The organism is Rhizobiales bacterium NRL2, assembly GCA_001664005.1.
Classification (GTDB): Bacteria; Pseudomonadota; Alphaproteobacteria; order Minwuiales; family Minwuiaceae; genus Minwuia.
In genome coordinates, this window is sequence record CP016093.1 from 565,001 (window position 1) to 795,686 (window position 230,686).

Here is a 230,686-nt window from a genome sequence, read left to right on the forward strand (position 1 = left end):
AGGCGAACATCAGCAGGATGTGGATCGACGGCGGCGCCACGATGCCGCCATAGGGCGTCGACTTCGCGTATTCCTCGTCGAAATAGAGCGGATTGTCCTCGCCGACCTTGCGGGCGTAGTCTTGGATGATCCGCCTGGTCAGGGTCACGGGCCGCGTCTCACGCAGCTCCCCGGGGACGATCATGTCCCAGGTCGCGCGCTCGGTGACCTCCTTCCAGAAGTCGGTCTCGAAATCCTCGCCCATCACGTTCATGGGGCTTCTCCTCCCTGTTCAACCTGTTTGATATGCGAACATTGGTTTTCTATACGAACGCTGGAACGCGCCCGCGGCGGGGTCAACCAGGCGGACGGGCCGGCGTGCCGGGACCGGATCATTTGTTTGAATAGGAAACAGGGGACGTCGAGATGGCCGCGCCCGAGCCCTCGAACACCTATGCCCAGAGCTTCGCCCGCGGCCTGGCGGTCATCACCGCCTTCCGGGAAGGTTCACGGGTGCTGACCCTGACCGAGGTCGCCGCCCGCACGGGCGTGACCCGGGCCACCGCGCGCCGGCTGCTGCACACGCTCGTCGCCCTCGGTTATGCCGCCTCGGACGGCAAGCATTTCTCGCTGACGCCGAAGATTCTCGACCTGGGCTTTGCCTATCTCGCCTCGTCTGAGATCTGGCGCTTCGCCGAACAGGATATCCAGGCCCTTGCCGAGGAGGTCGATGAGAGCAGCTCGATCTCGGTGCTCGACGGTCACGATATCGTCTACGTTCTCCGCGTCCCCACGAAGCGCATTCTGAAAAGCTCGCTCAATATCGGCAGCCGGGTGCCGGCGCATGCGATCTCGATGGGCCGGATCCAGCTGGCGGCCCTGCCGGAGCGCGATCTCGGCGGCTATCTGGCGTCGGCGAAACTGGAGGCGTTCACGCCGTGGACGATCACGGATCCGGATGGTCTGCGGACAGCCATCGAGCGTGACCGCGCCCAGGGCTGGTCCATGGTCTACCGCGAGCTGGAGGAAGGCATCGCTGGCGTCGCCGTGCCGATCCGCGCCGCCACCGGCCGGGTCATCGCGGCGGCGAACATCTCGCTCTCGCCGGCGCGCCTCAGGGAGCCGGGCAAGAAGGCGCATCTGCTGGACAAGCTCACGGCCGCGGCTGCCGCGATCGAGGCCCGCCTCAGGGAAGGCCGCCGCCGATAGATCTCCGGCGCTGCGGCTCAGGCCGCCATGGCGGCTTCGGTCGCCGGATCGCCGGCAATGCGGCTGTGCCACATGCGCCGCGCCTGATCGAAGGGCCAGGGGGTGGCCTGGTGCATCAGCCGCCGGTTGTCCCAGATCACCGCGTCGCCGGGCGCCCACTGGTGGTGGTAGATGCGCGGCGGCTGGCAGGCGAAGTCGACGAGATCCTGCAGCAGCTTTTCGGACTCCTCCGACGACATGCCGATGATGTCGTAGGCGTGACGGCCGACCAGCAGGTTCTTCCGGCCCGTCTCCGGATGGACCTTGACCAGCGGCCGGACCGAGACCGGCCCGTCATGCAGGCCGTAGCCGCCGAAGGTCCCGCCGGCGTTCACCTTGCCGTCCTTCACGGGTTTCGTCTTGTGGCCCACCTTGCCCTGGGAGTGGTGCAGCGAGTGATGCGCCCGCAGGTTCTCGATGCGCGCCTTCATGGCGTCATCGAGTTCGTCATAGGCCGCACGCATGTCGGCGAAGCCGGTGGCGCCGCCTTCCTGCGGGACGATCTCGGCGGAAAACACCGCGCCCTTGGCCTGCACGGGCATGTAGGTGGAGTCGTGATGCCAGCCCATGTTGCCGCGGTTGATCTTCATCATCTCGTCGCTGCCGTCGTCGGGCCGGAGCGAGCCGTCGTCGCGCATGTTGCCGATCTCGGCGATCTCGAACTCCAGATCGCCGAAGCGCCTGGCGAAGGCGATCTGCTCCTCCCTCGTCAGGAACTGCTCCGGCACGATCAGCAGGCCGTATTCCAGCCAGTTGTCATGGAGTTCGCGGAACGCCGCATCGTCCATCGCAGTCAGCTTCACGCCGTGCACGCGTGCGCCGAAGGTGGGCCCGCTCAGGGGCTCGAAGGTCATCTGGCTCATGTCGCTCTCCCCGGTGATCGCAATCTACCGGAGAGTATTGTGCCCGGGCCGGCCGTTTCTGCCAAGCGAGGGACGCGCGGCGTCGCCCTGCATGTGGCGCAGGGGACGCCGGACGGGGAAGGGAGGCGCTATTTGCCCACCCGGATCGCCAGCTTGCCGAAATGGCCGGCGGCGCGCATGGCGCGGTAGGCCCCGGGCGCGTCCTCGAAGGCGAAATCGTCGTCGATCACCGGTTTCAGGCCGTGGCGCTCGATGGCGCGGTTCATGTCGGCGAACATGGCGCGGCTGCCGACATAGATGCCGCGCACGGTGATCGACTTGCGCATGAAGTTCGTCGGGTGCACCTGGCCGCCGGCGCCGGTGAGGATGCCGATCAGGCCGATGATGCCGCCGACGCGGGTCGCGTTCACGGAGCGGTCGAAGGTGCCCGGCCCGCCGACCTCGACGGCGCGGTCGACGCCGATGCCGCCGGTCATCTCCAGCACCTCCCGGTCCCAGTCCGGGTTGTCGCGATAGTTGACGGTCCCGTCCGCGCCCAGATCCTTCATGCGGGCGAGCTTGGCGTCCGAGGACGAGGTGACGATGGTCCTGGCGCCCATCATGCGGCAGAACTGCTGCGCGAAGACGGAGACGCCGCCGGTGCCGAGCAGCAGCACGGTCTCGCCGGCCAGGATCGGGCGCGGCTGGGTCAGCGCGTGCCAGGCGGTCAGCGCCGCGCAGGGCAGGGTCGCCGCCTCGGCGTCGGAAAGATGCGCCGGCGTCGGGATCACGCCGCGGGCGGGCAGCACGACCTCCTCGGCCAGCACGCCGGGCCGCGCACCGCCCAGCGCCGAATTCATGGTTTCCGGGCCGATCTCGCCCGCGTCCCAGTCGGAGAAGAAGCAGGAGGTCACCCGGTCGCCCTCCCGGTACGGGGCGCCTTGACCCACGGCCGAGACCACGCCGGCGCCGTCGGAGTTGGGGATGAAGGGCAGTAGCAGGCCGCGGGCGGCGGCGTGCTCCACCGTCATCAGATCGCGGTAGTTGATCGAGTTGGCCGTCATCTTCACGCGGACCTCGCCGGGCCCCGGCTCCGGCATCGGCTTCTCGTTCAGTGTCAGGCCGTCGATGCCCTCGGCCGTCGTGATTTCCCAGGCGCGCATGTCCGTCTCCCCGTCCGCGAATCTGCGGTTGCAATTGTCGGGGGTAGAGCGCGGCTTGCCAACAGCGCCCGTGCAGCACGCCTGCCATGCAATGCTGCGGCGCAAAAAGAAACCGCTTGCGCGGCATGCCGAAACATGGTCTGTCCCGCCCATGGATGCCGTTCGTGGATGACGACCTGTTCGTCGCGGCATCGGACCGGCGGCGCGTAGGACCTGAGTGAAAGGGCGGCGCGGCCGGGGAGCGCGGTGACGCGCAGTCACTTGAGGAGCCGTTCCGCGCCAGGCTCGCTACCCTTGAACCGAACAGGCCGCCCCGTGCCGATCACGGCATGGGCGCATGGCCGCATGCAGAAAGTAAGTACTTGACCCAGTTCAATGAACTCGGCCTCGCCGAGTCCGTCCTTCGCGCTGTGGAAGCCGAAGGCTACACGATTCCCACCCCGATCCAGGCCGAAGTGATTCCGGCCATGCTGGCTGGCCGCGACGTGCTCGGGACCGCCCAGACCGGCACCGGCAAGACCGCCGCCTATGTGCTGCCGCTGCTCTCCCGCATCGCGGACGAACGCCGCGCGCCCAGGCCGAAGACCTGCACGACGCTGATCCTGGCGCCGACGCGTGAGCTGGCCAACCAGATCGTCGAGGCGATCCGCACCTATGGCCGCAAGATCCGTCCTTCGGTGGCCCTGGTCGTCGGCGGTGTCCGCCCCGGCCCGCAGATCCGGCAGATGGCCGGCGGCGTCGACATCCTGGTCGCGACCCCCGGCCGGCTGGAGGACCACATGTCCACCGGCGTCATCCGTCTCGACGGCGTCGCCAATATCATCCTCGACGAGGCCGACCAGATGATGGACATGGGCTTCATGCCCGCCATCCGCCGCATCCTGCAGAAGGTGCCGGCCGATCCGCAGACCATCCTGCTCTCGGCCACCATGCCCAGGCAGATCCGCGCCCTGGCGCAGGATTTCCTGAACGACCCGGCGGAGATCGCCGTGGCCCAGGCCGACCGGCCGGCGGAGCGCATCGCCCAGGAAGTCGTCTATGTCGACGCCCGCGACAAGCGTCAGCGTCTGGTGGAGCTGATCGAGGACCGCGAGGTCGGCCGCGCGATCGTCTTCGCGCGCACCAAGCACGGCGCCGAGAAGCTGTCGACCTACCTCGAGAAGGCCGGCATCGCCTCGACGGCGATCCACGGCAACAAGAACCAGTCCCAGCGGGAGAAGGCGCTTTCGCGCTTCCGTGACGGCAAGGTCGCGGTGCTGGTGGCGACCGACGTCGCCGCGCGCGGCATCGATGTCGACGGCATCACCCACGTCATCAACTTCGAGCTGCCCAACGTGCCGGAGGCCTATGTCCACCGTATCGGCCGCACGGCGCGCGCCGGTGCGAGCGGCATCGCCATCTCCTTCTGCGACGGCGAGGAGCGCGGTCTGCTGAGGGACATCGAGCGGGTCATCGGCGGCACCTTCAACGATGCCGGCGAACTGACCGACACGCCGCCCGCGCCGCGCCGCGAGCGCTCCGGCCCGGGCAAGACCCGCAAGCCCGGCGGCCAGCGCGGCGCCAATCACCGCAAGGGCGGGCCGCGCCCGCCGCGCGGGGGCCATGACGGCGGCGACCGCCGCGAGTCGCGCGGCGGCGAAGGCCGCCGGCCGGCCCGGCCCCGGCGTCAGAAGATCAGCGCGTAGTCAGTTCGCCTGAGGACATCCCCCATCCGGCCCTCCCCTTTCTCGAAGGGGGAGGGCACGGAGGGCGAAGACCGGCCCGGCCGTGACCGGGCAAGGACGAACACCCTTATTCCTTATTCCTTCCCGAACAGCTTCGCGTATTCGCCGTAGCCTTCCTTCTCCAGGTCGGCGACGGGGATGAAGCGCATCGACGCGGAATTGATGCAGTAGCGCAGCCCCGTCGGCGGCGGTCCGTCGGGGAAGACGTGACCGAGATGCGAATCGCCGTGCTTCGAGCGCACCTCGGTGCGGATCATGCCGTGGCTGGTGTCCTTGATCTCGACGATGTTGTCGGGCTCCAGCGCCTCGAAATAGCTCGGCCAGCCGCAGGCCGAATCGAACTTCTGCGACGAGGCGAAGAGCGGCTCCCCGCTGACCACGTCGACATAGATGCCGGCTTCCTTGTGGTCCCAGAACTGGTTGCGGAAGGGCGGTTCGGTCATGTCCTCCTGGGTGACCGCGTACTGCATGCGGTCGAGCCGGCCGAGCGCCTCGACGGTCTTCTGGTAGGTCCTGCTCATCCTTGACTGCTCCTGTCGTTCCTCAGCCCGAAGATAGGGAGGACGGCCCGCCATGGCGAGGCCCCGCGCCGGGCGGTTCCGCGCGGCGGAAAACCGGGACGCCGTCACGTCCCCGGAATGAGTTCCGCACGCCGTGCATGGCAGCACCTGAATAAGTGACCTGATTTCTTTACCGGGACTTAAGCCTGCCCGCCTAGGTTGAAAGCCATCGAGCGATTCCGTTCCCGGATTCCGAAGCAGCAAGTCCGGACCCATGCGTCCGGCCGGCCAACAGTGCGTCGCGGCCGAATCAGCGTAGGAGTGAAACGGCATGTATCAGGCGGGCGTATCCGAAACGAAGGAGTCGCTCGCCGACCGCACGGCGAGGTCGCTCCTGCTCGAACTGGACCAGCCCGAGGATGGGGCGTTCACGGTGAAGCGGGCCGGTCTGGGCGCCATGGTGGTGCGGCCCGGCGCCGGCCGTTCATCCGGTCGCTCGATCCTTCACGAACTTCTGCCGGCGATGGAATCCCATGCCGGCACGTTCACCGATCACACCTTCCTGCTGGCGCTCGACGGCGTCAAACGTCTCTATCCGAAGGCGGCCGCCGGCATACTCGCGCGGCTGCGCGAGTACCTGAAACCCCATGCGCGCGTGCTGGCCGGCGCGCGGGGCAGCCTGTTCTGGATCTCGCCCAGTCTGCTGGTCGTCGTCTGCACGCGGCACGGTGCAGGACGCATCGACCGCTTCCGCGCCGATGTCCGCCGCGCCGGCGCCAAGCTGCTCGGCGAGGAGGGGGCGGAGTCCATGGAATGCTACGTTCTGCAGGAGGTCGCCGAGGGGCGGCTCCGGTTCGAGCCGCTGGCCGGTGCGCCGGCCCTGGCCGGAGAGGCGGCGGCCATTTCTCAGCTCGCGCCGCGGCGGATGTCGGCCGGCCTGGCGTCGATCGTCCGGCCCGACGCGTGCGCCGAGATGATGGACCAGGGCTTCGACTGGAGCGGTGCCGGCCGGCCCCTGATCTTCAGTCCGACCGCGCGGCCGCCCGGCGACCTGGAGGCGGAGACGCTGGCGTTCCATACCGTCTATCTGCCGATCTGGGACATGCGCAATCAGGCTGTCGCCGCCTCCGCCGCCCTGCCGGCGCGGGAGGTCCACGGCAGGTTGCTGGTGGGCGCGCGCTCCATTCCGAGTTCCTGCTTCGAAGACGGGATGGTGACCGACATCTATCTCGACCAACTCATGCACGTGAGCATCGGCCTCGAGACGCTGCATGAATCCGGCGGCGCGGGCTTCGTCTCGTTCTCGGTTCCCTATGCCGCGCTGCGCAGTTCCCGCCGGCTGTCGCGGATGGCGACGGCGATCGGCCGCATGCCGGAGGCGCAGCGGCGCCACCTGCTGCTCACGGTATGGGACATTCCGCCTGACGCGCCCGACGGCCGGCTCCGGGACGTTGTCCAGACCCTGCGGCGGAACTGCTTCTCCATGACCATGGCGTTCAGCGGTCAGGGCGGCGACTGGCGCAAGGCGTTGAACTACGACGTGGGCGTGGTCTGCCTGCAGAGCCTCGCCACCGAGACGGCGGGCGATCACGCCGCGCAGTTCGCCCGCGAATGCCGCGCTGGCCGCCGGCGGTCCTTCGTCGGCCTGGTCGACAACCGCGACGTGGTCCACCACATGCTGAACGCCGACATTGACTTCATCTCCGGGCCGGCGCTGGCCGAGCCGGTGACCCGGCCCCTGCCGGCGCAGGTCTACGAACGCGACGACTTCCTTTCCGGCCGGCCCATCGTCTAGCGCCTGTCCGGCCCGCTCGGCCGCGACTATGCTGCGCCGATGGCCCGGCGAATCGGCTTCCCATTGCGACGGCTTTGGCGCGTCCGGATTCCGCATGCGGGACGCGTCACCGGCGCGGTCGCGCTCGCACTGCTGGCGGCGTTGCTGATCCATTCGGCGATGCGCATGGACGCGGCCGGGACCCCGGTCGAACCCAGCCTCGCCGTTTCCTATCATGTCGGGCCGCTGGAGACGTCGTCGGCCGACGGCGTCTGGCGGTCCCCGGCGCAGGCGGAATGGCGCGCGGCGGAGGGCGACGAACTGCATCTCGGTTTCCGCGGCGAGCCGGTCTGGCTCCGCGTCGAGGTGGCCAACGATGCAGCCAGGCCCTTCGATGGGATGCTGGTCTACAAGTTTCCCTATATCGACCGCATCCTGTTCCACGGCTACGACGATACGGGCGCGCCCGCCATCCGCCTGCGCGGCGACCGCGCGCCGCTGGACCGCAGCCTGCCGGCCAGCCACTTCCCGGCCTTTCCGGTGGAGGTGGCCGCGGGCGGGACGGCGGTCTTCCATCTGGAGGTGACGACCACGTCGGTCGTGCTGGCGCCGCTGAAGCTCTATTCGGAGAAGGGCTTCGAGCGGATGGTGCTGGGCGACCACCTGCTGTTCGGGGCGCTGTTCGGGGCCGTGCTGGCGGTCTGCATGTACGTCTTCACGGTCTACCTGACCGTGCGCGACAAAGCCTATCTGGACTTCATCCCCTTCAGCCTGGCCTATGCCGGCTATGTCGCGGTCGCCTCGGGCATGGGCCAGATCTGGTTCTGGCCCGGCGGGTGGGAATACGCCAATCCCCTGTTCTTCATGCTGCAGGGTCTGCTGTTCGCCTCGGGCGTGCGCTTCTTCCAGCGCTATCTCGGCACCCCGGAGCGCCATCCCAAGGTCGACATGATCATGCGCCTGCTGGTGGTGGTCGGCCTGCTGACCTCGCTGGCGCCGGTGCTGCCGGTCCCGGTCGGCGCGGCGCTGATCGCCTTCGTCGCCGGGCCGGGGGCGATCTTCGTCTTCGGCCTCGCCGTCTATCTGTCGTTCCGCGGCTCCGACCGCGCCCGCGTCGTCGCCTTCGGCTGGGGCTTCAGCCAGCTGACCGCGGTGTTCCTCTATCTCAGGGTGCTGGACCTCGCGCCCTACCACCCGATCAACCACTACCTCACCGCCATCGGCTGCGCCGTCGCCACGCTCTACTTCGCCATCGCCCTGGCCCTCGGCCTGCGCCGCCAGCAGAAGCAGCTCCTGCTCGCCGAGGAACTGAATGACACCCGCAACAGCTTCATGGCCGGGATGAGCCACGAACTGCGCACGCCGCTCAACGCCATCATGGGCTTCTCGGAGATGATCTCGAAGGAGATGCTGGGCCCGGTCTCGCCGCCGACCTACCGCGACTATGCCGCCGATATCCACGACAGCAGCCGCAACATGCTGAAGCTGGTGGACGACGTGCTGGGCATCGCGCGAATCGAGAGCGGCAAGTTCCGCCTCGAGCCCGAACCGCTGGACGCGGGCGAACTGCTGGCGGAGACGGCAGAGGATTTCGCCGCCGCCGCGGCGCAGGCCGGCGCGCGGGTCGATGTCGCCGCGCCAGAAGGCGACCTGGTCATCGAGGCCGACCGCGGCGCGCTGCGCCAGGTGCTGCACAACCTGCTGTCCAACGCGGTGAAGTTCAGCCCCGAAGGCGGCGTGGTCACCGCCCGCGCGCAGGGCGACGGGGCCGGTGTCACGATCGGGATCGCCGATCAGGGACCCGGCATCGCCGAGGCCGACCTGGAGCGCGTGCTGCAGCCCTTCGAGGTGGTGCGCAGCGACGCCCACACCGCGAAATCAGGCGCGGGGCTCGGTCTGCCGCTGTCACGCATGCTGGCCGAGCTGCACGGCGGCGCGCTGACCATCCGCGCCGCGCCGGACGAAGGGACGACGGTGATCGTGCGCCTGCCGCGCAAGGCAGTCGCCGATTGAGCGAAAGGGATCAGGCGACGCGGGCGTTGGCGGCCTGCTCCGACAGCAGGGCGTCCACATAGCGGCCCTGGAACAGGCTGACGCCGATGGAGCGGCCGAACTCGACGGCGTGGGCGTTGTCGCAGCGGCATAGGATCAGCCGCGTCGGGCCGGCGCGGCGCACGGCCTCGGCCAGTTCCCTGCGTTCGGCCTCGCCGCCCTGTTCCCAGACGTCGGGCGCCCAGAGGATCTTCTGCATGTCCAGGCCCAGCCGGCGCTTGTCGACCAGCGGCAGGGTCAGGTGGTTCAGCCCGTCGAGGCAGATGCGGTAGCCCCGGTCGCGCACGAAGTCGCGCGCGAAGGCGAAGCCGGCGACGTTCTGAAACACGTCGGAAAGCTGCACTTCCAGGATGATGGTCTTCTTCGTCTGGGCGCGCAGTTTCTGGTCGAACTCCAGGAACTGCGGCGACAGGATGGTCTCGACGTTGATGTTGATCGAGGTCGACAACGGCACCGAGGCTTCCATGTCGGGCAGGGCCTTGAGGATGCGCTGGTCGAGATACTGGGTCAGATAGGCGAACAGCGCCGAGCTGGCGGCCAGCTGCACGTCGGGCATGACCATGCGCTGCAGATCGCCGATGGAGACGAAGAGCTCGTTGAACACTGGCCGCGCCTCGCCCTCGGGTGTCAGGGCGCAGACGGGCTGGCGGCGCATCAGCGAGGAGATGTCCATGGAGGCGAGCTGCTCGACCAGCCGGCCGAGATGCTCGGGCTGGATCGGGATCTGCTTGCGCTCGCGGCGCGGCGCGCCGGACCGGGCGATCTGCTCGGCCTCGGCCTTGCGCTTCTCCTCGGCCCGGGCGAGCAGGCGGCGCGCATGGGCCAGGAAGTCCTCGTAGTCGACGGTGAGGTCGTACCAGTCGCAGAAGCGGTCGCCGTCGGGGCCGGGACGGGTGGCCGGGTCGGCGGCGAAGAGGTGGCGCAGCTTTTCGACCACCGGCTCGACATCCGGCGTCAGCGCGCCCTTGACCACCAGCACCTGATCGGCGGTCGACAGGCGGAAGAGCTGGCCGTCGAAGCGCTTGACCAGGTCTTCCAGGCAGTTGGCGGCGATGCGGAGCTGATGCTCCTGGCGGTTGTGCGGCTTCAGGCGGGCGTAGTGCAGGTGGATCGCCAGGCGGTCCTCGGCATGGCGCGACAGCCGTTCGGCATAGTCGACCAGCCGGATCTCCTGATCGCTGCGAACCTGCATACTCGTCTGACTCCCGTGTCCATCCTCGCCGGACGCGTTCATCCGGCTGTTCGCCGTTCTACCGTGGGGGCTTTGATTTTCGGTTAACGGCCGCGGGCGTGCGCGTGGGGATTGACGTGGACGCCCAGCGCTCTAAGCCTTGTCGCCGGTCGAGGGCTGAGGGAGCGGCATGCGGGTCCTGTTTCTGCACAACAATTTTCCGGCGCAGTACCGTCATGTGGCGACGCAGCTCGCCCGGGAAGGCGGCCATCAGCTGGTCTTCGGCACCCAGGCGAAGGCCGGCGAGATCCCCGGCGTGACCAAGGCCTTCTACAAGCCGGCGCGCGAGGTGCGGGACGCCACGCACCATTATGTCCGCAACCTGGAATCGGCGGTGCTGAACGGCCAGTCCGTCTACCGCATGTGCATGGAGCTGAGGAAACGCGGCTTCCGGCCCGACCTGGTCTGCGGCCATTCCGGCTGGGGGCCGACGCTCTACGTCAAGGACGCCTTTCCGGAGGCGAAGCTGCTCAGCTATTTCGAGTGGTACTACCACGCCCACGGCACCGACGCGGACTTCCTGCCCGACAACCAGATCAGCGCCGACGACGAATGCCGCATCCGCACCCGGAACGCCGCCATCCTGCTCGACCTGGCCAATTGCGACTGGGGCCTCTGCCCGACGGTGTTCCAGCGCGACCAGTTCCCGAAGATATTCCACAACAAGCTGTCGGTGCTGCACGACGGCGTCGACACGGACTTCTTCAGGCCCGACCCGGATGCGAAGATGAAGGTCGGCGATCTCGATCTCTCCGGTGCGGGCGAGATCGTCACCTACGCCACACGCGGCATGGAGCCCTATCGCGGCTTCCCGCAGTTCGTCGAGGCGGTGGCGAAGCTGCAGAAGACCCGGCCCAACCTGCAGGCCGTGATCGTCGGCCAGGACCGCGTCGCCTATGGCCGCAAGCTGCCCGACGGCAAGACCTTCAAGCAGAAGATGCTGGAGGAGACGGACCTCGACCCCAGCCGCATCCACTTCACCGGCCTGCTGCCCTATGGCGACTATCTGAAGGTGCTGCAGGCGAGCCACGTCCACGTCTACATGACCGTGCCCTTCGTGCTCTCCTGGTCGCTGATCGAGAGCATGGCGGCGGGCTGCCTGATCGTCTCCTCGGACACAGAACCGGTGCGAGAGGTGATCAGGGACGGCAAGCAGGGTCTGCTGGTGGATTTCTTCGACGTCGACCAGTTGGCCGACCGCATTGGGGAGGCGCTGGACAACCGCGAAAAGCTGCAGCCGCTGCGCGAGGCCGCCCGCGATGTCGTGCTCAAGACCTACGCGCTGAAGGACACGCTGCCGAAACACGTCCGGTTGCTGAAGGAGGTCGCGGCGGGCAACCTGCCGCCCATCCTGACCCCGCCGAAGCGCGCCGCAGGCGCCAGGCCGAAGCGCCGCGGGAAGCGGTGAGCGGGGCCGGGGGCTCTCTCTGGTTCGAGACGCCGACCGGTCCGGTCCGCGTCGAGGGCGCCGCGCCCCTGATCACCGCGCTGCGCGCCCAGGCGCCCGACTGGCCGGCGGCGGAAAGCGGCCCGGCCGACGCGCCGGCGATCGAGGTCGAGCCGGCCGGCGAGGGCCGGTTTCGCTTCCGGGCCGAACTCTACGACACGGGCGATCTGATCTTTCCCCCCGGCCTGGTCGGCGGCAACGGCCTGATCGGCGCGTTGATCCACAGCTTCTGCGTCCGTTCGCCGGACTGGATCTGCCTGCACGCCGGCGCGGTCGAGATCGGCGGCCGGCTGACGGTGCTGGTGGGCGACATGATGGCGGGCAAGAGCACGCTGTCGGTGGCGCTGGCCGCGCTGGGGCGGCGGCTGTTCACGGACGACCGCCTGCCCGTCGGCAGGACGGCGGCGGGTTTCGAAGGGTTCGCGCTGGCGCTCAGGCCGAAGCTCAGGGATCCGCTCCCGGCCGATGCGCCCGCCGCCTTCCGCCGTTTCGCCGGCGAACGGGAAGGCCCCCGCGAGAGCGGGATGCGCTATGTCGTGCTTCATCCGGACGAGCGCGCGCCTTTCGGGACGCGGCTGCCGCTCGAGCGCCTGGTGCTGCTTTCGCGCCGCGACGATGCAGGAGCTCCGGCATTCCGGCCCGTCAACCTTGGCGAGACGGTGAAGCGCCTGGTGCCGACCGCCTTTGCCGCGCAGCTGCCGCCGGTCGCGCGGTTGGCGCGGCTCCGCGAACTGGCCGAGTCCGTCGACCGGGCCGAACTGGTCTATGCCGACAGCTTCCAGGCGGCGGAACTGCTGGATCGGGAGGCGCGCACATGAGCGGACTTCGCCGGGCGGAAGGGGTCGTCGAATCCGAGATGGAGGGCGACCTTTTCCTCGTCCGCCCCGACGACGGCGAGATCTACCATCTCGACCGCATGGCCGCGGGGGTCTGGAACCTGCTGGCCGAGCCGATGTCGCGCGCCGAGGTGCTCGCCATCTTCCGCGAGGCGTTCCCCGAGGTCGGCCCAGAGCGTATCGCTGCCGACCTCGACGCCGCGCTCGACGAGATGCTGCGCGACCGGCTGATTACGGAGCTCGAGAACGATCTTCGGGTAGACTGAATCTGTTGAAGTCTTCGGGCTTGACCCGAAGACCAGCGTCGTGGCGCGGATGGATGCACAGGCCCTCGGATCGAGTCCGAGGGCCGCAGTTTCAGGCGGTTCGATCAAACACTGGAACGATCTACCGGAACTTCGGCTGGCGCTTGTTGAGGAAGGCGTCGATCGCCTCCTTGTGCTCCGGGCTTTCATAGGCCTGTTTCAGCAGCGCCTGCTCCCGGTCCTGCACCAGCCGGAGGTCCGTCTCCGAGCCGTTCTGCGTCAGCAACTCCTTGGCCCAGCGCAGGTGCCGGTCGGGATTGGCGGCGATCGTCTTCGCCATCTTCCGCGCCGTGGGCATCAGGTCGGCGTCGCCCACCACCCGGTCCACCAGGCCCGCCTGCTCGGCCTCGGTAGCGTCGAGAAAGCGGCCGGTAAGCGCGAACTCGCTCGCCCGGCCGAAGCCCATGCGCTGCACCAGGAAGTGCGAGCTGGCCAGTTCCGGCACCACGCCGACCTTGACGAAGGGGGCGGCCATCCGCGCCGAACGGGCGGCGATGATGACGTCGAAGGACAGGACCTGGCTCAGGCCCACGCCGACCGCCACGCCGTTGATGGCGGCGATCAGCGGCTTGGATTCGCGGACGAACTTCACCCAGTCGATGCCGCCGGCGACGTCCTTGCCCTTGACGTCCCTGCCTTCGGCCTGCGCCTTGAAGGTGTCCTCGATGTCAGCGCCCGCACAGAAGCCGCGGCCTGCCCCGGTGACGATGATCGCCCCGATTGCCGGATCGTCGTTCGCCTTGGAGATGGCGTCGTGCATCTCCCGGCGCATCTGGTAGGTCCAGGCGTTGAGCTTCTCGGGCCGGTTCAGCGTCACGGTGGCTACCGCGTCCTCGCTCTCGACGGTGATCTGTTCATAGTCCATGGCGACTCTCTCCCCTGTGCGGGCGGCATTGGAACATGGCCCGGTGACGTCGTTAAGCGGGGATTAACACGCATCTGGCATGAGTGAAGCCTGTTCAGGAGTACCGCGAGCCATGAGCGAAAAGATCTCGGAAGGCGACGTCCAGGCGCTGGTCGGCGCGCTGTCGGAGGACCAGAAGGGCGCCATCTCGGCCCAGCTCGGACGTTTCATGCAGCGCTCGGGCCTCGACAAGCGCGAACTCACGATCGCGCTGGAAATGATCGACCGCCTGATCGCGGACTCGGTGGAATCCGTGCGCAAGGGGCTGGCCGAGCACATCGCCGAATCGCCCTGGCTGCCTCGGCCCATGGTCGAGCGGCTGCTGGCCGATGTCGAGCAGGTCGCGCTGCCCATCGTCAGTTTCTCCTCTCTGCTCGGCGACCGCGACCTTCTGGTCCAGATCGAGCGCGGCGGCAATTTCCAGGAGGCCGTCGCCGGACGCCGCGCCGTCAGCGCGCCGGTGGCCGAGAAGCTGGTCGAGAAGGGCACCGAAAAGGCGGTCGGCATCCTGATCCGCAACCCCGGCGCCGAGGTGAGCGAGCGCGTGCTGGACCGCGCGGTGGACCGCTTTCAGGACAGCACCGACGTCATGGGTGCGGTGGCCTCGCGGCCGGGCCTACCGCTGGAAGTGGCCGAGCGGCTGGTTTCGCTCACCGTCACCGAGCAGTGCGTGAAATCGGTCGCCGACCTGATGATGCAGACGCTGATCCGCCGCCACGACCTGCCCGCCGTTCTGGCCGAGGATCTCGTCGTCCATGGCCGGGAGCGTTCCATCGTGCAGCTCGCCAGGGGCGCCGACAACTGGCAGGCCGTCGAGGACCTGGCGAAACGCATGCACGCCGCCGGCCGGCTGTCGACCAGCCTGATGCTGCGCGTGCTGGCCAGCGGCGACCACCAGTTCTTCATTGCGGGCATGGCGCAACTCACCCGCTGGCCCCGCGACAAGGTCGAGGCGGCGGTGGATGCCGCCGGCGTCGATTCGTTCCGGCGCCTGTTCGAGCAGAGCGGGCTGGAGCCCCTGCTGTTCCACGCCTTCCGCGTTGCCCGCGACGAGATGCGCGCCGCCCGCGGCCGGCAGCGGCCCGCCGCCGATGAGGACTTCATCGAACGCGTGGTCGGCCGCATCGCCGAGGAATACCGCAACATCAATCCCGCGGGGCTGGAGCAGGTTCTCTCCCGTCTCCGCGCCAAGGCGAACCGGGACCGCAAGCCGGCCTGACAGCCGTCCCTTCAGGCTGTACCGTCACCCGATGCAACGGCACATCACCGGGTACGGCCTGGACGACAAGGGCGAACGCTTCGCCTGGCTCGACTGCGGGCACCGCCAGCACGTCCGGCACCGCCCGCCTTTCGTCGAACGGCCCTGGGCCGAGAGCGAGGCCGGCCGCGCGTCCATGTTGGGCGAGACGCTTGGCTGCCTGCGCTGCGACCGTCTGAAAATGCCCGATGACGTCACCCCGTATCGGGAAACGCCGGTCTTCGACCAGGCGACGGTCCCGGCGGGATTGCTGAAGGATCACGAGACGAAGCCCGGAACCTGGGGCCGGCTGGAGGTGCTGGCGGGGGGGATGCGGTGCGTCTTCGCCGATCCGGTCGGCCGCGCCGTCGACCTGGGTGCGGGCGAAAGCTCGCCGATCCCGCCGGAAGTGCTGCACCATGTGCAACTGCACGACGGCGCCCGCTTCCGCGTGGTGTTCCTGCGCGTGGAGCGGGACGGCGGGTAGGTGATTGTTCCGGGCACGAGCGGAAGGCGCGCGGGGCCGGCCGGTTAGCCATGCCCCGCGCGCCAAACGGCTATGCCGCCTCGACCAGCTTCTCGTTGATGGTCAGGCCGTTCTCGCCCGCCGAGACGCGGACGGTCTCGCCGTCGGCGATCTCGCCTGACAGGATGGCCTCGGCCAGCGGGTTCTGCAGCCGGCGCTGGATTACCCGCTTGAGCGGCCGGGCGCCGTAGACCGGATCGTAGCCGGCGTCGGCCAGCCAAGCCCTGGCCGCCTCGTCCAGCTCGAGACCGATCTTCCGGTCGGCCAGCAGCTTCTCCAGGTGCCGGAGCTGGATCTCGACGATCCCGCCCATGTGCGTCCGCGAGAGCCTGTGGAACAGGATGATCTCGTCCAGGCGGTTGAGGAACTCCGGCCGGAAATGGCCGCGGACCACGTTCATGACCTGACCCTCGACCAGATCGACATCCTCGCCCTCCTTCTGGCTGGCGAGGAACTCGCTGCCCAGGTTGGAGGTCATGATGATGATCGTGTTCTTGAAGTCGATGGTCCGGCCCTGGCCGTCGGTCAGCCGGCCGTCGTCCAGCACCTGCAGCAGCACGTTGAAGACGTCCGGATGGGCCTTCTCGACCTCGTCGAACAGCACGACCTGATAGGGCCGGCGACGAACCGCCTCGGTCAGCGCGCCGCCCTCGTCATAGCCGACATAGCCCGGAGGCGCGCCGATCAGCCGCGCGACCGCATGCTTCTCCATGTACTCCGACATGTCGATGCGGACCATCGCCTGGTCGTCGTCGAACAGGAACTCGGCCAGCGCCTTGGTCAGCTCGGTCTTGCCGACGCCGGTCGGGCCCAGGAAGAGGAACGAGCCCATGGGCCGGTTCGGATCCTGCAGGCCGGCGCGGGAACGGCGGACGGCGTGGCTGACCGCCTTGATCGCCTCCTCCTGTCCGATGACGCGGGCGCCGATGCGCTTCTCCATCTCCAGCAGCTTCTCGCGCTCCCCGGCCAGCATCTTCTCGACCGGCACGCCGGTCCAGCGGCTGACGACGGTGGCGACATCCTCCTCGGTGACGCTTTCGCGGACCGAAGCCGGCGCGCAGCGGCCCTCGGCATCCTGCAGCTTGCGCTCAAGGTCCGGGATCAGGCCGTAGGTCAGTTCGCCGGCCTTGGCCAGATCGCCGCGGCGCTTGGCGTCCTCGACCTCGTTGCGGGCACGCTCGAGCTCTTCCTTGACGTGCTGCGCCTCGCCCAGCTTGGCCTTGGCGGCCTCCCAGGCTTCGGTCCCGGCGCGGCTCTCCTCCTCCAGCTCGAACAGCTCGTCCTCGAGCTTCTCGAGACGGTCCTTGGAGGCCTGGTCGGTTTCCTTCTTCAGCGCCTCGCGCTCGATCTTGAGCTGGATCACCCGGCGGTCGAGCAGTTCCAGCGCTTCGGGCTTGCTGTCGACCTCCATGCGAACGCGGCTGGAAGCCTCGTCGACCAGATCGATCGCCTTGTCGGGCAGGAAACGGTCGGTGATGTAGCGGTTCGACAGCATGGCCGCCGCCACGAGGGCGGAATCCGAGATGCGGACGCCGTGATGGACCTCGTACTTCTCCTTCAGGCCACGCAGGATGGAGATGGTGTCCTCCACCGTCGGCTCGGAGATGAAGACGGGCTGGAAGCGCCGCGCGAGCGCCGCGTCCTTCTCGATGTATTTCCGGTATTCGTCCAAAGTGGTGGCGCCGAGGCAATGCAGTTCGCCGCGCGCCAGCGCCGGCTTCAGCAGGTTCGACGCGTCCATGGCCCCGTCCGCCTTGCCCGCGCCGACCAGCGTGTGCAGTTCGTCGATGAACAGCACGATCTCGCCGGCGGCCGACTGCACTTCCTGCAGCACGGCCTTCATGCGCTCCTCGAACTCGCCGCGGTACTTCGCGCCGGCGATCATCGAGCCCAGGTCGAGCACCAGCAGGCGCTTGTTCTTCAGGCTCTCGGGGACGTCGCCGTCGACGATGCGCCGCGCCAGGCCCTCGGCGATGGCGGTCTTGCCGACGCCGGGCTCGCCGATCAGCACGGGGTTGTTCTTGGTGCGACGCGACAGCACCTGGATAGCGCGGCGGATCTCGTCGTCGCGGCCGATCACCGGGTCCAGCTTGCCTTCGCGCGCGGCCTCGGTCAGGTCGCGGGCATAGCGCTTCAGCGCGTCATAGCCCTCCTCGGCCGAAGCGGTGTCGGCGGTGCGGCCCTTGCGCATGTCGTTGATCGCCTGGTTGAGGCCCTGGGGGCTGACGCCGGCCTTCTTCAGCGTCTCGCCGGATACGGCAAGCGCCACCAGCAGCATCTCGGCGGTGACGAACTTGTCGCCCGCCTTCTTCGCGGCCTGCTCCGCCTGTTCGAAGACCTTCGCCGTCTGCTGGTCCAGATAGAGCTGGCCCGCGCCGGCGCCTTCGACCTTCGGCAGCTTGCCCAGCGCCATCTCGGTCTGCTGCAGGGCCTGTTTCGCGCTGCCCCCGGACACCTCGATCAGGCGCGCGGCCATGCCCTGCTCGTCGTCGAGCAGGACCTTGAGGATATGGTCGGGGGTGAACTTCTGATGGCCCTCGCGGATAGCCAAGCCCTGGGCGCTCTGCAGGAAGCCGCGCGCCCGCTCTGTATAGGTCTCGAAATCCATGAAATCCCTCTCTTCTTCCCGGCCCGCCACCAGACGTCCCCTTGCCGGGGCCCGCCGCCAGCGGCCGAAGATGGGTTGCTGCACACTACACAGGGTCCCCTCAGGCAACCCTGCCCCCGATATGTTGTCATTCAGTCACGGTGACGCAAGATCGCGACAGGCGGATTCTTGATTTCGATCCGCCGCCGGCACAAGCTGCGCGCGCCATGGCCGAGATCGTGCAAATCCTGCGTTTTCCCGTAAAGGGCCTGTCGGGCCAGGAACTCGACTCCGTCGAGGTGTCCCCCGCCGGGGGCATGCCGCTCGACCGCATGTTCGCCATTGCCCGGGGCTCCGCCATGGCGGGCGGCAAGGCGATTGCCGATCTGGGCTGGAAGGACTGCCTGCAACTCAAGAACTGTCCGAAACTGGCCTCGCTTTCCGCCGAATTCGACGCCGACGAGACGCTGCTCACGCTGAAGCGCCAGGGCCGCCAGGTGGCCCGGGGGAACCTCTCGCAGCCGGTCGGGCGGCAGCTCATCGAGCAGTTCCTTTCCGCCTTTCTGGCCGACGAGATCAATTCGCCGCCGAAGATCGTCAGCGAGGAGGGCCAGATCTTCTCCGATGCCCGCGCGCCGAAGCTTTCGATCATCAACCTGGAGACGCTGCGCGACATCGAGCGGGTGCTGCGCCGGCCGCTCGAGCCACGGCGCTTCCGGGGCAATTTCTATATCGACGGCCTGCCGCCCTGGGCGGAATTCGACTGGATCGGCAGCGAACTCGACGCGGGCGGCGCGCGGTTGCGCATCACCCAGCGGATCGACCGCTGCGCGGCGACCAATGTCGACCCGGACACGGGCGAAAGCGACATGCAGATTCCGAAAGTGCTGCAGTCGGGATTCGGCCACATGGACTGCGGCGTGTTCGCCGAGGTGCTTTCGGCAGGCAGCATCCGGCGCGGCGACGCCATCGGCTGAGCCGGGGGCAGACAATCTCGGGCGCTCCGCTTGATTGCGTCCGGGGGCGCACGTATGTAACGCCACTCCGGCCCGAGAGAGGCCGGCTCCAATTCCCCCGCAACCGAAAGGGTCTGATCATGGGCTATCGCGTCGCCGTCGTGGGCGCCACGGGCAATGTGGGCCACGAGATGCTGAACATCCTGGATGAGCGGATGTTCCCTGCCGACGAGGTCGCCGCTGTCGCCAGCCGCAAGTCGAAGGGCAAGGCGGTGTCCTTCGGCGACCGCACCCTGAAGACCCATGCGCTGGAAGAGTTCGATTTCGCCGGCTACGACATGGCGCTGTTCTCCGCCGGCGGTGATGTTGCCCGGGAATGGGCGCCGAGGGCGGCGGCCAAGGGCTGCGTCGTCATCGACAACAGCTCCGCATTCCGCATGGATCCGGACGTGCCGCTGGTGGTGCCGGAGGTCAACGCCGACGCCCTGGCCGGGTACTCGAAGAAGAACATCGTCGCCAATCCGAACTGCTCTACGGCGCAGCTCGTGGTGGCGCTGAAGCCGATCCACGACCGGGCGCGGATCCGCCGCGTCGTCGTCTCCACCTACCAGTCGACCTCCGGCGCGGGCAAGGCGGCGATGGACGAACTGTTCAACCAGACCAAGGGTATCTACGTGAACCAGTCGCCCGAGCCGGCGGAGTTCACCAAGCAGATCGCCTTCAACGTCATTCCCCATATCGACATCTTCCTGGAGGACGGGTCGACCAGGGAGGAGTGGAAGATGACGGTCGAGACCAAGAAGATCCTCGACCCGAAGATCCGGCTGACGGCGACCTGCGTCCGGGTGCCGACCTTTGTCGGCCATGCCGAGGCGATCAACCTGGAACTGGAAGAGCCGCTTTCGGCCGACGAGTGCCGCGAATTGCTGCGCGAGGCGCCGGGCTGCATGGTGGTCGACAGGCCCGAGGACGACCAGTACATCACGCCGGTCGACTGCGTCGGCGACTACGCGACCTTCATCAGCCGCATCCGCGAGGACGGGACGATCGAGAATGGTCTGAACCTGTGGGTGGTCTCCGACAACCTGCGCAAGGGCGCGGCGCTGAACACCGTGCAGATCGCCGAAACCCTTGGCAGCCGCTTCCTGCGCAAGGCCGCCTGAGCCTCTTGGCGGACCGCAGGCCAACGAAAAAGGCCGCGGCGTTGAAACGCCGCGGCCTTCGTCTTTCAGGGTCCGGCAGGATTACTGGCCGGCGGGATCGTTGACCGCCTCGCCGGTTTCCTCGGCGGCCTCGTCCATGGCGTCGCCGGTTTCCTCGGCTGCCTGATCGATGGCGTCGCCGGTCTCCTCGGCGGCTTCGCCGAGCGCGTCGCCGGTCTCCTCTGCCGCCTCGTCCAGGGCCTGGCCGCTCTCCTGGATATCGGTCTCGACGGCCACATCGTCGCCATCGCCGGTGTACATGACCACGGCGAAGATCGCGACGACCGCGATGACCGCGACCGCCAGGACCGCAGCGATGCCGCCGCCCTTGCCGTGCTTCGCGCCGCGGCGTTCGGCGGGATCGGTTGTTTCGTTATCGTGCTTGTCAGCCATTGCGGATTCTCCGTTCTTGTTGTCGTTCGTCGGCTGTCGGGATCATCACGGCCGTCAACGGGGCCTTCGCCCGCGCACGACGCCGAAGATCAGCGACAGGATGAACAGGATCACGAAGATCACGAACAGGATCTGCGCGATGCCGGCGGACGCGGATGCGATGCCGCCGAAACCAAACACGGCCGCGATGATCGCGATGATGAAGAAGAGCAGGGCCCAGCCCAACATGAGTTCGCCTCATTTCTGTTCTTGTACGTCGTCGTTCCCGGCGCCGAGGCCGGGTTTATCCGAAAGGTGGGGAGTCGCGGCCGCAGCCGCAGTGCCATCAATTGTCGCAGCGATCGCGGCGCGCCATCAGAGCGGGGCGGGCTGGCCCGGCACACCCCTGCCGATATCGACCCAGGCCGCGTTGATCGCCCTTATCCGGTCCATCGAGATCCGTTCGATATCGCGAACAGGCTCCAGATAATCGGCGTGATGGATGGTGTACTCGATCTCCCCGGCCTCGTTGCGCAGCGGCAGGCCGAAGGATTCGAGGCGGTCCCGGTCGCGCTCCGATCCTTCCTTGCCCAGCACCGCGAGCAGGCCGCAGGGGTGACGGACGATTGTGAACAGGCGCTGCCGCGTGGCTTCGCGCTGGTCCGGGGGGATGAGCTCCAGATAGCTCTGTCCGGTCATTTCCCGGTCGAAGGTGGTGAAGAAGTCGGTGCCGGCGAGGCGGAACCGGATCGTCTCCGGCTCGGCGTATTGCAGGATCACGATGTTGGGCAGCACCTTGACCAGCCGCGCGGGATCGATGTCCCGGCGCGCCGGCGCGATCCTGTCGCCGGCGAAATCGAGCCATGCGCCCGCCAGAATGCGGGAGCCGGCGGTCCGGAACGGCAGCGAAACCATGGCGTCGCGCCGCCGCCCGACCTGGCTCTGGGTCAGTTCGCCCACGTGATGTCCGTCTCCCCCGGAGTCGTTTCCGCTTCGGGAGCCGGCAATAGCGACTGGTCCGGGGGGTTGTCCACGGATTATCCGCCGCACCCGCAACGGTACGGCCGCGCGTCCGTCAGCCGCCCAGGGCGACCGCCCGGCGCATCAGGCGTTCGAAGGATTCGGCCAGTACTTCCCAGGCCGGATCGTGGCGCCGGCCCTTGCGGTGGAGTTCGTAGTAGTAGGCCGTCAGACAGCCCAGACGGTAGCCGGCCTGGGCGCGGTACCAGTCGATGTCGGCGATCAGGCCGCCGGCGGCTGCGTACCGTTCGAGGAAGAATGCCGGCGGCGGGCACCAGTGCATGTGCGCGCGCCGCGCCGGGCCCCAGCATTCCGGGTCGTACATCATGCACAGCCAGCCGAGATCGAGCAGACGCGGGCCCAGGCTGACGCTCTCCCAGTCCACGATCCCGGTCAGCCGGCCTTCGTGAAACAGCCAGTTGTTCGAATAGTAGTCGCCGTGCAGCAGCCCCGGTTCGGGGTCGGCCGGCGCGTTGGCGTGCAGCGCGTCGCGCGCCCGTTTCCCCTGCGCGATCCAGTCAGGATCGCTCGTCTTCTCCAGAATCGGGATCCAGTGATCGATCTCGTCGCGGATCAGGCGCGGCGGCTCCCAGTCCGCCAGCGCCGACGCGGCGTCGATGCGGTGCATGCGCTGGAGCGCCCCGACCGCCTGCCCGAACAGCCTTTCGGCGGCCGCGGCGTCGGGCACTGCGCCGTTCGCCGGGTCGAACACGTCGCCGGGCGGGCGGCCGGCGAGACGGCTCATCATCAGGTAGGGCACGGAGAACCACACCGTCTCTCCGCCCCAGTAGCGCGCCCTCGGCGCCGGTACGCCATGTTGCTCCAGTAGCCGCAGCACCGGCACCTGGCGCAGGACGTCCTGGTTGTTCTTCTGACGCACGCCGGGCGGCGGCACGCGGATGACGAGGCGTTCGGCGGTCTCGGCGCCGGCCAGCACGTCGAAACCGTAGAGCAGGCCCGAATGGCCGGGCATGCGGGTGACGTTGGCCGCCACCTTGTCCGCGCCCAGGTGCGTCTCGACCCAGCCCTGCAAGCAGGCGGCCATGCCGTCGGTGCCGCGAATGTCGGGCGTCCGTTCCAACCGCGCTCTCTCCACTGTTGCCGAAATCGCTTGCGGGCCCTTCAATAACAGTGTTATGTGAGAATAACAATGTTATTTGACTGTGGAGCGCGCGGATGGGCGACAGCCTGGAATCGGAACGGCGGCAGGCGCTGGCGCAGTTCCGCCGCGACCTGATCCTGGACGCGGCGCGGGCGGTATTCACCGAGCACGGCATCGCCGGCGCGTCACTGCGGAAGATCGCGCAGGCCGCCGGCGCGACCACGGGCGGCATCTACAGCCACTATGAATCCAGGCAGGCGCTCTACGCCGATGTGCTGTGGGATTCGATGGCGACCCTGACAGAGCGTCTGGAGGCGGCGCGCGGCGCGGCGGCGGCGGGCGCGCGTCTCGCGGCGGTTCTGGAGACGGTCTTCGCGTTCTACCGGGAGCGGCCGAACGATTTCGATCTCAGCTTCTACCTGTTCGGCGGCGGCGGACCGGGCAGCCTGGGCAAGGACCTTGACCGGCGGCTGAACGACCAGATGCGCGGCGTCATCGAACTGGTGGCCGAAGTCATGGTGGCGGAGGGTTACGCCCCGCAGGCGGACGCCTTTCCGCGCGCCGTGGCGACGATGACGCACATGTTCGGCCTGGTGCTGATGTTCAAGACCGGCCGTCTGAAGGCCCTGAAACAGGATCCGCGGGCGCTGCTCGCCATCCATATCCGCGACCTGGAGCGGGCCCGCAGCGGGCAAGGGGAGGACTGATCCATGCAGCTCAGCGACTATGACGACCTGCCGTTCCATCAGGCGCCGACGCCGATCGCCACGCCGGCGACCTCCGACGTTCATTTCAACGACGGCTACATCTTCGCCGCCTATGCCGACGACTACTACCTGCTGGCGGGCCTGCGCCTGCACCCGAACATGAACGTGATGGACGGCTTCGCGGTGCTGGCCCATGGCGGCGAGCAGCGCTGCGCCCGCTTCTCCCGCGCGCTCAGGCCGGCGAGCGCCTATCTCTCGGTCGGACCGCTCCGCGTCGACCCGGCCGAGCCGATGAAGCGCCTGCGCGTCTCGCTGTCGGAGTCGCCGGTCGACCTCGCCTTCGACCTGGAATTCGAGACCGTCGGGCGGCCCTTCGCGGAGACGCCCTACCGCCACTACCGCCACGGCCATCTGGTCAACGACCTGATGCGCTATACGGTGGCCGTGCGGGCCAGCGGGAGCATGACGGTCGATGGCCGGCACGTGACGGTCGACCGCTGGCACGGCATGCGCGATCACAGCTGGGGCGTGCGGGCGAACATGGGGCCGCGCACCTATCACGGCGGCGCCGAACATCACCCCTCCGAAGTCGACCACCGGCGTTTCCGCCTCTGGGTGCCCTTCGAGGTGGCGGGGCACAGCGGCTTCTTCCACATCCATGAGGACGAACACGGGCGGCCCATCGACTGCGAAGGCGAACTGGCCTTCGACGACGGCGCAATCGTGCCCGTCGCCGCCGCCGAGCACGAGCTGGAATACGCCCCCGGCACGCGCAATCCGGTCAGGGGCCGTTTCACCCTGACCGATACTGAAGGCGTGCGGCGCGACTACGCGATCGAGCTGGCTGGTACGCCCGCAGACGTCCAGGGCTTCGGCTATTACGGCGGCTGGCAGGATGGCGGCGCGCCCGGCGTCTGGCGCGGCGTCGGCCCGGTGGCCGAATCCGACCGCTATCCCGCTGGCCCGGACATCGCCGATTCCGGCCCGCCCGCGCTGCCGGCGGGGAAACGTCTCGGCCCGACCGAGTTTCCCGTCCGCATCACCGGTCCCGATGGCGCGAAGGGCATGGGCCATTTCGAACACACGGTCATGGGCTGCTACCGGCCCTATGGCTTCGATTGAGCCGCAGAAGACGAAATCAGCGGAAAGGACTGTCACGATGTATCAGATGATCGACTACGAGGTGGATGGCGCCACCGCCATCGTCACCCTCGACCGGCCGCAGGACCACAACACCTTCGTCCCGCCCATCCTGGACGAGATGCACAGCGCCGTCTCCAGGGCGATCCGCGACAAGGCGGTGAAGGTGATCGTGCTGCAGGGCGCGGGGCGCTCCTTTTCCGGCGGCTTCAACTTTGCCGGCGGCTTCCACCACTGGGACGACGAGATCACCACCGAGGGCCGGTGGGACCCGGGCCGCGACCTGATCAAGGTCAACTCCGACGAGACCGGCTGGGTCGCGCGCTTCATGTCGCTGTGGAACAGCCCCAAGCCGGTGATCGCCCAGGTGCATGGCTGGTGCGTCGGCGGCGCGAGCGAGCTGGCGCTTTGCGGGGACATCGTCATCGCCGCCGAGGACGCCCAGATCGGCACGCCCTATTCGCGCATGTGGGGCTGTCACCACGCCGGCATGTGGATCTACCGGCTCGGCATGGCCAAGGCGAAGGAGCTGGCGCTCACCGGCCGGCCCGTCTCGGGCAAGGAGGCGGTCGAGATCGGCCTGATCAACAAGGCGGTGCCCTTCGCCGACCTGCAGAAGGAGGTGCGCGCCCTGGCCGACCAGCTCGCCACCATCCCCGCCAGTCAGCTCGCCTCGATGAAGATGGTGGTAAACAACGCCTACGAGATGATGGGCCTGCGCTCGACCCAGGCGTACGGCTCGGCGATGGACAGCATGATGCGCAACACCCCCGAGGCGCTGGACTTCATCGATCTGGTCGAGCGCGAGGGCGTGCGCGCCGGTATCGAACAGCGCGACGGTCCCTTCGGCGATTACAGCCAGGGCAAGGTGGGCGTGAACAAGCCCGACCCCGACAATGTCATCGTCGCCGGATCCCTGAAGAAACAGGCGGCAGGCGGCTGAAACCGCTCAGCCGGTTTCGCCCAGCGGCCAGGTGAAGCGGATATTGCCCTTCTCCAGACCCGCCAGGACGATGTCGATGCCGCCGGATTTCATCATCCACTCCAGCCGGTGATCGCGGTATTCGCGCCGGATCGTGCCCGACTCCAGCCGTCCTGGGGCGCCTTCCATTGCCGATGCTGCCTGGTCGAACTCCGCGAAGGTCGCCTGAACCGACGGACGCTCCGCCAGGCGCGCGCGCCATTCGGCGAGGGGGCCGTCGCGCCAGTCACCCAGTTCCCAGTGGAAGGAGCGGTTGAAATAGGGCGCGACGGAGAGATCGGCCCAGCCGAAGTTCTCGCCGCCGAACCACCGCATTCCGCCGAGCTTGCCGGCCAGCCAGCGGTGCAGTTCGGCCGTCTGGCGGGCCGCCGTCGCCAGCATCGCCTCCCGCTTCTCCCCCTCGGCGCGGCGGAACCAGACAATCTCGCCGATGCCCCAGTTCACCGCTTCGTAGAGTGTGTCGCAGACGTCCTCGATCATCCGCGCCTCGGCCCGGGCCGCCGGGTCCGCCGGCAGCAAGGGCGGTTCGGGAAACCGGTCCTCGAGATATTCGAGGATGATCGTCGAATCGAAGACGCTGAAGTCCCCGTCGATCAGCGTCGGCACCTCCAGCCGCGGGCTGGCCTCGGCGAAACGGCCGCCGGAGCGGCCGGAACCGAGCACCTCCGGCACTTCCCTGTCAAAGGCCACGCCCTTCTCGCGCAGTGCGATCTTCACCTTCTGGGCGTAGGACGACAGCGGATGTTCGTAGAGCAGCATGAGTTCCTCTCCCCGGCTCGACGGAGCCCGCGGCAATCGTCGCCTGCCGGGAGGGCGGCTGCAATATCCGCCCGAAGCAAGCGGCCGACAGGGGTGTCACCCGCCGGCTGTCCGCCGCCGTGTGGTCAGCGCGCGGCCGTAGAGCAGGGCGAAGCCCAGGAACGCCACCGCCCAGCCCAAGGCGGAGACGCTGAACAGCAGGATCGCCTGTTCCGGCAGCAGCGCCGCGGCGACGCGGCTCAGTCCGGCGGCGAGGACGGCGGCGTAGAGCAGGGCGGTGCCCCGGCCGGCCTGCAGGCCGCGGCCGGTGTGGCCCAGCGTCGCGCGGGTCATGACCGCGAGGGTCATCGCCCCCACCGCGCCGGCGCCAAAGGCATGGACGGCGGCGGTTCCCGGCACGAACGAGGGCAGGGCGGCGGCGAGACCCAGCAGTGCGAGGCCCGCCGGAATCCACGCATAGGCGAGGTGGAGGACGGCCACCAGCGGCTCGGTCCGGGTGGCCATTCCGCGCCAGCGCGCCAGCCTGAATGCCTGGGCGGCGGCCGCGGCGAAGGCGGCGGCAGCGACCACCGGCCCTTCAGGCACGATGACGAAGGCGGCGAGCGCGAGCAGGGTCAGGATCATCGCCGCCCGGTCGACGGTCCCGAAGGATGCGGGCAGGCGCGCCGCGCCCCGCTTGACCAGCCAGTTGCGGGTGAAGCTCGGCACGATGCGCCCGCCGACCAGGGTGATCAGGGCCACCGGGACCGCAAGGCCGAGCCGCGCGCCCGCGCCGTCCGTGCCAGGCCAGCCCGCGGCTTCCAGGTGCATCAGGACGTTGCCGGCCGTGAACGCCGTCAGCGCGGCGACCATGGGCAGGTTGCGCCAGTTCCGGCCGGCCACGATCTCCCTGAGCACGACGGCGATGAAGACCGCAGGAAAGCCGAGGTCGAGGGCCATTGCCGCGCCCGCGCCGATCGCGCCCGAGCACCACACCGCCACGCGCCCGAGAGCCCAGAGCGCGACGAGGCCGAGCAGCGGCAGGCCCTGCAGCGGCATCCGGCCGGTCCAGTTGGGGATGGCGGTCAGCAGGAAGCCGGCGATCACGGCCATGGTGAAGCCGTAGAGCATCTCGTGGGCGTGCCAGGCGACGGCGTCGAACGCGGTCGCCGGCGCGAAGCCGCCGTGCAGCATCGCCGTCCAGACCAGCAGCACGCCGCCGCCATAGAGGCCGGCCAGCAGGAAGAAGGGCCGGAAGCCCTGCGCCAGCACCGCCGGCGCGCGGGTCGGACGGTAGCGGGGGATCGCGGTGCGTGCTTCGGTCATTGCAGGGCCTCCTCCGCCTCGATGGCGCGGATCAGATCCCGCTTCAGGGCCTCGGCGTCGATCTGATACTCCCCGGCCGCGTCGTCGACGGTCATGAACGGCGCCATCAGGCAGCCGGGGCAGGACATGCGGTGGAGCAGGAAGACGCGGGCCGTCCCGGGCGCGCGCCGGATCAGCTCCGCGATGGGCAGGGTCTCGATCTCCCCAGGTGTCATGGCGTCTCGTCCTCCGAGGGGGTGCGGAGAGGAGAATAGAGACTGGCGGGCGGGCGCGATTTGCGCCGGCGCAAGTCCGGCTCAGGCGTGGCCGGCGATCTCGACCAGGCGGTGCGGCTGGCGGATGACCAGATGGCTCGAGCGGCGGGAGTCCACCACGCCCTCCTGATCCCAGGCGGAGAGCGTGCGGCTGACCGTGTGCAGGGTCGTCGCGGTCATCTCCGCCAGATCCTGGCGCGACAGCGCGAAGGGAATCTCGACGCCCGCATCCGTCTTCCTGCCGGCCTGATTGGCCAGGCGGAGCAGGGTCGCGGCGATGCGCTGCTCCACGCGCTGTGTGGCGACCTCCTGCAGCCGGCTCTGCAATTCCTCGATGCGGCCGCCGACGGCGGCGATGGCGTTCTGTGCGATGGGTGGATAGGCCGCCATCAGTTCGGCGAAGCGGCCCGCGCTCCAGCCCAGCGCCATGCAGTCCTCCAGTGCGACCGGCGTCGCCGGGAAGGGCATGCGCCGGAACACCGCGACCATGCCGACCATCTCCCCCGGCCCCAGATGCCGGATGACGATGTTCTGGCCCTCCGCTGTCACCTGGTCCAGGCGGACCCGGCCCCAGGCCAGGACATAGCCGTGGGTCGCCTCGTCGCCCTGCTGAAACATGGCCTCCCCGCGCGCCACCACATGCTCGCGTGCGGCTTCCGCCAGAGCCGTCAGCGCCGCGCCATCCAGGCCGCGGAACAGCCCGACGGGTTTCAGCAGGCCGACCCGCGTCTCCGTATCCATGGCCCTTCGCCTCCTTTTCGGCGTTCGCCAGGCGCCCGCCCGTCGTCTCCGCCCGATCAGTCCGAGCGGGCGGACCAGGAGCGGGACAGCGGCGCGCGCTCCGACTCGGACTTCGCCGCGATCCGGCGTTCCTCATCCACCATGTAGTCGCGCGTCAGGGGAACGGCATCCAGGCGCCGCGTCAACTGCATCTGGAAGACCATGTTCGTGCGGCGGCGGAATCCGATCTCGCAGAGCGCAAGGTAGAACTCCCACATGCGGAAGAAGCGCTCGTCGTAGAGCGCCTCGACCTCGGCCCGTTGCGCGACGAAACGCTCGCGCCAGTGGCGAAGGGTCTCCGCGTAGTGCAGACGCAGGATCTCGACGTCGGTAACCCACAGTCCGGTCTGCTCCACCGCCGGGAACACCTCCGACAGCGATGGCAGGTCCGCCCCGGGGAAGATGTACTTCCGGATGAAGGGATTGATCGGCGCCGGAGAATCGGAATAGCCGATCGAGTGGATCAGCGCGACGCCGTCATCTGTCAGAAGCTTTCGGATGCGGCCAAAGAACTCCGCATAGTTCCGTTTGCCGACGTGCTCGAACATGCCCACCGAAACGATCCGGTCGAAGCCGCCTTCCAGTTCGCGGTAGTCCTGCAGCTCGAAGCGCACGCGGTCGCTGGCCGGCGAGCGTTCGGCGCGTCTTGTGCTCAGGCTGTGCTGCTCGGTGCTGAGGGTAACGCCCGTGACATCGGCGCCGAAGGTTTCGGCGAGATACAGGCCGAGCCCGCCCCATCCCGAACCGATGTCGAGAACCTTCAGTCCCGGCCTGTCCAGGCAAAGCTTGGCCGCGATATGGCGCTTCTTGTTCTCCTGCGCCGTCTCCAGGCTGTCGTCGGGCGACGTGAAGTAGGCGCAGGAATACTGCCGGTCGGCGTCGAGGAAGATGTCGTAGAGCGCGGAGGACAGGTCATAGTGGTGCGCGACGTTGGCCCGTGCGCGCCCGATCGGATTGGCCTGCTTCAGGCCATTGCCGAGCCGTCCGAGGAGATCGAGCCACCAGTGGCGCCCGGATGCGCCGTAGTTCGACGCGAGCATGTCGAGGAAGTCGTAGATGCCGCCTTCCTCGAAGACCAGACGGCCGTCCACATAGGACTCGCCGAGTGACAGCGCGGGGTTGAGCGCAAGGGTGTACTCGCTCCTCCGGGATGACAGGCGCAGCGTGACGGACGGTTCAGTGCCGTCGCCGATCAGATGCCGGCTGCCGGACGAGTCGATGACGCAAAGGCTGCCCTTGCGGACGAAGGATCTGAGTATCGTCAGGAACATCGTGCGGATTATACAGAGTCCAGTTCTGCCGGAAGGGCGACGTTTCGCCCGGCTCCGCTGCAGGCCGCAGCCCACCCATGCCGGCATGGGTGCCGCGGCTGAACGGTTTGAACCAGAACGCCGCGCCGCCCCTGCCGCGGAACAGCCCGACGGGCTTCGGCAGGCCCGACCCGCGTCTCCGTGTCCATGGCCCTTCGTCTCCGTTCCCGCCTTCGATCGGCAAACCCCGCCGAAGTTTGTTGCAGCGCAAATCGGCCTCCGGTCGTGACGCCTAGGTTGGCCGCGTTGTCACCAACCAAAAGCGTCAAGGAGAACGCAAATGAGCACGTTTCGTAATGCTCTTCTCGGCACCGCCAGCATGATCGCGGTCGTTGCCGGGCTTTCCCTCGGCGCCGACGCCGCTGCCGCCGACAAGGCGACCGACGCCGACGCTATCAACCCGGCGGCCATTGCGCTGGATCCGGCCGCTCTGCCCGGCCCGATCGCCCGCGACCATGCGGAGACCGTGAAGGTCGAACTGGTCACGGTCGAACTCGAGGCCGAACTGGCCGACGGCACGACCTTCCGCTACTGGACGTTCAACGGCAAGGTCCCCGGTCCCTTCGTCCGTGTCCGCGCCGGCGACACCGTGGAGGTGACGCTGAAGAACGCCGAGGACAGCATGATGATGCACTCGGTGGACTTCCACGCCGTGACAGGCCCCGGCGGCGGCGCCGTCGCCACCCAGACCGCGCCCGGCGACGAGACCGGCTTCACCTTCAAGGCGATGAAACCCGGCATCTACGTCTACCACTGCGCCACGCCGATGGTCGCCGACCACATCCAGGCCGGCATGTACGGCATGATCCTGGTGGAACCCGCCGAAAGCCTGCCGAAGGTCGATCGGGAACTCTACGTCATGCAGGGCGAGATCTACACCGATCTGGCCCCCGGCCAGGCGGGCGTGGCGATGACCGACTACGACAAGCTGCTGGACGAGGATCCGGAATACTACGTCTTCAACGGCGCCGCCGGGGCGCTGACCGGCGCCAACGCCATGAAGGCGAAGGTCGGCGAGACCGTCCGCATCTACTTCGGCGTCGGCGGTCCCAACAAGACCTCCAGCTTCCATGTGATCGGCGAGATCATGGACCGGGTCTACGATTACGGCTCGCTCAACACGGCGCCGATCACCGATGTACAGACCGTGTCTGTCGCGCCCGGCGGAGCGACCGTCGCCGACGTGACCTTCGACGTTCCCGGCCGCTATCTGCTGGTCGACCACGCCCTCTCGCGGCTGGAGCGCGGCCTGGTCGCGGAGATCGAGGTCGAGGGTCCGAAGAACCCGGAGATCTACGACACCGGTGAAATGAAGCTCAGCATGGCCGGTCACTGACCGGCTGCGCCCCGGCGGTCCCGCATACCCCCCTCGCTCCCGCGGGGCCGCCGCCCCTTCCCCCAAGACATCTGACGAAAGGAACCCCGAGATGAAACGCACCCTGATCGCCGCCGCCATGCTGGGCGGTCTCCTCGCCGCCGCCATACAGCCGGCCGCGGCCGCCGATTTCGAGGTCAAGATGCTCAACCGCGGCGCGGACGGCATGATGGTGTTCGAACCCGCCTACCTGGAAATCCAGCCTGGTGACACCGTGACCTTCCTGCCCACTGACAAGGGCCACAACGCGGAAACCATCAAGTCCATGCTTCCCGCCAACGCCGAGGCCTTCAAGGGCCGGATGAACAAGCCGGTCACGGTGACCTTCACCGAGGAGGGCGTCTACGGCTACAAGTGTCTGCCCCACTACGGCATGGGCATGGTCGGCGTGGTAGTCGTCGGCGACGCCGAGGCGAACCTGGAAGCCGCCCGTGGCGCAAAGCATCCGGGCCGCGCAAAGCAGCGTATGGCCGCGCTGGTGGATCAGATGGACGACCGGCTGGCCTCGCGCTGAGCCGGTCCATGACGGAGACGGGGCCGGGGGCGGTGACGCCCGCCGGCCCCGATGCTTAGAGGGCGCGCAATGACAGAGGAAGGCGGAGCGATGACGAACCTCGCGGCGGCGCTGGCGCTGCTGTTTCTGACCCACGCCGTGCCTTCCCTGCCGACGGTGCGCGCGCGCCTGCTGGAACGGTTCGGCGCGACGCCCTTCCGGATCGTCTACAGCCTCGTCTCGCTCGCTGCGGTCGCCTGGGTGATCCAGGCCTATGCCGGGGCCGCTGACAGCCCCTGGGTCTGGACGCCGCCAATCTGGGCCCGGTGGGCCGCGGTGCTGGCGATGCCGCTGGCGCTCTGGCTCGTCGCGGTCCGCCTGATGCACCCGCCGGGCAGGGGCGCGGCGCGGCTCTATCGACGGGTCCCGGCCCCGGCCAGCGCCGGCATCCTGCTCTGGGCGCTGCTCCACCTCGCAAATGTCGGGCAGGCGCGGGCGCTGCTGCTGTTCGCCGTTTTCGCCGCGATCGCGCTCTTTGCGCTGGTCAAGAACATGCTCACCGCCGCGCCGGTCGCCGGAAGCGCCCCGGACCGCGTCGGCTACCGGCCGGCAGCGGCGGCGCTGGCCGTCTGGGCGGCCTTGCTGGCGCTGCATCCGCTGGTCATCGGCCCTGACCCGCTCGCATGGCTTGCGCTGACTGGCTGACCGGCTCCCGGCGCAGGCCGTCCAGGAAATCGAGAACCTCCGCGTTCGACCGCCGCGTCACCTCCCTGTTCTTCTGGATGGTGTAGCCCTGCGAACTGACATGGGTGGCCAGGAACAGCAGACGGCTCAGGGGGCCGTCGATCTTCCGTCCCGATTCCTCAACGCGCAGTTCGCCGTCGGGCTGCAGTTGGACGTGGCAATGACGCAGGTGGAAGCCGAAACGCCGCGGCTCCGCATCGTCGCCGTCCCACTGGTGGTAGCAGTCGAAGACCTTCAGCCGCACGTCCGACCCGCCGCGGCGCAGGTCGTCGGCGATCTCCTGCGTGCGTTCGACCGAAACGTTCCGATCCCGCTCGCCGATCATGATCAGCACCGGCGCGCCGGTGGTCTCGGGTTCCTTCATGCGCACGATGCTGCAACTGTAGTAGGCGACGTGGGCAGCGAAGCCCCCGCCCTCGGGTTGGTACAGAGCCCTGATCGGCTCGAATGCGGCCACCTGGGAAACCATGCCGCCATAGGAGTAGCCCTTTATGGCCACCCGCTCGCCGTCGATTTCCGGACGGCTTCCCAGATAGGCCAGCGCGCCGAAAGCGTCGGCGAGGACCATCGCCGTCGTGAGCCTGAGCGCCTTCCAGGTCTCCGGGCCGCGGATGTTCCGGGAGGCGTAGCTGTCCAGCACCAGGGTCGCGTGGCCCTGCTCGGCCAGCCAGCGGCCATAGGCCATCTCCCTGTTTCGCATCGGCCCGCCCAGACCCTGCGCAATGACAACGCCCGGCCAGCCGCCGGCCGGCGGTTCGCCCGCCGGAAGATAGAGCGTGCCCTGTGCCTCGATCGGCCGGTCCCGCGCGCCTTCGGCCATGTCCCGGGGCGTGTAGGGGTTCCAGCTCCGGAAGCCGACCGTGCGGCCGTCGCGCGTGTTCTGACGGGTCTCAGCCATGGCGATGCTCCCTGTGTCCGGCGCCGGCTGGCGAGAGCGTGACCACATGGCGGAACTCGCGGGCCACCGAGGAGCGCGACATCGGCACGCGGACATAGCGTCCGTCCCGCCAGAGCGCGTACTGGTCATTGAAGCTGTCGGACCCGATCCAGCCGTCCTGGCCACCCAGCAGGCAGAAGTCGTTCGCGTCCGGGTCGGACAGGTCGGAGACGTGGCGCGCCACCTGGCCCAGTCCGACGCGGTGCGTGTCACGCGCCACGCCGTGAGCGGTCTTCATCAATGTCTCGTTGCCGCCGCCGATGGCGTCGTCGCTGAAGCGGTAGCTCCTGCCGATGACCGGCACCCGGGCGAAGGGATGCTCCAGGCGCATGCGGTGGATCGCGCCCCATGTACGATGACGCCGGAAATCGGCCTGTGCGTCCCGCGCGGCCCTGGTTGCCGCCTTCTCGAGACGCGGGCGGGGCAGTTCCTCGAGATCACGCGCCAGTTGGGCGGTCAGATCCCATGCCGCCAGGTAGAGCGCCAGTTCATAGGCTGCATGAAGATGGCGCAGCAGATGATGGACCATCAGCTCATAGGCCAGCGCGCCGCGCGAGTCGGCTTCATGCCGGCCGTTCCACGAGGCCAGCGCCCCCACGACGCCGGGCGTATCGGCCGCCTGGGTGTCCAGTACTGCCAGCATTCCCCTGCGGATCCGTTCCGACGAAGGCATGGCGACGTCGCGCTGCAGCGCCTTCAGGTCATCCGGCCCGCCTTCGCTCAAGCCGTCGAGCAGCCGGCTCATCCGGTCCACCCGGTCGTTCGAGGAGAAGAAGAAGCCGACCGGCACGTCCGAAGGCGGCGGCCGGTTGTTGGCGGAGGCGACATAGCCGCGCTCGGGCGCGAACTCTGCGGGGAAGTCGCTGCCGACGACGATTTCCCGCCAGTGGTCGAGAAACTCGCGCTTGCGGACGATGTCGGCCGGCGGCCCCGCGCCGCGGCGCGGCAGGTGCGCGGCGATCGCCTTGCCCACCCGGCCCCTGGTGTCGGCAAAGACCATGGTCTGGGCGGGCGCCGCGAAACCGTCCAGAGCGCTGCGGAACTCGTCCCAGTCGCGGGCGCGCTGGACGCCCAGCATGGCGCTGATCTCGTCATTCGGATCATGGCCGATCCAGCGCATCGCCAGCGGCCGGTCCTTTGGCAGGCCCAGCATGGGCGCGTCGGAGATGATCGGGCCGTAGGCGCATTCGCGGATCGTGACCCGGCCCTCGCCGCCCCAGCGCACGGGGATGGTCTCCTCGCGCGTTGCGATTTCCCCGTCCGGCAGATCGGTGACATCGAACAGGTCGCTGCTGGCCGCATGCAGGCTGGTGCCGCCCCAGGCGATGTGTTCGTTGCGGCCCAGCGCCATCACGGGAACGCCGGGGATCATCAGGCCCACGGCGTGAATGCCGGGCGCGCGCATGCCGGCGATCAGCCACAGATTGGGCAGCATGACGCCCAGATGCGGATCGCTGGCGATCATCGCCGCGCCGCTTTTCGTGCGTTCGCCGGCCACGGCGAGGGAATTACTGCCGCCCCGGCCGAAGGCGGCCAGGAAGTCTTCGGGTCCCGGGTTCCGGCCATTCCCGGCATAGGACGGCACCGGCGAGCCGCCTTCCGCGATCAGCCTTTCCCAGACTGCCGGCCAGTACTCGTGGTCGCTGTGCGGCAACAGCCGGCGCAGCACCTTCCAGGAAAAGTCGCTGGCGGCGACGCGCCCGATGGCGACAAGGTCGCCCAGGGTCCAGGGCTCGGGTGCGGCGCCCAGAAGGCGGAACTCTTCCGGATGCTCGTCCGCCGATTCGATGACCGCGTTGACGCCGTCGCGGAAGCCGGCAAGCCATTCCCGCGTTTCCTCCGGCAGTCCCTGCCGGATTTCCTCGACGGCGCGGGAGAAGCCGACGATGCGCAGGCTGCGGTCCACGTCGAGCGCCACCGGACCCAGCAGCCCGGCCATGCGGCCGCGCGCCAGCCGGCGCATGATTTCCATCTGGAACAGCCGGAGATGGCCGTGGACGACGCCCAGGCCGACGGCGAGGTCGCGCTGGCCGGCGGCCTCCACGAAGGGGACGTGGCGGTCGTTCCAGCGAATCTCGACCCCGGCATCCAGCGGCAGGCCCTGGCGCGGCAACGCCGCCAGGCGGTCCTCCAGGCTCCAGCGCCGCCGGCGGGGTTCGCGGGCGCGGAAGGCCGTGTAGCGCGCGGTCAGCATCGCCGCACCTTTCCAGGAGCGCGCCGTGGTGATCATGCCGTCTCCCCTTCCTGCCTGCGCGCCGCTTCGGCGGCCCGCCGCTCGCGGCGGAACATGGGCCACAGGCTGGCCGCGAACAGCGCGTCCAGTGGCAGAACGCAGAAGACCTTGAAGAAGACCCAGGCCTCGGTGCTGAAGGACTGCCGGACGATTTCGTTGAGCACGGCAAGGCAGATCAGAAAGCCGCCCGCGCGCAGCGCCAGATTGCGCCAGGCCTCGTCGCGCATGGTCAGTTCGTCGCCGAAGGCGCGCTTCAGGAAGTTGATGCCGATCAGCGGTCCGCCCAGCACCATGGCGCCGAACAGGGCGTTGCCGACGGTGGGCTGGATCTTGATGAACATGGCCTCGCCCAGCCAGAGCGTGAGACCCCCGAACACCAGCACCATTACCAGCCCCATCAGGGGAAAGGTCGGGAGGGTGCGTTTCGCCGAATATGTGCAGGCGACCGAGACGATCATGGCGGCCATGAACGCCGCCGTGCCGACGAAGATGTCCCCGAACATGAAGGCGACGAAGAAGACCAGCAGCGGCCCGGCCTCCAGAGCCAGCTTGCCCAGGAGCTTCGATGTTCTGTTCAGCGGAATTTCAGCCGCCATCTCGCTCATCGGCCGATCCTCCTTCGGACGCACGCCGAAGTGCGGCGGGCCCTCGAGGAGGCGGGCCGCGGCGGAACCGGCAGGCGGGGCGGGATGTGCCCCCCGCAAGCAGAGTCGAACTTCAGATCTTCAGGCACTTTGCGCGCTCGTTTGCTTTTTCTTCTGTCCAGAACGTGGTGAGCGCGCCGCCGTCTGGAACCGCGTCGATTTGCCCGACGCGCGGAACCGCCTGTGCCGTAACCACCTGAATGGTGGTCCGGCCGTGCCGCCGCCGCGGTGCGGTGCGGCGGCTCAGCCGGCGCTTTCGGGCCCATCCGAGCGCGGGCCGAACGCGAAGATCGCGCCGTTGGCGACGCCGGGTAGCACCCGCGTGCCGTAGACCAGCGCCCGCCGGCGCACGATCATCGCAGGCCAGCCGCCGAACTCGGCGTCCAGCGCTTTCAGCAGCGAGATCGCGGTCGGCGTGACCGTCTCGCCGGAGGAGGCGAGGCCGCGCACCGGCACCCCTTCCAGCATGTCGAGAACGGCCGGCGCAGGCGCGGGCAGCAGGCCGTGGGCGCAGCGCACCGTGCCGTCGCAGAGGGGCAGCGGCCCGCAGACCAGCCGCGGTTGGCCCAGCCGGTCGTAGAGCGCTGCCACGAGGCAGGTGTCGAGAATGCTGTCGAGTGCGCCGACCTCGTGGAAGGTGACCTTCTCCGGCGGGATGCCGTGCACGCGGCCCTCGGCCGCCGCCAGGATGGCGAACGCCTTCTCCGCCAGCGCCCGTGCGGCTTCGCCGAGCGCGCTTGCGGCAATGATCCGTGTCACGTCGTCCAGGCTGCGGTGATGGTGTTCGCGGGGCAGGGACACGCGGGCGCGCCAGCCGCCGATCTGGTTCACGGCCGTTTCCTCCAGCATGACGCAGCCTTCCGGCAGGCCGAGGCTGAGGGCGATTTCGCCGAGTTCCGCGTTCGTGGCCTGCGCCATGCGCGCGAAGCCGGCCAGCAGCATGTCGCCGGAAAGGCCGCTGTTGGGACGGACGACCAGACAGGCGTCGCCGGTCATGCCGGCCCCAGAATGCGCGCGGCGGCGCAGGCGGCGCCATAGCCGTTGTCGACGTTGAGCACCGCGACGCCCGGGGCGCAGCTGACCAGCATGCTTTGGATCGCGGCGAGACCGTCCTGCGCCATGCCGTAGCCGACCGAAGTCGGCACCGCGAGCACGGGCTTCGGCGTGAGCGCCCCCAGGACCGACGCCAGCGCCGCGTCGAGTCCGGCGACCACGATCACCACGTCCGCCTCGTTGATCGCCTCCAGCCGGTCGACCAGCCGCCAGAGCCCGGCCACGCCGCAATCCTCGAACACGGTGCTGGCGATGCCGAGATAGGTCAGCGTCCGCGCGGCTTCCCAGGTCACGCGGCCGTCCGCGGTCCCGGCGGAAACCACAGCGACCTGGCCCGGACGGGCCGGCATCGTGGCGCGCCAGGCCGTGCGCGACAGCGGGTGATAGTCGATCCTCGAAGACGCCTCCCCCGGCAGCGCCGCCAGCACCGACGGGTCCAGCCGGGTGAAGAGCACGGGCTGCACGTCGGGTTCGGCGAACTCCTTCAGCAGCGACAGCACCGTTTCGACCGGCTTGCCCTCGCACAGGACCGCTTCCGGCAGACCGATGCGGGCGGCGCGGCCATAGTCGAACAGGACCTCTTTCATGCGCCTCCGCTCGCGTCACGCGGCGCGGCGCCCTCGCCGTGCAGGAAGGCGGAGCCGCGGCGGTACGGCCGGACGCCGAGAAAGCGGCGGGCTTCGGCGGCGCAGTCGGCGGCGGCCATCGCGCGCATCTCGGCGAAGCGTCCGGCCAGGGCCTCGTCGGCCTCGACCGCGACGCCGGCGGCGGTGATCCGGCAGCGGATCGTCCGGTTCTCGCCGAAGCGCCGGCGAAGCAGGGTCTCGACCCGGTCGATGAAGGCGAGATCCGCGGACTCGATGGCGATGCCGGTCTCGACCCGGCTGGCGAGGCAGGGCTGCGCGGGCAGCTCCGCGATGTCGTCCAGTCCGTAGCGCCGGGCGAGGGCGCGAATGTCGGCCTTGCCGATCCCGGCCTCGACATAGGGGTGGACCACGTCGCGCTCCGCCGCGGCCGTCAGGCCGGGCCGGTAGTCGCCCAGGTCGTCGACATTGGCGCCCGAGGCGATCGCGCCCGCCGCGAGCCCGGCGAGGCGATCGTACAGATTGGTCTTGCAGAAATAGCAGCGGTTGACCGGGTTCTTGAGATAATCCGGGTCGGCGAACTCGCCGGCCTCGACCACGTGCAGGTCCCAGCCTTCCCGCGCCGCGTAGGCGCGGACGCGCGCCGTCGCCGCCGGCGGCACCGCGGGCGAGACGGCATGCGCCATCCGCACGGGCCGTTCGCCCAGGCGATGGGCGACATGGGCCAGCGTCATGCTGTCGATCCCGCCGCTGACCGCGACGGTCAGGCCCTCATGGGCGCGCAGGACGGCCAGCAGACGGCCTTCGGCCGCCGCCGCCTCTTCGCCCCATGATGGCGCTCCCGAACCGTCAGGCATGGGCGTGGGCCTTCTCCTTCAGCCGCTTGCGCAGCACGTCGGCGATGCGCTCGGCGATGGCCGCGTCCGACAGCCCCGGCTCGCCCAGCGCCCGGACCAGGGCGTCGAGGCCGAGCAGCACTTCGTCCGTCGGCCCAGGCAGGGCGACGATCATCGTGTCCAGCACGCGGCCGACGGCGATACGGACGCTGTTCTTGTGGACGTGCCGGCCGACGCCGAGTTCATATTTCACGATCTCCGGCGTGGCCGCCTCCGGGTCGGCCCTCAGAAACGCCTCGATGGTGCAGTCCTTGACCTCGGCGCCCACGCCGCCGGTGGTCACGATCATGCCGAAGCCCTCCTCGGCGCGTTCGCGCAGCGCGGCGGCGATGTGGTACTCGTTGTCCTTCAGCGGCATGCCCTGGCTGACCGCATAGCCGTTCACGCTCAGCTTCTCGCGGATGGCCGGGCTGTTGGTGTCCTTCACCTGGCCGTTGGCGAGTTCCGTGCCGGTGGGGAAGACCACCACCGTCTTCGCCAGCTTGTCACGGATCTCCGCCATCTGCCGCTCGGCCGCTTCGAGGGACTGAAGGGCCTCCTCGCCGCTGGCCGCCACCCAGCTCAGCAGGCCGCGGGATTCGACCCGCGCGTCCGCGGACACGCCGACGCCCTCGACCGAGGCCACGGCGTCGAGCAGTTCGCGCTCCTTGCCGACGATGTTCTTCGCATCCAGCCCGCGCCGCAGGATGTCGAGCACGATGTTGTCGTCGCGGACATCGGTCACGAGGATCTCCGTGCGGTCGAGCACCAGAACCCGCGCGACCGCATCGGCGACGGCCGTCAGGTCCGCATCGGCCAGCGCGAGGCCGGTGATGCTGAGCTCGGTCTTGCCCATCATGTCGTATTCGACCACGACGTTCTCCCAGGTTGTTCGATGCGCGTTACGCGCCCCTATATGCGCCGCCGAGCCGGGTCCGGCCGCTTGGCCCCGACATCAACCGACATGCGCAGGCATGCCGCGGCCCCTGCGTTCAGAGCGCCTCGGACGGGTCGAAGCCGCGCTGGCGCATCCACTTGGGCATAAGCTCCTCCTCGACCCGCCGGTCGGCGACCGGCGCGCGTTCGATCAGGTGCTCGGCCAGCTTCTCGTTGCACGTCAGCATGCCGTAGGCGCCGTCGAAGACGACCAGGTTGTCGGTGTTGGCGAGCCGCTTGGCGAACCTGACGGCGGACGGCAGGTCGTGGGCGGTGACGCAGTTCTTGATCATCTCGATGTTCATGCAGTCTTCCTCGACCAGCTTCGCCATCTCCTGGCCGACGAGGACCATGGGACAGGACGTGGCCAGCTCCATCTGCGGCACGCCGGTCCAGAAATGGTTCATCACCAGCCCCTTGACGGCGGGGTTCACCGGCTTCGCCTTCGGCTGGTCCGGCGGCGGCTGCCACAGGCCGAAGCCCAGGCTGACCGGTATGGTGTCGAGGTCGAAGAGGTCGAGTTCCGCCTCGGTCAGATTGCCGAAGGTGGTGCCGCCGCCGACCATGTAACGGGGCTCCCCCGTGCCGTCGATGATCGCGATGCAGTCGCCGATCTCGTTGAACAGTTCGCGCAGCTTGCCGTAGGACTTGAAGGCCAGCAGCGCCAGCTTTCGGTCGATCGGCATCAGGTCGTTGCCGGACTCGATCCCCGTCACCCCCTGCGGCGAGGCCGCCATGAACACGCCGAAGGCCCACTTCTTCTGGACGAAGTCGGATTCGAAGACCAGCCGCGGGATCAGGTTGGACGACCGCGGCCCGAAATTCATGTGGTGGACCGAACGCGTCTCGAAACGGGCGTAGGACATTGAGAACGGCTTCATCGTGCGGCTGATCATGCGGTGCATGTCCAGTTCGCGCAGCTCGCCATGATGGCAGTGGATGATGAAGTCGGCGTCGTAGATCCGCTTGATGCCCATCAGCGTGCCGACCGGGGTTTCGATCTCGACGCCCTGGTCGATGTAGAGCGCCGGCAGCGCCCGGCCGTCGAACATCTCGTCCAGGCCGAAATGCTTGATCACCTCCTCCGGCTCTTTCAGGCGGAAGCCGGTGGCGACACGCAGCCGGACACGCCTGCAGCCCGTGCGCTGTTCGACCACTTCCTTGATCGTACGGATGACCTCGCGATAGGCGTAGCCGCCCATGATCATGAAGCCGTACTGCGAGGCCAGGATGTTGACCGTCGACTTCTCCTTGATCATCGACATGTCGACGTCCTTCAGCGACTCCGCGGTGGCGCGGCGGAGCGGCTCCAGATCGTCGCCCTCGACATAGATCGCCTTCGGCACGTCGGGGAACAGTTCGGAAATCGGCAGGCCCACCATGCCCGGCAGGTCGGCGGCGCGCATTGCGGGCATGCCGGTGGCCGTCTGCGGGCCGTACTGGGATGTGCGGATTGCGGCCGGCGTCGGGCGGGGCAGTTCCGAGACGGCGAGATGTGTCATGGCGCGAACCTTTCGGTCTTGATCGGGCCGGCCCGGGGCCGGCAGCGGCTGCTGCGGGTCAGAACTTGCGGAAGACGTCCTTGTCCTCTTCCAGGAAATAGCCCGCGTACTTGTCGATCACCTCCTGCGGTACGTCCCACAGGCTCTGGGTGGTCGGGTACCAGCGCCACTTCTCGGGTTTCTCCAGCTTGTGGCCCGCCGCCTCCAGCAGGCGCATCGACATCATCTGGCAGTACACGGTGCAGCCCGACCGCGTGCCGGTGTCGAGCGCGATCTGCTCTGGCGTGATCGCGCCCTGCAGCACCGCGGCGGCGGCTTCCTGCACCCGGGTCTGGGTACACAGGCAGTGCCACTGCTTGGGATGCATGTTGGCCTTGCGGCAGAGGTCGTGGATGTCCTCGATGGGCACGTCCTCGATGGCGACGCGCACTTCCCTAGGCTCGTCGCGCTCGACCCGGGTGATCGCGTCGTCGGGACAGATGCCGTGGCAGTTCGGGCAGGCGACGCAGAGGTCGTCGTTGATGATGGCGATGTTGTCTTTCATGTGGATCGCCTCGGTCGGGCAGACCCAGACGCATTTCTTGCAGCCGGTGCAGTTCTCGTCGATCACCGCCGCCTGGTACTTCAGCGTTACCACATCTTCCTCCCCGCCGGCGGATGCCGGACTTCGAACGTCGCGGATTCGCCGCCGCCCCATCTCCGGACAGGGCCGGAAGCAAGGGCCGCGCACGGTCTCGCAGCTGCTTCGGAACGCATAGGTGCGGCGCCTCCCCTGGTCTCCGCAATGGCCGCCCGTTGCGAGACGTCTGGCCTCTGGGCCGTTCGGCGCACGCACAAGGCGCGGGCCGGACGGTTCTGACGGGCCGGTTTGTTTTCATACTAGTGCGTCGCAACCGCGGCGGTCAAGGCGCCTGCGGGCCGCCGCTGCTTGGAGATTCGGCAGAAATATCAATCATTTCAGTTCATTAGAGGAATTTCGCCCGATCGGTCGGCGAATCACCCGGTGGGCTGCAGGTCGGGATCGGCGACGACGTCGAACTTCACGTCCACGCCGGGCGCATCGATGACGGCGCGGCCGATATCCAGGATATCCACATCGTGCGCCGCGATGGCGGGGATGTCCTCCAGGGCGATGTCGCCGGAGAAGGCGATCTCCGTCGTCTCCCGCCGGCCCGCCGCCCGCACCATCGACGCGACGCGGTCGAGGTCGGCCAGGTTCCCGGTATCGACCATCAGGATCTCCGCGCCCATCTCGATCGCCGCCCGGGCCTCGTCCTCCAGCGGCTCGACCAGGCCGCGGAGCTGGATGCAGCGCGTGTGACCCTCCAGAACCGAGACGGCTTCCAGGGTCCGGCGCACGCCGCCGAACATGCGGACATAGTTCTTGTCCAGATAGACGAAGGGCAGCGGGGCGATCCGGCCGCTGCCGCCGCCCTGGTGGATGGCGCGCCGGACCTGCGGCTTGATCTCGATCGGCATCTTCTTGGCGGCGCCGGAGACGATGCGCACGCGGCCGCCGGCGATCTGCTGCGCGCGGCGGGCGGCGCGGGCGATGCCGGAGGGCTTGGCGATGGCGCCGGGCAGTGTGTCCTCGGCGATGGCGATTTCCTTCGCCGGCGCGCGGATGATCAGGACCGGCGCGTCCGCGTCCGCCTCCTCGGCGTCGCGCATGGCGTGCAGCACCTCGCAGCCCAGGTCCAGCGCCTTGGCGGCCGCGTCTTCCACGCCGCAGATCACGCCGGCGGTGGCGACCCGCAGCTCGGCGGTGAAGCGCCGCCCGCCGAGGGAGCGGAAGATGTCGTCGCGCAGATCGTAGGTCATGCAATGCTCCCCGTCCGGCCGCTCCCGCCGGCGGGCGGCCAGACCGGATCGATCTCCACCCGCCGCGCCGCCATGCGCCGGGCCACGGCGTCGGGCACAAGATGCCCGAAGTCGCCGCCGGCGCGCCAGACCTCGCGGATCATGGTCGAACTGATCGCGACCGGCGGCAGGTCGAGCAGGATGGCGTGGCGTCCCGGCGCGATCTCCCAGGCGGCGGGACAGCCCGGCGGCGGCGGCGCGGGCCGGGCGTCGGGCCAGGCGGCCAGCAGCGCGGCCTCGAAGGTCTCGGCATCGAAGTCGCCGCGCGGGGCGACCGCCAGGTGCGTGGCGTGCGCGATGTCGCGGCCGTTGACCCATTTGTGCAGGCGCAGGAACTCGCGCTGGCCGAGGGCGAAGTACAGGCCGGCGCCGGGCTCGGCCTCGCGCAGCGCCGCGACGGTCCGCCAGGTCAGCGACGGTTTCGGCAGATCGGCCTCGATCGCGTTCACGGCCATGCCTTCGGCCCCGGCGATCGCCCGGCCGATCAGATCGCAGCGGAGCCCGAAGGGCAGCAGGTCGTCCGCCGCCCTGTGGAAGGGGGTGTGGCAGGGCACGAAGTCGACCCGCGCCACGCCGAGCGCGGCCGCCGCGCCTTCCGCCAGCGCCAGATGGCCGCGATGAACGGGATTGAAGGTGCCGCCGATGATCAGCCGGGCGGTCATGGGAGCCTCGCTGTTGGCCTCAGTTCTTGAAACAGTGTTCGCGATGCCATCCGAGGTGCACGGGCTGCGCCGTTGCGTATCGCATCCCGGCCCCCGGGGTTCAGTCCCGGCCGTCGTTGGGCGTGTCGCCGAGGTACAGGGGCTTGATGGCGCGGCTGCGGGCCGTGATCGCCGCACCGCCGGTGCGATCCATGTCGCGCGGCAGGGCGGGGTCGGCGAGGGTGAGCGGGTGACCCGTCTCGACGAAGCCCAGATAGGGGCCGCCGAAGTCGTAGCCGATCAGCTTCAGCACCTCGTGCGGGATATCCTTCGCCTTGTCCGGCGGGATCGAGAGGTACTGGTTCTCCTCCTGGCGCAGCCAGCCGAGATTGTAGTGAAGCCCCATGCCGCGGCGGTTGCCGTTCGACCGGTTGGCGCCGCCGCCGTGAATGAGGTTGCTGGTGTAGAGCAGCACCGAACCGGCCGGCATCTCCGCATTGACCACCTCGTCGGCTGTGGGTTGGCGGTCATGGGCCCAGCGGTGGCTGCCGGGCACCAGCCGGGTGCCGCCATTCTCGGCAGTGAAGTCGTTGCACGCCCACATGGTGGCCAGCGTCATGGGGATGGAAGGCAGGCGCACGGGATAGATCCCGCCGTCGCGGTGCAGTTCCTGGGCCGTCTCGCCGGGCTGCAGATCCACCAGCAAGGTGACATGGAGGTGATAGCGCGCGCAGTGGGGCAGCAGAACGCGGTCGCAGACGCTCATGATCGTGGGGTGGACGGCGAGCTCCCGGCAGGCCGCGGACTTGGCGATCAGATTGTTGATGCGTTTGGTCCTGTGGCCGGCGAAGTCGGTCCTGCCCAGCTGCACCGCGTCGACATGGGGCTCGAAATCGGCGTTGAGACGCGACACGGTCGCGGCATCGGCCAGTTCGCGCACGATGGCGTAGCCGTGCTCGTCAAGGGCATCGGCGACTGCCTCGGGGCTTGCGTCGCGCTCGAATTCTGGCCTGGGCATCCGCTGTTGGCTCCTCTGCCGGGTCTGAGGACCATTCCAGCGGCGCGGCCGCTTCGATGCAAGATGCCTCGTCGGCGGCGCGGCGGCGACGGCCGCGCCCGCGCGTGCCGGCGCGCCGTTCCGTCGGTTCGATTTCAATGAAGCAAGTGGCGGAGGGAAAGGGACTGGAATCCAACGTTCTCTGACTGATCCACCTCACGAATCGCCTGCTTTTCAGATCATAAACACCGGAGCGAACCCGCCCCCAGGAGTCCTGAAATTCGTGGTCTGGCCTTGATAGAGGCGCGCAGCTACCAAAAGAACCTGACCGTCATAAGTGTAGAGCCGAACGTCCATCTTGCGCACCTGTAGTGCTTCGTCGATCTTGATCATGCGCTCGCTCGGCCGGACCAAAGTCTGAGCAACGTAGCCCCCTCGCTCGATTTCTGCCCAGACGCCTTTCGTCACCTTGTCACCACGGTAGACCGCCTTTCCGCCATGTCCGCCCGTTGGCTTGAAGAACAGGTCCTTACGCGACTTCCACAGTTCGTCGGCGATTTCGGGAGTGACAACGACAGTACGCGGGACGGATTTGAGTTGGGCCAGAAGTCTTGGCTCCAGACCCCAGGCCTCGAGCGTTGCCGGATCCGAGAGCAGCGAAAGGGCGCGCTTGTCGGCGAGAAGGGCGTGGTTGTGCGGATTTGGCGTCACGACCACCGCGCCCTCCCGGTAGGCATCTCTTAGCGCCCTGTGTTCCGGCTGATCGAACGCGAAGTCGGTGACCCTGTTGTAGACGAGGTCGATCGGCTTCCCCTCGACGCTGAGCCGACCGGCTTCATGGCGAAGATGGCTGGCGTCCGCGATAACGGCATCGACGCCACGTGCGGCCATCGCCTGCCGCACAAGGACGAACTCGGGATAGAGATACTGTTCCTCCGGCCTGTCGTCGACGATGGCAATTCGGCCTGCGGAACCGCTTCCCCGCTGGCGCTCCCATTCGTCCTGGAACATGCGAAATGCCACATCCTCGAAGGCGTGCGGCTTCAAGGGCATGTCCATTTCGGCACAACAGGCGCGCTGAGCCCTTGCAAGAAGGGCGTTGAGGAATGCCCCGCCGGCGTTGGTATTGATCTCGATGAGCCGGAGGCCGTCTTCGCCGAGATGGAAATCGTAGCCCATCAACGCACCAACAGGGCCGTGATCCTTTTGCGAGATTTCCGGCGCCCAGGAGAGGACGGCGGCCTTGTATGCGGCGAGCCGCGCCGTCGCCTCGATCGCGGCGACCACCTCCTGCATCTCGGCCACCTGGCTGGCCGAGAGGAACACAGGCACATTCGAGAACAAATGCGCCTTGGGTCGGATGAAGGTCTCGCAGAACTCCGGGTCGCCAGCCTCGCGCTCAAGCGCCTCGCACAGCAACGGGCGGTCGAGGGTAATGCAGAAGCAATTCTGGTTCAGCCGCTCCGAGAGAGTCTGAACTGGACCCGTGGACGTGGGGCCTGGATCGCTCATCGCCCCCAAAGCCCTGGCTGTCCCCAGGCCGGACGCGCGTCAGGCCCGATGCGGGCATCGAAAAGTCTTGGAATCATCGTTGCCCCAGTGTTTCGGTCAGCAGGCCGATCCCGAGTGCCGCATCCGTCTTTGCGATGGAGTCTTCGGCGCTCGCGATCACTCCGCACAGTGCCCGGATCGCGTCGATCGTCTCTGGAATGACGATGGCCTGGTTGTCCACCATGTAGGCGTAGAACAGTTCGTCTCCCTGGACCTTCAGCATGTCCGACCACAGCGCCACCTCGTAGAGGTTGTCATGTGGCCGGCCCAGGTCGGCCATGAGCTCCTTGACCGCGTTGATCGCCGTCAATCCGGCATCCATGCGGATCAGGGCAATCCGGGACGATGCTGCAAAAGCGTCGAGCACCTCTTCCCTTGAGGCCGGGCGGGTCAACTGCACCGACCAGTAGTGCAGATGCGCCAGGGTCTCTGGCACCTTGACCGCCATCGTGACGACATCGAGATCGGGGTCGACGCTCTGCGCATCCGGCCCCTGATGGCTGGGAATCTCGGGCTCGGGGACGAGCGTGTTCATGATCCCGCCAAGGTGACTTTCCCAGGGGTCCGTCGCCCGGCGCAGCAGCGTCCCGCGCGCGCGACGCAGCAGGCCTCCCTGCTTCAATGCCGTAAGGGTTCTCACGATCGAGGTGGTGTTGCAGGAGACGACGCGCGTGCTGTCCCGGTCCAGCGCACTCGCATAGGTAGATTCCGCAACGAAGGAGTGTCCGGTCACCTCGTGATTCTCGCCACCCTGGACGATGAACTTGATGCCCCTTTGTCGATAGATGTCGACGTTCACCGCCGCGATCCGTTTCGGCGTGCAGTCCACCACCAGGTCGCTCGCCTCAAGCAGATCATCGAGGTTCCCGGCGACATCGAGTCCGGTGTTCCGCATCGCCTCTGCATGGTCACTGGTGGCTGCGAAAAGGCGGTAACCCTTCTGCGTCGCCATGCGTGGCCGCCAGTCGGCGCTGATATCCGCAACCCCGGCCAGTTCCATATCGTCCTGCAGCGCAACGGCGTCGGCGACACGCTTTCCGATCACGCCGTAGCCGTTCACGGCGACGCGGATCTTTTTCGTTGGGGTCATCGGCTTCTCCTCGCGTTGGTAGCGCGCGTCCGTGATGTGCCGCTGTCTGTTTGCCGAAATCCTTCCAACTATTCCACGAAAGCGACTGAGTTACTGCCCCCAAACCACCCTGACTGGCGAATTTCTCCGAGCGGCGTCCGCTTCATCATGGCATCGTCAATGCTATCCTCGTTTACGCTGGCGCCGTCAGGATGAAGCGGCGCGCCGCTGCACCAGCAAGATACCGATCAGCACCAGGACGACACCCACGGCCTGGACTACCTCGAGCCGTTCGCCGAAGAAGGCCGCGCCAATCATCAGCCCGAAGACCGGCACCAGAAACGTGAAAGCGTTGGCCCGATTGAGCGTAACTTGCTCCAGCACCTCGAACCAGAGCCAGAATGCGAGCGATGATCCGAGGACCGCAAGCGCCACGAGGACGAGAATGAACTCCGGCGACCACGCCAGCAACGAGACATCTTCCGTCAACATGGACAGCAGAGCCAGCGGTGCCGCACCGATGAGCAACTGGAAACCCATCGCCATGATGGGGTCGGCCTGGCCGGTGAGGCGCTTGATGGCAACATTGCCGATGGAAACACCGGTGGCGGCGAGCAGGACATAGGCGATGCCTTGGGAGTAGCCGCGGGCGCTGTCTCCGGCGAGACCCGGCCAAGCGATCACCGCGATGCCGGCCAGGCCAACCGCCAGCCCGATCCTTCCAGTCGCCTTGAGGCGTTCCCCCAGGAAGACATACGCGAGAACCGCGGCGACGATCGGCTGTACGTTCGCGATGACGGTCGCGAGTCCCGGCGAAACGAACTCGGCCGCATGGAACATGCCGAGGAAACCCATACTTGTCGCCCCCAACCCGACCACGACGATCAGAAACCAGGGCCGCGCGCCGACGGGCACCGGACGATGGCAAAGGACTCCGAGTGCAATCAGGCAAAGGCCTGCCAGCGCGGCTCGCAGGGCCGCAAAGGCAAGATGCGGCGCAAGGTCCAGGCCAATGGTGATGAGGGGAAAGCAGGCGGCCCAAAGCACCATGACCACCAGAAGGCGGAAGGCAGCGCCAATGGTCATTGCCGATGTGCCAAGCTTTGCCCGATGCAGAGAACTGGCGGTTTCATTGGAGCGTAATCCGTTCTATCATTGCATATTGATCCAGATCAGTGCGGACGCGGCGACCCCACCCTACATGGAGAATCGAAGCAAGTCCGTTGGAGAGGGCAAGGAAGCGCATGTCGCAGGCAATTACTTGGCAGCGCAGAAAGGATCCGTATCGTTTGACACGGGGCGTGAAGCATTGGCTGGCGCTGCTGCTTGTACTTGCCTTTTCAACGTCAGGTCTTGCCCATGTTTCGATGGGCGACCATGCCGCGTCGGCAACCTCGTTTTCGCATGAGGTTGCATCCAGTGGTCAGGACGTGGCGGCGGAACCGGATTGCGGCAGCCGTGGCGATGAATCCCACGGCCGAACCTGTTGCACCGGCAGCGTCTGTTCCTTTTTCGTCCCGCCGGTCTCGGCGGGAGGCACGAGCATGGCGACGGTCGCTGAAGTTGTAGCACGCCTTCCCGACGAAGTTCATCCCGGCCGCGCGCCGTCGCCCGGTTTGCGACCTCCGAGTCTCTCCGCGAACGGCTGAGCCCGCGCGCCTCTCCCGGCGTGTCGGGCTGATCCGACCGGTCCCGCCGGTCCGGCCCTGCAACGTTCCCGAGAGAGTTTCGTCATGTACCATCCATCATATCGCCAGTTTCTGGCATTCACCGACACCGCAGGCATGATCGGCGCGGCTTCTTCGCTGCTGTTTTCAAAGTGCCCCCGTCACGAGGGCGCAGGGTCATGACCCATCACGATCACTCACCCGCCGAGCCAAAGGCAGACGAAGATCGGCGCCAGCCGTTTCTGAAAACACCGGCCGGACTCGCGCTCTGCGTGTTTCTCGCCGTTGTCGGCGTCCTTCTTGTTTTCGAGCACAGGGTTCACCTTCTGGGAGCCTGGCCGCTCCTGTTCCTGCTGGTCTGCGGCGGCATGCACTTCTTCATGCATCGAGGTCACGGTGGCCATGGTGGCCACGGCGGCGGCAGCGATGAACGGTGATGTTCCCGCCTATGGCCTGTGGTTTCTGGCGGCCCTGAATGCGGGCATCTTCATCCTGTTCGCCTTCAGCTTCTTCAAGCCGAACACGACGCGCGACTGGCGCTCGCTCGGGGCCTTTTCGGCCTTCATCGTTGCCCTGTTCGCCGAGATGTACGGGTTCCCGCTGACGCTCTACGTGCTGGCAGGCTGGCTCGGCAGCACCGTTCCGGCTTTCGATCCGCTCTCGCACGATGCTGGCCACCTTTGGCCCGCCCTGTTCGGCTGGTCGATGAATCCGCATTTCAGCCCGTTCCATCTGCTGAGCTACGTCTTCATTGGCGGCGGTTTCATGCTGATCGCCGCCGCGTGGCGGGTGCTGCACGAGGCGCAGAAGAAGGGAATTCTCGCGACGACCGGCCCTTATGCCCGCATGCGGCATCCGCAGTATGTCGGCTTCGCGCTGATCATGATCGGATTTTTCCTGCAGTGGCCGACACTGGTGACGGGCCTGATGCTGCCAGTGCTGCTGGTCATGTATTGGCGGCTCGCAAGGACCGAAGAGCGCGAAGTGGAAGCGGCCTTCGGTGACCAATACCGCCGCTATGCCAGTGCGGTTCCTGCTTTCCTGCCGCGCCCCACCAATCTGCTTCGTTCGAGCAGGGGGTGACTGTGGCGATTTTTCCTTCTCATCAACCAAGGAGTACGAAACGTGAGAACACGAAACCTTCAGGCGGCCCTGTTCGCGGGTTTGCTACTTATCGGGACCGCAGCATCGGTCGCAGCCCAAACCAGCGCACAGCCACAGGACGAACACCACCCGGAAGAAACCCAGGACGCTCCGCCAGCGAGCCCGGCGCCCGGTGACGCGCCCTCAGCAGCCGCACCCGGAAGCATGCCCGGCATGGGCATGATGACGCCGGAGATGATGCAGATGATGCAGCGCATGATGAGTCAGGGTGCAATGACCGGGATGATGATGGGCGAAATGGCAGGCCAGGGCATGGCCGAGGGTGGCGCGGTTCCAGGCATGGCCGGTCAGATGCCCATGGCAGGCATGATGGCGTGCCCGATGATGCGAATGATGATGAACGGCCAGGCAGGAATGGGCATGCCCGGCATGATGGGTGGTCAGGGCATCCTCCTCGGAACGCCGAACGGCACACCGGAGGAGATGACGGAGGATCGCGTCCGCGCCTTGCTCGAGCAGCAGTTGACCAATCTTGGCAATCCCCGTCTGAGGCTCGGCGAGATCGGCACTGCGCCTGACGGGAGCATCACTGCAGAGATCGTTACCGTGGACGGCTCGCTGGTGCAGAAGCTCGCCTTCAACCGCTATCCCGGTCTGGTCCGGCAGATAGCCGAATAGGCGCGCGGACTTGTGACACCGGTACTGGCGCCCGCCTAAGGAGAACACGATGAAAACAATCGCAATCGACGTCGGCGACTTGCTGACAGCCTTGGGCCCGGACGAAGTGGGACGGCGGATCGGCGAGGTGCCGGGCGTCGAAAGCGTCTCCGTGGATCACGCGTCGCAAAACGCCACGGTCGAATACGACGAGACCCGCATAAAGGTCGCCGACATCAAATCCTTGGTTCGGCGGCCTGGTCCCGGCGTCGATGCGCCGCCTGCCGCTTCGACCGGCAGGGGGCACGAAAGCCACGCGATGGCCGGAGCATCACCAGAGAGTCCAGGACCGGCATCGGGCCATTCAGGACACCGGGACCATGACAAGCACGCGGGCCACTCGCCCGCGATGTTTCGGGACCGCTTCTGGCTTTCGCTTGCCCTGACGGTTCCGGTGGTCATCTGGTCGGCCCACATCCAGGACCTTCTCGGCTACCGGGCCCCCGCGTTTCCCGGATCGGACTGGATCGGTCCCGTGCTCTCCACGGTCGTCTTCCTCTACGGCGGTCTGGTCTTCCTGCAGGGGGCCTGGCGGGAAATGCGGTCCCGACTGCCGGGGATGATGACCCTCATCTCGCTCGCGATCTCCGTCGCCTTCCTGTTTTCTTGGGTGGTTCAGCTCGGCCTGATCGACGCGAGTGCCCTGTGGTGGGAACTGGCCACGCTGGTCACGATCATGCTCCTCGGCCACTGGATCGAGATGCGGTCCATCAATCAGGCCGAGGGGGCACTGAAGGAACTGGCGAAGCTCCTTCCGGATACCGCGACGCGGATCACCGACGGGGGCGAGGAGAAGGTGGCCGTCAGCGCGTTGCAGAACGGTGACCTGGTGCTGGTTCGGCCGGGCGAGAGCATTCCGGCAGACGGAACCGTGCGAAAGGGAGAGAGCGACGTCAACGAGGCCATGATCACCGGCGAGTCCCGGCCGGTGAAGAAGCGGGAAGGCGACGAGGTGATCGCCGCCACGATCAACGGAGAGGGATCTCTCCGCGTCGAGGTTACCGGTACCGGAGAGAAAACCAAGCTTTCCGGCATCATGCGGCTCGTGGCCGATGCCCAGAAGTCCAAGTCCAGAGCGCAGCACCTTGCAGATCGTGCGGCCCGGCTTCTCACGGTTGTCGCGATCGTCGCGGCCGCCATCACCATCGCGGTGTGGCAGTCTGTCGGCGCAGCGATCGACTTTTCCGTGGTGCGGATGGTGACGGTGCTGGTGATCGCCTGCCCGCACGCTCTTGGATTGGCCGTGCCGCTGGTGGTGGCCATCTCGACGACGCTGGGCGCCCGCAATGGGCTTCTGGTGCGCGACCGGCGGGGACTCGAAGAGGCGAGGAACCTCGACACCGTGATCTTCGACAAGACCGGCACCTTGACACTCGGCGAGTTCCGGGTCGTGGCGATGTCCGTCGCGGATGGGCTGGCCGAGGACGAGGCGCTTCGGATCGCATCCGGCATCGAAGCCGAATCCGAGCACCCGATCGCCCGGGGCATCGTGAAGACCGCACAGGACAAGGGCATAGACGTGCCCGTCGCCGAAGGCTTCCGCGCAATCACCGGCAAGGGCGTGGCGGCGACGATCGCCGGCACGGAATACCACATGGGTGGCCCGGCTCTTCTCAAGGCCGAAAATGTGCAGGTACCGCCGGTGCTGCTGGAGGCGGCGAAGGCGGCGGCCGACCGCGGGCAGGCTGCCATTTATCTCGTCCGCGAAGGCAAGGCCCTGGCCGTGTACACCGTGGCGGACGCGATCCGGGAGGAGAGCCGCGAAGCAATCGTGGCGCTGCATGAACGGGGGATCGAAGTTGCCATGCTGACCGGCGACGCGCAGGCCGTGGCCGATGCCGTCGCCAGGGAGCTGGGCATCGATACCGTGTTCGCGGAAGTGCTGCCCGAGGACAAGGCCTCGAAGGTCCGCGAGCTTCAGGCTCAGGGCAAGAAGGTCGCAATGATCGGCGATGGCGTCAACGACGCCCCAGCCCTGGCCACGGCCGATATCGGGATCGCGATCGGTGCGGGCGCGGATGTCGCCGTCGAGGCCGGGCATATCGTGCTGGTGCGATCCGATCCCCGCGACATCCCGCGGATCATCACCCTGAGCCGCGCCACATACCGCAAGATGATCCAGAATCTCTGGTGGGCGGCGGGTTACAACATCTTCGCGATCCCCCTTGCCGCCGGCGTTCTGGCGCCTTGGGGCATACTGCTGACGCCCGCGGTGGGCGCGGTCCTGATGTCCGCGAGCACGGTAGTTGTGGCCATCAACGCGCAACTGTTGAAGCGCGCAAAACTATGACTCCGTCGACGGGCCAGCCCCGAATGCAAGGGCAGTACAAGGAAAACAGCATCACCTTGCACGGTGCGGTCGCGATGGGCACGGGCGTGATGATCGGCGCCGGCATCTTTGCCCTGACCGGTCAGATCGCCGAACTGGCGGGACCCTGGTTTCCGCTGTCCTTCATCGTCGGCGCCATCGTGACCGCGCTCAGCGCCTACAGCTACATCAAGATGTCGAACGCCTGGCCCTCCTCGGGCGGAATCGCGATGATCCTGCAGAAGTGCTATGGGCGGGGAGCGGTCACCGCCGGTGCGGCGCTGCTGATGGCGCTCAGCATGGTCATCGCCGAAAGCCTGGTGGCGCGCACCTTCGCGACCTATGTGCTGCGACCGTTCGACATAACGGGCGGGCCGCTCGTGCCGATCCTCGCAGTTGCGGTGATCCTGTTCGCGTTCCTCGTCAACATTGCCGGCAACCGGTCGGTCGGGCTGTTCTCGCTGGTCATGGCCACGCTCAAGATCGGCGGCATCGCGCTCTTCGGGATCGCGGCGTTGTGGGCGAGCGGATTTTCCTTCGCCGCCGCCTCTGAGACCGGCCGGGACTTCACCGCGACCGGCTTCGTCGCTTCTGTGGCGCTGGCCATACTCGCCTTCAAGGGCTTCACCACGATCACCAACAGCGGCGCCGAGATCACCGAACCGAACCGCAACGTCGGCCGGGCCATCATGATCTCCATCGCGCTCTGCGTCGTCGTCTATCTGCTTGTGGCTTTCGGCGTCGGATCGAGCCTCACCATCGACCGGATCATCGCAGCGCGCGACTATTCGCTGGCCGAGGCCGCCGAGCCCGCCCTGGGCCAGGCGGGGTTCCTCTTGACCGTGCTTCTCGCGGCGGTGGCCACCGCTTCGGGACTGCTGGCCAGTGTCTTCGCGGTGTCGCGGATGCTGGCAATGCTCACCGACATGAAGCTGATCCCGCACAGCCATTTCGGCATGTCGGGTCCGATCCAGCGCCACACGCTGATCTACACTGTCGTCATCGCTTCGGCGCTGGCCGTATTCTTTGATCTGGGCCGCATCGCGTCGCTGGGCGCATTTTTCTACCTGATCATGGACATGACCATCCATTGGGGCGTGTTCCGGTACCGACGGCAAGAGATCGGTGCCGCGGGCGCTGTGCTGCTGGCGGCGATTGGCTCCGACGCGGCGGTGCTCGCGGCCTTCACTGCGATGAAGCTGCAAAGCGATCCCGCCATCGTCCTCTACGCCGCGATCGCGATCGGCGCGGTTTTCGGTTTCCAGCGCATCTACCTGGGTCGATGGACCGCAATGCGTGGCGATGGCCATGCGGAGCACAAGGCCGGTGGATCATGAATTCGATGCATTTGGCATCGCCGACGACAAGCGCAAGTCGCCATGCGCAAGAGGGGTCCGACTGATGTCACCTGGCGCGTGCATCCTGACGATCAACGGGGGCTCGTCGAGCATCAAGTTCGCGTTGTTTGAGATGGGCGGCGCCCAGCCCCAGAAGAGCCTGCGCGGCAAGATCGACCGCATCGGCCTGCAAGGAACCCATTTCACTTTCTATGACCCCACCTGGGAGCGGCAGGATGATCGCGGCATTGGTGATCTCGATCATCGTTCGGCGGCATATTTCCTGCTCGACTGGCTCGACAATGAGGTCGGCCTTGCGTCGATCACGGCGGTGGGCCATCGGGTCGTCAACGGCGGTGCCAACTACCGCGAGCCGCATCGCGTCACCGGGGAACTGCTGGATGAACTTCGCCGTATCAGCGCGTACGCTCCGGAGCATCTGCCTTCCGAGATCGATCTGATTGATCTGATCAGCGAGCGGGTGCCAGGCCTGCTGCAGGTGGCGTGTTTCGACACGGCCTTTCACCGGGATATGCCGCGGGTCGCCAGAATCCTTCCCATTCCCCGTCGCTTCGCGACGAAGGGGGTCGAACGCTACGGCTTTCACGGCCTGTCCTATGAGTTTCTCATGGAAGAGCTCGCGCGCTTGGCCGGCGTTGAAACTGCGAAGGGGCGGGTGATCCTGTGCCACCTTGGAAATGGGTCGAGCCTCGCGGCGGTCCGCAACGGCAAGAGCGTTGACACTAGCATGGGCTTTACCCCAGCGGCGGGCGTGCCGATGGGCACCCGTTCCGGTGACCTGGATCCTGGGCTGGTCTGGTACCTGGCGCAAACCGAGCGAATGACCGCGCAGCAGTTTCACCAGATGGTGAATCAGGAATCCGGGTTGCTGGGTGTGTCGGAAACGAGCTCCGACCTACGGGATTTGCTGGGCCGCGAGGCGAGCGACGTTCGGGCTGCCGAAGCAGTTGAATTATTTTGCTACCAGGTGAGGAAGTGGATCGGTGCCTTTGCCGCCGCGCTTGGCGGACTGGACACGCTCGTCTTCTCGGGCGGCATCGGCGAGAACGCACCCGCGATCCGGGCACGCATCTGCGAGGGTCTCGGCTTTCTCGGCGTCCAACTTGACGAGAACCAGAACGCTGCCGGCGAGCCAGTCATCTCGGCCGATCTGGGCAACGTCCAGGTGCGCGTCATTCGCACCGACGAAGATGTAATCATCGCAAGGGCAGTTTTCGGAATGCTTTCCGGCGCCGAAACCGGCCAGCACGCCCATCTGGAGGAGTAGGACCATGAACAAGTCGCTTTCGTCCGACCTCATCCAGAAGATGGACGCCTACTGGCGAGCGGCCAACTATCTCTCGGTCGGCCAGATCTATCTTTATGATAATCCGTTGCTCAAAATTCCCTTGCGTCTCGAGCACGTGAAGCCCCGACTGCTTGGCCACTGGGGCACCACACCGGGACTGAATTTCATCTACGTGCATTTGAACCGCGTCATCAGCGAGCATGACTTGAACGTGATCTATGTCGCCGGCCCCGGGCACGGCGGCCCGGGCCTGGTGGCCAACACCTATCTCGAGGGAACCTATAGCGAGGTCTACCCGGACATCTCGCAGGACGAACAGGGGATGAAAAAGCTGTTCACGCAGTTTTCCTTTCCCGGCGGCATCCCGAGTCATGTCGCGCCGGAAACCCCGGGCTCCATCAATGAGGGCGGTGAACTCGGCTATTGCCTGTCACATGCCTACGGCGCGGCCTTCGACAATCCCGACCTTCTCGTCACCTGCGTCGTGGGCGATGGCGAGGCTGAAACGGCTCCACTCGCCACCAGCTGGCACTCGAACAAGTTCCTCAATCCGGTGCACGACGGAGCGGTCCTGCCAATCCTGCATCTGAACGGCTACAAGATTGCGGGTCCCACGGTGCTCGCCCGCATTCCCCGTGACGAGCTCGACTCCCTGTTTCGCGGCTACGGCTATACGCCACACTTCGTCGAGGGCGACGACCCGGTGGAGATGCATCAGCTCATGGCTGCGACGCTCGATACCGTGGTCGAGAGCATCCGCCATATCCAGCACGACGCCCGCGCCAACGGGTTCAAGCAGCGTCCGCTCTGGCCCATGATCATCCTGCGCTCGCCGAAGGGCTGGACGGGCCCGAAGGAGGTTGACGGCAAACAGACCGAGGGCACGTTTCGCTCGCACCAGGTGCCGATGGGTGACATGAACCACCCGGGACATGTCAGGATTCTGGAAGAGTGGCTTGAGAGTTATCGTCCCCGCGAACTCTTCGACGAGACCGGCAGGCTACGTCCCGAGCTCGCGGAACTGGCCCCGAGCGGCACGCGCCGCATGGGCGCCAACCCGCACGCTAATGGCGGTCTCCTGTTGCGCGACCTGCACCTGCCCGATTTCCGCGACTACGCGGTGACAATACCGAAGCCGGGCCGCGTGAGTGCCGAGGCCACACGGATCCAGGGCGAATTGATCCGCGATGTGGTGAGGCTGAATCCCGAGACTTTCCGGGTCTTCAGCCCGGACGAAACCGCGTCGAACCGCTGGGGTGCGGTGTTCGAGGTGACGAACCGGTGCTCGACCGCGGAAATCATTCCAGGCGATGACCACGTCGCCCCGGACGGCCGGGTGATGGAAGTGTTGAGTGAGCACCAATGCGAAGGTTGGCTTGAAGGTTATCTGCTCACAGGCCGCCATGGCTTTTTCTCATGCTACGAAGCCTTCATCCACATCATCGATTCGATGTTCAATCAGCACGCCAAATGGCTCGATGTTGCAAACCATGTTCCATGGCGACGGCCGATTGCATCTCTGAACTACCTGCTTTCGTCTCACGTATGGCGGCAGGACCACAACGGTTTCAGCCATCAAGACCCCGGCTTCATTGACCATGTCATGAGCAAGAAGGCCGAGGTTATCCGGGTCTATCTTCCGCCCGACGCCAATACCTTGCTCTCCGTGACGGATCACTGCCTGCGCAGCCGCAATTACGTGAACGTCATTGTCGCCGGCAAGCAGCCGTCGCCGCAATGGCTCGATATGGACGCAGCCATCAAGCACTGCACCGCCGGGCTGGGCATCTGGGAGTGGGCCAGCAACGACGAAGGCAGCGAGCCTGACGTGGTGATGGCCTGTGCCGGGGATGTGCCGACCATGGAGACGCTGGCTGCGGTGGAGTTGCTGCGACAGCATTTTCCTGCCCTCAAGATCCGGGTCATCAACGTGGTCGATCTGATGACGTTGCAGTCGCAGAGCCAGCATCCGCACGGGATCAGCGACGAGGGATTTGATGCCCTGTTCACCAGGGACAAACCCATCATCTTTGCCTACCACGGGTACCCCTTGTTGATTCACAAGCTGACGTATCGTCGGACCAACCATCACAATCTGCACGTTCACGGGTTCAAGGAAGAGGGAACGACCACGACACCTTTCGACATGGTCGTGCTCAACGAACTGGACCGGTTCCATCTGGCCAGGGCCGTCATTGACCGGGTGCCGGGATTGGGTCCGGGCGCCACCAATTTCGAACAGCTCATCGAAAGCAAACTCATCGATCACCAGCGCTACATCCGGCAACACGGCGAGGACATGCCGGAGATCCGCAATTGGAAATGGGGAGCGAACGAAGGGTGACCTGGAATTTTACGGGCGGCACTAGTGGTTCGTTTCAGACGGAAGAGTCCGGCCAAAAGCGCGCATTTCCAAGCTTCAATGGCCGCTTCAAGGGTTCCATCCGTCTGAATCCATCCACTAGGGGCTCCCTGTATAAACTGAAAGAGTATTGACATGCGGCTGATACTGCCTTTGCCCGGCAACGAAACCTTCGCCCGTCATCTTGCTGAAGCCGGAGGATGGGAGCTTGGGCACATCGAAATCCGGCGTTTCCCCGATGACGAGAGTTATGTCCGCATTCTTTCGGATGTCGCCGATCGGCCGGTGGATTTGGTCTGCACGCTTGCACGGCCGGACGATGGCTTCCTCCGCCTTGCATTCGCCGCCGACGCCGCCCGCGCGCTTGGCGCGAATGAGGTGACGCTGATCGCGCCCTACCTCTCTTATATGCGACAGGACCGACGCTTCCAACCGGGCGAGGCTATAACGTCGAAGACATTCGCGCGGCTCCTATCTTCGACCTTCGACCGGCTGGTGACAGTCGACCCCCACCTGCACCGGTATCCTGCGCTCTCCGCGCTCTACACGATCCCGACCCATACCCTACACGCGGCACCTTTGCTGGCAGACTGGATCGCCGCGGAGGTCGACCAACCGCTGATCATCGGCCCGGATGAGGAGAGCGAACAGTGGGTGTCGGCAATTGCCCAGCGCATCAGCGCTCCCTATGCCGTCCTGCGCAAGATCCGGCACGGCGACCGCAACGTCGATGTCGAACTTCCCGACCTCTCGGAATGGACGGCCCACTGTCCGGTCCTCGTCGACGATATCGCCTCGTCCGGGCAAACGCTTATCGAAGCGGCAAAGAAGCTGCCGCTCCAGGGCTTCCGGAGACCTGTCTGCGCGGTTGTCCACGGTGTATTCGCTGAAGATTCCTATGCGCGCCTGAGGGTGCTCACCGACAGAATAGTTTCCAGCGACTCCATTCCACATGAGAGCAACGCCATTCGGCTTGCGCCGCTGATCGCTGCGATGATCGCGTCCGCCAAGGAGGCTCCGGACGACAAAATTCGGCACCGTCGTCCGCCCGAACCTTACGACGAGGTCGAACAGGCAGGCATGGATTCGTTTCCCGCCAGCGATGCGCCGCCCTGTACAGGCGGCGTCGAATGAGCGGCGAACTCCGACAGTTGGCGACCAGGCACATGAATTCGACCAGGAGGCAGTCATGCTAAAATTCACATCCCTCGGCGGCGCTGGCACTGTCACCGGTTCGAAACATCTCCTCGACCACGACGGCAAGCGGATTCTGATCGACTGCGGCTTGTTCCAAGGCCTAAAGAACCTGCGCGAGTTGAATTGGCAGCCACTGCCGATAGCCCCTTCGAGTATTAATGCCGTCGTTCTGACCCATGCGCATCTCGACCATTCGGGTTATTTACCCAAACTTGTGAAGGACGGATTCCACGGTGAAATTTTCGCGACGGACGCGACCCGCGACGTTGCAGAGCTGATCCTCAAGGACAGCGGTTACCTCCAGGAGAAAGATGCCGAATACGCGAACCGGAAGGGGTTCTCCAAGCACAAGCCCGCCCTGCCGCTCTACGGTCTTCACGATGCGGAACACGCCCTCGAACGCTTCTCGTCAATTCCGTTCGACAAGGCTGTTCAGCTTCCCGCCGGGGCGACCCTGATGTTCAGGCATGCCGGCCACATCCTGGGTGCTGCCACCGCCGATATCGTATGGGGCGGCAAGCGGATCATATTTTCGGGTGATCTCGGCCGCTATGGCGATCCCGTCATGCCTGATCCGGTTCCTGTCCCGGAGGCCGACTATATCGTTATTGAATCCACTTACGGCAACCGCATCCATGAAACGGGCGATCCAACCGAGATGCTGAGTTCCGTCATCGAGCGCACGGTTCAGCGCGGCGGGACCGTGGTGATTCCGGCATTCGCCGTTGGCCGGGCGCAGTCGCTGCTCTATCACCTCTGGCAATTGAAGCAGGCTGGTCGCCTGGCATCCATCCCGATTTTCCTCGACAGTCCGATGGCGATCAGCGCCACGGACCTGCTCCACGCCCATCGCGAGGATCATCGCCTTTCACCGGAGGATTGCGACACGGTCTGCGGCCTCGCCACCTACACGAGGGACGTCGAAGGATCCAAGGCAATTACCGCGAGCCCCTATCCCAAGGTGGTGATCTCTGCCAGTGGCATGGCAACCGGTGGCCGCATTCTCCACCATCTCAAGGCCTTTGCACCCGATCAGAAGAACACCATTCTGTTCTCGGGCTTTCAGGCTGCTGGAACCCGTGGACGGGCCATGCTGCAGGGCGCCCGCGAGATCAAGATCCACGGACAGTGGATACCGGTCAAGGCAGAGATCGCCGATCTGCCCGCACTCTCGGCGCACGCAGACTCTGATGAGTTGATGCGCTGGCTTTCCGGCTTCAATCATGCGCCGGCCCGCACCTTCATCGTTCATGGTGAGGCCGAAGCTGCCGAGGCACTGCGCGTCCGCATCGGCAAGGACCTCGGATGGAATGCGACCGTTCCCCGCCAGGATCAGGCGTTCGACCTATGAACCAAGGTGACGCCGAACTCCCCGCTACACCGAAGCTTCGCGCCACCCGCTTTCGCCTGCACACACAGCACCAGGCGGTGGTCATCATGCGGACCGACTGCCATGTCTGCCGCGCGGAAGGTCTGGCGTCCAGGTCGCAGGTGGTGGTTTCGTCTGGCGGTCGGGAGGTGCAGGCGACCCTGTTCCAGGTCGAGGGGGACGATCTGCTCGCCATCGATCAGATTGCCCTCACAGAAACAGCGTGGCAGATCTTGTGCGTCGAAGAAGGCACGGAAGTCACCGTCACGCATGCGCCAGCACTCGAATCCCTCGCCAGTGTCCGCCGCCGGATCTACGGGAACCGGCTCGACGCGCGTGCCGTTGGGTCGATCGTCAGGGACGTCGCGGCACGCCGCTACACTGATGTGCATCTGGCGGCCTTCCTGACGGCGAGCGCGGCTCTTCCTCTCGACGAGCAGGAGACCGTCGATCTGACCGGCGCCATGGTCGAGGTCGGCGAGCGCTTGCGATGGGATTCCCTGATCGTAGTCGACAAGCATTGCATCGGCGGGCTCCCTGGCAACCGTACCACCCCGATCGTCGTCGCGATTGTTGCTGCCCAAGGGCTCGTCATCCCCAAGACCTCGTCGCGCGCAATCACATCGCCTGCAGGTACTGCGGATACCATGGAGACACTTGCTCCGGTTGACCTTGATATCGCAACGCTCCGACGCGTCGTGGAAGCCGAGGGCGGCTGCATCGCCTGGGGCGGGGCGATGCATCTGAGCCCCGCCGACGATATTTTCGTCCGCATAGAGCGTGAGCTCGATGTCGATACCGAGGGACAACTCATCGCGTCTGTCCTGTCGAAGAAGATTGCAGCCGGCTCGACGCACGTCGTCATCGATATCCCGGTCGGACCTACCGCCAAGGTCCGCAGCGAGGCGTCGGCGCGTCACCTCGCGGAACGGATCAACTCCGTTTCAGCGCGTTTCGGACTCTCGGCCACTTGCATCCTGACCGACGGGTCGCAACCGGTCGGTCGCGGAATTGGCCCGGCCCTGGAAGCGCTCGATGTCCTCGCGGTTCTCCGTGGTGCGCCCGATGCACCGGATGACCTGCGCCGACGCGCAACGGCATTGGCTGGCGCCGCCCTGGAGATTGGCGGGAAGGCCGCCAAGGGGGAAGGAGCAGCTGATGCGCTTGCGATCCTTGCGGACGGGCGAGCCTGGCAGAAGTTCCAGGCCATCTGCGCGGCGCAAGGAGGTATGCGCACGCCGCCGCGGGCGTCCCACGTTCATCCGCTGATCGCACCGCGTGCCGGTCGCATCGTTCATATCAACAATCGCAAGCTCGCAAGGCTCGCCAAGCTCGCCGGCGCGCCGGAAGCCAAGGCAGCGGGCGTCTACTTGAACGTGAGCCTCGGCCAAGAGATCGACAATGGCCAAGCGCTGCTCGACATCCACGCGGAAACCGCGGGCGAACTGGCCTATGCGCTGGAATACGCGCAAAGGAGTCCGGACATCATCGAAGTTGAGCTTTCGTCGTAATGGTCGCTGTCGAGCTTGGATGGCTGAACGCTCTGCGACGCTACCTGATCGCCATGGCGATTGGGAATCTGATCTGGGAGTTCGCCCATATGCCGCTTTACACGCTGTGGGAAACCGGCACTCCACGCGAGATAGCCTTCTCTGCACTTCACTGCACCGGAGGCGATGTCCTGATTGCGACGAGCGCTCTCCTGGCCGCGCTGGTCCTGTTCGGAAGCAGCCACTGGCCGGAGACAAACTATCGTCGTGTGGGGCTTGCCACCGTCCTGATAGGTCTCGGATACACCGTCTTCAGCGAGTGGCTCAACATCGAGGTTCGGGAAGCCTGGGCCTATCGTGACCTGATGCCGGTTATCCCGGTAATCAACGCCGGCCTCTCGCCCATTGCGCAATGGATCGTCCTACCAATCATCGCTTTCTGGTGGGCGGGACCTCGGAAAGAAGCACCATGACTCGTTTAACGTCCTTCACCATCTTCCTGTTTGCTTCTGTCGTTCTTCTCATTATCTCGCCGCTTACCGCTCACGCCCAATCCGGTGTGCCCCTCGCCGACCTGTTGCGATCCACGCATATTCACGGGCTAGCGGTCGATCGCCCTGACAGCGGTCGTCTGCTTATCGCCACTCATCATGGTTTGCATGCCTTGCGACTTGATACTGGAATGGTCGATCTCGTTTCCGAGAGGCAGGACGACTTCATGGGTTTCACACCGCACCCGACCGATGCGCCAACGCTTTATGCGAGCGGCCATCCGGCGCGCGGCGGAAACCTCGGTTTCATTATCTCGAGAGATGGCGGCCGGTCCTGGTCCAAGCTCGCTGATGGCGTCGACGGTCCGGTCGACTTCCACCAGATGGACGTTAGCAAGGCCGATCCGTCTGTCATCTACGGCATCTTCGGCAATCTGCAGAAGAGCGCCGACGGCGGGCGTAGCTGGCGCCGGATCGGTCCCGCCCCAGAAGGAATCATTGCTCTCGCGGCCTCGAGCAAGGCCCCGGACCGGATCTATGCCGCCACGCAACGCGGTCTGGTACTCAGTACTGATGGCGGCCGTCGCTGGCAGCCAGCGCACGAGGCGCGGCAGGCAGCAACCATGGTGCATGTGACCCCGGACGGTACTATCTACGCCTTCATCGCCGGCACCGGCCTAGTACGCGCCGAGGAGCCGGAGCTCGACTGGACGACCCTGGGCGACGGGTTCGATGACGAATTCGTGCTCCACGTCGCAGTCGGTGGAGGAAGAGAGCGCCCAACTCTATACGCCGTGGCCGTCAATCCGAAAACGCGAATCCAGTCTCTCCATGTGAGCCGTGACGGGGGACAAAGCTGGGCCCCGCTGACAAAGGATAAGTAGAGGACATGGCGTGTTTCGTCGCCCGCATCGTTGGCACCAACGTTCTTGCGCCTTGTGGTTGACAACCCGGTTAACAAAACGCCGTTTCAATAGCGAACCAATGCATTGGAGAACGAAGGATGCACGGTGATCACTGTACCGTGCCACGCGAGGCTGGTCGACCTCCTTGCTCTGGGGCGTTCCACTCACCGCGTCACTTCCACCCCACCGGACCGCGCTTGCTCGCGCATCACAGCGTAGTCGCTCAGCATCTCGGCGATCGCTGACCCGTCCGGCAGCATCCCTAGTTCCTCGGCCGCGCGCGTTTGGAACTCGCGACTGTACTCCACCACGGGCGGACAGACGGTAACGATGCGCGGTTCAGAACCGCCCGTCGCGCAGGCGGTCAGCAAGCTCGTCGCGATCGCGAGGGCGGCGAGCCGCCGCATCGAGCATCCGACGCTGTACTTCATTGGCCTTCTCCGTGATTTCGAAGCGTTCCGCCAAGCGCCCGGCGCGCTCACCGGCGCGGCGGATCGACAGCAGAAACAGGAGGACGGTGAGGGCGAGCACGCCATACCGCAGCGCAGCGCGTGCCCATGGGCTGGCGGCAATCCCGGTCAGGAGTGCAGAGATCATCGCCGCCCCCGTTTCCAGTCGTCGATGCGGGCGTAAATGGCGACCGCGACGCCGGCGAGCGCCACGGCGATGAACACCCAGCGCAGGGTGTCGAGATACGGCACCAGCGGCAGAATGGCGGACTGGGTCTCGGCCAGGACGTTCTGCGCCACCTCGACGCCCGCCGCGCCAATCGTCGCCACTCCTGCGGCGCCGCTGCCTTTCATCGTGCGGCTCTCCGCCAGCACCTCCCGCGCGGGCGGTGCTTCGGCGGCAAATGCTGTCGCCCGCACGGGGAAACGCTCGCCCCACTGCCGCGCCGGCCCGAGATCGATATGCATGAATCCCGAGCGCGGGTAGAAACCAAACCCGAGAAATCCGACCGCCCGCGCCGCCGCCTCGAACGCGACCGGGTCGTGGTTCGCCATGGCGATGTCGAAAGCCGCGCCATCCATGTGCTTGGAGCGCGGCGCGCCACCGACGGCGCGGTTGTGCGCCGGACTGCGGTAGGCGGAGCGGACGATGAGCGGCTTGCCAAGCCGGTCGCGGAGCGCCTGGAGCTTGTCCAGCGCCTCCTCATTGAGGCGTAGCGACCCGCTGCCGCGACAGGCGATCTCGGCGGGAGAGAAGTTCTTCCAGCGCCAGGCGCCCTCGGGCACATCACGCCAGTGGTTGAAGTAGCTCGTCGTCATCGGTGGTCTCCGGACACAAAAAAGCCCGCCGAGCGGCGGGCTTGGTGGGGTGAGGATCGGCAGCGTCGGTCAGGGACCGTTGCCGAACAGCTTCAGCTTGATGGCGATGCCGGCCATCAGGGCGAGCAGCACGCCGGTGGTAACGATGCGGACAGCGGTCTGCACCGCCGTGCGCTTGGCGAGCCTGAGACTGCCCAGCAGGGAACGGAGGTCTCGGATGTCGACGGCGGCATCGTCGCCGTCGAGCCCAACATCCTCCAGCGCCTTGCGGGCGCCACGCTCCGCCGCCAACTCCAGCAACTGCTCGAACTCGGCTTCGAGCATAACGATATGGCCGTCACCGACGGTCGGACGGTTCATGCGATCTTCCTCTCGTCGATGACTACGCGGCCAGATCGGCCTCATGGACGCGGGCATCCTCGCCCACGGCGGTGATCTCGATCTGCTCGCCCCTCGGTCGGATCGAGATGACCCGGGCGCGCAGGCTCCAGGCCTCGCCGACACCGAAGGCAAAATGCGTCCGCTCTTCCGACGCGCCGGTGTAGGGCGTGAAATCGAGATCCTCGGCAAGGACGACACGCCGATCGTCGGCGCCCGGACCGACCGGCCAAGGGCCGCTTACCGTCCCGTCACGCCGACGCAGCGCGATGTAGTGCGTCTCACCGTCGGCCCATTCCAGCGGCTCGGAGAGTTCGAGCGTGCGGGTCTCGGGGGCCCAGGCGACTGCCTCACCACCCTGGCCCCAACGAGGCATGTCGTGGGCGACGGCGATGAGATCGCCATAGGTCGGGATCAGCCCCTCCAGCTCGGTGCGGAAGCTCACCATGCGGCGGCGATAGCGGTTGGCCGCCGCCATGTAGAGACCTTCCCGAAGTGCCTGCGCCTCGTCGGTGCAGCCGAACAGCTCGACCTTGGCCGGCTGATCGGCCGCGCTGTCGGCCAAGCTCGCGGTCACCTCGTCGGGCGCCCAGATGCGCGCCGAGAAATACTCGACCGTGACCGCGTCCGCGGTGTCCTCGCCCGGCATCAGGTACTGGACCTTGAGGCTGCCCTTGACGATGTTGCGGGGGCCGAAGAGCGCCACGGGCAAGGTCCGCGCTTCGTCCCGGACCAGCCGCAGGATGCCGCCCTGCAGGAACGGCACGGCCCGCCCGACGCGGGCGATCCGGGTGAGCGCTTCCCAGACTGTGACGCCTTGATCGAAGACGGCGTCGAAGCGGTCGCCCCGGCCCTGCCATAGCCCGTCCAGCGCATGGAGCGCCGCCAGGTCGATGCGGGCGTCCGGCAGATCGGCGCCATAGTGGGCGCGTGCGGCATCGGCGAACGCCCAGGCGATCGACCGCGTCGGCTGCGGCGAGGTCCATCCCGTGACGGGATCCCAGACCGGGAGCCTGCGGGCCAGGATGCAGTTCACCAGGCGCGACGAGCGCTGCGACAGGTTGTCGGTCGCGCGCATGCGCACGGCAAGCAGCGTGACGTCGCCAAACACCGGATCGCCTGCGAGAAACGCCTTCAGCCCCTGCCAGCGGATCTCGTGGCCGGCGCGGGCGTCCGTATCCTTGGCGTCGGTCCGCCTGAGACGAACCTCGTAGCGGCCGCTCGCGACCGGATAGCGGTCGCTTCGCCGCTGGGCGGTGTTCGTGGCGGCAGTGACGCTTTCTGCCCCCAGCTGCACCCAGCCGCCGAGGGCGACGCCATCCTCGTCGATCGCGCGCGCCTCCACCTCCCAGTCGATGGTGCGCGGATCGAGCCCGCCGGAGGTGTTGGCGTAGTAGAGCCCGCGCGGCATGACGAGGTCGATGCCGATCTCCTCGGCGGCGGTGCCGGCGGGGTTGGCGGCGAAGGGGCCGATCCAGCCGTCGTCGCCTGTGTCCAGCTCGTTTGTGCCCTTCAGCTCCTGGCCCGCCACTTCGGCCGCCGTAGTCACGTCCGCCTCGAACAGCATTACCGGATCGCCGGGTGCGACGATCTCGTAGGTCACCTCCTCGAAGGAGCTGATGGGCGTGTCCTCAATGCGGACCTGCTCGAGGTCGTACTCGCCCTGACCGATGCAGTGCAGCTGATGCAGGTACTGCTCGTTGCCGGCGTACTCGGTCCAGGGTGTGGCGGCGAGGTCGGGATAGACCAGGTGCCGCCCGTAGATGACGGGGATCGGCTGGCCGAGTCGGGCCTGATTGCCCTGGGACTGCAGGGCATAGGTCGGGCTTGGCGCCGGTGTGCTGCCGAAGGAGCCGCCGAAGCTGGGCGCGGGAGGTTTGGGCGGCGGGACGAGCACGTTCACCAGCGTGGCGCCGGCGAGCCCGACGGCCGCGGTGATGAGCGAGGTGCCGATGGTGGACGTGATGCCGATGGCGCCGGCGATGGCGCCGCCGATCGCGGGTGCCGCCACCATGACGGCGATCATGAGCACGGTGCGCAGCGGGTTCTTGCCGCCGCCTCCGCCCCCGCCTCCCTGAGGCAGGGAGACGAAGATCACGACGTCGGACGCGCCGATCGCCACGGCCGGCCAGTCCGCGCGCAGCACGGGCTCGCCATTGCGCAGACAGACCGTCGGGCGCTCGAACTCCGCGATCCCGTGGGCGTCGAGCCAGGCGCGAATGGTCGTGCCGGCCACGATGGGCAGCACGTCTCGGCCCCGTTCCGGGCAGAACGGGTTGCGCAACATGACGACGACGGCGGTCAATGAGGGTCTCCCGTAAATCGATAGAAGCCCTCGATCCGCCATCCCTGGAGATCGAGGTCGCGGGGATTCTGGAACGCGACGCCGATCCTGCGGGCCGCATGCAGGACGCCGCCGCCATCGACCTCGAGCCACAGGCCGACATGGACCGGGTGCCGGGACTGGCGCATCAATACGGCGTCGCCCTCGCGAGGCTCGGCCACGAGGCGCCAGCGCCGGCGCTCCGGATGATCCCGGAAGGCATCGAGCACCCTGCGCAGGTCGGCCGCATCGACCGGGATCTCGGGCACCTCGATGCCGAACTGCTCGCGCCAGCAGTAACGGACCAGGCCCCAGCAATCGAACGCTTGCGCTCCGCGCCCGCCGGCCTGCCACGGTCGGCCGATCAGCTCTTCCGCCCAGTGCATCGGATTATCGTGTGAGCCCGGGGAACCGCCTGGCGGTATAGGTCTCGGCGGGGAAGGCCTTGTTGCCGATGTCGAGCATGCGGGCGCGCCCGGTGACCCGGAACACGTCCGCCTCGACCTCGGTCAGGATGAGGGTGATCGGCGGATCCATCTGCGGACCCTCCAGGTCGGTCGAGAGGTAAGGCCGGTAGGTCACCTCGATCTTGTCCTGGCTGGTCGCGGCCGCATCGAGGTGGCGGACGATCTCCCGGCTGACATTGTCGAGGGTGACCGCGATCTCCGGCACGGGCGCCGTGTCCACTGGCGGCAGTTCGAGCTCGAAGCCCATGGCAACGAAGCGAACCCAGCCGCCGGCGTCGACCGGCGCGTCCGCTTCGAGACGCGCCCAGAGGTCGACGTGGTCGCGCACGACGCGGATCGCGGTCGGCTGGCCGTCATCGTCCAGGAAGGACGGATGGCGCAGTTCGAGCGTGTGCAGGATGACGGTGTCGGAGGGCGCGGATGCGTAGGCCTCCCGGATCGCCCGCTCAAGCGCCGGATCCGGCATCGTCGTCCTCCAGCAGGTCGGGCTTCGGGTGGGCGCGTTTGACGGCGAGCCACTTGCCGAGAAGCTCGTCCATCTCCTTCGGCAGGCCGGTGCCGTTCAGGCGCAGCTGGTTGAAGGCTTTGAGGATGGTGTCGAGCTGCTCGCCGATCGGCGGGTACTCGACCTCGCGCGCCTCCCGGTAGCGCCGGTAGGGGTGGCCGAAGGTCCGGATGAGTTGCGCCACCTCGGGCTCCGCCTTCGGATCGTGGACGTGCAAGTCGATGCGCGCATCCTGACCGTCGGGGATCGGGTGATAGAGCACCGCGTAGTGGCGGCCGTCGACGAGGCAGAGATGCTCCCAGGTGTTGGGCTCCTCGGGCATGTCCGGGGGTTGGAAGAAGCCGCCGGCCTCTTCCGTATAAGAGATGAACAGTCGCATGGGTCAGGTCCCGAGCTTGGCGTTGATCTCGATCGGCCAGTACGGGTTCCGCTGCGAGTAGCCGGCGTTGTAGTAGACGTTGTAGGTCACATACCAGGTGCCGGCGCCCCAGCAGGTGCCGTCTTCGCCGAGCCAGAGATTGGCTCCGTTGTCCGAACCGATGGACTGCGCATCCACGTCGATCACCTTCGCGGCCAGGCCCGGTGCGTTCCACCAGTAGGAATTCGCTGCGAACAGGGCGCCGCCGCGCTGGCCGTTGTTGTTGCGCCCGCCGCAGAGCGTGGTGCCGTCGTCGAACAGCGCGATCAGATGCGTGGTCGAGCCGCGGCCCGCCAGATCGACCTTGATCAGCTCCCCCGGCGCGACGCCGGTGCCGAGGGTGAGATCGAGCTCGTAGACGCCGGCATACGTGCCGCTCGAACGGTTGTCTGAGAGCTGGCCATAGCCCGAGTAACCCCCGCCGAATAGTCGGTTGTGCTCGGTCTTCACATAGCTCGTACCGTAAGAGTTGCCGCCGCCCCAGACATCCACCGCCTTGCCGTAGGCCTCGCCCGCACCGAAGCCCGCAATGAACTGGGCTGCATTCGTGCCCGCTGTCGATCCCGTCATCGCCTGGCCGTAGCCGGAATAGCCGGCGAAGGCGACGGTGCCGTCAGCGAACAGGAACAGCACCTGACCGTTGTCGCCGCCGCCCCAGGCGGCGATCTTGACGCAAACCTTGTCGGCGAAGAGCTGGTTGCCGCTGGTCCCATGCTGGACCGGCCGAAAATAGGCCTGGTTGTTCCCGTAGGCATCACCCATGGGATAATTGTTGTTGCGCCCAGCGGCCCAGACCTTGCCGGCGGTGTCGATGTACCAGACCGTGCCGTACTGATCGCAGGCGGCGGTCACGTAGACCGCATCGGTGACCGGGACGATGCCGCTTTCGCCGCGCGACGGCAGGCCCTCGCGGTAGCACTGGTGCGGCGAGTAGGTCTCCGCCGAGTTGGTGGTGGCGTTGTTCGTGGCCGTCTGGCCGTAGCCGTTGTAGCCCCAGCCCCAGAGGCGGCCGTCGTCGGTCAGCGTGTAATAGGTGATGGCGGTACTGTCCTGGCCGTTCACCGTGCCGGCGATCTGCACGATCTTGCGACCGTTCTTGTAGATGCGCTGATCTTCCTGGATGCCCTCGTAGGACTGCCAGCCGACCATGCGCCAGCCGGAGCGGTTGGACGCGGCGCCGTCGCCGCACTGGCCGTGGCCGCTGTAACCGCAGGCAAACGCGACGCCGCACTTGAGCAGCACCACCTTGGTGTAACCGGGAATGGCGCCGACGATGTGGAAGGCGTCGCGCTCCTTCCAGTGGTGGCGCGTGTCGTAGCCGCCATAGTTGGACGGCCACGCGTCGGGATCCATGCGGCCTTCGGCGATCGCGCGGATCCAGTTCGACTGCACCCCGAGCCACTGCAGGGGGTCGGACAGGATGTAGCCGTGCTGGACGTAGCCGCCGCCATTGCCGTCGCCGAGGTCGGAATACTGGTTCTGCCCCGAGATCGCGACCTTGGTGTGGTCGACGATGAGGAGGCCCTGGCTGTTCTCCTGCGTCATCGACGGGCCCGTCACGACCTCGTGGCTGAACGGCTTGGGCGTACGGGTGTTGTGGCGAAACACATGCGGGTTGAGCGCCCGCTGGCCCTTGCTGTTGGCGATGGGGCCGGGGAACAGCGTCACCCGGTGGTGCCCGCCGCCGCGACGCCCGATGGTGACCGAACCGCCGCCGGCCTTGCGCTCCGCCCGCGGCAGGTCGGCCGTGATCGTGGAATTGCTCATCAGTAGTCGCCGCCGAAGAAGCCGATATGGACGTTGCCGGTCGTAACCGCATTGGCGTTGGCCGGGATCCGCGCCGCGAGCGGGTCTTTCAGCAGCAGCCAGCGGTCGCCCGTGAGGTCCAGCCACGGCATCTGCTCGAGGTCGAGCCCGGCGACCGAAGGGGAGCCGTCGAACCCGGCGCGGGCCGGAACCTCCATCGACCAGAGGGGACGCCAGCGGTAGGCGTCGATGGTGACGCCGAGCTGCTGCGTGATGGCGTTGCCGGGCGTGTTCTCCAGATTGAGCACGTCGAAAATGCCGGATCCGGGCGTCTGCTCCCCGGTCCCGGTCATGCGGTAATCGCCCCGATTGACCGTGGCGACGTTCCAGAGCGTCAGCACTTGCAGGTTCTCAGTGATCGCCCAGGACTGATCGTCGGTCCGGGTCACGGTGAAAGGGTCCGTGGCCGGCGTGGCGCCGGGGACGATGTTCACCTCGACGCCGGAGAACACGATTTCGAAGGTGCCGAACTCCACGGGAGCCGCGGCATCGCCGTCGTTGCCGAGCACGATCGCATGCAGCCGCGTGCCATTGGCGCCGGGCGTGAAGACGGTCTGGGCCGCGTTGCCCAAATCGGCGCGCAGAACCGCGCCATCCTGGCGGTAGGCCGCCACGAAGATCGGCTGATTGGCCATCTTGGTCCTCGTTCAGGTCAGATGAAGCTGCGCGCCAGCGCCACCAGGGCGCCGGCATGGATCTGCGGGGCCAGGTCCAGCGACAGCCGTTCGTCGCCGCCAGGATCGACGACGGCAGCGCCCAGCCCGAGCCCCGCTTCGAGCTTCGCGTCCAGCCGGCCCGGTGCGCTGTCGGTGGCGCTCACGGCGACGGTCCCGACGGCGCCCAGCGCGGCATCGCGGGCATCCAGCGCCTCGTCGCGGGCGAGCTCGGCCGCCGTCCGCGCGGTCTCGGTCGCGTCGACCGCCTGGGTGATGTCGGTCATGTGCGCGTCGACGCTCGCCTCCACGTCGACGATGACCTTGGCGACGCTCTTGACCGGACCGTTCTCGGTGGTAACCGTCGTCTGCGCGTCGCCATGCACGATCTCGTGCAAGAGCAGGCTGTCGGCGTGCGCGCGGTCGGCTGCCGCGCGCAGATCGGCTTCGATGGTCATGGACGTCTCCGGTTACCAGGCGTGCGCGCCGGGCAGGGTCGTGTGGATCAGCGTGTGCAGGGCGTCGACACTGCCGAGCAGCCCCTGCAGGTCCTCTTCCAGCAGGATCGCCATGGCGCCTTCGCTGAGCGTCGGGCGCTCTCGGATCTCCAGCTCGCTGCGAACCTCCCACAGCACGCCGGCGACGATCCGGGCCTCGAACTGGCGCGTGAAGCGCGCTTCCTGCGGCAACAGGCCGAGACCGCCCTTCAGGTCGATCTCGAACCACTCGCCGCCTTCCTTCGCGGTCCAGCGGTACCAGGCCTCGAACAGGGCGAACTGCTCACGCCGCAGCACCCAGCGCACGGTGATGCGGCTCGGCACCTGCGTGTACCGCCTGCGTTGCCGCGCCGGGCCCGCCTCCATCTCCGTCCGCAGGATGGCCTCGCCCGGCCGGATGCCATAACCGTCGACGGTCGGCAGGGGCAGTCGTTCCGGCCAACGGTTCGTCATTCACCATCCGGGCCAGAAGCCCGCCCTCGTCAACGGTAGCTACCGGCCGCCGGGTTGAGGCCGTAGCGGCGCTCCAGCGTCGGCGCGATGCCTTCGCCACGCCCCACGTTCCGGGCAATCCGGCCCTCCACCTGCTCGATCATGATGTCGAGGCTGAGATTGCCGTTGCCGTCACGCCGCCAATCGGCAGTGGCTTCCGTGCCCGGCGCCGCGTTGCGGACGTTCACCGCCACATTGACCACCGGCCGCTCGCCGGAGGCCGGCGCCAGCGATCGCATCTGTTCGGGCGTGAACACGCCCTCGCCACGCCGGGCGACGATCGGCACTTCGCCCGCGACGATCCCGCCGCCATGGAAGCGCGGCGCGCGGTCGAAGGCGGCTGCCGGGACCACGCGGCGCGGCAACGCATCAGCACCAATGACGCCGCCGCCATGGGCGACCATGACGGGGCCCGGTGCGGGGAAGTCCCCCACGGGCCCCGTGGTGCCGCTTCCCCCGAACAAGCCGCCGAAGATGGCGCCGCCGAGATCGGCGAAGATTCTCTCGAACAGCCCGCCCAGGGGCTTGATCACCGCCATGCGCCACGCGGCGCGCAGCGCTTCCTCAGCGATGCTGTTGAACAGATCGGCTGCCGAGAGCTTGCCCGTCATCGCCCATTCGACGAAGGCGTCCTCGCTCGCCTGCAACGCCCGGGTCGTCGCCTGCTCGAATTGGCGGGCGGCATCGCCCGCCTCGTCGAGATAGTCGCGGATGGCCCGCTGGACGCCGGCCGACCAATCGCGGCTGGCGCGCAGCATCCGGTCGTAGGCCTCTTCGCTCGCAGCCGTGAACGTCTCCTGGCTGATGGCGCCCGCCTCGAGCAGCGCATTGAGCTCGCGGATCTCATCGGCATAGGCCTGCTGGGCCGTCCGCAGGCTGCGTGTCAGCGCCTCGCCTTTCTCCCGGAGCTTGCGCGCCTCCTCCTCGGCCTTGTTGCGGGCCTCGATCGCCTGGCGTTCGTCGAAGAGCGCCCCCGCCAGCTCGCGCACCCGCGCGCGCTCCGCCTCCGTCGCCTCCGCCGACAGCCGCCGGAGTGCTTGGGAGACGAAGCGCTCCCGATCGGTCATGGCAAGTTCGTCGCGTTCCGCGCGGAGGCCTTTGATCACCCGCTGGTTGGCCTGACGCTGGCGCGCCGCAGCTTCCTCTTCGCGACGGGCGAGCTCGGCGAGACGCGCATCCCGCAGCGCGGCGGCGTCCAGCATGATCTGCTCGACGCGGTCGAGGTTCGAGCCGTCGGGCGCGCTCAGGGTCTGCATCTCGGCGACGAGCCGCTCATACTCGGCGCGGATCCGCTCGGCGCCCTCGTGACGGGCTTCGAACAGCTGGCGCTGCAGATCCTGCTCTATCCGGGCGATGCGCCGCGCGCGCTCCTCCGCCGAGGCGACATCGCCCTCGATGGCATCCGGCGTCGAGCGCGTATCGGTATCGACGCGGTCGGGCGTGTTGCGCTCCGCCTCAGCCTGCATCCAGGCGAGCTTCGCCGCCCACTGGCGGTACTGCGCGACCCGCTCCTGAAGACGGCGTTCGAGCGCTTGCCGGCGGCCCCAGGCGATCGGGTCGTCGAGGAAGGAGACATCGCCGATCTCGTTCAGCTCGCGGGCGATCTCCTGCAGTTCCCGGCGCCGTTCCTCGACGATGCGCCGGGTCGAGCGCAGGCTCAGCCCCTCGAAGTTGAAGTCCCCCTGCAGAACCAGCTTCAGCTGCTCGTAGGCGACACCAGCATCGGCGGCGAGTTCGGCAAGGCCAGAGGACAGGTCGGCGATCAGCGGCGAGAGGTCGAGGACGGCGCGCGTCAGATTGGCCGAGATCACCTTGCCCAGCGTGTCGAGCTCGTCCTTCGCTTGCTCGGCGTTGCGGATCAGGTCCTCTTCGAGAACGATACCGAGATCGCGGGCGCGCTGGCGCATATCCGCAAGCCCGTCGGCGCCTCGGTTCAGCATGTTGACCATGGCGACGCCTTCGCTGTCGAACAGCTTGAAGGCGAGCCGCAGCCGCTCGGCCGGATCCTCGACCGCGCGCAGGGCTTCCGCGACATCGTCGAGCAGGTCTTCCGAGCGCCGGATATGGCCGTTCTGGTCGCGCAGGGCGATGCCCATGCTGGCGAGCGCTTCCTTCGCCTCGCCCGTGCCGCGCGCGGCTTCCCCGACCCGGCGCGTGAAGCGCTGCAGCGCCATGTCGAGAGTGTTCTGTTCGACCCCCGCCAGGCTCGCCGCGTAGCGGAGTTCCTGAAGCGCCTCGACGCCGATGCCGAGTTTGTCCGCGGTCTTGCCGATGGCGTCGGCCGCCTCCAGCGAGCGGTTTATCAGCGCCGACAGGCCACCAACGGTGGCGATGCCGGCGATCGCGCCGCCTAGTAGCCGGATGCCGCCGCGCAGGGACGCGGCGCGTTCGGCGAGCGATCCCAGGCCGCGCGAGGCGACGCCCGAGGCGCGGTCGATCTTCTTGAGGGACCGGTCGCCGCTCTCGCCGACCCCGCGCAGCTCGGCCTGGACCCGGCCACCGCCGTCGACGCTCAGGCGCACAGCATACTGGTGTGTCGTCTTGGCCATGGGTCAATCCGGTCGCTGGCTCCGAAGGGTTTCGAGCATCCCGAGCTCGGCAGCAGGCAGAAGTTCGGCGAGCACGGCCGCGTCGAACCCGCGGGCACGCGCGATGTCGAGCAGGGCCGGTTGGTTGAAGCCGACGATCTGACCCGTCGGGCCGATGCGCAGCTGGCTGCCGTGTTCGCTCACCAGCAGAAAGAGTGCGTGTTCCTCTTCCGACCGGGGCGCATGCTCCCGGTAGGGGCAACGCTCGGCCGCGCCTATACCTTCGCCTTCGGCGCAGGGGCTTCCTTCCTGGCGGCACCCGGCGCAGTAGTCGGGCCCTCCGCCGAAGTGCCAGCGGCAGAGAGCCCGGATCCGTTTTTTGCTGCGGTGAGCAGCACCTGCCGGAGGGTGAACTCCTGGAAGAACCGCTCGCCCACCGGGTAGAGGTCCATCAGCGCGGCGACGTTCTCCGGCGTCGGTTCCGCCGGCCCGTCGTCGCCTTCAACGCCATCCCAGCGCTGGATGTGCCGGCGCGCGAGCTCCTTGATCAACAGCGCCTGGTAGAGCCCGTCCCGCGCGGCGTCGTCGTCGAGCACGGGAAGGTCGGCGACGGACAATCCGTTCTCCCTGCGCTCGCGAAGATCGCTCTCGATCCGCTCCAGCAGGCGGCGAGCGGCCGACTGTGCCGCGGCCATCGCCGTGGTGGTGAGCGGGGTGACCGTCGCGCTGACCCCGTAGGGGAGCTCGATCTCGAAGGGCTCCCGCGACGCCTTGAGAGAAATCATCCCTGCCTCCTTACAGGTAATCGCTGCCGTCGAGATCGTTCACCAGCGTCACCGTCAGCATCCGGCCGGCGATCTCGTTGCGCGCCCCCTGGAAATCGAAGCTGGCCTGAACGCCGCCCGGCCCCTCGATCGCGAGCTTCGGCTTCGGCAGATAGACCTCGTGCGCCTCGAGCGTGGCCGACAGACCCGCGCCGAGGCTGTAGGAGAAGGCGAGGTCGACCGGCGTTCCGTTCGTCGCCAGATCGATCAGCGTGGTGTCGGCGAAGCGCACATCGATCCGCCCGGTCAGCGCCGCGACGGTGGGATCGGCGCCGTCGATCTTGCTGTCGGAGCGGATGGTCTCGATCTTCTCCAGATTGTTCGAATAGGTGAACGAGCCCGCGGTCAGGTTGGCGATCGACGACCCGCCCCGACTGATCGCCCCCTGGAACTGGCTGACGCGCTGGAAGGCGAAACTCGACGGGGTTCCGCCCTGGCTCGAACCGAAGCGATTCTCGCCCTGGGCGACGCACTGGAGCGTCGCCGCAGCGGCGCCCGAGCGCTGGAAGTCGAGCGCCATGGACCCGACCACCAGGCCCGTGTGCTGGAAATACGCCGGCACCTGGGGCATGCCGACCTCGACGGTGTAGCTCGGCAGGCTCTCCTGGCCGGAGGCGAACACGTGATCGTAGGTGCCGTCGCCGTTGTCGGTGGTGACCGGATCGCCCAGGAGGCCGGTCAGCCAGATGCCGAGATAGCGCATATCGACAGGCACGACGATGTCGCCCTCGTCCATGATGGCGTCGCGCAGCGGCGCCAGCGGATCGCGGCCCTGTCCCAAGACCGGATCGTCGATCAGCCCCTGTTCGGAGCCGAGCGAGCAGCGGTTGAAGGGCATGCGATGGAAGCCGCCCACCGCCGCCTGACCGTATGTGCTCTCGCGGGCGACGAGCAGCGTCGCGCTCGAACCATAGGCTCGCGCCATGACGTGTTCTCCTGTGTTTGCTGATGAGCTCAGCCGAGCGGGCTGGGTGCCTCGTAATCCAGCACCAGCGTGATCATGCCGGTCTTGATCGCGGGCCCGCCCTCGACGGCTTCCGTCATGACCTCCGGACGGCCGTACGTCATGCCGAAGATCTGCCCGCCGAGCGTCGGGTCGGCATCGAGCGCGGCACCGATGGCCGTGGCCAGATCGTCGAAGGTCTGGTCACGGATCGCCTGGTCGCCGGACTCCGCGTAGATCTCCAGCTCGACCGCGTGGCGGTAGTAGACGGGAGCGAACCCGCCCAGCACCTGCTCGGGCTCGCCGGGATCGCCGTCGCGCACGACCACGAGCCCGCCCTCCGGGATTCGTTCCGGGAGCGCGCTGTTCCGTTCGACGCCGATGTCCGGCAACTGGCGGAGTCGATCGGCCAGAGCGATCAGCACCTGTTCGGACCGGGACGCCATGGCTCACTCCGCGCTCATGTGCCGGTCGATCAGCAGCGGCAGGGCGCGTGTCCACTTTGCCGCGGCCCTCTCGACGTCGAGGCGTTTCGGCATGCGGACCTGCGGCACCAGCACGAACATCACCACCGTGGACATGCCGGCCTTCATCCGGCCGGATTTGGTGAACGTCCCGCCTTTTGCCCTGCGGCCAACCCGGCCGGTCGATGCGTTGACCCGGACGCCGTCGACGACCAGAAGCGACGGCCGGCCGCGCCGGTAGACGAACCGCAGCGGCCCGAACCGGTGCTCGGGGAAGTTCGACGGGTTGATGCGCTTGCCGCCGACGCCCCGCTTCGGCGCGGCGGGCGTCGGAATGGCGAGCCAGAAGCCGTTGCGGCTCTTGATTACCGTGCCTTCGTCGAAGACCCGCACGATGTGCGGCGCCTTCGACCAGACCAGGCTCGCCGCGTCATAGCCCTTGTTCGGGTAGGTCCGCGACCGCCAGGCCCGCGCGAGCCGAACCCCGAGACCGGCCGTCAGGACCTGCTTGCGCAGATCCTGCTTCAGGCCCTCGCCGGCATCGCCGACGCCGGCCTGGACCGCCTTGGCGATGCGTCCGGCCTCGACCTCCAGGTCACGGCGGACGGCTTCGCCGAGTGCGGCAGAACCCGGAAGGATCCTGTTCGCCATCACTGAGGCCGCACGTCGAGGGTCCAGATCAGCCGTTCGGGATCGCGCACCGGCTCTCCCTGGACGACCAGCATCTGGCCATCGACCTCGATGGTGTCGCCCGGTCGAGGCTGCTCGATCGCCGCGACGAGCACGTCGACCAGCGTGGTCTCGGCATGCAGCCGGGTCTCCCTGAAGTCGATGACCTGATCCGGACGCCGGGCGAAGATGCGCAGCGGCACGCCGTCTCCGAGCCCGCCCGGGCGATAGACGGCCGAGCGCGCGAGGTTGGGATCATTGAACAGCACCTCCAGGGCTGCGGCGATTGCCGACATCAGAAGCTGCCGTTGAGCCGCACCCGTCCGATGGTATCGGACGCACCGCCGCCGACGACCTCGACAGCGACGCCGATCGCCGTATTCCCGGAGGCGGTCTTCGTCGTCACCTTGGCGGTGTTGTCCCAATAGACCTTGTCGCCGACCGCCCAGGCCTGCGATGCCGCCTTGGTCAGATCGAAGATGCCGACGAGGGCAGCCTCGACTGTCTCACCATTGATGGCATTCCCGGCGGCGACGCCGAAGATGGCGCCGACGAGCAGGCCGTCGCCGGAGGCGACGTCGTAGGGTGCGGTCAGGGTGATCGTGTTGCCGGGTTGGACGTAGTTCTTCATCGCGGAGGGTCCTCTCGCAAAGACGAAGGGCGGCCCGTCAGGACCGCCCGTCTCGTCAGGGTTCAGATGTCAGGGGGTGGTCCGGCTTATGCGCCCGGGTTCTTGTAGAGACCGCGCCAGTCGATTGCCTTGGCGCCGAAGTCGAGCCGGCACTTGATCTCGACGCCGTCGACGTCGAAGCCGTTGCGCGTCTCGATGTAGGCGCCCTGCTGGCCTTCGAGATAGGCGTACTCGATCGTGTCGATCTGGTTCGGGCTCGCGGCCAAATACCAGGCGGTCTCGCTCGCCCCATCGAGCCGCGGCTCGGCGATGGGTGCGAGCGTGCGGATCGACTGCGGCACCACGTTCCCGCTCTGCGCGGGCACAAGGTTCTGCGCCACCAGCTGCTCGGCCTTGAGCTCCAGGGCGGCCGGTACGATCAGAAAGGCGGGCCGGATGTTGAGCACCGTCTTCTTGTCGAGCCCGGTCTGCTTGCGCATCGCGGCGCGGGCCGCACCGACGCTGTCCACGCCGAGCGCCGCGCCGGCGCCAGCGAGGTTCTTGTGGTTGGCATGGAAGAGCGCCGTTCCGTCCGCCATCGCCGGGTTGGAGGTGACGATGTCCCAGACCACATCGCTTTCCAGCTGAGCAATGGCGTTGCCGTACATCGCCGGGATCCGGGTGAAGGCGTCGAGATCGTCGTTGATCAGAACCTGCCGGGTGATGGCGACCACGCGGCCGTAGGTCTCGATTCGGTAGCTCTCCTTCGACTCGCCGAGCGTGCCGCGCTTAAACTCGCCGCTCTCGCCCACCTTGAGAAGCTGGGGCGCCTCGCCGAGCTGAACCCGGTGCATCGCCTTGAAGTCGGTGGCAAGCACCTGGCGGCAGAAGAGCGGGAAGGTCCGCGGATAGGCCTCGTAGGCCTGGCGGAGCGTCTTGTTGGTGACGGCTGCCAGGATCTCGGGGAAATCCGAAGTCGAATGCAGCGCCCGGGTCGCGACCTCGTCGCGGGAGAGGCCGCGCGTGCCGGCCCCCGCCGTCTCCAGGCTTTCGCGGGCGAGCTCCAGCAGGGTCATGCCCCGATACTCGCGGGCCGCATCCTCCAGCGGGAACAATGTCGGGCTGTAGCGGTGCAGCAGCGCGTTGGCGACGGCCTCGCGCCGGGTCACCGTCTCGTCGCGGCCACCCAGCGGGATCGAGACATGGCCGAAGGTCCGGGTCTCGTCGGACTGCGCTGCGACCTGGTCGAGGATCAGCCGGCGCGCCTCGTCGATGGACACACCGCGCTTGATCAAGTCGTCGGCGAAGCCGCGCTCGAGGTGCAGCTTCTCGACAAGGCCGTGGATCGTGGAGACGCGCTCGCGCTCCTGCGCGCGGGCCTCGGTCACAAGCGCGTCCGTGTCGACGCTGCGGGTCTGCTCCTGGGGCTTCGGATCGGGTGCGGCCTTCGGCTGGCTGCGGACGCCCGTCTCCTTCGGCTTCTGTCGGAGTTCGGCATCCTTCGCCTCGGTGGTCTTCTCCGCAGGCGCGTCGGTCGCGTCGCGAGTCGCCTCTTCAGTCTGATCGGTGTCGTGCATCACATTGGTCCTCTGCTTGGGTTCGCCCGCGGCGCTGCGATGCAGGACGCAAGGCTCGAAGGGATCGCGGGAACGGAAGCCGGCGGCGGGATCGGCGCCCACCGGCACGGCCGAGATCTCGAAAGGAGTCCAGTCGACGGCGCGCCAAAGCTCGCGGCCGCCCTCAGGCTTCGAGACCTCGTAGCGGTGGACCTGGTAGCCGATGGAGACCGCGCGGATGTGCCCGGCCTCGATGTCGCGCCAGATGTCGCCGACCGCATCGCGCTCGGAGATCCGGATCCGGGCGATGCCCTGACCATTCTCGATCCGCGCCGTGCCCGGCACGACCGAGCCGATCACCGCATCGAGATCGCCCGCATCGTGCACCTTCAGGAACGGCGCGCCGTTATTCAGCCGGTCGAGCCGGACATGGTCGGGCGCCATGCTCAGCTCCTCGTCATGCGGCTCGCCGAAGAGCGAGAGGCGCCGCACCCGGGCGCCGGTCGACCAGATCACCTCGACGCTGCGCGTCTCGGGATCGATCGTGTTCGGCGCGAGTTCCGCCGCCCGGCGCAGGGCCGGCAGTTCGATCGTCTGCTCCATCAGGGTTTCCTCGGATCAGGTCTCGTCGCCGTCCGGGTCACCCGGATCGGCTACACGCTCAGGTTCGGACGGGTCGTTCGTTTGCGCGCTGCCCGTCTTGGTGACGCGACGCGGGTCGCTGTCGAGGACGAGGCCCAACTCGTCGAGCTTGGCGTTGGTGGCCGCGATCTCGGCCAGCACCGCGTCGGGGTTGCGGCCTTGCCGGGCGATGGCCTCTGCGAGCGTCATGGTGCCGGAGCGGATGGCGAGCAGGTCCGCCATCGCATCCTTCTGCGGATCGACCGCCTCGAACTTGGGCGGCGACCATTCGACGGGCACGTCGGGCGTCGGGATCCGCCCCGCTGCCCACGCAGCTTCCGTGAACCAGCGCCAGACCGGCGCACAGAACATCGGGATGAAGAGCTGCCACTGGACCGCGTCGATCATCCGGCGGAACTCGACGAGCCCCGCGCGGATCGAGGAGTAGTTCACCTGGCTCAGATCGCCGGTCAGCAACTCGTAGGGCACGCGGAAGCCGGCCGAGATCGTGTGCAGGCTCGCGCGCTTGTACTCGCCGTAGCCGCCGGTCGCCGACGGCTGGTTGAAGCGGATGTCCTTCCCGCCGCGGGCGTAGGCGATAAGCCCCGGCTCGAACTGCTCGACCCGGTTGCCGTCGGCGTCGACGACCGAGGGCGCGATCCCCTGTTGCGCTTCCTCCTCGCCGAACACGATGGCGGTGACGCAGGCCTCGGTCTTCTTGCGGACGATCTCGGCGACCTCGTAATCGTCGAGGTCGCGAAGGGCGCGGATGACCGGCGCACCCCAGGGCACGCCGCGCGCCTGCGTGCGCTGTTTCTCATAGACATGGGCGATCTCGGAGGCCGGGATCGCCCGGCTGGTGAGCCCGCCCGTCAGGCTGAGCATTGCGTCGCCCGGATGCGCGCCGAAGAGCCAGTAGGCCCGGCGCCGACCGAGCGCGTCAAACTCGATTCCCTGGACCGCCTGCCCGGAGCCGAGCGCCCCGTTGCGGGTCGCGTCGAGGAAGTCGGCCTCGAGCAGCTGCAGCTGCACCGGCGGCATGACGCCGTCGCCGGCACGTCGCGGCCGGCGTCGGACCAGCACCTCGCCGGCCTCGACCATCTCGCGACAGGCGAGCGTCTGCAGCCCGTAGAAGTCGAGCTGGCCGTCGGCGTCGCAGGCCCGTGCCCAGATCTCGAACAGCCGATCGACCTCGCGGTCGAGCGCGGCGTCGCCGCTGGCTGCACGCGGCATGATGCCGGCGCCGACGATGTTGTTCACCAGCACCGCCACGGCCTTTGCCGCATGCGGGTTGTTGCGCACCAGATCCCGCATCCGGTCCCGCAGCAGCGCACCGGCCCGGCCGATCTCGGCGTCCGCCGAAGATCCCGGCGCATGCCAGCCATCGGTGCGCCGGCCGCGGGCCGCGCCCTCATAGGAGCGGGCGAGCCCCTCGAAGGCCTGCCGCGCCAGCACGCGCCGGGTGGCAGCCCGTGGGGCGACGGTCGCGATGGCCCGGTCGAACCAGGACACCGACATCAGCGGTCCCCACGCGAGAAACCGGCGAAGCCTGCGATGGGGCGGTTCGCCGCACCGGCGATCTGGCGCTCGATGGTCCGGATGCGGCCGAGCAGATCCTCGGCGGAGCCGTATTCGACGGTCTTGCCGTCATAGCTCACCCGCGTGGTCCCGCTCGCATAGGCGCGCCGGAGCGCCGCGAGTTCCGCTTCCGTCCAGTCCGCCATTGTCAGAACCATCCTTCACGCCGCCCGAGCCAGTCGGAGCGGCGTTTGCCTTGCGCGCCCGGCGACGGGCGCCCGATCATGCCGGCCGGCGTATCCGTGCCGGTCGGGACGCCGAGCTGCGCTTCCAGATCGGCCCATGTCGTCTCGGACCAGCGGTCCGCGCCCGCGATCCAGGCGGCGGCGCGGGCATAGACCCGACAGTCCAGCGCCTCGTTGCGCTCCCGAAGCTTCTGCCATTCGAGCCGGGCGAAGCCGCGCCGGTTCCTGACCGTCACCAGCTGCTCGGCGGTGAGCTGTTTGATCCACTCGGTGTCGACCCAGCCCGGCAGATGCACCGTGCCGGGGGCGAAGGCGGCGCCGGCCTCCATCTCCTCGGGCGTCGGCCGCGGTAGTCGCAGGAAGCGATAGGTCTCGGCCTTGAAGGTCGAAACCGCCACGGTCCATAGCCGCGCCCCCCGGCGCAGGCGTTTGCCGCCCGCGGTGGCGTCCACGAAGGTCGGTCCCGAGACCGGGCTCGCCCTATTGAAGCCTTCGAGCCCCTTGACCGGGGCGACCTGCGCGAAGCCGACCGAGCGCGCCCAGCCATAGACGGCGGCCGTCTCGTAGCCCGTGTCGATTGCAAGCCGGGCAAGCCCGAGTTCGGCGCCGCCGGCATGCCGCCAGTTGCGGCCCAGCAGATCGGTCAGCGCCGCCCAGCTCTCCGGCCGATCCGGCCCGCCCTCGATCACCACATGATCGACGAGCCAGCTCTCTAGGCCGCGGCCCCAGGCCCAGACGTCGACCTCGATTCGGTCCTTCTGGACGTCCGCGCCGGCGGTCAGGAACAGCCCGCCGGTCGGCACGATGCCTGCCGGCCACTCCTCGCGGCGCTCGACGAGGCGCTGCCAATCCGGTGCGTCGCCGGTCTCGATCCAGGTCTCGCCGAGCACCGTGTTGCGGAACACCCGCTCGGCCTCGTCCGAGCCTCTGGCGGCCTCCTTGTCCCGCGCAACGTCGGCCCAGCTCTTCCAGCCCGGCGGCGAATACAGCGCCGAGAGATGAAACCCCACCGTCCGCCCATCGTCGGCCTCGGCCGTCGCCCGCCATTCGCCTGCGGCCAGCACGGCGGCCTTGTGGTGCTCCGCGATCGCGGTCTCGCAGGCATCGCAATGGTAAGCGGCCGTCTCGGGCTTCCCCTTCTCCCAGCGCAGCCGCTCGAACCTGAGCCACTGCATTTCCCCGCAATGCGGGCACGGCACGAAGAAGCGGCGCTGGTCGCTCGCCTCGTATTCGCGCTCGATGCGGCTCACGCCGCGGATCGTCGGCGTCGAGACCAGGAAGACCTTGCGCCGATGGGCAAAGGTCAGCGACCGCGCCTCGGCGAGACCGACCGGGTCGCCTTCCTCGTCGGCCGAAGCCGGGTAGGCGTCGACCTCGTCGAGGAAGACGTATCGCGCCGGCATGGAGCGCAGCCCCACGGCGGAGTTGGCGCCGGTCAGCACCAACACGCCGCCCGGGAAGTCCTTGGACAGCTGCGTGTTGCCGCTGTCGCGCGCCCGCGCCGGCTTCACCCGCTCCCGAAGCGCCGGGCTTTCTTCGATCAGCGGATCGATGCGCTGGCGCGAGTTGCGCTTGGCCAGCTCCACCGTCGGCTGGACCGCCAGCATCGGCCCCGGCGCATGGTGCATCACGAAGCCGATCCAGTTGTTGCCGGCCTCCGTCGCGCCGACCTGCGCGGCTTTCATGAACACGACCCGCTGCGCCGGATGGCTCGGCGAGAGCGCGTCCATGATCGCGCGCATGTAGGGCGTGCGCTCGGTCCGGTAGCGCCCCGGCTCGGCCGAGGCGCGTGAGGACAGCCAGCGATGCGTGTCCGACCATTCGGAAACCGTGAGCCAGGGGTCGGGCGTCAGCCCGCGGCCCCAGGCCCGGATCAGCGCTTCGGCGCCATCGAATCCTTCGATCTCAGCCGAGAGCGATACGGGGCTGGGCGAGTTCGTCGAGGTGGGCGCGGACATGGGCCTCCAGAACCTTCTGCATGGCCGCCGTCTCCGTCCCCAGCTCCGCCGCCATCAGCGCGGCGACCCGCGCCGGCCAGTTGACCCAGGCGTCCCGTTCCTCGCGCGCGAGCCGAAACACCAGCGCGGTGGCGCGGTCGCGATCGACGAGCTCGCCCTTGAGCTTCGCCAGCCGGATCCGTCGCTCCTGCGCCTTCAACACCTCATGCGCGGTCTTCGCCTGCAGGAAGGTCGTGCCGCCGCCCGTCACGGGCGCGGACATCCCCTGTTCCTTGAGCGTATCGCCCACCGCCGAGACCGCCGCCTCCGGCACCGGCTTCATTCCGGATCCCGCGGACGTCCCCTTTGGGCGACTCTTCGAGGGATCGGTCGTCTCGGCCCGCTTCGCGTCGCTCGCCGCGGCATCGATCGAGCCGTCGGCATGCAGGACCAGCCGGCCGGCGGCCTTCGCCTTCTGGATCGCGCCGCGCGACAGCCCGACATGGGCGGCATAACGGCGCTCGCTCATGCCCTGCATGCGACCTCTAAAACAGCAATGAAATGATGCACTTATCCGCTTGATAGCGGCGCGCATCGGAGCCTGTATGGGGCCAGCACGATCAAGCCAGGAGCCAGACGATGGCCACCACGATCCTTCCCACCCGCAACACCGAATGGGGCTTTTACGGCACCATCGACCGGATCGACGACGATCTGGCCGCCGACGCACCCAAGGCCTGGACGCTCGCCTCGCAAGCCATCGCCGCCGCCACGGGCGTCTCCCCCGAAGGGGTGCGCGACTTCCTCGACAGCAGCCACGGCCGCCACTTCGCCGACGACGTCGCCAACGCGCTCGCGCGGGGCGACACGCTGAAGGGCGCCATCGATGCCGCCGTCGCCCGCTGGATGGGCTGGCGCATCGACTGGCGCACCGAACGCGAGATGGGGATCCCCCGCGGGCTGCCGTATCTCACCGGGTTCGTCACCCACTGCGAGATCCTCGCCGAATCCGACGCTTGAGACGCCGCGTCTCTGGGTCCCGCCCGCCGCATGGCGGGCTCGATCTCGTAGAAGGGCCCGCATCCCGCGCGCCCGGATACGACGGAAACGACAAATGCCAAAACTTTCCGACACCCAACTCGTGATCTTGAGCGCTGCCGCGCAGCGTGACGATCGCAATGTCTTACCGCTTCCCGGATCGCTGCGCGGGAACGCCGCCAACAAAGTGGTCGGCGCACTTCTCTCTCGCGGGCTGATTGGCGAGCGCGTTACCAAAAAGCAGACCAAAGCGGACCCGGCGCTCAACCGCATCTGGCGGAACGACGAGGACGGTCGCGCGGTTCTCCTGCAGATCACCGACGCAGGCCTTGCCGCCATCGGGGTCGAGCCGGAAGGCGCCGACAGCGCGCCCACGGGCGCCACCCAGACGCCGGCCGACGACGCCGCATCTGACGCCCCCGCCGCCACGAAGTCCGCACCCAAGGCGCGGACAGCGCGCGAGGGCACCAAGCAGGCGCTGCTGATCGAGATGCTCCGCGCCGAGAACGGTGCGACCATCGCCGAGATCGTCGAAGCCACCGGATGGCAGCCGCACACGGTGCGGGGCGCCATCGCCGGAGCACTGAAGAAGAAGCTCGGCCTCGACGTCACCTCCGAGAAGGTCGAGGGGCGCGGGCGGGTCTACAAGCTGCCGCCCGCCTGACGCGGCAGCATCTTCCATCGCGGAGACCGCCGTCCTTCGGGGCGGCGGTTTCTCATCGGGCGCCGCGCAGCCGGAGCGCCTCGAACAGCCGCCGTAGAGCAAACGACCGGGCGATGCTCACGACGGTGAACACCGCACCCATGTTCAGATTCTGTACCAGCGTCGTCTGCAGCCCGAAGACCGGGAAGATCAGGATCTGCGTGACGACGGCAACGCCGAAGCCCACGGCGACGTTCGCGACAGCCTCGACGAGGGACATGGCACGCGATTGCTTCATGCGGCGTCTGCCGCATCGGATTCACCCAGCCTCTCCTCCCGGACCTCGGCGAAAGTCCGACCGTCGCCATCGAGGATGGCATCGCGGCCGGTCTCGGTCTGCCAACGCTCCACGGCGACATCGACATAGGCCGGGCTGATCTCCATCGCGAAGACGCGACGACCGTTGGCTTCGCCCGCCATGATCTGCGAGCCGGAGCCCGAGAACGGCTCGTAGCAAAGCCCTCCGCGCTCGACATGCTGGCGCATCGGGATCCCGAACGCGTCGAGCGGTTTCGGCGTGGGATGGTCCGGCCGTTCGTCCTTGGCGAAGCTCGGCATCTCCCAGGTCGACGGCAGCGTCTCGTCCGCGACCTTCGGCGGGCGTTTGCCCTTGATCCAGCCCATGAAGCAGGGCTCGTGCTTCCAGAGGTAATGGGACCGGGTCAGCACGCCGCGGTCCTTCACCCAGATGATCTGCTGATGGACGAAAGCGCCGGCCTTCTCCCAGCAGGCCTCCAGCATGGCCTGGCGGCGCGAGGCGTGCCAGCAGTACCAGGCAGCGTCCTCGGTGATCGCCTCGGCGACGGCGGCAGAGATGAACCCGTCGTAGAGCTCGGCGCCCTGGCTACTGTCGTCCCAGGTCGTGCCGTAGGAAGCCGACCAGTCCTTGTTCCGCGTCGGATGGTTCGAGCCGTCATAGTCGACGAGGTACGGCGGATCGGTCGCGAACAGCACCGCGCGCTCGCCGTTCATCAGGCGGCGTACGTCCTCCGCATTGGTGGAATCCCCGCAAAGCAGCCGGTGGTCGCCGAGCCGCCAGAGATCGCCCGGCCTCGACGCCGGATTGCGCGGCGGCTCCGGCACGACGACCGGCGGCTGGCCACCACCGGCAGAGCCGTCATCGGCTCCCGTTTCCGCGAGCAGTCGATCCAGTTCGCCGTCTGCGATGCCGATCAGCGAGAGATCGAAGTCCTCGGCCAGCAGGTCCCGCAGCTCGGCCGAGAGCAGCGCCTCGTCCCAGCCGCCCATCTCGGTCAGCTTGTTGTCGGCGATGCGGTATGCGCGCCGCTGAGCCTCAGTCAGATGACCGAGCACGATCACCGGCGCTTCGGTCAGACCGAGCTGGGTCGCCGCCAGGATGCGCCCATGGCCGGCGATCACCTCGCCGTCCTCGGCGACAAGCACCGGCACCGTCCAGCCGAACTCCGCAATGCTGGCGGCGATCTTCGCGACCTGATCGTCCCCGTGTGTCTTGGCGTTCTGCGCATAGGGCTTCAGCCGATCGAGCGGCCAGGTCTCGATCGCGTCGGGCGCGAAGCTGAGCATCATGAACGATCCTGTTCGAGCGGAGCCGGACGCCGGGACCGGAGTCCATCACTGGATCCGGCGCTGGACTCCGTCGGGGTCCACCGGCATCCACCTGGCCGTGGCGCGAAGCTTTTGATTTATCGAAGGTATCGGGAAGCGGCAGCCCGAGTGGACTCCGGGTGGCTTCCCAAAAATCCGGCCCTGTCGCTGGCGAAATGCCGCGCTTCGCCCGCCAGCATACGAATTCGCCAGGAAGGACCCGTGAACTCGGCGGTAGAAGGGGGCGGCCTGTCGGCGCACTTCCCGAACCTACCGCTCACATACCGGCAGGAAGCCAAAAGTGTCTGGCAGAAAATATCAGACCGGCGACGCTCCCTCAGAAGGCCGGATCGTCGGCCCGTGCGAGGTCGATGACCTGCTGCATCGACAGGCGCGGATTGAGCCTCTGCTGGTTGAGGTGATGCGAGATCCGACAGATGCCGTAGATCCAGTGATGATGAGCCGAGGCCCGTTGCAGCCCGACCGTCCGGCAGATCTCACGCCAGCGCGAACCGAAGGCGCGCATCCAGACGATCTTGCCGTCGACGGGTTCGAGGCAGACCGTCCAGCTCAGCGTCTCCTCCATCCGACTGATCGCCTGGGGAGACGGGAGCACCCGCAGACGACGCGGCTCCTGGCCGACCTGGTCGGCGAAGGTGTGCCGGATCTCCGGCCATGTGCTGAAGTACCCGAAGAGCCGGGGCTCGGGCAGGCGCTTCAGGACGAAGGCAGCCTCGGACAGCCGCGCCTCGACCAGGCTGGGCGTCCACCTGACGATCGCCCGGTTGGCCTGCGCGTTCATCGCAAGCCGCCCTTCGTCTCGATCGCCCACAGCAGGAGCGCCAACGCGTCGGCCTCGTCGTCGTTCTCGGGCGCGAAACCTCGATCGCGGATGGCCGCGACAACTGAGGCCTTCGGCGCGTTGCCCAGCCCCGTGACGTGTCGCTTGATGGTGCCGACCGGGACGCCCTCGTAGGGCACGCCACGCAGCTCCGCCCAGCTCGTGAGCGTCGCCATCAGCCCGCCGTAGACATGCGCAGCGTCGGTCCCGAGATGGCGGCGGACCTCCTCGAACCAGATCCCGGACAGCGGTCCGCTCAGCCGGTCGAGTTCGGTCAGCCAGTTGCCGAAGCGCAGGTAACGCATGCCGCCGCCGTCATAGCGGCCGGGCCGGAAGCTGACCGTGCCGCTGGCCACCAACCCGTCGGCGCCGCGGATCGCCCATCCCGTGGACGTACCAAGGTCGAGCGCAAGGACGGCATCGGGGAGACCGTCGCCGTCGAGGACCACGCCGACGCTGACGGGTGTGACGGATGTGACGGGTTGCTCCGTAACCCGGTCACGGGCGCGCGTACGCGCACGCGTAACGCTTATATGGGGACAACCCGTCACACCCGTCACGGCCGTTGGTTTTCTGGGCATCTGCCTCACCCCTCGAACAGCTCGTCGTTGCTCTCGCGCAGGGCCAGGCCGCGGAGTCCCCGGGCCCTGCTGGTGTTCTGTTTTTCGAACCCACGCACGCTCAGGTTCTCCGAGAAGCGTTTCATCGAGCCGGCATACTCGCCATTCGCCTCCGCCCATGCTTTCCAGCTGGCGAAGAGCGTACTCGAGCCGCTCCAGTGCGCTGCGCCCGTCTGGCAGCACTCGTCGATCCAGCGTCCGAGCGCGTCCTCGGCCTCGAAGTAATCCTCTGTCGCCGCCATGACGGCGTCCGGGGGCTTCAACCCGGTCTGCTGCCATTCGAGGCAGCCCTGCAGGGCCCAGGCGAGGATGCCGTCGCGTTCCGCCAACAACCGGTCGGGGAGGCGGCGATCCCGTTTCGAGGGCGGGATCGTCACCGTGAACGGCACCATGTGCAGACGCCGGCGCATGGCCTCGTCCACGTTCCGGATCGACGGCTTGTGATTGCCGACGACAAGGAACTTGAACTGCGGGATGAACTCAAAGAAATCCTGCCGCATGAAGCGGGCGGTGATCTTGTCGCCGCCCGTCAGGGCCTTGAGCTTGCTCTCGGCCCAGCGGCTCCCTTGCTCGGTTTCGATGGAGGTGACGATCCGCGCGCCCCGAAGCCCGGCCATGTCGGTCGGGTGGCGATCGCCGTGGGTCGCCATGAACATGTCCATCGCCGCGACGGTCGCGTAGTCGCCCATGATCGCCGTCAGCGTGTTGGCGAAGACCGACTTGCCGTTCGCCCCCGTTCCGTAGAGAAAGAACAGCGCGTGCTCGGTGGTGACGCCGGTCAGGCAGTATCCGGCGACCCGCCGCAGGTAGGCCTGGAGCTCGGCGTCCCCGCCGGTGACCGTGTGGAGGAACGCCTGCCAGGTCGGGCAGTCGCCGTGCGACGCGGCGGCGGCGATCCTGGTCATGAACAGGCCGGCATCGTGGGGTGCAAGGGCGCCGGTGCGCAGATCGATCACGCCATCGGCCGTGTTCAGGAGCCAGGGATCGCGATCCCAGATCTCTGTGGTGCTCGCATGCAGACGATCGCTCCGGGACAGCCGCTCCACGGCTGCGACAGTCGCCGCCGTCGACAGCTTGGTCCGGATGCGCCCGGACGGGGCCTGCACGGCCGCCTCGCGACAGATCTGTCGCGCCAGATCGAAGGCCTGGAGCGTCTCTTCCCGTCGCCACACGGATCCCGTCCAGGTGAGCCACTGACCCCAGCCCGCGACATAGCGCCAACGATCGGAGTGACGGTCGGCGAATATCGTGGCCAGCGCATCCTCGGTGAAGCGCACGGGCATGGGGCCATCCCCACCCTCGTCTCCGCCGTCCGCGGCGCCAGGATCGTCGGCCTCCTCGATCTCGCCATTGCGGCTGAGATCGCGCTTCCATAGACGTTCCGCCTCCTTGCGGAGTCGTTCCTCCGGCCAGGGCGGATCGATGCGCGCGAGATTGTAGGACTTGATTTCCTCCCAGGCCCCGGCTGGGGAGACATGACCCTCCCGACATCGCCGGATCCAGTAGCCGATCACGCGGGAGAGCGCGTCGAACCGCGTCGTGCCGTCGACGCCGCCCTCCCGGATCGGGCGGGCGAACAGCTCGGGCACGGCGCCGGTCGCGGCATCAGCGCCGTTGAAGTCGAGATCGGGATCATCGGCGCCGTCCATCGGCGGCATGGCGATGATGGCCTCCACCAAGTCCGACAACTCGTACTCGACCGGCTTGTGGTGGAGGATTTCGACGAGCCGCCTTTGGCCGGATTTCGCATAGACGGAGCCGGCGACGCGAATCGGCTGGTGCGCGGATTTGAAGGATCGATCGCCGCCGACCTTGGCGGCGATCATCTGTCGCGCGCGGCAGACCCCGGCGATGTCCTCGCTCTCCGCCGGCTCCGTCAGGCGCCAGTACAGGTGAAGCTTTCGCGCGCCTTCGGGCGTGATGCCGCCCGACGCCACCACGAGGGTAGGCGGCCCGAGGTGGCGTTCCAGATGCGCGCGCTTCGCCGCGATGTCGCCGTGATCGAGGTCGACGAGAACGACCTGCGTCTGGACGACATGCTCGGCCCGCGCGTCGCCCGGGGCGAGGACGGTGCCGGGCACGACGAAAAGCGCCATTCCCGCCGCGGCAGCCCAATTCGCTTGCTGCCCGATCTTGATCGCAAGGTCGGCTTCGGCCTCCAGGAACGGCGTATGCGGGGGCGCGTCGGGGCTGCCCTTCTCGGCAAGGGCGCGGACCGGCGCCCAATGTTCGCAATAGCCGAAGACGACCTCGGTGTAGGTCGCGATCATGTCGAGGTCGGGACCGACTTCTCCCGGCTCTGCCGGTGTCGATTGCGGTTCCATCACGGCCAGCACCGGTTCTTCCAGGCACAGAACCGGCACTCGAAGTGGTCGGGGTCTTCCGTGTGGCGGGGTAGCAATTCGCCGGCATCGCAAGCACGGAGGATGCGAACCGCCTTGTCGCTCGCCGCCTGTGCACGCCCCGCATCGAACGGCACCGGCTCATGCCAGATCTCGCATGTATCCTTGTTGATCGCGGTGAAGAGCGCAGGCGCCTCGGTAAGCCCGAGATAGGCCTGGTAGAGCGCGATCTGGGCGGCATAGACCGGCTTCGCCTTGACCACGCCCCGCTTCGCGATCTCGCGCCAGTTCTTTGCGTTGGCGGACTTGCACTCCCAGAGCGCGGGAACCGCCATGTCGTTAGGGGCAGCGACGACGACACCGTCGGCATGCCCGCGGATGCGTCCGCCCGCCGCCGAGAAGCCGAACTGCTCTCCATGCCGGTCGCGCGTACGCAGGTCGAAGCCGGCCCGGCGCAGCCAGTCGATCGCCAGATCCTCAAGCACGTGTCCGAGCGCGAAGATGCGGAGCGACTGACCGTTGAAATCGGCGTCCTCGTCCTTCGGCGCTTTGACGTATTCGTATTGGAGCCGCCGCTGGCACGCATCCCCGAGCCGGCTGCCTCCGAGGTAGTCCCGTTCGGGGCGAGACGCCTGCTCCGCCACCAGCGCCCGGTCGATCAGCGCATTGACGCCATCGGCGAAGGAAGGCGGCTTTTCCCGGTGATTGAAGTCGAGCAACGCCTCCATCAGAACGGGACGTCCTGGTCGGGCCGGTCGGCGCTCGCGCGCATCGCCTCCTGGAAGCCGTCGACCGCCGATTCGGCGAGCGCCGCCGCATCCTCGGCTGTCAGCTCATTGAGCCGCTTCTCCCAGCCAATCTCGCCCATCAGCTCCGCCATGAACTTCAGGGCATGGCGAAGGGCGGTCTTCTCGCGCTCGTCAGGAGCGATCATGTCGATCGCCTCCGGAGCACGCGATCCGGGCGGTCAGTAGGCAATGGTGTGCGGCGGATTCGCGCGAATCTTTGTATCATTGGGGGCAAGCTCCAGCTGACCCCCTCACATACCGAGACGCTGGGCTGTCTGTCGGAAGGTGGGACAACCATCCCGTAGACTTGATTCTTGTAGCGGGAGAAGTGCCTGCCTAATTTTGCAACTCGACGGTAATTGCTGGAGAATCGAAGCCGATGCCTGCTTTCAATCCGAGAATTTTTACAAGTCCCGATCGCCTGAAACACATTTCGCCCGCACGACTAAAAACATTCCTTGGGCAGTGGCAGGATTACTTTGAAGCCCGCGGTCTCGATATTGCGTCCGCTTCGACCGATGACATGCCGCTCGGCGATATCGCTCACATCCTGATGAACCCGGACGCCTCGGTGCCCGAGGACATGGTCAACGCGCTCTACTACGTCCATGAGACCGCCACGCATGAGGCGATGGAGGAGCTGCTCGACCGCGCCGAAGCCGCGGGAATCGACATCGAAAAGGATTACGAAGCATCGGCTGCCGATGTCGCTGTCCAGATCTGGCTCGCCCAACCAATGCTGCTACAGCGCCAGCACGCCGAGACGGTCGCGTTGAAGCGCTCCAATTTCATGTATTTCGCAGGCTCGGCGCCCAAGAAGCCGGCAGCCGTCATCTCGTCCGTCTCCGAGGCCGATGCCAAGGCGATGCAGGATCAAATGGACAACTGGTTCGAGGCGAAGCGCCGGGGGCGAGGCTGTCGCATCTTCGCCTTTCCGCGAGGCGAGAAGATCTGGCTTCTTGTCCGCCACGGCATGCCAATGCGCCGGGAAGGCAAGCACCAGGAAGACGGCGAGAGCGGGATCGCGTTCTATCGCCCGCAAAAGCACGACGTCCTGATTTACGACAGCGCTTCCGACGAGATCGCCGTCAATGCCGAAACCAAGGGCGAGCGGGCACTCTATCTGAAGACGTTCGGCCTGATGCTGTTCGGCAACGAGGATTATTTCGATCGCTCGGAGCGCTACACGCTCGATCCGCTGCGGGAACATGGGCCCGACGCACTGGCGCACGAGGATATCGAGGGATTGGCGGGCGTCCGTCTCGTCGAGTTCGGCCGGCGCTGGCCTGGCAAGATCGCGGAGTTGGAAATCCGAAAGTCCGAGGATCTTTTCAAGTCCTACGGCGACAACTGGGAGAAGCGGTTGAGCGGCGGTTCGTTCACCCACGCCACGTTCAAGTTCGCCTTCGACGGGACCAAGCGCGAGCGTTCAGTGACGATCCGCCCGGCGAACATCGCGAGGTACGAAAGGGAGTCGGACGCGGAGGTTATCGAAAGCTGGCTGAAGGCGCGCGGCTTCTGGTCTATCCCGGCCGCTGCGGCAGATGATGCAGATACCAAAGTTCTGGCAAGCGCTTGACGATCTCGCGGACGCCGCGACGGACCGGCGCGAATGGCAGGCTATCCTCGGCAGCGAATTCGACCTCGTCTCTCGGTTCCTGACGTCGACCGGAACCCTGGCCACCAGCATCGCTTGCCCGTCTCCCGGCGGCGAGGGATGTCCACGCAAGGTCGTCCGGCATGATGACGGCTCCATACGGGCGATCTGCGGCGACAGCCCGAAAGCATGCGCGGATCTCGACCTCAGCCGGGACGACATCGCCATCCTCGGTCTCGATCGGACGGGATTGGCCAAGGCGGTCGCGACCGCTCTCGCTCTCAGCATCCCCGCCAAGTTCGAACGCCAGAAGGTGTTCGGGATCGGCTCCCACGACGTCTTCGCCGGTCGCGGGTTTCCCGTCTTCTTGACCGTTCCGGGTCCTGCGCCGACGGACGATGCGACCCCCTTCGACGACATCATCGGGCTCCCGGGCCCCAAGCTCGTCCTGACGCCCACCAACGCCTCGCTGCCGGCAAGCGTCGTCGGGAACCTGCAACGGGCCGACGTCACGTTGTTCGCGTTGAGCGATCTTCTCGTGGTGAACGATCAAGGAAGCCTGGAACCGGCGCACCCGCCCGAAACCCTGTTTTCCGATCTCCGTGTCCGAGTCGAGGCATCCTCCAGCACGAGTCCGTCCAACCTCGCGTGGCAGTTGCCGCCCGATGCGCGATGGGAGGAAATCGGCATCCGATTCATCGCCGACGAGGTCATCAATGTGAGCTTCCGCGGCGAGACACGCAGGTTCGAACCCGATGCGCTGGGCATGAAGAACGGCAAGAGCGGCAAAGCCACGAAGCGGTGGCTCTATCTGAAGCTCCTGGCATCCCAATCCGGCCGTCTGCCCGTGCATCCCGCGAACGGCGAGGACACGAGCAAGCACCAGAAGCAGAAGCAGGCGCTGTCGAAGGCGCTGCGACAGTCCTTCGGGATCCCGGACGAGCCGATCCCGACCGAAGGCGGCGACTATGTCACCCGCTTCGTGATCAACGCGGACGACCTCCAACAAGGCAAGCAGGGGCAGTCCCAACGAAATTTCGCTGGGTAGGGCTAAAAAAACTTCGAAAAAATTTCGACCGCCAAACCGCTGAACTCCGCCAGGTTCGGCGGTTTTTCTTTGCGCTGACGGCGCTCCAACCGCCTCGCCGACGAATTTTCGCCGGTGCCGGGTACTCGGGCCGCGTGCCCGTCCACCTGGACGAAGGCGAAAACCATGGAGCAGCTTCAGGAGCTTACCAGCCCCAATTCCCGTATCTCCCGCAACATCAGCATCCGTTCCGCACGGCTGGCACGATCGAACGTCGTGCCGGGCATGGACGTCGAGGACATTGAGCAGGAACTCAGGCTCGACCTCATCCGCCGGGCGCCGAACTACGACCCCGCCAAGGCGTCTTTCGAGACCTTCGCCGACCGCATCGTCGCCAACCGCATCGCCAGCCTCGCCAGCGCGACGCAGGCGAGCCGTGCCGAGCGCACGATGCAGTCGCTGGAAATGCCGATCGGCGCCGGCGACGACGTAGACGGCGATCTCACCCTCGCCGATGTGCTGCCGGAGAGCGCGGCGCTTCATGCGTGCGAGGACCTCGCACAGATGCACGGGCCGGGCCTGCGGGGCGACATCGAAAAGCTCCTGGCACGGCTCTGCCCGACAGCGCGGCAGATCGCGATCGCCGTCTCCCATCTCTCGGTCGCCGAAGCGGCGCGGGAGCTGGGGCTCCACCGAAGCACCATCTACCAGCACCTCGCGGCCATCCGCCGGACCGCCATGGACCTCGGTCTCGCCGAATATTTCGAGCCGGTCCCGACAGTGGCGGCCGCCCGCCGGTAAGTGACGGCAAGCAATCAAGCGAATTCATGCCGGGCCTTCGGGGGAATGCAAAACCCTTCGGGAAACACCCCGACCGCAAGCTCCAGGGCGGCGTCGGGCCCGGCAGCAGCTTCATCGCGACGACCCCTGGGCAGGACGGAAAGGAGCATCCCGATGTTCAAGACCCCTCTGAAACGCCTGCGCGAGTCGACCTGGCTGGGCGCCATCCCCGACACGATCTCGGTACCGGCCCGCGGCGATACGCCGGCGCGCACGGTGCCGATCGAGCAGGCCACCATCGACGACATCGCTTTCGCGCTGCTGCCGTTGAACCGCGAGCGTTCCGACCTCACGCGGACCATCTGCGCGCTGGAGGAAGTGGTGTCGATGGCGCGCAATCAGGGCGCCGCCGGCGTGGACGCAGCGGTGTCGGCCGCGGCCCGCGAGATGGAGGCGCGCAAATGAACGCGCCCTATACGCCTGCTCCGCTCAGGATCATCACCGCCGACGAGCGCTTGAAGGAGGTTCGCGGCATCAAGGGGGTGCTCACCGGCATCTCCGGCATCGGCAAGACCAGCCAGCTCTGGACGCTCGATCCCGAGCGCACCCTGTTCCTCAATCTCGAGGCCGGCGAGCTTGCCGTCCAGGGCTGGCCCGGCGACGAGATCCGCATCCGTGACTGGGAACGCGCCCGCGACCTCGCCTGCTGGATCGGCGGCCCCAACCCCGCCATGCGCGACGACCAGTCCTACAGCCACCGCGACTACGAGCGCGTCTGCGCTGCCTTCGGCGCCCCGACCGTGCTGGACAAGTATGAGACCGTCTTCGTCGACAGCATCTCGGTCGCGTCCCGCATCTGCATGCAGTGGTGCAAGGGGCAGTCTCAGGCGCAGTCCGATCGCAGCGGCAAACTCGACCTGCGCGGCGCCTACGGGCTGCTCGGCCAGGAGATGATCGGCTGGCTAACCCACCTCCAGCACACGCCGCACAAGAACATCTGGCTGGTCGGTCTGCTCGATCGGAAGATCGACGATTTCGGCAAGCCCTACTTCGCCATGCAGATCGAGGGGGCGAAGACCGGGCTCGAGCTGCCGGGCATCGTCGACGAGGTGATCACGCTCGCCGAGATCCGTCCCGCCGACGGCGACCCGTTCCGCGCCTTCGTGTGCACCACGATCAACGACTTCGGCTTTCCCGCCAAGGATCGCAGCGGCCGGCTGGCCATGATCGAGCAGGCCCATCTCGGCCGCCTGATGGCGAAGATCCGCGCGGGGCACGGCGCCACGTCGGCGGACGCCCTCGATTTCCGGCTGCCCGAGGCGGCAGCCGACCAATCCCATTCCATGACGAAAGGAGCTTGACCCCATGTCGGACAACATGGATTTCAACGGCGCCGACAGCCAGGACGCCGCGTTCGATCTCATCCCGGCGAACACGCTCGCCAAGGTGTCCCTGACGATCCGTCCCGGCGGCGCCGGGCCTGAGGGCTGGCTCACCCAGAGCCGCACGAGCACAGCGCTCTATCTGAACACCGAGGCAGTGGTGCTCGACGGCCCCTATGTCCGGCGGCGCATCTACACGCGCATCGGCTTCAAGGGGAAGAGCGTCAACGAGCGCGGTGACGACACCTACGCCAACCGGGGCAGGGCCTTGATCCGCGGGATCCTCGAATCGGCGCGCGGCATCAAGGCAGGCGACCAGTCGGAAGGCGCCTGCGCGGCGCGGAAGATCCGCAGCCTCGGCGACCTGAACAGCCTCGATTTCGTGGCCAAGATCGGAATCGAGAAGGACCGCGACAACCCCGACGACAGCGGCCGCAACGTCGTAAAGGCCGCGATCGGCCCCGATCACGCGGAGTATATCTCGATCATGGGTGGCGCGCCCACCGCGCCGCCCGCCGTCGGCACGCCGCAGGCCGCGCCAACCTCCCGCATGGTCGACGATCCTTATGGCGGCGCCCCGGCGCCGGCTCAGAGCGGCGCACCCTTCTGGGCGCGCTGAGAGCAGTCGCCATGATCCCGCGCGATTATCAGAGGGCGGCCGTGGACGCGGCCCACGACCGGACAGCCGAACACGGCAACACGTTGCTCGTGCTGCCGACCGGCGCCGGCAAGACGGCGATCGCGGGCTTCTTCGTGGGCGAGCAGGCCGAGCGACGCCGTGAGTTCCGCACCCTCGTCCTGCAGCACACGGACGAGCTCATCGACCAGAACCGCACCGCCATCGGCAAGGTCTCCGGCCTCGCGACCTCCGTCGTAAAGGCCGAACAGGATTGCTGGGACGGCCAGGTCGTCTTCGGCAGCGTCCAGACGCTGGCGCGGACGAACCGGCGGCAGTCCATGCCGGAATTCACCCATCTCGTCATCGATGAGTGCCATCGGGCGGCGGCCCAGAGCTACCAGTCGATCATCGCGCATGCCCGCGACCTGAATCCGGGGCTCAGGCTGCTGGGGCTGTCCGCCACGCCCGGCCGGGGCGACGGCCGGAGCCTGCGCAAAACCTTCAGCAATGTGGGCTACCACTTGCGGATCGGCACGCTCATCGCGCGCGGGCTGCTGGTCCCGCCGCGGACCTTCACCATTGATCTCGGCGTGAAGGACGAGCTCGCCGGCATCGACAGCACCGCCGGCGACTTCGACATGCGCCAGGCGGACAAGGTGCTGAACCGTTCCGTCCTCAACGAGACGGTGGTCGAGCACTGGAAGGACAAGGCGGCGGACCGGCGCAGCATTTTCTTCTGTTCGACGGTCGCCCATGCCGAGGCCGTGGCCGAGGCGTTCCGAGCCGACGGCATCTCGGCCGAGACGATCACCGGCGACATGGCGCCCCGGGCGCGTGCGGATCTGATCGCGCGGTTCGACCGCGGCGAGGTGCAGGTACTCACCAACTGCATGGTGTTGACCGAGGGCTTCGACAGTCAGCCCGTCGGCTGCATCGGCATCCTGCGCCCGATGCTCCACAAGGGCACATTCGTTCAGGCCGTCGGGCGCGGGCTGCGCCGGGTCGATCCCGAACGCTTTCCCGCTATCGTCAAGACCGACTGCATCGTGCTGGACTTCGCCGGTGCCGCGCTGCGCCACGGTACGCTCGAACAGGACATCGGGCTCGAAGACGACGAGCCGTCCGCCGGCGAGCAACCCTGGAAGACCTGCCCCTCCTGCGAGGCGGAGCTGCCGCTCGGCGCGTCCCTCTGCGACTTCTGCGGCCACGTCTTCACCCGCGAGACCGGCGAAAAACGGCTGCTCGCGTCCTTCGAGATGACCGAGATCGATCTGCTCGATCGATCCCCGTTCTCATGGTGCGACCTGCACGGCGACGGCCAGGCCCTGATGGCGAGCGGGTTTCAGGGGTGGGCGGGCGTCTTCCACGACGGCACGCTCTGGCACGCTCTCGGCCACCCGAAGGGGAGAGCGCTCCGCACCCTCGCCATCGGCACCCGCGTCCAGGCGCTCGCCGCGGCCGACGACTTCCTGCGGGAGACCGAAACCACCAGCGCCTCGGCCAAGAGCAGGCGCTGGCTCAACGACCCGGCCACCATGCGACAGATCGAGCTGCTGCATCGTGCCGGCCAACCGGCCGACGGCCTCGACTTCGGTCTGTCGAAGTACGCCGCCAACTGCCATCTGAACTTCCGCTGGAATCGGAGCGCCATCCGCGCGGCCGTTCTGCGGGACGCGGCTCGGAGCGCGGCGTGAACCGATCGAACGCCCTGCATCCGGACCGGATGACCAGCCGGGAGCGCATCGCCGAAGCATGTGAGATCCTTGCGCTGGGACTGATCCGGCTCCGGGCGCGTGAGCGTCAACTATCTGACGATACTGGAGAAATTTGCCTACACATGTCGGCCGACCGATGCCGTCATGCGACCCCGGACTTGACCGAGGAGACCGCATGACGACCGATCCGATTCCCGCGCGCCTGGCCGCCCTGAAGACCATGAAGACGCCGGAACTGAAAGCGCAATGGCGGGAGCTGTTCGAGACTGACCCGCCGCCCTACAACCGCCGCTTCCTCGAAAGCCGGCTCGCCTATCGCATCCAGGAACTCGCCTATGGCGGACTGAAGCCCGAGACGGTGAAGCGGCTGGAGGTGCTCGGCGAGCAGCTGGACGGCGGCAACATCACCACCCGCCGCATCCGGCAAGATCGCAAGCCGATCACCGGTACGAAGCTGATCCGGGAGTGGCAGGGCGTCGAGCATGTCGTCACCGTCACCGGCGACGGTTTCGAATGGCAGGGGCGTCCCTACCAATCGCTCTCCGCGATCGCCCGCGCCATCACCGGCACCCGCTGGAACGGCTGGGTGTTCTTCGGGCTGAAGAACCGGCGGGGCGGCGCATGACGAAGCCGATCCTCCGCAAGCTCCGCGCCGCCGTCTATACCCGGAAATCCTCCGAGGAAGGGCTGGAGCAGGAGTTCAACAGCCTCGACGCCCAGCGCGAGTCCTGCGAGGCCTATGTCGCCAGCCAGAAGTCCGAGGGCTGGGCGCTGGTCCGCGACCGCTACGACGACGGCGGCTATTCCGGGGGAACGCTGGAGCGACCGGGCCTGAAGCGCCTCCTCGCCGACATCGAGGACGGGCTCGTCGACGTGGTCGTGGTCTACAAGATCGACCGCCTGAGCCGCTCGCTCGCCGATTTCGCCAAGCTGGTCGAGGTGTTCGACCGGCACGGCGTGACGTTCGTCTCGGTGACGCAGTCGTTCAACACGACGACGTCGATGGGACGGCTCACCCTCAACATCCTGCTCAGCTTCGCCCAGTTCGAGCGCGAGGTCACCGCCGAGCGCATCCGCGACAAGGTCGCCGCCAGCCGAAAGAAGGGTATGTGGATGGGTGGCTGGGCGCCCTGGGGCTACGACGTGAAGGATCGGAAGCTGATCGTGAACGCCGCCGAGGCCGCGACGATCCGCATGATCTTCGAGCGGTTCGTGACCAGCGGCTCGGCTACCGCATTGGCGCGGGAGCTTCGGTCCGAGGGAGTCGTCACCAAGCGCGGAAAGCCCATCGACAAGGGCGCACTCTACAAGCTGCTGAACAACCGCGTGTACATAGGCGAGGCGGTGCACAAGGGGAAGAGCTACCCCGGCGAGCATGCCGCCATCATCGACCGGGCGCTGTGGGACAAGGTCCATGCGATCCTGGCCGAGAGTCCCCGGAAGCGCGCCGCGCAGACACGCGCCCAGACGCCCGCCCTCCTGAAAGGGCTGCTGTTCGGCCCCGGTGGCGCGGCCTTCTCGCCGACACACACCCGCAAGGGCGACAAGCTCTACCGGTACTATGTCAGTCAGGCGGTGCTGAAGCGCGGGCGCGACGCCTGTCCGGTCGGCCGCGTCCCGGCCGCGGAGATCGAGAGCGCCGTGATCGATCAGATCCGGGCTGTCTTCCGCCAGCCGGAGATCATCGTCGGCACGTGGCGCGCCGCACGCGGCCACGACGCCGAGGTGACGGAGGCCGACGTCCGCGACGCTCTGGAGCAGCTCGACCAGCTGTGGGACGAATTGTTCCCGTCCGAGCAGGCCCGCCTCGTACAGCTCCTCGTCGAACGGGTCGAGATCGGCGAAGACGAGCTCGACATCCGGCTTCGTGCCGACGGCATGCCCGGACTGGTGGCCGAGGTCAGCGGCTACGCGAGGGCGGCGGCATGACGAGCCGCGAGACCCTTTCCGTGCGCGTCCCGTTCCGCATCCGCAAACACGGCGGCCGGAAGCTGATGGTCTCTCCGGATGGCGCCTCTGCGCCGGCGCGGCCGCGGATCGACAGTACGCTGGTCAAGGCACTCGCCCGGGCGCATCGCTGGAAGCGTCTGCTGGAGCAGGGCGACTACGGCAACCTGACGGAACTGGCCCGGGCCGAGAAAATCAATCTGTCCTACGTGGGCCGAGTGCTTCGTCTGACCCTGTTGGCGCCGGACATCGTCGAAGGGATTCTCGACGGGCGGCAGCCGCCAACCTGGCAGCTAGAACTGCTCCTCAAGCCCTTTTCGGCCGATTGGTCGGAGCAACGCAGGGCGCTGGCTTCAGAAAGCCCTAGCAAAACATAGCACTAAGGGCGCCGCGCGAGGCTGCCCGCCCAAGCTGGCGCCGTGTTTTGCCATTGCAGCAACGCCATTTCTGCAACAAGATTGACGGAGCACCCTCCGACGTTTATATTCTGTGCAGACAAGCGTTGGCGTGGTGGCGAAATGCAGCTTTCCAAAGTCGTCGAGGTCCTGCCCGGGGTTCCGTTCCGCTCTCGCATCGAGAGCGAAAAGAACGGCGCCTGCGTCGTCGTGCAGGCGCGCGACCTCGTCGGCGACGGCACGGTCGACCTTACGGGCGCCGCCCGCATCGCCGCACCGCCCAGTTCGACAAGGGGGTTTCTGAAGCCGGGCGATGTCATCCTGCAGCCGCGCGGCAATCGGTACTCGGTCGGCAAGATGGACGACGTCACCGGCCCTACGGTGGCGGCGGCGCCCCTCTACATCCTTCGACGCCGCGCCAAGGACGTCGATCCCGACTTCCTCGTCGCGTTCCTCGAGGCGGCGTCGACCCAGAGCATATTGCGCCAGGACGCCGTCGGAACTCACGTTCCGCAGATCCCCAGGCAGGCCCTCGAAGCCCTGCACATCGAGCTTCCCGACCTCTCAAGCCAGATCAGGCTCGCCGACCTCGCCCGGCTCGAACGGCGCGAGATCGAGGTGATGGACCGCCTTCGCGTAGCGCGGGGCCGGCTATTCGACCTGGCTCTGCGGGAGATCGCGAAGAAAAGCCGGAAGCGCGCTAGCGCTCCCGGCTCCATCCCGGGCCTCAAAGGTGCGCCAACACCCTGAGGTCCTTTGTCCAACTGTCTTAGACGAAAGGCAATCTACGCATGTCCATCACGATCGGCAACTACAGCTTCGAGGGCCCCTTCGGCAACACGGCCGACCTTCGCAACAATTCCGGCGTCTATGCGATCCTCAGCCGGCGGACCGACGCGGACCGCTACACGGTGATCGACATCGGCGAGGCCGGCTGGATCCAGGACCGTGTGGCCAACCACGACCGACGGGATCAGTGGAGGCACAACAACCACGGTACTCTCGCGGTCGCGGCGCTCTACTGCGACGAGGCGGCGCGGATGCGGATCGAGCGGGAGCTCCGGGCGCAGTTCAGCCCGGTGTGCGGCGTACGCTGACAGCAATCGAGGACGGGCGGGCGCGCAGGCGCCCGCCCCATCCCAAGGAGAAAACCATGGCAGACAGAACCACCCTCGACGACGTCAAGCGGATCGCCTGGGCGGCATGCGACACCTTCCGCGGCGTGATCGACGCTTCGGAATACAAGGACTTCATCCTCGTCTTCCTGTTCTACAAGTACGTGAGCGACGTCTGGAAGGAGCACTACCAGGAAGCGGACCAGCGCTATAAGGGCGATCAGCTTCGCGTCGAGCGGAAGATGGCGCGGGAGCGTTTCGTCATCCCGAAGGGCGCGAGCTTCGACGACCTCTTTCGCCAGCGCAATGCCGACAACATTGGCGAGCTGATCGACCAGGCGCTGGACGCCATCGCCGAGCGGAACAAGACCAAGATCGGCGACGCCTTCGCCGACGTCATGTTCAACAGCGAGACGAAGCTCGGCGACACCAGGAACCGCAATCGGCGCCTCAAGTCGCTGATCGAGGACTTTGCGAAGCTCGATCTACGCCCCTCCCGCGTGGTCGGCGACGGCGCGGACCACAAGACCGCCGAGGACGTCATCGGCGAGGCCTACATCTATCTGATCGAACGCTTCGGCTCGGAGGCGGGCAAGAAGGCCGGCGAGTTTTACACACCGCGTCAGGTCGCCCGCGTGCTGGCCAGGATCGCTGCCCCGCAGCCGGGCGACCGCATCTGCGACCCCGCCTGCGGCTCGGGCTCCCTGCTGATCAAGGCCGCGGAAGAGGTCGGCTCGCGGGACTTCGCCCTGTTCGGGCAGGAGGTGAACCGCGGCACCTGGGGTCTGGCGCGCCTCAACATGTTCCTGCACGGCATCGATGGCGCCCGGCTGGAATGGGGCGATACGCTCAACGACCCGAAACTCGTCGACGGCGCCAGTCTCACGAAGTTCGACGTCGTCGTCGCCAACCCGCCGTTCAGCCTGGACAAGTGGGGCGCCGAGAATGCCGAGAACGATCGATTCGGCCGCTTCTGGCGCGGCGTGCCGCCGAAGTCCAAGGGCGACTGGGCCTTCATCACCCACATGATCGAGGCCGCGAAAACGCAGGAGGGTCGCGTCGCGGTGGTCGTCCCGCACGGGGTGCTGTTCCGGGCCGGCAAGGAAGGCATCATCCGCAAGGCGGTGATCGAGGAGAACCTGCTCGACGCCGTCATCGGCCTGCCGGCGAACCTTTTCCAGACCACCACCATCCCCGTCGCGGTGCTGTTGTTCGACCGGCGGCGCGAGAAGGGCGGCGCACTGGCGGACCGGCACGACATCTACTTCATCGACGCGAGCCGGGATTTCCAGCAAGGCAAGAACCAGAACCAGCTTCTAGACAGCCATGTCGACCGCATCATCTCGGCGCTGGCCACGCGGGAGGACGTGGAGCGCTATGCCCGCGCCGTTCCGGTCGACGAGGTGAAGGAGAACGGCTTCAACCTCAACATTCCCCGTTACGTCGACACGTTCGAGCCGGCAGAGGAAGTCGATATCGCGGAGGTGCAGAAGGAAATCGACACCCTGGAGGAGGAGCTCACGAGCCTGCGCGCAAAGATGCGGGAGCATCTGAAGGAGCTGGGGCTCAATGTCTAAGTGCGAAGTTGTCCCGTCGCATCTCGAAAAGGGGTGGCGAGTTCAGCGCATCGCCTCGGTTGTCGATACTCTGCGACCAATAACCTATGGCGTCGTCCAGCCCGGTGAACACGATCCGGAGGGTATTCCTCTGGTCCGCGGCGGCGACTTTGCTAGCGGATGGCGTCCGCTCGACGAATATCGTCGTGTGGCTCCACACGTCGAGCGTCGCTTTGCACGTGCGCGTTTGCGCCCGGGTGACATCGTAATCACGATCAAGGGAGACGTAGGCTCTTGTGCCATCGTTCCGGATTTCCTCGATGGAGCGAACATTAGCCAGACGAATGCACGACTCGCTATTGATCAAAACAAGGCCGATCCTGCATTTGTTCTACTTTTCCTCCGCTCTATAGAGGGGCGTCGCCAGGTAGCAGCCGCCACGAAAGTCGGCGTTCAACCGAGTCTAATTTTTCAGGACATACTCGATTTTGAACTGCCGGTTCCTCCGATAGAGGTTCAGCGTCGCATAGCGGCGATCCAATCCACATGGGATTCAACGTTGGATCGGCTGTCCCGACAGATCGACCGCAAAGAGAAGCTGCTGTCGTCGATCCGCGAGCGCCTCATTCACGGCGCTCATAGGCTTGGTAGCAGAAACTCCTCTTGGCCCATGACCACGCTCTCCGAGGTGACCACGCAGCTGACCGGTCGCAATGGCGACCGCTACGGCCGAGACCTAGTCATGGGCGTGACAAAGGCCGAAGGCATCGTTCCCATGCGCGAGCATGTCGTCGCGGAGAATATCAGCCGCTACCTCGTCCTGCCGCCCAACGGCTTCGCCTACAACCCGATGCGCATCAACATCGGCTCCATCGCCATGTCGGAGCACGAGGGCGACGTCATCGTCAGTCCCGACTATGTCGTGTTCGCCTGCAAGGAAAACCGGCTTCATCCGCGCTTCCTCAACCACCTGCGTCGGACGAAGGCATGGGCCGATTTCATGACCATCGCCGGAAACGGCAGCGTCCGCGTCCGCATCTACTATGCGAGCCTGGCCGAATTCGAATTCCATCTGCCGCCGCTCGATGAACAGCGCGCCATCGTCGAAGTGCTCGATGATGCGGAGCGGGAAATCACCGCCCTCGAGGCCGAGCGGGCAGCGCTCGCCAGGCAGCGCGACGCGCTCGCGACCGAGCTGCTGACAGGGCGCCTCCGGGTGCCACAGGCGGAGGCAGCGTCATGAAGTTCGAGGTCTACTGCGACGAGGCTCTTCCGGATCTCTTTACCTCCCAGCGCCCGCGCGCCCGATACCTGATGATCGGCAGTCTGTGGCTGCCCGCTGAGATGCGCGACGAGGCCAAGGCCAGAATCGCCGCGCTGCGGGCAGACCATGCGGTGTGGGGCGAGATGAAGTGGACGAAGATCTCGCCGTCGAAGCAGGCCTTCTACGAGGGTCTGGTCGACGTCTTCATGTCCTTCGGCATGGACATGCGCTTCCGCTGCATCGCCGTCGATCGCGAGCAGGTCAATCTCGCCCTGCACGGCAACGACGGCGAACTGGGCTTCTACAAGTTCTACTACCAGCTCCTGCACCACTGGATCCTGGACTTCAACGAGTACCGCATTTTCTGCGACCTGAAGACCAACCGGGACCGGAAGCGTCTGCATGACCTGCAACGCTGCCTGCACTACTCGAACCTCTCCGCCACGATCGCCGACATCCAGTCTCTGCCGTCGCCGGAGGTGGTCCTCCTTCAGCTTTGCGATGTGCTGCTGGGGGCGGCGAGCAGTCGGCTGAATGACACGCTCGGACAAGGCACGGCCAAGGAGGCCGTCGTCAGGAAGCTGGAAGAGCGGCTTAATATCCACGGCCGCATCGGACCCACGCGCCGAACCGAGGAGAAGTTCAACGTCTTTAGAATCCGGCTGGACGGGGGCTGGTGATGCCGTTGCCGCCGCTTCTCCAGCTGCCCGACGAGGCCGCCTATCGACAGCATTTCGTGGGCACCTATTGCCGTGGAGTGATTGAGACGCACGACGGCATTCGCGTCTTCTTCCGGCAGAACCAGTTCGACCACGCTTTCTACGAGAGCACCAGCCGCGACGGCGCCAAGGACGCCTTCTCGTGGGTGCGGGCTGAGCGCATGAACTGGATCGGCGCCACGCTGACCGATCCGGCTGCGGTCCGTTACCAGGGATGGGTTGCCAGGACGCGGAGCTACGACGCGGCGCGGAGGGTCGATCTTCTCTATGAGGATTTCGTGGTGGTTCTGGCGCTGGGCCTGAATCGGGCCGGGGCGCTGAGGGCGAACTTCATCACCTGTTTCCAGGCGGACAACAGCATCGGCAAGATCCGCACCTCGCCCCTCTGGACAAGGGAGGCCTGCCTGAATGCGCTGCGCTGAAAGAAATTGGGCGCTGATTTGCCATGCTGGCTCAGCGCCCGAAGCCTCGATTGGTTCAAAGCCGCTAGGCAGTGAACTCACGGATATACGTGCGAGCTTAGCGCCCGAATGTCAAGGATTTGTTGATGGACGGGTGACCCGGTCCAAGGGCGAGGCCTGTAGGACCCATTCCATCGGACCGGCTCAAGCCTTTGAACTGAAACATCATTTTTCCGGCCATCGGGTTCATCTGGCGAATCCGAGCCGATCGGGAGCCTGCCAATGACCAAGGCACCGAACCCCCGTATCCAGGATACCGAAAAGCACCTGTCGCAGCTTCCGGCACTGCACCTGCTCCAGAAGATGGAGCCCCGCTGGCGGCTGCTCACACGCGAGGAGGCGGAGCGCGAGCGGGGCGGCAAGCGCGCCAACGTCTACCTCGACGGCATCCTGAAGGAGAGCCTTGCGCGCATCAACCGGGTGGAACTCCGCGGCCAGTCCTATCCGTTTACGGAGAACGGGCTTGCCGAGGCGATCGAGCGGCTGAAGCGGCCGCGCCCGTCCGGCCTGCTCCGCATCAACGAGGAGCTGACGGACCTGCTGCTCCTGGGCACGGCGGTGGAGCAGACGGTGGACGGGATCACGCGGGCGTTCCAGGTCAAGTTCGTCGACTGGGCAGATCCGTCGGCAAACGTGTTCCATGTCTGCGCCGAGTTCGATGTCGAGCGCGAGCACACGACAGATATGCGGCGTCCGGACCTTGTGCTGTTCGTAAACGGCATTCCCTTCGCCGTGATCGAGTGCAAGGGCCCATCGACAGGTGTGGATCAGGCGGTTTCGCAGCACATCCGCAACCAGCAGGACGGGGAGATTCCGGGCCTCTTCCGGACGGTCCAGCTCCTCGTTGCGACCAGTAAGAACGATGTTCGCTACGGCACCGTCGGAACTGCGGCATCCTTCTGGTCGAAATGGGCCGAGTTGGAGGACCGCGAGGCCGACGTCCTGGCCGCGATCAACGCGCCGCTCGATGCCGATCAGAACCGCCAGACCTTCGCCGACGGCTTCCGCGAGGACCGTGCCTCCTACGACGCGCGTTTCGGACAGGGTGATAGGCTCGTCACCGAACAGGACCGCGTGTTGTGGGCGCTCGCCCGCCCGGAACGTCTGCTCGATCTGGCGCGCCGTTTCACGCTGTCCGATGCCGGCGAGAAGAAGATCGCGCGATACCAGCAGTTTTTCGCCGTGCGGAAGATCCTTCGCCGCGTGACCGGCGAACGCGATGAGGAAGGACGGCGGCGCGGCGGCGTGATCTGGCACACCCAGGGCTCGGGCAAATCGCTGACGATGGTCATGCTGGCGCGCGCCCTCGGCCTCGAACCGTCGATCCCCGATCCTCGCATCGTCCTGGTGACTGACCGGATTGATCTGGACGAACAGCTCGAAGGCACCTTCAAGGCATGCGGCCTTGAGCCCAAGCGTGCCACCACGGGCCGGAACCTGCTCGATCTCGTGGCAACGGAAAAACGGGCGGTGGTCACCACCCTCATCAACAAGTTCGACACGGCCCTGAACGTCCGCGACTTCTCCGACCCGTCGGAGGACGTCTTCCTGCTGGTCGACGAGAGCCATCGCGGGCAGTACGGCCGGCTGCATTCCCGGATGCGGAAGATCTTTCCCAACGCCTGCTATCTGGGCTTCACCGGCACGCCGATTCTCAAGACCGAGAAGAACACCGCCGCCAAGTTCGGGGGCATCATCGACGTCTACGCGATCGACCAGGCGGTCAAGGACAAGGCGGTCGTGCCGCTCCTGTACGAAGGCCGTCATGTCGAGCAGCGCGTCGACGAGACCGCCATCGACGCCTGGTTCGAGCGCGTGTGCGCCGGCCTCTCCGAGGACCAGAAGGCGGACCTCAAGCGGAAATACGCCAGGACGGCGCGGCTGTTCCAGACGGAGCAGACCATCGCGCTTATCGCGTTCGACGTGTCGGAGCATTTCCGCCGCACCTGGAAGGGGACCGGGTTCAAGGGACAGCTGGTCACGCCTTCCAAGCGGTCCGCCATCCTCTACAAGCGCGCACTGGACGAGCTGGGCGTGGTCACCTCCGAAGTCATCATCTCGGCGCCCGACGACCGCGAAGGCGAAGAGCGGATCGACGAGGCCTCGTCGGACGAAGTCAAGCGGTTCTGGAAGACCGCGATGGACCGCTACGGCGACGAGGCGACCTACAACTCGCGCATCATCGAGGCTTTCAAGAAACGGGAGGATCCAGAGATCCTGATCGTGGTCTCGAAGCTGCTGACCGGCTTCGACGCTCCCCGCAACACCGTCCTCTACCTGGCGCGTCCGCTCACCGAGCACAATCTGTTGCAGGCGATCGCACGGGTGAACCGGGTCGCGGAAGGCAAGGACTACGGTTACATCGTCGACTATTGCAGCGTTCTCGGCGAGCTAAACCAGGCCCTGTCGAGCTACTCGGCGCTCGAAGGCTTCGATGAGGCCGACCTCGCTGGGACGGTCACGTCGATCAACACCGAGATCGAGAAGCTCGGCCAACGGCACTCGGAATTGTGGGACGTCTTCAGGGGCGTCGCAAACACGGCAGATGAGGAGGCGCTGGAGCAGCATCTGGCCGACGAGGCTCGGCGCGACGAGTTCTACGACCGTCTCAATGCCTTCTCCAGGACGCTGGCCATCGCGCTGTCAAGCCACGAGTTCGCGAACGAGCCCTCGAACCAACGTCGCATCGCCGGCTATCGTGACGACCTTCGCCGTTTCGAGAACCTGCGCCGCGCCGTGAGAACACGCTATCAGGATGCGGTGGACTACGGCCAGTACCGCAAGCGGATCGAAAAGCTGCTCGATACCTACGTCGTCGCGGACGACGTCCGGCCGATGACCGACCTCATCAACATCTTCGATGAAGATGCGTTTGCCGAGGTTCTGAACTCCAACGCATCGGCGGCAAGCCGGGCGGACTCCATCGCCCATGCCACGAAGCGGACCATCGACGAGCGATGGGAAGAGGATCCGACGTACTACAAGCGGTTCTCGGAGCTGATCCGGCAAGCGATCGAGGATTTTCGGGCCAAGAGCATCTCCGACCTCGAGTACCTCAAGCGTGTCCGCGAGATCCGTGACCAGATGGTGCGACGGGACACAACCGACATTCCCGAGCCCGTCAGGGACGATCCGCTCGGGCGAGCCTTCTACGGTTGCCTTCGCGAAGCTTTGTCTGACCTCCAGGGCTCCGGCGAGGCCGACACCGAAACATTGAGCGCAGAAGCCGCCGCTCACCTGGTCGGCATCATCAACAGCCATCGGCGTGTGGACTGGGCTCAGGATCCGGACGTCGAGAACGCCATGAAGAACGACATCGACGACTACATCTTTGATGTGATCCGGGGCGAGCACAACGTACCGATTTCGCCGGAGGCGATCGACGCCCTCATCGATCGCCTGTTGATGGTCGCTCGCCGCCAGGCAGCGTGATGATCAGGTCGACGAACTATGGCAGCGCGGTCATCGAATACACTCTTACCCGAAGTCCGCGCTCGTCTCTTTCGATCTCGGTACTGCCAGATGGCGCCGTCACTGTCACTGCCCCGGAAGAGGCGTCTCCGGACGAGATCGACGAGCGTGTCAGACGGCGGGCGTGCTGGATCCTGCGCCAGCAGAGGCGGTTCGCGGAGTTTCGGCCGAGGACGCCCCCACGGCAGTTCGTCGGCGGAGAGACTCATCGCTATCTGGGCCGGCAATACCGCCTGAAGATCGATGGCGCCGAAAAGGATCGGGTTCTAATCCGGTCCGGCCGGCTCGTGGTCGAGACGCGGTTTCCGGACGATCGCGACTGGACCCGGGTGCTAGTTCGCCGCTGGATGCGCCAGCGCGCGCGGGAAGTGCTCAAGGAGCGCTACGACGAAGCCCGCCCCACCATGGCGGCCCTGGGGATCGAACCGCCTCCGTTGATGATCTGCCCCATGAAGAAGCGTTGGGGCAGTCATACGTCGTCGGGCCGCATCCTACTGAATGACATGCTTATCGCGGCGCGGCGCGACTGCATCGACTACGTGATCGTCCACGAACTCTGCCACGTCGTCGAGCCGAACCATTCGCCGCGGTTCTTCCGACTCCTTAACCGCTTGATGCCCGACTGGGAGCGCCGCAAGGATCTCTTGGAAAGGTCGATGATCTGAAGCCCGTTGGTGGAGTTGGATCGATGTGGTCTCCGGCTGCCGACAATGCCTCGAACCGGGGCCGCAAGCCCGTTGATTTTCTCCTTTGATTTCAAAACTCTCCGGACTGTACGAACCAGGCCGCAGTCCAGAGGTCGAGAGAAAACAGCGGAGAGAGAACGCCGACGTGGCCTGCGACGGCAGAAGGCAGTCCAGAGGTCACGCGCCGAATGGCGCGGTTCCTCGGGAAGTTCCGCGCGATCTCTGGCGCGGAGAACGTTCGACCGGGTAGAAATGGCGGTCCATGTAGTCCATTGCGAACCGTTCTCCGGGTGCCGTGTGCCTGTTTACAGGGAAGAACAGGGAATTTTCGGCATTTTCGGCCGTGGAGAAGCGCTTTCCGCTGCTATAACCCCCTGAATTCCTGCCTCTTTCCGCCCGAATTCCCTGTGACTAATAACAGGGAATTCAATTGCCGGAACAGGGTGCTGGAATCCGCCAGCAGGGAATCTGGATTGGCTTGCAGGGAACCCCGCTACGAAGAGCAGCGAACCCCCAGGGAACTGGCATCAGTCCGCGGCTCCAGGGGCGCCTCGGGCCACTGCCTTGGACAACGCCATGCACGCCTGGCCCGCAGCAACACCGGCTTCCGCGGACATTGCAACTGCGCACTCGACAGGCCAGGTCCGGGCGCACCTTGCATGGGGACAACAGACGCTGCGCACCGGAGTGGGCAGCCACCAGACATGGTCGAACAGACGCCGGGGGCTTCGCAATGCGGGACGGGACGCACCTGAAGCGGGACGGGATTGCGGGTTAGCGGGACGATAGTGGGACGAAACGCGAGTAAACCGGGACGGATTCGCACCTTACCGGGACGATGATGGGACAGGGTGGCGCCAAGCTGGGATGGGAATCGAATGACGCGGGACGGAATGGCCGCATTGTGGGACAGACCCGGGACGGCCTGCAGGAGCGGCACGCAAGGTCTTCCGCAACCGGCGTATGGCGGTTCTGTGCTGCGAGCCTCCCCCTAGGATCCCCGCAGGCACTCGACCATCCGTGACGCTCCATGTGCCCCTGCTGCAATCGACATAAGCGCCGAATGCTTGCTCTGCCGCGAGAGATGATGGATGTCTCCCGTCGAAAGGCGGTGTCGTTCGTTGAGGAGCGCAATCCGGTCCGGATAGGGCACCCAGCCGATCACTTCCGCCCCGTCTGCATGGTCCCGAGAGAGACTGATTCGCGCGATGATTCGCCGGTTCCGCACCTGATGCCTGCATCTCGTTGGCGGTATTGGCCCCGATTTCGACCCCGATCATCCCCACCGCCCAAGAAATCGGTGGAGGTTTTCTGAACGCTCCTAAAACGCTTGAACGCTCTAAAACGCCTTTTGAACGCCTGTTTTGGGCCATTAAAACGCTGCCGGCTTCGAGCGTTTTGAAATCGGGGCTTCCGAGACGGGTTCTCCCACAGGTTTTACCGCAGAACGCTTTGACATTCCCGCAAGGATCGCGAATGCGTGGATGAAGGGCGCGATGGGAACAGAACGTGATCATTCGTGTCCCTGAGCAAACCAACACCATGTCGGAGAATCTGAGAATGAGCTCCAGAAACCAGCGCCGCGCAGGCGGTACGAAGCAGACCGACCGAACCCGGAGCAGAAGCCCGGAACGGGTCGTATCCACGATCACCGAGCGCCGCATTGATGCGCTGCGCCCCTATGAGGGCAATGCCCGGACCCACTCGAGACGGCAGATCCGCCAGATCGCTGACAGCATCGATCGCTTCGGCTTCACCAACCCGGTGCTGATCGCCGACGATGACACCATCATCGCCGGCCATGGCCGCGTGCTGGCGGCACGATCGCTCGGCATGACGGAGGTGCCGACCGTGCGTCTTTCGCACATGAGCGAAGCCGAACGCAGGGCCTACATCCTGGCCGACAACAAGCTCGCCCTGAATGCGGGCTGGGACCAGGACCTGCTGGCGATCGAACTGCAGGGACTGATCGATCTCGACTTCGATGTGGAACTGACCGGCTTCTCGCTCGCGGAGATCGATTTTACCCTCGATGCGGCAAGCGAACGGGAGACACCGGGCCCGGCGGCACCGGAGGACGAGATCCCGCCGCTGCCGCAGACAGCGATCAGCCGGCAGGGCGATCTCTGGCGCTGCGGACGCCATCGACTGCTCTGCGGTGATGCCCGCTCATCTGCCGACTACGATCTGCTGCTGGAACAGGAGCAGGTCGATCTGGTCTTCACCGATCCGCCCTACAATGTAGCGATCGACGGCCATGTCTCCGGACTTGGCAAGGTGCGCCACCGGGAGTTTGCCTTCGCCTCGGGCGAGATGTCGGAGGACGCCTTCACCACCTTCCTGACCGAGACCCTGGGAGCGGCGGCGGATCGCTGTCGCGACGGCGCCATCGCCTTCGTCTGCATGGACTGGCGGCACATGGGGGAGTTGCTCGCGGCAGGCCGCACGGTCTTCTCGGAACTGAAGAACCTCTGCGTCTGGAACAAGACCAATGGCGGCATGGGGAGCTTCTATCGCTCCAAGCATGAGCTGGTCTTTGTCTTCAAGGTGGGGACGGGTCCGCATGTGAACAGCTTCGGTCTCGGCGAGACGGGTCGCTACCGGACCAATGTCTGGGACTATGCCGGCATCAACAGCTTTGGTGCCAGCCGGGACACGGATCTGGCCATGCACCCGACGGTCAAGCCGGTCGCCCTGGTGGCGGATGCGATCCGGGACTGCTCGAAGCGGGGTGACATCGTGCTCGACGGCTTTGGCGGTTCGGGCACGACCCTGATCGCAGCGGAGCAGGTTGGCCGCCAGGCACGGCTGCTGGAGTTCGATCCGGCTTATTGCGATACCATCGTGCGGCGTTGGGAACGCCTTACCGGCAAGCACGCCACGCTCGCGGCATCGGGTGAGCGTTTCGAGGATGTCGAGGAGGAACGCCTTGCCGGGGTCGAGCCAGGGGCATTCGGCCCTGCCAACGGGGAGATCGCCAAATGAGCGGCGGTCAGGACGGTGGCAGCGGACAACCGCGCCGACGAGCCAGCGCTGCGAATCACGACGACCGCACGAATACCGATGCTCATCGCGACGACGGTGACGATTACGAGGTAGGCTTCCGCAAGCCGCCACGGTCAACGCGGTTCAAAAAGGGCCAGTCCGGCAATCCACGAGGACGACCGAAGAAGCCCAAGCCGGAACCCATTCATCTGGCGGATGCGCCTGCCGACACCTTCCTCGAACAGGAAGCCTATCGTCTGCTGACGTTCCGGGAGAACGGCCAGGAGGTCCAGCTTCCGGCCACACAGGCGGTGGTTCGCTCATCGATCATGTCCGCGCTCAAGGGCAACCGCCTGTCTCAGCGCTTTGTCATCGAGCTCATGGACCGGAAGGAGGAGCAGTATCTTGAGTTACGCCTGAAACGGTTCTTGCGTCTGGAGAAGCTGAAGGCCGAGGGCGAGGCGAAGATAGCCGAACATCAGAAGCGGGGCCTGCCACCGCCTGACCTGCTGCCGCATCCGGAAGATATCGTGCTCAACTACCGGACCAGCGATGCGGAGATCCATGGCCCCGAGACCCGCGAGGATCTCCGCGACTGCGCGTACACGGCCGATCTGCGCGATCTCTGCATGATGCAGGCCGCGCTCAGCGAGAAACAACGCCCGAGAACCGAAGCAGGAGACAAGAGCAATGTCCCCACGGCGATGGTGTTTGCCCAACTCATGGACCACCTCCTACCCCGCCGCTTCCAGTGGAGCGAGGTCGAGGAAGTCTCGGTGTTCATGGGCTTCATGGCCGAGGACCGCAAAAAGTTGAAGGCACGGATCGAAAGGGAGATGGCGCGGCTCGAACGCGAACGTCCGCCATCAACGCTGAGTGAAGCCCAACGGGCCCTGGTCGATCGGACTTCGCAACGGCTAGGTGAACAACTCTGGCCAAAGGAGAAGGAGGGCTGACGGCACCCGGTCTGGAGGAAAGGTCGGGTAGATTGACAGGCCGAAATGCTGAGAGATCCGAACCCGGCTGGACTTCCGGGGGCGACCAAGTCATTCCCGGTGTTGTAGTTGGCATTCATCCACGAGAAGAGACAAGGAACTTTCCGATGGCACAGCTGCGCCAACTGGGCCCGGGCTTCGACCCGGTGGTCGTCGCCGGAATCGACGCAAAGCTGCACGAGGTCGAGGCGAACCATGGTGTCCGCATTCTGCTGGCCATCGAGAGCGGCAGCCGGGGATGGGGTTTTCCATCGCCGGACAGTGACTACGACTGCCGCTTCATCCATGTCCGCCCGCAATCCGATTATCTGAGCCTCTATCCGCCGCGCGATGTCATCGAGTATCCGCCGGATGCGATCTACGACGTGAATGGCTGGGACCTCGCCAAGATGCTGAAGCTGCTGCTGAAGGGCAATGCCGTGGTGCTGGAATGGCTGATGTCGCCCTTTGTCTATCGCGGGGAGGCGGACTTCCGGGCTGAGGCGCTGGCCCTGGCCGACCAGGTGGTACAACCAGCTGCCATCGCGATGCATTACCTGCATCTGGGGGAACGGCAACGGGAGACCGCCTTTGCCGACGGATCAGAGGTCCGGCTGAAGAAGCTGTTCTATGTCCTGCGCCCGGCCCTTGCCTTGCGTTGGATGCGGCTGCATCCGGACAGGGCGATCGTGCCCATGGCGTTCCGGACCCTGGTGGCGGAGAGCGATGTCTCTGCGGACAGCACCGCGATCATCGACGATCTGCTCGCCCGCAAGGCGGAGACACGCGAGATGGGGCACGGAAGGATGCCACGGGAGATTGGCGCCCTGATCGACGCGGAGTTCGGGCAAGCGCGGCAGCGCTGGCCGGAACCGGCAACGCGGCCAGGAGACGAGGCGGTCAGACTGGCGGATGCGTTCTTCCAGAGGTGGGTGAATAGCGGGGACAGCTAAGCAGCGTCTTGGGTCACGGTCCACCAAGGCTCAGGACTCATTGATCATATCCGGTATATGGCGGCTTCCGCGATTGCAATGGCTGACATGAAATGGACCTGTCGCGGTTTTGATGCCGGCGAACTTCGACAGGAAAACGCAGTCTGATCCGGATCAACCACTGCCGATTTCGATATTCGCGAATAGCTTGTCGATGATTGGACAATCAGGGACTTCGCCACCCTCACACTGAGTCGACATGTCCGCGAGTGTCTGCTCCAGTCGCATCAGATCACCGATCTTGGCACGAATGTTACCCAGGTGTTCGACCGTCATTGCGTGAACCTGACCGCAGCTGTAATCGCCGCCGTCGACGAGGCTCAGCAACCCCTTCAGCTCTTCAATGGTAAATCCCAGCTCACGACCTCGCAGGATGAACTTGAGCCTTCTGTGTGCGTCCTGGCCGTACAGACGATATCCATTTTCGGCACGCCTCGGTTCCGGCATCAGGCCGATCTTCTCATAATAGCGAATGGTTTCGATATTTGTCCCGGCGGCCTGTGCCAGGCCGTTCCGGGTCACATGATCGAGAGGGTCGTCGGGTTTGTTCAACATTTCTCTTGAGCCTGTAGGGACTACAGACCCTACCATCCGGCTATGAATTCTACAACGAGAGAGCAAGAAATGCCCGCCACACCGCACGATACCCCGTCTGACGGGGCCGACGGAACAGTCTCTGATATAGAGAGTCGCCGCAGCGGCCTGCTGGCCGGTGCGGGGTTGCTCGGCGCCCTTCTCGCTTCGTCGTGCTGCATCGTGCCCTTGGCATTTGTGACGCTCGGGATCAGCGGCGCGTGGATGAGCAATCTCACCGCGCTTGAACCCTACAAGCCGTATTTCGTGGCCGTAACCCTCCTGATGCTCGGGGCCGGGTTCTGGCACGTCTACATCCGACCAAGGCGGGCGTGCGCGGCGGGGTCCTATTGCGCAAGCCCGGCTTCGGGACGGATTTCCAGGACGCTCCTGTGGCTGGCAACAGCCATCGTGCTGCTGGCCGCGACGATCAATTACTGGGCCCCCCTGTTTTATTAGGAGCAATGATGATGAAACGAACTGCCGCTGTTCTTGTTGCATTGGCATCGATAGGTGCCGTCGGATTGGGGGGATCCCATGTTCTGTCCAACGCGATGACGGCGAACGCCGCTGAAAGCGCCTCTGTTGCGCAGCAGACGCGGACCTTTGCGGTCCAGAAAATGACCTGTGCGCTCTGCCTGATCACGGTTCGGACGGCGATGGAAGCTGTCGAAGGGGTGGAGTCAGTGCAGATCGATCTCGACACAAAGACCGCAGCGGTGGTCTTCGATCCGGCGATCACGACACCGGATCAGATTGCCCGGGCTTCGACCAATGCCGGGTATCCGGCAAATGCGGTTCCCGAAGGCAGCTGAAATAAATGATCGCACGATACTGAGGACCGGGATTGGCGGGACAGTGGTTGCCGCACTCTGCTGCTTCACGCCAGTGCTGGTCATCCTGCTTGGTGTGACCGGATTGTCGGCCTGGCTGGGCTGGCTGGACTATGTGCTGCTCCCAGCCTTCGCGATCTTTATGGCCATCACGGTCTATGCCCTCTGGCGCAGAAGCAAGCGACAGAATGATGAGTGCTGCGAGACAGACAATGCGCAGGAAAGACGACAGGAACGCTGATGAACAATATCGTCAATATGGACCCGTCACGCGCCGCGGGCGCAGGCTATGATCTGGTTGTTGTCGGGGCGGGGTCGGCCGGATTTTCAGCCGCAATCACTGCGGCGGATGCCGGCGCGCGCGTTGCCCTCGTTGGGCACGGAACCCTTGGCGGCACATGCGTGAATGTCGGCTGTGTTCCCTCAAAGACCCTGATCCGCGCCATGGAAGGCTTGTACGGCGCAAACCTCGGCCGCTTTGCCGGGATCGAAGGCAAGGCGGTGATCAAGGACTGGTCGGCGGTTATCCGACAGAAAGACGATCTGGTGGAGGAGTTGCGGCAGGCCAAATACGCGGACCTGCTTCCGGCCTATGAAGGCGTCAACTATCTCGAAGGCCCGGCCCGCATTGTCGAAGGCGGGGTAGAGGTCAGCGGCAGGTTCATTCGGGCTGCCCGGACCATCATTGCGACGGGATCGCAACCATTGATCCCGGAGATTTCTGGTCTTGGCGACGTTCCCTACCTCACCAGTACAACGGCCCTTGAACTGCCAGACCTACCTGCATCCCTGCTGGTCATTGGCGGCGGCTATGTCGGTGCGGAGATCGCACAGATGTTCGCCCGTGCGGGCGTGCGCGTCACAATTGTCTGCCGAAGTCGCCTGTTGCCCGAAGCCGAGCCAGAGATCGGCGCAGCCTTGTCGGGGTATTTCCGGGATGAAGGAATCATCGTGCAGCAAGGAGGGAGCTACAGGAACATCGCGGTATCAAGGGATGGCGTGACCTTGCGCGTGGACAGGGGCGGCGACCTTGTCGAACTGAACGCTGAGCGGGTGCTTGTCGCAACCGGCCGTCGACCCAATACCGACGGGCTTGGACTGAAGGAACGCGGGATAAGGCAGGAGAGCAATGGCGGCATAGCCGTGGATGATCTGATGCAGAGTTCAGTTGCGGGCATCTATGCGGCGGGCGATGTGACGGGGCGCGACCAGTTTGTCTACATGGCCGCTTATGGTGCAAAGCTGGCCGCAGAGAATGCAGTGAACGGCGCGGCGCGGCGCTACGATGCGACAACGATGCCTTCGGTCGTGTTCACCGATCCGCAAGTAGCGAGCGTCGGTCTCACGGAACAAGCCGCCATGTCAAAGGGGCTAAAGGTTCGCACGTCGCTGCTGCCTCTTGAATACTTGCCCAGGGCGCTGGCTGCACGGGACACACGCGGCCTGATCAAGCTCGTTGCCGAAGCCGGAACGAACCGGATTCTGGGGGCGCACATCCTGGCTCCCGAGGGAAGCGACAGCATCCAGACGGCAATGCTGGCCATCCGCTTTGGCATGACGGTAGCTGATCTCGCTGACACGATATTCCCGTACCTGACGACTGTAGAAGGGCTGAAGCTGGCCGCACAGACCTTCGACAAGGATATTGCAAGGCTGTCCTGCTGTGCTGGTTAAGCAGAACGCTCTCGCTGTTCCTCGGGTTGTGAATGGACACCTGCCAATGTTGCAGGTAAAGATCGACGCATGAAAATCACGGCGCATATTCTGGTTCTTGCCCTGCTTGCCGCCTTCGGCACAGCTGCCTTTGCCAATGTATCGGCTGCAGGCAGCATGAAAATGCAGATGCTGGCGACCGCCGATGTTCACGCAGGCATGGTCGAGTGCGGTGATTGTGATGTTGACGGTCCGTCAACGATGTCGTGCGGTGAAATGTGCTTCACTTCCCACATGATAGCGTTTGCCGCGACTGAATCAGACATTCCCTCGATGCACCGCGTCGCATTTCTTGATGTCCCTGATTTTTCAATCGGTCGACAGGCATCACCCGACCCGTTCCCTCCGAAGGCAATCATCCTGAACTGACACCAGTCGGATTTCGATCCGGCCAGGCTGTCTTTCACGCACCGTTGGCCTAGGAGCGATGGTGTTCGGATGAATGTCGGCAATCTGCCCCAGTTCGCGCAGGTGCCGCGCTTCGGGAACTCTTCTGAAAATGTCTCAATTTCGCGATGCGGTGCTGTCGCGCCGCAGCATGTTGTCGCTGCTCATGGCCAACATGGGGGTGGCGGTCATGCCCCCATCCCTCAGGGCCACTACCCGGCAGGCTGCGGTGAAGGAATTTGATCTGCGCGCTGCGCCGGGGCATAGCCGATTGACCGCCGCTGCGTCTGACCAGACAGCTGTCTGGGCCTACAACAACAGCGTGCCAGGTCAGGAACTCCGCGTTCGCCAGGGTGACCGCGTTCGCGTGTCGGTGAACAATGACCTTGACGAGCCGACCACTGTCCATTGGCACGGAGTTCGGGTGCCCAATGCAATGGATGGGGTGCCCTATCTGACTCAGGCCTCCATCCAACCCGGTGGCAAGTTCATGTATGAATTCGATGCCGTGGATGCGGGGACCTATTGGTACCACCCACATCAGCGCAGCTTCGAGCAGGTCGGGCGCGGCTTGTACGGCCCGTTGATCATCGAAGAGCACGATCCTGTTCGGGTCGATCGCGATCTGACCTGGATGCTGGACGACTGGCGGCTGGGGCCGGATGGGTCGATCCGTGGTGACTTCGGCAACCGACACGACATGAGCCACAATGGCAGGGTGGGAAACACCGTGACTATCAACGGTCGCGCTCCCGGTGATCTTGTGGTGCGCTCAGGCGAGCGAATTCGCCTGCGCCTGGTCAATGCGGCCAATGCCCGGATATTTGCCCTCGATTTCGAAGGGCATGCGCCAATGGTCATCGCGCTTGATGGCCAGCCGGTCAGCCCGCATTCTCCGGCGAACGGGCAGGTCGTCATTGGCCCGGCCATGCGTGTCGATCTCATTCTCGACATGACGGACCGGCCCGGCAGCCGCAATGCCGTCATCGACCGCTTCTACAAAGGGCTCGAGTATCAACTGACGGAACTGACCTATGCGGCTGCGCCGCTCAGATCGAGCCCACCAGACTGGCCGATCGAGTTGCCGTCCAACGGGCTTCCGGAGCCTTCAATCGAATCCGCCATCAGGCATGAGGTCGTATTCAACGGCGGCATGATGGGGCGGATGGTCATGTCGGATATGGGCGGCAGCATGGGTGAAGGCCGGACCGGCGGCATGATGAACATGATGCGCGGTTCAGGCGTCTGGTTCGTCAACGGCGTTGCTGCTGAAGGTCATGTGCTGGAGCCGTTCCTGACCCTCGAGCAGGACCGAAGCCACATCATCTCCATGACGAACGCCACGGCCTGGCATCATCCGATTCATCTGCACGGGCACTCGTTCCGGGTGATCGCACGGAGCGGCGAACCTACCCGCCATCGTGAATGGCAGGACACCGTGATGATGGCTCCGCGGGAGCGGGTCGACATAGCCCTGGTTGCCGACAATCCGGGCGACTGGATGTTCCATTGCCACATTCTCGAGCATCAGGCTGCCGGAATGATGGGCGTCATACGCGTTAGCTGATCTGCATCAAAGGAGAAATCAATCATGCGCAAACACCTTTCACTTGCACTGTTCGGGCTGCTGATCTGGACAACTGCACCGGCATATGCCGAAGAATCATCGCGCGATGTAACGCTCTACAAGAACCCGCAATGCGGCTGCTGTGAGAGTTATGCCAGCTATCTGCGCGAGAACGGATTTACCGTCACCGTCAAGCCTACCCACGAACTGGCACAGCTCAGCCGAATGGCCGGAATTCCCGAGAATTTCGAAGGCTGTCACCTCTCGATGATTGACGGCTATGTCGTCAGCGGCCATGTGCCGGTTGCAAGCGTCGAAAGATTGCTCAGCGAGCAGCCGAAGATCGTCGGGATCACGCTGCCGGGCATGCCACAGGGTTCACCCGGGATGTCGGGCCGGAAGACGGAGCCTTTCACAACCTACGAAATCGGCTCTCAATCCCCGCGGATCTATGCTGTCGAATGATGCCGATGCCACCGTCCATGATCGGGACTGGCCATATGCGTGTCACCCTTGTCGCTACGCTGGCCGGCGTCTCGATGATGGCCGCCTGGCCGGGCCATGCTGGTCAGGCTGATCATGAAAACCCTCAACAGGTCGCACGTGGTGCCGAGGTCTATGTCGCCCATTGCGCGTCCTGTCACGGCACGAATCTGGAGGGACAACCGAACTGGCGGTCTCGCAAGCCGGATGGGCGACTGCCGGCCCCGCCTCACGATGAAACCGGGCACACCTGGCATCATCCGGACGCGATCCTGTTCTCGATCACGCGGGACGGAACGGCAGCACATGCCCCTGCGGGATATCTGACGGACATGCCGGGTTTTGGAGACGTCCTCTCGGACGACGAGATCTGGTCTGTCCTTGCATACATCAAGTCCCGCTGGCCGAAACACATTACGGCCCGCAGGCAGGCTGCAATCAGGGAGAAGGCGAAATGATGGAACATATGGGCGGAATGATGTGGGGCATGGGTCTGGTCTGGATTCTAGTCATCCTGGTGCTGGGCCTCAGTGTAGCCGCTCTGATCAAGTACCTTCGATCCGGATCAGAAAGCCGGAGCGACAGTGATGACTGAATCCACCCTCCAGGAACCACAAGAAGACAGCGCCCCTGCAGGGAAATACCTGAGGTTTGCCGTTCCGCTACTCATCTTCAGCGTCATTGGCATTGCATTGGGCGTCGGACTGACCCTGGATCCGAAAAATATCCCATCAGCATTGATCGGCAAGCCTGTGCCTGTCTTTGATCTGCCTCCGGTTCTCGGACGCACACAGGGTCTTCAAAGTAGTGACCTTCAGGGGGACGTTGCCCTGCTCAATGTGTTTGCATCCTGGTGCACCGCATGCCGTGCGGAGCACCCCCTGTTCATGCGGCTGGCACGAGAGCAGATCGTTCCGATCCATGGACTGAATTACAAGGACCAGCCTCAGGACGCCGCAGCATGGTTGGAGCAGCTCGGCGACCCCTACACACGTACAGGCGCGGATATCAACGGGCGAGTGGGGATCGAATTCGGCGTCTACGGCGTCCCCGAAACATTCGTGATCGGTCGGGACGGTCGCATTGCCTACAAGCATATCGGACCTGTCACGCCTGACGCACTGACGAACACGATCCTGCCACTCGTCGAACGACTGAGAGAAAGCTCGGAGGGAATGGCTCAATGAGAATATCCGTTCTTGCATCATTTTTTCTTCTGTTCACCGCCGTTTCAGCGGGAGCTGAACCCACAACCATGCCGCTTCACGACGCAAAGCGTCCCGTTCCCGCCATCGTCTTTGCAGACGAAACGGGCAATCGCCTGACACTTGAGGACTGGCGCGACAAGGTCATCCTGCTCAACATCTGGGCGACATGGTGTCCGCCGTGCCGCCACGAAATGCCTACGCTGGACAGACTCCAGGGCAAACTTGGAGGAGAGAATTTTGAGGTTCTCGCCCTCTCAATAGACCGGGCAGGCCCGAAGGTGGTGCGGGCATTTTTCGACAAGATCGGAGTGAAGCACCTTCGGCTTCTCATCGATGAAACGGGCGCATCGGCCCGGAATCTAGGGGCCTACGGGCTACCGGTAACCTTGTTGATAGACCCCGACGGCGCGGAACTCTCACGAATAATCGGACCAGCCGAGTGGGACACACCCGAAATGATCGCATTCTTCGAAAAAACCATCGCGGCAGAGCGAGCAGGAAGGAAATAGTAATGGAACTCAATCAATCCAGTGAGCGGCTCAGAAGAAATTTCGTGAAAGGGTGGTCGCGGCTTCAAATGTCGCCTCGACGGCTTTCGTTGCTTGGTGTCGCGGGTGCTATCCTGATCGCCCTTCTGTACCAGAATTCGCTGATCGCGTTTGGCATTGCGCCAATTCTTATCAGCTTGTTGCCCTGCGTTCTGATGTGCGCGATGGGCCTTTGTATGCGCGGTTGTTCGGGAAGTATCGGCTTGACGTACCACGGGTTCAGAGCCATATTAAATCCATGGCAGGAGTATACTCATGAAAGTCGATCTTTCCAAGCCCATCTACCATGACGAAGACGCCGCGCGGGATCACCTCGAAGCGTTGCTCTGGCCCAATGGTCCCGTCTGTCCCCGTTGCGGTATCGGCGGCGAGCGCATCACCAAGCTCATGGGCAAGTCCACGCGCCCCGGCGTCCACAAGTGCAAGAACTGCCGGAAGCCGTTCACCGTCACTGTCGGCACCGTCATGGAGCGGTCCAAGGTTCCCCTGCACAAGTGGGTTCTGGCCGCACAACTCATGGCGTCCTCCAAGAAGGGCATGAGCGCCAAGCAGCTTGAGCGGATGCTGGGCGTCACCTACGAAACCGCATGGTTCCTGTTTCACCGTCTCCGCGAGTGCGCCCTCGATCCGTCGCGCGGTCCTGTCGGCGGCGAGAACAAGGTCGTGGAAGCCGATGAAACCTATATCGGCGGCAAGGCGCGCAATGCCCACAAGTCCAAGCCCGTGCCCAAGAAGATGGCCGTGTTCTCCCTCGTGGAGCGCGATGGCGAAGCCCGCTCGTTCAGCGTGACCAAGGTCAACGCGAAGACACTCCGCCCGATCCTCGTGCAGAACGCAGACCGCGCCTCCTACCTCATGACGGATGACAGCACCGTCTATCCGACCATGGGCCGCGAGTTTGCCGGTCACGGTGCCGTCAATCACTCCGCCGACGAATATGTGCGCGGCGGGTTCTGGTACACGAACACGGTCGAAAGCTACTTCGCCATCCTCAAGCGTGGCGTCTACGGCACCTTCCACAACCTCTCAGAAGCCCACTTGCACCGCTATCTCGCGGAGTTCGATTTCCGCTACAACACGCGGACCATGGACGATGGCGAGCGCGCCGAAACCCTGCTTCGTCAGGCCAAGGGCAAGCGCCTCATGTACCAACAGCCTCGTGAAGCCGCGAACGCCTAGGCAGCACGCTAGGGCGTTCATCCGCTGGCGGAAGACAGTCGGAAAGGGCTAGGCTGCGGAACGTGCTCACTTCGTCCGATGAGGGGATTGCGAATGGCGGCGTTCCGAAGGCCGTTTTCTGAACGGGCCAAAGAGGCTGTAGAGTCCGCGCAAGCAGACGCGGTAAGCTTCAAGGCAGAGATACTCAAACTTGAGGATGCAATAGCGGAGAAGAAGGCGGCGCTTGAGCTGGCGCAGTCGGCGATTGATCGCTTTGACAGCTTTGTCCTCAAGATCGGGGGGAAAGTCCAATGCCCCGATTGCTGGATTCTCCGAGGCGTCCATGCCGACATGATCCCTATCGAGAGCAGCAATACGCGCGTCGATTGGTTTCGATGCAGGCAATGTCATTTGGAAGCCCCTTTGGACTGATCCCGCTTACGCGGCGGTTTCTCGCGCGGCTTTGGGGGCGTTTTCAGCAAGCGGCGCAGTATCTCGTCGCGCTCGCGCTCCGGGCTGCTTTGATCGTCCTGGCTCATTTTTCCACCTTTGCATTGAGAGCTTCAAATGACCGATCCTCAATCTAGCACGATTTGGCCGCAATATCAGATCACACTCACCGCTGATCAAGCCACAGAGCTTGGCCGGCTAACTGTCGTGTGGGGACAGATTGATCATTTTGTATTCAACTCCGTCTCGTTACTGCTTACTCCGGACCCCAACGCCGCCATCGCCATGTTGGGCGACTTGACAACGGGTCCGTTAGTCAATCTTCTAAATAAATCACGCCATCGCATAAAAGATGATAATATAAAATCAATGATAAAAACCTTTCACGACGATATGGGTTCATTAATAAAAAAGCGAAATCATATCATGCACGGAATGTGGGGTCTATTTCTGCCGGGAAAGGATGCTAAAAAGGCGAAACCGGCATGTTTTTACGCGAAAAATCCGTTAAACCCGATATTTGCCGAAGACATTCACGACTTAGCCAACAAAGCAGCAGAGCAAACTCATGTTATTTCGACCGTATTTCATCATATAGCCGAAATCAGCCCGCCGGAAGGAACTCCAAAATTCTATTTCGGGGCGCACATTCCTCGGATGCCAAAAGGCTCGCGTTTAGAACGGATCGTACCGCGCCCGAAGAATCGTCCACGCTCAACGTGATTTCAAGCAAAGCGTCCACTCCCGCCTCGATCATCTCGGGCGTCACTTCGATTTCGTGCTTCTCTTTCCTATCAGGCACTTACGTCTCCTACCTCAATTATGGTACGTCAGTCCGATAGTTCCCGGTTGTTCAGACAGGAAGTGCTCTGATCAACCCGTAGCCGACAATCAGCCGTCGGCGAAAGGCAGCATTCACTCGTGAACTGCCAACCCACCACCAACCCTTCGAAAGGAAAATATGATGTTCAAGATCGTTAAAGTACTCGCATTGACTGTGGCCATGGCAGGAATGGCCTCAGTCTCCGCCATTGCCGGCGCCGAAAAATCACCCGGTGGCACGATGGAGCATGGGTCCATGATGCAGAATGACATGCAGGAAGGCGAAATGGCCGGGATGATGAAAATGATGCAGCAGATGGCACCAATGATGGAAAAATGTCACAAAATGATGTCGGCCATGAGCGATCACATGAAGGCAGACAATCCTTCATCTGATGACAAGGGCTGATTAGCCAACCAGCGTCTGCCGCCTTCCGGGGCGGCAGACGCGCTCGCTTCATGGGAGCATCCGTATGCCATCAAAATTTTTCCCAGTTCTCTTAGTCGCTGTTTTCCTGGTATTTGCCGGCCAAGCGACAGCAAATCATCCCGGTGAGTCTCTTGATGCTGAATTGACAGCAAAATCGAATTATTTCCAGATCATCGACAGACCAGCGCCGGACTTCCAACTCGCTGACCTGCGAGGTAATCCCGTGACGCTACGGGATCTCGCAGACAAGATCCTGATCCTGCATTTTGTATATGCCCGATGTCCCGATATCTGTCCGCTTCACGCGGAGAAAATCGCCGACGTGCAGAAAATGATCAACCAGACACCTATGAAAAATATGGTTCAGTTTATAACTATTACCACTGATCCAGAAAGGGATATTGCTGAAAATGTTATGAATTTTGGTGAATTACATGGATTGAATGAGGTCAATTGGTCCTTTCTAACCAAATTGCCAGATCAGGATGAGGCGGAAACGCGATCCCTCGTCCAGCAATATGGGCACAAATTCAAGGTCATGGATGATGGAATGCAAGTGCACGGCGTTGTTACTCATGTGATCGATCGTGGCGGTCGATGGGCTGCGAATTTTCATGGGCTGAATTTCGAGCCCGTGAACCTCCTACTCTACGTCAACGGTCTCTCCCATCGGGTTTGGCCGCCGAAATTGCAATCCAAACCAGGGTTCTGGGAGAGAATGAGGAACATGTTTTGAAGAGCGATACACGTGCCGAAGAGAATGCGCCGATATCCGGACGAAATTGGCTGGTAAGCCTGCGGCGTTATTTCATCGTCAGTGCAATCGGCAATCTTGCGTGGGAATTCCTGCACCTTCCACTATACACAATCTGGACTGATTCCCCCTTCCGCGAGAATGCGTTTGCAGCCGTTCATTGCACCGCCGGTGACCTGTTGATCGCGTCGAGCACGCTCATATTGTCGCTACTGGCTTTGGGCCGGCACGATTGGCCGCAACAAGGTGTCAGACCGGTGATCGCCGCCACAATGACGATGGGGATCGCCTACACCATCTTCAGCGAATGGCTGAATATCGATGTTCGGTCAGCCTGGGCCTACCGGGAGATCATGCCCGTGATGCCATGGTTCGGAACAGGCCTCAGCCCACTGCTACAATGGCTTGTGGTACCCGGCATGGCCTTCTGGTGGGCACTCAGGCCTGTGGCCAGCCTGAATGACGAAACCAGATGACGGCAGAGCTGACATTGCTGGGTATCGGGGCCGCCTTTCTGGCGGGTTCCATTTCCTTTTTGTCACCCTGCGTGTTGCCACTCATACCAGGATACGTCTCCTATATCGCCGGTCAATCCTCTGGCCCGGCTTCCACGCGAGGAAGAAATAGAGAGACGATTGCTGCGATTGGCCTCAGTTTGTGCTTCGTCCTTGGATTTTCCACAGTATTCATCATACTCGGAGCCAGTGCGACCGCGCTCGGTCGCACATTGCTTGTTTATCAGTATGAGCTGAACATTGTCAGCGGAGCGGTCGTTGTTCTCTTTGGCCTGTTCATGCTGGGTGTCGCATCCGGTAGCTTCCTGCAACGGGACTTTCGCCTGCACCTTCAGATACCCGGTGGACGCCCGTTCTCTGCTTACGTGCTCGGTCTGGCTTTTGCGTTTGGCTGGACACCATGCATTGGGCCGATACTCGGGACGATCCTGATGACCAGCGCGGCCTCGGCAACGGTCGTGGAGGGGATCATCTTGCTTGCTATCTACTCCGCCGGACTTGGTGTCCCGTTTCTAGTCGCCGCAGTGTTCACGGAAAAACTGGCCGGGCGGTTGCGTGCCGTTGGTCGTGTGGGCCGTCGCCTCCATCAGGGAGCGGGCCTAGTCGTAGTGATTGTGGGTGTGGCGATGATGAGCGGATACCTCTCGGCGTTTGCGTTCTGGCTACTGGGCACGTTTCCGGTTCTTGGGCAGATCGGTTAAACAGCCTGCCATCCCCGTCTATCTGGCTTCCCTGGTCGCGATTCTGAACAGAAAGAAAAGCTGAAGAATCGCGGCCACCAAGGAGATCATGAAAATGATGGATAGTCCGAACATCGAGATGATAATGCCCGCAAGCAGCGGCAACAGGAACGACGGTGCCGTGATCGCATTGAAATAGCCGGTATAGGCTGGACGCCTGTCGTCGGGTGAGATTTCCATCAGGAATCCGATAACCGCGATGGTCAGGCCATTGGCGAGCGCGCCGAGGACAAAAAATGTCCCGACGAACAGGAACAGCATCTGGTCGGGTCCAAAAAACTGAGCCGGTGCAAGAATCAAAATAGCGGCGGGCGGCAGGATCCTCCCGATCGAGACCACTCTCAACAGACTGACTTTGCCCAACCTGTCACCCCACCAGCCCCATATTACATTTGAGCCGAGACTGCCTGCGGTTTGAGCGCCCAGCAACAACGCGACGTTCTCGAGGCTTACTCCGACGGAATCAGCCTGCACGACATAGAAAGGCATTGCCATCAGCACGGCACCACCGCACCATTGCGCGTATACGAATTTTCGAAAATTCAGGTCAGTTCGGAACACGGTCACGCCATCCCTCAGGTACTGGAAGAATGTGGATCTGCTCGCCTTATCAGAAGCCGCCTGCGGCTCCCCCATTGCGGAAAACACGACAGACGACAGAAACATCAAAGCCGCGGCAACTGTGATGATTGCTGCATAGGAAAGGGGAAAGGCGAGGGTCCCGACCACGTGGTCGGCAATGGCCACGACCGCCAATGCGAGGAGGCCGCCGCCGAAAAAGCGCGTGGCCAGCAGACGGCTTCTCAGTTCCGAGGGAACTGATCGCGCGACAATATCAGTGTAAGGCACCGCAACTATTCCGCTAGTGAATGCATATGCAGTCCAGATCAACATTACAAGAACGGCCAGCAGATTTGTCTGCAGTCCGGCTCCAAAAAAAAGGACCGCTGCCAGCGCCGCCATCCACCCCGCACGTCCGAATGCGCCGATGAAATAATAGCGCATGCTGGCACCACTGCGTTGTGCCAGGAAGCCAACAAAAATTTGTGGAAACAACCAGCCAAATCGCAGGATCGCGGTAACGGCTCCGACCAGAATGGGATTGCCTGTCAGTTGAAAGATCAGTGCGGACATGATGGTTGCTGAATCAACTGCGGCTGACCCTGCCTGAAATGTGATGCCTGCCGTCGCAACACTTCTGAACCGGCCACGGGTGCTCATTTTCCGCTCCAGTTTGCTGGGTCCACAAAAATGCCGAACCAGATGGACCAGGCCCCGAGCAAAACGAAGATGGCCCCAACAAACCAACCATTCCTTTTCAATCGTGCACCCAGATTTTGAAGCCAGACTGCAAATCGGGGTACGGCTGCGAACACAGCCAGTGGTGATGAAAGGAAGAGGCCAAAGAAAAACATCATAGCAAACCCGGTTGCTACTGTGCCGACAGTCGCGGCCAATCCGAGCAATCCGAACAAGATCGGCGCAGCACAGGCAGGTATATTCAAGCCGAAAGCCAACCCCAGAACGAATGGACTCTTGGCGCGTCTCCATGATGCGGGCGCAAGGTCGACCTTGTGTTTGATAAGGCCGCCCTTACCGAGCAACAAAGCCAGCCCGACTATCAGGTAGATTACGCCGAACAGAAGCCAGGCACCGGTCTGCGCGCCGATCAAATTTGGACCGAGAAATGCGACAAGCGCTCCAAACAATGAGCCTCCCCCATTGAATTGGTCCATCCTGATGTTTTGGAACAAGGAGGATCAGAGATGGCAAGGAAGCGTCACAAGCCTGAGGAGATCGTGGGCAAGCTCCGCCAGGCGGACGTCCTGCACAGCCAGGGCATGTCGATGGCGGATGCGATCCGGCAGCTGGGTATCAGCGAAGTCACCTTCTACCGATGGCGCAGGGAATATGGCGGGATGAGCGGCGATCAGCTGCGGCGTCTGAAGGAGCTCGAGAAGGAGAACGAGCGGCTGCGCCGGGCGGTCTCCGACCTGACCCTGGACAAGCAGATTCTGAGTGAAGCTGCGAAGGGAAACTTCTGAGCCCCTCGCGCCGCCGACGTTGCATCGATCATGTCCGCCGGCGTCTCCGGATATCGGAGCGCCGGGCCTGCCGGGTTCTCGGCCAGCACCGCTCCACGCAGCGCCATCTCCCGCGTGGACGTGATGACGAGGCCCGGCTGGTGGCGGACATGATCGAGCTGGCCCGTCAGTATGGCCGATACGGCTATCGCCGGATCGCGGCCTTGCTTCGGGAGGCCGGCTGGCAGATCAACGACAAGCGGGTCGAGCGCCTCTGGCGGCGCGAGGGGTTGAAGGTACCGGCCCGGCAGCCGAAGAGGCGGCGGCTGTGGCTGGGCGACGGATCCTGCATGCGGCTGCGGGCAGAACGGCCCAACCATGTCTGGTCCTATGACTTCGTCCACCACCGGACACATGATGGCCGGACCTTCCGGACCTTGAACGTGCTGGACGAGTTCACGCGCGAGAGCCTGGCGATCCGGGTTCGCCGGAAGCTCTCGTCGGTCGATGTGATCGACGTCCTGACGGACCTGTTCATTCTCCGCGGTCCACCGGCCTTCGTTCGCTCCGACAATGGCCCCGAGTTCGTCGCCGAGGCCGTGCGGCGCTGGATATCAGCGGTGGGCGCCAGAACGGCGTTCATCGAGCCGGGCTCACCCTGGGAGAACGGCTTTATCGAGAGCTTCAATGCCCGGTTCCGGGACGAGCTGCTCGACGGGGAAATCTTTTACACGCTGAAGGAGGCGCAGGTGGTCATCGAACAATGGCGCCGTCACTACAACACGATCCGACCGCACAGCCGTCTCGGCTACCGACCACCGGCGCCGGAGGTCATCATTCCGCCAGGCTGGCCGTCAGGCTCCGCTCCGCTTCACCAGCCGGCCGGCCTGGCGGCAAAGCCGCCCATGCACTAACATTCCACCCGGACCAATCGCTGGGGGCTGGTCAACAACCCTGTGATCAGGGAGCGGGCAGCAACGAACGTCAGTAACGCGCGAATCTTTTCGCGGCGGCTCCGTTCATTCTGGGTATCAAGAAACAGAATATGTCCGCCAATCGTACATGGCTCAATGAACCCCAGCAGACCGAGGCCAACTGGCAGCAGAACAAGCTCGAGTGCGGTGAATTCCACGATCCCTCCCAATTCAGCCGAAGAGTCGCCCATTCAGCGACTGGACTGTGAAATTGAAGCCAATGAAACTCGGTTTCATCTCCTTGCTCTGGAGCGGAGCAAGAAGCGGAAAACTCTAACAAAGATCGGGGGACAGCGGAGCGCATCATTCATAATCTGTCTGCCCGATGCATGGCATCACCGAGCAGTAGAAAACGCCGAACCTCCTCGTAGCGTATTCGGACGTCTTCCATGGATTGGTAGTAGCCAAAGAGCTCCTTCAGCGGCGCCGAGAAGTCCTTGTATGCGGCGAGTACTGCCACAAGAGCGCCAAGCGTCAGGCTGCCCTTGATCACAAGAAAGCCGCCAATCGAATAGAAAAATATCGGCGTCAGAGCGGTGAGAAAATTGTTCAGAGCCTTCATAAAAAACTTCGCCCTGTGGATATTGATCCGAATGGTTTCGATTTTCCGCAAGGATCCCGCCGCGAGAATCAGATCGGTGCTTTCTCTTTCAACTTTGGCAGCCTGCTCACCCAGAACACCGCCAAGCGCCCGCAGTTCCGCCACCCTCTGACGGGAGAGTCTATTGAGGCGGCGCTGCATCTTCGGGATGATCAAAAGTTGAACCGGCAGAAGGACAAGCGCCGCAGCGCCAAGCACCGGCTCCTGAGCAAACATGAACACGAGAATGGTAATGAACGTGCCGCCCTGAAACATCGGCAGGGAGAAGGCGTCTGATGCAAACCCGCCAATGGGTTCGACTTCCTGCGCCACCAGCGGTATCACCTCTGACCGTCGCGTCGGGCCATGACCACGACGCCAGAGCCGGACGATCAGAAGTCTCAAGCGACGAAGTAGTCGCTCACCAACACGGCTCTTGAAGACATTCATGATGTATTTCAAGAATCCGTTTGCGATCACTGCAATCAGGAAAATGCCACACAAAATGAACAGGTGTTCGATCTGACTGATATCGTAACCAATGAATGAGGCAGGCACATGTTCGTCCGCCAAGGCACTGTTGATGATCAGCTTTGGCAGCTCCAGTGTTGCATACAATACTGGCATCGACAGAAGCCCCAATAGTACGAGGCCCACCTGTTCATTTCGCGAATACGAAATGATGTAGCGGAATACATTCGTCGGGAGATATAGCAGTCCATCTGGCCCAGGTCGTGCCATGTGACGATTGCGAAGGCGGCGGCGGATACCTGTCACAGTCAATGCAACAGCCAGAAACCCCAACGCCAATGGCATAGCTATCAATACAACATGTAAGAGAGGGTGGAGCCACACTGGGGATCCATCACCAAGCTGAAGCTCGATGAATGTCATCGCCCAATGCAGAACATCGTCAAGATTGTTCATGCAACAGATTCAATAATTCTGATGTGAAAGATGTGAAAGACGTAGGCATTCACGAGCTGTGCAGCCCGGCAGCAGATGGGCGCTACCGGGCTGAACAAATCAGAAGAGAAACCGTGCACCAATCACGAAGAACACCGCACCAGCGTCCTCACCTCCGGCCCTGGCCAGATCCGCTGTCGCGCCAAACTTCCGTTCGTAATGAACGCCGACATAGGGCGAGACCAGACGGTCAACGAGGTCGTAACTCAGTCGTCCGCCCACTTCGAGCGTCGGGGCGAAAGCACCATTGCCAACCGCCGGATCATCCGTGAACGGGATATCCAGTTCGATGCTGGGCACGAAGATGATCCGGTTCGTGATCAGCCCTTCATACTCAACTTCGAACCGCGCAGACGGATTGTCGGAGATGAACAGATCAGCATCGACTTCGAACCACTGTTTCGTCAGCCCATGCAGACCGATCACACCATGGATCCGGTCGGGACCTTCCGGTGTATCCAGTCGCACACCAACCACGGCGTCAAAGAAGTCCGAGATTGGAGTCTGCAGTCGAAGCTGGTTCTCCAGCGCTTCGAAACTGTCTTCGGCAATGGCATATTCGGCTTCGCTTCGAAAGACGAACTTCAATTCGTCCCTACCCACCATTGCGTCGAAGTCCCAGGCAAAGATATCCGACCCTTCATTGATACGATATTCGGCCTGTTCGGCCTGGATACCCCAGACAATTGGCTCTGCGAACGCAGAGGCCGGAATGAACAGCGCTGGAGCAAGGAGCGCGCCAGTTACCAGTTTCAGAAGTTTTCGCATCAATCAGCCCTTCCCATCGATAGACAGAGAAGCTGCCTTGTTAGACGGCCCACCTTCAACAATGACCTTGCGGAACATGCCGGAGTCGGCGTGATAGGACAGGTGACAGTGGAATGCCCACTGACCCGGCGCATCAACCTCGGTTTCCATATAGACGGTCGTTCCCGGGGCAACGCTGACGACGTGCTTGATCGGGTTCCATTTGCCCGCACCAGTATCCAGGATCGACCACATGCCGTGCAGATGCATCGGATGGGTCATCATCGTGGTGTTGACGAATTTGAAGCGCACACGTTCACCGTATTGCAGGACAATCGGCTCGGCGTCCTCGTACTTCACGTCGTTGATGGACCAGATGTAGCGTTCCATGTTGCCGGTCAGCTTCAGCTCGATCTCGCGCGTTGCTTCCCTATGTTCGTAGAGAGGATTCTGTGCTTTCAGATCGGCGTATGACAGGAACTTGCCGCCATTCGCCGCTTCGGGCATCAGGCCACTACCCGCCGCGTAGAAAGGGTCAGTGACCTGCCCCATCTTCGAATGGTCCATCCCGCCGTCCTTCATCGGCATGTCATGGCCCATCTTCGAATGGTCCATCCCGCCGTCCTTCATCGGCATGTCATGGCCCATCTTCGAATGGTCCATCCCGCCGTCCTTCATCGGCATGTCATGGCCCATCTTCGAATGGTCCATCCCGCCGTCCTTCATCGGCATGTCATGGCCCATCTTCGAATGGTCCATCCCGCCGTCCTTCATCGGCATGTCATGGCCCATCTTCGAATGGTCCATCCCGCCGTCCTTCATCGGCATGTCATGGCCCATCTTCGAATGGTCCATCCCGCCGTCCTTCATCGGCATGTCATGGCCCATCTTCGAATGGTCCATCCCACCGTCCTTCATCGGCATGTCATGGCCCATCTTCGAATGGTCCATCCCGCCGTCCTTCATCGGCATGTCATGGCCCATCTTCATTGCGCCGTGACCCTCATGGGCCATGCCCATGTCAGCCATTGTGAGTAGTGGGTCTGTACGCAATTCAGGAACCGCCGCTGTCATCCCTTCGCGAGGGGCAAGCGTCCCGCGCGCAAAGGCCGTTCGGCCCATTGATTCCGCGAAGATCGTGTAGGCCCGGTCTTCCTTCGGGTGCACAATCACATCGTAGGTCTCAGCAACCGCAATCCGGAATTCATCGACAGGAACAGGCTGGACGTTATTTCCGTCAGCCTGGACGACCGTCATCTTCAATCCAGGAATGCGGATGTCGAAATAGGTCATGGCCGAAGAATTGATGAACCTCATTCGGACACGCTCACCGGGCTTGAAGAGGCCGGTCCAGTTCTGCCCCGGCCCCTTGCCATTGATCAGCGGCGTAAAGCCCTGCAAGTCCTCGATGTCGGTTGGCATCATGCGCATGTCGCCCCAGGCGCCGCGATCCGCCAGGGCCTTGTCCGCCCCCATTTCGTCCGCATCGTCCAGAAAATCGAACAGAGTACGCTGCTTCCGATTGTAGTAGTCTGGCATCATCTTGAGATTGCGCATGATCCGATCGCCTGAATGCGGATGCGCATCGGTCAATTGGACAACATATTCCCGGTCATAGCGGTAAGGTTCGCGCTTGGCATTTTCCAGGATCAGCGCGCCATAGGCACCATCGGGCTCCTGAAACCCGGAGTGGCTGTGGAACCAGTAGGTGCCATTCTGAACGATCGGAAACCTGTAGGTAAAGGTTTCACCAGGCTTGATGCCGTCATAGCTGATCTTGGGCACACCATCCTGCTGGTAGGGCAAAATGAGCCCATGCCAGTGAATTGAAGTGTCCTCGGAAAGGTTGTTGGTCACATTGATCGTGACGTCTTCGCCTTCCTTGAATCGCAACACCGTTGGGGTTGCCGATCCGTTGTAGCCAATGCCAGTCTTCGTAAATACGCCAGTGTCGATTTTGATACGATCAACGCTAATGTTGTATTCGCTGGCATTGGCGGGGATGGCGGCCACCCATAACAGGGCAGCCGCCAGAATCATATGTCTGATATTCATCGCTTCATCCTCTCATTCGTTCAATGAGAGAGCTTGATCTTGCCCATCATGCCCGAGTCGTAGTGACCCGGCACATTGCAGGCAAATTCAAGCTTTGAATGACTGTCGAAGGTCCATATAACCTCCCCAGTGTCGCCCGGCTCAAGCAACACACTGTTGGCATGGTCATGCCGCATACCACCGGCACCGTGCCCCATCATCTCGTGATTGATGCGGTCACTTTCGAGAATGCCTCTCTCCATCATCTGCATCATTTCAGTCTGATGGGAGGCATGCATTTCGGCCGTCGCGATGTTGAATTCGTGAACGAATTCACCCTTGTTCTTCACGACGAAGCGAACCGTTTCACCTTCCTTGAAGGACATTGATTTCGGCTCGAAGTAGTTGTCGAACATATCGACATTGACGGTGCGGGACGCTTCGTTGCGGTCGCCTTCGGAGCCGGTTTTCGCACCATGCCCGCCACCGTGACTTCCGGCGCCAAAAGCTGTCTGAGACATGCCCGAAACGAGCAGGACAGAGAGGGCAACGGCCACAAGGCCTCTGCGCTTACGGTTGAATTTCATGATCTTTGATTCTTTCGCGTTGTTTAAAGCTTATGCTGTCTGAAAGAGCGAGGGCTTTTCAGGCAATCGAGTGCGTGGGAATAAGCTTCAAACTCGCGGTGGTGGCGGATCAAATGATGGGGATTGACCGTCGAGAACAAGATCTTCTGGAAGATTATTTCCGGAGCTGCCATCCGCCAAGTTCGCGAATGTCACAGATCCGGGAACGCTCATCGCAGTCGTACAGTGCCCCATGATCATGTCACAGCAGAGTACGATATCCGCCTGACCACAATCCGTATCCATTTCCGCACATGTATGGCTATCGGATTGTAGCGTCTCGGCACCTCCGGAACCGATCATCGCATCGTGATGGCCCTTCGCGATGACAAACTGAGGCGCCATCAGCAAAGCAATCAGTGCAAAAGTGAGCAGTGAGCGCGTCATACAGGCTCAATAAACCTTCCAGTCACTGGAATGTCAATTGATAACATCATTCAATTGAATCCGATTGCAGCTTGCGGCGCCCGAATGTAGGCGATGGTCGCACGAAGATCAACTTCAGTTACATCATCAACCTGGGGCATGCCGCCAAATTTCCAATAATGCAGGCGCACGCCTCTGCGTACAACCATCACAAAGGCACCGTCCGCACGATGATCTGGCTCGTAGATCTTGTGAACGAGTGGTGGTCCGTCTTGGCCACCAGATGTTTTGGAGCCGTGACAAGCGGAGCACTTTGCAGCAAATATGCCTGAGCATTCGCTCGCCATCCCGCTCAATGCGGGAACATTGGCAGTCACAACATGAGGCAGTGCCGCTGTTGATTGCAGGCTGCCCGATGATTGCTGATCCGGCAGCCACCAGACCATGGCAGCCGCCACCAATATGGTCACCATCAACGCTACCAAAAAAATATTGCACATGTAGTATCCATGTTGACCATCGTTTGAGAGCCATCGTCAGGCTTCCCGCGACAGGAAGGTCAAGCACAAACGTCGCCTCGTGGGTGCTTGGCGCCGTCCTTAACCACAGATCCGCCAGTGGTATTGACGCTTTGGTCTGATCCACTTGCAACAGCTGCTACTCCAATCACAGTCAGGACAATACCACCAACTTGGATAAGACTAAGGGTTTCGCCAAAGAGCAAAATGCCCATCGAAAGCCCTAGAACCGGAACAAGAAAACTGAACGCATTGGCTTGGCTGAGAGACACTCGTGCAAGCACATCAATCCACAGCCAATAGACGACGGCAGTGCCAAAAACATCCAGCCCCACAAGCGACACCAGGAAATTTGGCGTCCACTGAATTTCGCCAGGGTCTTCAGTCAGCAATGCGATCGCTATCAGCGGTATTGAGCCAATGAGGGTCTGCAGCCCCATAACCATCAGGCCATCAATCGATCCCGCGATCCGTTTGATCATGACATTGCTCACTGTCACGCCCAAAGCGGCAAGGACGACAAAGGCTATACCGAGCACATAATTCTGGCTTCCACTGCCCAGAAATTTGGGGGCGACGATCACCAAAATTCCCAGGAACCCAATAGCCAATCCAACACGCGCCTTGGCAGAGAGTCGTTCACCGAGCACAAGCCCTGCCAGAACTGCAGCCAAGAGTGGCTGCATACTCGCAATTACTGTTGCAATACCTGGAGAGACAAACTCGGCAGCATGGAACATGCCGAGAAACCCGAGACTTGTAGCACCTACTCCAACAATCACGATACTCATCCATGCCTGGCGTCCGCGCGGAAACGGACGGCCGAGCCAGAACGCCAAGCCAAGCAAGACAGCTGCCGCAATCAGCGCACGTAAAGCAGCAAAAGAAAGATGTGGCGACAATGTAATGCGGACGGTGATGAGTGGATAGCAAATCGCCCAGAGAAACATGACAAGGCCGATTTGGGCGGCCGCACGAGCACTCACGTCATGCCCCTCGCAACCTCAATGACCATGATGATGACCGCTACTTTCCCCAATCGCTGTCCAACGTTTCAGATAGAAGCGCTCAAAAACAAAGACGGCGGCCATCCCGGCTATGGCGATCACAACGATGAGCGGATCCGATTGCAGCTTCATCGCGCCGAACACGCCGAGAACCACTGTATCGAGAGCAATCGCCGAGATCAGAATCCAACCTCTGGCACCAATCTCATGGCGCAATGTTCGATAGACCCCGTAGTGAATCAGGATATCCATCACGAGATAGAAAAACGCTCCCAACGAAGCGATCCGGCTAAGATCGAAGAAAATAGTCAGGAAAGCTGCAAAGACGACTGTGTAGACGAGCGTATGTTGTCGGATAGGACCAGACATTCCGAAGTGACTGTGCGGAACCATCTTCATGTCGGTCAGCATCGCCAGCATGCGGGAAACGGCAAACACGCTTGCCAGCAGGCCTGACGCAGTGGCGGCTACCGCTAGCGCAACTGTAAAATAGAAGCCAGCCGCGCCGAGTGCCGGTTCGGCGGCACGGGCCAGGGAATAGTCCTTCGCGACGACAATCTCATCAAGACTCAGGGTAGCTCCAACAGCAAAGGCGACGATGAGGTAGACCACGACGCAGATGGCAATTGAGAAAATGATCGCCCGTCCCACATTGCGGTGCGGATCGACGATCTCTGCACCGCTATTGGTGATGGTCGTGAACCCCTTGAACGCGAGGATCGACAAGGCCACCGAAGCGATAAACCCTCCGACCGGGGTATCGGCAAGCCCTCCCTCACCCGTCGCAGGTTCGAAGGTGAAGCCACCTGCCCAGAGCGCCGCAACTCCGAAGGCTACGATGCCTCCGACTTTCAGCAACGCCATGACAAGCGAGAGAAGCCCGACGGATCGGTTGCCCGAAATATTGATCAGATAGGCGAAGATGATCAGGCTAACACCCAGCAACGGCACCAGATAGCTGCCCCCTTCGATATCAAACGGGCGCAGAGCATAAGTGCCGAACGTACGCGCAACCAGGCTTTCGTTGATAACCATCGACAGCGCCATGAGCAAAGAGGCGGCACCAGCGATCGCGGCCGGCCCATAAGCCTTCTGCAGAATCATGCCAATTCCGCCAGCTGACGGGTAGGCATTGGACATCTTCACATAGGTATATGCGCTGAAAGCGGTCACGATGGCCCCAATGACAAACGACAGCGGAAACCATGGCCCAGCGAGTTCGGCGATCTGGCCGGTCAGGGCAAAAATCCCCGCCCCGATCATCACGCCGGTCCCCATGGAGATGCCTCCGATCAGACTGATACTGTTCTCCTGATATTCACTTTTCATCGGTGGTTTCCCAGATGCATGCTGAACCCGCCAGACGTCACTGATCTAATATCCATAGGCCCAGACTGGCACTCGGCCGAGCTTGTTCTCCACCGCGACCACGCCCGTGACGCTCTCCGCAGCAACAAGGATCGCTCGCTCTTCCTGATCGCTGTTCACAGATCCGAAGATCAGGGCAACGCCGTCATGCACGACGATATTCAGATAAGCGCCGGAGGCCGTGATATCAGCATCAGCGATTGCCTTCTCGATCGCCTCACGTAAGGCCCGATCGTCAGTTGACGCCCGGGCTGCCGGTGGTTCTGCCGCTATGAGGCCACGTAAGAGATTGGCGCGGCTGACAATGCCGACCACTACGCCATCGACCACGACAGGCAGTCGCTTGATGCTGTTTTTCTGAAGTATCGTCGCAACATCCGCAAGCGACGTATCTGGTGCTATGGTCAGAGGATTGCGTGTCATGACATCGCCAACCCGACGGCCGTGCGATTTGACAAAGCGATCCTGGCGTGTGGCGGAAGAGGCGAAAAAGTCAAGCCACCAGGACCCCGACACGGCAGTGTCTGTTTCTGTACGCCGTACGAGATCACCCTCGCTGACGATGCCCTGAAGCATGCCATCTTCGTCAATCACCGGTACCCCGCTGATCTGCTTTTCCAGCAATAGCCTGGCAAGGTCCTGAACAGTCATTTCAGATGAAACCGAGATGACGGGTTTGGTCATAATGTCCGCTGCTTGCATGGCTTATCATTCCTCCTTCGAAGGTGTGAGATCTACGTCAGTCCGAGAGTGCGTCGGCGATCTGGTGCGCAATCTCGGGATAAACCGAGGTGTTCGCATCGCATAACGTCTATAGAGATCCCCAAACTCGGCCTCTGCCGCACGCTCTTCCGAAAGGGAGAGACGCCAGTACATGAAGACCAGAACAGGAAACATTGCGACGGTCAGAATCGTCGGCCACTGAAAGAGAAACCCGGTGAGGATCAATACAAAGCCGACATATTGGGGATGACGGACCCGCGCATATGGTCCAGAAACAGCTAACCCGCCTTCCTTCTGCGCCCGGTAAAGCACCGGCCAGGCTGCAGAGAGCATCATGAAGCCCGCGCCAATGAAGATAAAGCTGAGTATGTGGAATGGTCCGAAATGCGGATTCGCTTTCCAACCGAACAGCATTTCCGGCAGGTGACCAGCATCATGCGCCAGCCAGTTGACCTCTGGATAAGAACTCTGCAGCCAGCCAGATAGAAGATATATGGTCAATGGAAACCCGTACATCTCCGTGAACAGCGCAACAAGAAATGCACTGAATGCCCCGAAACTCCGCCAATCCCTCTTCGTTTTCGGCTTGAAAAAGCTGAAGGCGAAAATGATGAAGACAGCCGAATTGATCACAACAAGAGACCACAAGCCGTATTCAAATATATGATCAGTCATGGCGGCCTCCATCCTTGGTGACCTGCGCATCTTCCAAGAGTTCTGAAACATCATTTGCGGGTTTTTCTTTTTTTCCGCTATGCTCACCATGGCCATGACTGCCATGCATAAAGAAGTGCAAAAAAGGACATGCAAGCAAAAGAAGCCAGGGAAGGTAAGGCAGTGCTAACGCCACATGTGCAGAATGTTCTGTCCAGAGAAAATATCCGGCAACAGCCATAAATCCGATCACAGTAAGTGTTGTTCGGTTAAACGACATTTTCATACCCCTTGTTTCGAGATGTTATTCTGACTGCGATGTTGAAAATAGACCCAAGAACAAAGGCTACATACATTCCATATACAAAACTTTCCGCGAATCCGATCATAAAACTGGTCCAACTGATCCAGATAAAGCCCGGCAAAAGCATCATCCATGCCTCATGCATTGCCATCGATGGTATCGTCAGGTCAAAAAAAACGCAAAGCGTGAAGGTCAAAGATAAAAAGCTTCCGAGACTGAGGTCCAGCGCCAGGATCGGCAGGCGCACAATATGGCTATGCTCTCCGGCACACTGAGCGTGGCCAGCAGCCTCCGCATACTTGGGACTCTGCTTCCCTGATCCATAAACTGGTCTTTATCCGTCTTTGACATTGTTCAGACCTTTACTGTTCTCAGCCGAAGGGCGTTGCCGATCACGGAAACCGACGAGAGGCTCATGGCGGCTGCGGCGAAGATTGGGGAGATCAGTATTCCAAATATTGGGAAGAGGATCCCAGCTGCCACGGGCACGCCTGCCGCGTTGTAGATCAGCGCAAAGAAGAGGTTCTGGCGGATGTTGGCCATGGTTGCCTTCGAAAGCTTTCGCGCACGTACGATCCCGTTCAAATCGCCCTTCACCAGTGTAAAACCGGCGCTCTCAATGGCGACATCCGCGCCAGTCCCCATCGCGATACCAACGTCGGCCTGGGCCAGAGCCGGGGCATCGTTGACCCCGTCACCGGCCATCGCCACCTTTCGGCCGGCTTCCTGAAGCTCGCGCACGATACGTGCCTTGTCCTCGGGCAGCACATCGGCTCGGATCTCGTCGATGCCAAGTTTCGCGGCGACCGCTTTCGCCGTGCGTTCATTGTCACCGGTTGCCATCACGATATGGAACCCGAGCTCGTGCAATGCCTTGAGTGCTTCTGCAGTGGTTTCTTTTACCGGATCAGCCACACACACCAGGCCCGCGATGCGCCCGTCGACCACGACAAACATCACCGTCTCACCTTCGTCACGGCGACGGTTTGCGGCCTCGACCAGGTGCCCGCCTTCCAGGCCTAGTTCGGCCAGCATTGCAGCGTTGCCGAGAGCGACATCGTGGCCTTCGACACGTCCTTTGACACCCTTGCCAGTGACAGCTTCAAAGTCGTCCGCCGAGCTCAGCTTGAGATCACGTTCCTTCGCACCTCGGACGATAGCTTCTGCTAATGGGTGCTCCGACCCACGTTCAAGCGCCGCGGCAAGACGCAGAACAAGGTCTTCTTCGTGGCCTTCTTCGGGCAAGACACCAACAAACCTGGGCTTGCCTTCAGTCAGCGTGCCGGTCTTATCCACGATCAGCGTATCGACCTTTGCAAAGCGCTCCAGGGCCTCTGCGTTTTTGACCAGGACCCCGGCCTGCGCCCCTCGACCCGTCGCCGTCATGATGGACATTGGCGTTGCCAATCCCAACGCGCATGGGCATGCGATAATCAGAACAGCGATCGCTGACACGAGGGCATAGGCATATGCTGGGGCCGGCCCCCAGATTGACCAGGCAATGAAAGCAAGGATCGCCACAGCGATTACGGCCGGAACAAATTTTCCGGCAACCGCGTCCGCTAGTTTCTGGATAGGCGCGCGCGAGCGCTGTGCCGCAGCCACCATTTCGACGATCTGGGCAAGCATGGTGTCGCTGCCGACGCGTTTGGCTTCGATCACCAAACTACCCGTACCATTGATCGTGGCACCGGTTACGGCATCCCCAACAACCTTCTCAACAGGTACCGGCTCACCGGTGAGCATGGACTCATCAATCGAGGAGCGTCCATCAACCACTTCACCATCGACAGGCACCTTCTCGCCTGGCCGAACCCTCAGGTGATCTCCAAGGACAACATCGTCGAGCGCAATCTCCTCTTCCGTCCCGTCCGGACGGATCACCAGCGCAGTTTTTGCAGCCAAATCGAGCAACGCACGGATCGCCGCGCCTGTCTTCTCGCGCGCTCCAAGCTCAAGTATCTGCCCCAGAAGAACCAGGACAACGATCACAGCGCCCGCTTCGAAATAGACACCAACATTGCCTTGAGCATCCCGGAACCCATCCGGGAAAATTTCCGGTGCCAGTACAGCGACGATGCTGAAGGCCCAGGCTGCAGATACGCCCATGCCGATCAGGCTGAACATATTCAGGTTCATGGTGCGGAAGGATTTGACGCCGCGAACCAGAAAAGGCCAACCCGACCACAAGATGACGGGGGTGGCCAACAGCAGCTCCGCCCACAATGAGAGGCGGTCACCAATCCAGTCTTTGACAGGCAGCCCAACCAAGGGTCCCATGGAAAGAAGTAGGACCGGGATTGTCAAAACCGCGCCAACAGCAAACCTACGGCGAAAGTCCACCAACTCCGGATTGGGTCCATCATCGGCGGCAGGCACACCTTTGGGCTCCAATGCCATACCGCAAATCGGGCAATCACCAGGTCCGACCTGTTCGATCTCCGGATGCATCGGACAGGTGTAGACGGTGCCCTCCGGCATCGCCACGGCAGCAGGAACGCCAGACGCGTAGTCATCCGGGGCTGCTTCGAACTTCTCCTGACAGCGTGACGAACAAAAATAGATACGCCCGCCTTCATGTTTTGTCATGTGCTTGGCCGATGCTCGGTTAACCGACATGCCACACACAGGGTCTTTTGCTGTTATGAAATCTGCTGGCGTGGCCTCGAAGCGGCGACGGCATCCATTGCAGCAGAAGTAGTAGATATGATCATCGTGACGGATGTGGGGCCGATCGGGGTCCGGTTCGACTTTCATGCCGCATACTGGATCTCGCACAACAGTTTTGGTGTCCTGACCATCAACCGAATCCATGGGCCCCTCCAAAAAATTGATTTCATTTTGACACATAAGGATTCCAGCAACTGGAAGGTCAAGACGTGCCGATTGCCGAGTGACCTCAAATCATTGTTGGCAAATCAGCATCCCTGCCTGTCTCACCGAACTGAATTTCGGTCTGGACTGTCACACTCAGGCAAGCATTGCTTGTCCTGCGGAGTTGATCGCCCCTGAGCTCTCCGGCTCATTGCGCCAACACCATCGGCCCTGACCGACCGATCGGCAGGGCCCTGGGTCGTGGGAGGCGTATCGGCTGACAATCGGGTCCCGCCGATCGAAATGCCTCCGTGACCCAGGGAGGCTCTCATGTCCCACCTCACCGACACCCAGCTTGTCATCCTGTCCAACGCCGCGCAGGCCGAGGATGGCTCTGTCTTGCCATTGCCCGACTGCCTGACCATCAACGGCGGTGCTGTTGCATCAGTCCTCACAAGCCTGCTGCGCAAGGGCCTGGTCGAAGAGCACCCACTGCAAGGGAAGGGAATAGCAAGCGCAGGGTCACATGCAACTGGTGCGTCTTCATATAGCGCCAATTGCACCCAGGAACGGGTCTGGCGCTGCGATGATGATGGACGCAGGGTCGTTCTCGTGATCACCCCCGCCGGTCTTGACGCCATAGGTATCGATGCTGAAGGGGATGGCGTTGCCAGCACCGGAGAGACGGTGATTGCCCCGACGGCCTGTTCACTGGCGAACGCCAATGAGCGGGAACCTGTGCACGATACCAGCGCCACCCCTGATGCTGCTGTCTGCACCAATGCGGGCGGAGAAGACGCAGAGGCAGGCACGCGCGATGCTAGCACCAGTCCTGGCCTCGGCCCCGACCATAGTGACAACGTCCCTCCAGGCGTTGACACCGCCAGGAACCCCGTCCGCCTCGGCACCCGCCAGGCCCTGCTGGTTGATCTGCTCCGGCGCGACGGTGGTGCCAGCCTCGAAGAACTGGTGCAGGCCACCGGCTGGCAACAGCACTCCGTGCGTGGCGCCATCAGCAGCATCGTCCGCAAGAAGCTCGGGCTGACAGTGATGTCGGAGAAGGTGGAAGGCCGTGGCCGTGTCTACCGGATCATCCCGTGAGCAGGCGGTCGGCAAAGCGGCGGGGCAAGGTCTCGCACGAGGATCTCGATGCCCTGTCCGGCCTCGACAAGTCCTCCCTCGGATTGGAATGGGAAGAGACCTTCGGCCATCCACCGCCGAAGTACATGCGCCGGGATATCCTTGTCCGTGCCCTGGCACACGAGACGCAGTTGGAAGCAGCGGGCGGGATGCCCGCTGGTCTTGTCCGTCAGCTGGAGCGGGCGGCCAGGTCCATGCGTGACGGCAAGGCTTCTGCAGTAGCCGGTGACCAGCATCGTTCAGCACCCGGCGTGACCATCAAGCCCGGCACCCGCCTGCTGCGTGACTGGCAGGGCGTCACCCACGAGGTGATCATCCTCGAGAAGGGCATCCAGTACCGCGGCCGGGAATGGAACTCCCTCTCCGCCGTCGCTCGCGAGATCACCGGCACCCGCTGGTCCGGCCCCCTGTTCTTCGGCCTGAAGGGTCAGAAGACATGACTGTCACTGGTGGCAAGGGAAGCAAACGCAGAAGGACCGAGAACTCGGTACAGCGCTGCGCGGTCTATACCCGCAAGTCCACCGAAGACGGGCTGGAACAGGACTTCAACTCCCTGCATGCCCAGCGCGAAGCCTGCGAGGCCTATGTCCGCAGCCAGGCCGGCGAAGGCTGGAAGCTGCTGCCCACCCCCTATGATGATGGTGGCTTCTCCGGCGGCACCATGGACCGCCCGGCCCTGGCCCGCCTGCTGGCGGATATCCAGGCGCAGAAGATCGACACCATCATCGTCTACAAGGTCGATCGCCTGACCCGCTCACTGGCGGACTTCTCGCGCATCGTCGATGTACTGGATGCGCATGATGTCTCCTTCGTCTCCATCACCCAGCAGTTCAACACTACCACCTCCATGGGACGGCTGACGCTCAACATGCTGCTGTCCTTCGCCCAGTTCGAGCGCGAGGTCACAGGAGAGCGTATCCGAGACAAGATCGCGGCCTCCAAGCGCAAGGGCATGTGGATGGGCGGCTTCGTGCCACTGGGCTATGAACCCGACGGCAGGACGCTCACCATCAACGAGGAGGAAGCAGGGACCGTCAGGAAGGTCTTCGAGCTCTATCTCGAACTGGGGAATGTCAGACATGTGAAGCAAGCTGCCGATGACCTTGGACTCACCACCAAGGTCAGGAGATCGAATGACGGCAAGGCTGGGGGGAGTGAAGCGCGAGGCGAGTCAGGGGGCGACGGTACGGGTGGGACAGTGGTCCACACACTGACCGGCGCTGCGCCGGATGCTGGAAGGCAGGCCGTCGGCAAGGGAGACGCTTCTCCCGTCACGAAGCGATCCGCTGGCGGGCGTCCGCTGTCACGGGGCTATATCTACAAGCTGCTGGGCAATCCGCTCTATGTCGGCTGCATCGCCCACAAGGGCGAGATACACGAGGGACTGCATCCGGCCATCATCGACCGGGCCACGTGGGATGCGGTGCAGCAGAAGCTGATCTCGAACCGCGGCAGGAAGCGCAGCATTCCCACGCGCAAGACGGAACCAAGCCCGCTGATGGGCAAGTTGTTCGATGCGGACGGTCTTCCCCTGACACCCAGTCACGCGGTGAAGTCCGGCAGGCGGTATCGCTACTACGTCTCACGGCACCTGGTGAATGGCACCGTGGGTGAGAACACCACCGACAGCGGCTGGCGGTTACCGGCACGGGAGATTGAGCGCATCACGGCGGATGCCATCACGGCATTGATCAGCAACCCGGCACGGCTGGCAGAGGCTGCGCGGGACAGCGACATACCCGCGGACTGGATTGGCGAGTTGCTGAGGCGGGTCTCGGCGGACCAACAAACCAACAGATCGACCCGGACTCAAATCACCACAGATTCACTGAACCTTGCGGAACGCGTCGTCCTTGGCACCGACCAGATAAAGATCACGCTCGGCCTGTCATCAATGACCGGAACACCCGACACAACAATCACCCACAGCATCCCGACCTGCATCCGCAGGCGCGGCGTCGAGATGCGGCTGGTGCTTGATGACCCCGACAAGGGAGAGGCACCGGCAAATCCAGACCCGCGCCTCATCCGCTGCGTGGTGCAGGCGCATGCATGGTTCAACGACCTGAAGCTGGGCCGGGTTGCCACCCTCTCGGACATTGCCCGATCGGAAGGTGTCAGTGACCGCCACATCAGCCAGGTCCTGCCGTTGGCCTTCCTCGCCCCCGACATCACCGAGGCGATCCTGGCCGGGCGACAGCCGCCGGAACTCACCGCCGAGACGCTGATCAAGCGCATCGACCTGCCGCTGCACTGGGATGATCAGAGGGCGATGCTGGGCTTCAGCTGAGCCGCATACCCCACAAAACCAAAGCGAACCGCTGAACCGGCGGCAGAGAAAGCCGGGCAAGACCATCGGAGATTCGGCTCACCAGGGCGTTCTCGGGTTCGCAGTTGGGGGTATCGACGCGCGGAGTCCCGCAGAAGCCGGGGGGGTCTGGGAGGTGGCCCCAGAGAAAAATAATATATCAACAAAAACAATGACTTAATGGCGGAGAGGGAGGGATTCGAACCCTCGGTGCCCGCAAAGGCACAACGGTTTTCGAGACCGCCCCGTTCGACCACTCCGGCACCTCTCCGCAGACGGGTCGTTTCGGACCACGGGGACGCCGGGCTGGCCGGCGGGCGCGGACACTAGCCGAAGGCCCGGCCCGCCGCAATCCGTTTCGGAGCCCGTTTCCGGTCAGTGCTGGCGGAGCGCCTTCTTCAGCTCGCCCTTGTTCATGCCGGAGCGGCCTTCGATGCCCACCTTCTTCGCCTGCGCGTAGAGCTCCTCCTTCGTCCAGTCCTCGTAGGCGTCGCGCTTGCCGCCCTTCTTCGAGGGCTTCTGCCTGTCGTTCTGCTTCGCGTTGGCGATGCGCGCGGCCTTCTCCTTGCTCATGCCCTTGTCGCGCAGTTCCTCGTAGGTCTCGTCATCCTTGACCGAATTGGCGTGGTTCTTCGCCATGGCGCTCTCTCCCGGTTGTTGTTGGTCTTGTACGCTTGCCGGTACGGCAGAGAGATGTTGCCGGGGCGCCTGGGCGCAACCTGCGGCGCCGTCCGGAGCGACGAGGCGCCGCGCTTCAGGCGCCGGGCGGCGGCGGGACGGCCGCCGGCTCCGCCGTCGTCTCCTCCGGCATCATCCGGTCGATGGTCACGCAGGCCACCATGTCGCCGGTCACGTTGACGACCGTGCGGCACATGTCGAGCACGCGGTCGACGCCCAGGATGATGGCGATGCCGGCGGGCGGAATGCCGACGCTGGCCAGGATGGTGGCGAGGATGACGATGCCGACGCCCGGCGTGCCCGGCGAGCCGATGGCCGCGCCGGTCGCCATGGCGGTCAGCAGCAGGATGCCGCCGACGCCCAGCTCGACGCCGAAGACCTGCGCCAGGAACACCGTCGCCACGCCCTGGTAGAGGGCGGTGCCGGCCATGTTGATGGTGGTGCCCAGCGGCACCACGAAGCGCGCCACGGCGGGACGCACGTCCAGGCGCTTCTCCACCGTCGTCAGGGTCAGTGGCATGACGGCGGCGGAGCTGGAGGTCGAGAAGGCGAGCAGCATCACGTCGCGCGTGTCGGCCAGGAAGCGGCCCATGCGCCGTCCGGCGAGAATCCGCGCGGTCAGCAGATAGCAGAGCATCAGCAGCCCCAGCCCGACGAGGACCGTGACCAGGTACATGCCGGTGCCGATCAGGGCGGAGAGGCCGATACGGCTGGTGATGTTGGCCAGCAGCCCGAAGACCGCCAGCGGCGCGAAGCGCAGGACCCAGCCGACGATCACCATGCAGGCCGCCTGGATGGAGGCCAGCAGGTCGAGCAGGGGGCGCCGCTGGTCGCCCGGCGTCATCACCAGCGCCAGGCCGATGATCGCCGCGGCGATGACGATCTGCAGCATGTTGCCGCTGACGAAGGTGCTGAGCGGGTCGGTGGGGAACAGGCCGACGATCATGTCGGGAATGGCGTCGATGGTGGGGGGCTGCGCGGGCGCGGCCGTCACCACCCCGGCGCCTTCGCCCAGGGCGCGGTCCACCGCTGCGGTATCGACGAAGGAGCCGGGCCGGATCAGTGTCGCCGCACCGACCCCGAGGGCCACGGCCAGCAGGGTGCTGATCATGAAGAAGGCCACCGTGCGCGCGCCCAGCCGGCCGAGATCGCTCCCCGCTTCGCCGGCGGCGATGCCGCGGATCACGGAGGCGACCACCAGGGGAACGACGACGAACTGGATGGCCAGCAGGAACAGCCGGCCCGGCAACGCCACCCAGTTGCCGACCAGGGTGGCGAGGTCCGCCGCCAGCAGGCCCGAGGTCGGACCGATCAGAACGCCGAAGCCGACGCCGAGCGCCATGCCGATCAGCACCTGCAGCCAGAGCCGCTGGCGGATCAGGGTGAAGAGGTACTTGCGCAGGCCCGGCAGCGAGCGGGGCGGCGCGGGCGCGGATTCGGTGGGAGTGTCGGACATGGTGATTCGGTAACAGACTTCCTGTGTGCGGCCGCGGCAAGCCGGCTCCGGGCCGGAGGCGACGTTACCACAAGTGTCATCCGCCAGCCGGTCAGCCAAGGCGGCAACGCGACCCGGGGCAATGGCGCTCCCGCCGGCGAGCCGCTTGAAGTCTCCGCCGCCCGGTCGTCAGATGCGGGTATCGCTTCGGGGGAGGAAGCCATGACAGACAGCATTACCGACCTGCTGGAACGCCGTTTCGGCGATGCGCCCCAGCCACATGATGCGGACGAGCCGCAGCTTTGGCGCGATATGGCCTCGCGCGGCAGCTGCCGGCGTTTCAGTCCCGAACCGTTGCCGCCCGCGCTGGTCGAGCGTCTGGCCGCGCTCGCGCTCTGCTCGCCGACCAAGAGCGACCTGCAGCAGCGCGATATCCTGATCGTCGATGACCCGGCCCTGCGCCGGGAGATCGACGCGCTGCTGACGGAGGGGGCGCAGGGCCAGCGCTGGATCTCCCGCGCGCCGCACATGCTGGTCGTTCTCGGCAACAACCGCCGGCAGCGCAGGATCCACGAATGGCGGAACCGGACCTTCGCCAACGACCACCTGGACGCCTTCTTCAACGCGGCGGTCGATGCGGGCATCGCCCTGTCGGCGCTCGTGCTGGCGGCGGAGGCCGCCGGGGTCGGCGCCTGTCCGATCAGCGCCATACGCAATCATGCGCAGCGGATTTCGGAACTGCTGGCGCTGCCCGCGCACGTCTTCCCGGTCGCCGGCGTTGCGCTGGGCTGGCCCGACGCGCCGACGCCGGTCGTGCCGCGCCTGCCGTTGTCCCATACCGTGCACAGGGACCGCTACAGGGAGGCCGGACTGCGGGAGGCGGTCGACGCCTATGACGCGCGCCGGCGCGCGATCGCGCCCTACCGCGTGCAGCGGGACGTGGCGCGCTTCGGCGAGGACCCGGCCTATGGCTGGTCGGAGGACAAGGCGCGCCAGTACGCGACACCGGAACGCGCCGACTTCGGCGCCTATGTCCGCGCCATCGGGTTCAGCCTCGACTGACTCATGGCCGCATGCGGCGCGGGCGGCATTGCGCCCGGCGCCGGAGCCTGTAAGGTCCGGCGCCGCCGAAACGCCATCCATCGAAAGCCGCGTCATGACCGACACCGCCACCGCCCCTGATCCGACCGACCGCGCGACCTACTGGCGCTGGGTCCAGGGGATGACGCGATTCTCCGACACCGACCGCATCGGCCACGTGAACAACACCGTGGTGCCGCAGATGGTCGAGGTCGGCCGCGTGACCATGATCGACGAGCTGATGGGCGACGTCGCGCCGGTGGTGGAGTGGGTCGTGGTGCGTCTCGAGGTCGACTACATCGCCGAGCTCAATTTTCCCTCGAAGCTGGATATCGGCACCCGCGTGGTGGCGGTCGGCAATACCAGCTACACGGTCATCAGCGGGGTTTTCGAGGGCGACCGGTGCATTGCCCGCGCCCGCTCCGTGCTGGTCCATGCGATGGGCGGACGGTCATGTCCGCCGCCCGATGCGGCGAAGCGCATCCTGCTGGCGGAACTCGGACGCGAGGCGGGTGTTGACAGTCCCCCCGCCGCTGTCTAAAAGCCGCTGTCTTCCGGCGGGCCGCGCGCCCGGCGGTCACGTTTGAATTGTCGCCGACCGGCCGCTGCTTCCAGCGCCGCGGCCTGTCAGACCGGATAGAGAAGAAACATGCACGCTGTCATCAAGACCGGTGGGAAACAGTATCGCGTCGCCGAAGGCGACGTGCTGAACGTCGAGACCCTGCAGGCGGAACCCGGCGCCACCGTCGCGTTCGACGTGCTGGCCGTGGGCGACGGCGCGGACCTGAAGGTGGGTTCGCCGCTGGTTGACGGCGCGAAGGTCGAGGCCGAGGTGCTGGATCAGATCCGCGGCGACAAGATCATCGTCTTCAAGAAGAAGCGGCGTCAGAACTATCGCCGCACCCGTGGCCACCGTCAGAACCTGACGGTCGTCAGGGTCACCGGCATCACCGGCGCCTGAGCGCCACCGCAACGGAGTAACGTCCCATGGCTCACAAGAAGGCAGGCGGTTCGTCCCGGAACGGTCGCGATTCGGAAAGCAAGCGGCTCGGTGTGAAGAAGTACGGCGGCGAGCGGGTCATTCCCGGCAACATCATCATCCGGCAGCGCGGCACGCGCTGGCACCCCGGCGAGGGCGTCGGCATGGGCAAGGATCATACGATCTTCGCCAAGGTCGAGGGCGAGGTGAGCTTCTCCAAGGGCGGCCTGAAACCCACGATCAACGTGATCGTGCCGGCGCCGGCGGCCGAGTAAGGGTCCGCCGGTCATGATACGGCGGGCCGCCACGGCGCCCGCCTTCACCGGCCAAGCGCCGGAACCGACATCATCCATTCCCATCGGAACTGACGCCATGACACGCGTCCGCACGAGCGGCGGAGGCCGACGGTCATGAAGTTTCTCGACGAGGCCCGCGTCTATCTGAAGAGCGGCCGCGGCGGGCATGGCTGCCTGTCGTTCCGGCGCGAGAAGTACATCGAGTTCGGCGGCCCCAACGGCGGCGACGGCGGCAAGGGCGGCGACGTGGTCGCCGAGGCCGTCGAGGGGCTCAACACCCTGATCGATTTCCGCTACCGCCAGCACATCCGCGCCGACAACGGCCGCCCGGGCGAGGGCGCGAACCGCACCGGCGCCAACGGCGCCGACGCGGTCTTCCAGGTTCCCATCGGCACCCAGATCCTGGACGAGGAAGGCGAGGAGGTCATCGCCGACCTGACCTATGCCGGCGACCGCGTTGTGCTGCTGAAGGGCGGCAATGGCGGCTTCGGCAATACCCACTACAAGTCGTCGACGAACCGCGCGCCCCGCCGCGCCGACAAGGGCTGGCCGGGCGAGGAAATGCGGGTGACGCTCAGGCTGAAGCTGATCGCCGATGTCGGGCTCGTGGGCCTGCCCAACGCCGGCAAGTCGACCTTCCTCTCCGCCGTCAGCCGCGCCAGCCCCAGGATCGCCGACTATCCCTTCACCACGCTGCATCCCAGCCTCGGCATCGTCGAACAGGACGGCAAGCGCTTCGTCGTGGCCGATATCCCGGGCCTGATCGAGGGCGCGCACGAGGGCGTCGGCCTGGGCACCCGGTTCCTGGGGCATATCGAGCGCTGCCGGGCGCTGTTTCATCTGGTGGACGGCACCGCCGAGGATCCGGCCGGGAACTACCGCACCGTCCGGGCCGAGCTGGAAGCCTATGGCGCGGGGCTGGAGGAGAAGGTCGAGATTGTCGGCCTGAACAAGGCCGACGCCATGTCCGAAGAGGAAATCGCCGAGCGCCGCGCCGCCCTGATCGAGGCGTCCGGCCGCGAGGTGGTTGTGCTCTCCGGCGTTTCCGGGCGGGGCGTGCCCGAGGCGCTGCGCATCCTGCGCCGCGCGGTCGAGGCGGAACGGCCGAAGCCGGGACAGGAGGCGGAACCGTGGCGGCCCTGAGGGGCGCGGCGCGCCTGACCGGCGCCAGGCGGCTGGTGGTCAAGATCGGCTCGGCCCTGCTGGTCGATCAGGCGAGCGGGGAACTGCGCCGGGACTGGCTGGCGGCGCTGGCCGCCGACGTGGCCGAGGCGCGGGCGCGGGGCCAGGACGTGGCCATCGTCTCCTCCGGGTCCATCGCGCTCGGCCGGCGGCGGCTGGACATTCCGCGCCGCCGTCAGCGGCTGGAGGACAAGCAGGCTGCGGCGGCCGTCGGGCAGATCGCGCTGGCCCACGCCTGGCAGGAGGCGCTGGCCGCGCATGGGCTGGATTGCGGCCAGATCCTGGTCACCTTCGGCGCCACCGAGAACCGCCGCCAGTATCTCAACGCCCGCTCCACGCTCGAGACCCTGTTCCGGCTGGGTTGCGTGCCCGTGATCAACGAGAACGACACCGTGGCGACCGCCGAGATCCGTTATGGCGACAACGACCGCCTCGCCGCCCGCGTGGCGCAGATGATCACGGCCGACTGCCTGGTCCTGCTGTCCGACGTCGACGGCCTCTACACCGCCGATCCGGCGAGCGACTCCACGGCCGTTTTCGTAGCCGAGGTCGAGGCGCTGGACGAAACCGTCATGGCCATGGCGGGGACGAGCCGCAGCGGCGTCGGCGTCGGCGGCATGGCGACCAAGTTGCAGGCGGCGCAGATCGCCGTCGCCGCCGGCTGCAACATGGCCATCGCCGACGGCCGTGTGCTGCACCCGCTGAAGCGCGTGGCCGAGGGCGCCCGCTGCACCTGGTTCGCCGCCAACCAGACGCCGCGCACGGCGCGCAAGCAGTGGATCGCGAGCGCCCTGAAGCCCAGCGGCGCGCTGGTCATCGACGATGGCGCGGCGCGGGCGCTGGCGAAGGGCCGCAGCCTGTTGCCGGCCGGGGTGCGCGCGGTGGAAGGCGACTTCGACCGCGGCGACGCGGTGTGGATCCGCGACGCAGGTGGCCGCGTGCTGGGCCGGGGCCTGTCGGCCTACGAGGCGTCCAACGCGCGGCGGATCGCCGGCCACAAGAGCGATGAAATAGAGACCCTGCTCGGCTATCGTGGCCGTGACGAGATGATCCATCGCGACGACCTGGTGCTGGAAATCGTGGAAGAGGAGCTTCGGTCATGAGTGTAGTGGAAGCCGATTTTGCCGGCGATGCAGACCTTGGCGGACGCATCGCAGAGATGGGCCGGGCGGCCCGGTCCGCCGCCCAGGCGCTGGCTGTCGCCCCGACAGAAGCGAAGAACCGCGCCCTGACCGCCGCCGCCGCCGCCATCCGTGACCGCGCAGGCTCGATCCTTGCCGCCAATCAGGTCGATATCGAGGGCGCCGAGGCCGCCGGCCTTTCGGCGCCGCTGATCGACCGCGCCAGACTGGACCGCGCCCGGCTGGAATCCGTGGCGAAGGGCCTGGAGGACATTGCCGCGCTTGCCGATCCGGTGGGCTCGGTGATGGCCGAGTGGGAGCGGCCGAACGGGTTGAAGATCCAGCGCGTGCGCACGCCGCTCGGCGTCGTCGGCGTGATCTACGAAAGCCGCCCCAACGTGACCGCCGACGCCGGGGGTCTCTGCCTCAAGGCCGGCAACGCGGTGATCCTGCGCGGCGGCCGCGAGGCCTTCCATACCAACACCGCCCTGCATGCCGCGCTGGTCGAGGGCCTGAAGGCCGCCGGCCTGCCCGAGGCGTCGATCCAGCTCGTCGCCACCACGGACCGCGCCGCCGTCGGCTACATGCTGGGCGCGGCGGAATATATCGACGTGATCGTCCCGCGGGGCGGCAAGTCCCTGGTCGAACGGGTCCAGCAGGAGGCCCGCATGCCGGTCTTCGCCCATCTGGAGGGGCGCTGCCACGTCTATGTCCACGCCGCGGCGGACCCGGAAATGGCGCGCGACATCGCGGTCAACGCGAAGATGCGGCGCACCTCGATCTGCGGCTCGGCGGAGACCCTGCTGATCGACCGCGCCATCGCCGGAGAGGCCGGCCGCGACATCGTCGCCGCGCTGATCGAGGCGGGCTGTGAAGTGCGCGGCGACAAGGGCGTCGCCGCCCTCGACGACCGCGTCGTCCCGGCACGGCCCGAGGACTGGGACACGGAGTATCTCGCCCCGATCATCAGCGTGGCGCTGGTCGACGGCGTGGCGCAGGCGATCGACCACATCCGCACCCACGGCTCCGAGCACACCGACGTCATCGTCACCGAGGACGCCGAAACGGCGGCGCGGTTCCTCAACGAGGTGAATTCGGCCATCGTCATGCACAACGCCTCCACCCAGTTCGCCGATGGCGGCGAGTTCGGCATGGGCGCGGAAATCGGTATCGCCACGGGGAAGATGCACGCCCGCGGCCCCGTCGGTGTGGAGCAGCTTTGCAGCTTCAAGTACGTCGTGCGCGGCACGGGCCAGACCCGCCCCTGAATGACGCACCGCGGACTTCGCATCGGCCTGCTGGGCGGCTCGTTCAACCCGGCGCATGACGGCCATCGCCATCTCAGCCTGGAAGCCCTGCACCGGCTCGCCCTCGACGAGGTCTGGTGGCTGGTCTCGCCGCAGAACCCGCTGAAGGCGACGAAGGGCATGGCGCCGCTGGCCCGCCGCCTCGAACACGCCGAACGGCTCGCCTGCCATCCGCGGATCAGGGTCACCGACATCGAGGCGCGGATGGCCACCCGCTACACGGTCGACACGCTGGCCGAACTGAGGCGCCGCCACCCGGAAGACCGCTTCGTCTGGCTGATGGGCGCCGACAATCTGCGCCAGCTTCCCGGCTGGGACCGCTGGACGGAAATGATGGCGCTCGTGCCCGTTGCCGTATTCGACCGCGAGCCCTATTCTTGGAACGTCCTGACGGGGCAGGCGGCGACCCGGTTCCGGCGCGCCTATTGGCGGCAGTCGGACGTGCGGGCGCTGGCGGATGCGAAACCGCCGGCGTGGTCCTTCATAAGGATGCGGCGGCACCCCATGTCAGCGACGGAGGTCAGGGCGCGCGGCGCCACCCCCTGGCCTGTCGAGAACCCCTTGTAACGGCGCCGCCAAAGGAGGACAGCCATCGTCGACCGCGATGCTGCACACGGGCCCGTGGACGAACTGCTGGGCCTGATCACGACGACCCTCGAGGACAACAAGGCCGAGGATCTCGTGCGTATTGACCTGGAAGGCAAGACGGACATCGCCGATCACATGCTGGTCGCCTCGGGGCGCTCGGCACGGCACGTCTCGGCCATTGCCGACCATGTCGTCGAGAAACTGAAGGACGCCGGACACGGCCGGGCCCGCGTCGAGGGCGCGGGCGCCTGCGACTGGGTTCTGGTGGATGCGGGCGACGTCATCGTCCACATCTTCCGCCCGGAAGTCCGGGACTTCTACAACCTCGAGAAGATGTGGGCCGCCGAGCTGTCGAAGCCGGAAGCGGACTTCGCGACCGGCTGACTTGCTCCGCATCGCCATCTGCAGCATAGGCCGGTTCGGCCGCGGGCCGGAGCGGACGCTGTTTGACGTCTATGCGAAGCGCCTGCCCTGGCCGCTGGACCTGCATGAGCTGGAAGACCGCAAGGGCGGTTCGGACGCCGAGCGGAACCGGCGCGAGAACGCGTTGTTGCGGGAGCGCGCCGCCGACGCCCAGGCGGTGATCGCCCTCGACGAGCGGGGCCGGGAACTTGACAGTCGCGCCTTCGCGGCCGAGCTGGGTGGCTTCGCCGATGACGGGCGGCGCGATATCGCCATCCTGGTCGGCGGCGCCGACGGGCTGGATGACGACTCCCGGGCGATGGCTGATCTCACAGTCAGCTTCGGCCGCCTTACCTGGCCGCATCTCCTGGTCCGCGCCATGCTGGCCGAGCAGCTCTACCGCGCCCACACCATCCTGACCGGCCACCCCTATCACCGCGACTGACCGGACTGGCGGGCGAAACGCCTCCTATCTCTCCGGCAGGCTGCGCAGAAAGGCGATGATCGCGTCCATGTCCGGGTCGGAGATGTTCGCGTAATAGCCATAGGGCATGGGCGGCAGCATCTTCGAGCCGTCGGGGCGCACGCCCTCGCGGATCATCCGTTGGACCTCTGCATCCGAGTAATCTCCGATGCCGGCCGGTGTGATGTTGGTCGAGACGACCGTGCCGAAGGGCAGGTGGAACTCCAGACCCCCGGCGCCGAGCCGGTTCTCCCAGTCCGGACCCTTCGGCCCCATCGGCGAATGACACTCGATGCAATGCCCCGCCGGACCGGCGAGATAGGCGCCATAGGCCAGCCGGTCTTCGCGGTCGGGTTCCGGCACCGTGGCCACCGGCGGGCCGTAAGCAGGCGGCAGCGGAATGTTGTAGACCGATTTCGGCACGGCGTTTCTTGCCGGTTCGACCTGGCGCATGTAGGCGACGATCGCCTGTGCGTCGCGGTCCGAGAGGCCGCGATAGAGCGCGATCGGCATGGGCGGGCCGATGATCGAACCGTCGGGGCGCCGGCCTTCGCGGATGGCGTCGATGATCTGCCGGTCGGTCCATCCTCCGATGCCGGTTTCCGGGTCCGGCGTGATGTTCGGAGCGCTGGCGGTGAAGGCCGGATTGCTCTCGATCTCCGCCCAACCGGCCAGCTCCATGCCCGGCAGTTCGCCCTCGGGTCCCTTCGGCGTGTGGCAGTTGCCGCAGGCCACGATGGCGCGCATCAGATAGGTTCCGCGCTCAAGCAGGGTCTCCTCGGCCTGGACGCCGCACGCTGCGAAGAGCGCGCCCGCGATCGCCACGACGGCGAGCCCGTTTCTCAGAATGGTCATGTCTTCCCCCTCTCCGGCCTCGGCCGGGATGCCCCTTGCGGCAATCATAATGCAGCCGCATTTGGCGATCATTGGTTTTCGAGCCGCCTTTGACCCATCCCGGCCATCGGAAAACACTCAAAATCCGCCCCGCACTCCGCTATATAGCCCGCCATGACCGAAGACGATTCCAAGACGAGCTACCGCCCCGTTGTCCTGTGCATCCTGGACGGCTGGGGCCACCGCGAGGCGCGCGAGGACAACGCCATCCTGATGGCGCGGACGCCGAACTGGGACCGGCTCTGCCGGACCTGTCCCCAGAGCCTGATCGAGACCTCGGGCGTCGCCGTGGGCCTGCCCGATGGCCAGATGGGCAATTCCGAGGTCGGCCACATGAACATCGGGGCCGGCCGCGTGGTGCTGCAGGATCTGCCGCGTATCGACGAGGCCATCGAGCAGGACCGTCTCGGCGATCTGCCCGCGCTGCGCCGGCTGGCGGAGAAGGCGGGCCGTGTGCATCTGATGGGCCTGCTGTCGCCGGGCGGCGTGCATTCGCATCAGGATCACATGATCGCGCTGGCCAGGGCGCTGGCGGCGAACGGCGTCGAGGTGCTGGTCCACGGCATCCTCGACGGCCGCGACACGCCGCCGAAGTCGGCCCGCGGCTTCATCGAGACCTTCGAGGCGGCGCTGCCCGAGGGCGTGCGGCTGGCCACCGTCATGGGCCGCTACTGGGCCATGGACCGCGACAAGCGCTGGGACCGGGTGAAGCTGGCCTTCGACGCCATCGTCGACGCCGGAGTGGCCGACTTCGCCGACGCGCAGACCGCCCTGGCGGATGCCTATGAAGCCGGCGAGACCGACGAGTTCGTCAAGCCGCGCCGGATCGGCGGCTATGACGGCGTACGCGCGGGCGACGGCCTTCTCATGGCCAATTTCCGCGCCGACCGCGCCCGCGAGATCCTCACCGCCCTGCTGGACCCGCATTTCGACGGCTTCGACCGCTCCCGCATGCCGGACTTCGCCGCGGCCGCCGGCATGGTCGAGTATTCGGAGGCGTTGAATCCCTTTCTCGAGACGCTGTTCCCGTCCGAGAATCTGGAAGACACGCTGGGCGAGGTCGTGGCCAAGGCGGGGCGGACCCAGTTGCGCATCGCCGAAACCGAGAAGTACGCCCATGTCACCTTCTTCCTGAACGGCGGTCAGGAGACCTGCTACGAAGGTGAGGACCGGATCATGGTGCAGTCGCCTGACGTCGCCACCTACGACCTGAAACCGGAGATGTCCGCGGCCGAGGTCACCGACCGGCTGGTCGAACGCATCGGCGACGGCCGGACGGACCTGATCGTGGTGAACTTCGCCAATCCCGACATGGTCGGCCATACCGGCGTCGTGGCGGCGGCGGTGAAGGCCGTCGAAGCCATCGATGCCTGTCTGGGCCGGGTCGCCGAGGCGGTCGAGGCCGCTGGCGGCGCCATGCTGATCACCGCCGATCACGGCAATCTGGAGATGATGGCGGATCCGGAGACGGGCCAGCCGCATACCGCGCACACCACCAATCCGGTGCCGCTCACGCTGGTCGGCGGGCCGGCCGGGGTGGCGCTGAAGGACGGCCGTCTGGCTGACCTGGCGCCCACGGTACTGAAGCTAATGGACCTGGCGCAGCCGGCGGCGATGTCCGGCCGTGTCCTGCTCGCGCCGGCCGCGGCGGCCGAAGAAAGGACCCGGCGCGCCATTGCATAGACTCCTGCTTCTCGCGCTGGTGTCGTGGCCGCTGCTGGCGGCCGCCGACGAGGTGCGGGACCTCGAGGCCGCGCGGGAGGACCGGGCGGCCGCGGCGGCGGAGGCCGAGGCGCTGGAACGCGACGCGGAGGCGCAGAAGGCCGCGGCGGCGAAGCTGTCGGCCGAGCTTGCGGAGACGGCGGGCGCGGTGCGCGGCGCCGAAAGCCGCCTCAGCGGGCTGGAGCGGGAAATCGAGGCGCTGGAGGCGCGCCGCGCCGAGCTCGACGCGTCACTGGCCGCGCGGCGCGAGCAGATGGCGGCCTCGCTCTCGGCCCTGACCGGGATCGCCCGGGTGCCGCCGCTGGCGGTGATCGCGCGCCCCGGCGCGTTCGACCGGGCCCGGCTGTCGGCCTCGGCTCTGGCGGGGCTGCGCCCGGCCCTGGAACGGCGGATGGCGGCGATCACCGATGACATGCGGACGCTTGCTGCGACCGAGGCCCGCCTCGCGTCGGCACGGAGCGAAGCGGAGAATGCGCTTTCGGCGCTGGAGAACGACCGCGCCCGGCTGGCGGAACTGGTGGCGGCGCGCCGCGCCCAGGCTGGCCGCACGCAGGAAGCGGCGGAAACCGCTCAGGCCCGCGCGGCGGAACTGGGGCGGAAGGTCCGCACACTGGAAGACCTGGTCAGCCGGCTGGGCGATCTGGAGCCGGTGGCGGCGCCGGAAGGGCGCCGGACGGCGGAGGCGATGGCGGCGTTCAAGGGACGGCTGCCTCTTCCCGCCGAGGGCCGGGTGGTCTCCGCCTTCGGCGAGCAGCGGGGCGCCAATGACGGCAAGGGCATGGCGATCACCACGCGCTCGGGGGCTGTCGTGACCGTCCCGCATGACGCGATCGTGCGCTTTGCGGGCGACTTCCGCTCCTATGGGCGGCTGTTGATCCTCGATTTCGGCGACAGCTATCATTTGCTTGTCGCTGGATTGTCTGGCATCGACGTGGTTGTCGGCCAGTGGTTGCTGGCCGGCGAGCCGGTCGGCCGCATGGCTGTCCGGGAAGACGGCGGACGGCCCGAACTCTATCTGGAGCTGCGCCATGACGGCCTGCCTATCGATCCGGGCCCGTGGCTGGCGCAAAGGCAAGGAAAGACAAGCGGATAATGATGAAACGTACGACAGTCGCCGCCGTCATGTCGGCGGTCATGATCGCATCGGTCAGCATGGTCGCCTGCGCCCCGGCGCGCGCTCAGGACCAGGACCGTGAGGTCTATCGCCTGCTGGAGCTGCTGGGCGACGCCCTGGCCAAGATCCGGTCCAACTATGTCGAGGACGTCGACGACAAGAAGCTGATCGAGGCCGGCATCAACGGCATGCTGTCGTCTCTCGATCCGCATTCGAACTTCCTCAGCCCCGAGCGCGTCAAGCAGATGGAAGTCGACATCCGCGGCGAGTTCGGCGGTCTCGGCATCGAGGTCACGATGGAGAACGGCTTCGTCAAGGTCGTGACTCCGATCGACGATACGCCGGCGGCGCGTGCCGGCGTCAGGCCGGGCGACCTGATCAGCCATATCGACGGCGAACCGGTGCTGGGCCTTTCGCTGACCGAGGCGGTGAAGAAGATGCGCGGCCGCGTCGGCTCCGACATCGTGCTGACGATGATCCGCGAGGGCGAGGCGGAGCCTTTCGACATCACCATCACGCGCGACATCATCACGGTGCAGTCCGTGCGCTCCCGCGCCGAGGGCAATGTCGCCTATATCCGCATCACCAGCTTCAACGAGCAGACCGAAAGCGGTCTGCGCAGCGCCATGGACACGCTGCGGGCCGAAATCGGCGAGGACCAGCTGAAGGGCGTGGTGCTGGATCTGCGCAACAATCCGGGCGGGCTGCTGAACCAGGCAATCGCGGTTTCCGACGCCTTCCTGGAGCGCGGCGAGATCGTCTCGACCCGCGGCCGCGGCGATGACAACATCGAACGCTACAACGCCAAGTCGGGCGACATCGCCACCGGCCTCCCGGTGATCGTGCTGATCAACGGCGGCTCGGCCAGCGCTTCCGAGATCGTCGCCGGCGCCCTGAAGGACCACAACCGGGCGATCCTCATGGGCACCAAGAGCTTCGGCAAGGGCTCCGTGCAGTCGATCATCCAGCTCCAGGGCGGCAATCGCCTGAAGCTGACCACGTCGCGCTACTACACGCCGTCGGGAACCTCGATTCAGGCGACCGGCATCCTGCCCGACATCGAGGTGCCGCAGGCGACGCTGGAAATCATCGACAATCCGAACGCCCGCTCCGAGGCCGATCTGCGCAACCGTCTGGAGAACGACACGGACAACGGCGACGGTTCCGCGCCCGACGCCGGCCAGCCCGGCGCGTCGGCGCCGGAGGGCGGCGAGACGCCTCCGGACTATCAGCTCCAGCGGGCGCTCGACGCGATCCGGGCCATAGATCTGGCGCGCGCCGGCTCGCTGAAGTAACGCCGGGCAACCCGGAGAGATGGCGGCGCACGGCAGGCGTCCGGCGGCACAGACGGCGCTCCTGATCGTCGCGCCGCTGCTCGTCCTGGCCTATGCCGGGGTGATCGGCTGGCTGTGGTGGGCCGGTCCCCCGGAGGACGCCGCTGCGCCCGAGCCGATGGCGGAAACGGGAGAAGCCGCGACGCCGCCGGCGGCCGTGAAGAGCGGGGAGGCGAGTCCCGCCGCCGAAGCGCCGGCGCCCGCGCCGCAGCCCGCCCCCGAACCGGAGCAGCCCGCCCCCGAACCGGCGCCGCAGCCGGAACCCGAACATCCGGCGCCGCAGCCTCAACCGCAGCCGGAACCGGAAGCGGCGCCCCGCCCAGCGCCCGAGCCAACGCCCTCGCCCGAGCCGGCGCCGGAAGGTGTCGAGGAATTCGAACGCACGCCCCTGCCGCCTGCGCCGGACCCGGAACTCACCGACCGCGGCCGGTACGGGCCGCTGCCGGTCCGTTCCCCCGACGGGCGGGTGGCCTGGCAGGCCTATGGCCGCCCGTTCGAGCGCGAGGCCGGTCAGCCCGTGATCGCCATCGTCATGTCCGAAGTCGGGCTGGCGGAGGCGGCGACGCTGTCCGCCATCCAGGATCTGCCGGGCGAGATCTCCCTGGCCTTCAGCCCCTATTCGACGCGGCTGGACGAATGGGTGCCGGCGGCGCGCGCGGCCGGCCACGAGGTGCTGATCCAGGTGCCCATGGAGCCCCGCAACACCGCCTTCGACGATCCGGGCGACAAGGCGCTGCTGTCGACCAACCAGCCCGAGGTCAATGTCGACCGGCTGCACTGGGTGCTGTCGCGGGCGGTGGGCTATGTCGGCGTGACCAACTTCATGGGCTCGCGGATGACCGTCTCGCCCAAGGACATGCAGCCGATCCTGGAAGCCATCGGCGCGCGCGGGCTGCTCTATGTCGACGCGCGCGTGACCCCGGCCTCGATCGCCGCCAAGCTGTCGGCGGAACTGGGCGTGCCGTCGGTCGCCAACGACCGCTTCATCGACGTCGAGGCCGCACGCGGCCCGATCGACCGGCGGCTGTCGCAACTGGAAGAGCTGGCGCTGGCCCGCGGCGTCGCGGTCGGCTTCGCCCAGCCCTATCCGGTGACGATCGAGCGGCTGCGCACGTGGATACCGCAGATGCGCAAGCGCGGCTTCCGGCTGGCGCCGGTTTCCGCCGTAGTCCGCGTCGGAGGAGGCGAGAATGACGGATGATCCGGCCGAGCTGCCTTACCGGCCCTGCGTCGGGATCATGCTGATCAACCGCGACTGGCGGATATTCGTGGGCCAGCGCATCGATCAGACCGTTGAAGCCTGGCAGATGCCCCAGGGTGGCATCGACCCCGGCGAGGAGCCTGTCACGGCCGCCTTCCGCGAGATGGAAGAGGAAATCGGCACGGCCAGGGCCGAGGTCATCGCCGAATCCCGGGACTGGATCCCCTACGACCTGCCGCCGCACCTGGTGGGCAGGGTCTGGCGCGGGCGCTATCGCGGCCAGTCGCAGAAGTGGTTCGCCATGCGGTTTCTGGGCGAGGACGGCGATATCGACCTGCAGACCGATCATCCCGAGTTCCGCGAATGGCGCTGGACGCCGCTCTCCGAACTGGCCGAGATGGCCATCGACTTCAAGCGGGAGACCTATGCCCGGGTCGTGGCCGAGTTCGCGCCGCTGTTCCCCGCCGGGGCGCGCTGAAGCGTTCCGCGAAGGGATCGAATCACCTGGCGTCCTGGGGCTTGGCCCCAGGACCCAGTCCTTTGGCTCGCTGGGCCCTTGGATCGAGTCCAGGGGCGACAGGATTGCGTGATCCCATCCCTTCGTGAAGCGCCGGGGCGGCTCACACCCACGGACAGTTCGAGTTGCGGTCGCCGAATGTCGCGCCGGTGCGGTAGCGGTCCAGCGTGAAGGGTTTCAGCGTCTCCGGCATGGCGTTGCCGGCCAGCGTCTCCGCAATCATTCGGCCGACGCCGATCATCTTGAAGCCGTGGTTGGAATCGGCGGCCATGAAGACGTTGTCGGCGATGTGGTCGAAGACCGGCACGTTATCGGGCGTGAAGGCGCCGATGCCGCCATTGCGCCGTTCCTTGAAGTCGGCCCGGCATCCCTTGAAGCGATCCATCAGGTAGCTGAGCGTGGCGCAGTAATAGTCCGCGAACCAGCCGTCGGCCTGGTAGAGGTCGTTGAGATGGCCGTAGGGCTCCAGTTCCGCCTCCGGGCCGATCATGACCGGGATGGTGCCGCCCTGCACGCCGGGACGGCCGACGCGCTCGGCGGCGTAGCGCACATAGGTGTAGAAGTGGTCGGAAATCTCCCGCCCGTCTTCTGTCACCACGGGGGTGTTCATCAGTTCCACGTGGAGCACCGGCGCGTCCTTGCCGTTGGCGTCGCGGAAGTCGACGCCGTCCTTCAGGTAGACCTCGCCCTCCAGCAGACGCCAGTAGGTCCACATGTCGATGCCGGCCTCGACATGGCCGTCCGGATAACGCAGGTCCACGCGGTCCTCCCGGCCCAGCCAGCGCCAGTGCACGGGGTTCCAGGCGCCGGCGGCGAGCACGACCTGCTCGGCGCGGATATCCCCGGCGTCGGTGCGGACAGCCTGCACGCGCCCGCCGGCCATGTCATAGCCGGTGACTTCCACGCCATAGACGCGGCGCACGCCGTACTGGCGGCACTTCTGGTCCAGGCCCCAGACCGCCAGATGCGTGCCGGCGTAGCCCGATGGCCGCTCGTGCAGCACGCAATGGGCGACGTCGGTGTTGAAATCGGGCCAGATCGATTTCAGGTGCCGCTTCGCGTCGGCGCCGAGATAGAGATCGGAAGGATAGCCCTGGTCGTTCTGCGATTTGTGGATGCGAATGTAGTCCGCCTCCTGGTTGGCCTCCCCGACCGAGACGTAGCCGACCTGCTGGAAACCGAAGTTCACCGGATCCTCCGACCAGACCTCGACGCTCTCGCGCAGCACGCCGTGCAGCGGGCCGGTCATGTACATGTTGCGTACGCAGCCGCAGGCCAGTCCCGTGGCGCCCGCGCCGGGGCCCTGCTTGTCGATCAGCACCACGTCGGAGCCCTTGCCCCGTCCCGTCGCCTCCAGCTTGCGCGCCAGGTGCCAGGCCGTCGACAGGCCGTGAATGCCGGCGCCGATCACGACGAAGGTCGCCGCCTCGGGCAGCGGAGCGACGTCGAACAGCGGCACCACGGCCGGGTTGACCGGCCGGCCGCCGACGAGGGACGGTTCGGGGCGGTTCTGGAACGGAAAGTACTGGTCGTGCGCGGTCATGGCGGCTCGCGATCCTCCTCCGGTACGGGACCACCTCATCGTGCCCCGCGGAGAGTCAGGACGCGCCGCCCGATGCGACAGGCCGCCGTTCTGGCGGCGTCATCGCGCCGGGCGCGCCGCTACTTCTCCCGGATCGCGGCCTGGGCGGCGGCGAGGCGGGCGATCGGCACGCGGAAGGGCGAGCAGGAGACATAGTCCAGTCCGACTTCCTCGCAGAAGGCGATGGATGACGGGTCGCCGCCATGCTCGCCGCAGATGCCGAGCTTGATGTCGGGACGCGTCTTGCGCCCGCGCTCGGCGGCGATCTGCACCAGTTCGCCGACGCCGTCGCGGTCCAGGCTGACGAAGGGGTCCTTCTCGAAGACGCCCTGCTCGATGTAGTCGTCGAGGAAGCTGGCCGAGTCGTCGCGGCTGATGCCGAAGGTCGTCTGCGTCAGGTCGTTGGTGCCGAAGGAGAAGAAGGCCGCCGATTCCGCGATCTCGCCGGCGCGCAGCGCCGCCCGCGGCAGTTCGATCATGGTGCCGACCAGATAGTGCAGTTCCAGGCCGCTGGCCTCGGCCACCTCGGCGGCGACGCGGTCGATCAGCGCCTTCAGGATGTCGATTTCGCGCCGCGTGGCGGCCAGCGGGATCATGATCTCCGGCGTCACGGTCTCGCCCGCTTCCCGCTTGACCTCGGCGACCGCCTCGAAGATGGCGCGCGCCTGCATCTCGTAGATCTCGGGGTACGAAATGCCGAGGCGGCAGCCGCGATGGCCCAGCATCGGGTTGAACTCGTGCAGTTCGCTGGCGCGCCGGCGCATGTGTTCGGGATCGGCATCCATCACGTCGGCGACCGCCTGGATGTCTTCGTCGGACTTGGGCAGGAACTCGTGCAGCGGCGGATCGAGCAGGCGGATCGTCACCGGCAGACCGGTCATGATGCCGAACAGCTCCACGAAGTCCTGGCGCTGCATCGGCAGGATCTTCTCCAGCGCCGCGCGGCGGCCCTTCTCCCGGTCGGAGAGGATCATCTCGCGGACCGCCAGGATGCGGTCGTCCTCGAAGAACATGTGCTCGGTGCGGCAGAGGCCGATGCCCTCGGCGCCGAACTCGCGTGCGGTCCGGGCGTCGGCCGGGGTCTCGGCGTTGGCGCGGACCTTCATCCGGCGGTGGCCGTCGGCCCATACCATCAGCCGCCCGAAATCGCCCGACAGTTCCGGCTGGATGGTGGCGACGGCGCCGGCCATCACCTCGCCTGCGGCGCCGTCGATGGTGATGATGTCGCCGGCGTTGAAGACCCGGCCCAGAACCGACATCTCGCCCTTGCGGTAGTCGATGCGGATATGGCCCGCGCCGGAGACGCAGGGCCGGCCCATGCCGCGTGCGACCACCGCCGCGTGGCTGGTCATGCCGCCGCGGCTGGTCAGGATGCCTTCGGCCGCATGCATGCCGTGGATGTCCTCGGGGCTCGTCTCCTCGCGCACCAGGATCACCTTGTCGCCCAGCTTGGCGAGGCGCTCGGCGTCGTCGGCAGTGAAGACGATCTTGCCCGAGGCCGCGCCCGGGCTGGCCGGCAGACCCCTGGCGATGACGTCGCGCACCGCCTCCGGGTCCAGGGTCGGATGCAGCAACTGGTCCAGCGAGGACGGCTCGACGCGCAGGATGGCCTCGGCCTCGGTGATCAGGCCTTCGTCGACCATGTCGACGGCAATCTTCAACGCCGCTTTGGAGGTGCGCTTGCCCGAGCGGGTCTGCAGCATCCAGAGCTTGCCGCGCTGCACGGTGAACTCGATGTCCTGCATGTCGCGGTAATGCGTCTCCAGGGCCTGGTAGACGCGTTCCAGTTCAGCGAAGACCGCGGGCATGGCCTCCTCCAGCGACGGCTTGTCCTCGCCGGAGCGTTCCCGGGAGGCCTTCGTCAGCAGCTGCGGGGTGCGGATGCCGGCGACGACGTCCTCGCCCTGGGCGTTGATCAGATATTCGCCGAAGAAGACCTTCTCGCCGGTCGAGGGGTCGCGGGTGAAGGCGACGCCCGTGGCCGAGGTCTCGCCCATGTTGCCGAAGACCATCGCCTGGACGTTGACCGCGGTGCCCCAGTTCGCCGGGATGTCGTGCAGGCGGCGGTAGGTGCGCGCGCGGTCGTTCATCCACGAGCCGAAGACCGCGCCGATCGCGCCCCAGAGCTGCGCCTCCGGGTCCTGCGGGAAGGGCCGGCCGGTCTCGCGCTCGACCTCCTCCTTGAACAGGCTGACGATCTGCTCCAGGTCGTCGACGGAGAGTTCGTTGTCCAGCGAGACGCCGCGGGTGTCCTTCACCCCTTCGAGGATGTCCTCGAAGGCGGCGTGATCGACGCTGAGCACCACGTCGCCGTACATCTGGATGAAGCGCCGGTAGCTGTCGAGCGCGAAGCGGCGGTCGCCGCCGGCGCTGTTCGCCAGGCCTTCGACGGTTTCGTCGTTGAGGCCGAGGTTGAGGACCGTGTCCATCATGCCCGGCATCGAGGCGCGCGCGCCGGAGCGCACCGAGACCAGCAGCGGATTGGCCGCGTCGCCGAAGCCGGCGCCGACCAGTTCGCCCACCCGGGCCACGGCTGCGCGGACCTGGTCGTTCAGTTCGGGCGGATAGCTGTGGTCATGGTCGTAGTAGTAGGTGCAGACCTCAGTCGTGATCGTGAAGCCCGGCGGCACCGGCAGGCCGAGATTGCTCATCTCGGCCAGGTTGGCGCCCTTGCCGCCCAGCAGGTTCTTCATGTCGGCCCGGCCTTCCGCCGTACCGTCGCCGAAGTTCAGGACCCAATTCGTCATTCTGGCCGTCACCCTCTCCCGATCCGTCATGCCCGCCTGGTGCGGGCATCCGGTCGAACTTTCAACTTGCGGCAAAGCCGCTCCGGACCCCCGCACGGCGGCGGGGGTGACAACTTCAACAATCGGCCCGCCTGCGCCGTCTAGCCTTCGATCTTCGAGAAATCCGCCACCCGGTGCAGGGTCGCGCGGATTTCCGCCAGCAGCTTCAGCCGGTTGGCGCGCAGCGCCGCGTCCTCGGCGTTCACCGTGACATTGTCGAAGAAGGCGTCGACGGGCCCGCGCAGCGCCGCCATCGCGCTCATCGCTCTGCCGAAGTCCTCCGCCGCCAGCGCCGCGTCGGCTTTCTCCAGCGCGGCGGCGAGGGCCTCGCCCAGCTCGGTTTCCGCCGCTTCCACGAAGGCGCCGCGGTCGGCGGGCCCGGTATGGACGGCGCCGTCCTTCTTTTCCTCGATGCGCAGGATGTTGGCGGCGCGGCGATAGGCGGCCAGCAGGTTGCCGCCGTCCTCCGACTCCACGAGTCGCTGCAGCGCCTCCACCTGGCGGGTCAGGCGCACGAGATCATCCTCGCCGCCCAGGGCGAAGACGGCCGTGATCAGGTCGTGGCGCACGCCCTGTTCGCGAAGCGTCACCTTGAGGCGGTCGGCGATGAAATCGAGCAGTTCGATGGCGACCTGTCGCGGAGTCGCCGCCTGCGTTTGCGTGAAGTCCTCCGCTACGGCGCTGTGCGCCGTGACGAAGGCTTCCCGCAGGCCGATGCGCAGGCCGTTCTCCAGAATCAGCCGGATCACGCCCAGCGCCGCGCGGCGCAGCGCATAGGGATCCTTGGAGCCCGTCGGCTTCTCGCCGATGCCGAAGAAACCGGCGAGCGTATCCAGCTTGTCCGCCAGCGCCACGGCGACCGAGACCGGGTCGGAGGGGCAGAGGTCGCCCGGGCCCGCTGGACTGTAGTGCCAACGGATGGCGTCCGCGACAGCCTCCGGCTCGCCGTCATGGCGGGCGTAGTAGCGGCCCATGAAACCTTGCAGTTCGGGGAACTCGCCGACCATCTCGGTGGTCAGGTCGGCCTTGGCCAGCAGCCCGGCGCGATGCGCTGTCATCGCATCGGCTCCCAATCTCGGCGCAATCCAGGCGGCCAATGTAGCCAGCCGCTCGGCCTTGCGCCGCATGGAGCCCATCGCGGCGTGAAAGACGATCGGGTCGAGGTCGGAAACGCGGCTCTCCAGGCTGCGCTCGCGATCCTTGTCCCAGAAGAACTTTGCGTCGGAGAGCCGGGCGCGCAGCACCTTCTCGTTGCCGGCGACGATGGCCTGCCCGCCGTCCCCGGCCTCCAGGTTGGCGACGGCGACGAAGTAGGGCGCCAGGCTGCCGTCCGGGTTGAGCGTGGAGAAATACTTCTGGTGGCTGCGCATGGAAGTGATCAGCACTTCCTGCGGCACGTCCATGAAGGCGTCGTCGATGCGGCCCATCAGCGGCACCGGCCACTCGACCAGCCCGGCGACCTCGTCCAGCAGGCCGTCATCCTGAATCAGGTTGACGTTCTCGGCGGCAACCAGCGCCGTCGCCCCGGCCTGGATGATCCGCTTGCGTTCCTCGCGGTCGAGGACGACTTTCGCCTCGCGCAGCTTCGCCCGGTAGTCGGCGAAATCCGTCACCGCGAATTCCTCCGGGGCATGGAAGCGGTGCCCGCGCGTCGTGTCGCGCGACGTCACCGGGCCGTAACTAACCGGCACGACCGCGCCGCCGAACAGGCAGAGAATGGAATGCAGCGGCCGCACCCAGCCCACCTGATGCGCGCCCCAGCGCATGGACTTGGGCCAGGGCAGCTTCTGTATCGCGCCCTCGATCAGGCCGGGCAGGATTTCCGCCGTCGGCTGGCCGGGCTTCTCGATGACCGCGAACAGGAATGTCCCCTTGGGCGTCTCGCGCTCCTCGATCTGGTCGCGGGTCAGTCCCACCGAGCCCAGAAAGCCGTTGATCGCCTTCTCCGGCGCGTCGGCCTTCGGGCCCTTGCGTTCCTCGCGGACGTCGGCGGTGGCCTCCGGCACCTCCTCGAAGACCACCGTCAGACGCCGTGGCGTCGAATGATGCACCGGTTTCGAGACCTGGAGCCCCGCTTCGGTCAGCGCGTCGTTCAGCAGACGCGCGAGGTCCGCGGCCGCGCGGTCCTGCATGCGCGCCGGAATTTCCTCGGAGAACAGCTCCAGCAGCAGTTCGGTCATTCTGCTGCCCTCCACGAAATACTCATGCCGCCCTCGGACCTGATCCGAGTGCCTGTGTCGTGGCGGTCATGCAGAGCATTCAATCGGGTGCAATTCCGGCCAGGCAGGAGCCGCCCACTTGGCCAGCCCATCCATCCCCAAGTGGGCGGTTTCCACATGCTACGCCTCCACCGTCAGGTGGCCGCGGCTGACCAGCCATTCCTCGGCGCAGCGTTTCGCCAGCGCGCGGACGCGGCCGATATAGGCCGCACGCTCGGTCACGCTGATCACGCCGCGGGCGTCCAGAAGGTTGAAGACGTGGCTCGCCTTGATGCACTGGTCATAGGCAGGCAGCGCCAGGCCGCGGTCGGCGACCGCATGGCATTCCGCCTCGGCGTCGCGGAAATGGCGGAACAGCATTTCGGTGTCGGCGTGTTCGAAATTGTAGGCGGAATATTCGCGTTCGGCCTGCAGGAAGACATCGCCATAGCTGGCGCCGGCGCCGTTGAAATCCAGATCGTAGACGTTGTCGACGCCCTGCACGTACATCGCCAGCCGCTCGAGGCCGTAGGTCAGCTCGCCCGAGACGGGGTTGCAGTCGAATCCGCCCACCTGCTGGAAATAGGTGAACTGGCTGACCTCCATGCCGTCGCACCAGACCTCCCAGCCCAGCCCCCAGGCGCCCAGGGTCGGGCTCTCCCAGTCGTCCTCGACGAAGCGGATGTCGTGGTTCTTCGGGTCGATGCCGATCTCGTAGAGGCTGCCCAGATAGAGCTCCTGGAAGTCGTCGGGCGACGGCTTCATGATCACCTGGTACTGGTAGTAGTGCTGCAGTCGGTTCGGGTTCTCGCCATATCGCCCGTCGGTGGGCCGGCGCGAGGGCTGCACATAGGCCGCGTTCCAGTGCTCCGGTCCCAGCGCGCGCAGCGTCGTCGCCGGATGGAAGGTGCCCGCGCCCACTTCCATGTCGTAGGGCTGCAGGATCAGGCACCCCTGCGCCGACCAGTAGCGGTGCAGGCGGAGAATGAGATCCTGGAATGACGGCGCGTCGGGCGCTCCGCTGGACATCGGCTCGGGGCCTCTCGGAAGGACGGTCAGAAGGCGCGGGACAGGTATAGGGGCGACGGGCCGGCGGTCAAGGCCCGCGACGCCGCGGAGGGCAGGCAGCGGGCCCGGTCCGCGCTATGCTGTGGCGGAAACGAGGCGAAGGGAGGGACGTCATGACCACCGACAACTGGCGGATCGGCAATGTGCGGATCACGCGCATCATGGAACTGAAGGCCGAGCGCACGCCGGACTTCGGCTATACGGAGCTGACCACCGACGACATCCTGCGCGAGACGTGGCTGAAGCCCCACTTCGCCACCGAGGAAGGCAAGCTGATCAGCTGCATCCAGGCCTTTGTGGTCGAGAGTGAGGGCCGCCGCATCATCGTCGACACCTGCGTCGGCAACGACAAGGAGCGCGGTAACCCCGCCTGGAACATGCTGGCCGGGCCCTTTCTGGACGACCTGCGAGCCGCGGGCCATCCGGCCGAGGCGATCGACACCGTGCTCTGCACCCACCTGCACGTGGACCATGTCGGCTGGAACACCATGAAGCAGGGCGACCGCTGGGTCCCCACCTTCCCCAACGCGCGCTACCTGTTCGGCCGCCTCGAATGGGAGCACTGGAGCCGGGAAGCGACCGAGGTGATCAGGGGCGACATGCCGGTCGACGTGGTCGAGGGCGTGGTCGACGCCCGCCGCACCAACCGGGATTCCGTGCGGCCCATCGTCGAGGCCGGTCTGCACGAGCTTGTCGAGACCGATCACCGGGTCACCGGGGAGATCCGGCTGGAACCGACGCCGGGTCACACGCCGGGCCATGTCAGCGTCGTCATCGAATCGGAGGGCGAGCGCGCGGTGATCACCGGCGACCTGATGCACCACCCGATCCAGTGCGCCATGCCGCATGTCGCCAGCCGCTTCGACCACGACATCAAGCGGGCGCGCGCGACGCGGGAGGATTTCCTCCGCCGCTACGCCGACGGGCCGGTGACGGTCTTCGGCACCCACTTCGCGCCGCCGACCGCCGGCCGCGTGATCTCCCATGACGGGGGCTGGCGCTTCTCGGTGGAGTAGCGGGTAGCCGTTGTTGCTGCCGGCGCCATCGGGGATGACGGCGGCGTCCGAGCGCGGCCATGCGTATTCGGCGGTCGCGGCGCCGCCGGATACCGCGTTATGCTGCGGCGCAACCGGACGCCGAACAAGGGAGCGACTTTCAGGCCGTGCACGCCGCCACACTGCATCTGCGCGAGGTGATCATCTTCCTGCTGGCCGCGGGGATCGTCGTCCCGCTGTTCCGGCGGGCGAAGATCAGTCCGGTCCTGGGCTTCCTGATCGTCGGCATGGTGATCGGCCCCTACGGTCTGGCCAGCTTCGTGGATGTGCTGCCCTGGCTGCGCCACGCGGTGATCGACGACGTCGAGTTCGTCAACGCCCTGGCCGAGATGGGCGTGATCTTCCTGCTGTTCATGATCGGGCTGGAACTGTCGCTGGAGCGGCTCTGGGCGATGCGCAGGCTGGTCTTCGGGCTGGGCGGGGCACAGGTGCTGGTCACCGCGGCGGTCATCACGGCGATCGCGGCGATGTTCGACAACTCCCTGCCCATGGCCGTGATTCTCGGCGCCGGCTTCGCGCTTTCCTCGACGGCCATCGTCATGCAGCTCCTTTCCGAGCAGCGCCGGCTGGGCACCGAGACCGGGCGCACCAGCTTCTCGATCCTGCTGTTCCAGGACCTCGCGGTGCTGCCGATCCTGTTCATGGTCAGCGCCTTCGCCGCCCGCGGCGAGGATTCGCCGGTCGTCGCCTTCGCCATCGCCATGGGGCAGGCGGCGCTGGCCGTCGTCGTGGTGCTGGTTCTGGGGCGGTTGCTGCTCCGGCCGCTGTTCCGCTTCGTCGGCGCGGCCGACAGCCGGGAGCTGTTTCTGGCGCTGGTGCTGCTGGTCATCATCGGCACCGCCATGGCCATGGAGGCGGCGGGCCTTTCGGCGGCGCTGGGCGCCTTCGTGGCCGGGCTGCTGATGGCGGAGACCGAGTACCGCCATGAGGTCGAACTGGACATCGAGCCCTTCAAGGGCCTGCTGCTGGGCGTCTTCTTCGTCTCGGTCGGCATGGAGATCGACCTGACCGAAGTCGTCGCCCGGCCGGTGCTGCTGGGCGCCTCCGTGATCGGGCTGTTCGTCATCAAGGCGCCGATCATCTACGGGCTCGGCCGGATGTTCGGGCAATCCCGGCCGGTCGCCGCGGAAAGCGCGGTGCTGCTGTCCCAGGGCGGGGAGTTCGCCCTGCTGGTGGTCTCGATGGCCTTCGCGCTCGGACTGATGAATGGGCCGACGGCCCAGTTCATGCTGATCGTCACCAGCCTGACGATGATGGCGACGCCGATGCAGGCGCATTTCGGCCGCCGTCTCGGCCGGGCACTGGAAGCCCACGGGGCTGAACGGCGCCGGCCCGGCGCGGCGAGTCCGCCGTCGGGCCTGAAGGGGCATGTGGTGATTGCCGGCTATGGCCGGGTGGGTCAGATGCTGGCGGCCATCCTGGAGGAACAGGAGATGGCGCACTACGCCATCGACAACGACGCCCATCTGCTCGCCCGCAGCCGGCGGGGCCGCGATCATGTCTTCTTCGGCGACGCCAGCCGCCCCGACATGCTGCGCCGGCTCGGCGCGGACCGCGCGACGGCGCTGGTGGTGACCATCAACAGCCCCCAGGCGGCGGAGCGCATCGTCGCTGCGGCCCGGCGCGAATGGCCCGATCTCTCGATCCACGCCCGCGCGCATGACAACGAACACGCCCGGCGGCTGCGGGATCTCGGCGCCGACCGGGTGGTGCCGGAGACGGTGGAGGCCAGCCTGCAGCTCGCCGACGCGGTGCTGATCAGCTCCGGCCTGCCCGGCGCCACCGCCCACCGCATCATCGAGGCTCACCGCACCTCGCTGGAGGAGAGTGGCGAACTGGACGAGGAGGCGGCGGAGGAGGCGAGGGAGAAGCTGTGAGCGACGTCTGGAAGCGCGAGATCGAGGCCATCGTCCGGACGCTGGACCTGCAGCCCCATCCGGAGGGCGGTCACTACGCCGAGATCCATCGTGCGACGGAGGGGATTGCCGCCGGTGCCCTGCCGGCGCGCTATGGCGGCCGGCGCAGCTTCGGCACGGCGATCTACTACCTGCTGGGGCCGGACGACGTCTCGGCCCTGCACCGCGTCGCCTCCGACGAGATCTTCCACTTCTACCTGGGCGATCCGGTGGAGCAGCTCCGGCTGTTTCCCGACGGCAGCCACCGTCTGGTGGAGATCGGCCCCGATCTGGCCGCCGGCCAGCGGCCCCAGTCGGTCGTGCCCGCCGGGGTCTGGCAGGGCGCGCGGGTGAAGCCCGGCGGCCGCTACTGCCTGATGGGCTGCACCGTCAGCCCCGGCTTCGACTTCGCCGATTTCGAGATGGGCGAACGCCGGGTGCTGATCGACGGCTGGCCCGAGGCGAGGGAGATGATCGAGGCGTTGACGGGCTGACGGAATCCTGCCGGTCGATTGGCCCGATGCAACGCCGTGCGTGTCATGCCCGCCCTGTGCGGGCTTCCGGCGAACCAATGACTTGCGGCGAAGCCGCTCCGGACCCCCGCACGGTGGCGGGGGTGACAACGGATGCGGTCCCCGATCCGTGGCCCGGAACCCTACGCCGTGGTTTCATCTTCGGCGTCCAGTTCCGCCCAGCTGGCGCGGTTCTGTTCGGAGAGGCTGAGTTCGTCGGCGGTCATCTGCGGTTCCAGCGCCTCGAGCCGCTCCGTCATCAGGGCGGCGAAGTCGGGATCGGCCGTCCGGTCCCGCGCCCGGCTCATCATGGCGTGCGCCACCCCGCGGTCATGGCCTTCGAGCACCATGCCGAAGGATCCCATGCCTTCCGGATGGCCGCATTCGGCCGAGGTCTGGAAATAGCCGATTGCACGCTCGTCATCCTTCACGACGCCCACGCCTGTCGCCAGCAACAGTCCGGCATTGTAGCAGCCGTCCGGATCGCCGGCTTCGGCGGCCATCTCGTACCAGCGGAAGGCTTCCGCGGCGTCGTGCGGCACATGCTCGCCCCGAAGGTGATGATCGCCGAGCGCGCACATCGCATGTGTGGAGCCGGCTGCTGCCGCCTCGCGGTAGTACTGCAGCGCCCGGGCGGGTTCCTGCTCGACGTGCTCCCCCGTCTCATAGGCTCTGGCCAGCACAACGAGACCGTCGTTGTCGCCGTTCTCTGCCGCGAGCCGCAGAAAGCGCACCGCCTTCTCGGCATCCCGCTCGCAGTATCGGCCATCCAGACAGGCGCGGCCGATGGCGCAGGCGGAACCTGCATCGCCCGCTTCCGCCGCCTCCGTCAGCATCGCCATCCCCGCCTCCAAATCGGCGGGAACGTTCGGGTCGAATAGCAGCTTCGCGCCCAGGACCTTCTTGCTGTCGATATCGCCGGCCTCCGCGGCGGCCCTCAGCAGTTCGACACCCCGCGCCTCGTCCTTCGGAACGCCGTTGCCTTCCAGACAGGCGAGGCCGAGGAGATTCAGACCCGTCGTCGATCCCGCGGCAGCGAGCTGTTCCAGGAAAGGAATGGCCTTGCTGTAATCGCCCCTGTCGAGCGCCGCCGCCGCGTCCTCCGCGCTTCTGATGTCGTCGTCGTGTCCCAGAAGGCCCGACGCCATGCGCCGAAATCCCGATACCAGGCCCATGGCCTGCTCCCATGTCCGCCGTTCCCTGGAACGATTGAAGAACGGGCGGACATGCAACGCAAGCGGGAAAAGTTGCCCCCGGGACGGGCCCGGCCTCAGAGGCCGGCGCTGGGGCGTTCCTTCATCTTCGTGTACCAGGTGTGCAGATTGCCCAGCTCCTCGGGCACCCGCATCTTGATGATGCGCGCGAAGTCGGCGCAGACGAAGGCGGTGATGTCGGCATAGGTGAAGCCGCCGCCGACCAGCCACTCGCGGCCCTCCAGCCGCCGGTCGAGAATCTCGAAATAGCGCTTGGTGCGGGCGAGGCCCCGCTCCCCCAGTTCCGGTATCTGGTCGTAATTGTCGGGGCCGGGCAGGGCGCGGCCCTTCATGTGCGGGTTGGTGTTGCGCAGCGCCTCGGCGACGGCCTGGAAGCCGTGGGACTCGGCGATCGCGGCCCATTGCAGGACCTCGGCGCGCTCGATGTCGTTTCCGCCCATCAGCGCCGGCTCGGGATGCTTCATCTCCAGATAGGCGGCGATGGCGAGATTCTCGGTCAGCGCCACGCCTTCGTCCGTCATCAGCACGGGCACGGTGCCGCGCGGATTGATCTTCAGGAAATCGCCGCCCAGCTGCTCGGCCTTGCCCAGGTCGATCTGGGTCGTGGGCACGTCGAGGCCTTTTTCGGCGATGAAGATGCGCGCGCGGCGCGGGCTGGGCGCGGTGGCGCAATCGTAGAACTGCATGATGCCGTCTCCTCCCCTGATCGGCGTTCGATCAGGGGAGTATAGACGTCTGCGCCGGCCGGCGACACCCGCCGAGCCGGCATCCGGCGCTACTGGACCTTCTTGCCGGCGATCACCGTCTGGGACTTGGCGACGCCGGAGTTCGCGGTGGCGACGACTTTCGGTTTCTCCTGCTTCGGCTTCTTGGCCTCGCGGTTGCCGCGGTTCTTGTTGCCCTTGGACATCTGACTACCTCGTGTCGGGCGGCGGCGCGTGCCCGGAACCCGGATGCGGCGCCGCTGCGGGTTGGCCCCGGCCCGCCTCGTCGGGGCGGCATGGGGTGGACATTTCCGGCTGTTGACGTGGCAGTCGCCCGACGCCCCGGGCCGGAGCCGCTGTCGGGCTGCGCCGATGGTCCCGCTCCCGATCCCTGACGCGGAAGGAGGGGCCGGATCGCAGGCCGCGATCCGGATGGCCATGGCCGACCTTCAAGATGATGCGCCGCCGGGCGCTTGCCAAGCGTGGACTGGGCCTGGGACAGGAATATTTCTTCGCCCGCTGCGGCTGGTGTCATCCCCGTCCGGTCCATGCCCGGCGCGGGAATCGCCCGCCGGCAGGTCGCCGGCGCCAGAGGGCGCACGATCCCCGAGCGTCCCTTCGGGCCGTCGGGGATGACAGAAACTGGATTGGATCAGTGACGTGCTGCGAGCCGCGCTGCGTGCCGACGGATCCATCCCGCGCAGCGCGGCTACTCCTACGCCGCTTCCGCGGCCCCGTCCACGATCCGGGCGATGTCGCCCATGATCGCCGCCAGGTCGAAGTCCTTGGGCGTGTAGATCGCGGCGATGCCGGCGGCCTTCAGCGCCTCGGCGTCGGCCTTGGGGATGATGCCGCCGACGACCACGGGCACGTCGCCCAGCCCCTCCGCGCGGAGGCCTTCCAGCACCTCCCGCGCCAGCGCGGCGTGGGAGCCGGACAGGATCGAGAGTCCCACCAGGTGGACCGATTCCTCCAGCGCGGCGGTGACGATCTGCTTCGGCGTCAGCCGGATGCCCTCGTAGACCACCTCCATGCCGGCGTCGCGGGCGGCGACGGCGATCTGCTCGGCGCCGTTGGAATGGCCGTCGAGGCCCGGCTTGCCCACCAGGATCTTGATGCGCCGGCCGAGCCGGGCCGAGACCTGCTCGACCTTCGTGCGGACCTCCGCCAGACCCTCCGCGGCGACGCCGGCCGCGCCGCCGACGCCGGTCGGCGCGCGGTACTCGCCATAGACCCGGCGCAGCACGCCGGCCCATTCGCCGGTGGTGGCGCCGGCCTTCGCCGCGGCGATGGAGGCCTCCATGATGTTGCGGTCTTCCTTCGCGGCCTGTTCCAGCTCCCCCAGCGCTGCCTGCGCCGCTGCCTCGTCGCGGCTGCCGCGCCAGGCGTTCAGGCTCTCGATCTGGTCGGCTTCGGCGCTCTCGTCGACGGTCAGGATGGCGTCCGCCGCCTCGGCCAGCGGCGACGGCGAGCTCTCGGTGAAGCAGTTGACGCCGACCATCTTCAGCTCGCCCGTCATGATCGACTGCACGCGCCGGGCGTTGCTCTCGACCAGCGCCTCTTTCATGTAGCCGCTCTCGACCGCCGCGATGGCGCCGCCCAGGCGTTCGATGGTCTTCATTTCCTCCAGCGCGCCGGCCTTCAGCTCGGCGACCTTGGCCTCGACCACGGGGCTGCCGTCGAACAGGTCGGCATATTCCAGAAGGTCGGTCTCGTGCGCCACGATCTGCTGCAGGCGGAGCGACCATTGCTGGTCCCAGGGCCGCGGCAGGCCCAGGGCCTCGTTCCAGGCGGGGAGCTGCACCGCCCGCGCCCGCGCCTTCTTCGACAGCACCACCGCCAGCATTTCCAGCAGGATGCGGTAGACGTTGTTCTCGGGCTGCTGCTCGGTGAGGCCGAGGGAGTTCACCTGCACGCCATAGCGGAAGCGGCGGTTCTTCTCGTCCTCGACGCCATAGCGGTCGCGCAGCATCTCGTCCCAGAGATCGACGAACGCGCGCATCTTGCACATCTCCTCGACGAAGCGGATGCCGGCATTGACGAAGAAGCTGATGCGGCCGGCCACCTGCCCGAACATCTCGGGCGGCAGTTCGCCGCGCTCCTTCGTGGTGTCCAGCACCGCCCGCGCCGTCGAGAGGGCGAAGGCCAGTTCCTGTGTCGGCGTCGCGCCGGCTTCCTGCAGGTGGTAGGAGCAGATGTTGGTCGGGTTCCACTTCGGCATTTCGGCGACCGTGAAGCCGATCACGTCGGCGATCAGCTTCAGGCTCGCCGCCGGCGGGAAGATGTAGGTCCCGCGCGAGAGGTACTCCTTGATGATGTCGTTCTGGACCGTGCCCATCAGCTTCTTCCGGTCCGCGCCCTGTTCCTCGGCGGCGGCGATGTAGAGCGCCAGCAGCCAGGGCGCCGTGGCGTTGATGGTCATGGAGGTGTTCATCTGCTCCAGCGGGATGCCGTCGAACAGCGTCCGCATGTCGCCCAGATGCCCGACCGGCACGCCGACCTTGCCGACCTCGCCCTTCGCCAGCACGTGATCGCTGTCGTAGCCGGTCTGCGTCGGCAGGTCGAAGGCGACCGAAAGGCCCGTCTGCCCGCGGCTCAGATTGGTGCGGTAGAGCTCGTTCGACGCCCCGGCCGAGGAATGGCCCGAATAGGTCCGGATCAGCCAGGGACGGTCGCGTTCAGGGGTCTCGGTCATTTTCTGATCTTCCAAAAGGCAGGTCTTGTACGAACGAAAATTACGCCTTGCGTTGGGCGGCGGAAATATCATATCAGTCGCCGCACTGCAAAACGGTTGTTTGCCGCTTTGCAGCATAATTCCTGTACGATGGGAGGGTCCAGTCCCGCGCGCAAGCGGGGCCGGACGGACCCGGTAGCGAGATTTATGGAGCATGACCTCATGGCGGAATTCCAGGCAGTCGAGAGCGCGCCGTCGGACCTGACGCAGGGCGAGAAGAAGGAGCTCTACGAGGTCGGGGAAATCCCGCCGCTGGGTCACGTACCGAAGAAGATGTACGCTTGGGCGATCCGCAAGGAGCGCGAAGGCGAGCCGGACAAGGCCATGCAGGTCGAGGTGGTCGAGACCCCCGAGCTGGACAGCCACGACGTGCTAGTCCTCGTGATGGCCGCGGGCGTCAACTACAACGGCGTCTGGGCCTCGCTGGGCACGCCCGTCTCCATGTTCGACGTCCACAAGCAGCCCTATCACATCGCCGGCTCCGACGCCGCGGGCGTGATCTACGCCGTCGGCTCCAAGGTGAAGCGCTGGAAGGTCGGCGACGAGGTCGTGGTCCACTGCAACCAGGACGACGGCGACGATGAGGAATGCAATGGCGGCGACCCGATGTTCTCGCCCTCGCAGCGGATCTGGGGCTACGAGACGCCGGACGGTGCCTTCGCCCAGTTCGCGCGCGTCCAGGACCGCCAGCTGATGCCGCGCCCGCGCCACCTGACCTGGGAGGAGAGCGCCTGCTACACGCTCACCCTCGCCACGTCCTACCGCATGCTGTTCGGCCATCGCCCGCACATCCTGCGCCCCGGCGACAACGTGCTGATCTGGGGCGCCTCGGGCGGCATCGGCTCCATGGCGGTGCAGCTCTGCGCGACCGCCGGCGCCAACGCCATCGGCGTGATCTCCGAGGAGGACAAGCGCGAGTTCGTGATGTCGCTGGGCGCCAAGGCGGTGATCAACCGCAAGGACTTCAACTGCTGGGGCCAGATGCCCGCGGTGAACACCGATGAATATGCGGCCTGGACAAAGGAAGTCCGCAAGTTCGGCAAGGCGATCTGGGACATCACCGGCAAGGGCAACGATGTCGACTTCGTCTTCGAGCACCCGGGCGAGGCGACCTTCCCCGTCAGCTGCATCATCGTCAAGCGCGGCGGCATGGTGGTCTTCTGCGCCGGCACCACCGGCTACAACCTGACCATGGACGCCCGCTATGTCTGGATGCGCCAGAAGCGCATCCAGGGCAGCCACTTCGCCAATCTGAAGCAGGCCACCCAGGCCAACCAGCTGGTCATCGAGCGGCGCATCGACCCGTGCATGTCCGAGGTCTTCAGCTGGGACGACATCCCGCGCGCGCACATGAAGATGCGCCGCAACGAGCACAAGCCCGGCAACATGGCCGTGCTGGTCTCGTCGAGGGTGCCGGGCCTGCGCACCATCGAGGACGCGATCGAGGTCGGCAACGGCTGACCGACCGCGCCGCTGCCCGGCCGGCTGGTCCGGGCGATGAGTTTGGCGAAGCGCGCATGATGACCGTCATGCGCGCTTCGCTTTTGACGCCCGCGCGCGCGGTGATATAAGCGGCGCAGCTTCCGGGGCCGTGCCGGCCGCAGGATCAATCCGTGCAATCCGAAGAGGTGGGGAATGAGCAAGATCAAGGTGAAAAATCCGGTCGTCGAGCTGGACGGCGACGAGATGACCCGGATCATCTGGGATTTCATCAAGCAGAAGCTGATCCTGCCCTATCTCGATGTCGACCTGCACTACTACGACCTGGGTGTCGAGGAGCGCGACCGCACCGACGACCAGATCACTGTCGACGCGGCCGAGGCCATCAAGAAGCATGGCGTCGGCGTCAAGTGCGCCACCATCACCCCCGACGAGCAGCGCGTCGAGGAGTTCAAGCTCAAGAAGATGTGGCGCAGCCCCAACGGCACCATCCGCAACATCATCGGCGGCACCATCTTCCGCGAGCCGATCGTCTGCCAGAACGTGCCGCGCCTGGTGCCGGGCTGGACCGATCCCATCGTCATCGGCCGTCACGCCTTCGGCGACCAGTACCGCGCCACCGACTTCGTCGTGCCGGGCAAGGGCAAGCTGACCATCAAGTTCGAGGGCGAGGACGGCAACACGATCGAACGCGAGGTCTACGACTTCCCCGGCGGTGGCGTCGCCATGTCCATGTACAACCTGGACGATTCCATCCGCGACTTCGCGCGGGCCTGCATGAACTACGGTCTGAACCGCGGCTGGGACGTCTACCTGTCGACCAAGAACACCATCCTGAAAGCCTATGACGGCCGCTTCAAGGATCTGTTCCAGGAGGTCTACGAGGCCGAGTTCAAGGACAGGTTCGACGCCAAGGGCATGATCTACGAACACCGCCTGATCGACGACATGGTGGCCTGCGCCATGAAGTGGTCCGGCAAGTACATCTGGGCCTGCAAGAACTACGACGGCGACGTGCAGTCCGACACGGTCGCCCAGGGCTTCGGCTCGCTGGGCCTGATGACCTCGGTGCTGATGACGCCGGACGGCAAGACCGTCGAGGCCGAGGCGGCCCACGGCACGGTCACCCGCCACTACCGCATGCATCAGCAGGGCAAGGAGACCTCGACCAACCCGATCGCGTCGATCTTCGCCTGGACCCGGGGTCTGGGCTATCGCGGTCAGATGGACGAGACGCCCGAGGTGGTGAACTTCGCCCAGACGCTGGAAAAGGTCTGCGTGCAGTCGGTCGAGAACGGCCAGATGACCAAGGACCTGGCCATCCTGATCGGCCCCGACCAGCCCTGGATGACCACCAACCAGTTCCTCGACGCCCTGGACCGGAACCTCCAGAAGGCGCTGAGCTGAGCCAACGGCGCGCGGGCCGGCTCGCCCGGTTCGCGCGCCGCTTTCGCCGCAATCAGCGGAAGACCGAGAGTTCCAGCCGTTTCGACAACACGCCCAGCGCCTTCATGGCGCCGATGGAGTTGCCTTTCTGACCCAGGGCGGGGCCGAAGCCGGCGATCGCCATGCGTCCCGGCGCAATGGCAAGAACCGCGCCGCTGACCGAGCTCTTCGACGGCAGGCCGACCTCGATGGCGTGACTGCCCACTTCGTCATACATGCCCGACGTCGCCATGAGCGCCAGCACGCCGTGCGCGTTGGCCGGCGTGATGATGTGCTCGCCTGTCAGCGGATCGGCGCCGGCATTGGTCAGGAACATGGCGATCCGCGCCAGATGCTCGGCGGTGCAGGTGACCGCGCACTGCCGGAAATAGGTCTCGACAGCGACTTCCACGTCGCTGATGACCTTGTGGTGGCGCATGATCTCCGCCAGCGCCCGGTTGCGGTGGCCCGTCTCCGCTTCCGAGCGGAAGACCGCCTCGTTGACCGGGAACGCGGCCGCCTCCAGCCCGCTGGCGCGCCCGAGAAAGGCCTGGAAATGGGCGATCTTGTCCGGTGCGTCGACGCCCGGCAGGTGATCGCTGGTCAGGATCGCGCCGGCATTGATGTAGGGGTTGCGCGGCTGTCCCTTCTCCTCCTCCAGCTTGACGATGGAGAAGAAGGCGTCGCCCGACGGCTCGGTCGACATATGCTCGAAGACCCGCTCGCCGGAATGCTCGATCACGGCGGAAAGCGAGAAGATCTTGGAGACGCTCTGCATCGTGAAGGGATGGGCGGCGTCGCCGATCGAGGCGGTGACGCCGTCGACGGTGTGCACCGCGATACCGAACAGGGACGGGTCCACCCGGGCCAGTTCGGGGATGTAGGTCGCGACATGGCCGTGGGCGCACTTGGCGAGGCCGGCCTGATAGGCCTCGTCCAGCGCCGCCTCGATGGCCGCCCTGTCCGGGACCGGCCGGGTCATGCGATCTCGGACCAGTCAGCCGGCGCGAGGTCCCGCACCGCCTGCCGGATGGCGTCGCTGTAGCCGTTGCGGATGTTGACGAAGTAGGGGTCTTCCATCTCCACCCGCCGGACCTGGATCGGGCCCAGCGACCCGGCGCGGTAGATCACCATGTCGAAGGGCGGCGCCACCGACAGGTTGCTGCGCACGGTGGCGTCGAAGCTGAGCAGCGTCAGCTTGACCGCCTCGGCCAGGCTGGTCCTGAACTGCATGGCGCGGTCCAGGATCGGCTTGCCGTACTTGACCTCGCCGATCTGCAGATAGGGCGTGTCCGCCGACGCCTCGATGAAATTGCCGGCCGGGTAGACCAGGAACAGCCTGTGCCGCCCGCCGGCGATCTGCCCGGCGAACAGGAAACTCGCCGAAGGATCGCCATAGGCCTGGACGTGCTGGGCGTTGGCGTTCATCACCTCGCGCAGCACGCTGCCGATCATCTTGGTGGCGTCGAACATCGTCGCGGCTTCGAACAGGTTGGTCGGGTGACCGACCTGGCCCAGCCGCTGGTTGAGGATGGTGACCACCGCCTGGGTCGTGGCCAGGTTGCCGGCCGAGGCGAGCACCATCACCCGCTCGTCGGCATTCTGGAACGCCGAGATCTTCGAGATGGTCGCGATATGGTCGACACCGGCGTTGGAGCGCGTGTCGGCGGTGACGACGAAGCCGTCCTCCAGGAACAGGCCAAGTCCGTAAGTCATTCTGTTGCGGTCTCCCTCCGCGGCGTTTCACGTCGCCTGCGGCGTTGTCGAGGACGGGGATGTTGCGCCCATGCCGCGTCGCGTCAAAGCGGATTCTTTTTCTCGGGCCCGGGTGAAGTTCGATTTTTCCGCCCCGCCTTGCCGGCGCCGCTTTGGAACCTGACCGGGCCGGCCGCCTGCCCTATAGTCGGGGCTGTTGTCGACACCGCGCAGGGGAGGGCGTCATGCCGATCGATCAGGCCTGGCTGGACCAGGTTCAGGAAGAAATCATCGAGCCGGACCGGCCGATCATCGACCCGCACCACCATCTCTGGGACTATCCGGGCTCGCGCTATCTGCTGGACGAACTGCTCTCCGACATGGGCGCCGGCCACAACGTCGTCGCCACGGTCTTCGTCGAGTGCGGCGCCATGTACCGCGCCGACGGGCCGGACCACCTGAAGCCCGTGGGCGAGACCGAGTTCGTCAACGGCGTCGCCGCCATGAGCGCGTCGGGCACCTACGGCGCCGCCCGGGCCTGCGCCGGTATCGTCGGCCTGGCCGACCTCAATCTGGGCAGCCGCGTCGGCGAGGTGCTGGATGCGCATCTGCGCGCCGCGCCCGCCCGGTTCCGCGGCATCCGCCATGTCGCCGCCCATGACGACAGCCCGGATGTCAGGGTGGCGCACACGAAGCCGTTCGGGCGCATGCTGGCCGACGCCACTTTCCGCGAGGGCTTCGCCGAACTGCGGAAGCGGAACATGAGCTTCGAGGCCTGGGTCTACCACCCGCAGATCCGGGAGGTGACCGAACTGGCCCGCGCCTTCCCCGACACGGTGATCATCGCTGACCACTTCCTCGGTCCCCTGGGCATCGGGCCCTATGAGGGCAAGCGCGACGAGATCTTCGAACAGTGGAAGCTCGATTTCGCCGAACTGGCGCGCTGCGAGAACGTGGTGGCGAAGCTGGGTGGGCTCAACATGGCGGTCAACGGTTTCGGCTGGCACAAGCGCGACAAGCCGCCCACCGCCCGCGAACTGGTGGCGGCGACAGGCGACTGGTACGTCCATGCCATCGACTGCTTCGGACCCGGGCGCTGCATGTTCGAGAGCAACTTCCCCGTCGACAAGCTCTCGGTCAGCTATCCGGTGCTGTGGAACGCCTTCAAGCTGATCGCTGCGGCCTATACGGAGGCCGAGCGCGACGCCCTGTTCCATGACACGGCCAAGCGGGTCTACCGCCTCGACCTGCCGGATTGACCGCAGGGCGGCCTACTTCAGTTCGACTTCGACGAAGACGAACTCGAAAGGATTGTCGTTGATCACGTCATGCTCGACGCCGGCGCCGCGGGCGTAGGAGACGCCGGCGGCGAGCGGCGCCTTCGCCAGGCCCTCGGCGGTCTCGATGGTGAGTTCGCCGGTCGTGACGGGGACCACGACATAGTCCATGCCGTGGCGGTGCCAGCCTGTGTGGGCCCCGGGCGCGAAGCGCCATTCGGTGACGACCACACGATCGGTCTCGAGCTGTTTCGTCGGCACTGCGAGAGGGCGGTCAGCTGTCATGTCGCGGCCTTCTCTGGCATGGCGCGGCGTTCGCATTTCGGAGCCTTGCCGGGCGGGTCACTGGGGGCTGCCCCCGGTGACGCGTGCCCACGCCGAACGGTCCGGCCGCACTGGACCCACGATACTGACCTTGTTCGGGCCGCGCCAGTCGGCGCGTCCGCCGCGGTTCAACGCGAGTTGACGATGCGCCACGTTCCGTCGGCCTGGCGGCAGGCCGTTCCGGTCGCCAGTTCATCGCGGCCGTCGATGATCACCCGCTGCTGGTAGTCGCGGCAGTCAAGGCCGTCCGCCGACCTGTAGGTGTTGGTCGGTGTGAAGGTGCCGGAATGCTGCGTGTCCGGGTTGACCCAGGTTGACGTTGTCCCGCTGCGGGAACTCTCCAGGCTCTGCTGGGCGGTGCGCTCGGCGTAGAGCCTGTCGGACTTGTCCAGCGAGCGTCCGACCTCGGAGCCGAGATAGGCGCCCAGCAGGGTGCCGCCCGCGGTTGCGGCGAGCTGGCCGGCGCCGCCGCCGATCTGCGAGCCCAGCAGGCCGCCCACCGCGGCGCCGATCAGGGCGCCGCCCACTTCCTTCTGGCCGGCGGTATTGGTTTCGCATGCGGCCAGGCCCAGTGTGAGCGCGAGGGCGATACAGGCGATCTTGGATTTCATGGTCATTGTTCCATGTGCTTGAGCTGACGAACGCAGACTAGCGGTTCGGCGTTCCGCAGCCTTGATCCTGGTCAACTCGGCACGACGAATCTGAACGCGTCCTGTCTGCGGCGCCGGGGGCTGCTCCCGCCGATAACCGGTCTCTCCCGTCTGGGACGCCGTTCGGTCTACAGGTGCATGCCGCCGTCGATGATCATGGGCTGGCCGGTGATGTAGCGGCTCTCGTCGGCGGCGAGATAGAGGGCCAGATCGGCGATCTCCTCGGCTGTCGCCAGCCGCCCCATCTTCTGGCGCGCGATGAAGTCGCGCCGCGCCTGTTCGGGATCGTCGAATGCGTCGATGCGCTCGTCCAGCGAGGGCGTCTGAACCGTCGCCGGGCAGATCGCGTTGCAGCGGATGCCCTGGCCGATATAGTCGGCGGCCACCGACTTGGTGAAGCCGATCACCGCGCCCTTGGTCGCGCCATAGGCGCAGCGGTTGACCACGCCCATCTCCGAACTGACCACCGAGGCCATGTTGATGATGGAGCCGCCGCCATTGTCCAGCATCGCCGGCAGGAACGCCTTGGTGACCACGAACAGCGAGCGGCAGTTGAGCTCGAACGAGAAATCCCAGCTTTCCAGCGGCGTGTCGTGCAGCGCGCCGTGATGGACATAGCCGGCGCAGTTGAACAGCACGTCCACGGCGCCGACCTCCGTCGCCATCGCCGCCACCGCCCCGGTGTCGAGGACGTCGAGGCCGCGGGTCTCGATCCGCGCGCCGGCGATCTCGCGAACCTTCGCCTCGTTGATGTCCGTGGCGACGACACGCGCGCCCTCCTCGGCGAAGCGCAGCGCCGTGGCGCGCCCGATGCCCTGCGCCGCCGCGGTGACGAAGCAGGTCTTGCCTTCCAGCCGTCCGGCCATGTCGGTCCCCCTCAGAAAATGCCCTGCATCTGGTTGTCCAGATCGTCCTCGATGAAGTGGCGCACGATCTCGTCGATCGAGCCGTCGGCGGCGATGCCGAGCGCCGCGGCGCGTTCGCCCCGCGTGCCCCGCGGCCAGCCGTCGACGATGCGCTGGATCGCCGGGTCCGGCGCGAAACGGATCTCGCCCAACTTGCGGTTGCCCCGGTTGCGTTCGACAGCCTCGGCGATCTCGCCGGCGGTCACGGTGATGCCGCTCAGGACCATCGACCGCCAGTCGCCGATACGCTCCGCCGGCGTCTCGTGGGCGGCGATGAAGGCGTCCACCACCCGCCGCGGGCTGAGCAGCGACATCGCCGAGTCCGGGGTCACCGGCACGGTCATGTCCTCGCCGCAGAGCGGCTCCCGGATCATCGAGCTGACCCAGGTCGAAGCGGCCTGGTTGGGCCGGCCCGTACGCACCGCGATGGTCGGCAGCCGGAGCGAGCGGCCGTCGATATAGCCCTTGCGCGACATGTCGGAGACAAGCTGCTCGCCGCAGGCCTTGGCCGCGCCATAGCTGGTCAGCGGCGTCACGGGCGTGGCGTCGGTCACGACGTCGGGCAGGTCCGCGCCGCCATAGACCGCGACGGAGCTGGCGAATACCAGCCGCGGCGCCTGCGGCAGGGCCCGCGCCGCCTCCAGTACGTTGCGCGTGCCGTCCAGGTTGATGCGCATGCCGAGGTCGTAGTCTTCCTCCGCCTGGGCGCTGACGATCGCGGCCAGGTGGAAGATGCTGGCGGTGTCGTCGCCGATCAGCCGGTCCACCGTCGCCCGGTCGGAGACGTCGCCTGACACCGTCTCGACGCGGCGGTCGTCGAAGCCCCCGGCCTCGGCCATGTCGAACAGCACCAGACGGGTGACCGCGGCGGGCTTGCCGTCCGGTCCGGCGAGCGAGCCCTTCTCGAGTATGCGCCGCGCGAGGCGCCGGCCGATGAAGCCCGCCCCGCCGGTGATGACGACCTTCACGCGGCCCGGCCCGGCGAGGACATCTCCGCGGCCACCGCCTCGATCTCCACCCTCATGCGCGGGTCGACCAGGGCGCTGACCACCACCAGCGTCGAGGCGGTCAGCCGGCCTTCCATCCGTTCGTCGCGTATCCGGCGGTAGGCGGCAACATCGCCGGCGTCGGTCAGATAGATATTCAGCCGTACGACGTCCGCCACGCTCATGTCCGCCTCGGCCAGGATGGCGAAGACGTTGTCGAAGGCGACGTGGATCTGCCTGTCGATGTCATCGGGGATGTTGCCGTCGCAGTCGAGGCCGACCTGGCCGGAGATGAAGCACCAGCGGCAGTCGGGGGGAACCTCCATGCCCGGCGCGAAGCGCGAGCCCGGGTTGGCGTGTCCCTTCGGTTCCAGAACCTTGTTCATGGCTATTCGATCTCCCTGTTGTCGCGGGGCGTCTCGCCGGCCCCTTCGGCGGGAATCGTAGCCGCGTTCGCCGGGCCTGTCAGTGCTTGACCGCCAGCACAGCCGCGTTTAAACAGCGGCCTCTCCGGTGGCGGGTGTAGCTCAGTCGGTTAGAGCGCCAGATTGTGGCTCTGGAGGTCGTCGGTTCAATTCCGATCACTCGCCCCAACTTCCTTCTTCGAGCGGTGCCGAACGCCGCCCCGTGACATCCGGCGAAACCCGTGATGGAACGGTGCCGCGGATATTGCTCGAATGACGCGAATTTGCCCGAAATGCCTGCAGAAATCGTCGGAACGGCCGTCAATCGACAGCCGTTAACCAGGACGATTCACCCGCCGTTAAGGCCGTGGTTCCACACTACCGCGTACTAGAGATGCGCGGCCCAGAACCGGTCCGCCCGCTTCGGAGGAACCGAAACATGAACGACGACGCCAGCCTTCCGCCCGAAGCGCTCGTGGGCAGCCTCAGGGACTATCGCATCATCGAAGGCGCCGACCTGCTCGGCCGCACGGAAGCCTTCTTCGACTGGCAGAACCTGCGCCGTCGCCACGATCTCTGGCCCTATTCCCGCTCCACGGCCACCGCGCCGAAGTCCTCCTGCAGCGCCTTCGACGACACCGGCAAGGATGTGCAGGGCGTCAACTTCGCCTCTCAGGACTATCTCAGCCTGGCCTCCCATCCGGCCATCAAGGAGGCTGCGATCCGGGCGATCACCGATTTCGGCGCCCACAGCGCCGGTTCGGCGGCGCTGCTCGGCAATACCGGGCTGTCTCTGCGGCTGGAAGCCGAGATCTCCGGCTTTCTGGGCCGCGATCACACGGTGCTCTATCCCACGGGCTGGTCCGCCGGCTTCGGCGTCGTCCAGGGGCTGGTGCGGCCCGACGATCATGTGGTCATGGACGTGCTGGCCCATAGCTGCATGCAGCAGGGCGCGGCCGCCGCGACGAAGAACATCCACCTGCACGGCCACCTCAACCTGGATGGCGTGCGGCGCAAGCTGAAGCGGATCCGCGACAAGGACGCGAAGAACGGCATCCTGGTCGTCACCGAGAGCCTGTTCTCCATGGACTCGGACACGCCGAAGCTGCGCGAATTGCAGGATCTCTGCCACGAGTTCGGCGCCATCCTGCTGGTCGACGCCGCGCACGACCTGGGCTGCATGGGCGAGGACGGCCGCGGCCAGCTCGGCCTGCAGAACATGATCGACGACGTCGACATCATCGTCGGCAGCTTTTCCAAGACCTTCGCTTCCAACGGCGGCTTCGTGACCGCCGGCTCGCGGGCGGTGAAGGAGTACCTGAAGTACTACAGCGCGCCGCAGACCTTCTCCAACGCGCTCTCGCCCATGCAGGCGGCAGTCGTGCTGAAGGCCTTCGAGATCGTCCGCTCCGACGAGGGCCGCCAGCTGCGCCGCGACCTGATGAACAACACCCTCTATCTGCGCGAGCAGCTCAAGGAGGCCCGCTTCGACGTTTCCGGCGACCCCTCGGCGATCGTGCCGGTGCATATCGGCGCCGAGGGTCATGCCCGCATGGCGGCCCAGGAACTGGCCAAGCGCGGCGCCATCGCCAATCTGGTGGAATATCCGGCCGTCGCCCGCGGCGGCGCGCGGTTCCGCCTGCAGGTCATGGCCCGGCACCAGAAGGCCGAGATCGACCATCTGGTCGGCCGCATGCGCGAGGCCGTCGACGAGGCCGAAGTCCGCTTCCGCCCGCATCGCGGCGCGGCGCCGGCCAAGGCCGCCCGCGCGGCCCGCGCCGCCTGAACACGCCGGCCGGCCGCCCCTTGCGGGCGGCCCGGCTGCAGCCCCCCGGTGAGGTATCAGGGGTTGCGTCCCGAAAGGAGAACGCGATCGATGACCTCGCCATCGGCCGTCCCGCGACTGCTGGCCATCGACGACGACGCCGATTCCGCTGAGCTAGTCGCCCGCGTCGCGGCCCGCGCCGGTTTCGAGGCGGACTGGATCGCCGATCCGCGTCTGGCCGCCGAGACGGTCTCGCGGGTCGGTCCCAATGTCGTCACCCTGGATCTCTGCATGCCGGACCTGGACGCGCTGGACGTGCTGGGCGAACTCCGCGAGGCCGGCTTCGACGGCGCCATCCTGATCGTTTCCGGTCAGCCTGACAGCATCCGCAATGCCGCGGCCCGTCTCGCCGAGGCCAACGGCCACGAGGTCGCGGGCAACTTCCGCAAGCCGGTGGATGTCGCGGCCATGCGCAAGCGGCTGTTCGACATCGCCGCCGCCCGCGCCGGAGACGGCGCCAAAAGCGCCGGTTGACGCGCTCCGCCGGGCCGAATCGGGGCGCTGCCGCGACAAGTTCCCTGTGGCAATTGCCGGTCGGATCGGCCATAAACGCCGCCAATTTCCGACAACAGCCGCAGCAGAGTACCACCATGCCCGACACCGCGCCCGCCTTCGACGCCCGCCAGGACGATCTGGTGCTTTCCGACCTGATGGACCTCACCGCCAAGGCCGTGGACTCGGCCGACCGTTACAAGCAGGTGGCCATCTCCACGGTGGCGAAGATGGTCCGCGACGACGAGGGCCGCATCGATGCCCAGAAGATGGAGATGAACCAGTTCGCCTGTCACGGTCTGGCCTGGGTCGCGACCTATGTCGAGGCTTTGCGCGAGCTGCGCAACTGGGCCGGCCGCATCGACGAGGAAGGCAAGCTGGGCGAGCTGGAGCGGCTGATCCTGCAGGCCGGCTTCGGCGAATACCTAGCCCAGCTGGGCAATGGCATTCCGATGAACCAGGGCGAGGTCGTCCGCCCGCAGGATCTGGGGCTGCAGATGCGCTCCGTCGACAAGCTGGCCACCCAGGCGGTGCGCAAGCTGATCTTCCAGGGCAACACGCCGGCGGTGCGCAGCCGCATCGCGGTGCTGCTGGACGGCGCGCTGGAGACCGGCAATTTCGGCGAGCCGGGCCTGGACGAGACCTTCCAGATGATCCGCGACCAGTTCCGCCGCTTCAGCGACGACAAGGTCGCGCCCCACGCCCACAAGTGGCATCTGGACAATGAACTGATCCCGCTCGAGATCATCCGGGAGATGGGCGAGCTCGGCGTCTTCGGCCTGACGGTGCCTGAGAACTACGGGGGCCTGGGCCTGGGCAAGATGTCCATGTGCGTCGTCTCCGAAGAGCTTTCGCGTGGCTTTATCGGCGTCGGCTCGCTCGGCACCCGTTCCGAAATCGCGGCCGAATTGCTGCTGACCGGCGGCACCGAGGAGCAGAAGCAGCGCTGGCTGCCGGGCATCTGCTCGGGCGAGATACTGCCCACGGCGGTCTTCACCGAGCCCAACACCGGCTCCGACCTCGCCAGCCTGCGCACCCGCGCCGTGCGCGACGGCGACGTCTACCGGATCACCGGCAACAAGACCTGGATCACCCACGCCGCCCGCGCCGACGTCATGACCGTGCTGGCGCGCACCAACCCCGACGAGCCGGGCTACAAGGGCCTGTCCATGTTCTTCGCGCCCAAGCCGCGCGGGGAGGAGGGCAACCAGTTCCCCGCCGAAGGCATGTCCGGCGGCGAGATCGAGGTGCTGGGCTATCGCGGCATGCGCGAATACGAGCTGGGCTTCGACGGCTTCGAGGTTTCAGCGGAGAACCTGCTCGGCGGCGAGGAAGGCAACGGCTTCAAGCAGCTCATGGCGACCTTCGAGAGCGCCCGCATCCAGACGGCCGCACGCGCGGTCGGCGTCGCCCAGAACGCCATGGAATGCGGCATGCGCTACGCCAGGGACCGGCTGCAGTTCGGCAAGCCGATCTATGCCTTCCCGCGGGTGCACGGCAAGGTCGCCTGGGCCGCGGTGGAGACCATGATCGCGCGCCAGCTCACCTATTATTCCGCGCGCGCCAAGGACGAGGGCCGGCGCTGCGATCTGGAGGCCGGCATGGCCAAGCTGCTGGCCGCCCGCGTCGCCTGGGCCAATGCCGACAACGCCGTGCAGAGCCATGGCGGCAACGGCTTCGCCCTGGAATATGAGGTCAGCCGCATCCTCTGCGATGCCCGCATCCTCAACATCTTCGAGGGCGCCGGCGAGATCCAGGCGCAGGTCATCACGCGGCGGCTGCTCGACGGCGCGAACTAGGCCAGGTTGGCCCGCCGGGGATGGCTCGGCTGGCCGGCGGGCCTTCTGAACCGGCCCGCGCGCCTTCTGTATCGGCCCGCCCCCGAGTGCGGGGATGACATCGGCCGTCCGTTCCGCGATCCTGCCCCATGCCAACGGCATTGGGGAGCAAGCACATGGCGCGCACGTCGGAATATCTGCAGCGGGCCGCCGACCGGGTGATGATCCAGGATCTGCTGGCCCGTTACGCCTGGGAGGTCGACCACGGCGACCCGGCCGACTGGGCGGCGCTGTTCACCGAGGACGGAATCTTCGAGATCCCGGCGGTGAAGGTGAAGGCGGAGGGCCGCGCGGAACTGGCCGAGTTCGCCGCCGACCTGCAGCGCGCGATCCCGAACGTCCATCACGTCCAGACCAACTTCGTCATCGAGCTGGACGGCGACCGCGCATGGGGGCGCTGTGAGCTGAACGAGTTCATGGCCCGCCCGGAGGCGGTCTATCCCAACCTGCAGGGCTGGTACGAGGACGACTACCTCTACCGGGGCGGGCACTGGCGGATCGCGCACCGGCGGGTCTTCACCGCCGAGCCGAAGAGCACGGTCACCGGCAAGGTCGGCGAGCACTTTCAGCCCTTCCACGAGATCTGCAAGACGAAGTGGCGGAAGACCTGACCGCCGCCTGACGGACGGCCGCCGCGGGCCGCGGTCCCTATGATGCCCCATACCGCGCCAGCAGGGCCGCGCATTCGGCCATCTGCTCGACGTCGTCGAAGGCCGGCACGCCCGCAGCCTCCAGCTTCGCGAACCAGTCCGCCCTGTGCGGCAGGGTGCCCATCATGGCGTGCATGAAGGGCACCGGGCATTCTCCGGCCAGTTCGGCCAGCGCCGCGACGACCGGGTCGGCGTCGACCATGAAGGGGACCACGTGGATGCCGAGCACGGCGTCATAGCCGTCGAGGCCGTGATCCAGCAGCGCGCGGAAGGCCATGCGGAAGCGGTCCTCGCGGGCGTCGGCCAGCAGGTCGATCGGGTTCGCGACCGACGCCTCGGCGGGCAGGTTCGCCGCCAGCGCTTCCGCCATGGCGTCGGGCAGGGGCGCGAGCTCCAGACCCCCGGCGGCGGCCTCGTCGGCGCAGATCACGCCGGGCCCGCCGGAGTTCGACAGCACCAGCACGCGCCGGCCCATGCCCCCGGGGAATGCGCCAAAGCCCTTGGCCGCCAGCATGAGCCGTCTGAGCGAGCGGACACGGATCGCGCCGGCCTCGGCGAGGAAGGCGTCGATCGCGGCGTCGTCGGTGGCCGCCGCCCCGGTATGGGCGCCGGCGGCGCGGCTGCCCGGCGCGGTGCGTCCGCCCATCAGCGCGATCACCGGCTTCTTCGCCGCGACCGCCCGGCAGGCGGCCACGAAAGCGGCGGGGTCGGCGACGCTCTCGATATAGAGCAGCACCGCCGAGACCCGGTCCTGGGCGCCCAGATAGGCGAGATATTCGGTGACGCCCAGATGCATGGCGTTGCCTACGGAGACCACGGTGCCGAGCGGGATGTGGCGCTGGTTCGCCGCGGCGATGGCCTCCTCGGCGATGGCGCCGGACTGGCTGATCAGCGCCACCTCGCCCATTGCGTTGGGACCGGGCGGCATGTCGCGCAGGAAGGTCGCGGCGAAGCGCCGGTCCGGGGCGAGCGAGATCAGCCCGGCGCAGTTGGGGCCGGCCACGGTGATGCCGTGGCGCGCAGCGATCCCGCGCGTCTCCCGGTCGCGCGCCGCGCCTTCCGCGCCGGCCTCGGCGAAGCCGCCGGGCAGGATCAGCACGTTCCGGTGGCCGCTCCGGCCCGCCTCGTCGAGCGCGGCCGGGATCAGGTCGGGGCGGATGACGATGACACAGAGGTCCGCCGGTTCGCCGATATCCGAAAGCGATGTCTTCGCCGCATGTCCGAAGATGGTGCCGCCCTTCGAGTTCACCGGCACGACACGGCCGGCGAAGCCCGCGATGGCCAGGTTGCGCATCACCGCCCCGCCCGAGGATGTCGCCCGTTCTCCCGCGCCGACGACCGCGACCGAGCGCGGGCGGAAGAACGGGTCCAGGTTCACAGCGGCAGATCCATCTCGGCGATGACCGGCACGTGGTCGGAGGGCTTCAGCCAGCCGCGCGCGGGTTTGACCACCTCCAGCGCCCGCGGCGCGTCGGCCAGCGCCGGCGTCACCCAGACATGGTCCAGCCGCCGGCCGCGGTCGGCGGCCTCCCAGTCCTTCGCGCGGTAGCTCCACCAGGTGTAGAGCTTCTCCGATTCCGGCACGAAGCGCCGCACCACGTCCTCGAAATCGTGGGCGGCGTACCAGCGGGCCATGCGCTCCACCTCGACGGGCGTGTGGCTGACCACCTTGAGCAGCTGCTTGTGGGACCAGACGTCGTTCTCGTGCGGCGCGATGTTGAGGTCGCCGACCACGACGAAGCGGTTGTCGGCGGCGCGGCGCTCGGCGAACCAGGCGGTGACCTCGTCCAGGAACTGCAGCTTGTGGGCGAATTTCTCGTTCTTCTCCGGGTCCGGCTCGTCGCCGCCGGCGGGGACGTAGAAATTGTGCAGCTCCGTGCCGTCGGCGAAGGTCGTCGCCAGGTGGCGGGTGTCGTCCTTGCCGCACCAGTTGCGCCGCTCGACCGCCGTGAAGGGATGCTTCGAGACCGTGGCGACGCCGTGATAGTTCTTCTGTCCGAAGAACTCGACATGCGGGAAGCCCATCTCGCGGAAGGCGTCGGCGGGGAACTTGCCGTCCTCCACCTTGGTTTCCTGAAAGCAGATGACGTCGGGGCGGTGCTCGGCGGCGAACTGCTCGACGATGGGCAGGCGCAGGCGGACGGAGTTGATGTTCCAGGTGGCGATGCGGACGGCGGTCATGCGGGCTCTTTCGTCGTTTCCTGAAGCAATGATCGACGGCGCCCCTGGACTTGATCCAGGGGCCCAGCGAACAATAAGGACTGGGTCCCGGGGTCAAGCCCCGGGACGCCGTATCTTGTGACGTCGGTTGCGTCCATCAGAACAGGCTGAAGGTGCCGCCGGTGATGCCGAGCGGCCAGCGGCCGGCCTGGAACAGGGCGAACTTGCGCGCGAAGGCGTGGTCCTCTTCCTCGGCCGCGGCGATCACCAGCGCGGCCTGGTAGGCGGCCTGGGCGGCGGCCCCGGCGGCGGCGCGGATCAGCCCCTCGTCGGCCACGCCGAAGCGGCTGGCGGCGACGGCGGCGGCGCCGTGGACGGCCTCGGAGGCCTTCGAGGTGACGTTGGTCAGCGCCACCAGCACCGTCTCCTCGTCGCCGGCGAGTTCCACGGCGCGGTCCGACAGCGCGGCGCGGAGCTGCTCCTCCGCCTCCCACCAGGCGGTGTTCCACTCGGGATTGCGCGCGGCCTCCTCGGCCTCCTCCCAGTCCATCACCTGGACCACGTCGCATTCGGGAAAGCCCAGCGCGGCGAGATAGTCCTCGGCGTCGCGGCGCTCGGGCTCCGAAATCCGCTCGCCCACGGCGGCGAACCAGGAGACATGGCCCAGCGTCGCGGCGAAGCGCGACAGCGCCGCCACCGTCGGCGGCAGATCGTCCAGCGGGACCGGCGGCTCTTCGTCGTCCCCGTCCTCGAAATCATCGAACATCGACATGGAGCGCGAGCCTATAGCGCCGGCGCGCCAAAGGGAACGCCCTGCCGTGAGGTCGCGGCTCTCCTGCGGACGCCCCGCTGACGGAAGCACTCCGGCGTGGGTCCCGGCTCGCGCCTCGCTTCGCTCGGCTTGTCCGGGATGACACCGAGGGGGACGCCGCAACAAATGGTGTCATCCCGGCCGCAGCGCAGCGGAGAGCCGGGACCCATGCCCGAGCGGTTCAGAAGGCGCGCCGGCCAGCCCGGCCATCCCCGGCGCGCCGACCGGCAGGACCGGGCCGATTTGCCTTTTCCGCCCCGGCGGCGCATGGTGGGCGACAGGACAGCAATCCTGCCATTCTGTCCTGCAAGTCATTGTCATGAATAGTTCGAAGGCAGACACATGAACGCCCCGCACCCGCGAATCCCGCATCCCGGACCCGCCGCCCGGCCCCGCCGCGGCATCGCGCTGACCCCGATGGAGACCCGCCGCAGCGTCATCGTCGACATGGCGGTGCTGGCCGACGAGCTGGGCTACGAGCTGTTTTCCGTGCCCGAGGGCTGGGGCTTCGATTCGACCCTTGTGCTGACCGAGATCGCGCTGAAGACGAAGCGCCTGCGGCCCATGTCGGGCATCCTCTCGGTCTGGAGCCGCACGCCCGGCGCCATCGCCATGAACGCGGCGACGCTCTACGACATTTCCGGCGGGCGTTACGTGCTGGGTCTCGGCGCCAGCACGAAGGCCCTGGCCGAGGGCTTCCACGGCGTGCCCTTCACCCGCCCCCGGCGCAAGCTGACGGCGACGGTGGACGAGGTGCGCCGCCTGCTGGCGGGCGAACGCGCCGACCTGCCCGATGCGATCGAGACGCGGCCGCTCCGGCTGGGGCAGAAGCCCGCGCCCGGCCTGCCGATCTTCATCGCCGCCATCGGCCCGAAGACGGTGCGCGACGCCGCCCGCCACGGCGACGGCTGGTTTCCCTACTACGTCACCCGCGACCGCTTCGCCGTCTGGGCGCCGGAGCTGCGCGAGGTGCGCCGCGCCGCCGGGCTGGACCCGGCAGCCTTCACCGTGCTGGGCGGCCCGACGGTCTCGGTGAAGGCCGACGCCGCCGCGGCCCGCCAGGCGGTGGCCACCAACGTCGCCTGGTACATAACGGCGATGGGCGACGTCTACGCCAACTCGCTCCGCAAGCAGGGCCACGCCCGCGCGGTGGAAGAGGTCATCGCCGCCAACCCGAAGCCCAGCCCCTCGCAGGGCGTGGTGCCGGAGACGGCGGAGGTGCTGCTGGACCAGCTCACGGCGTACGGCGATCCGGACCGGGTCGCGGCGCAGCTCGCGAAGTGGGACGCCCGGGTCGACGTCAACATGATCGGCCTCGCCCCGGGCGCGCCCTGGGACGAGATCGAGGCGATACTGCAGGCGTCCGCACCCGCGGCCGCGTCCTCCGGCGTCACCGGCGACGCGGCCTGAGCGGACGTGCCCCTGGCCCCGGAACAGGGCCGGGGCAGGCCGCGATCCGCGACCTGAAACATCCCGGCGCCCTTGGGCTCGACCCAAGGGCCCAGCGAACAGAAGAACTGGGTCCTCGGGTCAAGCCCGAGGAAGCCGCCCCGGCGGCTCAGCCCAGCCGGTTCTCGATATGGCGCGCCAGCTCGACCGAGGCGCGGCCGTCGACCAGCAGGCCGTTGTCGCGCTGATAGTTGCGGATCGCCGCTTCGGTCTGGGCCCCGTTCTGCCCGTCGACCGGGCCCGGGTCGTAGCCGAACTTGTGCAGGCCGGCCTGGACGCGCGCCACCGCCGAGCGGTTGGCCTCCCGGTCGTCCGACGCCCAGACCGGATCGCCCAGGTCGAGCATGTCCTTGTCGGTCAGCACGCCGGTCAGGCCGCCGGCCGCGGCGCCCAGCAGCGCGCCCTGCAGAAGCGACAGCCCCGTCACCGCGCCGACCGCGGTGCCCGCGGCCGCGCCGATGCCGGCGCCGCTCAGGCCCCGGTCCTGCTGCGAGGACCCGCAGGCCGCCAGAAAGGCCCCGAGGGCCACGACAGCAATGATGCGTTTCATGAGACAGAACTCCCTGGTCCGGGCGTGACGGGACGGCGACGGCCGCCCTCCGGCCCGGTCAACCGTACATATATAGGGACTCTTGCGCGAACCTGTCTGGATGGGGCCGGATCAAGCGTACGGCCCACGGCCACATGACCCCAAGCGGAATGATGTAGGTGATTCGGGGCGATTGCGCAGCGGAAGGAGTGGCGCGCGCGGCATCGTTGGCGAAGTAAGTCGCCCAGGTTGACGTCAACATGCTTGGCCTCGCACTGGCCCGATATCGAAGCGATTCTGGAGACGGGGGCAGCAATGCCCCTCAATAAAAAAGTCTAATCAAATTCCAATACAATAAACTCAGGACGCATTTGAGTGACGCAGGTTTTGGTAGTCATTGAGTCTCATTTTTAATCTATTTCTTAGAGACTTGTCCGATACTGGAATGAAATGTCGTCCATACTGGGCATTTTGCCTGAATGTACATCTAACAAGATGTCCGTTCTGAAAGCTCTCAATCAAACTCCAGGTAATAGTGTCACCGCTAATATCTTCACAAAAGTAGTATCTCAGAGGAAACATTTGTTGATAAAATTCGCCTTGGCGTATTCCATCAAACTGGAGGGGCAAATTTTCTAGCCGGAAACTAAAACGCTCTCCAGTAGAAATATTGGTGTATATTACTGGTATGCTAAATGAACTACTCTCTATCAACGTATTTCCCGTTAACATTCTGCCCTGTCTTCCAACAGCCTTAAGTTCAATTCCAATTACTTTCCCGCTTTTCAAAAAGAAGCTGTCTGGTGGATTCAGGCGGGTCGGCGGATGTATGTCAATTCGCTCTGTTCGTACTTCACCCTCAGAAATATCATTAAAATTTAGTTTTCGAAATTGAGTTTCTAATTTGCCTATTCCTGCCAGTATTGATTTATTTACATAATATGTCATTTGAGAGGGCTCATTAGGCAGCTTGTTTGCTGACCCGTCTTCGTAGAAAATCTCTATTTCTTCAATATTAGCAACAAGTCGATTTTCAGAAAGGCTTATTTTTATTGGCTCATATTGCGCTCCCGCACTCAGATCAATTGATATCATGCTATTATTCTTGGAAATATCCGGATTTTGTTTATCAAATTCTAAATGAAATAAATCGACGCCATGCCTTGTTGCTACATCAATGGCGCCTGATTGGAAGCCGGCAGTAGTTATAAACGCGGACTTGTTCGCCCCGTTATCGATACATTTTGTGACAAACGCATCTAAATCTTCGGCTGTTGCCTTCTTCTTCCGATTTTTAACCTCATAGAGAACCAAATATTTGTGAAGACCTAGGCTGAATCTCGCTACAACATCAAACTGTCTGCCGTTGATCGTCTCATTCCAACGTACATCTGCGCTGGACGTCGTCAGCGCATTAATGCCGGCTACAATTCTCTCAAGATACTCATCATCCCGAATCATAAGAACTATTTACCAGTACCGAGGATAGTAACTCAAGTGCCAGTGAAGATCCGTGTTGCAAACCTTTCTGCTTCTCGGAGCTCCCCCTCACGGCACCACCACGACCCGACCCATCGCCTGGCGTGAGGTGACGATCTTCATGGCCTCCTGGAAATCCTCCAGCGGCAGGACGTGGGAGGTGTGCAGGCTGAGCCGGCCCTCGCGCCACCACTGCAGCATCCGCTCGACGTCGGCGGCCAGCCGGTCGGCGTGTTCGTAGCGCACGTCCTCCCGCCCCCAGCCGCAATAGTATCCCAGGAACAGCCCGCAGACGGAGATGTTCTTGACCAGCAGGTGGTTGGCGGGGATCAGCGGGATGTCGCCGCCGGCGAAGCCGATGGGGCAGATGCGCGCGCCGGGCGCCATGCAGCGGAGCGACTGGCGGAAGACCTCGCCGCCGACGGGCTCGTAGACCGCGTCGACGCCGCGGCCATCCGTGATCTCCATGACCTTCTGGCGGAAATCGTCCTCGGCGTAGTTGATGACGTGGTCGGCGCCGTGTTCGGCGACGAAGCGGCATTTCTCCGCAGTGCCCGCGGTGGCGATGACCCTTGTCCCCAGCGCCTTGCCGATCTCGACCGCCGCCAGGCCGACGCCGCCGGCCGCGCCGTGGACCAGCAGCCATTCGCCTTCGGCGACGTCGAGCTGATGCCGCCAGGTCAGCGCCGCCATCGACGTCGCGTAGGAGGGCGAGAGGCTCGCCGCCTGGGCGAAATCCAGGTCGTCGGGGATGGGGTAGAGATTGGCGTCGTAGCCCGCGGCCTCCTCGGCCAGCGCGCCCCAGTCGATGATGCCGGCGACGCGGTCGCCGACCTTCAGCCGCTCGACGCCTTCCGCGACCTCGGTGACCACGCCGGCCACCTCGCCGCCGGGCACGTAGGGCATGGCCGGGCGGCGCTGGTAGTCGCCCGTCGCCATCAGCCGCAGCGCGATCGACAGCGGCGCGGCCTTGACCTGGATGCGCACCTGGCGCGGCTTCAGGTCCGGCCGGGGCGCGTCATGCTCCAGGACCAGATTCTCGAACTCGGTGAACTCGTGGATACGCACGGCGCGCATGGCTTCGCTCCTCCCCAGTTGCGATGCGGCGCGATCATGGCCCGCGGGGGCAGGGACGGCAACCGGTCCCGGCGCGGGGCGGGCCTGCGCGGGCGGAAAGACTCTGGCGTGGGGCGCGGTGAAATAGCCGGCGCCCCTGGACTTGATCCAGGGGCCCAGCGAATCGATGGACTGGGTCCCCCCGGAACGGGGTCCGGGGCAGGCTCGTCAAGCCCCGGGACGCCGAATTGAGCAGTGGAGCGGGACGGGTTTCCATGACTCAGAAGGCGCGCGGGCCGGCCCCACCATCCCCCGCGCGCCGAGCGGTAATGCGCGCCGACCGGTAACGCCTAGCAGTACCGCTCCGGCGCTTCCCACTGGGCGGCGTTGTAGCGGTCGCCATGGCACCAGCCGACGGGGAGGACGCTCTCGATCCGGGCCATGTCGTCGTCGGAGAGGTCCATCTCCGCGCCGGCGACGCATTCCTTCAGGTGCTTGACCGAGCGCGTGCCGGGGATCGGCAGGACGTGTCCGCCGCGCCGCAGCAGCCAGGCGATGGCGAGGCTCGCCGCGGCCACGCCCATCTCCGCTGCCAGCGCGCGGAACTTCGCGTTGTACGCCAGATTGGCGGAGTGGTTGGGCTCCACGAAGCGCGGGTTGTTCTTCATGAAGCCCATGGTCCGGCAGGCTTCCAGGCTGTGCGGGCGGTCGGTCAGCAGGCCGCGCCCGACGGGCGAGAAGGCGACCAGCGCCGCCCCCAGCTCCTCGCAGGCCTGCACCAGGCCCAGCTCCGGCGCGCGGGTGGCGAGCGAGTATTCCGACTGCACCGCGGCGATGGGGTGGACGGCGGCGGCGCGGCGGAGCGACGAGGGCGCGATCTCCGAGTAGCCGATGGCCTTGACCTTGCCGGCCTTCACGAAAGACGCGAGGGTTTCGGTGACGTCCTCGATCTCGTGCGCGGTGTCGCGGCGGTGGACGTAGTAGAGGTCGATGGCCTCGACACCGAGACGCTTCAGGCTCTCGTCGAGCTGCTCGCGCATGTGGTCCGGGTCGTTGTTGAAGCGCCGCTCCGGGTCGCGCTGGATGCCGACCTTGGTGGCGATGGCGAACGGCGGCGCGCCGCCGCGGGCCTTCAGCCACTTGCCCAGCCAGGTCTCCGAGCGGCCGTTGCCGTAGACGTTCGCGGTGTCGACATGGGTGACGCCCATCTCCACGCAGGCGTCGAGGATGGCCATGGAGCCTTCCTCGGTCGCCGGCCCGTAGAAGTCGGCGAAGGACATGGCGCCATAGCCCACCGCGCTCACCTTCGGGCCGTCCGCGCCCAGTTTCCGCTGCTGCATTCCCTCGTTTCCCCTCTCGTTTCTTCTTTTCCGGTCTACCAGAGTTGGTCCAGCAGCGCCGCGAGCGCCTCGGGCGTGGCGATGTCCGCATCCGGCGCGCCGAGATGGGCGAGCTCGTCGGCCACAGCCTTTGCCACCAGTGGGATCTCGTCGCGCTTCGCCGCCGTGTCGGAGAGCCGGCGCGGGATCTCGAGGCGGTCGAAGAAGGCCTCGATCGCCGGCGCGGCGCCGTCGGCCCCGGGCATGCCCATGGCCGCCGCGATCTTCTGCTGGGCCGGACCGGTGCGGTCCTTCAGGAAGCGGGCCGCCGCCGGCAGGGCGATGCACGATGTCACCCCGTGGGGCACGTCCCAGCGCGCGCCGATCTGATGGCCCAGCGGGTGGCTGAGGCGGAAGCCGACCTTCTTCGCCCCCAGCAGACCCCAGATGGATTTCCATGCCGCGTGCTGGCAGGCCAGCCGGTCCTCCAGCGCCTCCGGATCGCGCGAGCGCGCCAGATGGGCCGTGAGGTCGGCGATGGCGCCCAGGCGCAGCGTCTCCAGCAACGGATGGCAGTCGGGCCACCACAGGCCCTCGACGGCGTGATCCAGGGCCTTGATGCCGGTGGTCAGCCACAGCTCCGGCGGTGTCGGGCGGCAGAGCTCCGGGTCGTAGAGGATGATCTCCGGCTGCATCGCCGGGTCGACATGGACGTGCTTGATGCGCGTCTGCTCGTCGGTCATGCCGGCGGCGAAGGTGAACTCGCCGGCCGAGAGCGTTGTCGGGATGACGATCTGGCGGGGCGGGGCCTCGCCGGCCTCCTTCAGCTTCAGCACGACCATCTTGGCGGTGTCGATGGGGCTGCCGCCGCCGAAGACGACGATGCCGTCGGCGCGGCCCTCGCGCGCCGCGGCCACCGCCGCGGTCACGGTGCTTTCCGGCACGTGCTGGGCGCAGCCGCTGAAGGTGCCGGCATGGCGGGCGCCCAGCGTCTTCTCGACCCGGCCGACGAGGTCCGTCTTCTCCGCCAGCGTCCGGCCGGTCAGCACCAGCGCCCGTTCGACGCCCATGTCGGCCAGCACGGCGGGCAGTTCGGCCAGCGCGCCGATGCCGCTGATCACGCGGTCCGGCCCGCATTCGGTGAAATCATGGATCATTGTGTCCCCTCCCCAGGAACCGAGAGGCGACAGCCTAGAGCCGTTCGCGGCGCGTGGGAACCGGCGCGCACGGCCCCTTGCACCCGGCGATTCGCGATCGGATATAGTAGATTGATGATTCGCAAGGGATTCGCCTGAGATGTCACGCCTGCTGCACAGGGCCTGGGCCGACTATCTGCAGCCGCTGCTGCGGCGGCCGGACCGGCTGCAGATCGCGGCGCTGTGTCACCGCGGCGCGTCCGACGGCGGGCGGGAAGTCCTGCTGGTGACCTCGCTGCACACGCAGCGCTGGATCCTGCCCAAGGGCTGGCCCATCGACGGGCTGGACTTTCCCCAGGCGGCGGCGCATGAGGCCTGGGAGGAAGCTGGCGTCATCCCGTCCGGCGTGACCGAGGCGGCGGTCGGGAGCTACTACTACGACAAGAAGCTGCGCGGCGGCGCGCCCGTCGGCTGCGAGGTCCGCGTCTTCGCTGTCGAGGTGGCGGAACTGGCCGACGACTACCCCGAGGCGGAGCGCCGGCGGCGGGAATGGCTTGCCCCGGCCGAGGCGGCATCCCGGGTGGAGGAACCCGAGCTGGCGGCGCTGCTGGCGGAATTTGCGACGCGGGCGCACGCGAACGCTTGAACCGCGGCCCTGCTGCGGCTAGGCAGAGCCATTCATGACAGTTTTGTGACAGTCCGGCGTCAGCCGGCCGGCGAAATGGCGGGGCCTTGAGCACGGACAGCGAGCCGAAGCAGTGGAAGACGCTCGACAAGGACCTGAACCGTATCAGCCGGGTCGAGTACGCCACGCGATATGTCGCCCGGCCGCTCGTCGGCGTCGGCGTCGCCTTCGCCTTCGTCGCCCTGGCGACGCTGGCCGCGGCGGTGACCTTCGGTCAGGCCCAGGGCGCGGTCTTCGTCGTCGCCGCCGCCGCCTTCGGGGCCTACATGGCGCTGAACATCGGCGCCAACGATGTCGCCAACAACATGGGCCCCGCGGTCGGCGCAAGGGCGCTGACCATGGGCGGGGCCATCGTCATTGCGGCGATCTGCGAAAGCGCGGGCGCGCTGCTGGCCGGCGGCGACGTGGTCTCGACCATCTCCAAGGGCATCATCGATCCGGCCGGCGTCGCCGACGGAAGCACCTTTACCTGGGCCATGATGGCGGCGCTGATCGCGGCGGCGCTGTGGATCAATCTCGCCACCTGGATCGGCGCTCCGGTCTCGACCACCCATTCCGTGGTCGGCGGGGTGATGGGCGCGGGCGTCGCCGCCGCCGGCGCGACGGCCGTCAACTGGCCCAGCATGGCCGCGATCGCGGCGAGCTGGGTGATCTCCCCGGTGCTGGGCGGTGTCATCGCCGCCGCCTTCCTCGCCTTCATCAAGACCTTCATCATCTATCAGGACGACAAGATCGCCGCGGCGCGGCGCTGGGTGCCGGTGCTGGTGGGCATCATGGCCGGCACCTTCGCCGCCTATCTCGCCATCAAGGGGTTCAAGCGGGTGATCGCCATCGACCTGCTGACTGCGCTGCTGATCGGCGCCGGCTCGGGCGCGGTCGCCTATGTCGTCACCGCGCCGCTGATCCGCCGTCAGTCGGAAGGCATGGAGAACCGCAACCGCTCGCTGAAGGAGCTGTTCGGCCTGCCGCTGGTGATCTCGGCGGGGCTGCTGTCCTTCGCCCACGGGGCCAACGACGTCGCCAACGCCGTGGGGCCGCTGGCCGCGATCGTCCACGCCCAGGAAGCCGGCGGCTTCGCCGGCAAGGTCACGATCCCCCTCTGGGTCATGGTGATCGGCGCGCTCGGAATCTCCTTCGGACTGGTGCTGTTCGGCCCGAAGCTGATCCGCATGGTGGGCAGCCAGATCACCAAGCTGAACCCGATGCGCGCCTATTGCGTGGCTCTCTCGGCCGCGATCACGGTGATCATCGCTTCCTGGCTCGGCCTGCCCGTCAGTTCGACCCACATCGCGGTGGGCGGCGTCTTCGGGGTCGGCTTCTTCCGCGAATGGGACAACGAACGGCGTGCGCGCAAGGGCAACCGATATGTTGCCGCCAAGCAGGTTGCACCGGAGGAACGCCGCCGGCGCAAGCTGGTGCGGCGCAGCCACTTCATGACCGTGATCGCCGCGTGGGTCGTCACCGTGCCAGCCACGGCGCTGATCTCCGGCCTGGTCTTCCTCGCTCTGGACGGCGCCTTTTCTTGATACGGATCAAGGGCCCGCTGCGGCCAATGCTTCACGATGTCTCCCGTGAAGGGGCGGGCTCCGTGTTCGGCGGGTCGCCCGGAATACCGGCAAGCGGGGGGTATCTGCGATGTTCAAGACGATTCTTTGCCCGATCGACGGGTCTGATCACAGCCGCAAGGCGCTGAAGCTGGCGATAGACCTCGCCGGGACCCACGGCGCGAAACTGGTTATCCAGCACAACATGCTGCTGAATGCGGATGCGGAGGAACTGGAGCGGTTCGCCCGGGCCGAAGGGCTGGGCAGCAAGATCGAGCCCGAGGTGAAGCGGTTGCGGGCCGTCGAAGGCCGGCTCAACTACGGCTTCGAGGAACCCCCCGAGGGCACGCCGCGCATGTACGCGGAGATCGGCCAGAGTCTGCTGGACGGGGCGAAGGAAGACGCGCGAGAAAAAGGTCTGAAGGATGTCGAGACGGTCCTGACCGACGGCGAGGCGGCGCGGCAGATACTGCGCTGCATCGAGGACAGGGACGTCGATTGCGTCATCATGGGTTCACGCGGTCTGAGCGACATGCGCGCCCTCTATCTCGGCAGCGTTTCCCACAAGGTGCTGAATCGCGCGCCGTGCACCTGCATCGCTGTAAAATAGTCGTCTCGTCTCAGCCGGAGGCGCGGATGACGGGATTGCGCAGCTGGCCGATGCCGGTGATCTCGATCTCGCAGGTATCGCCGTGGGCCATGTTCTCACTCTTGCCCTCGGTTCCCATCCAGATGACGTCGCGGGGATAGAGCGTGACATAGCGGGTCATGCGGACCAGAAAATCGGCCACGGAATGCACCATGTTCGCTGTCGGGAAATCGATGATCTCCCGGCCGTTCAGCCGCACTTTGGTGCGCGCCGCCTGCTGGTCGAAATCGGTCTCGATCCACGGGCCCATGGGCGCGAAGCTGTCGGTGTTCTTGGCGCGCCAGAGGGTGAAGTCCTCCTTCTGCCACGACCGCTCGGAGACGTCGTTGCCGATGGTGAATCCCAGAACGCATTCGAAGCAATTGTCATGAGTCAGGTACTTCGCCTCCCGGCCGATGACTGCGACCAGTTCCGCCTCGTACTGGATCTGATCGCTGGCGTCCGCCGGGATGACGATGGGGTCGCCGGGTCCGGAAATCGCGTTGATCGCGCGATAGCCGATATCCGCCGCCTTCGGGATGTCGGGCGCCATACCGACAGACTCGGCGACTTCGCGAACATGTTCCGCGTAGTTCAGGCCGGCGGCGTAGAACGTCCGCGGCATGACCGGCGCCAGCAGTTTCGTTTCCGCCAGCGGCCGGGTCGCCCGCGTCCGCTCGAAGCCGTCGAAGGGATCGCCCGCCACATCGGCGAGACGGTCGCCTTCAACCAGCCCGAAGGTCTCGCGGCCGTCAACGAGATAACGCGCCCAGCGCATGCGCCGGGCCTCAGTCGGCGGCGTCCAGCTTGTCCTGCGTCTTCGTCTCGAAGTCGCTTGCGTCGTGGCGCTCGTGAAGCTGGCTGGAAGGGTCGCCGAAGGTGCGGTTGACCATCCGGCCCCGCTTCACGGCCGGCCGCTGCGCGATCTCGTCGGCCCAGCGGTGCACGTTCTTGTAGGTATGCGCCTCGATGAATGTGGCGGATTCGCCATAGATGACGCCCTTCACCAGCGCGCCGTACCAGGGCCAGACGGCCATGTCGGCGATGGTGTAGTCGTCGCCGCCCAGATAGCGCGTCTCGGCCAGCCGGCGGTCGAGCACGTCGAGCTGGCGCTTCACCTCCATGGTGTAGCGGTCGATGGCGTATTTGATCTTGATCGGCGCATAGGCATAGAAGTGCCCGAAGCCGCCGCCCAGATAGGGCGCGCTGCCCATCTGCCAGAACAGCCAGTTGAGCGCCTCGGTGCGTCCTGCGTGATCCTTCGGCAGGAAGGCGCCGAACTTGTCCGCCAGATAGAGCAGCATCGCACCGGATTCGAAGATCCGGACCGGCTCCGGGCCCGAACGGTCGACCATGGCCGGGATCTTGGAGTTCGGGTTGATGTCGACGAAGCCGGAGCCGAACTGATCGCCCTCCTGGATGCGGATCAGCCAGGCGTCGTACTCCGCGCCCGTGTGCCCGGCGGCCAGCAGTTCCTCCAGCATCACCGTGACCTTCACGCCATTGGGCGTGCCCAGCGAGTAGAGCTGGATCGGATGGTCGCCGACCGGCAGTTCCTTGTCGTGGGTGGGGCCGGCGACGGGACGGTTGATGTTGGCGAAGCGCCCGCCGCTCTCCTCGTCCTGCTTCCAGACGGTCGGCGGCGTGTATTCCTGATCGCTCATGGCGTGCTCCCTGATCGGCGTTGTTCTTGCTGCGGGTTGATCTAGGACGCCGCTTTCGCCTGTCCACCGACGGCGGCGAGTTTCAGCTTGTCGGCCTTGGCGTAGGTCAGTTTCGCCGCGATCCGGCCTTCCGCGTCGAAATGCAGGATATCGAGGCCCCGCCAGCCGGCGCGCCCGCGGTTGGTGTCCATGCTGCAGAGCCAGCTCACCATGGTCTTGCGCGTTTCCGGATCGACGAAGATGTCTTCCTCCGCGAAGCGCATCTTCCCGAACGCGCCGGTGAACTGGGGCTCGAAGGCGGCGCGGATTTCATCCATCCCCTTCGCCGGCGCGCCGTCGAACTGGTCGTAGACGGCGTCGGGCGCGAAATAACTCATCACGCCCTCCAGGTCGTCCTTGTTGAAGCAGGCGGTGAAATCGAGCGTGAGCTGCTTCAGCCGTTCGTACTCGGCGCTGTTGGCCATGATCGCCTCCCCTTTGCGTCTACTCGAGCGCGGAATGCTAGCGCGCGCTACGTGCGGTGGCCATAGCGCCCCGCCGTCTTGCCGCGGGGTTCAGCCTCCCTCGTCGAAGCCGAGGAACCGTGCCAACTCCTCGCGCTGCGCCATCGCGTCCCCGTAGCCCAGCTCGATCAGTTCGCGCGTGAAGGCGGGCACGAACATCAGATAGCTCGGCAGCTGGCCGTCGGCAGCGCCCATGCCGAGACCGCGGAGCAGCATCCGGATGTTGAAGGGCAGCTTGCCGAAATGCGCGGCCGCCATCCGGCGGATGTCGCGGGAGGGGCGGATGGCCTGCACGGCGACGTACTCCAGCCGCGTTTCCGGCCTTCGTTCCTCCGGTAGCAGCGAGAGCGTCGCATTCACCCGTTCCAGCCGTTCGATGTCCGCGTTCAGATTGTCCATGAACAGCACGTCCAGCAGATAACCGCCGAGTTGGCCCAGGCTCGGATAGTCCGGACGCTCGGCGGGGCTGTCGGGGGCCTCGTGGCGGGTGCCGATGACCAGGATCCGGTTGGCGCCGAGCCGGATCGCCGGGCTGAGCGGCGCCGTCAGCCTGAGCGACCCGTCGAGATAGAATTCGTCGCCGATCCGCTTGGCCGGAAAGATGAACGGCAGGGCCGAGGATGCCACGAGATGGGCCACGTCCAGTTCCGCCCGGAAGCCGTCGCGGCGCGCGCGTTCCCAGTTCTCCGGCCCTTCGCACGACTGGAAGAAGGTGATCGCCCGCGTCCGGGAATAGCTGGAGACCGATATCGCCAGCGCCCGGAGAGCGCCGGCGTCGATGGCCGGGCGGATGTCACTCATGCGGATCTCCCGCGCCAGGAAATCCTCCAGGGGTTCGTTGTTCAGCAGCGAGCGCGGATTGGCGAAACCGAGGCCGCCGAAGAACAGCGCCACCGCCCAGTGCAGGCCGCGGCGCATGATATCGCCGAAGTCGGTGCGGTAGACGTCGGCCACCTCCAGCCGGCCCCACATCTCCGCCAGATCTTCCGCTCCCGCCCGGAAATCCTGCGCCCGGCAGGCCAGCGCCGCGGCGTTGATCGCGCCGACCGAAGAGCCCGCGATCACGGGAAACGGGTTGCGTCCCGCCGGCGCCAGCTCGGCGATGGCCTGCAGGGCGCCGGCCTGATAGGCCCCGCGCGCGCCGCCGCCCGGCAGCACCAGGCCCGTGCAGATCCTGTCGGGCTCCGCGGTCGACATGGCTCGCCGTGATCCTCTCCATCCAGGGCGATTCGCCGACAGTCTCTCACAGGCTGCGGGTCTTGCGAATCCGGCGTTGACGCCGGGCGGTCTTGCCGCCGCGGCGCTGTCGGCGTAGCTGTGAAGCCAGGGTGCGGAAGGAAGGGAGACTGGCGCAATGGCGGAAGCGATCGGATTCATCGGGGTCGGCGTGATGGGCGAGCCCATGTGCGCCAACATCCAGGCGAAGTCGGGCCGGCCGGTCATGGCCTTCGATCTCAGTTCCGAACCGCTGGAACGGCTGAAGGCGAGGGGCGTGACCATCGCCGCGTCGGTGGCCGAGATCGCCGGAAGCTGCGCCGACATCCTGCTCTCCCTGCCTGGCGGGCGGCAGGTGGAGGATCTCTGTCTGGGCGATGACGGCCTGGTGGCGAAGCTTGGCGAGGGCCAGTGCCTCATCGACGCCTCGACGGCGCCGGTGGCGCTGGCGCGCAGGCTGGAGGCGCTCTGCGCCGAACGGGGCGCGCTCTTCGCCGATGCCCCGGTGGCCCGCACGCGGCAGGCGGCGATCGACGGCACGCTCGCCATCATGGTCGGTGCGTCGGATGCCGTGTTCGACCGGGTGAAGCCGATCCTCGACTGCTGCGGCGAGGAAATCGTCCATTGCGGCGGCGTGGGCGCCGGCCAGGCGGTGAAGATCCTGAACAACATGGTGCTGTTCCAGACCGTGGTCGCGCTCTCCGAGGCCCGGCGCATCGCCGAGGGCAACGGCATCGATCCGCAGGTGGTCTTCGAGACCCTGCAGAAGGGCTCCGCCGACAGCTTCGCGCTGCGCAATCACGGCATGAAGGCGATCCTGCCCGGCGTCTTTCCGGAGAAGGCCTTCCCCGTCACCTACGCCATGAAGGACCTCTCCTACGCGCTGGAGATGGCCGCGGACGCCGGTATCGAGCCGCTGGGCGCCAACGCCGCCCGGGAAATGCTGGAACGCGCGGAGAAAGCGGGCTTCGGCGGCAATTACTTCCCGGCCCTGGTGGAGACCGTGGGAAAGTAGGCCACAGCACTGATACGGCGTCCTGGGGCTTGACCCCAGGACCCAGTCGTTCTTTTCGCTTGGCCCTCGGATCAAGTCCAAGGGCGCCGTCGAGTGAAGCGGCTCACATCCTCACCCGGTCCGCCTTCGGGTCGTAGATGGGCCGCAGCGAGGCCTCGGCGGGGAAGCGTTCGCCGGCGATCTCGATCTCGTAGCCGGACGCAAGCACGTCCTTCGCGCTCTCGCCGGGGCAGGGGACATAGCCCAGGCCCACCGCGCCGCCCAGCGCATGGCCGTAATTGCCGCTGGTGAGATAGCCGACGATCGCGCCGTCGCGGACGATCGGTTCGCCGTGAAAGAGCAGCGGCTCCGGATCGGTCAGGCGGAACTGGACCAGCCGGCGTTCCAGCCCGGCTTCCCGTTTCCGCAGCACGGCGTCACGGCCGATGAAATCGCCCTTGTCGGGCTTCACCGCGAAGCCGAGCCCGGCCTCGAGCACATGGTCCTCGTCGGTGATGTCGTGGCCGAAATGCCGGAAGGCCTTCTCGATACGGCATGAATCCAGCGCATGCAGGCCGCAGAGCTTCAACCCGTGCGGCCGGCCGGCCTCCTCCAGCGCCTCGAAGACATGGGCGGCCATGTCGGCGGAGACGTAGATCTCCCAGCCCAGCTCGCCGACATAGGTGACCCGGTGGGCGCGGGCGAGGCCGTAGCCGATCTCGATCTCCCGCATCAGGCCGAAGGGGTGGACGTCGTTGGAGAAGTCGTCGGGAGAACAGCCGGCCAGCACCTCGCGCGCCTTCGGTCCCATCAGCGGGAACACCGCCTCGCCGGCCGTCACGTCCGTGATGGTGACGTGGCGGTCGCGGTCCAGATGCCGCCGGAGCCGGGCGAGGTCGCGGCGGAGGGTCGCCGCCGGCACCACCAGCAGGAACGCGGTTTCGGATAGGCGCGTCACGGTCAGGTCGCTCTCGATCCCGCCGCGGGCGTTCAGCATCTGGGTGTAGACTATGCGCCCGGGCTCGACATCGATCCGGTTGCCGCAGAGCCGGTCGAGGAAGGCGGCGGCGTCCCGCCCCTCCACCCGGATCTTGCCGAAGGACGACATGTCGAACAGCCCGACACCGGTCCGGACGGCCATGTGTTCGGCGCGGCTGTTGTCGAACCAGTTCTGGCGCTTCCAGGTGTAGCGGTATTCGCGTTCCTGGCCTTCGGACGCGAACCAGTTGGCGCGTTCCCAGCCCGCCGTTTCGCCGAAGACCGCGCCGCGCGCCTTCAGATGCTCGTGGACGGGCGAACGGCGCACGCCGCGGGCTGTCTCCGGCTGGCGGTAGGGGAAGTGGTCGGCGTAGAGCAGGCCCAGCGTCTCCGAGACCCGCTCCCTGAGATAGGCGCGGTTGGACATGAATGGCTCGGCGCGGCGGATGTCGACTTCCCAGAGGTCGAAGGGCGGCTCCCCGTCTTCCAGCCACTGCGCCAGCGCGAAGCCCGCGCCGCCCGAGGAGACGATACCGATGGAGTTGTAGCCGGCGGCGACCCAGTAGCCGCGGAGTTCCGGCGCTTCGCCCAGATAGTAGCGGTCGTCGGGCGTGAAACTCTCCGGCCCGTTGAAGAAAGTGTGGATGCCGGCCTCCGCCATCAGCGGCATGCGGTGCACCGCCTTTTCCAGAATCGGCTCGAAATGGGCGAAGTCCTCCGGCAGCTGGTCGAAGCAGAAGTCCTCCGGAATGCCGTCCATGCCCCAGGGCTTGGCCCTCGGTTCGAAGGCGCCGAGCATCATCTTGCCGGCGTCTTCCTTGTAATAGGCGCATTCGTCGGGCACGCGCAGCACCGGCAGCCGGCCCAGCCCCTCGACCGGCTCCGTCACCAGGTAGAAGTGCTCGCAGGCGTGCAGCGGGATCGAGACGCCGGACATGCGGCCCAGTTCCCGCGCCCACATGCCGGCGCAGTTGACCACGATGTCGCTTTCGATCCGGCCTTCCGCGCCGTCCTCCGATCGCCAGGAGACGCCGGTCACGCGGCCGTCACGCTGGTGGACGGCGCTCACCTTGACGCCCTCGGCGATGCGGACGCCGCCGGCCCTGGCGCCGCGGGCCAGCGCCATGGCGATGTTCGCCGGATCGCACTGACCGTCCTTCGGCAGGTGGACGGCAGCCACAACGCCGTCGGTGTTGAGATGCGGATACATCGCCTTCAGGTCGCCGACGCCGATCTCGTCCACCTCGACGCCGAAGGCGCGGGCCAGCGAGGCCTGGCGCAGGAGTTCCTCGCGCCGTTCGTCGGTCAGCGCGACCGAGATGGAGCCGTTCTGCCGCAGTCCCGTGGCGACGCCGGTCTCTTCCTCCAGCCGCGCGTAGAGATCGACGGAGTATTTCGCCAGGCGGGTCATGTTCTGGGAGCCGCGAAGCTGCCCCACCAGCCCCGCCGCGTGCCAGGTGGTGCCGGAGGTGAGCTGCTTGCGTTCCAGCAGCACCACGTCGCGCCAGCCGAGCTGCGCCAGGTGATACGCCAGCGAACAGCCCGAGACGCCGCCGCCGATGATCACCGCCCGCGCCTTCTCCGGCAGTTCCGTCATGATGCCCTCCCGCACGCGTTCCCCGTTTCGCCCGAGCGTGCCACGTGGGCCGGGCGGCCGCCAGTACGGCCACGCACGGGGCTGTCTTCCGGCGGAGCGAGGCACTAACCTCCGCGCCGGATCGCGGGCCAGGCAGCAAGGGCGGGACCCCCATGAAGATACTGACCGTCGGCGGCGCCATGGTCGACGCCATCGCCATCGTCGACAGCGACCACATCGAGCGCATCACCATGCGCAACGCCGACACCTCCTATTTGCTCATGGAGGAGGGGCGGAAGACCGAGGCGCTGGACATCTCCACGCATTGCGGCGGCGGCGCGGTCAATGCCGCCGTCGCCATGGCGCGGCTGGGCCACGATGTCTCCGCGCTGGTCAAGCTGGGTCAGGATCCGCGCGCCGACCAGGTCCTGACGGGGCTGGAAGCGGAGGGCGTCTCGACGCGCTGGGCCATGCGCGTGGCCGGCCAGAAGACCGGCGCGTCGCTGATCATCGCTTCCCACGAGCGCAATGCCGGCATCTTCGCCTTCCGCGGCGCGAACACGACGATCCGCCCCGACGACCTGAAGCCGGAGGCCTTCGGCGTCGACCTCTGCTATGTGACCAGCCTGTCGAACGAGAGCGCCGACTGCTTCCCCGAGATTGTCGCGCGGGCGAAGGCGAAGGGCGCGCTGGTCGCGGTCAATCCCGGCATCCGCCAGCTCTCCGCCCGGCAGGGACCCTTCCGCGAATGTCTGGACCGGATCGACCTGCTGGCCGTCAACCGGGTCGAAGCCGATGCGCTGGTCGCAGGGCTGGCGGGGAAGTTCGGCGAGGGGGGCGCGAAGATCGAGCACGACCCTGACCAACCGCTGCCGGACCTGCTGACCCGGGGCTTCGAGGGTGGCGGCTTCCACATGACCGCGCGCGCCTATTTCAAGGCGCTGGCGGATTGCGGCCCGCGCTGGGTGCTGGTCACCGACGGCCGCGACGGCGCCTTCCTCGCTACCGAAGGCCGTCTCCATCACTGCCCGCCGGCCCCAGCCGAGGTGGTGGGCACCGCCGGCGCCGGCGACGCCTATTGCGCCACGCTGGCGTCCGGTCTCGCTGCCGGGCTGGCGCCGGCGGAGGCGATGGTGCGCGCGACGCTGAACGCCGCCGCCGTGGTCGGCCATGTCGACACCCAGGCAGGCCTCATGGACGCTGCTGCTCTCGACGCCGCCCGCGCCGCAGCGCGGATCGAGGTGGAGAGCTGGGCGATCTGAACACATTGATCGCGACGCGGAACCTGATTCGCTTTGACGCTCTCCTGTGGCGCGTTCTAGTTTCAACTTTAAGGGGTCGATTCGGAGGGAAATTCATGAACTGGTTGGTAAAATTTGGATTCGCCTGCGCCTTGCTGGTGGCGACGTCGGGCTGCGCGGACAAGTGGGGAAAGACGGACGTTAAGCCGGCCACGGGCGCGCCGTCGGCCGCGACCGTGGCGCCAACGAATCCCGCGACGATCATGGTGACCGAGGGCGACATCACGGACCGCGACTACCGGACGCTCGCGGACCTGGAGGTTACCGTGAACAAGGCGACCCTGTTCCACGACGACCCGACGCCGGCCGATGTGGACAAGAAGCTGCGCGCGGCGGCGGCCGAACTCGGCGCCGACGCGGTGGTCCTCGTTCGCTACGGCACCGTGGGCGTCACGCCGTTCAGTTGGGGCACGCTTGATGGGCAGGGCCGTGCGGTCAAGTTCGTTCCTTAAGCCGGCCGCCGCGCTGCTGATGCTCCTGGCGGCGGCATGCGCGCGCAACGCGCCGGACCTGCCTGCGGACATCGCAGTGGACACACCCCGGCTGTCGCTTGCCGAACAGGCCATGTCCTGCGACGCGGCGGACGCCATGCTCGCCGAACTGCAGAACGAACGCACGGTGATGACGGGCATGATCGAAGGGAATCGGCGGAAGAACCAGACCGCCGGCTATCTTGGTGCCTTATTCCTCGTGCCGCTGGTGGCGATCGAACAGAACGAGGCGGAAAAGCGACGGTTGGACGAGATTCAGACCGAGCTTGATCGCCTCTACGTCGTGCGGCGCGCCAAGGCCTGCTGAGCCGGCCCGACGCGCCAGGCACACCCGAAACGAGGGCCGCCTCCTCGCGGGGCGGCCCTTCTCCGTTCACACAGGATCGTAGGGGAAGACGTCGCGGGCGGTGCCGAGATCGGTGAAGACGGGCCGGAAGACCGGCATCGCGTGCTCCAGCACCGTGGTCGGGGTCCAGCCCTCCAGCCGGGTCATGTTGCGGATCGGCCGCGGGTGGTTCCACAGGAAGATCTCGTTGCCGCGGACGGAGAAGATCTGTCCGTTGACGTCCTTCGCCTCGTCGGCCAGCAGCGCCACGGAAGGCTGGGCGATCTGGTCGGGCCGCATCTTCCGCTGCATCATCTCCAGCCGATGGCGGGTCGCCTCGTCCTTGATCGGGATCGTGCCGATCATCCGCGTCCAGGCGCTGGGCGTGATGACGTTGCAGCGCACATTCTTGCGCGCGTTCTCCATGGCGATGACATGGCTCAGGCCCGCAATGCCCATCTTGGCCGCGGCGTAGTTCGCCTGGCCGATATTGCCGATCAGCCCGGACGTCGAGGAGAACAGCACCATCGAGCCGTCCTCCTGATCGCGGAAGTGGTTGATGGCCGCCCGGCAGATATTGAAACTGCCCTTCAGGTGGACCTCGATGACCTGGTCCCAGTCTTCCTCCGACATCTTGTGAAACATGACGTCGCGCAGGATGCCGGCGGGGCTGATGATGCCGTGCAGGCCGCCCAGTTCGTCCTTCGCCTGCTCGACCATGGCCTCGCAGTCCTTCAGCGAGGCGACGCTGCCGCCATTGGCCACGGCCTCGCCGCCGGCCTCCCCGATCTCTCCGGCGACCTGCTGCGCCACCGTCCGGTCGCCATCGTCGCCGCCTTCGATCGAGCCGCCCAGGTCGTTGACCAGAACCTTCGCGCCCTCCCGCGCCGCCAGCAGCGCGCATTCGCGCCCGATGCCGCGGCCCGCGCCCGTGACGATCACCACCTTGCCGTCCAGCTTGCCCATTTCGCCTCTGCCCTCCCGGGGTTCTGTTGTCCGTGCCGTGAAATCTAAGCCCGGCGGGGACCGTTTCGCCAAGCGCCGATGACGCGACGCCATCATGCCGACACAAGCCGGCGGCAGGCTGCCCGGCGGGGCGGAATCGTGTAGAAGGGCCGGATCATGATCTCGATCGACTTCACCATCTGCGGCGTCGAGGAACTCGACCGCGAGCTCGACGACCGCATCAGCCATGTCGTGTCCATCGGCGATCCGGGCTGGCCGGCCAATCCGGCGCTGGACCGGATCGCGCCGGGCCGCGTGCACCGGTTCCGCTTCAACGACGTCATCGCCGCAGTCGAGGGCCATGACCGGGTCCCCGAGCCGAAGGACATCGTCCGCCTGCTGGAGGCCGGCGACCGCATCCGCGCCGATGATCCGACGCATCTGCTGGTTCACTGTCAGATGGGCGTCTCCCGCTCCAGCGCGGCGACGCTCATCCTGCTGACGCAGGAGCATCCGGGCCGGGAGATGGAGGTTGCCGACCGCATCTCGAAACGCCGGCCCCAGGCCTGGCCGAACTCCCTGATGCTGGAACTGGCGGATGCGGAGCTGGGTCGCAATGGCGGGCTGATCGCCGCCGGCCGCGAAATCCGCCGCCGCACAGCCAGCCATCGCCCTGACTTCGCCGATTACCTGCGCGGGACGCACCGCCGCGCGGAGGTCGAGGAACTCGATCCCTGAGACCATATCGGTTGACCTGAATCAAGGCGCGCCGGCGCCGCTCCGGCGAGGATGCCCATGTCGTCAATTTCTGTATGAAATTCGGAGAACGAGCATGGTCGAGAAATCGGAAACCACCCCGGCCGGGCCGGACATGTGGGCGCAGATGATGGCGCCGGTGCGCTATCTGGGCCGGCAGGTCGCCGACCTGTTCGCGCCGAGTTCGGAAGCGACCGGTTCCGATGAGGCGTATGAAATTACCGTTGAACTGCCCGGCGTGAAGGACTCCGACATCAGTGTCGAGGTCGACGACCGCCGCGTCACGGTTTCCGGCAAGAAGGATTCCAGCCGTGAGGAGAAGGACAAGTCCTATTATTTCTCCGAGCGCGTCTATGGTTCGTTCACCCGCAGTTTTCGCGTGCCCGACGACGCCGATCTCGACAGGATCGAAGCGACCCATACGGATGGCGTGCTGAAGATTTCCATCCCGCGCCGCAGCAAGGGCCCCGCGCGCAGGACGGTCAAGGTCGGCAAGGACTGAGCTGGAGCCCCGGGATTGCCGCATTGAACCACCCGTTCCATGATCGGGAACAGGAGGAGCGGCGGTCCCGGGCGATCGGAAGCGCCGCCGTTCCCGTCCGGGGCGGAGTGGCGATGCAAGCGCGCAAGACGATCCGGGCCGACGTCGCCGAAGCCTTTTCGGCGACGGAGCTGCGCGCCTTCCGGCGCGGAGACGGGCGGATATTCGCCGTTGTCGGGCACAATCCGGATCATCGGCTGCTGACCGATATCTGGCTGGGCGGCTTCGGCTCGCTGGACAATTTCCGCACCGTGCTCGATTTCATCTGCGAACGCTTCGAAGGCGGCGACTACAGCTACTGGCTGGCCGATCTGCGCCACCTTTCGGAGAGTTTCTTCGAGGCGGAGGAATACCTGGCCCGCACGGTGGTCCCGCGTGTGATGGCGGCGGGCATGCAGCGGGAGGCGGTGGTCACGCCCGCGCTGGAGCCCGGCGTGCCGCAGGGCTATGACGTCTTCGGCGCCGCCGACACGGCGCTGCGCCGTATCGCCGACGGCCGCATCAGGGGGTTCACCGACATCGCCGCCGCGCGGGCCTGGCTGCTGGACGGCAACCTGCCCGGCGCTTGAGCGTTCCGCCCGCCTGGCGCGGCGGGTAGTCTTCCCCCGTCGAACGAGCCGAGGGGAGGGGCAGCAATGCAACTGAAGGACAAGGTCGCGATCATCGCGGGCGCGGGTCAGACACCGGGCGACGGCATCGGCAACGGGCGCGCCACGGCGCTGGCCTTCGCGCGGGAGGGCGCGCGGCTGGTCCTGGCCAGCCGGACGAGGGAATCGCTGGAAGAGACCCGCGACATGGTTCGCGCGGAGGGCTTCGAGGCGGAGACGATCGCCGCCGACATCACCCGCGCCGAAGACTGCGCGGCCATGGCGGCGCGGGCGATGGAGCGGTTCGGACGCATCGACGTGCTGCACAACAACGCTGCCGTCGGCGCCTTCGAGGGCGACACGGTGAACATCGATCCGGCGGAATGGCGCCGCGTGCTGGACATCAACCTGACCGGCGCGGTGCTGGCCAGCCGGGCGGTGCTGCCGGCGATGCGGGCGCAGCAGGCAGGCTGCATCACCCATGTCGGCTCCATCGCCGCCGTCGCGTCTTATCCGATCATCGCCTACAAGGCGTCCAAGGCGGCGCTGAACGAGTTCACCCGGTGGCTCGCCTTCGAGAACGCGAAGTACAACATCCGCTGCAACGTGCTCCAGCTCGGGCTGATCGACACGCCGCTGGCCATCGAGGGCTATCACGCCGCCAGCGGCGCCCCGCGCGAGGAGCTTCGCCGCCAGCGGGCCGCGCAGGTGCCGATGGGCCGCATGGGGACAGCCTGGGAATCCGCCGCCGTCGCGGTCTTCCTCGCTTCCGACGCGGCGTCCTATGTCAGCGGGGCCATCCTGCCCGTCGACGGGGCGATCGCGACGAAGGTGGGGTAGGGCGGCCATCACATATGCGTGGCGTCAGGATGACGGGACGCGCAATTCGTGCGACAGTACCCGCATGAGTAGGAACGGGACCGTTACCGTACAAGAGCCCGGAACGACCAGCGTCGCACGGGCCGACATTCCCCTGGAACGCGATGTCTTCCTGCGTTCCCTGCTACGCGAACTGGCGGGCACGCTGGAAGAAGTGGTGGGTCTGGAAGACGCGTCCGGCTACATCAGCATCGTCGGCGCCGCGATCGGGCGACAGATCAACGACGACTACAGCCGCGCGCTCGCGGTGGAGCGGCTGTCGCAGGAACAGGTCGGCGAGGTGCTCGTCGACCTGAAGCGACGCATTCAGGGCGGCTTCCACATCATCGAGATGACAGGGGACCGGATCGTGCTGGGCAACGACCGCTGTCCCTTCGGCGCCCAAGTCGAGGGCCGGCCGTCGCTGTGCATGATGACCTCGAACGTCTTCGGCTACATCGCCGCCGAGAACACGGGCTACGCCCATGTGACCATCGAGGAGGCGATCGCCCGGGGCGACGCCGGCTGCCGGGTGGTGATCGACCTGAAGCCGCAGGACGAGCCCGGCGACGGTCTCGAATATTTCGGCGGCGACCTGTGAACGCCGGGCCCACCATCGCGGAGCTGATGGAGTTCGCGGCCGAGCCGATCTTCTTCGTGGATGGCTGCGGTACGGTGCTCGACGCCAACAGCCGCGCCCTCGAAGTGCTGGCGGGGCTCGGCATCGGCGATGTCCTGCCCGATCGGATCGAAGGCGGGAGCGAGGCCTTCGACCGGATCATCCGGCGCAGCGCCCGCACCTCGTCGGCCCTGCCCTGCGGCATCGTCCTGAACGGCGGCGCAGGGTCGGAACGATACAAGGCGGAATGCCGCCGCTTCGGCGGTGTGGAGGCCGGCGCGCCCGTATTCGGGTTCCGCCTCAGGGTCCGCGACGCCAACCGTTTCGCGGCGCTGAAGGACCGGATCGACGACCTCAATGACGAGGTCCGGGAACGGCGTCGCCTGCAACTGCGGCTCGAACAATCCCTGGAGGCCAACGAGCGCCTGCTGAAGGAACTGCAGCACCGGGTCAAGAACAACATCCAGATGCTGACCGCCCTACTGGGTCAGCAGGCCATGCGCGCCAACGATCCGCGGTTCCTGGATCTGGTGGAGACCGCGCGGCAGCGCCTGCTGGCGATCGGCCGGGCGCACGAGTTCATGTACAGGACCGGGCAATTCGCCTTCGTGCCCGCCGCCGACTTCATCGGATCGCTGGTCGATCTGCTGAGGGAAAGTTTCGAGGGCGATGTCCGGATCAGGGTCGATCTGCACCATGGTTGGCAGGTGCCGCACGAGCGTGCCAACACCCTGGCGCTGATCGTCAACGAACTGGTGGTCAACGCCTATCAGCACGGCCGGGTCGACGGGCGCTGCGCCATCGCCGTGCGTCTGGAGCGTACGCCCGATACTCACCTGCTGACGGTCCGTGATGACGGGCCCGGCTTTCCCGAGGGCGTGGAGAACTCCGACTCTCTCGGCCTCGTGCTGGTGCGCGGCCTCTGCAACGACCTCGGCGGCCGTCTGGAGATGGTCAATGAGGGCGGCGCAGTGGCGCGGGTGCGCGTGCCCGTGGAGGACGCCATGAGCGCCGTCCATCGTGACAGCACGGGCCCGGGCATGCCCTGGGCGAACCGGCCGCCGGCGATGTCGGCCGGTCATGAGAGCGGCGGCGTGGCCGGTGGAAACGGCGCCGCGCTGCGGCTGCTGATCGTCGAGGATGACTTTCTCATCGCCATGGCCATCGAGGATATCGCCCGCCGGGCCGGCATGAAGATCGTCGGGGTCGCCGCCAATCGCAGCGAGGCGCTGAAGCTCTGCGACGAACGCCGCCCGGATCTTGCGACGATGGACATCCGGCTCTCCGACGGCGACAGCGGCGTGGTCGCCGCCCGCGAACTGCATGACCGCCACGGCGTGCGCAGCCTGTTCGTCAGCGCCTTCAGCAATACCAACAGCCGCAAGGCGACCGAGGAAACGCGGCCGCTGGGCTGGATATCGAAGCCATTCACCTCTGGACAGCTCATCTCGGCGCTCAACCGGGCGGCCCACGAGCTCAGGCGGCAATAGAGCCCCGTCGCCGCGACTTCTCCGCTCGCTTTCGCCAGCTTGAAATGGTCCGACGCGCCCCAACGTGGACGGATGATGACCGTGTCCGCCCGCAATGTGCGCCAGGCCAATCGGCGCATGGCGGCGCGGCAATCCAACTGACGCGGCTGCGTAGCGTGAAAGAAGAAGGACGTCAGGACATGGCCAGCAAGAACCACAACAGCATCGGCGTCATCGGCATGGATGAATTCAACAGCCGGTATCTGCTGAAGGATCTCCGCGACACCGATGACATCGAGTTCCATACCCTGCTCGACCGCGACGAGATTTCGATCGTCGATTCCGGCTTTCCCTTCGAAGAGCGGCTGAACACGGCTCTGAAACGCGCCCGCGCCGTGGACGGCGGGATCGACGGCGTCGTCACCCACTGGGATTTTCCGTCCACGATGATCACTCCCCTGCTGGCGGAGGAACTCGGCACCCCCTACGCCACGCCCGAGGCGGTGATGAAATGCGAACACAAGCTGTGGTCCCGCCAGGAGGAGAAGAAGGTCACGAAGACGCCCGGCTTCTGCGGCTTCCATCCCTTCTCCGACGATCCGCTGGCGGAGATCGATCTCGACTACCCGTTCTGGGTGAAGCCGGTGGTGGGGCATTCCTCCATGCTCGGCTTCGAGATTCGCAACGGCGAGGATTTCGACGCCGCGCTGGCCGAGATCCGCGAGCACATCACGGAACTGACCCGGCCCTTCCGCTATGCCCTGGAACACATTCCCCTGCCGGAGAAGCTGGCGGAGCAGGGCGCCACGCTGTGCATTGCCGAGGAGATCATCTCCCGCGAGGACCAGTTCACGCTGGAAGGCTATGCCCATGACGGCCAGGTCGAGATCTACGGCGTGATCGATTCCATCCGGGAGCCGAACGGACACACCTTCTCCCACTACCAGTACCCGACGCAGGCGGACCAGGCGGTGGTCGCGCGCATGGAGGACATAACGCGCAAGGTGATCCACCAGATCGGCTACAAGGACAGCCCCTTCAATATCGAATTCTTCTACAATCCGGAGACCGACCATCTGCACCTGCTGGAGATCAACTCCAGGGTGTCCCAGTCCCATTCGGACCTTTTCCTGAAGGTGGACGGCCAGCCGAACCAGCAGATCGCCGTCGATCTGGCGCTTGGACGGACACCGCGGTGGCGGCGCGGCGCCGGCGAGTTCGACATGGCCGCGAAATTCTTCCTTCGCTGCCACGAGGACGCCCGCGTCGAGGCCGTACCGACCGAGGCGATGCTGCAGCGCCTGGAGCGAGAAATGCCGGACGTCCGGGTCGATATCGGCGTCGAGCCCGGTCAGAGGCTCAGCGAACTGCACGAACAGGAGAGCTACAGTTACGAGATCGCCGACCTGTTCATCGGCGGCCGCGACGCGAAGGAGCTCGACGAGAAGTACGAGGCCTGCAACCGCATCCTCCAGTTCGAATTCAGTCCCGTCTAGACCGCAAGGACGGAGGGCAAGCGCATGATGAACTACCGCGAAGATCTGCCCCACGAGGTGGAGGAGACCCGGCATGTGGTAATCGAGATGCCGGACGGCGTCCGGCTCTCGGCACGGCTGTGGCTGCCGAAGGGGGCGGAGAACCGGCCGGTGCCGGCGATCCTGGAGTACATCCCCTACCGCAAGAACGATCACACGGCGGTGCGGGATTCCATGATGCACGGCTACTTCGCCGGCTACGGCTACGCCTGTGTGCGCGTCGACCTGCGCGGCAGCGGGGATTCGGAAGGCATCCTGCGCGACGAATATCTGCAGAGCGAACTGGACGACGGCGTTCGCGTGCTCGATTGGATCGCCGCCCAGCCGTGGTGCGACGGCAGTATCGGCATGATCGGCATTTCGTGGGGCGGCTTCAACGGCCTACAGATCGCCGCCATGCGGCCCGATCCGCTCAAGGCCGTGGTCACGGTCTGCTCCACGGACGACCGCTATGCCGACGACGTGCACTACATGGGCGGGTGCCTGCTGGGCGACAACATTTCGTGGGCCTCGCAGATGTTCGCCTACAACTCCATGCCGCCGGACCCGGAGCAGGTCGGCGACAAGTGGCGCGAGATGTGGCTGGAGCGGCTGGAGGCCAACGAACCCTGGCTGATAACCTGGCTGCAGCATCAGCAGCGCGACGACTACTGGCGCCACGGCTCCATCTGCGAGGACTGGTCGGACGTGCAGTGTCCGGTCATGGCCGTTTCCGGCTGGGCCGACGGCTATTCCAACGCGGTCTTCCGCCTGCTGTCCAACCTGGAGACGCCGCGGCTGGGCCTGGTCGGGCCATGGAGTCACAAGTATCCCCATATCGGCGAGCCCGGCCCGGCCATCGGTTTCCTGCAGGAATGCATCCGCTGGTGGGACAAGTGGCTGAAGGGCGAGGAGAGCGGCATCATGGAAGAACCGATGCTGCGCGCCTGGATGCAGGATTCCATGCCGCCGACCACCAGTTACCGCCAGCGCCCCGGCCGCTGGGTCGGCGAGGACGAGTGGCCTTCGGCGAATGTCGAGGAACGGGCCTGGCGCCTGATGCCGGGTTACCGGCTGTTGCCCCAGGAGGATCTCCGGGAGGCCGACGCGCACAACAATCCCGACGACCTGCCCTACATCTCCGTCGAGTCGCCGCTGAGCACCGGGCTGTTCGCCGGCAAGTGGTGTTCGTACGCCGCGACGCCGGACCTGCCCCACGACCAGCGCCAGGAGGACGGCGGCGCGCTGGTGTTCAACAGCCCGCGGCTGACGGAGAGCATCGAGATCCTGGGCGCGCCGGTGCTGGAGTTCGAGTTCGAGGCCGACCGGCCTGTCGCCATGGTGGCGGTGCGTCTCTCCGACATCCTGCCCGACGACAAGGCGACCCGTGTGAGCTACGGCGTGCGCAATCTGGCCCATTCGGATGACCACGCCGAGGTGCAGCCGATCGGCGCGGGCCGGCACCGAGTCCGCGTCAAGCTGAACCATATCGCCCAGCATTTCCCCGCCGGTCACCGCATCCGCGTCGCCATATCGACCAGCTACTGGCCGCTCGCCTGGCCATCGCCGGAGCCGGTGAAGCTGAAGGTATTCACCGACGCCTGCCGGCTGTTGCTGCCCGTGCGGCCACCCCGGGGGATCGACGAGGACGTCCACTTCGCCGCCGCCGAGGCGGCGTCGCCGGTTCCGACCGAGCAGAAGGGGGTCGAGGACCACAACTGGCACGTCATCTACGATCTGGCGCGGGATCAGTACCTGCTGCATGTTGTCGACGATGACGGGATCCAGCACATCGCCGACGCCGACATCGATTACATCGACCGGACCGAGGAGTGGTACGCCTCCATCGCCGACGAATTCGAATCGATCAGCGCGGAGGTCCGCGCCAAGCGCGGCCTGCGCCGCGGCGACTGGCGTCCCCACACCACCACCCGGACGAAGCTCACCTGCACGGCCGAGCATTTCATCGTCACGGCCGAGCTCGACGCCTGGGAGGACGATCAGCGGGTCTTCTCCCGCAACTGGCAGCGCCGCATACCCCGCAACGGCATCTGATCGGGACGTGGCCCGGCGCGGCGGATCCGGTCGATGACCTGGCTTGCGGTCGCTCTCCTGGTCGTCGTGGCCGTCGCCGGCGGAATGGCCGGCGTGGCTGTCCGTGACCGCCGCCAGGACGCCAGGCTGCGCCGGGCGCTGATCCGCGGCCACGGCATGGATGCCGCGCCGGAGGCCTTCGATCCCGCCATCGTCGACGATCTGCCGGAACCGGCGCGCCGCTTCTTCCGCTTCGCCATCGCCGAAGGCGCGCCGCTGTGGCGCGTCGCCGAGATCGAGATGGATGGCGAACTGGCGCTGGGGGAGCCCGGCCGGGCGAAGCCGATGCGGATGCACGCGCGCCAGACCCTCGCCGCGCCCGCCGGCTTCATCTGGGAGGTCCGGGCCCGCCGCGGCCTGATGCGGCTCTCCGGTTCCGACGCGTTCGGCCCGGACGGAAGCTGGAGCCGTTTCCGCCTGTTCGGCTTCCTGGCCGTGGCGCGGGCCGGCGGCACGGACGACCATGCCCGCTCCGCCTTCGGCCGGATGATCGCCGAGGCGCTGTTCTGGACGCCGGCGGCGCTGCTGCCCGGGCCGGACACAGGCTGGGAGGCGGCTGGTCCGGACACGGCGCGCGTCACCGTCGGCCACGGCGAACTGACGCAGGCCGTCGATGTGACCGTCGATGCAGAGGGCCGGCCAACCGACGTTCTGTTCCAGCGCTGGAGCGACGCCAACCCCGGGCGCGCCTTTCGCCTGCAGCCCTTCGGCGGCAGGCTGTCGGACTTCAGGGATTTCGGCGGCTTCCGGCTGCCGACGTCGGTGGAGGCGGGCAATTTCTACGGCACGCCCGACTACTTCCCATTCTTCCGCGCCCGGGTGACCGGCGTGCGGTTTCCACCGGACATGACGGACTGAGCTGCCGCGTCCGCCCCGCACCTCAACTCCGTGTTAACGCCCGCCGGTGCAGGATCGTCTGTCCCACAAGCGAAGCAGACAGCGGTCCGGAAGGCGGAACAGGGCGGACATGCCGGCAGCGAACACGATCTCCCTCATCGGCGACGGCAAGAACCTGGATCAGCGGATCTGGCGCATCATCGCCGACCGTTTCCGGGTCTCCGTGCATACGCTGGAAAAGGTCGCGGAGCGGGAACGGCTGGCCGACGGGCTGCACATCTTCTGCCTCTCCGATCTCCGCCGCCAGATGTTCACGCTCGCGCGGGTGCTTGCCGCCAGTCCGGGCCGGGCGCTGTTCATCCTTGCCAATCCCACCGACGAGGACCGGGTCATCGCCCGCGAGCTCGGCGCGCTGGGCCTGCTGAGCCAGTTCGCCAGCGAGGACGACATCGCCACCGCCGTGCGCCGCGCCGCCAACCGCTTCGTCGAGCGCGCCTGGTCGGAGATGAAGCCCGAGGAGGAAGCGGCGCTGCGCGCTTCGCTCGCCAGCTTCGACAAGGTCATGACCTCCGGCGCGGACGGCGAGCCGCTGCCCCTGGTTGAGGTCTTCGAGGCCTGCGTGCGCATTCAGGACTCCCTCGGCGTCTCCGACGTCAACCGCTGGCTGGGCGCCCTGGCGTCCCACCACGACAACACCTACCGCCACAGCATGTATGTCTGCGGCGCGCTCGCCTTCTTCGCCCGCGCTCTCGGCATCCAGGGCGAGGACCTGAAGGAAGTCACCGTCGGCGGCTTCCTGCACGACGCCGGCAAGTCGATGATTCCGCTGGCGATCCTCGACAAGCCGGGCAAGCTGGATGACGATGAATGGGCGGTCATGAAGCGCCATCCCGAGCATTCGCGCGAGATACTGCTGCGCGAGAACGGTCTGAACGAACGCGTCGTCCACATGGCCGTGCACCATCACGAACGCCTGGACGGAGCCGGCTATCCCGACCGTCTGTCGGCGGTCGATCTGGATGACCCGACGCGGCTGACCGCCATCGCCGACGTCTACGCCGCCCTGACCGAGGACCGGCCCTACAAGCGCGCCATGGCGCCCGAGGCGGCGCTGGACCTGATGGGCACCTTCAAGGGGCATCTGGACCTCGACCTCGTGCGCGTCTTCCGCGACTTCATGCTGGACCAGCGCGCCCGCCAGGCTTCCTTCGCCGCAACCGGATAGCCGACCCGGACTTGCGCGGGCGCGTCCGACGGCCCAACCTTCCCCGCTCGCGAGCCACAAGGGGGAGGAGGCCTGCCATGAGCGTCTACGATCTGAGCGTCACCGACGCGCTGCTGACCACCACGCGGGCGGTGCGCAAGCGCCTCGATTTCGACCGGCCGGTGCCGGACGACATCATCCGTGAATGCCTGGAACTGACCCTGCAGGCGCCGACGGGCTCCAACCGCCAGGGCTGGCGCTGGATCGTCGTCACCGACCGGGGAAAACGCGAACGGCTGGCGGAGATCTACCGCAAGGGCGCGGGCGGCTATCTCGACCAGGGCTACGAGAGCGCGAAGGCCGCCGGCGAGGCGCAGGACAGCCGGGTCTTCGATTCAGCCCGCTATCTGGCCGAACGGCTGCAGGATGCGCCGGTGCACGTCATCCCCTGCATCCGCATCGATCACCTGCCCGAGAATCCGCCGCGCCGGACATGGGCGGGGCTGATGGGCTCGATCATGCCGGCGGTCTGGAGCTTTCAGCTCGCGCTCCGCGCCCGCGGCCTCGGCACCGTGCTGACCACGCTCCACCTCACGCACGAGGAGGAAGCCGCCGAGCTGCTTGGCGTGCCCGACGGCATCATGCAGGTCGGCCTGCTGCCGGTGGCGTACACGCTGGGCACGGACTTCAAACCGGCGAAGCGCCCGCCGCTGGACACCATCCTGCACTGGAACCGGTGGGACACGGACCGCGACGGGCCGGGGACCTGACAGGGGCGTGAGCGAGGAGACACGCGCCGACATCGGCATACTGGGCGCCGGCATATCCGGCGTGCTCATGGGCATGCTGTACCGCCGGGCGGGCATGGACGACTTCGTCATCCACGAGAAGCTGCCCGACTACGGCGGGACCTGGCTGCGCAACACCTATCCGGGGCTCTGCTGCGACGTGCCCTCGCACCTCTACAGCTACAGCTTCGAGCCCAACCCGGACTGGTCCCGGCTCTACGCCAGCCAGCCGGAGATCCAGCGCTATATCCGCGCCTGCGCCGAACGCCACGACCTGCCGGAGCGGACGCGCTTCCGCGCCGGCGTCGAGACCGCGTGCTTCGATGAAGATTCCGGAACCTGGCTGCTGGAGGATGCCGACGGTCGGCGCACGCGGCACCGGGTGCTGGTCGCCGCCACCGGCGGGCTGACCGCGCCGCGCTTCCCGAAGATCGCGGGCTATGACGACTTCGAAGGGGCGTTCTGGCATTCGGGCGGGTGGCGCGGCGACGTCGACCTGGCGGGCAAGCGTGTCGCCGTCGTCGGCAGCGCCGCCAGTGCCGTGCAGGTCGTGCCCGAGGTCGCCCGCCGCGCGGCCCGGCTCACGGTCTTCCAGCGCTCGCCCAACTGGATCGTGCCCCGCGGCAACCGCCTCTACACCACGGCGGAAAAGGCCGCCTTCCGCGACCGGGCGGCGTGGCGGCGGCACTGGCGGGAGCTGCACCGCCGCTCGCTGCTGCTGCACCGGGTCTTCCATCGCCGGCCGGATGCCCAGGCCGAGCTGCGCCGGCTCTGCCTGGAGCCCATGCGCGCGGCCATCGCCGACCCGGCGCTCCGCGAGGCGCTGACGCCCGATTACGAGCCCGGCTGCAAGCGCATCCTGTTCTCCGACGACTACTATTCGGCACTGGCCAGGGATCACGTCACCCTTGTCCCGCGCGGCGTGAAGCGCCTCTCGCGCAAGGGCGTGGTGGATGCGGCAGGCGAAGAGCATCCGGCCGACATCGTCATCTTCTGCACCGGCTACCGCCTCGGCGGGCGGGAGGACGGCAGCCCGGCGGTCGAAGTCTACGGCAGGGGCGGGCGGCGTCTCGCCGACGCCATCGGGGAGCGGCCCGAGGCCTGGCGCGGCGTCTCCACGCCCGGCTTCCCGAACCATTTCACCGTCTGCGGCATCAACGGGGTCGCGGCCTATACCTCCCTTTTCGCCTCGGCCGAGATCAACGGCGCCTATATCGTGCGCATGACCCGCCGGGCGCTGGAGACGCCGGGCGGCTGGATCGACATCGACCCGGACGCCACCGCGGCCTACGCCGCGGCGCTCCAGGCGCGGCTGCAGCAGATGAGCTGGGCCGGTGACTGCACCAATTTCTACAAGGACGCGAAGGGCCGGATCCTGTCCTTCTATCCCGGCACCCTGGGCGAGATGCGCCGCCGCGCGGAGACGGACGACGGCGGGAGTTATCGCGTGGCGGGCGGCTGAGGCGCCAGGCGCCGCCCCGAGATTCATCGATTTTCCGGATATCTGGTAGCGGGGGAGGGATTCGAACCCCCGACACGCGGATTATGATTCAAATTTTTCGCTGAATTTCGTTGAACATTCCGTCACCTGGGCGATCTCATAAGAGCTTAATATAAAAAACAAAAATGGAATAATGTGCTCATAGGTGAACATAAATGGATTTTGCAGAGCGGCCAATTTCTGTTACCTATACGTTACCTAAAGTGAGATATCCTAGTGTCGCCCCGATGCCCGAAGGAGCGCCAAGCGATGCCCAAGCGAAACCTCAATGCGGCAGTGGTCAAGCGCTTGAAGCCGCCGGCCAGCGGACAGGAAGATAATTTCGACAAGGGTTACCCCGGCCTCGCGCTACGGATCTCCTATGGGGGGCGGAAAACCTGGGTGTTCTTCTATCGTCTGCATGACAAGCAACGGCGGATGAAGCTCGGCAGCTGGCCCGCGATGTCGGTGGCAGAGGCGCGACAGGCTTGGCGGGATGCGCGAAACGAGGTGGAGGTCGGCAAGGATCCCGCCGCCGAGAAGCTTGAGGCCCGGCGCCGCGAGCCCGACACAGTCGAACGGGTGGGGGAGCAGTTCATCGAGAAGTGGCACCGGCCCCGAAACCGGACAGCCGATGAGGTCGCCCGGATGCTCGAACGCCATGTCTATCCGGTCATCGGTCACCGGGAGATCGGGGACATCGGGCGACGCGACATCCTCGACGTTCTCGACAAGGCGGAAGCGCGGGGTCTTTCCGTTGGCGTGAACAGGGTATTGGCGAATGTCCGGCGGCTGTTCGCATGGGCTGTCGAGCGGGGATTGATAGAAACCTCACCGGTGACCGGGGTCAAACCACCGGCGAAGGAGCAGGCGCGGGACCGAGTGCTGACGGACGATGAGCTACGCGCGTTTCTCGTGGCGTGCGACAAGGCTGGTCCCCCTTTCGGCGCGGTCTTCCGGCTATTGCTTCTCACCGGCCAACGACGTGACGAGGTCGTCTCGGCGGCCTGGTCGGAATTCGATCTGCGGGAGAAGCTATGGCGTCTGCCCGGCGAGCGGACCAAGAACGGCAAACCCCACGATGTGCCATTGAGCCAGGCAGCCGTCGAATTGATCGCCGAGCTTGAAAGCAAGGATCATTCGACCCTGCTGTTTCCGGCATGGTTCGTCCGTGACGATCAAAGCGAGGAGAAGGAGCGGCCGGTCTCCGGGTTCGGCCGCGCGAAAAACCGGGTCGACGCAGCAATGCTCGCAGAACTCCAGCGTATGGCGGAGAGACGTGGCGACGATCCGGCAAAAATCGCACTCATGCCCTGGCGCATTCACGATCTGAGACGCACAGCGGCCTCCGGCATGGCGCGCCTTGGCGTTGGCATTCATGTCGTCGAGAAGCTTCTGAACCATACAAGCGGAACATTCGGCGGCATCGTCGCCGTGTACCAGCGCCACGATTTCGCAGACGAGAAACGGGCCGCGGTGGAGGCCTGGGCCGATTTCATCGTGACCCTGAGTGGCAAGTCCACCGACGAGCTCGCGTCGCAAGCAG

222 protein-coding genes and 2 tRNA genes (2 of these 224 cut by a window edge) are annotated in these 230,686 nt (G+C 66.0%); 117 read left to right on the plus strand and 107 right to left on the minus strand.

All coding sequences use genetic code 11. The annotated features are described in order from the left end of the window. Positions 1–244, minus strand: partial view of a monoamine oxidase gene (locus TEF_02605; GenBank protein ID ANK83232.1) — the 5' portion only. It extends 227 nt beyond the left edge of the window; 244 of the gene's 471 nt are visible here — the first part of the coding sequence; it begins with the start codon at positions 242–244; its stop codon lies beyond the left edge, outside the window. A 161-nt stretch (positions 245–405) separates the two neighbouring features. Between TEF_02605 and TEF_02610 the strand changes: the two genes are divergently transcribed. Continuing rightward, positions 406–1,188 carry a hypothetical protein gene (locus TEF_02610; GenBank protein ANK79801.1) on the plus strand — a complete coding sequence of 261 codons (783 nt, stop codon included), beginning with the start codon at positions 406–408 and terminating at the stop codon, positions 1,186–1,188. A gap of 17 nt (positions 1,189–1,205) precedes the next feature. Here the strand turns inward: TEF_02610 and TEF_02615 are convergent, their stop codons facing one another. Further along, positions 1,206–2,090: a hypothetical protein gene (locus TEF_02615; GenBank protein ID ANK79802.1), complete on the minus strand. Its 885-nt coding sequence runs from the start codon at positions 2,088–2,090 to the stop codon at positions 1,206–1,208. 128 nt (positions 2,091–2,218) lie between these two features. After that, positions 2,219–3,232, minus strand: coding sequence for an NADPH:quinone oxidoreductase (locus tag TEF_02620; GenBank protein ID ANK79803.1), 1,014 nt, complete (start codon positions 3,230–3,232; stop codon positions 2,219–2,221). A 362-nt stretch (positions 3,233–3,594) separates the two neighbouring features. Here TEF_02620 and TEF_02625 point away from each other — a divergent pair, with 362 nt between their 5' ends. Continuing rightward, the gene (locus tag TEF_02625) at positions 3,595–4,917 is read left to right on the plus strand and encodes a hypothetical protein (protein ID ANK79804.1); all 1,323 of its coding nucleotides are present in this window, start codon (positions 3,595–3,597) and stop codon (positions 4,915–4,917) included. Positions 4,918–5,030: 113 nt separating this feature from the next. Here the strand turns inward: TEF_02625 and TEF_02630 are convergent, their stop codons facing one another. After that, entirely contained in the window at positions 5,031–5,477 is a 447-nt protein-coding gene (locus TEF_02630; GenBank protein ANK79805.1) for a peptide-methionine (R)-S-oxide reductase, read from the minus strand. 310 nt (positions 5,478–5,787) lie between these two features. Here TEF_02630 and TEF_02635 point away from each other — a divergent pair, with 310 nt between their 5' ends. Beyond that, on the plus strand, positions 5,788–7,251 hold the full coding sequence (locus TEF_02635) for a hypothetical protein (GenBank protein ANK79806.1): 1,464 nt from the start codon (positions 5,788–5,790) through the stop codon (positions 7,249–7,251). Between the two features lie 63 nt (positions 7,252–7,314). After that, complete coding sequence (locus TEF_02640; GenBank protein ANK79807.1) at positions 7,315–9,243, plus strand: hypothetical protein; 1,929 nt, start codon at positions 7,315–7,317, stop codon at positions 9,241–9,243. A 10-nt stretch (positions 9,244–9,253) separates the two neighbouring features. Here TEF_02640 and TEF_02645 read toward each other — a convergent pair whose 3' ends face one another. Then, positions 9,254–10,474, minus strand: a complete 1,221-nt coding sequence (locus TEF_02645; protein ID ANK79808.1) for a hypothetical protein — start codon at positions 10,472–10,474, stop codon at positions 9,254–9,256. A gap of 169 nt (positions 10,475–10,643) precedes the next feature. On the opposite strand from TEF_02645, the gene TEF_02650 reads away from it, so the two are divergent. Genes TEF_02650 through TEF_02660 form a run of 3 tightly spaced genes read left to right on the plus strand, consistent with a single transcriptional unit; the run spans position 10,644 to position 13,062 of the window. Next, the gene (locus TEF_02650) at positions 10,644–11,921 is read left to right on the plus strand and encodes a glycosyl transferase family 1 (protein ANK79809.1); all 1,278 of its coding nucleotides are present in this window, start codon (positions 10,644–10,646) and stop codon (positions 11,919–11,921) included. Next, positions 11,918–12,778: a hypothetical protein gene (locus TEF_02655; protein ID ANK79810.1), complete on the plus strand. Its 861-nt coding sequence runs from the start codon at positions 11,918–11,920 to the stop codon at positions 12,776–12,778. Before TEF_02650 ends, TEF_02655 begins: the two co-directional genes overlap by 4 nt. Continuing rightward, positions 12,775–13,062, plus strand: coding sequence for a hypothetical protein (locus TEF_02660; GenBank protein ID ANK79811.1), 288 nt, complete (start codon positions 12,775–12,777; stop codon positions 13,060–13,062). Before TEF_02655 ends, TEF_02660 begins: the two co-directional genes overlap by 4 nt. A 121-nt stretch (positions 13,063–13,183) precedes the next feature. On the opposite strand, the gene TEF_02665 is transcribed toward TEF_02660, so the two are convergent. Next, on the minus strand, positions 13,184–13,966 hold the full coding sequence (locus TEF_02665) for an enoyl-CoA hydratase (protein ID ANK79812.1): 783 nt from the start codon (positions 13,964–13,966) through the stop codon (positions 13,184–13,186). A 112-nt stretch (positions 13,967–14,078) separates the two neighbouring features. On the opposite strand from TEF_02665, the gene TEF_02670 reads away from it, so the two are divergent. Both TEF_02670 and TEF_02675 read left to right on the plus strand, forming a co-directional pair. After that, complete coding sequence (locus tag TEF_02670) at positions 14,079–15,224, plus strand: hypothetical protein (protein ID ANK79813.1); 1,146 nt, start codon at positions 14,079–14,081, stop codon at positions 15,222–15,224. A gap of 31 nt (positions 15,225–15,255) precedes the next feature. Continuing rightward, entirely contained in the window at positions 15,256–15,729 is a 474-nt protein-coding gene (locus TEF_02675; protein ID ANK79814.1) for a hypothetical protein, read from the plus strand. Between the two features lie 70 nt (positions 15,730–15,799). Here TEF_02675 and TEF_02680 read toward each other — a convergent pair whose 3' ends face one another. Next, complete coding sequence (locus tag TEF_02680) at positions 15,800–18,376, minus strand: ATP-dependent chaperone ClpB (GenBank protein ID ANK83233.1); 2,577 nt, start codon at positions 18,374–18,376, stop codon at positions 15,800–15,802. Between the two features lie 206 nt (positions 18,377–18,582). Between TEF_02680 and TEF_02685 the strand changes: the two genes are divergently transcribed. Then, positions 18,583–19,332 carry a hypothetical protein gene (locus TEF_02685; GenBank protein ID ANK79815.1) on the plus strand — a complete coding sequence of 250 codons (750 nt, stop codon included), beginning with the start codon at positions 18,583–18,585 and terminating at the stop codon, positions 19,330–19,332. A gap of 119 nt (positions 19,333–19,451) precedes the next feature. Beyond that, positions 19,452–20,474, plus strand: coding sequence for an aspartate-semialdehyde dehydrogenase (locus tag TEF_02690; GenBank protein ANK79816.1), 1,023 nt, complete (start codon positions 19,452–19,454; stop codon positions 20,472–20,474). Positions 20,475–20,555: 81 nt separating this feature from the next. Here the strand turns inward: TEF_02690 and TEF_02695 are convergent, their stop codons facing one another. From TEF_02695 to TEF_02705, 3 genes are all read right to left on the minus strand, one after another. Then, positions 20,556–20,906, minus strand: a complete 351-nt coding sequence (locus tag TEF_02695; protein ANK79817.1) for a hypothetical protein — start codon at positions 20,904–20,906, stop codon at positions 20,556–20,558. 354 nt (positions 20,907–21,260) lie between these two features. Beyond that, a complete protein-coding gene (locus TEF_02700; GenBank protein ID ANK79818.1) occupies positions 21,261–21,845 on the minus strand; it encodes a hypothetical protein in 585 nt (194 codons plus the stop codon). Positions 21,846–21,960: 115 nt separating this feature from the next. Then, positions 21,961–22,986 (minus strand): hypothetical protein, encoded by a 1,026-nt coding sequence (locus TEF_02705; GenBank protein ANK79819.1) that lies wholly within the window; start codon positions 22,984–22,986, stop codon positions 21,961–21,963. A 95-nt stretch (positions 22,987–23,081) separates the two neighbouring features. On the opposite strand from TEF_02705, the gene TEF_02710 reads away from it, so the two are divergent. The 3 genes from TEF_02710 to TEF_02720 are packed head-to-tail and all read left to right on the plus strand — an operon-like array spanning position 23,082 to position 25,797. Continuing rightward, positions 23,082–23,714: a hypothetical protein gene (locus TEF_02710; protein ANK79820.1), complete on the plus strand. Its 633-nt coding sequence runs from the start codon at positions 23,082–23,084 to the stop codon at positions 23,712–23,714. A gap of 3 nt (positions 23,715–23,717) precedes the next feature. Beyond that, positions 23,718–24,836 carry a hypothetical protein gene (locus TEF_02715; protein ANK79821.1) on the plus strand — a complete coding sequence of 373 codons (1,119 nt, stop codon included), beginning with the start codon at positions 23,718–23,720 and terminating at the stop codon, positions 24,834–24,836. Beyond that, the gene (locus TEF_02720; protein ANK79822.1) at positions 24,823–25,797 is read left to right on the plus strand and encodes an enoyl-CoA hydratase; all 975 of its coding nucleotides are present in this window, start codon (positions 24,823–24,825) and stop codon (positions 25,795–25,797) included. The genes TEF_02715 and TEF_02720 overlap by 14 nt, the downstream gene beginning before the upstream one ends. A gap of 6 nt (positions 25,798–25,803) precedes the next feature. On the opposite strand, the gene TEF_02725 is transcribed toward TEF_02720, so the two are convergent. The 5 genes from TEF_02725 to TEF_02745 all read right to left on the minus strand — a co-directional run bounded on the left by TEF_02725 (position 25,804) and on the right by TEF_02745 (position 30,205). Then, complete coding sequence (locus TEF_02725; GenBank protein ANK79823.1) at positions 25,804–26,595, minus strand: glutathione S-transferase; 792 nt, start codon at positions 26,593–26,595, stop codon at positions 25,804–25,806. A 96-nt stretch (positions 26,596–26,691) separates the two neighbouring features. After that, complete coding sequence (locus TEF_02730; protein ID ANK79824.1) at positions 26,692–27,900, minus strand: hypothetical protein; 1,209 nt, start codon at positions 27,898–27,900, stop codon at positions 26,692–26,694. After that, a complete protein-coding gene (locus tag TEF_02735; protein ANK79825.1) occupies positions 27,897–28,115 on the minus strand; it encodes a hypothetical protein in 219 nt (72 codons plus the stop codon). The genes TEF_02730 and TEF_02735 overlap by 4 nt, the downstream gene beginning before the upstream one ends. Positions 28,116–28,196: 81 nt before the next feature. Continuing rightward, on the minus strand, positions 28,197–28,895 hold the full coding sequence (locus TEF_02740) for a Crp/Fnr family transcriptional regulator (GenBank protein ID ANK79826.1): 699 nt from the start codon (positions 28,893–28,895) through the stop codon (positions 28,197–28,199). 56 nt (positions 28,896–28,951) lie between these two features. Next, a complete protein-coding gene (locus TEF_02745) occupies positions 28,952–30,205 on the minus strand; it encodes an SAM-dependent methyltransferase (GenBank protein ANK79827.1) in 1,254 nt (417 codons plus the stop codon). A 319-nt stretch (positions 30,206–30,524) separates the two neighbouring features. Between TEF_02745 and TEF_02750 the strand changes: the two genes are divergently transcribed. From TEF_02750 to TEF_02760, 3 genes are all read left to right on the plus strand, one after another. Continuing rightward, a complete protein-coding gene (locus TEF_02750) occupies positions 30,525–31,580 on the plus strand; it encodes a nitrite reductase, copper-containing (protein ID ANK79828.1) in 1,056 nt (351 codons plus the stop codon). 91 nt (positions 31,581–31,671) lie between these two features. Beyond that, the gene (locus TEF_02755; protein ID ANK79829.1) at positions 31,672–32,133 is read left to right on the plus strand and encodes a pseudoazurin; all 462 of its coding nucleotides are present in this window, start codon (positions 31,672–31,674) and stop codon (positions 32,131–32,133) included. A gap of 90 nt (positions 32,134–32,223) precedes the next feature. Beyond that, entirely contained in the window at positions 32,224–32,817 is a 594-nt protein-coding gene (locus TEF_02760; protein ANK79830.1) for a hypothetical protein, read from the plus strand. On the opposite strand, the gene TEF_02765 is transcribed toward TEF_02760, so the two are convergent. The 16 genes from TEF_02765 to TEF_02840 form a co-directional block, all read right to left on the minus strand. Next, positions 32,774–33,754, minus strand: coding sequence for a hypothetical protein (locus TEF_02765; GenBank protein ANK79831.1), 981 nt, complete (start codon positions 33,752–33,754; stop codon positions 32,774–32,776). The two genes, TEF_02760 and TEF_02765, sit on opposite strands and share 44 nt — an antisense overlap. Further along, on the minus strand, positions 33,747–35,987 hold the full coding sequence (locus TEF_02770; protein ID ANK79832.1) for a hypothetical protein: 2,241 nt from the start codon (positions 35,985–35,987) through the stop codon (positions 33,747–33,749). The genes TEF_02765 and TEF_02770 overlap by 8 nt, the downstream gene beginning before the upstream one ends. 32 nt (positions 35,988–36,019) lie before the next feature. Next, positions 36,020–36,631: a hypothetical protein gene (locus TEF_02775; GenBank protein ANK79833.1), complete on the minus strand. Its 612-nt coding sequence runs from the start codon at positions 36,629–36,631 to the stop codon at positions 36,020–36,022. Between the two features lie 282 nt (positions 36,632–36,913). Further along, positions 36,914–37,588 (minus strand): hypothetical protein, encoded by a 675-nt coding sequence (locus TEF_02780; protein ANK83234.1) that lies wholly within the window; start codon positions 37,586–37,588, stop codon positions 36,914–36,916. 74 nt (positions 37,589–37,662) lie between these two features. Then, positions 37,663–38,310, minus strand: a complete 648-nt coding sequence (locus tag TEF_02785) for a circadian phase modifier CpmA (GenBank protein ANK79834.1) — start codon at positions 38,308–38,310, stop codon at positions 37,663–37,665. Then, positions 38,307–39,164, minus strand: a complete 858-nt coding sequence (locus tag TEF_02790; protein ID ANK79835.1) for an adenine nucleotide alpha hydrolase — start codon at positions 39,162–39,164, stop codon at positions 38,307–38,309. Before TEF_02790 ends, TEF_02785 begins: the two co-directional genes overlap by 4 nt. After that, positions 39,157–40,041: a hypothetical protein gene (locus TEF_02795; protein ANK83235.1), complete on the minus strand. Its 885-nt coding sequence runs from the start codon at positions 40,039–40,041 to the stop codon at positions 39,157–39,159. Before TEF_02795 ends, TEF_02790 begins: the two co-directional genes overlap by 8 nt. A 133-nt stretch (positions 40,042–40,174) precedes the next feature. Beyond that, on the minus strand, positions 40,175–41,620 hold the full coding sequence (locus tag TEF_02800) for a hypothetical protein (protein ANK79836.1): 1,446 nt from the start codon (positions 41,618–41,620) through the stop codon (positions 40,175–40,177). Positions 41,621–41,678: 58 nt separating this feature from the next. After that, complete coding sequence (locus TEF_02805) at positions 41,679–42,257, minus strand: hypothetical protein (protein ID ANK79837.1); 579 nt, start codon at positions 42,255–42,257, stop codon at positions 41,679–41,681. A 359-nt stretch (positions 42,258–42,616) separates the two neighbouring features. Continuing rightward, complete coding sequence (locus tag TEF_02810) at positions 42,617–43,441, minus strand: hypothetical protein (protein ID ANK79838.1); 825 nt, start codon at positions 43,439–43,441, stop codon at positions 42,617–42,619. Then, complete coding sequence (locus tag TEF_02815; GenBank protein ID ANK79839.1) at positions 43,438–44,142, minus strand: hypothetical protein; 705 nt, start codon at positions 44,140–44,142, stop codon at positions 43,438–43,440. The genes TEF_02810 and TEF_02815 overlap by 4 nt, the downstream gene beginning before the upstream one ends. A gap of 100 nt (positions 44,143–44,242) precedes the next feature. Further along, positions 44,243–45,139: a hypothetical protein gene (locus tag TEF_02820; GenBank protein ID ANK79840.1), complete on the minus strand. Its 897-nt coding sequence runs from the start codon at positions 45,137–45,139 to the stop codon at positions 44,243–44,245. A gap of 213 nt (positions 45,140–45,352) precedes the next feature. Next, positions 45,353–46,630 (minus strand): hypothetical protein, encoded by a 1,278-nt coding sequence (locus TEF_02825; protein ANK79841.1) that lies wholly within the window; start codon positions 46,628–46,630, stop codon positions 45,353–45,355. A 73-nt stretch (positions 46,631–46,703) separates the two neighbouring features. Continuing rightward, positions 46,704–47,759: a glyceraldehyde-3-phosphate dehydrogenase gene (locus TEF_02830; protein ANK79842.1), complete on the minus strand. Its 1,056-nt coding sequence runs from the start codon at positions 47,757–47,759 to the stop codon at positions 46,704–46,706. A 186-nt stretch (positions 47,760–47,945) separates the two neighbouring features. Then, complete coding sequence (locus tag TEF_02835; GenBank protein ANK79843.1) at positions 47,946–48,824, minus strand: transporter; 879 nt, start codon at positions 48,822–48,824, stop codon at positions 47,946–47,948. Between the two features lie 778 nt (positions 48,825–49,602). Beyond that, entirely contained in the window at positions 49,603–49,809 is a 207-nt protein-coding gene (locus TEF_02840) for a hypothetical protein (protein ID ANK79844.1), read from the minus strand. A gap of 22 nt (positions 49,810–49,831) precedes the next feature. Here TEF_02840 and TEF_02845 point away from each other — a divergent pair, with 22 nt between their 5' ends. The 11 genes from TEF_02845 to TEF_02895 all read left to right on the plus strand — a co-directional run bounded on the left by TEF_02845 (position 49,832) and on the right by TEF_02895 (position 63,973). After that, the gene (locus TEF_02845; GenBank protein ANK83236.1) at positions 49,832–50,488 is read left to right on the plus strand and encodes an isoprenylcysteine carboxyl methyltransferase; all 657 of its coding nucleotides are present in this window, start codon (positions 49,832–49,834) and stop codon (positions 50,486–50,488) included. A 234-nt stretch (positions 50,489–50,722) separates the two neighbouring features. Then, positions 50,723–51,187, plus strand: a complete 465-nt coding sequence (locus TEF_02850; GenBank protein ANK79845.1) for a hypothetical protein — start codon at positions 50,723–50,725, stop codon at positions 51,185–51,187. A 388-nt stretch (positions 51,188–51,575) separates the two neighbouring features. Beyond that, complete coding sequence (locus TEF_02855) at positions 51,576–53,516, plus strand: copper-translocating P-type ATPase (GenBank protein ID ANK79846.1); 1,941 nt, start codon at positions 51,576–51,578, stop codon at positions 53,514–53,516. A gap of 23 nt (positions 53,517–53,539) precedes the next feature. Continuing rightward, on the plus strand, positions 53,540–54,871 hold the full coding sequence (locus tag TEF_02860) for an amino acid permease (GenBank protein ID ANK79847.1): 1,332 nt from the start codon (positions 53,540–53,542) through the stop codon (positions 54,869–54,871). 16 nt (positions 54,872–54,887) lie between these two features. Then, positions 54,888–56,159, plus strand: coding sequence for an acetate kinase (locus TEF_02865; GenBank protein ANK83237.1), 1,272 nt, complete (start codon positions 54,888–54,890; stop codon positions 56,157–56,159). Positions 56,160–56,163: 4 nt separating this feature from the next. After that, entirely contained in the window at positions 56,164–58,524 is a 2,361-nt protein-coding gene (locus TEF_02870; protein ID ANK79848.1) for a phosphoketolase, read from the plus strand. A gap of 153 nt (positions 58,525–58,677) precedes the next feature. Continuing rightward, the gene (locus tag TEF_02875; protein ID ANK79849.1) at positions 58,678–59,676 is read left to right on the plus strand and encodes a phosphoribosylpyrophosphate synthetase; all 999 of its coding nucleotides are present in this window, start codon (positions 58,678–58,680) and stop codon (positions 59,674–59,676) included. A gap of 55 nt (positions 59,677–59,731) precedes the next feature. Further along, a complete protein-coding gene (locus tag TEF_02880) occupies positions 59,732–61,090 on the plus strand; it encodes an mRNA 3'-end processing factor (protein ID ANK79850.1) in 1,359 nt (452 codons plus the stop codon). Next, the gene (locus TEF_02885) at positions 61,087–62,619 is read left to right on the plus strand and encodes a thymidine phosphorylase (protein ANK79851.1); all 1,533 of its coding nucleotides are present in this window, start codon (positions 61,087–61,089) and stop codon (positions 62,617–62,619) included. The genes TEF_02880 and TEF_02885 overlap by 4 nt, the downstream gene beginning before the upstream one ends. Then, a complete protein-coding gene (locus TEF_02890; protein ID ANK79852.1) occupies positions 62,619–63,071 on the plus strand; it encodes a hypothetical protein in 453 nt (150 codons plus the stop codon). Before TEF_02885 ends, TEF_02890 begins: the two co-directional genes overlap by 1 nt. A gap of 209 nt (positions 63,072–63,280) precedes the next feature. Beyond that, positions 63,281–63,973: a hypothetical protein gene (locus TEF_02895; GenBank protein ID ANK79853.1), complete on the plus strand. Its 693-nt coding sequence runs from the start codon at positions 63,281–63,283 to the stop codon at positions 63,971–63,973. A gap of 185 nt (positions 63,974–64,158) precedes the next feature. Here TEF_02895 and TEF_02900 read toward each other — a convergent pair whose 3' ends face one another. The 25 genes from TEF_02900 to TEF_03020 form a co-directional block, all read right to left on the minus strand. Then, complete coding sequence (locus TEF_02900; protein ANK79854.1) at positions 64,159–64,425, minus strand: hypothetical protein; 267 nt, start codon at positions 64,423–64,425, stop codon at positions 64,159–64,161. Next, positions 64,334–64,591 (minus strand): hypothetical protein, encoded by a 258-nt coding sequence (locus TEF_02905; protein ID ANK79855.1) that lies wholly within the window; start codon positions 64,589–64,591, stop codon positions 64,334–64,336. Before TEF_02905 ends, TEF_02900 begins: the two co-directional genes overlap by 92 nt. Continuing rightward, on the minus strand, positions 64,588–65,262 hold the full coding sequence (locus tag TEF_02910; GenBank protein ANK79856.1) for a peptidase M15: 675 nt from the start codon (positions 65,260–65,262) through the stop codon (positions 64,588–64,590). The genes TEF_02905 and TEF_02910 overlap by 4 nt, the downstream gene beginning before the upstream one ends. 69 nt (positions 65,263–65,331) lie before the next feature. Next, positions 65,332–65,622 (minus strand): hypothetical protein, encoded by a 291-nt coding sequence (locus tag TEF_02915; GenBank protein ANK79857.1) that lies wholly within the window; start codon positions 65,620–65,622, stop codon positions 65,332–65,334. A 22-nt stretch (positions 65,623–65,644) separates the two neighbouring features. Beyond that, positions 65,645–67,945 (minus strand): phage tail protein, encoded by a 2,301-nt coding sequence (locus TEF_02920; protein ID ANK79858.1) that lies wholly within the window; start codon positions 67,943–67,945, stop codon positions 65,645–65,647. Then, positions 67,942–68,349 (minus strand): hypothetical protein, encoded by a 408-nt coding sequence (locus tag TEF_02925; GenBank protein ID ANK79859.1) that lies wholly within the window; start codon positions 68,347–68,349, stop codon positions 67,942–67,944. Before TEF_02925 ends, TEF_02920 begins: the two co-directional genes overlap by 4 nt. Positions 68,350–68,353: 4 nt before the next feature. Further along, positions 68,354–68,896, minus strand: coding sequence for a transcriptional regulator (locus TEF_02930; GenBank protein ANK79860.1), 543 nt, complete (start codon positions 68,894–68,896; stop codon positions 68,354–68,356). Then, positions 68,877–69,314 (minus strand): hypothetical protein, encoded by a 438-nt coding sequence (locus TEF_02935; GenBank protein ID ANK79861.1) that lies wholly within the window; start codon positions 69,312–69,314, stop codon positions 68,877–68,879. The genes TEF_02930 and TEF_02935 overlap by 20 nt, the downstream gene beginning before the upstream one ends. A 3-nt stretch (positions 69,315–69,317) precedes the next feature. After that, complete coding sequence (locus TEF_02940; GenBank protein ANK79862.1) at positions 69,318–71,120, minus strand: hypothetical protein; 1,803 nt, start codon at positions 71,118–71,120, stop codon at positions 69,318–69,320. Beyond that, positions 71,120–71,794 (minus strand): hypothetical protein, encoded by a 675-nt coding sequence (locus tag TEF_02945; GenBank protein ID ANK79863.1) that lies wholly within the window; start codon positions 71,792–71,794, stop codon positions 71,120–71,122. The genes TEF_02940 and TEF_02945 overlap by 1 nt, the downstream gene beginning before the upstream one ends. A gap of 17 nt (positions 71,795–71,811) precedes the next feature. Further along, entirely contained in the window at positions 71,812–72,270 is a 459-nt protein-coding gene (locus TEF_02950) for a hypothetical protein (protein ID ANK79864.1), read from the minus strand. Between the two features lie 12 nt (positions 72,271–72,282). Further along, positions 72,283–72,762: a hypothetical protein gene (locus TEF_02955; GenBank protein ID ANK79865.1), complete on the minus strand. Its 480-nt coding sequence runs from the start codon at positions 72,760–72,762 to the stop codon at positions 72,283–72,285. 29 nt (positions 72,763–72,791) lie between these two features. Next, positions 72,792–75,350 carry a hypothetical protein gene (locus TEF_02960; protein ID ANK79866.1) on the minus strand — a complete coding sequence of 853 codons (2,559 nt, stop codon included), beginning with the start codon at positions 75,348–75,350 and terminating at the stop codon, positions 72,792–72,794. A 3-nt stretch (positions 75,351–75,353) separates the two neighbouring features. Further along, the gene (locus TEF_02965; GenBank protein ID ANK79867.1) at positions 75,354–75,533 is read right to left on the minus strand and encodes a hypothetical protein; all 180 of its coding nucleotides are present in this window, start codon (positions 75,531–75,533) and stop codon (positions 75,354–75,356) included. A 71-nt stretch (positions 75,534–75,604) separates the two neighbouring features. Next, entirely contained in the window at positions 75,605–76,114 is a 510-nt protein-coding gene (locus TEF_02970) for a hypothetical protein (GenBank protein ID ANK79868.1), read from the minus strand. A 10-nt stretch (positions 76,115–76,124) separates the two neighbouring features. After that, positions 76,125–77,078, minus strand: a complete 954-nt coding sequence (locus TEF_02975) for a hypothetical protein (GenBank protein ANK79869.1) — start codon at positions 77,076–77,078, stop codon at positions 76,125–76,127. 29 nt (positions 77,079–77,107) lie between these two features. After that, on the minus strand, positions 77,108–77,542 hold the full coding sequence (locus TEF_02980; GenBank protein ANK79870.1) for a hypothetical protein: 435 nt from the start codon (positions 77,540–77,542) through the stop codon (positions 77,108–77,110). A gap of 3 nt (positions 77,543–77,545) precedes the next feature. After that, positions 77,546–78,211 (minus strand): hypothetical protein, encoded by a 666-nt coding sequence (locus TEF_02985; protein ANK79871.1) that lies wholly within the window; start codon positions 78,209–78,211, stop codon positions 77,546–77,548. After that, positions 78,211–78,525: a hypothetical protein gene (locus TEF_02990; protein ID ANK79872.1), complete on the minus strand. Its 315-nt coding sequence runs from the start codon at positions 78,523–78,525 to the stop codon at positions 78,211–78,213. Before TEF_02990 ends, TEF_02985 begins: the two co-directional genes overlap by 1 nt. After that, positions 78,525–78,860 carry a hypothetical protein gene (locus TEF_02995; GenBank protein ANK79873.1) on the minus strand — a complete coding sequence of 112 codons (336 nt, stop codon included), beginning with the start codon at positions 78,858–78,860 and terminating at the stop codon, positions 78,525–78,527. Before TEF_02995 ends, TEF_02990 begins: the two co-directional genes overlap by 1 nt. Before the next feature lie 86 nt (positions 78,861–78,946). After that, positions 78,947–80,998 carry a peptidase U37 gene (locus TEF_03000; protein ANK79874.1) on the minus strand — a complete coding sequence of 684 codons (2,052 nt, stop codon included), beginning with the start codon at positions 80,996–80,998 and terminating at the stop codon, positions 78,947–78,949. Between the two features lie 15 nt (positions 80,999–81,013). Then, positions 81,014–82,534, minus strand: a complete 1,521-nt coding sequence (locus TEF_03005) for a phage portal protein (protein ANK79875.1) — start codon at positions 82,532–82,534, stop codon at positions 81,014–81,016. Continuing rightward, positions 82,534–82,740, minus strand: coding sequence for a hypothetical protein (locus tag TEF_03010; protein ID ANK79876.1), 207 nt, complete (start codon positions 82,738–82,740; stop codon positions 82,534–82,536). Before TEF_03010 ends, TEF_03005 begins: the two co-directional genes overlap by 1 nt. 2 nt (positions 82,741–82,742) lie before the next feature. Then, a complete protein-coding gene (locus TEF_03015; GenBank protein ID ANK79877.1) occupies positions 82,743–84,737 on the minus strand; it encodes a phage tail protein in 1,995 nt (664 codons plus the stop codon). Beyond that, positions 84,685–85,254, minus strand: a complete 570-nt coding sequence (locus tag TEF_03020; protein ANK79878.1) for a hypothetical protein — start codon at positions 85,252–85,254, stop codon at positions 84,685–84,687. Before TEF_03020 ends, TEF_03015 begins: the two co-directional genes overlap by 53 nt. A gap of 101 nt (positions 85,255–85,355) precedes the next feature. On the opposite strand from TEF_03020, the gene TEF_03025 reads away from it, so the two are divergent. Further along, positions 85,356–85,736 carry a hypothetical protein gene (locus TEF_03025; GenBank protein ID ANK79879.1) on the plus strand — a complete coding sequence of 127 codons (381 nt, stop codon included), beginning with the start codon at positions 85,356–85,358 and terminating at the stop codon, positions 85,734–85,736. Between the two features lie 94 nt (positions 85,737–85,830). After that, positions 85,831–86,418, plus strand: coding sequence for a hypothetical protein (locus tag TEF_03030; GenBank protein ANK79880.1), 588 nt, complete (start codon positions 85,831–85,833; stop codon positions 86,416–86,418). Between the two features lie 52 nt (positions 86,419–86,470). Here the strand turns inward: TEF_03030 and TEF_03035 are convergent, their stop codons facing one another. The 7 genes from TEF_03035 to TEF_03065 all read right to left on the minus strand — a co-directional run bounded on the left by TEF_03035 (position 86,471) and on the right by TEF_03065 (position 92,760). Beyond that, positions 86,471–86,695 (minus strand): hypothetical protein, encoded by a 225-nt coding sequence (locus TEF_03035; protein ID ANK79881.1) that lies wholly within the window; start codon positions 86,693–86,695, stop codon positions 86,471–86,473. Continuing rightward, the gene (locus tag TEF_03040) at positions 86,692–88,005 is read right to left on the minus strand and encodes a DNA methylase (protein ANK79882.1); all 1,314 of its coding nucleotides are present in this window, start codon (positions 88,003–88,005) and stop codon (positions 86,692–86,694) included. Before TEF_03040 ends, TEF_03035 begins: the two co-directional genes overlap by 4 nt. Positions 88,006–88,360: 355 nt before the next feature. Next, the gene (locus TEF_03045) at positions 88,361–88,825 is read right to left on the minus strand and encodes a hypothetical protein (protein ANK79883.1); all 465 of its coding nucleotides are present in this window, start codon (positions 88,823–88,825) and stop codon (positions 88,361–88,363) included. Then, positions 88,822–89,313: a hypothetical protein gene (locus TEF_03050; GenBank protein ID ANK79884.1), complete on the minus strand. Its 492-nt coding sequence runs from the start codon at positions 89,311–89,313 to the stop codon at positions 88,822–88,824. The genes TEF_03045 and TEF_03050 overlap by 4 nt, the downstream gene beginning before the upstream one ends. Positions 89,314–89,450: 137 nt before the next feature. Next, entirely contained in the window at positions 89,451–91,847 is a 2,397-nt protein-coding gene (locus TEF_03055; protein ID ANK79885.1) for a hypothetical protein, read from the minus strand. Beyond that, on the minus strand, positions 91,808–92,545 hold the full coding sequence (locus tag TEF_03060) for a hypothetical protein (GenBank protein ANK83238.1): 738 nt from the start codon (positions 92,543–92,545) through the stop codon (positions 91,808–91,810). Before TEF_03060 ends, TEF_03055 begins: the two co-directional genes overlap by 40 nt. An 8-nt stretch (positions 92,546–92,553) precedes the next feature. Further along, on the minus strand, positions 92,554–92,760 hold the full coding sequence (locus tag TEF_03065; protein ID ANK79886.1) for a hypothetical protein: 207 nt from the start codon (positions 92,758–92,760) through the stop codon (positions 92,554–92,556). Positions 92,761–92,993: 233 nt separating this feature from the next. Here TEF_03065 and TEF_03070 point away from each other — a divergent pair, with 233 nt between their 5' ends. The 13 genes from TEF_03070 to TEF_03130 all read left to right on the plus strand — a co-directional run bounded on the left by TEF_03070 (position 92,994) and on the right by TEF_03130 (position 104,768). Then, positions 92,994–94,193 carry a hypothetical protein gene (locus TEF_03070; protein ANK79887.1) on the plus strand — a complete coding sequence of 400 codons (1,200 nt, stop codon included), beginning with the start codon at positions 92,994–92,996 and terminating at the stop codon, positions 94,191–94,193. Beyond that, on the plus strand, positions 94,159–95,259 hold the full coding sequence (locus TEF_03075; GenBank protein ANK79888.1) for a hypothetical protein: 1,101 nt from the start codon (positions 94,159–94,161) through the stop codon (positions 95,257–95,259). Before TEF_03070 ends, TEF_03075 begins: the two co-directional genes overlap by 35 nt. Before the next feature lie 264 nt (positions 95,260–95,523). Then, entirely contained in the window at positions 95,524–96,039 is a 516-nt protein-coding gene (locus tag TEF_03080) for a hypothetical protein (GenBank protein ID ANK79889.1), read from the plus strand. 153 nt (positions 96,040–96,192) lie between these two features. Further along, entirely contained in the window at positions 96,193–96,483 is a 291-nt protein-coding gene (locus tag TEF_03085) for a hypothetical protein (GenBank protein ANK79890.1), read from the plus strand. Continuing rightward, on the plus strand, positions 96,480–97,379 hold the full coding sequence (locus TEF_03090) for a hypothetical protein (protein ID ANK79891.1): 900 nt from the start codon (positions 96,480–96,482) through the stop codon (positions 97,377–97,379). The genes TEF_03085 and TEF_03090 overlap by 4 nt, the downstream gene beginning before the upstream one ends. A 4-nt stretch (positions 97,380–97,383) precedes the next feature. Further along, positions 97,384–98,019, plus strand: a complete 636-nt coding sequence (locus TEF_03095) for a hypothetical protein (GenBank protein ANK79892.1) — start codon at positions 97,384–97,386, stop codon at positions 98,017–98,019. A gap of 11 nt (positions 98,020–98,030) precedes the next feature. Then, complete coding sequence (locus tag TEF_03100; GenBank protein ID ANK79893.1) at positions 98,031–99,713, plus strand: hypothetical protein; 1,683 nt, start codon at positions 98,031–98,033, stop codon at positions 99,711–99,713. Positions 99,714–99,909: 196 nt separating this feature from the next. Continuing rightward, on the plus strand, positions 99,910–100,359 hold the full coding sequence (locus tag TEF_03105) for a hypothetical protein (GenBank protein ANK79894.1): 450 nt from the start codon (positions 99,910–99,912) through the stop codon (positions 100,357–100,359). Then, the gene (locus tag TEF_03110; GenBank protein ANK79895.1) at positions 100,356–101,663 is read left to right on the plus strand and encodes a resolvase; all 1,308 of its coding nucleotides are present in this window, start codon (positions 100,356–100,358) and stop codon (positions 101,661–101,663) included. Before TEF_03105 ends, TEF_03110 begins: the two co-directional genes overlap by 4 nt. Continuing rightward, positions 101,660–102,058, plus strand: a complete 399-nt coding sequence (locus TEF_03115; protein ID ANK79896.1) for a hypothetical protein — start codon at positions 101,660–101,662, stop codon at positions 102,056–102,058. Before TEF_03110 ends, TEF_03115 begins: the two co-directional genes overlap by 4 nt. A gap of 141 nt (positions 102,059–102,199) precedes the next feature. Then, positions 102,200–102,826: a hypothetical protein gene (locus TEF_03120; GenBank protein ID ANK79897.1), complete on the plus strand. Its 627-nt coding sequence runs from the start codon at positions 102,200–102,202 to the stop codon at positions 102,824–102,826. Between the two features lie 41 nt (positions 102,827–102,867). After that, on the plus strand, positions 102,868–103,173 hold the full coding sequence (locus tag TEF_03125; GenBank protein ID ANK79898.1) for a hypothetical protein: 306 nt from the start codon (positions 102,868–102,870) through the stop codon (positions 103,171–103,173). A 56-nt stretch (positions 103,174–103,229) separates the two neighbouring features. After that, entirely contained in the window at positions 103,230–104,768 is a 1,539-nt protein-coding gene (locus TEF_03130) for a type I restriction-modification system subunit M (GenBank protein ID ANK83239.1), read from the plus strand. On the opposite strand, the gene TEF_03135 is transcribed toward TEF_03130, so the two are convergent. After that, on the minus strand, positions 104,758–105,114 hold the full coding sequence (locus tag TEF_03135) for a hypothetical protein (GenBank protein ID ANK79899.1): 357 nt from the start codon (positions 105,112–105,114) through the stop codon (positions 104,758–104,760). The two genes, TEF_03130 and TEF_03135, sit on opposite strands and share 11 nt — an antisense overlap. A gap of 303 nt (positions 105,115–105,417) precedes the next feature. Here TEF_03135 and TEF_03140 point away from each other — a divergent pair, with 303 nt between their 5' ends. The 8 genes from TEF_03140 (at position 105,418) to TEF_03175 (ending at position 116,260) form a co-directional block, all read left to right on the plus strand. Further along, positions 105,418–105,990, plus strand: coding sequence for a hypothetical protein (locus TEF_03140; GenBank protein ANK79900.1), 573 nt, complete (start codon positions 105,418–105,420; stop codon positions 105,988–105,990). Further along, positions 105,987–106,691 (plus strand): hypothetical protein, encoded by a 705-nt coding sequence (locus TEF_03145; protein ID ANK79901.1) that lies wholly within the window; start codon positions 105,987–105,989, stop codon positions 106,689–106,691. The genes TEF_03140 and TEF_03145 overlap by 4 nt, the downstream gene beginning before the upstream one ends. Beyond that, positions 106,691–107,152 (plus strand): hypothetical protein, encoded by a 462-nt coding sequence (locus TEF_03150; protein ID ANK79902.1) that lies wholly within the window; start codon positions 106,691–106,693, stop codon positions 107,150–107,152. The genes TEF_03145 and TEF_03150 overlap by 1 nt, the downstream gene beginning before the upstream one ends. A gap of 261 nt (positions 107,153–107,413) precedes the next feature. Further along, positions 107,414–110,623, plus strand: a complete 3,210-nt coding sequence (locus TEF_03155; GenBank protein ANK79903.1) for a restriction endonuclease subunit R — start codon at positions 107,414–107,416, stop codon at positions 110,621–110,623. Next, positions 110,623–111,327 carry a hypothetical protein gene (locus tag TEF_03160; GenBank protein ANK79904.1) on the plus strand — a complete coding sequence of 235 codons (705 nt, stop codon included), beginning with the start codon at positions 110,623–110,625 and terminating at the stop codon, positions 111,325–111,327. The genes TEF_03155 and TEF_03160 overlap by 1 nt, the downstream gene beginning before the upstream one ends. 1,668 nt (positions 111,328–112,995) lie before the next feature. Next, positions 112,996–114,333: a DNA methylase N-4 gene (locus TEF_03165; GenBank protein ID ANK83240.1), complete on the plus strand. Its 1,338-nt coding sequence runs from the start codon at positions 112,996–112,998 to the stop codon at positions 114,331–114,333. Further along, positions 114,330–115,289: a hypothetical protein gene (locus TEF_03170; GenBank protein ANK79905.1), complete on the plus strand. Its 960-nt coding sequence runs from the start codon at positions 114,330–114,332 to the stop codon at positions 115,287–115,289. The genes TEF_03165 and TEF_03170 overlap by 4 nt, the downstream gene beginning before the upstream one ends. A gap of 146 nt (positions 115,290–115,435) precedes the next feature. Further along, on the plus strand, positions 115,436–116,260 hold the full coding sequence (locus TEF_03175) for a nucleotidyltransferase (protein ANK79906.1): 825 nt from the start codon (positions 115,436–115,438) through the stop codon (positions 116,258–116,260). Positions 116,261–116,413: 153 nt separating this feature from the next. Here TEF_03175 and TEF_03180 read toward each other — a convergent pair whose 3' ends face one another. Then, positions 116,414–116,854 (minus strand): MerR family transcriptional regulator, encoded by a 441-nt coding sequence (locus tag TEF_03180; GenBank protein ID ANK79907.1) that lies wholly within the window; start codon positions 116,852–116,854, stop codon positions 116,414–116,416. Between the two features lie 126 nt (positions 116,855–116,980). On the opposite strand from TEF_03180, the gene TEF_03185 reads away from it, so the two are divergent. The 15 genes from TEF_03185 to TEF_03255 all read left to right on the plus strand — a co-directional run bounded on the left by TEF_03185 (position 116,981) and on the right by TEF_03255 (position 128,441). Continuing rightward, positions 116,981–117,331: a mercury transporter MerT gene (locus TEF_03185; GenBank protein ID ANK83241.1), complete on the plus strand. Its 351-nt coding sequence runs from the start codon at positions 116,981–116,983 to the stop codon at positions 117,329–117,331. A gap of 11 nt (positions 117,332–117,342) precedes the next feature. After that, a complete protein-coding gene (locus TEF_03190) occupies positions 117,343–117,687 on the plus strand; it encodes a heavy metal transporter (protein ID ANK83242.1) in 345 nt (114 codons plus the stop codon). Then, on the plus strand, positions 117,665–117,946 hold the full coding sequence (locus TEF_03195; GenBank protein ANK79908.1) for a hypothetical protein: 282 nt from the start codon (positions 117,665–117,667) through the stop codon (positions 117,944–117,946). The genes TEF_03190 and TEF_03195 overlap by 23 nt, the downstream gene beginning before the upstream one ends. Then, complete coding sequence (locus tag TEF_03200) at positions 117,946–119,379, plus strand: mercury(II) reductase (GenBank protein ID ANK79909.1); 1,434 nt, start codon at positions 117,946–117,948, stop codon at positions 119,377–119,379. Before TEF_03195 ends, TEF_03200 begins: the two co-directional genes overlap by 1 nt. Before the next feature lie 69 nt (positions 119,380–119,448). Then, on the plus strand, positions 119,449–119,787 hold the full coding sequence (locus tag TEF_03205; GenBank protein ANK79910.1) for a hypothetical protein: 339 nt from the start codon (positions 119,449–119,451) through the stop codon (positions 119,785–119,787). A 130-nt stretch (positions 119,788–119,917) separates the two neighbouring features. Next, entirely contained in the window at positions 119,918–121,372 is a 1,455-nt protein-coding gene (locus TEF_03210; protein ID ANK79911.1) for a copper oxidase, read from the plus strand. A 24-nt stretch (positions 121,373–121,396) separates the two neighbouring features. Continuing rightward, positions 121,397–121,837 carry a metal-binding protein gene (locus TEF_03215; GenBank protein ANK79912.1) on the plus strand — a complete coding sequence of 147 codons (441 nt, stop codon included), beginning with the start codon at positions 121,397–121,399 and terminating at the stop codon, positions 121,835–121,837. A 35-nt stretch (positions 121,838–121,872) separates the two neighbouring features. Continuing rightward, positions 121,873–122,313, plus strand: a complete 441-nt coding sequence (locus tag TEF_03220; protein ID ANK83243.1) for a cytochrome C — start codon at positions 121,873–121,875, stop codon at positions 122,311–122,313. Positions 122,314–122,442: 129 nt separating this feature from the next. Next, positions 122,443–123,042, plus strand: a complete 600-nt coding sequence (locus TEF_03225; GenBank protein ANK79913.1) for a thiol:disulfide interchange protein — start codon at positions 122,443–122,445, stop codon at positions 123,040–123,042. Then, entirely contained in the window at positions 123,039–123,572 is a 534-nt protein-coding gene (locus tag TEF_03230) for a thiol:disulfide interchange protein (GenBank protein ID ANK79914.1), read from the plus strand. The genes TEF_03225 and TEF_03230 overlap by 4 nt, the downstream gene beginning before the upstream one ends. Positions 123,573–123,866: 294 nt before the next feature. Beyond that, a complete protein-coding gene (locus tag TEF_03235; protein ID ANK79915.1) occupies positions 123,867–124,790 on the plus strand; it encodes a transposase in 924 nt (307 codons plus the stop codon). A gap of 93 nt (positions 124,791–124,883) precedes the next feature. Then, entirely contained in the window at positions 124,884–125,201 is a 318-nt protein-coding gene (locus TEF_03240) for a hypothetical protein (GenBank protein ID ANK79916.1), read from the plus strand. Positions 125,202–126,222: 1,021 nt separating this feature from the next. Further along, the gene (locus TEF_03245; GenBank protein ID ANK83244.1) at positions 126,223–126,450 is read left to right on the plus strand and encodes a hypothetical protein; all 228 of its coding nucleotides are present in this window, start codon (positions 126,223–126,225) and stop codon (positions 126,448–126,450) included. 789 nt (positions 126,451–127,239) lie between these two features. Then, on the plus strand, positions 127,240–127,701 hold the full coding sequence (locus TEF_03250; protein ID ANK83245.1) for a hypothetical protein: 462 nt from the start codon (positions 127,240–127,242) through the stop codon (positions 127,699–127,701). Beyond that, positions 127,698–128,441, plus strand: a complete 744-nt coding sequence (locus tag TEF_03255) for a cytochrome C biogenesis protein (GenBank protein ID ANK79917.1) — start codon at positions 127,698–127,700, stop codon at positions 128,439–128,441. The genes TEF_03250 and TEF_03255 overlap by 4 nt, the downstream gene beginning before the upstream one ends. A gap of 18 nt (positions 128,442–128,459) precedes the next feature. Here the strand turns inward: TEF_03255 and TEF_03260 are convergent, their stop codons facing one another. Then, complete coding sequence (locus TEF_03260) at positions 128,460–129,701, minus strand: hypothetical protein (protein ID ANK79918.1); 1,242 nt, start codon at positions 129,699–129,701, stop codon at positions 128,460–128,462. A gap of 545 nt (positions 129,702–130,246) precedes the next feature. Here TEF_03260 and TEF_03265 point away from each other — a divergent pair. Beyond that, positions 130,247–130,525, plus strand: a complete 279-nt coding sequence (locus tag TEF_03265) for a transposase (protein ANK79919.1) — start codon at positions 130,247–130,249, stop codon at positions 130,523–130,525. Positions 130,526–130,575: 50 nt separating this feature from the next. Beyond that, a complete protein-coding gene (locus tag TEF_03270) occupies positions 130,576–131,418 on the plus strand; it encodes an integrase (protein ANK79920.1) in 843 nt (280 codons plus the stop codon). Here the strand turns inward: TEF_03270 and TEF_03275 are convergent. The 10 genes from TEF_03275 to TEF_03320 all read right to left on the minus strand — a co-directional run bounded on the left by TEF_03275 (position 131,415) and on the right by TEF_03320 (position 145,181). Continuing rightward, the gene (locus tag TEF_03275) at positions 131,415–131,669 is read right to left on the minus strand and encodes a hypothetical protein (protein ANK79921.1); all 255 of its coding nucleotides are present in this window, start codon (positions 131,667–131,669) and stop codon (positions 131,415–131,417) included. The genes TEF_03270 and TEF_03275 overlap by 4 nt on opposite strands. Before the next feature lie 116 nt (positions 131,670–131,785). Then, positions 131,786–132,952, minus strand: coding sequence for a hypothetical protein (locus tag TEF_03280; protein ANK83246.1), 1,167 nt, complete (start codon positions 132,950–132,952; stop codon positions 131,786–131,788). A gap of 132 nt (positions 132,953–133,084) precedes the next feature. After that, entirely contained in the window at positions 133,085–133,792 is a 708-nt protein-coding gene (locus TEF_03285) for a copper resistance protein CopB (GenBank protein ANK79922.1), read from the minus strand. A 3-nt stretch (positions 133,793–133,795) separates the two neighbouring features. Next, positions 133,796–135,826, minus strand: a complete 2,031-nt coding sequence (locus TEF_03290) for a copper oxidase (GenBank protein ANK79923.1) — start codon at positions 135,824–135,826, stop codon at positions 133,796–133,798. Positions 135,827–135,846: 20 nt separating this feature from the next. Beyond that, on the minus strand, positions 135,847–136,326 hold the full coding sequence (locus TEF_03295; protein ANK83247.1) for a copper-binding protein: 480 nt from the start codon (positions 136,324–136,326) through the stop codon (positions 135,847–135,849). A 1,993-nt stretch (positions 136,327–138,319) separates the two neighbouring features. Next, on the minus strand, positions 138,320–139,651 hold the full coding sequence (locus TEF_03300; GenBank protein ID ANK79924.1) for an amino acid permease: 1,332 nt from the start codon (positions 139,649–139,651) through the stop codon (positions 138,320–138,322). Positions 139,652–139,696: 45 nt separating this feature from the next. Next, entirely contained in the window at positions 139,697–140,392 is a 696-nt protein-coding gene (locus TEF_03305) for a hypothetical protein (protein ID ANK79925.1), read from the minus strand. 6 nt (positions 140,393–140,398) lie between these two features. Then, positions 140,399–141,088: an isoprenylcysteine carboxyl methyltransferase gene (locus tag TEF_03310; GenBank protein ID ANK83248.1), complete on the minus strand. Its 690-nt coding sequence runs from the start codon at positions 141,086–141,088 to the stop codon at positions 140,399–140,401. A gap of 637 nt (positions 141,089–141,725) precedes the next feature. After that, entirely contained in the window at positions 141,726–143,822 is a 2,097-nt protein-coding gene (locus tag TEF_03315; protein ID ANK83249.1) for a copper-translocating P-type ATPase, read from the minus strand. Positions 143,823–144,893: 1,071 nt separating this feature from the next. After that, positions 144,894–145,181, minus strand: a complete 288-nt coding sequence (locus tag TEF_03320) for a hypothetical protein (protein ID ANK79926.1) — start codon at positions 145,179–145,181, stop codon at positions 144,894–144,896. 158 nt (positions 145,182–145,339) lie between these two features. Here TEF_03320 and TEF_03325 point away from each other — a divergent pair, with 158 nt between their 5' ends. Both TEF_03325 and TEF_03330 read left to right on the plus strand, forming a co-directional pair. Further along, complete coding sequence (locus TEF_03325) at positions 145,340–145,765, plus strand: hypothetical protein (GenBank protein ANK83250.1); 426 nt, start codon at positions 145,340–145,342, stop codon at positions 145,763–145,765. After that, positions 145,762–147,615 (plus strand): hypothetical protein, encoded by a 1,854-nt coding sequence (locus tag TEF_03330; protein ID ANK79927.1) that lies wholly within the window; start codon positions 145,762–145,764, stop codon positions 147,613–147,615. The genes TEF_03325 and TEF_03330 overlap by 4 nt, the downstream gene beginning before the upstream one ends. Before the next feature lie 199 nt (positions 147,616–147,814). Here TEF_03330 and TEF_03335 read toward each other — a convergent pair. From TEF_03335 to TEF_03345, 3 genes are all read right to left on the minus strand, one after another. Next, a tRNA-Ser gene (locus tag TEF_03335) sits at positions 147,815–147,904 on the minus strand. Between the two features lie 104 nt (positions 147,905–148,008). After that, positions 148,009–148,272 (minus strand): Rho termination factor, encoded by a 264-nt coding sequence (locus tag TEF_03340; protein ANK79928.1) that lies wholly within the window; start codon positions 148,270–148,272, stop codon positions 148,009–148,011. 115 nt (positions 148,273–148,387) lie between these two features. Further along, positions 148,388–149,689, minus strand: coding sequence for a Na+:H+ dicarboxylate symporter (locus TEF_03345; protein ANK83251.1), 1,302 nt, complete (start codon positions 149,687–149,689; stop codon positions 148,388–148,390). A 279-nt stretch (positions 149,690–149,968) separates the two neighbouring features. On the opposite strand from TEF_03345, the gene TEF_03350 reads away from it, so the two are divergent. The 10 genes from TEF_03350 (at position 149,969) to TEF_03395 (ending at position 157,146) form a co-directional block, all read left to right on the plus strand. Next, on the plus strand, positions 149,969–150,808 hold the full coding sequence (locus TEF_03350; GenBank protein ANK79929.1) for an NADPH-dependent oxidoreductase: 840 nt from the start codon (positions 149,969–149,971) through the stop codon (positions 150,806–150,808). A 160-nt stretch (positions 150,809–150,968) separates the two neighbouring features. Next, positions 150,969–151,367, plus strand: a complete 399-nt coding sequence (locus TEF_03355; protein ID ANK83252.1) for a hypothetical protein — start codon at positions 150,969–150,971, stop codon at positions 151,365–151,367. Positions 151,368–151,475: 108 nt separating this feature from the next. After that, positions 151,476–151,787, plus strand: coding sequence for a 50S ribosomal protein L21 (locus TEF_03360; GenBank protein ID ANK79930.1), 312 nt, complete (start codon positions 151,476–151,478; stop codon positions 151,785–151,787). Positions 151,788–151,813: 26 nt separating this feature from the next. Beyond that, positions 151,814–152,080: a 50S ribosomal protein L27 gene (locus TEF_03365; protein ID ANK79931.1), complete on the plus strand. Its 267-nt coding sequence runs from the start codon at positions 151,814–151,816 to the stop codon at positions 152,078–152,080. A gap of 135 nt (positions 152,081–152,215) precedes the next feature. Further along, complete coding sequence (gene obgE, locus TEF_03370; protein ID ANK79932.1) at positions 152,216–153,244, plus strand: GTPase ObgE; 1,029 nt, start codon at positions 152,216–152,218, stop codon at positions 153,242–153,244. Then, on the plus strand, positions 153,232–154,386 hold the full coding sequence (locus tag TEF_03375) for a glutamate 5-kinase (GenBank protein ANK79933.1): 1,155 nt from the start codon (positions 153,232–153,234) through the stop codon (positions 154,384–154,386). Before obgE ends, TEF_03375 begins: the two co-directional genes overlap by 13 nt. Continuing rightward, positions 154,383–155,672 (plus strand): glutamate-5-semialdehyde dehydrogenase, encoded by a 1,290-nt coding sequence (locus tag TEF_03380; GenBank protein ANK79934.1) that lies wholly within the window; start codon positions 154,383–154,385, stop codon positions 155,670–155,672. Before TEF_03375 ends, TEF_03380 begins: the two co-directional genes overlap by 4 nt. Continuing rightward, positions 155,673–156,278 carry a nicotinic acid mononucleotide adenylyltransferase gene (locus TEF_03385; protein ID ANK79935.1) on the plus strand — a complete coding sequence of 202 codons (606 nt, stop codon included), beginning with the start codon at positions 155,673–155,675 and terminating at the stop codon, positions 156,276–156,278. A gap of 63 nt (positions 156,279–156,341) precedes the next feature. Beyond that, entirely contained in the window at positions 156,342–156,683 is a 342-nt protein-coding gene (locus TEF_03390) for a ribosome silencing factor (protein ID ANK83253.1), read from the plus strand. Position 156,684: 1 nt separating this feature from the next. Beyond that, complete coding sequence (locus TEF_03395) at positions 156,685–157,146, plus strand: 23S rRNA (pseudouridine(1915)-N(3))-methyltransferase RlmH (GenBank protein ID ANK79936.1); 462 nt, start codon at positions 156,685–156,687, stop codon at positions 157,144–157,146. Between the two features lie 24 nt (positions 157,147–157,170). Here TEF_03395 and TEF_03400 read toward each other — a convergent pair whose 3' ends face one another. After that, on the minus strand, positions 157,171–158,019 hold the full coding sequence (locus TEF_03400; GenBank protein ANK83254.1) for a cytochrome C: 849 nt from the start codon (positions 158,017–158,019) through the stop codon (positions 157,171–157,173). Positions 158,020–158,172: 153 nt separating this feature from the next. Here TEF_03400 and TEF_03405 point away from each other — a divergent pair, with 153 nt between their 5' ends. The 5 genes from TEF_03405 to TEF_03425 are packed head-to-tail and all read left to right on the plus strand — an operon-like array spanning position 158,173 to position 163,907. Beyond that, the gene (locus TEF_03405) at positions 158,173–159,741 is read left to right on the plus strand and encodes a phosphoglycerate mutase (2,3-diphosphoglycerate-independent) (GenBank protein ANK79937.1); all 1,569 of its coding nucleotides are present in this window, start codon (positions 158,173–158,175) and stop codon (positions 159,739–159,741) included. A gap of 19 nt (positions 159,742–159,760) precedes the next feature. Further along, positions 159,761–160,873 (plus strand): hypothetical protein, encoded by a 1,113-nt coding sequence (locus tag TEF_03410; protein ANK79938.1) that lies wholly within the window; start codon positions 159,761–159,763, stop codon positions 160,871–160,873. Continuing rightward, entirely contained in the window at positions 160,873–162,189 is a 1,317-nt protein-coding gene (locus TEF_03415; GenBank protein ANK79939.1) for a peptidase S41, read from the plus strand. Before TEF_03410 ends, TEF_03415 begins: the two co-directional genes overlap by 1 nt. A 19-nt stretch (positions 162,190–162,208) precedes the next feature. Next, positions 162,209–163,429 carry a hypothetical protein gene (locus tag TEF_03420; protein ID ANK79940.1) on the plus strand — a complete coding sequence of 407 codons (1,221 nt, stop codon included), beginning with the start codon at positions 162,209–162,211 and terminating at the stop codon, positions 163,427–163,429. After that, positions 163,419–163,907 (plus strand): RNA pyrophosphohydrolase, encoded by a 489-nt coding sequence (locus tag TEF_03425; protein ANK79941.1) that lies wholly within the window; start codon positions 163,419–163,421, stop codon positions 163,905–163,907. The genes TEF_03420 and TEF_03425 overlap by 11 nt, the downstream gene beginning before the upstream one ends. Before the next feature lie 142 nt (positions 163,908–164,049). On the opposite strand, the gene TEF_03430 is transcribed toward TEF_03425, so the two are convergent. The 4 genes from TEF_03430 to TEF_03445 all read right to left on the minus strand — a co-directional run bounded on the left by TEF_03430 (position 164,050) and on the right by TEF_03445 (position 171,541). Then, entirely contained in the window at positions 164,050–165,489 is a 1,440-nt protein-coding gene (locus TEF_03430) for a hypothetical protein (GenBank protein ID ANK79942.1), read from the minus strand. Between the two features lie 119 nt (positions 165,490–165,608). Further along, positions 165,609–168,275 carry a pyruvate, phosphate dikinase gene (locus tag TEF_03435; protein ID ANK79943.1) on the minus strand — a complete coding sequence of 889 codons (2,667 nt, stop codon included), beginning with the start codon at positions 168,273–168,275 and terminating at the stop codon, positions 165,609–165,611. Positions 168,276–168,415: 140 nt separating this feature from the next. Further along, on the minus strand, positions 168,416–170,494 hold the full coding sequence (locus TEF_03440; protein ANK79944.1) for a glycine--tRNA ligase subunit beta: 2,079 nt from the start codon (positions 170,492–170,494) through the stop codon (positions 168,416–168,418). Between the two features lie 159 nt (positions 170,495–170,653). Beyond that, positions 170,654–171,541, minus strand: a complete 888-nt coding sequence (locus TEF_03445; GenBank protein ANK79945.1) for a glycine--tRNA ligase subunit alpha — start codon at positions 171,539–171,541, stop codon at positions 170,654–170,656. Between the two features lie 152 nt (positions 171,542–171,693). Between TEF_03445 and TEF_03450 the strand changes: the two genes are divergently transcribed. The 3 genes from TEF_03450 to TEF_03460 all read left to right on the plus strand — a co-directional run bounded on the left by TEF_03450 (position 171,694) and on the right by TEF_03460 (position 175,024). Further along, positions 171,694–172,596 (plus strand): hypothetical protein, encoded by a 903-nt coding sequence (locus tag TEF_03450; protein ANK79946.1) that lies wholly within the window; start codon positions 171,694–171,696, stop codon positions 172,594–172,596. Positions 172,597–172,742: 146 nt separating this feature from the next. Beyond that, a complete protein-coding gene (locus tag TEF_03455) occupies positions 172,743–174,512 on the plus strand; it encodes a hypothetical protein (GenBank protein ANK79947.1) in 1,770 nt (589 codons plus the stop codon). After that, complete coding sequence (locus tag TEF_03460; protein ID ANK79948.1) at positions 174,509–175,024, plus strand: hypothetical protein; 516 nt, start codon at positions 174,509–174,511, stop codon at positions 175,022–175,024. The genes TEF_03455 and TEF_03460 overlap by 4 nt, the downstream gene beginning before the upstream one ends. Before the next feature lie 161 nt (positions 175,025–175,185). Here the strand turns inward: TEF_03460 and TEF_03465 are convergent, their stop codons facing one another. From TEF_03465 to TEF_03475, 3 genes are all read right to left on the minus strand, one after another. Beyond that, entirely contained in the window at positions 175,186–176,217 is a 1,032-nt protein-coding gene (locus tag TEF_03465) for a hypothetical protein (protein ANK79949.1), read from the minus strand. Positions 176,218–176,312: 95 nt separating this feature from the next. Beyond that, on the minus strand, positions 176,313–176,942 hold the full coding sequence (locus TEF_03470) for a glutathione S-transferase (protein ID ANK79950.1): 630 nt from the start codon (positions 176,940–176,942) through the stop codon (positions 176,313–176,315). A 733-nt stretch (positions 176,943–177,675) separates the two neighbouring features. Then, entirely contained in the window at positions 177,676–179,655 is a 1,980-nt protein-coding gene (locus tag TEF_03475; GenBank protein ANK79951.1) for a protein meaA, read from the minus strand. Positions 179,656–179,856: 201 nt separating this feature from the next. On the opposite strand from TEF_03475, the gene TEF_03480 reads away from it, so the two are divergent. Together TEF_03480 and TEF_03485 are read left to right on the plus strand one after the other, a co-directional pair. Next, the gene (locus TEF_03480; protein ANK79952.1) at positions 179,857–181,155 is read left to right on the plus strand and encodes a crotonyl-CoA carboxylase/reductase; all 1,299 of its coding nucleotides are present in this window, start codon (positions 179,857–179,859) and stop codon (positions 181,153–181,155) included. A gap of 174 nt (positions 181,156–181,329) precedes the next feature. Further along, entirely contained in the window at positions 181,330–182,541 is a 1,212-nt protein-coding gene (locus tag TEF_03485; protein ANK79953.1) for an isocitrate dehydrogenase, read from the plus strand. Positions 182,542–182,593: 52 nt separating this feature from the next. Here the strand turns inward: TEF_03485 and TEF_03490 are convergent, their stop codons facing one another. Further along, a complete protein-coding gene (locus tag TEF_03490) occupies positions 182,594–183,541 on the minus strand; it encodes a glutaminase A (protein ANK79954.1) in 948 nt (315 codons plus the stop codon). Next, positions 183,538–184,275, minus strand: a complete 738-nt coding sequence (locus TEF_03495) for a peptidase (protein ID ANK79955.1) — start codon at positions 184,273–184,275, stop codon at positions 183,538–183,540. Before TEF_03495 ends, TEF_03490 begins: the two co-directional genes overlap by 4 nt. 224 nt (positions 184,276–184,499) lie before the next feature. Between TEF_03495 and TEF_03500 the strand changes: the two genes are divergently transcribed. Continuing rightward, positions 184,500–185,513, plus strand: a complete 1,014-nt coding sequence (locus TEF_03500; GenBank protein ID ANK79956.1) for an amidohydrolase — start codon at positions 184,500–184,502, stop codon at positions 185,511–185,513. A 12-nt stretch (positions 185,514–185,525) separates the two neighbouring features. Here TEF_03500 and TEF_03505 read toward each other — a convergent pair whose 3' ends face one another. The 5 genes from TEF_03505 to TEF_03525 all read right to left on the minus strand — a co-directional run bounded on the left by TEF_03505 (position 185,526) and on the right by TEF_03525 (position 188,782). Then, positions 185,526–185,816: a cupin gene (locus TEF_03505; protein ANK79957.1), complete on the minus strand. Its 291-nt coding sequence runs from the start codon at positions 185,814–185,816 to the stop codon at positions 185,526–185,528. A gap of 167 nt (positions 185,817–185,983) precedes the next feature. Further along, on the minus strand, positions 185,984–186,472 hold the full coding sequence (locus TEF_03510) for a hypothetical protein (protein ANK79958.1): 489 nt from the start codon (positions 186,470–186,472) through the stop codon (positions 185,984–185,986). Positions 186,473–186,633: 161 nt separating this feature from the next. Next, the gene (locus TEF_03515; protein ANK79959.1) at positions 186,634–187,371 is read right to left on the minus strand and encodes an NAD(P)-dependent oxidoreductase; all 738 of its coding nucleotides are present in this window, start codon (positions 187,369–187,371) and stop codon (positions 186,634–186,636) included. Between the two features lie 11 nt (positions 187,372–187,382). After that, on the minus strand, positions 187,383–188,378 hold the full coding sequence (locus TEF_03520; protein ANK79960.1) for an NAD-dependent epimerase: 996 nt from the start codon (positions 188,376–188,378) through the stop codon (positions 187,383–187,385). Then, the gene (locus tag TEF_03525) at positions 188,375–188,782 is read right to left on the minus strand and encodes a hypothetical protein (protein ANK79961.1); all 408 of its coding nucleotides are present in this window, start codon (positions 188,780–188,782) and stop codon (positions 188,375–188,377) included. Before TEF_03525 ends, TEF_03520 begins: the two co-directional genes overlap by 4 nt. Before the next feature lie 130 nt (positions 188,783–188,912). Here TEF_03525 and TEF_03530 point away from each other — a divergent pair. The 5 genes from TEF_03530 (at position 188,913) to TEF_03550 (ending at position 193,566) form a co-directional block, all read left to right on the plus strand. Then, positions 188,913–188,989: transfer RNA gene (locus TEF_03530), tRNA-His, on the plus strand. A gap of 250 nt (positions 188,990–189,239) precedes the next feature. Then, entirely contained in the window at positions 189,240–190,586 is a 1,347-nt protein-coding gene (locus TEF_03535; GenBank protein ID ANK79962.1) for an 8-amino-7-oxononanoate synthase, read from the plus strand. A 90-nt stretch (positions 190,587–190,676) separates the two neighbouring features. Next, positions 190,677–191,099 carry a hypothetical protein gene (locus TEF_03540; protein ID ANK79963.1) on the plus strand — a complete coding sequence of 141 codons (423 nt, stop codon included), beginning with the start codon at positions 190,677–190,679 and terminating at the stop codon, positions 191,097–191,099. A 116-nt stretch (positions 191,100–191,215) separates the two neighbouring features. Then, positions 191,216–192,916 (plus strand): acyl-CoA dehydrogenase, encoded by a 1,701-nt coding sequence (locus tag TEF_03545; protein ID ANK79964.1) that lies wholly within the window; start codon positions 191,216–191,218, stop codon positions 192,914–192,916. 155 nt (positions 192,917–193,071) lie between these two features. Beyond that, complete coding sequence (locus TEF_03550; GenBank protein ANK79965.1) at positions 193,072–193,566, plus strand: hypothetical protein; 495 nt, start codon at positions 193,072–193,074, stop codon at positions 193,564–193,566. Between the two features lie 37 nt (positions 193,567–193,603). Here the strand turns inward: TEF_03550 and TEF_03555 are convergent, their stop codons facing one another. The 3 genes from TEF_03555 to TEF_03565 form a co-directional block, all read right to left on the minus strand. Next, positions 193,604–194,983: a hypothetical protein gene (locus tag TEF_03555; GenBank protein ANK79966.1), complete on the minus strand. Its 1,380-nt coding sequence runs from the start codon at positions 194,981–194,983 to the stop codon at positions 193,604–193,606. Continuing rightward, complete coding sequence (locus tag TEF_03560) at positions 194,980–195,786, minus strand: exodeoxyribonuclease III (protein ANK79967.1); 807 nt, start codon at positions 195,784–195,786, stop codon at positions 194,980–194,982. Before TEF_03560 ends, TEF_03555 begins: the two co-directional genes overlap by 4 nt. A gap of 136 nt (positions 195,787–195,922) precedes the next feature. Next, positions 195,923–196,537: a hypothetical protein gene (locus TEF_03565; protein ANK79968.1), complete on the minus strand. Its 615-nt coding sequence runs from the start codon at positions 196,535–196,537 to the stop codon at positions 195,923–195,925. A 456-nt stretch (positions 196,538–196,993) separates the two neighbouring features. Here TEF_03565 and TEF_03570 point away from each other — a divergent pair, with 456 nt between their 5' ends. Further along, the gene (locus tag TEF_03570) at positions 196,994–197,986 is read left to right on the plus strand and encodes a hypothetical protein (protein ANK83255.1); all 993 of its coding nucleotides are present in this window, start codon (positions 196,994–196,996) and stop codon (positions 197,984–197,986) included. 148 nt (positions 197,987–198,134) lie between these two features. On the opposite strand, the gene TEF_03575 is transcribed toward TEF_03570, so the two are convergent. The 4 genes from TEF_03575 to TEF_03590 all read right to left on the minus strand — a co-directional run bounded on the left by TEF_03575 (position 198,135) and on the right by TEF_03590 (position 203,565). After that, positions 198,135–198,575, minus strand: coding sequence for a hypothetical protein (locus TEF_03575; GenBank protein ID ANK79969.1), 441 nt, complete (start codon positions 198,573–198,575; stop codon positions 198,135–198,137). A gap of 1,527 nt (positions 198,576–200,102) precedes the next feature. Next, positions 200,103–201,110, minus strand: a complete 1,008-nt coding sequence (locus TEF_03580; GenBank protein ANK79970.1) for a hypothetical protein — start codon at positions 201,108–201,110, stop codon at positions 200,103–200,105. A gap of 329 nt (positions 201,111–201,439) precedes the next feature. After that, entirely contained in the window at positions 201,440–202,429 is a 990-nt protein-coding gene (locus tag TEF_03585) for an aldo/keto reductase (protein ANK79971.1), read from the minus strand. Positions 202,430–202,464: 35 nt separating this feature from the next. Then, on the minus strand, positions 202,465–203,565 hold the full coding sequence (locus TEF_03590; protein ANK79972.1) for a hypothetical protein: 1,101 nt from the start codon (positions 203,563–203,565) through the stop codon (positions 202,465–202,467). A 139-nt stretch (positions 203,566–203,704) separates the two neighbouring features. Here TEF_03590 and TEF_03595 point away from each other — a divergent pair, with 139 nt between their 5' ends. The 3 genes from TEF_03595 to TEF_03605 all read left to right on the plus strand — a co-directional run bounded on the left by TEF_03595 (position 203,705) and on the right by TEF_03605 (position 206,383). After that, the gene (locus tag TEF_03595; protein ID ANK79973.1) at positions 203,705–204,190 is read left to right on the plus strand and encodes an NUDIX hydrolase; all 486 of its coding nucleotides are present in this window, start codon (positions 203,705–203,707) and stop codon (positions 204,188–204,190) included. Between the two features lie 86 nt (positions 204,191–204,276). Further along, positions 204,277–205,755, plus strand: coding sequence for an inorganic phosphate transporter (locus tag TEF_03600; GenBank protein ANK79974.1), 1,479 nt, complete (start codon positions 204,277–204,279; stop codon positions 205,753–205,755). A 109-nt stretch (positions 205,756–205,864) separates the two neighbouring features. Then, positions 205,865–206,383, plus strand: coding sequence for a hypothetical protein (locus TEF_03605; protein ANK79975.1), 519 nt, complete (start codon positions 205,865–205,867; stop codon positions 206,381–206,383). A gap of 10 nt (positions 206,384–206,393) precedes the next feature. Here TEF_03605 and TEF_03610 read toward each other — a convergent pair whose 3' ends face one another. From TEF_03610 to TEF_03625, 4 genes are all read right to left on the minus strand, one after another. Further along, positions 206,394–207,179: a 2-keto-4-pentenoate hydratase gene (locus TEF_03610; GenBank protein ID ANK79976.1), complete on the minus strand. Its 786-nt coding sequence runs from the start codon at positions 207,177–207,179 to the stop codon at positions 206,394–206,396. A gap of 10 nt (positions 207,180–207,189) precedes the next feature. Beyond that, a complete protein-coding gene (locus TEF_03615; GenBank protein ANK79977.1) occupies positions 207,190–208,065 on the minus strand; it encodes a glutathione-dependent disulfide-bond oxidoreductase in 876 nt (291 codons plus the stop codon). Between the two features lie 41 nt (positions 208,066–208,106). Further along, on the minus strand, positions 208,107–208,529 hold the full coding sequence (locus TEF_03620; GenBank protein ANK79978.1) for a hypothetical protein: 423 nt from the start codon (positions 208,527–208,529) through the stop codon (positions 208,107–208,109). 90 nt (positions 208,530–208,619) lie between these two features. Further along, complete coding sequence (locus tag TEF_03625; GenBank protein ID ANK79979.1) at positions 208,620–209,765, minus strand: patatin; 1,146 nt, start codon at positions 209,763–209,765, stop codon at positions 208,620–208,622. A 157-nt stretch (positions 209,766–209,922) separates the two neighbouring features. Between TEF_03625 and TEF_03630 the strand changes: the two genes are divergently transcribed. Beyond that, entirely contained in the window at positions 209,923–210,798 is an 876-nt protein-coding gene (locus TEF_03630; GenBank protein ANK79980.1) for a 2-hydroxy-3-oxopropionate reductase, read from the plus strand. Positions 210,799–210,901: 103 nt separating this feature from the next. Here the strand turns inward: TEF_03630 and TEF_03635 are convergent, their stop codons facing one another. Beyond that, the gene (locus TEF_03635) at positions 210,902–213,352 is read right to left on the minus strand and encodes an FAD-dependent oxidoreductase (protein ID ANK83256.1); all 2,451 of its coding nucleotides are present in this window, start codon (positions 213,350–213,352) and stop codon (positions 210,902–210,904) included. 152 nt (positions 213,353–213,504) lie between these two features. On the opposite strand from TEF_03635, the gene TEF_03640 reads away from it, so the two are divergent. The 3 genes from TEF_03640 to TEF_03650 all read left to right on the plus strand — a co-directional run bounded on the left by TEF_03640 (position 213,505) and on the right by TEF_03650 (position 215,430). Further along, entirely contained in the window at positions 213,505–214,593 is a 1,089-nt protein-coding gene (locus TEF_03640; GenBank protein ANK79981.1) for a carbohydrate kinase, read from the plus strand. Between the two features lie 215 nt (positions 214,594–214,808). Further along, entirely contained in the window at positions 214,809–215,084 is a 276-nt protein-coding gene (locus tag TEF_03645) for a hypothetical protein (GenBank protein ID ANK83257.1), read from the plus strand. A gap of 19 nt (positions 215,085–215,103) precedes the next feature. After that, positions 215,104–215,430, plus strand: coding sequence for a hypothetical protein (locus tag TEF_03650; protein ID ANK79982.1), 327 nt, complete (start codon positions 215,104–215,106; stop codon positions 215,428–215,430). A gap of 66 nt (positions 215,431–215,496) precedes the next feature. On the opposite strand, the gene TEF_03655 is transcribed toward TEF_03650, so the two are convergent. Then, the gene (locus tag TEF_03655; GenBank protein ID ANK79983.1) at positions 215,497–216,414 is read right to left on the minus strand and encodes a 3-hydroxyacyl-CoA dehydrogenase; all 918 of its coding nucleotides are present in this window, start codon (positions 216,412–216,414) and stop codon (positions 215,497–215,499) included. A 156-nt stretch (positions 216,415–216,570) separates the two neighbouring features. Between TEF_03655 and TEF_03660 the strand changes: the two genes are divergently transcribed. The 13 genes from TEF_03660 to TEF_03720 form a co-directional block, all read left to right on the plus strand. Next, entirely contained in the window at positions 216,571–217,131 is a 561-nt protein-coding gene (locus TEF_03660; protein ANK79984.1) for a hypothetical protein, read from the plus strand. Positions 217,132–217,225: 94 nt separating this feature from the next. Beyond that, on the plus strand, positions 217,226–217,651 hold the full coding sequence (locus TEF_03665) for a hypothetical protein (protein ANK79985.1): 426 nt from the start codon (positions 217,226–217,228) through the stop codon (positions 217,649–217,651). A gap of 113 nt (positions 217,652–217,764) precedes the next feature. Next, positions 217,765–218,259 carry a hypothetical protein gene (locus TEF_03670; protein ANK79986.1) on the plus strand — a complete coding sequence of 165 codons (495 nt, stop codon included), beginning with the start codon at positions 217,765–217,767 and terminating at the stop codon, positions 218,257–218,259. Between the two features lie 66 nt (positions 218,260–218,325). Continuing rightward, entirely contained in the window at positions 218,326–219,117 is a 792-nt protein-coding gene (locus TEF_03675; protein ANK79987.1) for a hypothetical protein, read from the plus strand. 64 nt (positions 219,118–219,181) lie between these two features. Further along, positions 219,182–219,736, plus strand: a complete 555-nt coding sequence (locus TEF_03680) for a transcriptional regulator (GenBank protein ID ANK79988.1) — start codon at positions 219,182–219,184, stop codon at positions 219,734–219,736. Next, on the plus strand, positions 219,733–221,244 hold the full coding sequence (locus TEF_03685; protein ANK79989.1) for a hypothetical protein: 1,512 nt from the start codon (positions 219,733–219,735) through the stop codon (positions 221,242–221,244). Before TEF_03680 ends, TEF_03685 begins: the two co-directional genes overlap by 4 nt. Before the next feature lie 179 nt (positions 221,245–221,423). Beyond that, the gene (locus TEF_03690; GenBank protein ANK79990.1) at positions 221,424–222,719 is read left to right on the plus strand and encodes a hypothetical protein; all 1,296 of its coding nucleotides are present in this window, start codon (positions 221,424–221,426) and stop codon (positions 222,717–222,719) included. Positions 222,720–222,746: 27 nt separating this feature from the next. After that, positions 222,747–224,792, plus strand: a complete 2,046-nt coding sequence (locus TEF_03695) for a peptidase S15 (GenBank protein ANK83258.1) — start codon at positions 222,747–222,749, stop codon at positions 224,790–224,792. A 33-nt stretch (positions 224,793–224,825) separates the two neighbouring features. Beyond that, entirely contained in the window at positions 224,826–225,689 is an 864-nt protein-coding gene (locus TEF_03700) for a hypothetical protein (GenBank protein ANK79991.1), read from the plus strand. A gap of 109 nt (positions 225,690–225,798) precedes the next feature. After that, on the plus strand, positions 225,799–226,893 hold the full coding sequence (locus TEF_03705) for a hypothetical protein (GenBank protein ID ANK79992.1): 1,095 nt from the start codon (positions 225,799–225,801) through the stop codon (positions 226,891–226,893). 77 nt (positions 226,894–226,970) lie between these two features. After that, positions 226,971–227,642, plus strand: coding sequence for a nitroreductase (locus tag TEF_03710; protein ID ANK79993.1), 672 nt, complete (start codon positions 226,971–226,973; stop codon positions 227,640–227,642). Positions 227,643–227,649: 7 nt separating this feature from the next. Beyond that, the gene (locus TEF_03715) at positions 227,650–229,122 is read left to right on the plus strand and encodes a hypothetical protein (protein ANK79994.1); all 1,473 of its coding nucleotides are present in this window, start codon (positions 227,650–227,652) and stop codon (positions 229,120–229,122) included. Positions 229,123–229,410: 288 nt separating this feature from the next. Beyond that, positions 229,411–230,686, plus strand: the 5' portion of a protein-coding gene (locus TEF_03720) for a hypothetical protein (GenBank protein ANK79995.1). The gene runs 8 nt beyond the window's last position; 1,276 of the gene's 1,284 nt are visible here — the first part of the coding sequence; it begins with the start codon at positions 229,411–229,413; the stop codon falls past the right edge of the window.

Bases quoted from the DNA above. Each gene is read 5' to 3' on its own strand.
- TEF_02610 (ANK79801.1), top strand. From the start codon at position 406: ATGGCCGCGCCCGAGCCCTCGAACACCTATGCCCAGAGCTTCGCCCGC.
- TEF_02615 (ANK79802.1), bottom strand. From the start codon at position 2,090: ATGAGCCAGATGACCTTCGAGCCCCTGAGCGGGCCCACCTTCGGCGCA.
- TEF_02620 (ANK79803.1), bottom strand. From the start codon at position 3,232: ATGCGCGCCTGGGAAATCACGACGGCCGAGGGCATCGACGGCCTGACA.
- TEF_02630 (ANK79805.1), bottom strand. From the start codon at position 5,477: ATGAGCAGGACCTACCAGAAGACCGTCGAGGCGCTCGGCCGGCTCGAC.
- TEF_02635 (ANK79806.1), top strand. From the start codon at position 5,788: ATGTATCAGGCGGGCGTATCCGAAACGAAGGAGTCGCTCGCCGACCGC.
- TEF_02645 (ANK79808.1), bottom strand. From the start codon at position 10,474: ATGCAGGTTCGCAGCGATCAGGAGATCCGGCTGGTCGACTATGCCGAA.
- TEF_02650 (ANK79809.1), top strand. From the start codon at position 10,644: ATGCGGGTCCTGTTTCTGCACAACAATTTTCCGGCGCAGTACCGTCAT.
- TEF_02660 (ANK79811.1), top strand. From the start codon at position 12,775: ATGAGCGGACTTCGCCGGGCGGAAGGGGTCGTCGAATCCGAGATGGAG.
- TEF_02665 (ANK79812.1), bottom strand. From the start codon at position 13,966: ATGGACTATGAACAGATCACCGTCGAGAGCGAGGACGCGGTAGCCACC.
- TEF_02670 (ANK79813.1), top strand. From the start codon at position 14,079: ATGAGCGAAAAGATCTCGGAAGGCGACGTCCAGGCGCTGGTCGGCGCG.
- TEF_02675 (ANK79814.1), top strand. From the start codon at position 15,256: ATGCAACGGCACATCACCGGGTACGGCCTGGACGACAAGGGCGAACGC.
- TEF_02680 (ANK83233.1), bottom strand. From the start codon at position 18,376: ATGGATTTCGAGACCTATACAGAGCGGGCGCGCGGCTTCCTGCAGAGC.
- TEF_02685 (ANK79815.1), top strand. From the start codon at position 18,583: ATGGCCGAGATCGTGCAAATCCTGCGTTTTCCCGTAAAGGGCCTGTCG.
- TEF_02690 (ANK79816.1), top strand. From the start codon at position 19,452: ATGGGCTATCGCGTCGCCGTCGTGGGCGCCACGGGCAATGTGGGCCAC.
- TEF_02695 (ANK79817.1), bottom strand. From the start codon at position 20,906: ATGGCTGACAAGCACGATAACGAAACAACCGATCCCGCCGAACGCCGC.
- TEF_02710 (ANK79820.1), top strand. From the start codon at position 23,082: ATGGGCGACAGCCTGGAATCGGAACGGCGGCAGGCGCTGGCGCAGTTC.
- TEF_02715 (ANK79821.1), top strand. From the start codon at position 23,718: ATGCAGCTCAGCGACTATGACGACCTGCCGTTCCATCAGGCGCCGACG.
- TEF_02720 (ANK79822.1), top strand. From the start codon at position 24,823: ATGGCTTCGATTGAGCCGCAGAAGACGAAATCAGCGGAAAGGACTGTC.
- TEF_02725 (ANK79823.1), bottom strand. From the start codon at position 26,595: ATGCTGCTCTACGAACATCCGCTGTCGTCCTACGCCCAGAAGGTGAAG.
- TEF_02730 (ANK79824.1), bottom strand. From the start codon at position 27,900: ATGACCGAAGCACGCACCGCGATCCCCCGCTACCGTCCGACCCGCGCG.
- TEF_02735 (ANK79825.1), bottom strand. From the start codon at position 28,115: ATGACACCTGGGGAGATCGAGACCCTGCCCATCGCGGAGCTGATCCGG.
- TEF_02740 (ANK79826.1), bottom strand. From the start codon at position 28,895: ATGGATACGGAGACGCGGGTCGGCCTGCTGAAACCCGTCGGGCTGTTC.
- TEF_02745 (ANK79827.1), bottom strand. From the start codon at position 30,205: ATGTTCCTGACGATACTCAGATCCTTCGTCCGCAAGGGCAGCCTTTGC.
- TEF_02750 (ANK79828.1), top strand. From the start codon at position 30,525: ATGAGCACGTTTCGTAATGCTCTTCTCGGCACCGCCAGCATGATCGCG.
- TEF_02755 (ANK79829.1), top strand. From the start codon at position 31,672: ATGAAACGCACCCTGATCGCCGCCGCCATGCTGGGCGGTCTCCTCGCC.
- TEF_02760 (ANK79830.1), top strand. From the start codon at position 32,224: ATGACGAACCTCGCGGCGGCGCTGGCGCTGCTGTTTCTGACCCACGCC.
- TEF_02765 (ANK79831.1), bottom strand. From the start codon at position 33,754: ATGGCTGAGACCCGTCAGAACACGCGCGACGGCCGCACGGTCGGCTTC.
- TEF_02770 (ANK79832.1), bottom strand. From the start codon at position 35,987: ATGCTGACCGCGCGCTACACGGCCTTCCGCGCCCGCGAACCCCGCCGG.
- TEF_02775 (ANK79833.1), bottom strand. From the start codon at position 36,631: ATGAGCGAGATGGCGGCTGAAATTCCGCTGAACAGAACATCGAAGCTC.
- TEF_02780 (ANK83234.1), bottom strand. From the start codon at position 37,588: ATGGCGCAGGCCACGAACGCGGAACTCGGCGAAATCGCCCTCAGCCTC.
- TEF_02785 (ANK79834.1), bottom strand. From the start codon at position 38,310: ATGAAAGAGGTCCTGTTCGACTATGGCCGCGCCGCCCGCATCGGTCTG.
- TEF_02790 (ANK79835.1), bottom strand. From the start codon at position 39,164: ATGCCTGACGGTTCGGGAGCGCCATCATGGGGCGAAGAGGCGGCGGCG.
- TEF_02795 (ANK83235.1), bottom strand. From the start codon at position 40,041: ATGATGGGCAAGACCGAGCTCAGCATCACCGGCCTCGCGCTGGCCGAT.
- TEF_02800 (ANK79836.1), bottom strand. From the start codon at position 41,620: ATGACACATCTCGCCGTCTCGGAACTGCCCCGCCCGACGCCGGCCGCA.
- TEF_02810 (ANK79838.1), bottom strand. From the start codon at position 43,441: ATGACCTACGATCTGCGCGACGACATCTTCCGCTCCCTCGGCGGGCGG.
- TEF_02815 (ANK79839.1), bottom strand. From the start codon at position 44,142: ATGACCGCCCGGCTGATCATCGGCGGCACCTTCAATCCCGTTCATCGC.
- TEF_02820 (ANK79840.1), bottom strand. From the start codon at position 45,139: ATGCCCAGGCCAGAATTCGAGCGCGACGCAAGCCCCGAGGCAGTCGCC.
- TEF_02825 (ANK79841.1), bottom strand. From the start codon at position 46,630: ATGAGCGATCCAGGCCCCACGTCCACGGGTCCAGTTCAGACTCTCTCG.
- TEF_02830 (ANK79842.1), bottom strand. From the start codon at position 47,759: ATGACCCCAACGAAAAAGATCCGCGTCGCCGTGAACGGCTACGGCGTG.
- TEF_02835 (ANK79843.1), bottom strand. From the start codon at position 48,824: ATGACCATTGGCGCTGCCTTCCGCCTTCTGGTGGTCATGGTGCTTTGG.
- TEF_02840 (ANK79844.1), bottom strand. From the start codon at position 49,809: ATGGCCACCGTGACCTCGATGCATGAAGAAGTGCATGCCGCCGCAGAC.
- TEF_02845 (ANK83236.1), top strand. From the start codon at position 49,832: ATGAACGGTGATGTTCCCGCCTATGGCCTGTGGTTTCTGGCGGCCCTG.
- TEF_02850 (ANK79845.1), top strand. From the start codon at position 50,723: ATGGGCATGATGACGCCGGAGATGATGCAGATGATGCAGCGCATGATG.
- TEF_02855 (ANK79846.1), top strand. From the start codon at position 51,576: ATGTTTCGGGACCGCTTCTGGCTTTCGCTTGCCCTGACGGTTCCGGTG.
- TEF_02860 (ANK79847.1), top strand. From the start codon at position 53,540: ATGCAAGGGCAGTACAAGGAAAACAGCATCACCTTGCACGGTGCGGTC.
- TEF_02870 (ANK79848.1), top strand. From the start codon at position 56,164: ATGAACAAGTCGCTTTCGTCCGACCTCATCCAGAAGATGGACGCCTAC.
- TEF_02875 (ANK79849.1), top strand. From the start codon at position 58,678: ATGCGGCTGATACTGCCTTTGCCCGGCAACGAAACCTTCGCCCGTCAT.
- TEF_02880 (ANK79850.1), top strand. From the start codon at position 59,732: ATGCTAAAATTCACATCCCTCGGCGGCGCTGGCACTGTCACCGGTTCG.
- TEF_02885 (ANK79851.1), top strand. From the start codon at position 61,087: ATGAACCAAGGTGACGCCGAACTCCCCGCTACACCGAAGCTTCGCGCC.
- TEF_02890 (ANK79852.1), top strand. From the start codon at position 62,619: ATGGTCGCTGTCGAGCTTGGATGGCTGAACGCTCTGCGACGCTACCTG.
- TEF_02895 (ANK79853.1), top strand. From the start codon at position 63,281: ATGGTCGATCTCGTTTCCGAGAGGCAGGACGACTTCATGGGTTTCACA.
- TEF_02900 (ANK79854.1), bottom strand. From the start codon at position 64,425: ATGAAGTACAGCGTCGGATGCTCGATGCGGCGGCTCGCCGCCCTCGCG.
- TEF_02905 (ANK79855.1), bottom strand. From the start codon at position 64,591: ATGATCTCTGCACTCCTGACCGGGATTGCCGCCAGCCCATGGGCACGC.
- TEF_02910 (ANK79856.1), bottom strand. From the start codon at position 65,262: ATGACGACGAGCTACTTCAACCACTGGCGTGATGTGCCCGAGGGCGCC.
- TEF_02915 (ANK79857.1), bottom strand. From the start codon at position 65,622: ATGAACCGTCCGACCGTCGGTGACGGCCATATCGTTATGCTCGAAGCC.
- TEF_02925 (ANK79859.1), bottom strand. From the start codon at position 68,349: ATGCACTGGGCGGAAGAGCTGATCGGCCGACCGTGGCAGGCCGGCGGG.
- TEF_02930 (ANK79860.1), bottom strand. From the start codon at position 68,896: ATGCCGGATCCGGCGCTTGAGCGGGCGATCCGGGAGGCCTACGCATCC.
- TEF_02935 (ANK79861.1), bottom strand. From the start codon at position 69,314: ATGCGACTGTTCATCTCTTATACGGAAGAGGCCGGCGGCTTCTTCCAA.
- TEF_02940 (ANK79862.1), bottom strand. From the start codon at position 71,120: ATGAGCAATTCCACGATCACGGCCGACCTGCCGCGGGCGGAGCGCAAG.
- TEF_02945 (ANK79863.1), bottom strand. From the start codon at position 71,794: ATGGCCAATCAGCCGATCTTCGTGGCGGCCTACCGCCAGGATGGCGCG.
- TEF_02950 (ANK79864.1), bottom strand. From the start codon at position 72,270: ATGACCATCGAAGCCGATCTGCGCGCGGCAGCCGACCGCGCGCACGCC.
- TEF_02955 (ANK79865.1), bottom strand. From the start codon at position 72,762: ATGACGAACCGTTGGCCGGAACGACTGCCCCTGCCGACCGTCGACGGT.
- TEF_02960 (ANK79866.1), bottom strand. From the start codon at position 75,350: ATGGCCAAGACGACACACCAGTATGCTGTGCGCCTGAGCGTCGACGGC.
- TEF_02970 (ANK79868.1), bottom strand. From the start codon at position 76,114: ATGATTTCTCTCAAGGCGTCGCGGGAGCCCTTCGAGATCGAGCTCCCC.
- TEF_02975 (ANK79869.1), bottom strand. From the start codon at position 77,078: ATGGCGCGAGCCTATGGTTCGAGCGCGACGCTGCTCGTCGCCCGCGAG.
- TEF_02980 (ANK79870.1), bottom strand. From the start codon at position 77,542: ATGGCGTCCCGGTCCGAACAGGTGCTGATCGCTCTGGCCGATCGACTC.
- TEF_02985 (ANK79871.1), bottom strand. From the start codon at position 78,211: ATGGCGAACAGGATCCTTCCGGGTTCTGCCGCACTCGGCGAAGCCGTC.
- TEF_02990 (ANK79872.1), bottom strand. From the start codon at position 78,525: ATGTCGGCAATCGCCGCAGCCCTGGAGGTGCTGTTCAATGATCCCAAC.
- TEF_02995 (ANK79873.1), bottom strand. From the start codon at position 78,860: ATGAAGAACTACGTCCAACCCGGCAACACGATCACCCTGACCGCACCC.
- TEF_03000 (ANK79874.1), bottom strand. From the start codon at position 80,998: ATGGAGCAGACGATCGAACTGCCGGCCCTGCGCCGGGCGGCGGAACTC.
- TEF_03005 (ANK79875.1), bottom strand. From the start codon at position 82,534: ATGTCGGTGTCCTGGTTCGACCGGGCCATCGCGACCGTCGCCCCACGG.
- TEF_03010 (ANK79876.1), bottom strand. From the start codon at position 82,740: ATGGCGGACTGGACGGAAGCGGAACTCGCGGCGCTCCGGCGCGCCTAT.
- TEF_03015 (ANK79877.1), bottom strand. From the start codon at position 84,737: ATGTCCGCGCCCACCTCGACGAACTCGCCCAGCCCCGTATCGCTCTCG.
- TEF_03020 (ANK79878.1), bottom strand. From the start codon at position 85,254: ATGCAGGGCATGAGCGAGCGCCGTTATGCCGCCCATGTCGGGCTGTCG.
- TEF_03025 (ANK79879.1), top strand. From the start codon at position 85,356: ATGGCCACCACGATCCTTCCCACCCGCAACACCGAATGGGGCTTTTAC.
- TEF_03030 (ANK79880.1), top strand. From the start codon at position 85,831: ATGCCAAAACTTTCCGACACCCAACTCGTGATCTTGAGCGCTGCCGCG.
- TEF_03035 (ANK79881.1), bottom strand. From the start codon at position 86,695: ATGAAGCAATCGCGTGCCATGTCCCTCGTCGAGGCTGTCGCGAACGTC.
- TEF_03040 (ANK79882.1), bottom strand. From the start codon at position 88,005: ATGATGCTCAGCTTCGCGCCCGACGCGATCGAGACCTGGCCGCTCGAT.
- TEF_03045 (ANK79883.1), bottom strand. From the start codon at position 88,825: ATGAACGCGCAGGCCAACCGGGCGATCGTCAGGTGGACGCCCAGCCTG.
- TEF_03065 (ANK79886.1), bottom strand. From the start codon at position 92,760: ATGATCGCTCCTGACGAGCGCGAGAAGACCGCCCTTCGCCATGCCCTG.
- TEF_03070 (ANK79887.1), top strand. From the start codon at position 92,994: ATGCCTGCTTTCAATCCGAGAATTTTTACAAGTCCCGATCGCCTGAAA.
- TEF_03075 (ANK79888.1), top strand. From the start codon at position 94,159: ATGATGCAGATACCAAAGTTCTGGCAAGCGCTTGACGATCTCGCGGAC.
- TEF_03080 (ANK79889.1), top strand. From the start codon at position 95,524: ATGGACGTCGAGGACATTGAGCAGGAACTCAGGCTCGACCTCATCCGC.
- TEF_03085 (ANK79890.1), top strand. From the start codon at position 96,193: ATGTTCAAGACCCCTCTGAAACGCCTGCGCGAGTCGACCTGGCTGGGC.
- TEF_03090 (ANK79891.1), top strand. From the start codon at position 96,480: ATGAACGCGCCCTATACGCCTGCTCCGCTCAGGATCATCACCGCCGAC.
- TEF_03095 (ANK79892.1), top strand. From the start codon at position 97,384: ATGTCGGACAACATGGATTTCAACGGCGCCGACAGCCAGGACGCCGCG.
- TEF_03100 (ANK79893.1), top strand. From the start codon at position 98,031: ATGATCCCGCGCGATTATCAGAGGGCGGCCGTGGACGCGGCCCACGAC.
- TEF_03105 (ANK79894.1), top strand. From the start codon at position 99,910: ATGACGACCGATCCGATTCCCGCGCGCCTGGCCGCCCTGAAGACCATG.
- TEF_03110 (ANK79895.1), top strand. From the start codon at position 100,356: ATGACGAAGCCGATCCTCCGCAAGCTCCGCGCCGCCGTCTATACCCGG.
- TEF_03115 (ANK79896.1), top strand. From the start codon at position 101,660: ATGACGAGCCGCGAGACCCTTTCCGTGCGCGTCCCGTTCCGCATCCGC.
- TEF_03120 (ANK79897.1), top strand. From the start codon at position 102,200: ATGCAGCTTTCCAAAGTCGTCGAGGTCCTGCCCGGGGTTCCGTTCCGC.
- TEF_03125 (ANK79898.1), top strand. From the start codon at position 102,868: ATGTCCATCACGATCGGCAACTACAGCTTCGAGGGCCCCTTCGGCAAC.
- TEF_03130 (ANK83239.1), top strand. From the start codon at position 103,230: ATGGCAGACAGAACCACCCTCGACGACGTCAAGCGGATCGCCTGGGCG.
- TEF_03140 (ANK79900.1), top strand. From the start codon at position 105,418: ATGACCACGCTCTCCGAGGTGACCACGCAGCTGACCGGTCGCAATGGC.
- TEF_03145 (ANK79901.1), top strand. From the start codon at position 105,987: ATGAAGTTCGAGGTCTACTGCGACGAGGCTCTTCCGGATCTCTTTACC.
- TEF_03150 (ANK79902.1), top strand. From the start codon at position 106,691: ATGCCGTTGCCGCCGCTTCTCCAGCTGCCCGACGAGGCCGCCTATCGA.
- TEF_03155 (ANK79903.1), top strand. From the start codon at position 107,414: ATGACCAAGGCACCGAACCCCCGTATCCAGGATACCGAAAAGCACCTG.
- TEF_03160 (ANK79904.1), top strand. From the start codon at position 110,623: ATGATCAGGTCGACGAACTATGGCAGCGCGGTCATCGAATACACTCTT.
- TEF_03170 (ANK79905.1), top strand. From the start codon at position 114,330: ATGAGCGGCGGTCAGGACGGTGGCAGCGGACAACCGCGCCGACGAGCC.
- TEF_03175 (ANK79906.1), top strand. From the start codon at position 115,436: ATGGCACAGCTGCGCCAACTGGGCCCGGGCTTCGACCCGGTGGTCGTC.
- TEF_03180 (ANK79907.1), bottom strand. From the start codon at position 116,854: ATGTTGAACAAACCCGACGACCCTCTCGATCATGTGACCCGGAACGGC.
- TEF_03190 (ANK83242.1), top strand. From the start codon at position 117,343: ATGAAACGAACTGCCGCTGTTCTTGTTGCATTGGCATCGATAGGTGCC.
- TEF_03195 (ANK79908.1), top strand. From the start codon at position 117,665: ATGCGGTTCCCGAAGGCAGCTGAAATAAATGATCGCACGATACTGAGG.
- TEF_03200 (ANK79909.1), top strand. From the start codon at position 117,946: ATGAACAATATCGTCAATATGGACCCGTCACGCGCCGCGGGCGCAGGC.
- TEF_03205 (ANK79910.1), top strand. From the start codon at position 119,449: ATGAAAATCACGGCGCATATTCTGGTTCTTGCCCTGCTTGCCGCCTTC.
- TEF_03210 (ANK79911.1), top strand. From the start codon at position 119,918: ATGTCTCAATTTCGCGATGCGGTGCTGTCGCGCCGCAGCATGTTGTCG.
- TEF_03215 (ANK79912.1), top strand. From the start codon at position 121,397: ATGCGCAAACACCTTTCACTTGCACTGTTCGGGCTGCTGATCTGGACA.
- TEF_03220 (ANK83243.1), top strand. From the start codon at position 121,873: ATGCGTGTCACCCTTGTCGCTACGCTGGCCGGCGTCTCGATGATGGCC.
- TEF_03225 (ANK79913.1), top strand. From the start codon at position 122,443: ATGACTGAATCCACCCTCCAGGAACCACAAGAAGACAGCGCCCCTGCA.
- TEF_03230 (ANK79914.1), top strand. From the start codon at position 123,039: ATGAGAATATCCGTTCTTGCATCATTTTTTCTTCTGTTCACCGCCGTT.
- TEF_03235 (ANK79915.1), top strand. From the start codon at position 123,867: ATGAAAGTCGATCTTTCCAAGCCCATCTACCATGACGAAGACGCCGCG.
- TEF_03240 (ANK79916.1), top strand. From the start codon at position 124,884: ATGGCGGCGTTCCGAAGGCCGTTTTCTGAACGGGCCAAAGAGGCTGTA.
- TEF_03245 (ANK83244.1), top strand. From the start codon at position 126,223: ATGGCAGGAATGGCCTCAGTCTCCGCCATTGCCGGCGCCGAAAAATCA.
- TEF_03255 (ANK79917.1), top strand. From the start codon at position 127,698: ATGACGGCAGAGCTGACATTGCTGGGTATCGGGGCCGCCTTTCTGGCG.
- TEF_03260 (ANK79918.1), bottom strand. From the start codon at position 129,701: ATGAGCACCCGTGGCCGGTTCAGAAGTGTTGCGACGGCAGGCATCACA.
- TEF_03265 (ANK79919.1), top strand. From the start codon at position 130,247: ATGGCAAGGAAGCGTCACAAGCCTGAGGAGATCGTGGGCAAGCTCCGC.
- TEF_03275 (ANK79921.1), bottom strand. From the start codon at position 131,669: ATGGGCGACTCTTCGGCTGAATTGGGAGGGATCGTGGAATTCACCGCA.
- TEF_03280 (ANK83246.1), bottom strand. From the start codon at position 132,952: ATGACATTCATCGAGCTTCAGCTTGGTGATGGATCCCCAGTGTGGCTC.
- TEF_03285 (ANK79922.1), bottom strand. From the start codon at position 133,792: ATGCGAAAACTTCTGAAACTGGTAACTGGCGCGCTCCTTGCTCCAGCG.
- TEF_03290 (ANK79923.1), bottom strand. From the start codon at position 135,826: ATGAATATCAGACATATGATTCTGGCGGCTGCCCTGTTATGGGTGGCC.
- TEF_03295 (ANK83247.1), bottom strand. From the start codon at position 136,326: ATGTCTCAGACAGCTTTTGGCGCCGGAAGTCACGGTGGCGGGCATGGT.
- TEF_03300 (ANK79924.1), bottom strand. From the start codon at position 139,651: ATGAAAAGTGAATATCAGGAGAACAGTATCAGTCTGATCGGAGGCATC.
- TEF_03305 (ANK79925.1), bottom strand. From the start codon at position 140,392: ATGCAAGCAGCGGACATTATGACCAAACCCGTCATCTCGGTTTCATCT.
- TEF_03310 (ANK83248.1), bottom strand. From the start codon at position 141,088: ATGACTGATCATATATTTGAATACGGCTTGTGGTCTCTTGTTGTGATC.
- TEF_03315 (ANK83249.1), bottom strand. From the start codon at position 143,822: ATGCATCCGGAGATCGAACAGGTCGGACCTGGTGATTGCCCGATTTGC.
- TEF_03330 (ANK79927.1), top strand. From the start codon at position 145,762: ATGACTGTCACTGGTGGCAAGGGAAGCAAACGCAGAAGGACCGAGAAC.
- TEF_03340 (ANK79928.1), bottom strand. From the start codon at position 148,272: ATGGCGAAGAACCACGCCAATTCGGTCAAGGATGACGAGACCTACGAG.
- TEF_03350 (ANK79929.1), top strand. From the start codon at position 149,969: ATGACAGACAGCATTACCGACCTGCTGGAACGCCGTTTCGGCGATGCG.
- TEF_03355 (ANK83252.1), top strand. From the start codon at position 150,969: ATGACGCGATTCTCCGACACCGACCGCATCGGCCACGTGAACAACACC.
- TEF_03360 (ANK79930.1), top strand. From the start codon at position 151,476: ATGCACGCTGTCATCAAGACCGGTGGGAAACAGTATCGCGTCGCCGAA.
- TEF_03365 (ANK79931.1), top strand. From the start codon at position 151,814: ATGGCTCACAAGAAGGCAGGCGGTTCGTCCCGGAACGGTCGCGATTCG.
- obgE (ANK79932.1), top strand. From the start codon at position 152,216: ATGAAGTTTCTCGACGAGGCCCGCGTCTATCTGAAGAGCGGCCGCGGC.
- TEF_03380 (ANK79934.1), top strand. From the start codon at position 154,383: ATGAGTGTAGTGGAAGCCGATTTTGCCGGCGATGCAGACCTTGGCGGA.
- TEF_03385 (ANK79935.1), top strand. From the start codon at position 155,673: ATGACGCACCGCGGACTTCGCATCGGCCTGCTGGGCGGCTCGTTCAAC.
- TEF_03400 (ANK83254.1), bottom strand. From the start codon at position 158,019: ATGACCATTCTGAGAAACGGGCTCGCCGTCGTGGCGATCGCGGGCGCG.
- TEF_03405 (ANK79937.1), top strand. From the start codon at position 158,173: ATGACCGAAGACGATTCCAAGACGAGCTACCGCCCCGTTGTCCTGTGC.
- TEF_03415 (ANK79939.1), top strand. From the start codon at position 160,873: ATGATGAAACGTACGACAGTCGCCGCCGTCATGTCGGCGGTCATGATC.
- TEF_03420 (ANK79940.1), top strand. From the start codon at position 162,209: ATGGCGGCGCACGGCAGGCGTCCGGCGGCACAGACGGCGCTCCTGATC.
- TEF_03425 (ANK79941.1), top strand. From the start codon at position 163,419: ATGACGGATGATCCGGCCGAGCTGCCTTACCGGCCCTGCGTCGGGATC.
- TEF_03430 (ANK79942.1), bottom strand. From the start codon at position 165,489: ATGACCGCGCACGACCAGTACTTTCCGTTCCAGAACCGCCCCGAACCG.
- TEF_03435 (ANK79943.1), bottom strand. From the start codon at position 168,275: ATGACGAATTGGGTCCTGAACTTCGGCGACGGTACGGCGGAAGGCCGG.
- TEF_03440 (ANK79944.1), bottom strand. From the start codon at position 170,494: ATGACCGAACTGCTGCTGGAGCTGTTCTCCGAGGAAATTCCGGCGCGC.
- TEF_03445 (ANK79945.1), bottom strand. From the start codon at position 171,541: ATGTCCAGCGGAGCGCCCGACGCGCCGTCATTCCAGGATCTCATTCTC.
- TEF_03450 (ANK79946.1), top strand. From the start codon at position 171,694: ATGACCACCGACAACTGGCGGATCGGCAATGTGCGGATCACGCGCATC.
- TEF_03465 (ANK79949.1), bottom strand. From the start codon at position 176,217: ATGGGCCTGGTATCGGGATTTCGGCGCATGGCGTCGGGCCTTCTGGGA.
- TEF_03470 (ANK79950.1), bottom strand. From the start codon at position 176,942: ATGCAGTTCTACGATTGCGCCACCGCGCCCAGCCCGCGCCGCGCGCGC.
- TEF_03475 (ANK79951.1), bottom strand. From the start codon at position 179,655: ATGACCGAGACCCCTGAACGCGACCGTCCCTGGCTGATCCGGACCTAT.
- TEF_03480 (ANK79952.1), top strand. From the start codon at position 179,857: ATGGCGGAATTCCAGGCAGTCGAGAGCGCGCCGTCGGACCTGACGCAG.
- TEF_03485 (ANK79953.1), top strand. From the start codon at position 181,330: ATGAGCAAGATCAAGGTGAAAAATCCGGTCGTCGAGCTGGACGGCGAC.
- TEF_03490 (ANK79954.1), bottom strand. From the start codon at position 183,541: ATGACCCGGCCGGTCCCGGACAGGGCGGCCATCGAGGCGGCGCTGGAC.
- TEF_03495 (ANK79955.1), bottom strand. From the start codon at position 184,275: ATGACTTACGGACTTGGCCTGTTCCTGGAGGACGGCTTCGTCGTCACC.
- TEF_03500 (ANK79956.1), top strand. From the start codon at position 184,500: ATGCCGATCGATCAGGCCTGGCTGGACCAGGTTCAGGAAGAAATCATC.
- TEF_03505 (ANK79957.1), bottom strand. From the start codon at position 185,816: ATGACAGCTGACCGCCCTCTCGCAGTGCCGACGAAACAGCTCGAGACC.
- TEF_03510 (ANK79958.1), bottom strand. From the start codon at position 186,472: ATGACCATGAAATCCAAGATCGCCTGTATCGCCCTCGCGCTCACACTG.
- TEF_03515 (ANK79959.1), bottom strand. From the start codon at position 187,371: ATGGCCGGACGGCTGGAAGGCAAGACCTGCTTCGTCACCGCGGCGGCG.
- TEF_03525 (ANK79961.1), bottom strand. From the start codon at position 188,782: ATGAACAAGGTTCTGGAACCGAAGGGACACGCCAACCCGGGCTCGCGC.
- TEF_03535 (ANK79962.1), top strand. From the start codon at position 189,240: ATGAACGACGACGCCAGCCTTCCGCCCGAAGCGCTCGTGGGCAGCCTC.
- TEF_03540 (ANK79963.1), top strand. From the start codon at position 190,677: ATGACCTCGCCATCGGCCGTCCCGCGACTGCTGGCCATCGACGACGAC.
- TEF_03545 (ANK79964.1), top strand. From the start codon at position 191,216: ATGCCCGACACCGCGCCCGCCTTCGACGCCCGCCAGGACGATCTGGTG.
- TEF_03550 (ANK79965.1), top strand. From the start codon at position 193,072: ATGGCGCGCACGTCGGAATATCTGCAGCGGGCCGCCGACCGGGTGATG.
- TEF_03560 (ANK79967.1), bottom strand. From the start codon at position 195,786: ATGACCGCCGTCCGCATCGCCACCTGGAACATCAACTCCGTCCGCCTG.
- TEF_03565 (ANK79968.1), bottom strand. From the start codon at position 196,537: ATGTCGATGTTCGATGATTTCGAGGACGGGGACGACGAAGAGCCGCCG.
- TEF_03570 (ANK83255.1), top strand. From the start codon at position 196,994: ATGGAGACCCGCCGCAGCGTCATCGTCGACATGGCGGTGCTGGCCGAC.
- TEF_03575 (ANK79969.1), bottom strand. From the start codon at position 198,575: ATGAAACGCATCATTGCTGTCGTGGCCCTCGGGGCCTTTCTGGCGGCC.
- TEF_03580 (ANK79970.1), bottom strand. From the start codon at position 201,110: ATGCGCGCCGTGCGTATCCACGAGTTCACCGAGTTCGAGAATCTGGTC.
- TEF_03585 (ANK79971.1), bottom strand. From the start codon at position 202,429: ATGCAGCAGCGGAAACTGGGCGCGGACGGCCCGAAGGTGAGCGCGGTG.
- TEF_03590 (ANK79972.1), bottom strand. From the start codon at position 203,565: ATGATCCATGATTTCACCGAATGCGGGCCGGACCGCGTGATCAGCGGC.
- TEF_03595 (ANK79973.1), top strand. From the start codon at position 203,705: ATGTCACGCCTGCTGCACAGGGCCTGGGCCGACTATCTGCAGCCGCTG.
- TEF_03605 (ANK79975.1), top strand. From the start codon at position 205,865: ATGTTCAAGACGATTCTTTGCCCGATCGACGGGTCTGATCACAGCCGC.
- TEF_03610 (ANK79976.1), bottom strand. From the start codon at position 207,179: ATGCGCTGGGCGCGTTATCTCGTTGACGGCCGCGAGACCTTCGGGCTG.
- TEF_03615 (ANK79977.1), bottom strand. From the start codon at position 208,065: ATGAGCGATCAGGAATACACGCCGCCGACCGTCTGGAAGCAGGACGAG.
- TEF_03620 (ANK79978.1), bottom strand. From the start codon at position 208,529: ATGGCCAACAGCGCCGAGTACGAACGGCTGAAGCAGCTCACGCTCGAT.
- TEF_03625 (ANK79979.1), bottom strand. From the start codon at position 209,765: ATGTCGACCGCGGAGCCCGACAGGATCTGCACGGGCCTGGTGCTGCCG.
- TEF_03630 (ANK79980.1), top strand. From the start codon at position 209,923: ATGGCGGAAGCGATCGGATTCATCGGGGTCGGCGTGATGGGCGAGCCC.
- TEF_03635 (ANK83256.1), bottom strand. From the start codon at position 213,352: ATGACGGAACTGCCGGAGAAGGCGCGGGCGGTGATCATCGGCGGCGGC.
- TEF_03640 (ANK79981.1), top strand. From the start codon at position 213,505: ATGAAGATACTGACCGTCGGCGGCGCCATGGTCGACGCCATCGCCATC.
- TEF_03650 (ANK79982.1), top strand. From the start codon at position 215,104: ATGCTCCTGGCGGCGGCATGCGCGCGCAACGCGCCGGACCTGCCTGCG.
- TEF_03655 (ANK79983.1), bottom strand. From the start codon at position 216,414: ATGGGCAAGCTGGACGGCAAGGTGGTGATCGTCACGGGCGCGGGCCGC.
- TEF_03660 (ANK79984.1), top strand. From the start codon at position 216,571: ATGATCTCGATCGACTTCACCATCTGCGGCGTCGAGGAACTCGACCGC.
- TEF_03665 (ANK79985.1), top strand. From the start codon at position 217,226: ATGGTCGAGAAATCGGAAACCACCCCGGCCGGGCCGGACATGTGGGCG.
- TEF_03670 (ANK79986.1), top strand. From the start codon at position 217,765: ATGCAAGCGCGCAAGACGATCCGGGCCGACGTCGCCGAAGCCTTTTCG.
- TEF_03675 (ANK79987.1), top strand. From the start codon at position 218,326: ATGCAACTGAAGGACAAGGTCGCGATCATCGCGGGCGCGGGTCAGACA.
- TEF_03680 (ANK79988.1), top strand. From the start codon at position 219,182: ATGAGTAGGAACGGGACCGTTACCGTACAAGAGCCCGGAACGACCAGC.
- TEF_03690 (ANK79990.1), top strand. From the start codon at position 221,424: ATGGCCAGCAAGAACCACAACAGCATCGGCGTCATCGGCATGGATGAA.
- TEF_03695 (ANK83258.1), top strand. From the start codon at position 222,747: ATGAACTACCGCGAAGATCTGCCCCACGAGGTGGAGGAGACCCGGCAT.
- TEF_03700 (ANK79991.1), top strand. From the start codon at position 224,826: ATGACCTGGCTTGCGGTCGCTCTCCTGGTCGTCGTGGCCGTCGCCGGC.
- TEF_03705 (ANK79992.1), top strand. From the start codon at position 225,799: ATGCCGGCAGCGAACACGATCTCCCTCATCGGCGACGGCAAGAACCTG.
- TEF_03710 (ANK79993.1), top strand. From the start codon at position 226,971: ATGAGCGTCTACGATCTGAGCGTCACCGACGCGCTGCTGACCACCACG.